Here is a 171,382-nt window from a genome sequence, read left to right as displayed (position 1 = left end):
GTCTTGCCGTGGTCAACGTGACCGATCGTGCCGATGTTGCAGTGCGGCTTGTTACGTTCAAACTTTGCCTTTGCCATCTTGTTGCAAATGCCTCGCGCGTTGGGGGGCCGGTGCTGCCCGATTTCCATCGCGGCGCACATATGGCGTCAGGCGGAAAAAATCAAGCTTGAGATGCGGCCTACCCCTCGTCGGCGGGCGTCAGGAGCCCCCTGCGGGCTGCGCCTCGATCACCGGCGAGAACGGCACTCTTGCGTCCGCCACCTTTGGTGTCTGCGCAGTGCCGGCGCGGTCCGGGACTGCCGCCGGGGCAGTCTCGACCGGCACCGCAGCCGTCCCGGCGCCGACGCCGCCGAACCATCCCTTTTCGCGCTGCATCCGGCGCATCCACTTTTCGATCTGCAACGCGATGTTGTCCGACAGCAGCTTGAGCTGTTCGTCCCTGGTCTGGGTGACGCCGGAGCCGACGATGGTCTGCGCCGACACCGCCTCGAGCGCCGTGATCTGTTCCGGTTCATCGTGCATCTTGCCGCCCGCCGCGTCGTCAAAGACCGTGACCTTGACGATCAGCACCGACTTCGGGTTGAACACCAGCGGCACACCGGGAACCGCCAGCACGAACCCTTCGACGCTGACTCCGAGATGATAGAACTTGTCGCCCTCGTAACGGCGGAACCGCTGTTCCAGTGCGGCGTCGACCCCGGCGATCCAGTCGTCTGCCGTGGCATCCCGCGACGCGGGGCCCTGGACGATGTTGGGCGCCACGACAATCGCATGTCCCAGCTTGAAATCGCCCAGCGGTTCCACCGGTTTCCTGAGCTGGCGCGCGCCATCGGCGCAGGCGGTCAGACCAAGGACAAGCGCAAGACACAGCAGCAGTCGGAACATCGGACACCTCATTTTCGGCAACCGGTTCCGCATAAAGGTTTGCGCCCGTTCATGCAATCGGTGCGGCATGGCTGTGGCAGCGCCCATCCCGCGGGAGGTTCCGGCATATTCAGCGGTTGGCCTCAGCGGTTGGCGCCCGGAACCCACAGCACATCCGCGCGGCCATCGTCGTTGGCGATGCGCGCGGCGACAAAGAACCAGTCGCTGAGCCGGTTGAGATACCGCACCGCCACCGGGTTCACCGATTCGACAGTGGACAGTTCGACAACCAGCCGTTCCGCACGGCGGGCCACGGTGCGACACTGATGAAGGTAGGCCGACGCCGCCGTCCCGGCAGGAAGGATGAAGCTGCGCAGGGGTTCGAGCCGGGCGTTCATCGCGTCGATCTCGCGTTCCAGCCGGTCGGTCTGGGCGTCAATCACCCGCAGCACCGGATACCCGGCCTCGCTGTCGCGCTCCATTTCCGGGCGGCACAGATCGGCGCCCAGATCGAACAGGTCGTTCTGAATGAGGGCAAGCTGCGCGCTCATCTCGCGCGGCGCGTGCAGGCGGGCAATGCCGACAATGGCGTTCAGTTCGTCCGTGGTGCCGTAGGCGGTGACCCGCATCGAATGTTTGGCCACACGGGCACCGTTGCCCAGTGCGGTCTCACCGGCATCGCCGGTCCGGGTGTAGATCTTGTTCAGTACAACCATGATGTCAGCTCCCGCTCCGCAGCCAGACAAACAGCAGGATCAGCAGCACCGCCACGAATTGTGCCGCGATCCGGTAGCGCATCAGACGGTTGGCGTGTTTGCGGTTGAACTCTCCACCCTTGGCAAAGCCGCCGATGCCCAGCATCAGAATCGCGACAACCGCGATCATTGCAAGCGCCATAACGATAAAAACTGGATCGTGCAGCATCCGGCCTCTCCCTCTTGATACCTCTTGCGCCTCATGTAGCGGCAGACGCGGCAAAAGCGAACGGCTTATTCAGCCCCGGGACAGTATCCAGTCAAGCGCTCTGGCCGGCAGCACCCGGCGCAGGAACCCCATGAGGTGCGTGGGTGTGGTCACGAAATACCGCACTTTCGGGCGCGGGCTTTCCAGCGCCTGGATCAACCTGTCGGTCACCGCCGAGGCGGGCCACTGCGGCCCCTTCGCACTGCCCTTGTAGAGCTGGTCCAGCAGGGTTGCGCGATACTCGTCGACCCGGACCGAGTGTTCCCAGTCGACCCACTTTTCGAATTGCAGGATCGCGTTCTTGCGGAAATCCGTTTCGATCGGGCCCGGTTCGATCAGGACGATCCTGATGCCGGTGTCCGCCATTTCCAGCCGAAGCGCGTCTGCCAGCCCCTCCAGCGCGAACTTGGTGGCAATGTAGGCGCCGCGCCATTTCATCGCCACCAGGCCCAGAACCGAGGAATTCATCACGATCCGTCCGTATCCCTGTCCCCGCATCACCGGGATCACCAGCAGGTTCAGCTCGTGCCATCCGATCAGGTTGGCCTGAAAGATGGTGCGCAGGGCGTCGCCGGAAATATCCTCCAGCGGGCCCGCGATCGCATAGGCGCCGTTGTGAAACACGGCGTCCAGCCTGCCGCCGGTCTGCGCGAGCAATGCGGCCAGTGCCGGGGCAAATGTCGTCGGATCCTCGTAATCAAGGTGCAGCCCGACCAGCCCCTCTTGCTGCAACAGGGCACAGGCAGCGGGTGTCCGGGCCGAGGCGAACACCCGCCATCCGCGCCGCGACAGGGTGCGTGCCGCGTCAAGGCCAATGCCCGACGAGCAACCGGTGATCAGGATGGATTTCTGCATGACGCCCCGCAATTTTCGTTGCTGCGTCATGCAGGCTGCGCGGCATGGATGCAAACAGATCGACCTGAAACCGCGCAGGAGAGCACACGATTTGCGTGACTCTGCCGGAACGCCACGCCTGCAGGGGACTGTGTGAAACCTTGTCAGCCGGGATCAAGAGGCTGTCAAAGCTCTGCCACCATCGCATTCGAACGATATACGAAGGCGCGCCGACAAAAGCATCGGGGGCGCGACGCAAACGCGCCCGCCCCCGTGTCCCCCGGTGGGGTTCAGTCTATTCCGCTGCCGCCGTCACCAGAAAGTCAGCCATCCAGCCGATGCGGTTGCTTTCGACCACGCGCAGTTTCAACCAGCCCTCGCCATTGTTCTGCAGGACTTCGACTTCGTCGCCGCGTCCCAGCTTGGTCACGATCGAATAGTTCGTGCCCGGCCCGAAACGCACGTTGACCCGGCTGCCATCCACCTTGCGAATGTCTGGCATCTTTTCCGCCAGCGGCGTGGTGGCCGGTTCGGCTTGCGCTTCGGCAGCCCCCGGCGCGGCCTGTACCCTGGCGGGTTCAACCGCCTGACGAGCCACTGTCGGCACCTCCAGTGTGGCCAGCATCACCCCGGGGGTGGGTTTGGTGTTGGCAATGCCATCACCAAACCTGGCCCGCGCGACGCCGGTCAGCGGTACACTTGAGGTATCCGCCCGCGCCACCTTCTCGGGAACGCTTGCCTCTGCCGAGGAAATCCCGAGAGCCTTGGCCGTCGTGTTGCTTCCGGGCTGGAAATCGGCACCGCCGCTCAACTCGTAAAACCCAAGTCCCATGAAAGCAAAAGACAGAATGACAAAGCGTGACATCCGGCGTCCTCCCTAAAAACATATTACCAGGTACCAGACCGCGAAACTGACCTGCGGTCGCCGGCACCCATAGTCCATCCGCCAAAATCGACCAAACGATTTGGCAAAAAACGCTGCGGCACTTCTTTACGGGCAAGACCTCTGACGGTATCACATCATCTATGACAGAGATCGTTGATGACCCCAATATGAACTCCCGCGACGTGTCCGAACCTTTGCGTCGTGCGATCGGCGAACGGTATTTGACGTATGCGCTGTCCACGATCATGCACCGCGCGCTTCCCGATGCCCGTGACGGTCTGAAACCTGTGCACCGGCGTATCCTATATGCAATGCGCGAACTTCGGCTTAGTTCCACCGGAGGCTTCAGAAAGTCGGCAAAGATCAGCGGCGACGTGATGGGAAATTACCATCCGCACGGCGATTCGGCGATATATGATGCGATGGCGCGGCTGGCGCAGGACTTCAACGTCCGCTACCCGCTGGTCGATGGCCAGGGCAATTTCGGCAACATCGACGGCGACAATCCCGCCGCGAGCCGATACACCGAGGCGCGCCTCACGGTGGTGGCCGAGGCGATGCTGGACGGTCTGAACGAGAACGCCGTCGACTTCCGCGACAATTATGACGGTACGCTGACCGAACCGGTGGTGATGCCCGCCACCTTCCCGCATCTGCTGGCCAATGGTTCCAGCGGGATCGCGGTCGGCATGGCGACAAACATCCCGCCGCACAACATCACCGAACTTGTCGATGCCTGCCTGCACATGATCAAGGTGCCGGACTGCCAGGACGACACGCTGCTGAAATATGTACCCGGCCCGGACTTTCCCACGGGCGGCATCCTGGTCGAGCCGCGCGACAGCATCGCGCAGGCCTACCGCACCGGACGCGGCTCGTTCCGTCTGCGCTGCCGGTGGGAGGTCGAGGACCTGGGACGCGGCACCTGGCAGATCGTGGTGACCGAAATTCCCTACCAGGTGCAGAAATCCAAGCTGGTCGAACGGCTTGCCGAACTGATCCAGACCAAGAAGGTGCCGATCCTCGCCGACATCCGCGACGAATCGACCGAAGATGTGCGCATGGTGCTGGAACCGCGGTCCAAGAATGTCGATCCCGACGTGCTGATGGGGATGCTGTTCCGCAACTCGGACCTGGAAACCCGTTTCAGCCTGAACATGAACGTGCTGATCGACGGCGTGACCCCCAAGGTCTGCTCGATGAAAGAGGTGCTGCGCGCCTTCCTCGATTTCCGTCGCGAGGTTCTGGTGCGCCGCTCCCAGCACCGGATGGAAAAGATCGACCACCGGCTCGAGGTGCTCGAAGGCCTGATCGTCGCCTTCCTGAACCTTGACCGGGTAATCGACATCATCCGCTATGACGACGAGCCCAAGGCGGCGCTGATGCGCGAGGACTGGGGCCGGACGTTCACCCGCGCGATGAGCGAAAAGGACTATGTCGGCCCTGCCCTGGTGGCGGGTGAGGACGCGCTGGGGCTGACCGAGGTGCAGGCCGAGGCGATCCTCAACATGCGCCTGCGGTCGTTGCGCCGTCTCGAAGAAATCGAACTGGTGGCCGAACGCGACCGCCTGATGGAGGAACGCGCAGGGCTTGAGGACCTGCTGGAATCGGGTGACCTGCAATGGTCGCGGATCGCGGAGCAGTTGCGCGAGGCCAAGAAAACCTTTGGCAAGGACTACGCCGGCGGTGCCCGCCGCACCACCTTTGCCGAAGCGTCGGACGCCCCCGAAGTCCCGCTGGAGATGATGATCGAGCGGGAACCGATCACAGTTGTCTGTTCGCAGATGGGCTGGATCCGGGCGATGACCGGGCATATCGACCTGACCCGCGAGCTGAAATTCAAGGACGGCGACGCGCCGCGCTTTGTGTTCCATGCCGAAACCACCGACCGGCTGCTGGTCTTTGGCAGCAACGGCCGGTTCTACACGATTTCTGCCTCCAACCTGCCCGGCGGACGCGGAATGGGGGAACCGCTGCGTCTGATTGTGGATCTGCCGAACGAAGCCGAGATCGTCGATATCTTCATTCACGATCCGGCCCGCAAACTTCTGGTTGCCTCGTCTGCGGGGGACGGCTTTGTCGTGCCGGAAACCGAGGTGGTCGCCCAGACCCGGTCGGGCAAACAGGTGCTGAATGTGCGCGCGCCCGCCCGTGCCGCCGTGTGCAAACCTGTCAACGGCGATGCCATCTGCGTGGTCGGCGAGAACCGCAAAGTGCTGATATTCATGCTGGACGAGCTGCCCGAAATGGGCCGCGGCAAAGGTGTGCGCCTGCAGAAATACAAGGACGGGGGAATGTCGGATGTTGCCAGCTTCACCCTGGAGCAAGGCCTCTCCTGGCGCGATCCGGCCGGACGAACCCGGCTTGAAACCGCCCTTGACGAGTGGATCGGAAAGCGCGCCAGTTCCGGGCGCATGGCCCCACGCGGATTCCCGCGCGACAACAAGTTCAACTGAGCTCGCCACCGGCTTTGCCGGGCGGCGCGGCGCGGTGTTCTGGCTGGCGCTGAAGACAGGCCTGTTCACGGTCCTGACTCTGGGGCTTTACCGGTTCTGGCAAAAGACGCGGCTGCGGCGCTGGTATTGGTCGGCGGTGCGCCCCGGCGGCCTGCCGCTCGAATATGTCGGCGACCCGGTGGAAAAGCTGCTCGGGTTCCTGATCGCAGTGGTGATCCTGGCGTTTTACATCGGCGTCGTGAATCTGGTGCTGATGTTCGCCAGCTTCGCGCTGTTTCACGGCAGCGGCTTCGCCTATGGGCTCAGCCTGCTGGGGGTTGTGCCACTGTGGTTCTATGCCCGCTACCGGGCGCGGCGCTACGTGCTGGCCCGCACCCGCTGGCGCGGTCTGCGCTTTGGGATGGAACCCGGCGCCTGGGGTTATGCGGGCCGGGCGCTCTGGCACTGGGCGCTGACGATCCTGACCGTCGGGCTGCTGTGGCCGCGCATGACCTTTTATCTTGAGAAATACCGCACGGACAGAACCTCGTATGGCACCGCGACCATGCGGCAGGGCGGACGCTGGCAGATGCTCTATCCGGCGGCAAAGCCGTTGTTCGTGGCGCTGATCTCTGCCCTTGGGGCGCTGGCAACAGGCATGGCGGGACATGCAGCCGTCTCAATCGGTCTGGGCATTCTTGCGGCACTGATCGGACTGTACGGCGTTGTGCATTACCGGGTCTGGACCCTGCGCTGCCTGACGGCCAACAAGACCCTGAACGGCGTGAGCCTGAGCCTGGAGGCCAGTCCGCTGCGGATACTGATGATCCACGTGCTGGGGTATTTCCTTGCCTTTCTGGCGATTGCCGGACCTGCGGCGATGCTGGGCCTCCTGATCGTGATGCTGCAATCGGCGGACACCCTGAACGATCTGGGTGTGGGCGAAGAGATGGCAGTGCTGTCGGCGTTGCCGGGCTGGATCGTGCTGGTGGCGTCAATGCTGCTGTATTTCTGCATTTTCCTGCTTTGGTCGGCCCTGACCCACACCTTCATCACACTTCCGGTGATGCGCCATTATGCCCGCGGCCTGACAGTGCATGGGGCCCAGCATCTGGAAGACCTTCGCCAGCGCGACCGCGACGAGGTGCCCCAGGCCGAAGGCTTTGCCGAAGCGCTGGATGTGGGGGCTTCGATATGAGCCATCCGCCCACCGTGATCCGCGTCGGCGCAACCCCCGCCCTGTTCGAGGCCCAGGCGCTGTATCTCGACGGTGTCCGGCCGGTTCCCGAACCGATCCGGGTCCATATGGACGAAGCCGCGGGGGCGCTGGTGCTCGACCTGGCCAGTGGCGCGCTTCGCTGGCCGCTGGCGCAGATCCGCGAGGTGCCGGATCAGGCCGGGAAAGACCTGTTTGTGCTGCGCCTGCGCAACGATCCGCTGCAACGCCTGATCCTGAACGACCGTGACCTGGCCCCCCGCCTGCCGCATCTGCGCGCCCGTGCGCCGCTGACCCGGCGCGGCCCGTTGCTGGCCTGGGCGCTGGCTGCCGCCGCATCGGTGGCGCTGATCATCTTTGGTCTGGTGCCGGTCATGGCTGACCAACTGGCCCGCTACATTCCACCCGAAGGCGAGCACGCCCTCGGCGAGGCGACGCTTGGACAGATCCGCAGCGCGCTGGATCAGAGCGGGCTTGATCCGGTGCCGGTCTGTGATCGCGCAGCGGGCCTGCAGGCTCTGGCAGGGATGCGGGACCGGCTGGTCGATCCGGCCGAACTTCCGCAGCCGTTGTCGGTTTATGTGCTGGATCACCCGATGCTGAACGCCTTTGCCCTGCCCGGCGGCCATGTGGTGTTCTTTCGCGGCTTGATCGAAGCGGCACAGGGCCCGGACGAGGTCGCCGCGGTTCTTGCCCACGAAATCGGCCACGTGGTCAGCCGCGACCCGACCCGCCATGCCCTGCGCTCCGCCGGAAGCATCGGTGTGCTGGGCTTGCTGCTCGGCGATTTCGCAGGCGGGACGGTGGTGCTGTTCCTGACCGAACGCCTGATCGCGGCGCAATACAGCCAGGAGGCCGAGGCCCGTGCCGACATCTTTGCCCTTGATCTGCTGCGCCGCGCCGGTCTGCCCCCCGAGGCACTGGCGACAATGTTCGAACGGTTTCAGGCCGAAGGCGCCGAGGCGCCGGAGTTCATTGCCCATTTTCTGAGCCATCCGGCTCTGGGCGACCGGATCGCCGCGGCGCGTGCCGCGACCCGGCCCGCACGGGCGCCGTATCCCGCGCTTTCGCCTTCGGAATGGCAGGATCTGCGCCGCATCTGCGACTGAGGGCCGCGTGGAACTGGCCGAGGAATTGCAGATTAATAACGGGAAAATGCATCCCGAACGGAAACGCGGCGTAGGTTGGCGCTAACGTGACGATTTTGCCCTGTTTCAACCGGGCGTCAGACGGTATCACGCCACAGATGCTTGTCACTCGTGTCCCCCGGAACGGGGATGCGGCACACCTGTCGCACCCCCCGGTGCGCCCAAATCGAAGGGAGACCTGCGCAGATGAAGGTTCTGGTACCTGTCAAACGCGTGATTGACTACAACGTGAAGGTTCGTGTGAAAGCGGACGGCAGCGGTGTCGATCTGGCCAATGTGAAGATGTCGATGAACCCGTTCGACGAGATTGCCGTCGAAGAGGCGATCCGCCTGAAGGAGGCCGGCAAGGCCGACGAGGTCATCGTGGTTTCGATCGGTGTGAAACAGTCCCAGGAAACCCTGCGCACGGCGCTCGCCATGGGCGCCGACCGGGCGATCCTGGTGATTGCCGCCGATGACGTGCACCAGGACATCGAGCCGCTGGCCGTGGCCAAGATCCTTGCCGCCATCGTCAGGGAAGAGGCGCCGGGCCTCGTGCTCTGCGGCAAGCAGGCGATCGACAACGACATGAACGCCACCGGGCAGATGTTGTCGGCCCTGCTGGGCTGGTCCCAGGCGATGTATGCCAACAACATCGAGATCGACGGCGATTCGGCGGTGGTCACCCGCGAAGTCGATGGCGGCCTGCAGACCCTCAGGGTCAAGATGCCGACGATCATTTCCACCGACCTGCGCCTGAACGAGCCGCGCTATGCCTCGCTGCCCAACATCATGAAGGCCAAGAAGAAGCCGCTGGATGAAAAGACCGCCGCCGATTACGGCGTCGATGTCACCCCGCGCCTGACCGTGGTCAGGACCGGCGAGCCGGCGGAACGCGCGGCGGGCATCAAGGTGGGCTCGGTCGACGAGCTTGTTGCGAAACTCAAGGAAGCGGGGGCTGTCTGATGGCTGTACTTCTGATTGCCGAAATCACCGATGGCGCGCTGGCGATGGACGCCACCGCGAAGACCGTCACCGCCGCGAAGGCGCTTGGCGAGGTGACGGTGCTCTGCGCCGGGGCCTCTGCCGCGGGCGCGGCCAGGGAGGCCGCGACGATTGACGGCGTCACACGCGTGCTGGTCGCCGAGGATGCGCTTTACGGCCACCGGCTGGCGGAACCCGTGGCGGCGCTGATCGCGTCGCTGGCCGGGGACTACGGCCACATCCTCGCGCCTGCCACCACCGATGCCAAGAACATCCTGCCGCGCGTCGCCGCCCTGCTCGACGTGATGGTGCTGACCGATGTGACCGGCGTCGTCGATGCCGACACATTCGAACGTCCGATCTACGCGGGCAACGCGATCCAGACGGTGAAATCCTCGGATTCCGTCAAGGTGATGACCATCCGCACCTCGACCTTCGACGTGGCGGGCACCGGCGGCGCGGCGGCGATCGAAGAGATCGCGGCCGGCGACAACCCGGCGCTGTCGGAATGGGTCGAAGACAAGGTGGCGGCCTCGGACCGTCCCGAGCTGACCTCGGCCGGGATCGTCGTCTCGGGTGGCCGCGGTGTCGGTTCGGAAGAGAACTTTGCCCTGATCGAGAAGCTGGCCGACAAGCTGGGCGCCGCTGTCGGCGCCTCACGCGCGGCGGTCGATTCGGGCTTTGCCCCGAACGACTGGCAGGTCGGCCAGACCGGCAAGGTGGTGGCGCCGGATCTCTACATCGCCATCGGCATCTCGGGCGCGATCCAGCACCTCGCGGGGATGAAGGATTCCAAGGTCATCGTCGCGATCAACAAGGACGAAGAGGCGCCGATCTTCCAGGTCGCCGACTACGGCCTGGTCGCCGACCTGTTCACCGCCCTGCCCGAACTGACCGAAAAGCTGTAAAAGCATCCAGCGGCCACTTGCGGCTGCTGGAACACGTGTCTGGACCCGCCTCGTCACGGGGCGGGTCCGCATCATCGCTGGATCCGGTCGCTTCAGACCCCGACAGTCGGCTGGACCGCCGGCATTGCCCCCCGCACAACGCACATCACTCGGTCGACGGGCGTTGAGAACGTGCGATCAGGCTTTCGTCGCGGCGCCGGTGTCGCGGCCAAGCTGTTCGCATCTGCGCTGCCGCATGGCCCCCCTACCCTGTGTCTTGACGGCGGATAGAGTTCACAAAGCTCGGCGAACGAAAATAACGCACTTTCGGAGACTTCCGAAACGCCGCGCGCGTGGCAGCGCCGCCAAAACGCCGGGAATGGCAGCCTGCACGCGCGGCAAGCAGTTCTGGATGCGCAATTGGCCGGGCCTGCGACATGCCGTGACCCCTCTGTGCCGCAGCACACCGTCACCCGGGTGGCCGATCAGGTCTCAACAGCGGCGCAAGCGCGGCCCCCAGCACCGCCGCGACCTCTTCATGCGCTTCGGGTCCCATCAGTTCGGCGGCCGCGCAGGCGTCAAAATCACTGAACACCATGCCTTGCGATCCCCTGTCGAGGGCGGCGCGCGACGGCGGCGCGATCACGATATCCGTCAACCGCGGACGCAGGGCTTCGATCATGGCGCTGTCGACAAACAGTGGATCCCCTTCCAGTGCACTCGACGGCCCGCCGGGTGGTGACTGCGCGAACCACAGCAAGACCGACTGCCCGCGCAGCACGCCGAGCAGATATTTCATCCGGGACAGCCAGGCCGCCCGCAGTTCCAGCGCCACCATCTCGAACCGTTCCTCGGACAGGTCCCGCAGATGGCGCAGCAAGTGCCGGTTGAAGTGAAACTCGGTAAAGTCAGCGTCGGGATACAGCGCGTGCAGCAGCGGCGACGCACGCAGAAACCGGTCGTTGCGTCGCGGATGCACGGAATAGAACCGATTTGACATGTTTTGCGCGCCCATGACCTGGATCACGTTCAACCGCGCCGCGGCGACCGCCTCGAGAACCGCGGGATCCTGAAGATACAGATCTATCCCGGCGTTGATCGACCCGAAATTGACACAGGAACGGTTCACCAGCCGTTCGACCAGCGCCGTATACGGCGTGCTGATGAACCGGCCGTAGGTTTCGGTCCCACCCAGAAAGGCCAGATATTCGCCGCGAAGCCTGCGCCGTGGCCCGCGAAACAGGACACGCGATTTGCCATAGCGGCATGGATAGTACTCAAGACCGCCCTGGCCTTGCATTGCAAAGGACATTTCACCCACCTCAGATTTTCTCACCCGGACCCAGCCTGCGGTCTTTGCCTTACGAAAAAGCTAAAGCTAAAAATTGATGCGATCGGACCGGTCCGCCTTGCAGCCGCCCGTCGCTCGCGCCATTGTTGCGGCGCAGCACAAGCGGGGTAGCAGGGCATGGAGATCAAATCAGTCGGCGTCGTGGGCGCAGGACAGATGGGCAACGGTATCGCCCATGTGATGGCGCTCTCGGGCTACGACGTCGTTCTCAACGATGTCGACGGCGGCGCGCTGGACAAGGCGGTCGAACTCATCGGCCGCAACCTCGACCGCCAGGTGAGCCGGGACAAGATCAGCCAGGCCGACAAGGATGCGGCGATGTCGCGCATCAGCACCACGCTTGACCTCAGCGTTCTTGGACAGACCGACCTCGTGATCGAAGCTGCGACCGAACGCGAGGACGTGAAGCAGAAGATCTTTGACGCGCTGCTGCCGCACCTCAAACCAGAGACCATCCTGACCTCGAACACCTCATCGATCTCGATCACACGGCTTGCATCGCGCACCGACCGGCCCGAGAAGTTCATGGGATTTCACTTCATGAACCCCGTGCCGGTGATGCAGCTGGTCGAGTTGATCCGCGGCATTGCCACCGACAGCGAAACCTACGACGCCTGCCTTGCCGTGGTCGACAAGCTGGGCAAGACCGCCGCCAGCGCCGAGGACTTTCCGGCCTTTATCGTCAACCGCATCCTGATGCCGATGATCAACGAAGCGGTCTATACGCTTTACGAAGGTGTCGGAAAGGTCAGCTCGATCGACGAGGCCATGAAGCTCGGCGCCAACCATCCGATGGGCCCGCTGGAACTGGCGGATTTCATCGGGCTGGACACCTGCCTCGCGATCATGAACGTGCTGCATGATGGTCTTGGGGATACAAAATACCGCCCCTGCCCGCTGCTGTCGAAATACGTGGAAGCCGGCTGGCTGGGCCGCAAGACCAATCGCGGGTTCTATGACTATCGCGGTGAAACGCCCGTACCGACGCGCTGACACCCGGTTCTTCCACCATGGCCTCGGCTGAACAAAAAGCGTTCCCACCCGGCGCGATGTCGGCAAGGCGTGGCAGTCCGGGACCCCTCGCTTCTCTGGGGCAGTAAAATCCCGGAGGAGACGCCCGTCAGGGCGGCGGGGGCAGAGCCCCCCGATCGCGGCACCGCGTTTCAGGCCGGATCTCTGCCCAGTGCCAGCGTCTGTTCGCGCAGCCAGGCCATCATCTCGCGATTGCGTCCGTCCCACCGGTCCAGTTCCGCTGGCGGAACAGGCATGCCGACGATCGGGGCCTGCGGGTGGCCGCAGGCATGGACGACCTCGTGAATGAGCAACCCCTGCCGCAATGTCGGCGAGATCCGGTTCGCCATCTGGTAAGCCCGCGAATTCTGTCCGGCAAAATACACCGGCACAACCGTGGCGCCGGAACGCCGGATCATGCGGGCGGTGAACGGTGTCCATTCAGCCTCGATTGCCGGACCGAACAGGGTGCTGGACGTGGCAACCACCCCGGAAGGAAACAGCACGATCACCCCGCCACCCGCCAGAACCTGCATTGCCTCCCGGCGCATGCCAAGGCTCTGCTCGCGCGCATCCGCTTCGTGCGGAAAGGGCACGGGGATCATGAAGTGTTCGATTTCCTTCACGCCGGTGAGCAGCGACCGGGTCAGGATCCGGTAATCGGTGCGGACCCTGCCGACGAGTTCAGCGAGCACCATCCCGTCCACCAACCCGTGCGGATGGTTCGCCACCAGGATCACCGGGCCGGACTTCGGAATCCTTTGGATCTGTTCCGCCGGGGTTTCGAGCGTTATCCCCATGATCCGCAGCGCCTGGGCCCAGAACGCCTGTCCCTCTGCCGGTCCCAGGCGCTCGAACCGCCGCACCATGCGCAGCAGCGTCGCCTTGCCGGTCAGCCACTCCAAAGTACGGATGGTCGCGGCTTTCCACGGGTTGGGAAAGGTGTTGGCATAGCTGAGCTTGCGCTTGTCATAAGGCGCCGTCACCATTGGAGACGGGCCGCGGGCTGCTGATGGCGCCGGTGTCCCGCCCCGACGCCGAAGGTCGTGACAGGCGCTGTCGGTCTCAAGATCCGGCAGTGGATCAGCACTCCTCGCCAAACCGGTTGGCCACAAGCGCCTCGACCGCGTCCGCCAGTGCCTGCGCATCCGGGCCACGGGTCTCGACTTCGATCGAGGTGCCCCGCGATGCCGCCAGCATCAGCAACCCCATGATGCTGTCGCCAGAGGCGCTCATGCCGTCCTTTGACACTTCGGCGGTCGCGTCAAAGCCTTCGACCACCTCGACCAGCTTGGCAGAGGCGCGAGCGTGCAGCCCTTTTTCGTTCAGGATCCGCAGTTCGCGGCGTGTCGTTTCACTCATTTTTCCGGCAAGTCCAATCTATGTCACGGGTCCGGGCGTATCGCCCTGCCCATTCGGCGCGCTTGCCTGTGGTTTGATGTTCTGACTGTCAATATATTTTCGACCGGCCTCAAGTGCACTGCGCACGGCATCGGCAACATTCATCTGGCGACTTTTCGCCAGTTTGATCAGCATCGGCAGGTTCATCCCGTACAGGATCCTGCGGTTGTCCGGCTGACAGGCAAGCAGACTGAGGTTGGATGGCGATCCGCCGAACATGTCGGTGACCACCACCACTCCCTGTCCATGATCCACCGCATCGGCAGCGTCGCAGATTTCATTCTGCTTGATCTGCCGGTCATGGTTCGCCTCTATCGCAATGGCGCGGATGCCCGGCTGCTGGCCAACAACATGTTCGACCGCCGCGAGATATTCCCGGGCCAATCCACCATGCGCTACGATCACGATACCGATCACGCCCGAGATGCTCCGCTCATGTCCAAAACCCGTGTCGATGCGCCCGCGATGCCGCGGCGCTCCAGTTCCCGATGCCTAATTGACACCCGCCAGCCCGTCCGCGCAAGGCCGTCTGCCACTTTTTCGGTCATGGCCACGGATCTGTGTTGCCCGCCGGTACACCCGATCCCGACGGCGAAATGCGCTTTGCCTTCGTCCAGGCAGGCTGGCAGCTGAAAGGTGAGCAGTTTCAGCACATGCTCCAGGAACGCGGCGTGGCGCGGATCCTGTTCCACGTAATCGGCCACAGCCGCATCCAGCCCGGTGAGGCCCCTCAGTTCCGGCTGCCAATAGGGGTTGTTCAGAAACCGGCAATCAAACACCACATCAACCCCGTGCGGCAGGCCTCGCTTGAACGAAAACGAATGCACCGACACCGCCATGCCCTGCCCGGTGTCCCGCCCGAACCAGCTCTGCAACTGTTCCCGCAGTTCATGCGGCGTGAGATCGGTGGTGTCTATCAGGATGTCCGCCCGCGCGCGCACCACCTCAAGCAACCGGATTTCCAGTGCGATCCCTTCGGCAGGCGCGCCGTTGGGGGCCAGTGGATGGCGGCGGCGGGTCTCGGAATAGCGCCGTACCAGCACCTCGGGGTTGCAGTCGAGATACAGGATCTCGAGCCCCTGCTCGCTGCCCATCCGCGTCTGCAGATCCAGCAGCCCGTCCGGGGTGAAATCGCGGTTGCGCACGTCCAGCCCCAGCGCCAGCGGTCGCGGCAGGGCCGGACCCTCCAGCAGACGGGGAATGAGACTGAGCGGGATGTTGTCGATCGCCTCGTATCCCAGATCTTCCAGCGCATTGATGGCCGTTGAACGCCCCGCGCCCGAGGGGCCGGTCACCAGCACCACACGTTGAGTGGGTTGTTCAGGATCCGAGGTCATCTCCGTGCTCCGTCAGGCGTTTCTGCCGCCCCGTAGATATTGTACCAGAGCTGCTGCAAAGTAGGCCTTTGCGACATTGTGAAGCAAGGGCACAGTGATCCCCAAGAGCTCGGTTTTTCGCACCTGCGGCAAACGGTCCGGCTCGGGATGGTCCAGGTCGATCACGCAGAACAGCCAGGCGGTCGTGGCCGGCTCGGCCCGCAGGATGCCGACGCCGCGCGCCTCGATCAAACCTCGAATGGCGTCGGGCGCGCTCAGCCGTATTCCGGCGTTTTCCGCCTGCAGCACCACCCGGTCATCGGCGACCAGTTGCGCGCCGCGCGACATCATCTCGAGCGCCAGCGCGGACTTGCCGCTGCCGGATGCGCCGCGGATCAGCGCCGCGCGGGATCCGACGCAAACGGCAGTGGCGTGCAGCGTGACCATGTCAAATGCTCAGATCGGCAGGCCCACGACAAAGCGCGCGCCCAGCGGTTCCGAGGTGATATCCGCCTCGGTCGGGCGGATGTTCTCGGCCCAGATCACACCGCCATGCGCCTCGACGATCTGTTTCGAGATCGCCAGACCAAGGCCCGAGTTGTTGCCAAAGTCGGTCTCCGGGCGCTGAGAATAAAACCGTTTGAAGATCTTGGTCAGGGCTTCGTCCGGGATTCCGGGGCCGGTATCTTCGACCACCACCAACACGCGGTTTTCGCGCCGTCGCGCCCAGACACGGATTGCGTCACCGTCTTCGCAGAAACTCACGGCGTTGGTGATGAGGTTCACGAACACCTGCGCCAGCCGCGCCTCGAGGCCGTGGATCTCGATCGGGTTCTGCGGCAGGTCGATGATGAACTCGATGCCCTTCTTGCCCGCGTCCTCACCCAGATACTGGGCTAGGTTCTGCACCATTTCCAGAAGATTAAAGCGCTGCTCTTCTTCCTTGACCAGCTCGCTGTCGAGCCGCGAGGCGTTGGAAATGTCGCTGACGAGCCGGTCGAGGCGACGCACATCATGCTCGATCACGTCCAGCAGACGGACCCTGTGTTCTTCTTTCTTGACCATCCGCAGCGATCCGACGGCCGAACGCAGGCTGGCCAGCGGGTTCTTGATTTCATGTGCGACATCGGCGGCGAACTGTTCGTTGCCGTCAATCCGGTCATACAGCGCCGAAACCATGCCGCGCAGCGCCCCCGAAAGGCGGCCGATTTCGTCGGGCCGCGCGGTGAGGTCGGGAATACGGATACGCCCCGGAGAGGTGTTGCGTTTGTTGCGGTCGCGCCCGATCTCGGCGGCGTCGGCAAGGTCGGAAATCGGATTGGCGATGGTCGAGGCCAGCACAAGGCTCAGACCGATGGAGACCAGGGTGGCGATGACGAACATCTGCAACACCCGCTCACGCTCGGTCCGCACCGCGGCGTCGATCTCGACCGCTGCGGCAACCATGGCAACAGTCCCGACGATCCTGTCGCCCTGGCGGATCGGCGACAGGGCCCGGAACACCGTGTTGCCATTGGCGTCCAGTGCCGACTGCACCCGGGTGTCCGACGGGTTACCGGATTCGATCATCCGGCGCAGCTGATCCTCGAGCGGGGCGGGCCGCTCGCCCGAGCCGAGACCAAGCAGGCTCGACATGCCGCGCCAGACCGAGTTCAGGAAATCCGAGATCAGCGTGGGTGACTTGTCGCCCGGCGCCTCTATGGCAATTGCCGGCGGCAGTGTTCCGACGGTTTCCCCGACCAGGAAATTGGCCGCGTCAAAAATCAGCACCTCGACCCCGGCGCGCAGTTCCAGCCCCTCGACCGTGGCCGCGACGTCGATGCCGTCACCGGTGCCTAGGCTGACAGGCGCACCTGCGGGCAACTGCGCCTCGAACACGTCCGAGATCAGCTCGATCTCGCTTTGCATGGCGTTGGCGCGCTGCACGGCGAGCGTGTCGCGGGACGAATTCAGATAGAGGATACCGGCCACAAGCACGTTCAGCGCAATGAGGTTGAACGTGATGATCTTGCGGGTCAGCGGCGAACGGTTGAGTGAAAACAGGCTGCGTCGGGCGCGGCTGTCCTGCAACTCCTTCTCGACGGTGCCATCCGGGGCGACCCAGTCGTCGCCCAGAACAACATCGGCGTCCCGGCGGCTGCCGGTCCGGTCGTCGTTGGTTGTAATCCTTTCGGCCAGGGCCATGTTCACTCTTCGTTGTAACGGTAACCGATACCATAGAGTGTCTCGATGGCGGAAAACTCATCGTCCACGCTGCGCATCTTCTTGCGCAGACGCTTGATGTGACTGTCGATGGTACGGTCATCGACATAGACCTGGTCGTCATAGGCGACATCCATCAGCTGGTCGCGCGACTTGACGAAACCCGGCCGTTGCGCCAGCGCTTGCAGCAACAGGAATTCCGTCACCGTCAGCGACACATCCTGGCCTTTCCACACCACGGCGTGGCGAAGCGGGTCCATCGACAGGCTGCCGCGGCTCATGATCTTGGTCTCTTCGGTATCGCCGACGATGTCGCCGGCCACAGCCTCCTGACGGCGCAGCAGCGCGCGGATCCGCTCGACCAGAAGACGCTGCGAGAACGGTTTTTTGACATAATCGTCAGCGCCCATGCGCAGACCGAGCACTTCGTCGATCTCGTCGTCCTTCGAGGTCAGAAAGATCACCGGCATCTTGGATTTCTGGCGCACTCTCTGCAGCAGGTCCATGCCGTCCATCCGCGGCATTTTGATATCGAATACGGCCATATCCGGCAATTTCTTGTTGAACGCGTCAAGGGCGGCCTGCCCGTCGTTGTATGTTTCTACCTCAAAACCCTCTGCCTCAAGGGTGATGGACACCGATGTCAGGATATTCCTGTCATCGTCCACAAGGGCGATCTTCGACATGGATTAGCTTCCTTGTACTGCGCTGGTTACCCATTTTTTTTATCATTATGCGTGTTTTTGTTGTGTCCAACAACACAGAACTGCGAATCAGCCAAACCACTTCGACCGATTGCATCCGAAATGTGGAAAGGAATGACTAATTTGCCTCACTTGAGGCGGCGCATCTGAAACTTGATTGCGCTAAACCCGTACTGGTTGCGCTAACGACCCGTTTGCGTCCTGTTCACCTCACAAATTGACGTGCTAAAGCCAAGCTTACCAGACGTGATCCGCGTCCGGAGGGCGGTGAGTTCGACGCCGCCGGAATTTAGATCTGCCGCCAGTTGCGCGGCTACAGGAGCTTGGCAAATGACATTTGGACGGGTGAACCCGCACTTCCGCCTCGAGGATCAAGGCATCGAGGGACTGGGAAATGTCTATTACAATCTTATGGAGCCCGCGCTGATTGAAGCCGCGCTCAAACACGGCGAAGGCACTCTCGGCAAGGGTGGTGCCTTTCTCGTCGAGACCGGACAGTTCACCGGACGTTCGCCCAAGGACAAGCACGTTGTCCGGACGGAGTCCGTGGCCGACAAGATCTGGTGGGAAAACAACGCGGCGATGTCCGCCGAAGGTTTTGACGCGCTGCATGCCGACATGCTCGAACACATGAAGGGCAAGGACTACTACGTGCAGGATCTGGTGGGGGGGGCCGACCCGGCCCATTGCATCGACGTGCGTGTCATCACCGAACTGGCCTGGCACGGGTTGTTCATCCGCCACATGCTGCGGCGTCCTGACCAAGAGGCGCTGGACGAGTTCACCGCCGATTTCACCATCATCAACTGCCCGACCTTCAAGGCAGACCCCAAGCGTCACGACTGCCGCTCGGAAACGGTGATTGCGCTGAACTTCGACAAGAAGCTGATCCTCATCGGCAACACCGAATACGCCGGTGAGAACAAGAAATCCGTGTTCACGCTGCTGAACTATCTGCTGCCGGAAAAGGGCATCATGCCGATGCACTGCTCGGCCAACCACGCCGTCGGCAACCCGGTCGACACCGCCGTGTTCTTTGGCCTGTCGGGCACCGGCAAGACCACGCTGTCCGCGGACCCGTCGCGGGTGCTGATCGGCGATGACGAACACGGCTGGTCGGATCGCGGCACCTTCAACTTCGAAGGTGGCTGCTATGCCAAGACAATCAACCTGTCCCGCGCGGCCGAGCCCGAAATCTATGACACCACCAGCAAGTTCGGCACGGTGATCGAGAACATGGTGTTCGATCCCGAAACCTTCGAGCTGGACTTCGACGACGACAGCCTGACCGCCAACATGCGCTGTGCCTATCCGCTGGAGTATATTTCCAACGCGTCCAAGACGGCTCTGGGCGGCCACCCCAAGAACATCATCATGCTGACCTGCGATGCCTTTGGCGTGCTGCCGCCGATTGCCCGGCTGACCCCGGCGCAGGCGATGTATCACTTCCTGTCCGGCTTTACCGCCAAGGTCGCCGGCACCGAGCGTGGCGTGACCGAACCGCAGCCGACCTTCTCGACCTGTTTCGGCGCCCCCTTCATGCCGCGCCGCCCCGAGGTCTACGGCAACCTGCTGCGGGACAAGATCGCCAAACACGGGGCCACCTGCTGGCTGGTCAACACCGGCTGGACCGGCGGCGCCTACGGCACCGGCAGCCGGATGCCGATCAAGGCGACCCGGGCCCTGCTTTCGGCGGCCCTCAGCGGCAGCCTGGCCGATGCCGAGTTCCGCAAGGATCCGAGCTTTGGCTTCGAGGTTCCGGTCGAGGTCGAGGGCGTGGCCGAAATGCTGCTCAACCCGCGCCGCACCTGGGACGACAAGGCGGCCTATGATGCACAGGCTAACAAGTTGGTGCAGATGTTCGCTGACAACTTTGCGCAATACGTGCCCTTCATAGACGAAGATGTGAAAGCTGCCGCCATCGGCTGATCCGGGGCGACTGGACACTTTGACGGCCCTGGTTTCCGTGACCGGGGCCGCACCCGCGTTCCGCGTCAGACACGGCGCTTCGGAACAGCCGCCTGTGGCGCACGCTTGTCAAGCGGACCAACCAGGCGCATCATATATGCCATGAAACGCTTGCTTCTCAGCCTTTTCCTGTCTGCCCTGCCCGGTTGGGCCGCGGCGCAGGTTTTCTTTGACAACACCAAGATGTCCGTGACGCAGGGCATCTTTTGCGAAATCCATTCCGTGGCGACGATGGAGGCCCCGGGCACCGCCGCCGGGCACATCGAGCTTTACGACCGCACCCCCGATTTCCAGTGGCTCGGCAGCGTCGTGCCGACCGTGCCGGGGCTGAGCTTTGGGGTTCGGGTCGAGACCCGGGACAATGTGTCCTTTGGCGACACGGTGATCGTTCTGACCCACCCCCCGCTGAAAGGCACCGAAATCACCGAACAGACCTATGTGACCGTGCTTGGCGGCAGCGGGCCGTCGGTGAACGCCTATACCTTTGATCTGCCCGAAGAGCTGGTGCCCGGGACCTGGACCTTTACCGCCAGCCAGAACGGGCGCGAATTGTATCGCGCGCAGTTCACCGTGGTGCCGTCGTCGCAGGCGCCGCAAATCGCTTCGGGCTGCGAAAGCAACCTGATGTCCTAGGAGCCGAGGCGCTCAGCCGAAAAATGCCCGCCGCAGCAGGTTCAGCGCTGCGATCAGCAGCACCAGTAGCGTGGCCTTGCGGAACATCCTCTGATCAATGCGGTCCTGCACCGACCCGCCGATCCACATGCCCAGCACCGCCGGCACCACCAGCATCAGCGAAAAGGCCGCGCTCTGGGCATTCAGCACCCCGGACATCAGGTGAGCGCCGGTCAGGGCCAGCGCGCCCAATCCGTAGATCACCCCCTGAATGCGCATCTGCTCGCGCTTTTCGGTGCCCAGCGCGGTGAGGTAGGCCACAACCGGCGGCCCCCAGACCCCGGACATGCCACCGATAAAGCCGGCAAAGGCGCCGATGCCGATCTCGAGATTGCGGCTGGGCCCGCCCGGCAGATCCCCTTTCCAGCCCAGCAACTGCGCGGCGGCAAACAGCGCCACCGGCCCGCCGATGACCGACAGCATCACCCAGACCGGCATCACCGTGACCAGCTGCGCCGAGAACAACAGAAACACCACCCCGACCAGCAGGAAGATCCGCGACCGCTTGACCGATCCCCATGCCGCCTTCGGCCCCTGGCGCAGCGCCTGCATGCTGTTGGTGACCAGCGTCGGCAGAATCAGCCCCCCCAACGCCAGTTCCGGCGAGATGACCGAACCCAGGCCCGAAATCATGATCATCGGCATGGCGAATCCCACCACGCCCTTGACGATACCCGCCAGCAACGCAATTCCAAGGCAGATCCCCAGCAACGGCAGGGGCATGAGGTTGAGAATGATATCCATAAGCGCCTCATAGCAGAGCATTTATCGCCTGACCGCAAGAAAGAGACGCGCAATATATGAACCAATTGACGCATCCTGGGGTATTTTTGTTGCGCTGCAACTGCGAAATAGGTATGCCCGGACGCAACAATCGAAAGGACGTGAATCATGCCGCATGACGGTCAGGACATGACAGGGACAGACAGCATTCTTCTGCCTGATCTCCTCTCGCTCACCAAGGCTGCGATCGGCCCGGTGGAAGAGATTTTTGCCGCCGCAAAATCACGCGTCCGCGCGCTGGTCGAGGAAAATGGCCGGGTGTCCGGCGGCTCGATCGAGGCGCACCAGACGGCAGCGCATGGTCTGGCATGGCTTGCGACCTACACCGAAGCTCTGCGGCAGATGCAGCATTGGGCCGAAATGCTCGTCGAGACCTCGAAACTCTCGGAAGTCGAGCAGCTGATCCACCAGATTGCCTTTGGTGAATACCTCAACCAGATCGTCGGCGGCATCCCGATGAGCCAGGGCGAAATCCTGCGCCTGTCGGATCTGGGCCTGTCCGCCGATGCCACCGCGGTGCTCGACAGCGCCGAAATCCTGTCTCTGCGCCGAGCGGGCAATTCTCAGGCTGCCCGCACGCGACTGGTCGAACTGATGCAGGAACGTTCGGCGGAAATCACCGTCGGCGCCACCGGGCTGGACGACGAACTGGAGATGATCCGCGAACAGTTCCGCCGTTTCGCGGTCGACAAGGTCGAACCCTTTGCCCACGACTGGCACCTCAACGACGAACTGATCCCGATGGAAATCATCGAGGAACTGTCGGAAATGGGCGTCTTCGGCCTGACCATCCCCGAGGAATACGGTGGCTTTGGCCTGTCCAAAGCGTCGATGTGCGTCGTCTCCGAAGAACTGTCGCGGGGTTACATCGGTGTCGGCTCACTGGGCACCCGGTCGGAGATTGCCGCCGAGCTGATCATTGCCGGCGGCACCGAAGAGCAAAAACAGAAATGGCTGCCGCTGCTTGCGAGCGGAGAAAAGCTGCCCACGGCGGTGTTTACCGAACCCAACACCGGGTCTGACCTCGGATCCCTGCGCACCCGCGCGGTCAAGGAGGGTGACGACTATACCGTGACCGGCAACAAGACCTGGATCACCCACGCGGCACGCACCCATGTGATGACCCTGCTGGCGCGCACCGACCCGAACACCACGGACTACAAGGGCCTGTCGATGTTCCTGGCGGAAAAGACGCCGGGCGACGATGCCAATCCGTTCCCCACCGAAGGCATGACCGGCGGCGAGATCGAGGTGCTGGGCTATCGCGGCATGAAGGAATACGAACTCGGCTTTGATGGTTTCAAGGTCAAGGGCGAGAACCTGCTCGGCGGGGTCGAGGGCAAAGGCTTCAAACAACTGATGGAGACGTTCGAGAGCGCGCGCATCCAGACAGCGGCCCGGGCCATCGGTGTGGCGCAATCGGCGATGGATGTGTCGATCCGCTATGCCCAGGACCGCAAGCAGTTCGGCAAATCGCTGATCGACTTCCCCCGGGTCTCGGGCAAGATCGCGATGATGGCCGTGGAAATCATGGTGGCCCGCCAGCTCACCTATTTCTCGGCCCGCGAAAAGGACGAGGGACGGCGCTGTGACCTGGAGGCCGGTATGGCCAAGCTGCTGGGTGCGCGGATCGCCTGGGCCTGCGCCGACAACGGTTTGCAGATCCACGGAGGCAACGGATTTGCGCTCGAGTACACCATCAGCCGGATCCTGTGCGATGCGCGCATCCTCAACATCTTCGAAGGGGCTGCCGAAATTCAGGCGCAGGTCATCGCCCGGAGACTGCTGGGGTGATACGGCGCGGGGGATGGCCCTGCGCCGGGCCTGGCGTCCTGCCGACGCTGGGCTGACAGGGACCACCCCCGGAACACCTTGCTTCAGAAGTGCCCCGCCAGAAGGTCCGGCGGGGTGACTTTTGCATCCTAGCCGTCCTTGCGGATGGTGGCGTTCTGCGGATCGTAGGGGCTGTCTTCGGTGACAGTGGCATCCCAGAGCTTGTTCAGCATCCTGACCTTGAGCACGGTGCCGACGGCCGCATGCTGGGGTTTGACATATCCCATGCCGATACTCTTGCCGAACGCCACCGAATAGCCGCCCGAGGTCAGACGCCCGACCCGGCTGCCGTCCTGCGCATATAGCGCCTCGCGGCCCCAGGGATCGGCATCCGTCGGACCGTCGATCAGCACGGTGATACAGGTGCTGCGAATGCCGGTCGCCTGCATCGCCGCCTTGCCGTTGAAGTCCTTGGACAGATCCACGAAGCGCGGCAGATCGGCCTCAAGCGGCGTGGCGTCGCGGCCCAGCTCGTTGCCGAAGGCACGATAGGATTTCTCTTGCCGCAACCAGTTCTGCGCCCGCGCGCCGACCAGTTTCATGCCGTGACCCGCACCGGCCTTTTCCAGCAGATCAAAGAGATAGGCCTGCATCTCGATCGGGTGGTGCAGTTCCCAGCCCAGTTCGCCGGTATAGGCGACGCGGATGGCGCGGACCGGGCACATGCCCAGTTCGATGTCCCGCATCGACAACCATGGGAAGCGCTTGTTCGAAAGCGCGGTCGCAGGATCCGCATCCTTGATCACCGCATTCAGGACATCGCGGGATTTCGGCCCGGCAATGGCAAAGACGCCATACTGGGTGGTGACGTTCTGGATCTCGATATAGCCAAAGTCCGCCGCCATGTCCTGGGCCGCCTTGCGCAGGAAATCGGCGTCATAATCCGTCCAGGCGCCAGCGGAAACGAGGTAGTATTCATCCTCTGTTAATCGGACGATGGTGTATTCGGTCCGTGTGGTGCCCTTGTCGGTCAACGCATAGGTCAGGTTGATGCGGCCCACCTTTGGCAGCTTGTTGCAGGTGAACCAGTCGAGGAATGCGGTGGCGCCGGGGCCTTTGACGATGTGTTTGGTAAAGGCGGAGGCGTCGATCAGCCCGGCGCCTTCGCGCACGGCCTTCGCCTCGTCCACTGCGTATTGCCACCAGCCGCCCCGGCGGAACGACCGGGCGTCGTGATCAAAGCTGTCCGGTGCTTCGAGCGGTCCGAAGTAGTTCGGCCGCTCCCAGCCGTTCACATGGCCGAACTGCGCGCCGCGCGCCTTCTGCCGCTCGTAGGCCGGGACGGTGCGCAGCGGGCGGCAGGCCGGGCGCTCTTCGTCCGGGTGGTGCAGGACATAGACGTGGTCATACGCCTCTTCGTTCTTGCGGGCCGCATATTCCGTGGTCTGCCACGATCCGAACCGTTTGGGGTCGAGGCTCGCCATGTCGATCTCGGCCTCGCCCTCGGTCATCATCTGGGCGAGGTAATGGCCGGTGCCGCCAGCCGCAGTGATGCCAAAGGAAAAGCCCTCGGCCAGCCACATGTTGCGCAGTCCCGGCGCCGGACCGACCAGGGGGTTGCCGTCGGGTGTGTAACAGATCGGACCGTTGAAATCGTCCTTGAGCCCGACGGTTTCCGACGAGGGAATCCGGTGGATCATCGACATGTATTCCTCTTCGATCCGTTCGAGATCCAGCGGAAAAAGGTCTGCGCGGAAACTGTCGGGCACACCGTATTCGAAACGCGCGGGTGCGCCACGCTCGTAAGGCCCGAGAATCCAGCCGCCGCGTTCCTCGCGCACGTACCACTTGGCATCGGCGTCACGCAGAACCGGGTGCTGGTCGTGGGTCTTGCGGTAGTCGAGCAGGGCCGGATCGGGTTCGGTCACGATGAACTGGTGCTCGACCGGAATCGCCGGGATCTTGATCCCCAGCAACCGGGCGGTGCGCTGTGAGTGGTTGCCTGTCGCCGTGACCACATGTTCGGCATGGATCACCGAAGTTTCCTCGGACGGGACGAGGTTGCCGCCCTTTTCCACCATTTTGGTGATGCCGACATCCCAGTGCGCGCCGGTCCAGGTATAGCTGTCGACCTGCCACTTGCGCTCGATCATCACACCGCGCTGGCGGGCGCCCTTGGCCATTGCCATCGTCACGTCGGCCGGGTTGATATAGCCGTCGGTCGGATGATAGATCGCGCCCTTGAGGTCATCGGTGCGCACCAGCGGCCACCGTTCCTTGATCTGCGCCGGGGTCAGCCATTCGAACGGCACGCCGCAGGTTTCGGCGGTCGTCGCGTAGAGCATGTATTCATCCATGCGGGCGTCGCTCTGCGCCATCCGCAGGTTGCCGACCACGGCAAATCCCGCGTTCAGGCCGGTCTCTTCCTCGAGTGTCTTGTAGAACTTGATGGAATGGTCGTGAATATGGGTCGTCGCAAAGGACATGTTGAAATAGGGCAGAAGGCCCGCGGCGTGCCAGGTGCTGCCCGAGGTCAGCTCGTCGCGTTCGAGCAGCATGACATCGTCCCAGCCCGCGCGGGCCAGATGATAGGCGATCGAGGTGCCGACAGCGCCGCCGCCGACCACCAGTGCTTTGACGTGGGTTTTCATGAATATGCTACTCCCGCAGGCTTCGGCCTCTCCATAGCGCAGGCGGCAAAGCGGCGCAGACTTGGCCCGACTTGTCATGGCGGGAAAGCGACATGGCCGTTTTTGGCGGACAGCTAACAGCTAATTGTCGCCTCAGTGCCCGGGAGTGTGCCAGCCCCTGCCCCGGTCCAGTGGGAAATTCGCCGAGCGTGCAGGAAAATCGATTCTGACGCCGATGGTGGTTTTTGGCTGCGCCGTCTTTCCGACGGCTTGCGCCGGGGATGCCACCCGTCGGCGGGAGGCCGACACCCGTACAGCGGATGCCGGACCGCTGCCCGCGGGGCGGTCACGCGAATCAAGGGGCTGCACGGCAAGACGCTGACGCTGCGGCGGACAACGCCCGCCTGGGCCACGGAAAGCGCCCTTGGGGGCGTGCGCGACCTTGACGAGCACCAGCGGTTCTTCAAGGAATACATGGATATGCTGCGTCAGAAACAGACGCGCGATCGCGTCGGCTCCCGGTTGCGGCGGTTTCATGCTGGTTTCCCCCTAACGAACCCTTTCGCTGCTCTGGATCCGTGCCTATAAGAGCCACCGGCCTGCCTCGGAAGAGTCGCGGGCCTACATCGATATTGGGGCACAACATATGTTTGGACTGGAAAAACTCCTTGGCCTGTTCTCAGCGGACATGGCGATTGACCTGGGGACGGCGAACACGCTGATCTACGTCAAGGGCAAGGGTGTTGTTCTATCGGAGCCCTCGGTCGTGGCCTATCACATCAAGGATGGCGTGAAGAAAGTGCTGGCCGTCGGCGAGGATGCCAAGCTGATGCTGGGCCGGACGCCGGGCAGCATCGAGGCGATCCGCCCGATGCGCGAAGGCGTGATCGCCGACTTTGACGTCGCCGAGGAAATGATCAAGCATTTCATCCGCAAGGTCCACAAACGCTCGACCTTTTCCAAACCCAAGATCATCGTCTGCGTGCCACATGGCGCGACTCCGGTGGAAAAGCGCGCGATCCGCCAGTCGGTTCTGTCTGCGGGTGCGCGCCGTGCCGGGTTGATTGCGGAACCGATTGCAGCGGCGATCGGTGCCGGCATGCCGATCACCGATCCCACCGGCAACATGGTGGTCGATATCGGTGGCGGCACCACAGAGGTGGCGGTCCTGTCGCTGGGCGACATCGTCTATGCCCGCTCGGTCCGCGTCGGCGGCGACCGGATGGACGAGGCGATCATCAACTACCTGCGCCGTCAGCATAACCTGTTGGTCGGTGAATCCACGGCCGAACGGATCAAGACGTCGATCGGCACGGCGCGGATGCCCGATGACGGGCGTGGATCGTCGATGCAGATCCGCGGCCGCGACCTGCTGAACGGTGTGCCCAAGGAAACCGAGATCAGCCAGGCCCAGGTGGCCGAGGCGCTGGCCGAACCGGTGCAGTCGATCTGCGAGGCGGTGATGATCGCGCTCGAGGCCACGCCACCGGATCTGGCGGCGGATATCGTCGACCGCGGCGTCATGCTCACCGGCGGCGGTGCCTTGCTGGGCGATCTGGATCTGGCGCTGCGCGAACAGACCGGGCTGGCGGTGTCGATTGCCGACGAGTCGCTGAACTGCGTCGCCCTGGGCACCGGCAAGGCGCTGGAATACGAAAAGCAGCTGCGCCACGCGATTGACTACGACAGCTGATCCTCCCACCTTCTGAGAGACAGGGGTGAATTGTGGCACGGGACCGCTCGAACGGCGACGACTACACCGGCCCGCTGAAGCGACTGCTTCTGGCGGTGCTGATCCTGTGCCTGCTGGGTCTGTTTCTGGTCTGGCGCATCGACAGCCCCCGGGTCGAACGCTTTCGCGCGCAGGTGCTGGACACGGTGGTGCCAAGTTTCGACTGGGCGATGGCGCCGGTCACCGCCAGCGTCAGGCTGTTGCGGGATTTCCGCAGCTACCAGAACATCTATGAGCAAAACCAGGAACTGCGGCGCGAGCTGCGGCAGATGACCTCGTGGAAAGAAGCGGCCCTTCAGCTCGAGCAGGAGAACGCCCGGCTGAAGGATCTCAACAATGTACGGCTGGATCCGCGCCTGACCTATATCACCGGCGTGGTTCTGGCCGACAGCGGTTCCCCCTTCCGCCAGACCGTGCTGGTCAACGTCGGCGCGCGCGACGGGATCGTCGATGGCTGGGCCACGATGGACGGCATCGGCCTGGTCGGGCGGATTTCCGGTGTCGGCGACAACACCAGCCGGGTCATCCTGCTGACCGACGCCACCAGCCGGATCCCGGCCGTGATCCAGCCCTCGGGTCAGCGGGCGCTGATCGTGGGCGACAACACCAAGGCACCGCCGATCGATTTTCTCGAAAATCCCGATCTGGTCCGCCCCGGTGACCGCATCGTGACCTCCGGCGACGGAGAGGTGTTTCCGCCCGGTCTGCTGATCGGTCAGGTAGCGCAGGACCCCGGCGGACGGCTGCGCACGCGGATGGCGGCGGACTATGAACGGCTCGAGTTTCTGCGGGTGCTGCGGGACCATGGCGCGCGCAAGGTCAGCCAGCCCAGCGCGCTGATCCTGCCGGATGTGCCCCCGGGCACCGGCACTCCGGCGCCCGCCGACACGCCCGCCGCCGCCGACAACGCAGCCGCCGGGGCCGGGGATGGTTGACCAAGGCGCGGCCCGGACCTGGACGATGCGCGCGGCATTCATCGCCATCAGCCTGGTGATCATGTTCTTTCACCTCTTGCCGCTCGAGACCACGCCACGGCGCTGGGCCTCTCCGGATCTGCTGGTCGCCCTGTGCTTTGCCTGGGCGCTGCGACGCCCGGACTACGTGCCTGCCCTGGCGGTGGCGGCGGTGATGCTGCTGGCAGACCTGATGTTCCAGCGTCCGCCCGGTCTGTGGGCCGCCCTGGTGGTGATGGCGGTGCACTGGCTGAAACGCCGCGAACGCCGTCAGCGCGAGACGACCTTTGTTCTCGAATGGTTTACCGTTGCGGGGTGTCTCATCACCATAACGGTGGTATACAAGGTGGTGTTGCTGATCCTCATTGTGCCCTCCGGCACGCTGTTCCTGACTTTGATGCAATTGGCGATGACCATCCTGTTTTACCCGCTGGTGGTCGTGCTGTCGCATCTGGGTCTCGGGGTGCGCCGCGCCGCCCGGGGTGAGGTCGACAGGCTGGGACATTCGCTATGAGACGCACTCCAAGAGATTCCGCCGAAAGCGTGCGCAAGATTTCCCGCCGGGCGGTGATCCTCGGAGGGGCGCAGCTGGGCTTTGCCGGGATCCTGGCGGCGCGAATGCAGTTCATGCAGGTCGAGCAGGCAGACGAGTTCCGGCTGCTGGCCGAAGAGAACCGCATCAACCTGCGCCTGATTCCGCCGACCCGCGGCCAGATCTTTGACCGCAACGGCTTGATCGTTGCCGAAAACGAACCGAGTTACCGCATCACGATCGTGCGCGAAGATGCCGGTGACGTCGCAGATGTGATCGCGCGGCTGTCAAATCTGGTGGAGCTCGACGAGGACGAGCTGAACCGCGCCCTTGCCGAAATGAAACGCTCGGCCCCGTTCCTGCCGGTCACCGTCGCCGACCGGGTCAGCTGGGAGGACATCAGCCGGGTTGCGGTCAATGCCCCGGCCCTGCCCGGCGTGACGCCCGAGGTCGGCCTGTCGCGGCACTATCCGATGACCACCGCCTTTTCCCACGTGGTCGGCTATGTCAGCCCGGTGCGCGAAGCCAACCTGTCCCGCTACGAGGACCCCGACCCTCTGCTGCGGATTCCGCGGTTCCAGTTCGGTCAGATCGGGGTCGAATCGAAGTACGAAGACATCCTGCGCGGCCGCGCCGGCGCCAAGCGGGTCGAAGTCAACGCCGTGGGCCGGGTCATGCGCGAACTGGACCGCCGCGAGGGCGAGGCCGGTGCCGACCTGCAACTGACCATCGACGGACGCCTGCAGGATTACGTCCGCGCCCGCCTGGGCGAAGAAAGCGCAAGCGTGGTGGTGATGGATCTCGAGCACGGCGACATCCTCGCCATCTCGTCGTCACCGGCGTATGACCCCAACAAGTTCGTGCGCGGCATTTCCAGCGCCGACTACGGGGTGCTGCGGGACAACGACCACCGGCCGCTGGCATCCAAGACAGTGCAGGACGCCTACCCGCCGGGATCGACCTTCAAGATGGTCACCGCGATGGCCGCGCTCAATGCCGGGATCATCGGACCCGAGGAAACCGTCTGGTGCCCGGGGCATCTGGATGTGGGCGGGCGGCGCTTCCACTGCTGGAAGCGCGCCGGTCACGGGCACATGAATCTTGAAACCTCGCTGCGCGAGAGCTGCGATGTGTATTACTACGATCTTGCGCTCAAGGTCGGCATCGAGAACATCGCCGAGATGAGCCGCAAGCTGGGTCTGGGAATCGCCCATGACGTACCGATGTCGGCAGTGACGTCGGGGCTGATTCCGGACAAGGCGTGGAAGCGCCGCGAACGCGGCGCGGAGTGGGTGATCGGCGACACGGTGAACTCGGCCATTGGCCAGGGCTTTGTTCTGACGTCGCCATTGCAGCAGGCCGTGATGACCGCGCGGCTGGCGATTGGTCGCAACATCGCGCCACGGCTGATCAAATCCATCGACGGGGTCGAAACGCCGTCGATGGCGGGCGAAAGTCTGGGACTGAATGAAAACCATCTGCGCTGGATCCGTCGCGCGATGTTCGCGGTCTCGAACAACCGGCGTGGCACCGGCTATGGATCCCGCATCGCGGACGAGGCCTATCGCATGGCCGGCAAGAGCGGCACCAGCCAGGTGCGCAACATCAGCGCCGCCGAGCGCGCCCGCGGCGTGATCAACAACCGCGACCTGCCGTGGAATCGTCGCGATCATGGTCTGTTCGTGAATTTTGCGCCGTATGAGAACCCGAAGATAGCCGTCTCCGTGGTGGTCGAACACGGCGGCGGCGGCTCGTCGGCGGCGGCGCCGATCAACCGCGACGTGACGCTGCAGGCGCTGTTCAAAGGCGACCCGCCGCTGTCGGCCTATCCCAGTGGCGACCACGCCCGCATCAAGGCACAGCAAGAGCGCATCAGCCGCGAGCGCCAGACCCGCGACCCCGAGGGGACAAGCCGCGCATGAGTTATCTTGAGTACTCAGTCAAAACCGTCCCGGCCGGTCTGCGCAAGGTTCTGTACCTCAACTGGCCGCTTGTGCTGCTGCTGACGGCTGTCGCCTCGGTCGGCTTCCTGATGCTGTATTCGGTGGCGGGTGGGTCGTTTACCCCCTGGGCCGAACCACAGATGAAACGCTATCTGCTGGGGCTGGCGGCCATGTTCATGGTGGCGCTGGTGCCGATCTGGTTCTGGCGCAACATGGCCGTCGTCGCCTACCTGGTTTCCATCGGCCTTCTGGTGCTGGTGGAGTTCTTCGGCTCGGTCGGGATGGGCGCGCAGCGCTGGATCGACCTCGGCTTCTTTCGCCTGCAACCGTCCGAGCTGATGAAGATCACCATGGTCATGCTTCTGGCCGCCTATTACGACTGGCTTCCGATCCGCAAGACGTCGGGCCTTCTCTGGGTGCTGCTTCCGGTGATGCTGATCCTGCTGCCGACCTTTCTGGTGCTGACCCAGCCCGACCTTGGCACCGCAATCCTGCTGGTGACCGGCGGCGGGCTGATGATGTTTCTGGCCGGTGTGCATTGGGCCTACTTTGCCACCGTGATCGCCGCCGGGGTCGGCGGCATCGCAACGGTGCTGAAAAGCCGCGGCACCGAATGGCAATTGCTCAAGGAATACCAGTTCCGCCGGATCGACACCTTTCTCGATCCGAATTCCGACCCGCTGGGCGCGGGCTATCACATCACACAGGCCAAGATCGCCATGGGCTCGGGGGGATGGACCGGGCGCGGCTTCATGCAGGGCACGCAGTCGCGGCTGAATTTCCTGCCGGAAAAGCACACCGACTTCATCTTCAACACCCTGGCGGAAGAATTCGGCTTTGTCGGCGCTGTGTCGCTTCTGATCCTGTATGTGCTGGTCATGGTTTTCTGTATCGCCTCGGCGCTGCAGAACCGCGACCGGTTCTCGTCACTGCTGATCCTCGGGGTCGGCCTGACCTTCTTTCTCTACTTTGCGGTCAACATGTCGATGGTCATGGGGCTTGCCCCGGTCGTTGGCGTTCCCCTGCCACTGGTCAGCTATGGCGGATCCGCCATGCTGGTCCTGATGGTGGCCTTTGGCCTGGTGCAAAGCGCCCATATCCACAGACCGAGGTAACATGACGATCAACATCCTGTTTGCTGCGCAGCCTGACAGCTGGGCACAGTACAAAGAGCCATTGTCCGCGGCCCTGCAACAGACCGGGCTCAGCTACGCTCTGCGCTGCGACTTTGCGCCGAGTGATGTGGACTACATCGTCTATGCCCCCAACAGCGCGATCCAGGATTTTGCGCCCTTCACCCGGCTGAAGGCGGTGATGAACCTCTGGGCCGGGGTCGAGGGGGTGGTCAGGAACAAGTCTCTCACGGTGCCGCTGACCCGGATGGTCGACGAAGACGGGCTGACACAGGGCATGGTGGAATGGGTCACCGGTCATGTGCTGCGGCACCATCTCGGAATGGACCGGCATATCGTCAATCCCGACCACAACTGGGACCATTCGCCGCCGCCGCTGTCCAGAGACCGCCCGGTGAGCATCCTCGGGTTCGGCGCGTTGGGCCAGGCCTGTGCCGCCGCGCTGCTGGCACTTGGTTTTCCGGTGACGGGCTGGAGCCGCTCGGCAAAAGCCATGGACGGGGTGACCACCTGTGGCGGCGCCGATGGCCTGCGACAGGCGCTTTCGGGCGCGCAGATCGTTGTGCTGCTGTTGCCCGCCACCGCCGCGACCGAGAACACGCTGAACGCAGAGACACTGGCGTTGCTGCCCAGGGGCGCCGTGATCGTCAACCCCGGGCGCGGGCCGCTGATCGACGACGACGCCCTGCTCGCGGCGCTGGACACCGGTCAAATTGCGCATGCAACCCTGGACGTGTTCCGGATCGAGCCGCTGCCGGAACACCATCGCTTCTGGTCGCATCCCGGCGTGACGGTGACACCGCATATCGCCTCCGAGACACGTCCGGACAGCGCCTCCCGGGTGATTGCCGAAAACATCCGCCGCCATGTCGCAGGCGAAGGCCTGCTACATCTGGTAGACCGCAGCGCCGGATACTGATACGGCACACGCGCCAACAGGAGTCTGCCCATGTCCTTTGACCGTTCCCTCAAGATCGCCCCGTCGATCCTCGCCGCCGATTTTGCCAATTTCGGCGCCGAAATACAGGCGGTCGAGGCGCAGGGCGCCGACTGGATCCATGTCGATGTGATGGACGGACACTTTGTGCCCAACATCACTTTTGGCCCGGCCACCTGCGCCGCGATCCGCCCGCACATCCGGACGGTGATGGACGTGCACCTGATGATCGCGCCGGTCGATCCGTATATCGACGCCTTTGCCGCCGCCGGGGCCGATTTCATCACCGCCCATGTCGAGGCGGGGCCGCACATCCACCGCACCCTGCAGGCGATCCGCGGCGCGGGCTGCAAGGCGGGCGTGGCGCTCAACCCCGGCACGCTCGCCGAGGCCGTCGCCCCGCTGCTGGACATGGTCGACATGGTCTGCGTCATGACGGTCAACCCGGGGTTTGGCGGCCAGAAGTTCATCCACGCCTGTGTCGACAAGGTCCGCACCCTGCGCTCCCTGATCGGTGACCGCGAAATCCACATCGAGATCGATGGCGGCGTGGATCCTGCAACCGCGCCGCTGGTGCGCGACGCCGGTGCCGACGTGCTGGTGGCGGGTTCGGCGGTGTTCCGGGGCGGCTCCGTGTCCGACCCCTCTCCCTACGGCGCCAACATCCGCGCCATTCGGGCGGCCGTCACCGCATAGCCCGGCCCCCGGTTTCTTCTCTTCACAAATACTCAAAGACGACCGCGGCAGCCGCAGCCGGGCTCAGCCGCTCTTGCGGTACCGGAACACCCCGGTGCCGGTGGCGATCAGCTCGCCGGTCTCGTCCACCACCGTGGCCTCGGCGAAAAAGGTGCTCTTGCCGCCGCCGGTCTGGCGCCCCTCGCCGATCAGCAGCCCACCGTTCGGCCGTGACAGGTACTGCACGTTCAGCGACAGGGTCAGCGCCATCTGCCGGACCTGCGGATCGCCGGTCCAGCAGCCGGCATAGCCCATCACCGTGTCGATCAGCGACGCATGGGCGCCGCCGTGCGGATTGCCGTGGCGGTTCATGATATACGGCGCAAGCGGCATCTCGAACCGCGCCCAGCCCTGCGTCCAGCCGGTCATCCGCATCCCCAGATGCGCCGAATACGGATAGGCCGGTTCCTGAAATCCCGGCTTCATATCAGTCATGTCGGCGCGGCCTCCAGTCCCAGTTCAGCGAACCGCGGCACGAAGGATCCAAGCCGCAGGGCCTTGTCGGGGTTCGAGGCATTGCCGTCAAGCGCCCGCTTCTTCACGCCCTGAAGGATTGCCGCCATGCGGAAAAACGCGAAGGCCACGTAAAAGCCAAAGGCCGGAATTTCATCGAGTCCGCGCAGGTTGCAATAATCGGCGACAAACGCCGCATCCGACGGCAGGCCCAGCGCCGCCCGGTCGACACCGGCAAGCCCGCGTCCCTCCGGCCCCGGCGGCAACTGCCATTGCATGATGACCCCTGCAAGGTCCGCATAGGGGTGGCCCAGCGTCGACAGTTCCCAGTCCAGCACAGCGCGGCACTCTGCCCCGTCCGGGGCAAACAGCAGGTTGTCGATGCGGTAATCGCCATGGACCAGCGTGCGCTGGCCGTCCTCGGGGGGCAGATGCGCGCCCAGCCAGAGGATCAGCGCATCCATCGCCGCGACCTTTCCGGTTTCCGAGGCACGGTACTGCTTGGTCCAGCGGCCCAGCTGCCGCTCATAATAATTCCCCGGCGGTCCATAATCGGCAAGACCCGTCGCGGCGAGATCCACGCAATGGATCGCCGCCAGCACCCGGTTCATTTCCCTCAGCACGGCGCCGCGCATATCCGGCGTCGCGCCGGGCATCGAGGGATCGCCGATGACACGGCCATCCACATGCTCCATGACGTAGAACATGGCGCCAAGCACCGCATCGTCGTCGCACAGGGCCAGGACCTTGGGCACCGGCACATCGGTGGCGGCCAGCGCCCGCTGCACGCGGAATTCCCGGTCCACCGCATGGGCGGATTTCAGAAGCACTCCGGGTGGCTTGCGCCGCAGCACGAAACTGCGCCCGCCCGAAGTCAGCCGGTAGGTCGGATTTGACTGACCGACATCGAATTTCCGTGCCTGCAGCGGGCCATCGACGGCAATTCCCTGTCCACGCATCCAGGCGGCAACCGCCGTCAGCTGCGCCCTGTCCATCGCTCAGACCCGATCGTTGACATATTTGCGCAGCTCGGCGCGCGCCACCTGGCGTCGGTGCACCGCGTCCGGACCGTCCGCAAAGCGCAGGGTGCGCACATGGGTCCACATATGCGCAAGATCAAAGTCCTGGGAAATGCCGCCCGCGCCGTGCATCTGCATCGCTTCGTCGATCACCTTGCCGGCCATCAGCGGCGCAACGACCTTGATCTGCGAGATCCAGGGCTGCGCTTCGCGCACACCTTTGGTGTCCATCATCCAGGCCGCCTTGAGACAGAGCAGCCGGGCCATCTCGATCTCCATCCGGGCGTTGGCGATGATGTCGTAATTCGCCCCCAGTTCGACCAGTTTCCGACCGAAGGCTTCGCGCGCCAGACCGCGTCGGCACATCATCTCCAGCGCCTTTTCGGCCTGCCCGATGGCGCGCATGCAGTGGTGGATGCGCCCGGGGCCGAGTCGGCCCTGCGCCACCTCGAATCCGCGTCCCTCGCCCAGGACGATGTTTTCCACCGGCACCCGGACGTCGCTAAAGCGCAGGTGCAGGTGGCCGTGCGGCGCGTCGTCCTGGCCAAAGACCTGCATGGGCCGCAGTTTTTCGATGCCGGGCGTGTCGGGGTCCATCACAAACATGGTGTGACGGCCGTGCTTGGCGGCGTCAGGATCGCTCATCGCCATGACGATATACAGGCCGCAGCGCGGATCACCGGCCCCCGAGATCCACCATTTTTCACCGTTCAGCACATAATGATCACCCTCCCGCACCGCCCGGAACTTCAGCTGCGCCGCATCCGAAGACGCGATGTCGGGCTCGGTCATCACATAGGCCGAGCGGATCTCGCCCTCGAGCAGCCGCCCCAGCCAGCGGTCCTTGTGGGCTGCCGTGCCATAGCGTTCCAGCACTTCCATGTTGCCGGTGTCGGGCGCGTTGCAGTTGAACACCTCGGCTGCGATGCCGACCTTGCCCATTTCCTCGGCAAGATAGGCGTATTCCACCGTGGTCAGGCCATAGCCGCGATCCGATCCGGTGAGCCAGAAATTCCAGAGCCCGCGTTTTCTGGCAAGATCCTTCAATCCATCCAGAATCTCCAGTTGCCGGTCGGTGTGGCGAAAGCGGTCGCCAGAGGGATGCCGGCCGACCTCGGCATGGAATTCCGCGTCCAGCGGCGCGATGTCTGTCTGCACCATCTCGCGCACCTGCGCGATCAGCGGCGCGACCCGCGCGGTTATCCCCAGATCCATTATCCGTCCTCCAGTTCAAACCGGGTGATCCATTGCGCCACCAGCGCCGGTTTCGATTCGTTTTCAATTTCGATGGACACATCCCAGTGGACCGTCACCCGCCCCGGCCCCTCTTCGAGCGAGGCCAGAGCGAACCGGCCCCGCACCCGTGCCCCGGTGCGCACAGGCGAGACAAAGCGGATGCGGTCAAAGCCATAGTTGACGCTGGCCTTGACCCCCGGCAGATCCGCCAGCACCTCGTAGGACATCGCCGAGAGCATCGAAAGCGTCAGGAAGCCATGTGCGATGGTGCCGCCGAACGCCGTTTCAGCGGCGCGCGCCTCATCGAGGTGGATGAATTGCCGGTCCTCGGTCACCTCGGCAAAGGTCTTGATCCGCCCGGCATCCAGCGTGTACCAGCGCGTCGCAGCGGGCGCGAACGAGCGCAGCGCGTCAACCAGCATCTGGCATCCGGTAACCCTCGAACCGCTGCCGCAGGCGAAGCTTCGACACCTTTCCCGTCGCGGTCAGCGGCAATTCCTCGACAAACTCCATCGCATCCGGCAGCTGCCATTTTGCAACCGAGTGCAGCAGCAGCTCGTGCAGCTCTTCCAATGTGGGACGGTCCTCGCCCTTGGGCACGACAACCAGCAGCGGACGTTCGTCCCATTTCGGGTGCGCAACGGCGATTACCGCGCAACTGGCCACCTTGGGACAGGACATGACAATGTTCTCGAGGTCGATCGAACTGATCCACTCGCCCCCCGACTTTATCAGATCCTTGGACCGGTCCTGAATGCTGAGAAAGCCGTTGGCGCTGATCGTCGCCACGTCGCCGGTGCCGAACCAGCCCTCGGAATCCAGCGCGTTCGCTGTGGCCTCGGAATTGTTGAAATATCCCGAGACCACGGTGTTGCCGCGCACGAACAATTCACCCACCGCCGTGCCGTCATGCGGCAAGTTCTGTCCCTGCTCGTCGACGATCTTCATCTCGACCCCGAAAAGGCGGCGGCCCTGCAGGGATTTCAACCGCATCTGTTCGTCCCAGGGCAGCTCTTTCATCGGCGCCGACAGTTGACCGTGGGTGCCGACCGGCGACATTTCGGTCATGCCCCAGGCATGGCAGACATCGACGCCGGATTTCTCGAAGCCTTCGATCATGCTGCGCGGGGCCGCAGAGCCGCCGACGACCACCTGTTCGAAGCCTGAAGGATTGCGTCCACGCGCGTCAATTTCGCTCCGCAGTCCCATCCAGACCGTCGGCACCCCCCAGGCCGAGGTCACGCCTTCGGCTTCCATCAGATCGAACAGCGACGCGCCATCCAGCTTTGGTCCCGGCATGATCAGCGACGCCCCGGTGATCGGCGCGGCATAGGGCAGTCCCCAGGCGTTGACATGAAACAGCGGCACCACCGGCAATATCCTGGCGCCCTCGTACAGGCTCTTGCTGATGGTGACGGCGACACTGAGCGCATGCAGCACGGTCGAGCGGTGGGAATAAAGCGCGCCTTTGGGGTTTCCGGTCGTGCCCGAGGTGTAACACAGCGCCGCCGCACTCTGCTCGTCCAGAATGGGCCAGTCGAATGTCGTCGGCTCACCGTCCAGAAGCTCTTCGTAGCACAGCAGGTCAAGCGGGCTGTCAGGCATGTGCGCACGGTCGGTCAGCACCGCCAGCTTCAGCCCCTCGGGCAGGGAGTCGGCCAGCGCCTCGATCAGCGGCACAAAGGTCAGGTCGACGCAGAGCAGTCTGTCTTCGGCATGACCGATGATATACAGCATCTGTTCCGCCGACAGGCGCGGGTTGATGGTGTGACAGACCGCCCCCATGCCCGAGACACCATAATAAATCTCGAAATGCCGATAGCCGTTCCAGGCCAGCGTCGCGACCCGGTCGCCCGGCCCGATCCCCAGTTTGCGCAATCCATGTGCCAGCTGCGCGGCCCGCGCGTAGGCCTCGGCATAGGTTTCGCGATGCAGGTCGCCCTCGGTGCGCACCGAAACAAGTCCCGCGCCGGGATGGGCGTCAGAAGCGTACCGCAAGATCTCGATGATCGAAAGCGGCTGGTTCATCATCATGCCGAACATCTGGCCCTCCCTTGCCGTCTGCCCTAAGTCTGGGCCCACAGTGTGCAACCAAGTGCCCATGACGCAAGTGCGATCTTAGGGTGACGTGCCGACAGAAGGAATTCGCGATGCCCGATACCCTGACCCGTATTGCCCTGGCCCGCCGCCCCCATGGCCTGCCGGTTCCCGAGGACTTTTCCGTCGAGACCGATGCGCTGCCCGAGGTGGGAGAAGGTGAGGTCCTGGTGGCGGTGACACATCTGTCGCTGGATCCCTACATGCGCGGCCGGATGGACGATGTGAAAAGTTACGCGCCCTCGGTGGAAATTGGCGGCACGATGACCGGACAGGGGGTTGGACGGGTTCTGAAGTCTCGGGCCGACGGAGTCTCGGCAGGAGAGCTTGTAACCGGCATGACCGGCTGGGCCAGCCATGCGCTGCTGCCCAGCGCCGGTCTGCGCAAGCTTGACGACAGGCTGCCCGCCTCTACCGCGCTGGGGGTGCTGGGCATGCCCGGCCTGACCGGCTGGGTCGGCCTGAAGGAATACGGTCGGCCCAAGGCTGGCCAGACGCTGGTGATCGGGGCAGCGACGGGGCCAGTGGGCTCGATGGTCGGGCAGCTGGCCAAGGCCGCCGGGATGCGCACCGTGGCGGTCGCGGGTGGCGCCGAAAAGTGCCGTCTGGCGGTCGAGACCTATGGTTTTGACGCCGCCGTCGATCACCGCGCCCACAGGGACGCCGCGTCTCTGCGGCAGGCACTGGCGCAGGCCGCACCTGACGGAGTCGACATCTACTGGGAAAACGTCGGCGGCAAGCTGCTGGAGGCGGTGATGCCGCTGATGAACGTCGGTGGACGGATCCCGGTCTGTGGCATGATTTCCTGGTATGCCGGGATGGACGGCGATGGCAGCGACCGCCTGCCCGGCCTCTGGCGGTCGGTGCTGGTCAAGCGGCTGTCGGTCAACGGCTTCATCATCTTCGACCACTGGGACCGACTGCCGGAATTTCTGGCCGAGGTGACGCCCAAGGTCGCCAGCGGCGAGATCGCCTACCTGGAGGACACCGCGCAGGGTCTCGAGACCGCGCCGGCGGCGTTTATCGCGATGCTGCAGGGCGGCAATACCGGCAAGCAGATCGTCGCACTTTAGGCATTTTTCGCGGCTGTTCTGAAAGGGCGCCCGGATTGCTGCGCCCTACCCGCGCCCGATATAGGGCATCTTGGTCGCCATCACCGTCATGAACTGCACGTTGGCGTTCAGCGGCATCTCGGCCATCAGCCGCACCGATGCCGCCGCCTCGCCCACGTCCATGGTTGCAGGTTCGGGCTGGCCCGCAGCGATGGCGCGTTGCACCAGACCGTCCAGAAGTTCGGTCCTGGCGTTGCCGATGTCGATCTGACCGCAGGCGATGTCAAAGGGACGCCCGTCCAGGCTCAGCGACCGGGTCAGCCCGGTGATCGCATGTTTTGTCACCGTATAGCAGACCGAGCCTTCGCGCGGCACATGCGCCGAGATCGACCCGTTGTTGATGATCCGCCCGCCCTGCGGCCGTTGTTCCCGCATCCGGCCAAAGGCTTCGCGGGCGCACAGGAACATGCCGTGCAGGTTGACACGCACGACCTGCTCCCATTGCGCCACCGGCACCTCGTCGATGGGTCCGGAGGGGCCGAACATTCCGGCATTGTTGAACAGCACGTCGATCCGTCCGGCACGGGCCTGAAACAGGTCAAAGGCGGTGCGCACCTGATCGGCCTCTCCGACATCCGCCACCAGCACATGCGCGTTGTCGCGCCCCTGCGCCACCGCGGCCAGTGCCCCGTCACGGCGCGCCAGCAGGCCCACTTGCCAGCCAAGATCCAGGAATGTCTCGGCCACGGCGCGGCCGATGCCCGAGCTTGCGCCGGTGACGAGGATTGTCTTCAACCGAATTCCTCCGCCTCGAGCGTCAGTTGCGGCGCCGCCGACTCCCTGAGATCGGCGACCGTCAGTGGCCCCGTCGGTTTGGACAGCCGGTTGCGCACCACCCAGATCAGCCGCTCTTGCGCCCGGGTGATCGCCACATAGGCCAGACGTTTCCACAGCGGTTGCCCGGCCTCGACCCGGCCCATCCGGGCGGCAACAAACAGATCCGGCGCAAAGACCTGCACCGTGTCCCACTGGCTGCCCTGCGCCTTGTGGATCGTGACCGCTGCGCCGTGCAGAAAGGTCGCCCCCATGCGGGCGGCGAAGGGGATGAAGGGCTCTTCCTCGTCCGGCTTTTCGATCTTCACGATCGAGGCGGCAGAGACCTGCGGATCCTCGGCCCCCATCACGTGCAGCTTGGAAAACCCCGGCTTGCGCCCCGGTCCGAGATAGATCACCTGCGCGCCCTTGATCAGGCCGCGCGCCTCGAGATCCAGCCGTTTCTTGCGATGCTTGAGCGGCAGTTCCAGCCCGTCGCAGATCAGCGGCTCGCCCTCCAGCAGTTCGGTATCGGGAGCGCCATGCACCGCGCGAAAGGCATGGATCAGGCGGATCCGCGTGTTGTTGCGCCAGACCAGCACCGGCGAGCGCGCCATCAGGTCAACCTCGACCCGCTGGCCCCACACGACGCGGTCATCACGCTTGGACTTGTCCTCGACCATGCGCTCGAAATCGGAAAACTCGAGCTGCGGATCCGCCAGCGCATGGGCAAGGTCCAGGATCGGATTGTCCGCCTCCTGGCGGTGGATGCGGTGCAGTTCCATCTTCTGCGCCGGCTTCATGCTGTCGAACACCATGCCGCCGGGCGCGTTGACCGGGGCCAGCTGCGCCGGATCGCCAAACAGCAGCAAATTGGGGAAAATTTCTTGCAGATCGTCGAACTGGCGTTCGTCCAGCATCGACGCCTCGTCGACAAAGCCGATGTCGAGCGGTTCTTCGCGCCGTTTCCAGCCGGTGATGAAATCCGACCCCCGCAGTCCTGCCGAGGCGAGGGCGGCAGGCACCGACTTGTGGCCCTGGTAGGATTTGAAGGCCCGGTCCAGCGCCTCTTCGGTCAGCGCCTCGATTTCGGGTTTGTCGCCCTGTCCGGTCAACCATTCGGCGATGCGTTCGTATTCCGGATCGTAAACCGGGGTATAGAGGATGCGGTGGATCGTCGTGGCCGGCACGCCGCGCATGCGCAGCACGCTCGCGGCCTTGTTGGTGGGGGCCAGAATCGCCAGCGTGCGCTTTTCACGGCGCTTTCGGCTTTCGAAATCGCCCGAGACGACCTCGACCCCCATGCCTTCCAGGGCCTTGTAGAGTTCCGCCAGCAACAGCGTTTTGCCCGACCCGGCCTTGCCGATCAGCGCCATCACCTGGGCCTTGCCCTCTTTCGCGGGCAGGACCATGCCATCGTTCAGATCGATTCCGGCGGCGCGCAGCATGTCGGCCACGCGGTCAAAGGCTTCGGCCTGATCGTCGGAAAATGTAAGCGCGGGCAGGGTCATGGCCGGACACTACAACCCCGCCCCGATCTGCGCCAGATCAGGCGGCGCGGTTTTTGCGCATCGCAACGTCGCGGCCAAAGGCACGCTCGAACCAGAGCTTGGACAGTTCGGGCGAAATGCCCGCACGTGCCGCGACCCGCGCCTGTGCCCGGGGCGAAAAGTCCCACAGCCCGACGCTGATCCTGTTGCGCCCCGATCCCTGGCTTCCGAGAATGTCGGGGGACGCTCCGATGTGGCGGTAGATCCGCACCATCCGCGCATCGAACACACCCACGTAATGTTCGACGCCAAAGCCGCGCAAAATCTCGCCGCCCGCCAGCATCAGCGCCGCGGCCGTACCGGGGGCCGCGTCCCGGGCAAGGCAGAACCGGGTGCATTCCCAGATCAGCGGGCTTTCGATGCGCACACCGTCCGTCAGATGCGCGAAGTGGTCGTTCACCATGGTGCGCCCCAGCGTCGGCAGCAGCCGCATGGAGCCGCCGTGTCCGCCGCAGGGCTTTTCCCAGATCACGTAGAGCGGGTTCAGATCGTCATAGGCATCCCGCTCTTCGCCTGCGCCATCGACCGCGACTTCCCAGCCTAGGCGGGTCTTGAACTGGTCCGCACGGTCGCGGAACATGGCGCGGGCAAGATGCGGAAATTGGCTCAGCTGGTCGGCATAAAGATAACGGATCATGGTGCAACGCTCCCTCATGTTCAGACGAGAAAGGCTGCGACGGCATGATTAACGAATTCGGAAAGGACCGTGCGGCCCTGAACGTTCAGACGACGATGACCCCGCGCGAAATTGCCTTGGCCACTGCGTGTGTCGTGTTCAGAGCCCCCAGCTTGTGGCGGGCGCTTTCAATGTAGACCCGCAGCGTATTTTCGGAAATCGACAACGTGTCGGCGACCTGCGCCCGACTGTAACCCACGGCCAGCAGCGTCATCGCATCCACCTCGCGCGGGGAAAGCGCCTGTGCGGCCATCGGAGACCGCTCCGGTTCGAGTTCCAGCGCCTTTTGATTGAAAGCATGCGCCAGCAGGATCAGCTGCCGACGGTTGGACTCGGTGAATTCGGCCCAGGCTTCGTCGTGACAGGAATGATTGATGGTAAACAGAGCGAATTGGCCATTGGGCCCGCGGATCGGAATGGAATATCCCTGATTGCCGACCCCGTGTTCCAGAGCGTCCTTCTGAAACGCGCGGGCCGCCTTGCTCGACCAGTCCAGCCGTTTCCAGTCGACCGGATGAAAACGCTGATAACAGCCGACAATCACAGGGTCGATGCGCAAATACCCGGCGTCCAGATAGCGCGCGACCCAGTCGGGACAGTAGGTGCCGCAGCCATATTGCTGGCCGCTGCTGCTGACCCAGTGGTAGACGAGATGGTCGATCTGGTAGTGATTTCGCAGCGCCTCGGACGCTGTTTGCAGACCATCGAGCGCATCAGCGCATTCCAGTTGCTCCATGATCCCGTCCAGTGACGAGGTCGTCATTGCGTAACCCACAGGCCATTCCTTTGGCATGCGACGCAATCTCGATCTGCGCGACCATCTGGGTGTCATCCAGCTGTTCGGCCAAAGCCTCGAATCCATTGGATCGGGCGAAAGTCTTCAGATCGGTCAGTACGTCGATAATCCAGTCGTGTGCCATGCCGAGTCTCACTTTCTATTGGTTAACGATCAATTAATGAAAGCCTATCATAGCCTCGGAATCGTTAATATTCGCGAATTGCACCTCATCAGAAATGGTGAGGCGGGGATCTGGAAGTGACTGTATTTCCGTGCAGCCGGTTACCGGATGCAAAACCGCCCGCGAAACCGAAATCGATTCGCGGGCGGCGTCAGGCCAAAGCGGGACCGTTTCTCAGCGGCGCGCTTCGAGTGCGTCCTCAAGTGTGCGCAAACCGGTGGTCGGGGCCTGCACCAGCACCGACATGTTGCCGGGCTTGTGTTCGTTGCGCAGCATCTTCATGTGTGCCTGCGGAATTTCATCCCAGGGAAAGACCTCGGACATGCAGGGGTCGAGGCGGCGCTCGATCATCAGCTTGTTGGCCGCGGAGGCCTGCTTGAGATTGGCAAAGTGCGAACCCTGCAACCGCTTCTGGTGCATCCACATGTAACGGACGTCAAAGGTGCAGTTGAACCCGGAGGTTCCGGCGCAGATCACCACCATGCCCCCCTTCTTGACCACAAGGGTCGAAACCGGGAATGTCGCTTCGCCGGGGTGTTCGAACACCATGTCGACGCTGACGCCCTTGCCCAGAATGTCCCAGATCGCCTTGCCGAACTTGCGGGCCTCTTTCAGCCATTCATTGTATTCCGGCGTGTTGACCGTAGGCAGCTGCCCCCAGCAATTGAAGTCCTTGCGATTGATCACGCCCTTGGCGCCCTGATCCATCACGAACTGACGCTTGCTTTCATCCGAAATCACGCCGATCGCATTGGCACCGGCGGTATTGGCCAGCTGGATCGCATAAGAGCCCAGTCCGCCCGACGCCCCCCAGACCAGCACGTTCTGTCCGGGTTTCAGTTCGTGCGGCTCGTGCCCGAACAGCATCCGGTAAGCGGTGGCGAGGGTCAGCGTGTAACAGGCCGCCTCTTCCCAGGTCAGATGCTTCGGGCGCGGCATCAGCTGCTGGGCCTGCACCTTGGTGAACTGCGAAAAGCTGCCGTCGCCGGTTTCATAGCCCCAGATCCGCTGGCTCGGAGAGTACATCGGATCACCGCCGTTGCAGTGCTCGTCGTCGCCGTCGTCCTGATTGCAGTGGATGACCACCTCGTCACCGACTTTCCAGCGCTTGACCTTGTCGCCCACCTTCCACACGATCCCGGAAGCATCCGAACCGGCGATGTGGAAATCCTGCTTGTGCACGTCGAAAGGACTGATCGGCACGCCAAGTCCGGCCCACACGCCGTTGTAGTTCACCCCGGCCGCCATCACCAGGACCAGCACTTCGTGGCTGTCGATATCCCAGGTATCCACCACTTCGATCTGGAACGACTTGTCCGGTTCGCCGTGGCGTTCGCGCCGGATCGCCCAGGAATACATCTTTTTGGGGACATACCCCATCGGCGGCATCTCACCCACTTCGTAGAGGTCTTTTTCAGGTGCATCGTAGGTGGCGATACCGGGGTTCGTGTCCAGAGCCATCAGGGCCTCCATCTAGAAAGTTAACGTTTCGCTTGTGCCGCAATGCAGAATCACGACGATTTCCCCGGAAATATCGCCGGTCACGCAACATTGCAACAACATTAAGATGTATTTTGTAACTTTATGACCGAGCGATTGCAGCAATCTGGCTGCGCCTGCAGAAACTGTCAGAACAGATGGCGCACCGAATTCGCATAGAAATCAAGGGCAGGACGTTGGTCCGGGGCAATTGAACAGATGCCGTCACGCTCCAGGATGATGCGGCGCGACAAAAGCGCGCTGATGCCGCTTTCGACCGCGCTGCTGTGATCATCGCCGGGCAGGTGCAGCGGCGGCAGGTCCGGGCCGTCCATCCGTTGCGCGACGTGCTGCATGATCTGCAAACGGGTCAACGGGCCGTGGTGCCCCAGAACATATGCAACCACCGGTACGGGCAGCGCCGGAACAACCGCCGCGATCCGTTGCATGACTTCGGCCGCCAGCGCATCGGCATCCGCCGCCAGGCCGGGATGCGCGCGCAATGACACCGGCGGGCCGAAATTGACAGCCGCGTACCCGAAACCGTCAAACCTGCCGGTCAGACGACGCCAGAAGGTCCGGATGGCAAATCCGGCGACGACGCTGATGCGTGCCCGGAAACGCCGTGTGCCCGCAGCACCTGCCGCCAACAGGATGCGATCCTCGAGCACCCGGTCGTAATTCAGCGCAACAGGCACAAACACCACATCGCGTTGCGACAGGTCGGCCCCTTCCAGGATGTACTTCAGCAGGCCCATCCGGGGCGGCGCGATCGCTCCGTCAAGGCTGAGACCGCCTTCGGGGAACAGGGCCTGCGCCACGCCGCCCTGTGTCGCCATCTGCACATAGCGCGCCAGCACCCGCCGATAGAGCGCGTTGCGGGATTTGCGGCGGATGAAATACGCCCCCATCGCCTTGATCAGAAAGGACAGCGGCCAGACCCGCGCCCATTCTCCCACCGCATAGGACAGTGCCGAGCGGTTGGCCGCGAGATATGTCACCAGAACATAATCCATGTTCGAACGGTGGTTCATCACAAAGACAACCGTGGCATCGCGGTCGACGGCGGCAAGCGCCGCTTCGTCCTGATAGCCGAGCCGGACACGGTACAGCGCGTTGCTGAAGATGCGGGCCAGACGGATGGCAACGCCATAATAGGCCGTCGCCGAAAACGATGGCACAATTTCGCGCGCGTACCGGCGCGCCTGTTCAAAGGCCACATCCTCGCGCACGCCGTATTCCCGGGCGTGTTCGACAATCGCCCGCGTCACCTCGGGATCATAACAAAGCCGCTGGATCATATCGCTGCGCCGGGCCAGCTTGAAGGGCTGTATCGGGCGTTCGAGCCGTTGGTTGAGCCGCGCGACCACACGTTCCGCGCGACGGCGCAGATACCAGCGAACAGAGGGAAACAGGAAGTGCGACGCCAGCGTCACAGCCGCAAACAGCAATATCAGGGTAAACAGCCAGACCGGCAGGGTGATCGTTGCACTCATATGGCCGAGGGTGCCAGCTGGCCTTCATCGCGGCAAGTGTCAGTCACCGGACCGGGGGCCGGACTGCGCAGGCAAACATAACCTTGTCACAGCCTGACTGGTGCGGGGGCGCCGCCGGAGCCAAGTCCGGACGGCGCCTTTCGGCTTATTTCTTCATTGCGAGGCAGTAGTACACGCCATCATTGTTCTGCAGCGCTTCGTAGTAGCCGCCGTTGGCGTTGGTACAGACCGGAGTGCCGGCCGGGAACGAGTCCTTGGTTGCGGTGCTGTCGCGCGCCGCGTTGACGGCGGCGGCTGTGCCCTTATAGGCAAGCTTGCCGGCACCGACCGCGCCTTTGACCACGGTTTTCGTGGCGAAAACGGTCGCATCCACGGTGTTGTCTGCAATATTTTCGGTCGAACAGGCAGACAGACCCAACCCGGCGACAAAGAGGACCGCAAGCGATTGACGAACAGAAATTCCCATCTCAGCATCCTTTACTCTAGTACGGTTACGATAACGGGCAGCAAATGGGTACGCCCCCCCAACTCTGGTAAGACCGCTGAAAAAATAATCGGCCCAGGTTGGAAACTGCGACATTTTTGTAACTCTGAAATCGCGCCGAGGATCAAAACGGCCGACATGCCGCAACGCAGCGAATTGACAGGGACATAATCTTTCGATTATTCACCCATTGACGCAACAAGATTTCCTGAATGATTCACGAGGGTCAGATGTCCGAGAGCACCACAGCGACCGAAGTCAAACGCGACAAACCTTGGCTGATCCGCACCTATGCGGGGCATTCGACAGCCAAGGCCTCGAATGCATTGTACCGTGGCAACCTTGCCAAAGGCCAGACCGGACTGTCCGTGGCTTTCGATCTTCCGACCCAGACCGGCTATGACAGCGACCATATCCTGGCGCGCGGCGAGGTCGGCAAGGTCGGTGTTCCGGTCTGCCATCTCGGGGACATGCGGGCCCTGTTTGATCAGATCCCGCTGGATCAGATGAACACGTCGATGACGATCAATGCGACCGCGCCCTGGCTGCTGTCGCTCTATATCGCGGTGGCAGAGGAACAAGGCGTCGATGTCGCCGGTCTGCAGGGCACGGTCCAGAATGATCTGATCAAGGAATACCTGTCGCGCGGCACCTATATCTGCCCGCCCAAGCCATCGCTGAAGATGATCGGCGACGTGGCGGAATATTGTTACACCCATGTTCCCAAATGGAACCCGATGAACGTGTGCTCGTACCACCTGCAAGAGGCAGGTGCGACGCCCGAGCAGGAACTTGCCTTTGCGCTGGCCACGGCGACCGCCGTTCTCGACGAACTCAAACCCCGGGTCGCGCCAGAGGACTTCCCGGCGCTGGCCGCACGGATTTCGTTTTTTGTGAACGCCGGAATCCGGTTTGTGACCGAGATGTGCAAGATGCGCGCCTTTGTCGATCTCTGGGACGAGTTGCTGCGCGAGCGCTATGGAATCGAGGAGGCCAAACACCGCAGGTTCCGATATGGCGTGCAGGTGAATTCCCTGGGCCTGACCGAACAGCAGCCCGAAAACAACGTCTACCGCATTCTGATCGAAATGCTGGCCGTGACCCTGTCGAAAAACGCCCGTGCCCGTGCGGTCCAATTGCCGGCCTGGAACGAGGCACTTGGCCTGCCCCGTCCCTGGGATCAGCAATGGTCGATGCGGATGCAGCAGATCATGGCCTACGAAACCGACCTGCTGGAATTCGACGACCTGTTTGACGGCAATCCCGCCGTCGACCGCAAGGTCGAGGCACTGAAAGACGGCGCCCGGGCGGAACTGGCAAACCTGGGGTCGATGGGCGGGGCGATCAACGCAATTGAGTACATGAAAGGCCGCCTGGTCGACAGCAATGCCGAACGTCTGGGCCGGATCGAGCGAAATGAAACCGTGGTCGTGGGGGTGAACCGATTCACCGGCACGGAACCTTCGCCCTTAATGGACGAGGATGGCGGCATCATGGTTGTCGATCCTGCGACCGAACAGGAACAGATCAGTCGCCTGCATGCATGGAAAGCGGAGCGGGACAACGCGGCTGTCGCGGTCGCTCTGGCGGGCCTGCGCGCGGCCGCCCAGGAAGGACGCAACGTCATGGAGCCGTCGATTGCCTGCGCCAGAGCTGGCGTCACCACCGGCGAATGGGCGGCCGAAATGCGGGCCGTCTATGGCGAATACCGCGGCCCCACGGGTGTATCGCGGGCCATTTCCAACAAGACCGAAGGGCTGGACGAGATCCGCAACGCCGTGAACGTGGTCAGTGACCGGCTGGGCAAACGGCTGCGGTTCCTTGTGGGCAAGCCGGGGCTGGATGGGCACTCGAATGGTGCAGAACAGATTGCGTTCCGGGCGCGGGACTGCGGGATGGAGATTGACTACGAAGGTATTCGGCTGACCCCGGAAGAGATTGTACGCGCTGCAGAAAACGGGGCGCATGTTGTCGGGCTCTCCATTCTTTCCGGCAGTCATATCCCTCTTGTCGAAGATCTGATGAAACGCATGAAGGAGGCTGGCCTGGGAAATATCCCTGTGATAGTCGGAGGCATTATTCCTGAGGACGACGCCAGAAGGCTGACGTCCATGGGAGTTGCAAAGGTGTACACGCCTAAAGATTTTGAGCTGAACACCATCATGAAGGATATCGTTACACTGGTCGATCCAAAGGCCCTGGCCGCCGAATAAACTTATCCCGGAGCTTGTTTGCATCCCCCGCCCGCTCACCTTTCAGGTGTGCGGGCTTTCGCCGTTGGAAAAAAAACGCGCCATTGACACAAAAAACAGTCTTGCGGATTTTTGATGTTTTCCAAATAAACAAGGACATACAGGAGGAAACATGCAAATAAACCTTGAAACACTCTCTAAAGACGAACTTAAAAAACTTAAAGGCGATGTCGACAAGGCTCTGAAGACCATTGATGCGCGCCGAAAGGCCGAAGCCAAGAAAGCGGCTGAACACGCGGCAAAGGAATACGGGTTCTCTCTGGACGAATTGCTTGGCGGAACTGTCAAGGGTTCCAAAAGCGCGCCGAAATATGCGAACCCCGCAGACCCGAGCCAGACCTGGACCGGTCGAGGCCGCAAACCCAATTGGGTGATTTCCGCTCTGGAAGCTGGCAAGTCAATGGACGAGCTCAAGATCTGAATCGATGTCAATTCACATAGGTTCGAAACCGGGGAAGATTGCGGAAACGGTTCTTCTGCCCGGCGATCCCTATCGCGCGCGATGGGCGGCCGAAACCTTTCTTGATGGAGCGGAATTGGTCAACGAGGTACGTGGCATGCTGGGTTATACCGGCATGTGGCGCGGCCACGCGGTGACAATTCAGGGTTCCGGAATGGGAATGCCGTCACTGTCGATTTATGCGAATGAACTGATCCGTGACTTCGGCGCAAAGACACTGATCCGCATCGGCTCCTGCGGCGGGATGCAGGACAGGGTCAAGATCCGCGACGTAATTGTCGCGATGACCGCCAGCACCCTGTCGACTCCGTCACGGGGCATTTTCAGGGAACTGAATTTTGCCCCCTGCGCCGATTGGCAGCTTCTGCGCGCTGCCGTGGCGGCCGCCGAGGCGCGTGGCGTTCCGACCCACGTCGGCGGAATCTATTCGGCGGATGTGTTCTATGACGAACGCCCGGACCTGAACGAACAGATGACCCGTCACGGCATTCTCGGAGTCGAGATGGAGGCGGCGGAACTCTATAATCTCGCCGCCCGTCATGGCGTGCGGGCCTTGGCGGTCCTGACGGTCTCTGACCATCTGATCACCCACGAGGCGTTGTCCTCGGAGGATCGCGAAAAAAGCTTTGGTGACATGGTCGAAATCGCATTGGAAGCTGCTTTCGCCTGACTCACGGAGGCTGCGGCGTCGCACCTCCTGTCACCCATGTGTGCGGCTGTATCCGTTCCGGGCGGGTGGGCGCCAGTCGGCCAGACTGTCCGGGTCGGGCTTCAGGATGTCCACCAACAGCGGGTGGCATGCGGCGCTGTCGCTGGAATGTTTCGCGGAACAGTCCCCACCCGGACAGGCGCTGAGCGCTCCCAGCAAGTCGATTTCGGCAAAAAATGTCAGATGGTCGCCCGGTCGCACCGGGCTGGCCTTCATGAAATACTGGCCGGTGTCGCGGGTAAAGCCGGTGCACATGAAAACGTTGAGAACGTCATGCACATGCGACTCGGCCTCGCTCAGCGTCACACCAAGCTGCGCGGCGACGGCGCGCGTCAGGTTGGAATGGCAGCAGTGATGGTACTGGTCGCCACTCAGCAGGTGGTGGGTGTAGGGATCACAGCGCGTTCCGATCACGTCGTGCACCGATCCGCCAAATGCATCCACGCCGTACCAGTCGAGGCTGTCCGCCAGAATTGTGGCCATCGGACGCAAGTGCGGCAAACAAGACCAGAGCCTGTCGCCGGTGCTGACATGGGTTCCGTGCAGCGCCCGTGTCTTGCCGGAATAAAACCGCTCTGACATATCATCGGCGTTCCAAAGGTTGAGGTCGCCGACCTGTGGACCCTCAATACTCTGGATCCGGAAAATATATCCGGCGGCGACCCTGAAGGTCGCGGCCTGCCGCGGCGGCACACGGACTTCCGAGACTTTGCGCGCAGTGTCCAGGATCCGCGCGTACATCGCCATATCCGGCGATGGCAAGGTGTCGGTCGGATAACAGATCACCGGGGCAATGGCGCGGCGGGCATCGGCATCATCGGGCGGGGTCATGGCGTTTCTCCTTTGGCACATCTGAAATCGCAGACCGCGAAATGACAAGTCCATGGCGCCGCCGAGATCCAATCAGCCATTGCTTGCCCGAAGGCATGCTTTGGGAGGCTTGCCAATCACGCCAGAGACACTGGCACCGCAATGGACGCAGGAATAAGTCACATAACCATCGTGGCGTGCCTCGCGCCAGCGACACAGGCGGGTCTTTCGGTTGGAAAACACCGCAATCAATAGAAATGCGACTATCAGCCCGACAATCACAATCATGGCACGCTCCGTTCTGTCGTTTCATGCTGCCGGACCTGCGCCGCGCCGCCTCGTTCATGCGTCGGCGCCGTCGGTGTTTGCAGTTCCAGCGGTCTGGTCATGTCTCAGCCACCTGTCCGGCGATCTGCCTTGTTGCTCACGACATAGTCACGCAGACCCGCGAGACCAAGCCGTCGCGGCGCATCTGCGCCATGCAGGCGCGTCACGACCAAAGGAAAAGGGCCGCTCGAAAGCGACCCCCGGGTTCGTGCGAAGGTGACCAGGAGTGGCCCCTGCGATCATCGCTCAGACAGCGCGTTCCACCATCAGCTTCTTGATCTCGGCAATCGCCTTTGCCGGGTTCAGACCTTTCGGGCATGTCTTGGCGCAGTTCATGATTGTGTGGCAGCGATACAGCTTGAAGGGATCCTCAAGCTCGTCGAGACGCTCGCCCGTTGCCTCGTCCCGGCTGTCGATGATCCAGCGATAGGCATGCAAAAGCGCTGCGGGGCCCAGGTATCTGTCGCCATTCCACCAGTAACTCGGGCAGGACGTCGAACAGCAGGCGCACATCACGCATTCGTAAAGCCCGTCCAGCTTTTCGCGGCTTTCGATGCTTTGCTTCCATTCCTTTGCCGGGCGGTTGGTCTTGGTCTCGAGCCAGGGCATGATGCTGGCGTGCTGGGCGTAGAAATGGGTGAGGTCGGGGATCAGATCCTTGACCACCGGCATGTGCGGCAGCGGATAGATCGCAACATCGCCCTTCACCTCGTCCATGCCGTAGATGCAGGCCAGAGTGTTGATGCCGCCAATGTTCATTGCGCAGCTGCCGCAGATCCCTTCGCGGCAGGAGCGGCGGAAGGTCAGCGTCGGGTCGATCTCGTTCTTGATCTTGATCAGCGCGTCGAGAATCATCGGACCGCAGGTGTCCATGTCGACAAAGTAGGTGTCGACCTGCGGGTTCTTGCCGTCATCCGGGTTCCAGCGATAGATCTTGAACTTGCGAACGTTGCTGGCCCCTTCCGGCTTGGGCCAGGTCTTGCCTGTCTGAATCCGTGAATTTTTGGGCAGTGTGAGTTCAACCATGGCAATACTCCTCAGTCGGTCTTTGCCGTTTGTATCAGGTGCGGTCGGTCGCGTCAGAGCCGTTCCAGCGGGTGAATAGCGCGTCAATGTGGCGGGCAGAGGTGGCGGCGCCGGATCCGCTCACCGCCAGAACGTCACGCATTTCCAGCCCCGCCTGCGCAAGCAAGGCGATGGCAGCCGAGGGAGGCGCCACTTCCTCGAAACGGTGTGACAGCGACAGTTCGAGCACGACAAAGTCGCAGCGTGGCAGTATGGACGTGGCGCCACGCAGGATGTTTGCTTCTGCGCCCTCGGTATCGATTTTGAGACCGATCCGGCCCGGTCGGTCGGCCAGCAACCTGTCGAGCGTTGTGACGGGGACAGTCCGGGTCTGCCAGCTGTCGATTTTGGCCAGGTGTTCGTCAGACCGGTTCAGCAGGCTGGCCATGTTGCCGCGCACCGCCTCGCCCCGCAGCGGGATGTTGAGCTGCGCCTCACCCGGCGCGTCGCCAAGCGCGGTTTCAACGAACTCGGACTGCATCGTGGGATACAGACGCGCCACGTCCTCGCGACACTCGTGCATAGGGTCAACCAGCAGGAAGGCGCTGTCCGGGAAAGCACCGTACAGCCAGGGCGTGCCGCGTCCGACCCCCACATCGACCACCAGATCCGGGACTGGCACAAGCTGTGCGAAGGCGCGGGCCTGCATGCGGTCCGGCATGACATGGGAGCCACCGCGCGTCAGCGCTCGGGCCATCCGGCGGTGCAGGCTGCGGCGCAGGTCGATCACGGCGTCGGTTCCTGCTTCAGCCGCAACGGGAGGCGGCGACGGGAAAGCGTGGTGTTCATGATACTCCTATCGCAACAGCGCGGGCAGCCCCTCGGCCGCCAGGCAGGTCAGAGTTTCGGGTTTCTGAATGATGCCGGAGACGATCTGAAAGGTCGATTCCGTTGGTCCGGTGACGGAATCTGCCGCCAGCGCCAATATCTGCTGGGAACTGGCATTGTCGATCACACAGTTCACCGCCGGTTGCAGGGGTACCCCCGGCAGACGCTGCGCCAGAACCTTGCTTGTGGTGGACCGTGCCGCCGCGCGGGCGATTTCGTCCTGGGCTTGCGCGTTGCAACCGGCCAGCGTCACCGCCAGAATCACCATGGTCACAAGATGGCGCGCAGGCGGGCAAGTGGTCAATTTTGCGGGCAATACAGTGTCCCCCGATACAGGAATGGTGCGTCCGGCGGGCAACCGTAGGCCACTGGCGCCACAGGCGCTGTCCGGCGTATCACCGCTGCCGGTGCCGGGCGCACGTGGTGCGCGGCCAGGCGCGACTGAGCACAGGCATTGATCTCGGCAGCGGCGACCGGGGTAATATATCCGGCTGGCAGAACCCGCGGCACAGCACCTGCGCCGCTGGCTTTTTCAAAACCCGTGGTGATCCTGATCTGCGCCGCACCATAACCCAGATCCTTCCGGCACTGAAGGATAACTGCCCGATGGTCGTCGGCAGTGTACGTGCCGGTCATGCCGTAAGAACCGGCATTGGCGGCTGCGGCTGTCAGGAACACCGCCAAACATATCAAACCCGTCCGCATCAGAAGGTTCTTTCCTTGGGCGCAATCCGCTTCAACGCGATGCCGCCCTCGGCCTCGGTGCTGAGCGGGTCGGTGATGACAGGACGATGCGACAGGGTGACCGTTGCCCCCTCGATCCGGCTGATCGTGTGCACGCGCCAGTTTTCGTCGTCCCGCGTGGCGTGATCCTCGTGCGCATGGGCCCCCCGGCTTTCCTTGCGGGCCTCTGCGCCGACGATCGTGGCCAGCGCGTTGGGCATGAGGTTGGTCAGCTCCAGCGTTTCCATAAGGTCCGAGTTCCACACAAGACTGCGGTCGGTGACTTTGAGATCGCCCATCTTGCCCGCGATCACGGTCATTTCCTTTACACCATGCGACAGGGTTGCGGATTCCCGGAACACCGCAGCGTCACGCTGCATGGTCTTCTGCATCTCCAGGCGCAGATCGGCGGTAGGAATGGCGCCGGTGGCGTGGCGCAATCCGTCAAAGCGGTCAAACGCCTTGTCGACCGAAGCGGTGTTGGTCGTCGGCACAGCCGAGTCGCGGTCGACGACCTTGCCTGCGCGGATCGCGGCGGCGCGGCCAAACACCACGAGGTCGATCAGCGAATTGGAACCGAGACGGTTGGCGCCGTGCACCGAGGCGCAGCCCGCTTCGCCCACGGCCATCAGGCCGGGCACGACCGCATTGGCGTCACCCGCTGTCGGATTGAGAACTTCGCCCCAATAGTTCGTCGGGATGCCGCCCATGTTGTAGTGCACAGTCGGGATCACCGGGATCGGTTCCTTGGTCACGTCGACGCCGGCAAAGATGCGGGCGGATTCCGAAATGCCGGGCAGGCGCAGGTTCAGTGCCTCTTTTGGCAGATGCGAGAGGTTGAGGTGGATGTGGTCGGACTCGGCGCCGACGCCCCTGCCCTCGCGGATCTCCAGCGTCATGCAGCGGCTGACATAGTCGCGCGGCGCGAGATCCTTGTAGTTGGGCGCGTAGCGTTCCATGAACCGCTCGCCCTCGGAGTTGGTGAGATAGCCGCCCTCGCCGCGCGCGCCCTCGGTGATCAGACAGCCTGCGCCGTAGATGCCGGTGGGGTGGAACTGCACGAACTCCATGTCCTGAAGCGGCAGACCCGCGCGGGCCACCATGCCGCCGCCGTCACCGGTGCAGGTGTGTGCGGAGGTGGCGGAGAAATAGGCACGCCCATAGCCGCCGGTAGCCAGAACAACCATCTTGGCGTTGAAGACGTGCATCGTGCCGTCATCCAGCTTCCAGCAGACCACACCGGTGCAGACACCGTCGGTCATGATCAGGTCGATGGCGAAGTATTCGATGTAGAATTCCGCGTTGTTCTTCAGGCTCTGGCCATAAAGCGTGTGCAGGATTGCGTGGCCGGTGCGGTCGGCGGCGGCGCAGGTGCGCTGCACCGCGGGGCCTTCGCCGAACTCGGTGGTGTGGCCGCCAAAGGGACGCTGGTAGATCTTGCCCTCTTCGGTGCGCGAAAACGGCACGCCGTAGTGTTCCAGCTCGTAAACCGCCTTGGGCGCTTCGCGGGCGAGATATTCCATCGCGTCGGTATCACCGAGCCAGTCCGAGCCCTTGACCGTGTCGTACATGTGCCATTGCCAATGGTCGGGCCCCATGTTGGACAGCGACGCGGCGATGCCGCCCTGGGCGGCGACGGTGTGGGACCGGGTCGGAAAGACCTTGGTCACGCAGGCGGTGCGCAGACCCTGTTCGGCCATGCCCAGAGTTGCGCGCAGGCCCGCGCCGCCGGCCCCGACCACAACCACGTCATAGTCGTGCGTCTCGTATTCGTATGCAGCCATTTATCTGTTGCTCCGGTAAGTCAAAGGGCCAGCTTGGCGATGGCAAAAAGGCCCGTCGCCGCGGCACCATAAGAGAGGCAGGTCATGCCGATGATGAGAACCTTTTCCATCGGACCGTGAACATAATCCTCGATCAGGGTCTGGAAGCCGCTGTTGAAGTGCTTGAACGACACAACAATGGTCAAGGCGGCGACAATCGCCGGAAACGGGCGCGCGAAATAGGCGGTGACTTCTTCGTAAGGGGCACCGAGGATGCCGCCGAAGGTGAAGATGAACAGCGGGATCAGGATCAGCAGCGCCACGGCCGAGACGGTCATGAACCAGAAATGCTGCGTGCCGGATTTTGCAGAGCCCCAGCCCACGGCGCGCTTGCGGTCGGTCAGAAAAGCCATGGTGTGCTCCTTCAGAGAATGATGACGGTGATCAGGGTCAGCAGGACGGAGCCGCCGATCACGGCGTAGCCCATCTTGTACGCGGTATCGAGGTCGAGCCCGATGGCCTGATCCCAGATCAGGTGCCGCACACCGGCGAGGGTATGATACCAAAGCGCCCAGAGCGACAGGAACAGGACCAGATCGCCGAACCAGCTTGTCAGGACCGCATTGGCGGTGGCGAAATAGTCGGGCGACGTTGCCGCCGCGAGCAGCCACCAGACGATCATCAGCATCCCGACGATCAGCGCGTTGCCCGTGATCCGGGTCAGGATCGACGTCATCGAAGTCAATTGCGGTGCGTAGATGGTGAGATGCGGAGAGAGCGGGCGGTTGCCCCGGTTCACGTCGGCCATGCCTAGTCCTTTCGGTTCCCTTGGGTACGTTTCTAACTCTTTTTGCGGCTGTGTCACGGTATGCGAGCCCAAAGGACGGCGGTTTTTTTCCCAAATGCTGCAAATGCGAGATCTTTTGTGATCACGCTTTAAAAGGTGTGATCACATCTTTGGCGCTAACGCGAATCTGCAATGTAAACCGATCGCTGCCGCGATTCTCTGGTGCCGGGCAGCTGAAATCCGGGCGACTCACCCTCGGCAGGACCACCTGCATGCGCGCCAAGGGCCCCGGGCCCCATCCGAAATCCGCATGGGGCGGGCCTGTGCCGGTGTCTATTTTGGGGGCGCAAGGGGGCGCCTCACCGGGCGCCCCGGAATCACATGGGCATCAGGGCCCAGTAGTCCAGATCCAGCAGCACATGCGGAAGATATTTGCCGTTGTCGCCACGCAGCGCAAACGGCGCCCCGCCCTTGGTCGCAACCAGTCTGAGACGGATTGCGCCGACGCCAGGGGCCGATGTTTCGGCGGTGTCCAGAACCTCGGACCAGGCGCGGACCGTGTCACCGGCAAAACACGGGTTTGCGTGGCTGCCCGCGTTCAGCCCGACAATCATCTGGGCATTGGCAAGCCCGTTGAACGACAGTGTCCGCGCCATCGAAATCACGTGACCGCCGTAGATCAGCCGCGAGCCGTCGTCGCGCATGGTGCCGTCGAAATGGGTTTTCGACGTGTTCTGCCACAGGCGCGTGGCCATCATGTGTTCGGCTTCTTCAATCGTGACGCCATCGACGTGGTCGATGGTCTCGCCCACCTGATAATCGGCCAGTCGGTGCGGCTCTCCGGCCAGCGTCGTGTCGTACCGGCTGAAATCCAGCCCCTCCGGGACAACCAGATCGCCCGGATCCAGAACACTGGCAAGGTCCGGCACCACGGTTTCCGGTGCTGCGGACTCCGGGTCCCGCTTCTTGACCATGACCCAACGGACATATTCCATCACCACGTCGTCGTGCTGGTTCAGACCGCGCGAGCGGACCCAGACGACGCCGGTCTGCCCGTTCGAGTTCTGCTTGAGCCCGATCACCTCGGACTGCGCGCGCAAAGTGTCGCCGGGCCAGACCGGCTTTAGCCATTTGCCCTCGGCGTAGCCCAGATTGGCCCGGGCGTTCAGCGACACGTCCGGCACGGTTTTGCCAAAGACCACATGAAATGCGGCGAGGTCGTCCAGCGGACTGGCAGCAAGGCCGCAGGACTGCGCGAAGGCATCCGAAGAATACAGCGCATGCCGGGCCGGATAGAGTGCATGATATAGCGCGCGCTCCCCCGTGCCGACGGTGCGCGGCACGGCATGGTCGATCACCTGCCCGATAGTGTAATCTTCAAAAAACCGGCCTGCGTTGGTCTTCTGAACCGCCTTCGCCATCACTGCTCTCCCAACTTCATGTCCGGGACATAAGTCCCTGGCGTGTCCTTGGTGACGGCCTGGCCGCAGCGCATCACACCATTCGCGGCGTCAAAGGCGTAGGTGGGGGCGCCGTGCAGCTCCCACCCCTTGTTCAGGGCCGCCGTGACCTTGTGGCAAAAGGCGGATGTGTCGTCTTCGCTGAGAAATCTGTACAGTTTCATGTCTTTACCCCGGGAACGGCCAGACGCCGAGCCATGTGTGGATGGCAGTGATCACCGCAAACATCACCAGGGTAATCACCACCAGAACGATGTCTTTCTTCGCCGGACCCGGCTCGGGCCGCTGCCACGGTTCGGCGCGATTGATCAGCACGATTTCTGAGATTGCCCAGATCAGCATTGTGCCAAACAGCAGGATCGAAGCGAAATCTCCGTTGACCAGAAGATGCGCGACAGCCCAGATGCTGACGGCTGTCAGCTGCGGGTGGCGCATCTTGCCGCGCAGCCGACCTGTGGTCGCGCCCATCCCGAAGGCAAAAACCGCAGCCAGCATAAGCAGGTTGTTGATGTGCACGAAAAACCCGGGCGGCGTCCAGACGTCGATGAAGGGTGCCGCGCGGTAGCCAAGAATGATCATCACCAGCCCGGCAAGGATCAGGATGGCGACCAGCCCCCGCCCCGACTTGCCAAGATCGGCACGTCGCTTGGGCGACAATCTCTTGAAGACATGTGCGCCCACCCAAAGGAGAAGGCCGAAGACGAGAAAGGGCATGATTTACTCCGCTGCAATACGTTCGATTGCCTGGGCTTTTGCCAGAACGTCCTGTGCCGTGGCAACGTGAAGGTTTTCGACGATCCGTCCATCGACAACGGCAATGCCGAGCCCGTCCGCCTGGGCCGCATTGAACGCGGCGATGTGCCGCCGGGCAAGTGCCAGTTCCTCTTCGCTTGGGGCGAAGGCCGCATTCGCCACTTCGATCTGCGCCGGATGGATCAGCGATTTTCCATCGAAGCCCATGTCGCGGCCCTGGTCGGCTTCGGCCCGCAGACCGGCGTCATCCTTGAAGGCATTGTAGACGCCGTCGATGATCACGATGCCTTCGGCCTTTGCTGCCAGCAGACACAGCCCGAGCGCAGGCATCATCGCGGTACGCCCCGCATCCGCACGGCTGTTGAGTTCGCGGGCCAGATCGTTGGTTCCCATGACAAAGCCGCGCAATTTCGGATGGGCGGCGATGGCGGCGGCGTTCAACATGCCACGCGGGGTCTCCATCATCGCCCAGAGGTCAAGGTCTCCGGTGATGTCGGCAAGCGCATCGAGCTGGTCCGGGCCGTCCACCTTGGGCAGAAGAACCGCATCGCAGGCCATTTTGGCCACCGCCGCCGCATCGTCGAGGCCCCATTGGGTATCAAGCCCGTTGATCCGGACGATCTTCATCCGATGACCATAGCCCCCCTCGGCGAGCGCAACGGCCAGAGTTTCGCGGGCGCGCACCTTTTCATCAGGTGACACCGCGTCCTCGAGGTCAAAGATGATCGCATCGACAGGAAGTTTGCGCGCCTTGTCCAACGCGCGCTCTTTCGAGGCCGGAATATAGAGAACGGAACGGTAAGGGCGGGCGCGCATGTCCATGGGAATCTCCTGGCGGAATTTTATTGCGTGGTTTGGGCCATTTTTTTGCAAAAAGATCAAGCATAAAATCGCTGCGATGCAGCATAGGGCTGCTTTGGTCGAAGGGTGCGCCGCGTTAACCATTGGTTCAACAGCTGTAAGGCATCCTTGCAAGACCGGACCGCCTGCACCGGCACTGCACGCTTTCCGGAACCTGGGACATCATCGGTCGGGCCCGGCGAACCACCTGCGGCACCGCCTTGATCCGAAAGGATAGTTAATGAAACATATGCTCCTGACACTGTTGAATGCCACGTTTCTGACGGCCTGGCCTGCAGGCCCAGCCGTTTCGCAGCCTGCCAATTGCGCGCCACGGGCCAATGTCGTCGACCGGCTGGCATCAAAATTCGGCGAAACCCGGCAGTCGATGGGCCTGGGCACCAACAACTCGGTGATCGAGGTCTTTGCGTCGGACGAAACCGGCACCTGGACCATCACTGTCACCCGAACCGACGGCATCAGTTGCCTTGTGGCCAGCGGGCAGGCGTTCGAAGCCTTTGCCGACGCCCTGCCCCCTGTGGGCAACGACGCCTGAAAATTCCCGGAGGCGCCGCCGACTTTGTCTCGCCGGGAATGTTTCCTTCCCGGAAGTGGAACTCGGCGAGAGATTGCGCTCAGCTCAGCGCGTCCCAGATCAACTTGATGCTGGTTACGGTCAGCAAGACATAGGTCAGCCCGAAGTACAGCCGATCCGGAACCAGCGCATGCGCCCGGACGCCAAGCCAGGTTCCGAGGATGGCGACAGGCGCCAGAACCAGATCAAACGTCAGTGTCTGCAGGGTGAAGATACCCATAAAGGCGTAAAAAGCCGATTTGAACAGATTCACCGCCCAGAACACCAGAACTGTGGTGGCCTGGTAGGTGGTCTTGGGCAACCGCTGTCCCAACAGATAAACCGCAGCGGCCGGTCCGCCGGCGTGGCTGACGAAACTGGTGAACCCGAGGACGCCGCCAGCCACCAGTCCGGTTCCGTCGCCAAAGCGGCGCTGCGCAAGCTGAAGCAGCCCTGCCTTCTGCATCATCTGCCAGACCACAAAGGCGATTCCGATCAGACCGATCAGGAAGCGGATCACATCGGGATCTGCCATCCGGTAGAAGACCGCCCCCAGCAGCGTTCCCGGCACCGCCCCGAGCAGCAGAATGCGGGCATCGGGCCAGTGCCATTTTTTCCAGTAGGCCGGAAGGCTTGCCATGTCGATCAGCATCAGCAGCGGCAGCATGATGCCCAGGGCCTGCCCCGGATCCAGCATGATCGCCAGAATCGACGCGCTGGCAAAGGCCGCACCGGATCCGAACCCGGCTTTGGAAATGCCCGCAAAAAGCACAGCCGGGATGGCAACCGCCAGATTCGAAGGGGTCAGAAGGTCCAATTGAGAGCTCCTCAAAATGCTTTGTCCGCTTAGGCTTATCCGTTGGATCGGCAATGGAACAGCCCTGCTGTACGACAGCGCCGCGGTGCAGCGCACTTGCGCGGGGCGGCGCAAAGTTCTAGCCATGCCGGAAATTCCAACGGAGCGGAGACAGCATCCATGGCCAGACCGAAGATCGCCCTTATCGGCGCAGGACAGATCGGGGGCACGCTTGCCCACCTTGCAGCCATCAAGGAACTTGGCGACATCATCCTGTTCGACATCGCCGAGGGCACGCCGCAGGGCAAAGCGCTCGACATCGCGGAATCGGGCCCCTCGGAAGGTTTTGACGCCAGCCTCAAGGGCGCCAACGACTATGCCGACATTGCTGGCGCCGACGTCTGCATCGTCACCGCCGGCGTGCCGCGCAAGCCGGGCATGAGCCGTGACGATCTGCTGGGCATCAACCTCAAGGTGATGAAATCCGTGGGCGAAGGCATTGCCGCCAACGCGCCGGACGCCTTTGTGATCTGTATCACCAATCCGCTGGATGCGATGGTCTGGGCACTGCAGCAGTTCTCGGGCCTGCCCGCGCACAAGGTCTGCGGCATGGCCGGCGTTCTGGATTCGGCACGCTTCCGCCACTTCCTGAGCCTCGAGTTCAATGTGTCGATGAAGGACGTCACCGCGTTTGTCCTCGGGGGACACGGCGACACCATGGTGCCGCTCACACGCTATTCCACCGTGGCCGGCATCCCGCTGCCCGATCTGGTGCAGATGGGCTGGACCACGCAGGAAAAGCTGGACGCCATCGTGCAGCGCACCCGCGACGGTGGCGCCGAGATCGTTGGCCTGCTGAAGACCGGTTCGGCGTTCTACGCACCTGCAACCAGCGCCATCGAAATGGCCGAGGCCTATCTCAAGGATCAAAAGCGCCTGCTGCCCTGCGCCGCCTATTGTGACGGCGAATTCGGGCTCAAGGGGTTCTACGTCGGTGTGCCGACGATCATCGGCGCCGGCGGCATCGAAAAGATCGTCGACATCAAGATGACCAAGGACGAGCAGGCAATGTTCGACAATTCGGTCAATGCCGTGAAAGGCCTGGTCGAAGCCTGCAAGGGTATCGACGGCTCGCTGGCCTGATCCACAAGACCTACGGGTCCGTGTGGCAGAACCTGCACGGGCCCGTCCTTACAACGATGAAAAAGCCCTGCGACCGGCTTCGGTCGCTCTCAGCGCGCAGCGGGTACATCCCGCATCAGCCCGCTCAGGCTTGATGCGCCCTCGTAGTACCGGCTGTGGGCTGCGCGCGGCGATCTGTCCAGCCCGCCGCTTTCCAGCAATTTGCGATAATACCGGCTGCCGCCGGCGTGCTGGCCGCGACCGACAATGTATTCGATCCCGGCCCGGCCCCGGGTAAAGGGAAAATGCAGCAGGGCGGCAACGCTTTCCGACATCACCAGACGCCGGTCAACCTTGTGGCCATTGAACATCATGCCGCTCTGCCACCGGATAAGGCCGATCTTGGTCGCGTTCAGGGCCGGCGCAAAAAGCCCGCGCGTCAACTGCCGTGCCAGCAACCGCATCGGCAGTTCGCCCGCGCCCGGGTTGACCCGCTGGTCCATGCGCAGGTAGCGCTCGATCAGCCAGTGTTGCAGCGCATTCGCCTTCAGGTCGCTGAGAAAGAACAGGCGGTCACGGGCACCGCCATTGAACCGCACCGGTGGGGTCGGTCTGTCGCGTGATTGCGCCGCCGAGATCGGGCGCATGAAATAGCCCAGCGGATAGGCGCCATGCCCGTCGAAATACGGGAATCTCCGGGACAGGCTCGGGCCCTCGTCCGGGTCGTGCAGGTGATCGCTGAGCGGCATGTCGCCGTACATGTCGATCATCAGCGCGGCGACCGCCTCGGCGCCTTCGGCCTCGATCGCGGCGATGTACTGTTCGAGACTTTTGCCGGGCATCCCGGGCCAGACGAAGTGTTCGTCAATATCCGGTGCCATGCACCATCGGCCGGCGCCGTAATGATCCAGCAGCCCGGATTTCCAGATCGCCCTCTCTTTCAGGAACTCCGCGCCCGCGACCGGCTGAAACAGGGTCACATCGGGTTGCGCGGCCAAATATTCGCGGCTGCCGTCGGTGGAATGGTCGTCGACGATCAGAAACGATGCCGTGCAGGACGCCCGGTAATGCGCCAGAAAGTCCGGCAGGATGTTGCGCTCGTTGTGCGCCAGTGCGACCACGGGAATCGCAGTCGGGTTATGCTTGTCGTCACTGATCCGGGTGATACGCTGCATGTCTGAATGTCCTTACCGGGTGCAGCGTCTGGTCTAGCCTTGCCGACAGGGGCTGGCAACCAGCGCGGCGACGGCTGACGAATCTTGCAAAAGCGCATTATTTGGACTGGCCAGCCAAGTTCCGCCGATTATGTGATCACACCTTTTTCCGCCGTGATCACAAAACCCGGAAAAAACGCCAAATTGCCGAGTTGCGCAAGATTTCCGTTAAACCTGCCGAAACTCTGTGCCTATACACGATGCAATCGCAGCAAGACGGGACAGTTTCTAATGAACATCCACGAGTATCAGGCGAAAGCCCTGCTGCGCAGCTACGGCGCTCCGGTGTCCGATGGCCGCGTGGTTCTAAAGGCGGACGAAGCCAAGACCGCCGCAGGGGCGCTTGACGGCCCGCTTTGGGTTGTAAAGGCCCAGATCCACGCAGGTGGCCGCGGCAAGGGGTCCTTCAAGGAGGCCGATGCCGGCGAAAAGGGCGGCGTTCGCCTGACCAAATCGGTCGAAGAAGCCGCGCAGGAAGCCAAGAAGATGCTGGGCCGCACCCTGGTCACGCATCAGACCGGTCCGGCGGGCAAGCAGGTCAACCGCATCTATATCGAAGACGGCAGCGGGATCGAGACCGAGCTGTACCTCGCCCTGCTGGTGGACCGGCAGACCAGCCGCGTGTCCTTTGTCTGCTCGACCGAGGGCGGCATGGACATCGAAGAGGTCGCCGCCTCGACACCCGAGAAGATCCTGTCGTTCGCCGTCGATCCGGCCACCGGCTACCAGTCGTTCCACGGCCGCCGCGTCGGCTTTGCGCTGGGTCTGGACGGCAAGGCGATGAAACAGTGTGTCGGCCTGATGGGGCTGCTCTACAAGGCCTTCATCGAAAAAGACATGGAGATGCTCGAGATCAACCCGCTGATCGTCACCGACGCAGGCGATCTCAAGGTGCTGGACGCCAAGATCAGCTTTGATGGCAACGCGGTCTACCGCCATGCCGACATCGCCGAACTGCGTGACACCACCGAAGAGGATGCCAAGGAACTGGCGGCGTCGAAGTACGACCTCAACTACATCGCGCTCGACGGCGAGATCGGTTGCATGGTCAACGGCGCGGGCCTCGCGATGGCGACCATGGACATCATCAAGCTCTACGGTGCCGAGCCTGCCAACTTCCTCGACGTCGGCGGCGGCGCGACCAAGGAAAAGGTGACCGAAGCCTTCAAGATCATCACCTCGGACCCGCAGGTCAAAGGCATTCTGGTGAACATCTTCGGCGGCATCATGCGCTGCGATGTGATTGCCGAGGGTGTGGTCTCTGCCGTGAAAGAGGTGGGGCTGAAGGTGCCGCTGGTCGTGCGTCTCGAAGGCACAAACGTCGAGAAGGGCAAGGAGATCATCAACAACTCCGGCCTCGACGTGATCGCTGCGGACGACCTCAAGGACGGCGCGCAGAAAATCGTGAAGGCCGTCAAGGGATGATCCGGGAACCAGGGTACTCTCCGATCCTGGTCGGTCTGGCGATGGTCGGGATCGGCCTCGTCGCCTGCCGGATCGAACCCGCCGCGCTGCGCCTGCCGGAACCGGCCGGGCGCCCGCGTCTGCGCGACATCCGGGACGGGCGCGACGTTGCCCGGGCGGCACGGGACGGCATTGCCACGCTGATTCCGCGCAACCTTACCCGGTCGCTGGGGCGGACACTGATGCTCATGGGCGGCGCGCTGATCGCTGTCCGGGCACTTGACGAACTCGTGGATGATGACAGCGCCAGCTACTGACGGCGCGTGGGTGCGGCATTGACCCGCCCGAGACACAAGGAAAGACTGATAACATGGCAGTCCTAATCGACGAAAACACCAAGGTGATCTGTCAGGGCCTCACCGGTTCGCAGGGCACATTTCACACCGAACAGGCCATCGCTTACGGCACCAAGATGGTGGGCGGCGTGACTCCCGGCAAAGGGGGCCAGACCCACCTGGACCTGCCGGTGTACAATTCGGTGCACGAAGCAATGCACGTGACCGGCGCGAATGCTTCGGTGATCTATGTCCCACCGCCGTTTGCCGCGGATTCGATCCTCGAGGCGATCGACGCCGAGATGGAACTGATCATCTGCATCACCGAAGGCATCCCGGTGCTTGACATGATGAAGGTCAAGCGGGCGCTGGAGAATTCCAGGTCGCGCCTGATCGGGCCGAACTGCCCCGGAGTCATCACCCCCGATGCCTGCAAGATCGGCATCATGCCCGGCCACATCCACAAGCGTGGATCGGTCGGCGTGGTGTCGCGTTCGGGCACGCTGACCTATGAGGCCGTGAAACAGACGTCCGACAGCGGTCTGGGCCAGTCGACGGCCGTCGGCATCGGCGGCGACCCGATCAAGGGAACCGAGCACATCGACGTGCTGGAAATGTTCCTGGCTGACCCCGAAACGCAGTCGATCATCATGATCGGTGAAATCGGCGGCTCGGCCGAAGAAGATGCGGCACAGTTTCTGGCCGATGAAAAGAAGAAGGGCCGCTGGAAACCGACGGCTGGTTTCATCGCGGGACGCACAGCCCCTCCGGGCCGTCGCATGGGCCATGCCGGCGCGATCGTCGCGGGCGGCAAGGGCGGTGCCGAGGACAAGATCGAGGCGATGAAAGCCGCCGGGATCGTTGTGGCGGAAAGCCCTGCCGGTCTGGGTGAGGCCGTACTTGCGGCCATCGCCAAGGGCTGAGCCGCGCCTGCAGGAGTACGCTCTGAACCCCCGCGGGTTCAGAGCATGAAGGGTCAAGGACCAAGATGCTCGTCAGTCACTCTCATAAGTTCATCTTCCTCAAGACTGGCAAAACGGCCGGCACCTCGACCGAGGTGTTCTTTCAGCCCGCCTGCATGCCGAAGGGGGCAGAGTTGAGCGAGCGGACCGAGATGATGGTCAGCGAGGCCGGAATCGTCGGTTACCGTGGCGGCGCCGGTCAGGATCTGAAGTGGCGCAACCACATGCCTGCCGCCACCATTCGCGCCCAGCTCGAATCCGACGTCTGGCAGAGCTATTTCAAGTTCATGAATGTCCGAAATCCCTTCACGCGGGCGGTGTCGCTCTATGCGTTTCACCAGCAGCGGTCCCGCCGCACCCTGCCGCAGAACTGGGATACCCTGCGCGCGGACTTCGGGCGGTTTCTGCTGTCCGACGGTTACGGGCTCCAGACCGCGTTGTTTCAGATCGACGGCACATGCGTCGTGGACGATGTGATCTATTACGAAAGCCTCAAAGACGACATTCGCCGCATCGCTGACCATGTCGGCTATTGCGCGCCCATACAGGACCTTCGCCACACCAAGAAAGGTCAGCACGGTCTTGCCGACGGCGATATTGCCGATCTCTATAATCGTACTCTCGTGGGACGTGTTCTAGACGTCGAAGCCACAATTTTTGATTTGATGGGCTATTCCGATGACCCATATGACGCCGATCAGCGCCCTGCACACCCGTCGGCCTTTTCGGCCACAGGCAGCGCGGCGTCCGCAATCACCTCGCAAGCAGCACCTAGGTAGAAACCCAGCTGGGGACCAGACATGACCGATCAAAGTTCAAACGACCAGTTCCACGCCTCAAGCTTCATGCAGGGGCACAATGCCGCGTATCTCGAACAGATGTATGCACGCTATGCCAACGACCCCGGCGCGGTCGACGAGGCCTGGCAGGCGTTTTTCCGGGCGATGGGCGACGACGGAATGGAGGTCAAGAAGGTGGCCGCCGGCCCGAGCTGGGCACGCGCCGACTGGCCGCCGCAGCCGCAGGACGATCTCACCGCCGCACTGACCGGGGAATGGGCGATGGCCGCGATGGCCCCCGACGCCAAGGCCGCCGGCAAGAAGATCACCGACAAGGCCGCCGCGACCGGCGTCAACCTCAGCGACGATCAGGTCAAGCGGGCGGTGCTCGACTCGATCCGGGCGCTGATGATCATCCGGGCGCACCGCATCCGGGGCCATCTTGCCGCGGATCTGGACCCGCTGGGCATGCGCGAAGCCACCCCCCATCCCGAACTTGACCCCAAGTCCTACGGCTTCACCGAAGCCGACATGGACCGGCCGATCTTCATCGACAACGTTCTCGGGCTTCAGATCGCGTCCATGCGCGAGATCATGGACATCGTGCGGCGCACCTACTGCGGCACCTTCGCGCTGCAATACATGCACATCTCGGACCCCGAACAGTCGGCCTGGCTGAAAGAGCGGATCGAGGGATACGGCAAGGAGGTCAAGTTCACCCGCGAGGGCCGCAAGGCGATCCTCAACAAGATGGTCGAGGCCGAGGGATTCGAGAAATTCCTGCATGTCAAATACATGGGCACAAAGCGGTTTGGCCTTGATGGCGGCGAAAGCCTGATCCCTGCGATGGAGCAGATCATCAAGCGCGGCGGCGCGCTTGGCGTCAAGGAAATGATCATCGGCATGCCGCACCGCGGCCGCCTGTCGGTGCTCGCCAACGTGATGAACAAACCCTACCGCGCGATTTTCAACGAATTCCAGGGCGGCAGTTTCAAGCCTGAGGACGTCGATGGCTCGGGCGACGTGAAATACCACCTCGGGGCCTCGTCTGACCGCGATTTCGACGGCAATGCCGTTCACCTGTCACTGACCGCCAACCCCTCCCACCTTGAGGCCGTGAACCCGGTTGTGCTGGGGAAGGTCCGTGCCAAGCAGGACCAGTACGGCGATCAGCACCGGACGATGGTGATGCCGATCCTGCTGCACGGCGATGCGGCCTTTGCCGGCCAGGGTGTGGTCGCAGAGTGCTTTGCACTGTCCGGTGTGCGCGGCCACCGGACCGGCGGTACGATGCATATCGTGGTGAACAACCAGATCGGCTTTACCACCGCGCCGCATTTCTCGCGCTCGTCGCCCTACCCCACAGACAACGCGCTGGTGGTCGAGGCGCCGATCTTCCACGTGAACGGCGATGACCCCGAAGCGGTGGTGCATGCCGCAAAGGTGGCGACAGAGTTCCGCCAGAAGTTCGGCAAGGACGTAGTTCTCGACATCTTCTGCTACCGCCGGTTCGGACACAACGAGGGCGACGAGCCCATGTTCACCAACCCGCTGATGTACACCAAGATCAAGAAGCAGAAGACCACGCTGACGCTGTACACCGAGCGGCTTGTGCGTGACGGTCTGATCCCCGAGGGCGAAATCGAGGACATGAAGGCGTCGTTCCAGTCGATGCTGAACGAGGAATTCGAGGCCGGCAAGACCTACAAGCCGAACAAGGCCGACTGGCTCGATGGTCGCTGGTCCCACCTCGACCGGCAGAAGCAGGGCAAGTACCAGCGCGGCAAGACGTCGATCAAGCCCGAGACGCTGGAGCAGATCGGCTCTGCCCTGACCCGCGCGCCGGACGGCTTTCCGCTGCACAAGACCGTTGGCCGCCTGCTGGAATCGCGGGCCGAGATGTTCAGGACCGGCACCGGCTTTGACTGGGCAACCGGCGAAGCTCTGGCATTCGGCTCGCTGCTGACCGAAGGCTATCCCGTGCGGCTGTCCGGTCAGGACTCCACCCGTGGCACCTTCAGCCAGCGGCATTCCGGCCTGGTCAATCAGGACACAGAGGAACGGTACTATCCGCTCAACAACATCCGTGAAGGTCAGGCCCGGTTCGAACCCATCGACTCGGCGCTGTCGGAATACGCCGTGCTCGGATTTGAATACGGCTACAGCCTTGCCGAACCCAACGCCCTGACCCTGTGGGAGGCGCAGTTCGGCGACTTTGCCAACGGCGCGCAGATCATGTTCGACCAGTTCGTTTCGTCGGGCGAATCCAAGTGGCTGCGGATGTCGGGGCTCGTCTGCCTGCTGCCGCACGGCTACGAAGGTCAGGGGCCCGAGCACTCTTCGGCCCGCCTCGAGCGGTTCCTGCAGATGTGTGGCCAGGACAACTGGATCGTGGCCAACTGCACCACGCCGGCGAATTACTTCCACATCCTGCGCCGCCAGATGCACCGGTCGTTCCGCAAGCCGCTGATCCTGATGACGCCCAAATCGCTGCTGCGTCACAAGCTGGCCGTGAGCAAGGCCGAGGAATTCACCACCGGCTCGTCCTTCCACCGGGTGCTGTGGGATGACGCCCAGCAGGGCAATTCCGACACCAAACTTGTGGCCGATGACAAGATCAAGCGCGTCGTGATGTGTTCCGGCAAGGTCTACTACGACCTGCTGGAAGAGCGCGACGCCCGTGGCATCGACGATGTTTACCTGATGCGGTTCGAACAGTTCTATCCTTTCCCGGCCATCTCGGCCGTCAAGGAACTCGAACGCTTCCCGCAGGCGGAAATGATCTGGTGCCAGGAAGAACCCAAGAACCAGGGTGCCTGGACCTTCATGGAGCCGAACCTCGAATGGGTTCTGGGCCGGATCAAGGCACAGCACGCCCGCCCGGCCTACGTGGGCCGCGAAACCTCTGCCTCGCCCGCCACGGGCCTGGCCAGCATGCACAAAGCACAGCAAGCGGCGCTGGTGGACAGCGCTCTGACGATTGAAGGGAACTAGACCATGACCACCGAAGTCCGCGTGCCCACCCTGGGTGAATCCGTGACCGAGGCCACCGTTGCCACCTGGTTCAAGAAGCCCGGCGATACTGTCGCCGTGGACGAGATGCTGTGCGAGCTGGAAACCGACAAGGTGACGGTCGAAGTGCCGTCGCCCCTCGCAGGCAAGCTCGCCGATATCGTCGCGCAGGAAGGCGAAACCGTCGGTGTGGATGCCCTGCTTGCCACCATAGCCGGGGCGGGTGAAGCCGGATCCGAAGAGCCGGAACTCCGCCCCTCGGAAACAAAGAAGGACACGACCTCCAAACCGGCCGAGGCGCAGGGCGGCGCCGGCACCGATGTGATGGTGCCCACCTTGGGTGAATCCGTGACCGAAGCGACCGTCTCGACCTGGTTCAAGAAGGTCGGAGACACGGTGGCCCAGGACGAAATGCTGTGCGAGCTGGAGACCGACAAGGTCTCGGTCGAGGTGCCTGCACCTGCTGCCGGCACGCTGACGGAAATCCTGGCCGAAGAGGGCAGCACCGTCCAGGCCAATGGCAAACTTGCGGTGATCGGCGGATCGGGCGCGGCCCCGGCGAAAACGCCCGTTGCCCCTCAGGACGGCAAGAAGACCACCCCCACCGGCGGCAAGGATGTCGAGGATGCCCCCTCGGCCAAGAAGGCCATGGCCGAAGCGGGGATCAGCCGCGATCAGGTCACCGCGACGGGCCGGGACGGCCGGGTGATGAAGGATGATGTGGCCCGCGCCGTGGCTGCGGCCAGCGCCGCTCCGGCCGCGTCGGCCGCGCCGGCCGCGCCGCGCCCCCCGGTTCCGGCGGACGACGCTGCCCGCGAGGAACGGGTCAAGATGACCCGCCTGCGCCAGACCATCGCCCGTCGCCTCAAGGATGCGCAGAACACCGCCGCGATGCTGACCACCTACAACGAGGTGGACATGACCGAGACGATGGCGCTGCGCAGCGAATACAAGGACCTGTTCGAAAAGAAGCACGGCGCCCGCCTCGGCTTCATGTCGTTCTTCACCAAGGCCTGCTGCCACGCCCTGAAGGAAGTCCCCGAGGTCAACGCCGAGATCGACGGCACCGACATCGTCTACAAGAACTTCGTGCACATGGGCATCGCCGCCGGCACCCCCACCGGCCTTGTGGTGCCGGTGATCCGTGACGCCGACCAGATGTCCTTTGCCGAGATCGAAAAGGCGATCAGCGAAAAGGGCAAGCGCGCCCGCGACGGCAAGCTGTCGATGGCGGAAATGCAGGGCGGCACCTTCACCATCTCGAACGGCGGTGTCTACGGCTCGCTGATGTCCTCGCCGATCCTGAACCCGCCGCAGTCGGGCATCCTCGGAATGCACAAGATCCAGGACCGCCCGATGGTCATCAACGGCGAGATCAAGATCCGCCCGATGATGTATCTGGCGTTGTCCTACGATCACCGCGTCGTCGACGGCAAGGGCGCTGTGACCTTCCTTGTCCGGGTGAAAGAGGCGCTCGAGGATCCGCGCCGCCTGCTGATGGATCTGTAACCCGTGCGCCGGGCAGAGCAATATCGCGCGGCCGTCGCCCGACGACGCGCCTTTGCCCTGCCCGGCGACACCACCCTGGCCAAAGCCGGCTCTGACGGCGGGCATGTTTCCCCCAACCGGATATGCTCGGGCAATCCCGACAGTCCCATGTTGCCCATCAGGGACGGGTTTGATGCCCCGTCGGCCATGGCCAGTCACGCGGTCTCGCAGGAAAACGGATACATGCCGGGCATCCCGTTCAACATCGTCATCGGCCTTGCACTGCCGCCTGCCGGGCTGACCCGGTCCGGAATCTCCATCACGTCGGCCTTAACGCTTTTGCCTCCTTTGCGTTCTCACCCGGCGCGGGCGGCGAATGCACCGGCTTCTTTCCCGGCGGTAACCCGGAACGCAATGACGGCCCGCCGTCCGATTGCCGCCGCAGAGGACGCAGCCCGCGTTCCTGATCACCAAGGCCTGGACCATGTCAGGACACGCCACCCGTCAGCGCGCGGACAAGGCGACGAGGCGCGCGTGAAAAAATTGCAGATGCCCTGATGCGGGCATGAACTACCTTCAGACAGACCAGCCGCAATCCTGCAACCGGAGGCCTTCGCATGACCCGACAACTGCTCACCCGCTACGCCGACTTCGACACCGCCGCCTTTGACAGCGACGCCGAGAACCGAGGCAACGCCGGCCTGTCCCTGCTGCAACTCTGGCGCGGTGACGGCGGGGCGCACTGGGCCCTGTTCGGCGTCAACGATCCGGACAAGGCCCGCGCCTGGCTGGACAAGTCCGGGGCGCTTGGCCACGGCCCGACGGAATCGCATTTCCTGGAAACCGCATGACTCCTGAACTCACCATCCTCACGCTCGCAGCCCTGCTTCAGGTCGTGCAGTTCGGACTGTTCGCGATCCCGGCGAACCTCGAACTTGGCACCGGCTATACAAGCTCGGCCCGCGACCGCCCCCCGAGCCGGCAGCTCAGCGACAAGACCGCGCGGCTGCAACGCGCCATGGCCAACCATTTCGAAGGGCTGATCCTGTTCTCGATCGCCACCTTCGTCATCACCTTTTCCGATCAGGGCAGCGCCGTCACCGCCCTTTGTGCCACCATCTACCTGATCGCCCGCATCGCCTATGTCCCGGCCTATTATTTCGGCTGGCGCCCCTGGCGCTCGGCGATCTGGGGCACCGGTTTTCTCGCCACCACAGTGATGCTTCTGGCAGCACTGGTCTAAGGGCTTCATCTGCCCATACAATTCCAGGGAACTCCGCGCCGCGCGCGGACGGGGGCGGCGCCCCCAGCCCGTCAAACGAAAGGACACCATCATGGCATCTTACGACGTCATCGTCATCGGCTCCGGCCCCGGCGGCTACGTGGCCGCGATCCGCTGCGCCCAGCTCGGCCTGAAGACCGCCTGCGTCGAAGGACGTGACACCCTTGGCGGCACCTGCCTCAACGTCGGCTGCATCCCGTCCAAGGCGCTGCTGCACGCGACGCACATGCTGCACGAAGCCGAGCACAACTTTGCGGCCATGGGCCTCAAGGGCAAGAGCCCGTCGGTCGACTGGAAACAGATGCTGACCTACAAGCAGGACACCATCGACACCAACACCAAGGGTATCGAGTTCCTGTTCAAGAAGAACAAGATCGACTGGCTCAGGGGCTGGGGGTCAATCCCCGAGGCCGGTCGTGTCAAGGTCGGAGACGAGACTCACGACGCCAAAAACATCATCATCGCCACCGGGTCGCAGTCCAGCAGCCTGCCGGGCATCGAGATCGACGAAAAGATCGTCGTGACCTCGACCGGCGCGCTGGAACTGGGCAAGGTGCCGAAGAAACTGGTGGTCATCGGTGCCGGCGTCATCGGTCTGGAGCTTGGATCGGTCTATGCGCGTCTGGGCGCCGAGGTGCAGGTGATCGAATTCCTCGACGCCATCACCCCCGGCATGGACGGCGAGGTACAGAAGACCTTCCAGAAGCTGCTGACCAAGCAGGGCCTGAAATTCACCCTTGGCGCCGCGGTTCAGGGTGTCGAGACCAGCAAGACCAAGGCCACGGTCACCTACAAGCTGCGCAAGGATGACAGCGAACACACGATGGACGCCGACGTGGTGCTCGTCGCGACCGGGCGCAAGCCCTATACGGACGGATTGGGGCTCGAGGCGCTGGGGGTCGAGATGACCGACCGGGGCCAGATCAGGACCGATTCCCACTGGCAGACCAACGTCAAGGGCATCTATGCCATCGGCGATGCCATCACCGGACCGATGCTTGCGCACAAGGCCGAGGACGAGGGCATGGCCACAGCCGAGGTCATCGCCGGGCGACATGGCCATGTGAACTATGGCGTGATCCCCGGTGTGATCTACACCCACCCCGAGGTCGCTTCGGTCGGCAAGACCGAGGAAGAGCTGAAAACGGAAGGTGTCTCCTACAAGGTCGGCAAGTTTTCGTTCATGGGCAACGGCCGGGCCAAGGCCAACTTTGCCGCCGATGGTTTCGTCAAGATCATTGTGGACAAGGCCAGCGACCGGATTCTTGGCGCGCATATCATCGGTCCGATGGCGGGCGATCTGATCCACGAGATCTGCGTGGCGATGGAATTCGGCGCGGCGGCGCAGGATCTTGCGCTGACCTGTCACGCCCACCCGACCTATTCCGAAGCGGTGCGCGAGGCGGCTCTGGCCTGTGGTGACGGCCCGATCCACATGTAAGCCCCAAAGGGGGGCGCCGCGCGCGACCGGCGCCCCTGCCACGGTCTCTGTGGCCAACACTGTGATCAATTCTGTGATCAGAACTGTGGCCCAAAAAATTCCTTTTTCTATGCGGGAAGTGGCCGCAACACTTTGGTAGTGTTTCCTGGTCAGACAATGGCACAGGAGGCGTACACCGATGTTCAGAGGCTTGCTTGTGGTACTCACGCTGGGGATCGGCGGCGCTGTTGCGCTGCCCGCCGGGGACCGCCCGGACGCCAACGGGCTGGTGTCGCATTCCCACCGTCTGGTCTTTCTGTCGCACATCCCCCAGGCCCGCGGCATACCTCACGGCACATCTCTCTGCGTGCGGACCAGAACCCTGCGGGCGCTTGGTCTGCCGCTGTGGCACCGGGCTGCGGAATACGTTCTCGCCGAACGTCGTTGCCGAACGGAGAATTTCATCAGCCTGCCGCGGGGGCTGTTTGCCACCGGACAGGCCGAGGGGATCTTTCCCCCTGCCCTGCCGACCAAGCCGAAGCTCAGCCTGACCAGCCGCGCCGTCGGCAGCTGGGGTGCGGCGGTCCTGCTCCTGGCCGGCCTCTGGGCAGGACGCGCCCTGCCCGCCCGGGCCAGAGCGCGCCGGAACAACGCCTAGGCTCTCCGCTCGCCGGATCGCTCCCGGCGGGTGTCCGCGGCGCGCCCCGGATATGTCTGGTCCCGGTTGGCAAGGTGGATGTCACCGCCGGTCATCTCAGCAAGGATCGGCACCGGCGTCGGTATCGCGGGCTTCATTGCTGCAGCCACAGCCGGGACCGCATCAGCGCCTTGGGTCATTGTGCATGAAATTCACCAATACCCACGACGATCACCGTCGCTGGCCGGTGTCTTGCCTGCACAAAGCGCGCGCACAGTTCACGGCCATCGGTGACGATGCCCCGCCGTTCACCCGCACGACGACACTTTCGCGGGGAGCCATGGACATCAATGCCACCCACTCATTCCGGATGATATTGCGACGCGACTCCAGCCGGTTGTTGCCACGCCCGTCGGGCAGGATCGGGGGTGCCTGGAAGCAGTTCCTGGATCACCTGCCCATGGTCTCACCGCGCGGTGTGGCATCAGATCCCTCTGGCCTCACGGCTGGCAGCGCACGGAACCCCGAGGCCACGATCCAGCTCCGACAGGCGGGGGGCAGCTATCGGGCCACCCCGCGCAGCGTCGTGCTCGCGTCAATCCTTTGCCGTAAACCCCGCCTCAGCGTTCAGCCGGTCGGATGCGGTTTCGATCTGTTCTTCCAGCAGCTTGAGGAAGGCGCGCGGCTCCATGCCGGCCTTGATGCGTGGCAGGAACTCGACCACCGCCAGGCCGGGCTTGCGGTAAATCCCGCGTTTCGGCCAGAACAATCCCACATTGGTGGCCACGGGCACACAGTCCTGCCCAAGCTGTTCGTACAGAACCGCCGTTCCGACCTTGTAGGGCGCACTGACTCCGGGTGCGATGCGGGTGCCCTGCGGATAGATGATCAGCTGCCCGGGTTGAACCGCGCCCTCGGTGACCGCCTCAACCATCTGTTTGATCGCCTTGCCCCGCTTGCCGCGATCCACCGGGACACAGCCGATACGCAGCCCGTACTGACCAACGATCGGCGCCCAGATCAACAGCTTCTTCATGATGAACTTGCCCGCGGGCAGAGCACTGAACACCAGGAAGACGTCGAAGAAGCTCTGGTGTTTCGAGGCGACAAGGCATTCGTCGACGGGTGGCGTGCCGCGCACCTCGCTGCGCAGGCCGACCATCCACGCCGCGGACCAGCGCACGTAACGGCAGACCGAGGCACAGGCGACCCGGGCGCCACGGCGCGACATCAGGGCCCAGGGGAACAGCGCGATGCCCACGACCGCGATGGCCACATAGACGTTGATGACAAAGACCAGCGAACGGATCCATTGCAGTGCATAACCCATCAGGCCAGTTCTCCCAGCACCCGGCGCGCCGCCGCCTGTGTGGCCAGCAGCGCCACCAGCGCCGCCAGCGGTGGTACGGCCAGCGGCCAGATCCAGTGCCAGCCCTGAAATCCAAGGCCGGTCAGAAAGCCTCCGGCCTCGCCGGCATCCGGCATCAGCAGGATGCCGATCACCGCCAGGCAGGTGCCGACGGCGGCACCGCCCAGGGCGCGCAGGGTAAAGCGGCGCACAAAGGCCCCGGCGATATAGGCATCGGTGGCGCCGACCAGACGCAGCACCGCGATCACCTGCGCATTGGCCGCCAGCGCGGCGTTGGCAGCCAGCGTGATCATCGCGCCGGTAGCGGCGGCGATCAGGCCGATCGACACCCACCCCAGCAGCCGCAACCGCGAGGCCGCCGCCACCAGCGGACGCCGCCAGCGGGTGTGATCGTCCAGCACGGCACCGGGCACTTCGGCGCTCAGCCGCAGACGCAGACCGGCGGCGTCATAGCCGTCATCGGTTTCGGTGATGTCGATCAGTTGCGGCACCGGCAGCGTGGCGACCGGCAGATCCGGGCCGAACCATGGTTCCAGCAACGCCTGCTGTTCCTCGGCCGTCAGCGCCCGCGCACTTTCGACGCCCGGCGTGGTCTCGAGCACGCGCAGGGCGGCGGCGGTCTGGGCGGCCATCTCTTCGGCAGCGGCCGAGATCCGCACGGTCGAGGACCGCGCCAGCTGGTCACCCCAATTCTGCGCCAGCCTTCCCGAGGCCAGGGACAGCGCCAGCGCAAACACCGCGAGAAACGCCATCGCGGCCGAGGTGAACAACGTCAGGCGGACGGTAAATCCGGCCGGGGGCACCACCCGGTCAGCGGCGGCATCCGAGGCCACGAGGCCCCGCATCACGGAGATGTCCAGCTTCAAAGATCCGCCCCCGCCAGTTGCAGCCGCCGGTTCGAAATGCGCAGTACCCGTGACTGCACCTGTTGTTTGGCGGCGCGGATCAGCGACAGGTCATGTGTGGCTATCATGATCGTCTTGCCCATCCGGTTGAGCTCGACCAGCAGCTTCAGCAGGCGTTGCGACATCTCCCAGTCGACGTTGCCCGTGGGTTCGTCGGCAAGGATCACGTCCGGTGACATGATCACCGCCCGCGCCAGCGCCGCCCGCTGTCGTTCGCCGCCCGACAGTTCCGGCGGCAGCGCATCGGCACGGCCGGTCAGCCCGACCCAGCCCATCAGTTCGCGCAGATTGGCCAGTTCGCCGGCACTGTCCTGCCCCGAGACCACCAGCGGCAGGGCGATATTGTCCGCCACAGACAGGTGGTCCAGGAACTGGCAGTCCTGATGCACGACACCGATGCGACGGCGGCTCAGCGCCACCGCGTCCCGGTCCATCTGGGTGACATCCCGCTCGAACAGGCGCACATGGCCGCCGGTCGGACGCAGGGCGCCGTAACACAGCTTGAGGAAGGTGGTTTTGCCCGCGCCGGACGGTCCGGTGAGAAAGTGGAACGACGCCGGCGCCAGAGTCAGCGAAATGTCCGAGAGCAATTCGCCCCCGCCATAGGAATAGGCCACATTTTCCAGCTCGATCACGTGACACCTGCCTCACTTCGGGTTTGTTCTGTTGTGCAGTAGCATCGCGCGGGTTTCAATGCACTGGGCTGCGGACAATAGACTTTTCCCGTGGTGCAGCCCGCCCTATGATGTGACAAACAGATCCGGGCGGGACAAGAATGCAGGCTAAGGGGACAACATGCGGCTGATATGCCCGAATTGCGGAGCGCAGTACGAGGTTCCGGTGGAGGTGATCCCAGCGGGCGGGCGCGACGTGCAATGCTCGAACTGCGGCAACACCTGGTATCAGAACCACCCCGACGACGACCCGGTCCTGTCCGAGGAACTGGCGCTGCCGGTGCCCGACGAGGATTGGTCTCCGGACACCGAAGAGACGCCGCAAGCACCCGTGACCCAACCGCGTGTCGGGCAGCCCCACACGGCGCCCGAAGCCGGGAAGACCACAATTCCTGCGCCGTCCGCAGCCACAGCGGCCCGGCCACGGCCTCCGGTGCACAGCGAATATGACGATGATGGCGACAACGCCCCGGCTCCGGCACTGCCACCGCGCGACGTGGCCTCGGTCGCCGAAGCCCGGGCGCGCAGCCTGGATCCCTCGGTGGCCGAAGTGTTGCGCGAAGAGGCCGCGCGCGAAAGCCGCCAGCGGGCGGCGGAGTTTTCAAGTCTGGAAAGTCAGCCCGATCTCGGGCTGGAAAACCCTGCGGGTGAGCAAGAACCCGCGCGCCGGGCCCGCGAATCGCGCGAACGCATGGAGCGGATGCGCGGTGTGTCCCCGTCAGACGCCGCCGAGGCGCAAACCGAGCATGCTGAACCCAAGTCCGCCGCCGCGACAAAGGCCTCGGCTGCGGCGGCCAATTCCCGCCGGGATCTGCTGCCGGACGTGGAAGAGATCAACCAGACGCTGCGTTCCACCCGCGAACGGCGCGAAGTCGAGACGCCGCAGGGCCGTGCCCTGATGGACGAACCCAACAACGGTTTCGGACGCGGTTTCATGCTCATGGTCCTTCTGGCGGTGATCCTGGCCGCCATCTACATCCTGGCACCGCAGATCACCTCTGCGCTGCCTGCCGCAGAGCCATATCTGACGGCCTATGTGACCTGGGTCGATCAGCTCCGGCTCTGGCTCGATGTACAGGTGACCTCGATGCTGCTGGCGCTCGACGGCCTCAGTTCCGAGGCAACCACCCCCCCGGCAAACTGAATCGCGACAGGTTTCGCCGGGGCCTTGCCGTACGCGGGAGCGGTTCCTATAACCGCCCCGATCAGCAAGGAGCCCGCACATGCGTTTTGACCAGCGTCACCTTCTTGGGATCGAGCCCTTGCGGCCGGACGAAATCACGACCTTGCTGGATCTGTCGGAAAAATATGTCACGCTGAACCGCCAGCGCGACAAGCGCGCGGGAACCCTGTCCGGTCTGACGCAGATCAACATGTTCTTTGAAAACTCGACCCGCACCCAGGCCAGCTTTGAGCTGGCGGGCAAACGGATGGGCGCGGACGTGATGAACATGTCCATGCAGGCCAGTTCGATCAAGAAGGGCGAAACCCTGATCGACACCGCGATGACCCTGAATGCCATGCACCCGGATCTTCTGGTGGTGCGCCATCCGCATTCGGGTGCGGTGGACCTGCTGGCGCAAAAGGTCAACTGCGCCGTCATCAATGCCGGCGACGGGCGTCACGAACACCCGACGCAGGCACTGCTGGATGCCCTGACCATCCGCCGCGCCAAAGGCCGCCTGCACCGGCTGTCCATCGCGATCTGCGGCGACATCGCCCATTCCCGCGTCGCGCGCTCCAACATCATGCTGCTGGGCAAGATGGAAAACCGCATCCGGCTGGTCGGCCCCGCCACGCTGATGCCGGCCGGGATTGCCGAGTTCGGCTGCGAAGTGTTCGAAGACATGAACGAAGGGCTGAAGGACGTTGACGTGGTGATGATGCTGCGGTTGCAGAAGGAACGCATGGATGGCGGTTTCATCCCGTCCGAGCGGGAATACTTCCACCGCTACGGACTGGACGCGCAAAAACTGTCGCGGGCAAAGGCGGACGCGATCGTCATGCATCCGGGCCCGATGAACCGCGGCGTCGAGATTGACGGCACGCTGGCTGACGACATCAACCGGTCGGTCATTCAGGAACAGGTGGAAATGGGTGTCGCCGTGCGCATGGCGGTGATGGATCTGCTCGCCCGCAACCTGCGCGCCCGCCCCAAGGAGGTGTTGGTATGACCCAGATGACTGTCCCGGCGCATGAAACCGGGCACCTGCGGGTATTCACGATAGATCTGCCTGCCGAAGCCATCGAGCGCTTTGTCACCGAGGCGGGCACCGGTGAATGGCCGTTGCGTTACGCGCTCGGCGCCAGCCTGCTGCGCACCGCCTATGTTGAAACCGTGGCGATCCGCGACCTTGGCGCCATGCCGCTCTCAACCTACCTGACCGAGGGCTACGGCCTGACCGGCGCTGATTTCAAGGCATCGCGCCCGCAGCTTGACGCGCTGAAAGGACATGTGCTGCTGCTGCCCTCTGCGGCATTCGGCCGGATCGAACAGCGCCTGACCATTTCCAATCCGCTGCGCTGGATCGGCACCTTTGTCGAGGAAACCCGGCCGGCTGACCTGACCCCGCTGCGGTCGAAATCCGCGCGCGGCACCCTGTCCGATCGCGGCGGGAACGAGTCGGGCGCCCTGCGCGGCTCGTTCCTGCTGAAGGCGCTGATGCTGGGATTGGGGGTCGTTCTGCTGGCCGTGTTGCTCTTGGCCTTCGGGGTGCAGGGATGACCCGTGCCGCCGTCCCCTGCGGCCTGAACACCCTGCCTGTGCGGGACCATGAACCTTACCAACTGCGCAGGGCCTGCTTCCCGATGTGCGCCATCCGGAAAGACGCCCGATGACTGACCTGCTGATCACAAATGCCCGACTCGTCGATCCCGAAGGCGATTGCGTCCGCCCGGGGGCCCTGTTGGTGCGCAATGGGGTGATCACCGAGGTGTTCGACACGCCGTCGCCGGACATCAGTCTGGATCTGGTGCCCAGCCAACACCGTCGCGACGCGGGCAACCGGTTTGTCGCGCCCGGTATCGTCGACATCGGCGTCAAGGTCTGCGAACCCGGCGAACGGCACAAGGAAAGCTTTGGCTCGGCCGGCATGGCCGCCGCCGCCGGTGGTGTCACCACCATTGTCACCCGCCCCGACACCCTGCCCGCCATCGACACGCCCGAGGTGCTGGAATTCATCCGCCGCCGCGCCAACGAGGCGGCGCCGGTCAAGGTGCTGCCGATGGCCGCCCTGACCAAAGGCCGCCAGGGCCGCGAGATGACCGAAATCGGTTTTCTCATGGACGCCGGAGCCGTCGCCTTCACCGATTGTGACCACGTGGTCAGCGACACCCGCGTGCTGTCGCGGGCGATGAGCTATGCGCGCTCGCTCGGTGCGCTGGTGATTTCACACCCGCAGGACCCCGGCCTGTCGCGCGGTGGTGCTGTGACCAGCGGCAAGTTCGCCACTCTGCGCGGACTGCCGGGTGTGACCCCGATGGCCGAACGCATGGGCCTGGACCGCGATATTGCCCTGGTCGAGATGACCGGCGTGCGCTACCACGCCGACCAGATCACCACCAGCCGCGCCCTGCCCGCGCTGGAACGCGCCAAGAACAACGGTTTTGACGTGACGGCGGGCACCTCGATGCACCACCTCACCCTGAACGAGCTGGACGTGAGCGATTACCGCACTTTCTTCAAGGTCAAGCCGCCGCTGCGCTCGGAAGAGGACCGCCAGGCCGTCATCGCCGCGGTGAACGCGGGTCTGATCGACGTGATCTGTTCGATGCACACACCGCAGGACGAAGAGTCCAAGCGCCTGCCCTATGAAGAGGCGGCGTCGGGCGCCGTGGGGCTGGAAACGCTGATGCCGGTGATGCTGCGGCTGTATCATTCCGGCGACCTGACCCTGCCGGGGCTGTTCCGCGCCATGTCGCTGAACCCGTCGCGCCGTCTCGGTCTGGACAGCGGGCGGCTGGCCAGGGGGGCTCCTGGCGATCTGGTGCTTTTCGATGCAGACAAGCCGATGATTCTCGACCGGTTCAAGCTGAACTCGAAATCCAAGAACACCCCCTTTGACGGCGCCCGCCTACAGGGTAGGGTTCTGGAGACATTCGTGGATGGCCTGTCAGTCTACCGGAGCCTGTGATGCCTGTTATTGAGAACACCGCAACCGTTCTGCTGCTCTGGGCGCTGATCGGCTATGGTCTCGGATCGATCCCCTTCGGGCTGCTGCTGACGCGCGCCTTCGGCATCGGCAATCTGCGCGACATCGGTTCGGGCAACATCGGCGCGACCAACGTGCTGCGCACCGGCAACAAGACCGCCGCGGCGCTGACCCTGCTGCTCGACGGTGCCAAAGGTGCCGTAGCGGTGCTGCTGGCGCGCATGCTTGCCGGAGAGGATGCCGCACAACTGGCGGCGCTGGCGGCATTTCTCGGACATTGCTACCCGGTCTGGCTGGGCTTCAAGGGCGGCAAGGGGGTTGCGACCTTCCTGGGGATCCTGCTGGCACTGGTGTGGCCGGTGGGCGCGCTGTGCTGTGCCACCTGGCTTGCCGCCGTGGCGCTCTCGCGCACCTCGAGCTATGGCGCACTGGTCGCGGCCGCCTTTTCCACTCCCTACATGTTCCTGCTGGCGCGGATGGAGGCATTCGTTCTCGGCATCATCCTCACCCTGCTGATCTACTGGCGACACCGCAGCAATCTGGCCCGGATCCGCGCAGGCACCGAACCGCAGATCGGTGCCAAGACGCCACAGTCGCGCTGAATCCGCCCGGGCGGTCGGCGGCGCGTGGATTGCCGCCTAACCGATCATGTCGCGAATTTCACGCGCCACCTCGGCCGGGTGGGTGATCGGCACCATATGCCCGGCCCCTGCGATCACCGACTGCCGCACATCGGGAATCCGCGCCGCCAGGGCGTTGTGGATGTCCTGGGTGATCGGTTGCGAGTCTGAACCGCGCAACAGCAGAACCGGCATTTTCAGCCCCTCGAGCCGACCTTCGGCCAGCAGGCCGATCGGGTCGTCATTCAGGGTCCGGTTGGTCTCGGCAATGATCGGAATGCGCTTGACCAGCGACTCTTTCTGCCGTGCGGTCAGATCCTCCCACCCGCGTCCGTCGCCCCAAAGCGCACTGAACAGCCGCGCCGCAGTATCACGGTCACCCACCGCCAGCGCATTTGCAAAAGGGCGCGACACCTTGTGATGCGCATCAAATGCCGCCTGCGCCCGAAGCCGGGCCGCCGCGAACAGCACCGGTTCAATCAGTGTCAGCGACCGCATCCCGGGGTTTTCCAGCGCCAGACGCAGCGCCACGGTCGCGCCGAAGGAATGCCCGATCACATGCATGCCCGGTTCGATGAAACTGGCGGCGATCGCCGTCATCTGGTCATGGTAATCGCTGCGCCGGTCCCAATCACCGCTCAACCCGTGGCCCGGCATGTCCGGCGCCACCACCCGCAGCCGGTCAGCCAGCCCGCCTGCCAGCCGGGTCCAGGCGCCCGAATGCGCCAGCGCCGGGTGCAGCATCAGCGCCGGTTCCGGGCCGACACCAAATTCGTTCCAATGCACCGGAAACCCGGCGCGCGTGTCATAGGGCATCAGAGCTTGCCCGCGAGGTGCAGGTCGAGATCTTCCAGCCGGTCCTGCCCCCAGAACCGTTGCCCGGAGTCGGTGACGTAGAACGGAGACCCGAACACCCCCTGCGCCACCGCCTCCTCCAGATTGGCGGCATAGGTTTCCGCCCCGGTGAGCAGGCCCGAATCCGCCAGCGCGGGGTCGAACCCGGCGGCGGACAGGCAGTCGCGCACGACCGCGTCCTCGGCAATGTTCTTTTCCTCGGCCCAGCAGGCACGCAGGAACGAGAATGCCAGTGCGCCCAGATCGCCGCCCCCCGCCTTTTGCGCGGCAATGATCGCATAGCTGGACGGGGCCGGATTGGTCGGCCAGTGCGCCGGCTTGAGTGTCAGCGGCATATCCAGTTTTTTCGCCATCCGGATCAGTTCCTGCGCCCGGTACTCCATCCGGCTTGGGTGCCGGTCCTTGGGAGCGGTGCCGCCGGTGCGGGCAAACAGGGCCATCACGTCCAGCGGCTTGTAGGTCACGCTGGCCCGGTGACGGGCGGCGATGTCTTCCAGCTTGCCGCCCGCAAGGTAGGTGAACGGCGAAAGTGTCGCGAAATAGTAATCAATATGTGCCATCTGATCTCTCCCCGGTCTCATCGGCTTTGCCGGAACCTACGTGCATGCTAAGGCGAGCGCAACGTGACGAATCTTCCCTTCCCCGTCCCAAAGCCGGAGCTGCCCTCCCCATGCCCACACTCGTCGAACCCAAGCTGATTTCCGGCAACGCGAACCTGCCTCTCGCAACCGCCATCGCCAAGCGCATGTCGCTGTATCGCGGCATGACCGTCGGTCTGGTCAACGCCCGCGTCGAACGCTTCAACGATCAGGAGATCTTTGTCGAAGTCTACGAGAACGTCCGCGGCGAGGACATGTTCATCCTCCAGTCGACCTCGAATCCGGCGAACGACAACCTGATGGAGCTGCTGATCATGGCCGATGCGCTGCGCCGGTCGTCCGCCGCACGCATCACCGCCGTCATTCCCTATTTCGGATATGCCCGCCAGGACCGCCGCACCAAGGCCCGCACCCCGATCACCGCCAAGCTGGTCGCCAACATGATCGCCGAGGCGGGAATCGAGCGGGTCCTGACGATGGATCTGCACGCCACCCAGATTCAGGGCTTTTTCGACATTCCGGTCGACAACCTCTATGCCTCGCCGGTGTTCGCTCTGGATATCCAGCACCATTTTCAGGATCTCTCCGACGTCATGATCGTCTCGCCCGATGTCGGCGGCGTGGCGCGGGCACGCGAACTGGCCAAACGGATCAATGCACCGCTGTCCATTGTCGACAAGCGCCGCGAAAAGCCCGGCGAGATCGCCGAAATGACCGTGATCGGGGACGTGACCGGCAAGCGCTGCATCATCGTCGACGACATCTGCGACACCGCCGGAACCCTGTGCAAGGCGGCCGAAGTCCTGATCGAGAACGGCGCCAAGGAAGTGCATTCCTACATCACCCACGGCGTGCTGTCCGGTCCTGCGGTGGAACGCATCACCAAATCGGTGATGAAGTCTCTGGTCATCACCGACTCGATCAATGCCCCCGAGCCGGTGCGCAACGCCCCCAATATCCGCATCGTCCCCACCGCACCGATGTTCGCGCAGGCCATTCTCAACATCTGGAACGGCACCTCGGTGTCATCGCTGTTCGAAACGGAAACGCTGGGCCCGATCTACGAAGGCATTCTCTGACCCACCCGGTGTCGCGCGGTCACCCGAGCCCGGCTCAGGTGGCCGCCGAGGTTTCCTGAGACGCGGTGGCTTCCGGAAACAGCGCCCTCCCATCCCTGTCGATCACGCGCGCCTCGGCCAGCAGCCGCTCGCGCAGCTCGCAGGTCAGGGCCCAGGCGGTGTTGGGGTTGGGACAGGGCACCAGAAACAGCACATGCTGGCCAAACACGTCGTGGTCGGTGACATAACAGCCGCGACTGTCGGGTTCGCCGGTGTCCTCCATGCCATCCAGAATTGCATGGTATTTCTGGCGAAGCGGTTCGATGTCCGCATCGTGCCGCAGCCGCAGCGTCACCTCGCCCAGCGTGAACGGCTCTTGCATTGTCCAGTTTTCGAATGGTTCGGACACAAAATCCACCACCGGCACCACAAGCCGCTTGCCGGTCCAGATACGCAGCTGCACGAAGGTGAAGTTGATCCGTTCCACCGAACACAATTCACCGCGATATTCGATCTTGTCGCCGATCCGTGCCGACTGATTGATCGAAATCTGCAGCGACGCCATGATATTGGACAGAATGTCGCGTCCGGCATAGGCCGCGATCAAGGTCAGTGTCCCGGCCGATGCCAGCAGCGAGATGCCCAGCGATTGCATCACGCTGGCCTCTTTCAGCACGATGCCGGTGCCCACCATGGCAATCACCACGATCATGCCGCGGCGAATCGCGGACACCCGCGTCGCCATTTCCCGGCGCAGCTCCTGCCCTTCGCCGATCTCGCTGAGTTCAGCGCCGTCAAAACTGACCAGCCGCGATACAATCGCGTCGGCAATATTCACCACGAACCACAGAATCGAGGCAACCGCGCCGATGACCACCAGCGGCGACAGCAGGGTGTCGATCCGCCCCGAAAAGGTGAACACCTTCTGTGTCAGCACGGCCAGCGCAAGGGTCATCACCACCAGCACCGCCGGACCGCGCGAGGCGATCAGGAGCGAACGGGTGGTCGCGCGCAGACGCCGCCGCGACAACAGCGTGACCAGTTGGTGGACAAGCACCCCGGACAGCAATGTCGTGACCAGCACCAGAGGCAGCGCCACCGTCTCCCATCGGCGCAGGCCCCAGAAGGCGGGTTCGCGCCAGACTTCCGGCAGCATGAGCTCGAGATCCGAAGGACCGTAGGCCTCACCCAACCCCGGCAGGTTGTCGACCGTCTGGCGCGAGACGACCCAGACCGGGTCCCCGTCCTCGGGTTTGACCCGGTTGATGCGGATCGGAATCGGACGGTCGCCATATTCGACGTACCACAGCAGGATCGAGCGGCGCGGCTCGCCCGCCATCACCCGGTCCGAACCGCGCTCGTCCAGCCCGTCCGGGCGGTCGCGCAGGGCGTACCAGTCGATGACAATCTTGCGGTCCAGCAGGGTCAGGAAATCATGCGCCAGCCGCGGCCCCTGCGCCCGCTGCTGGTCTTTGGGGATATCCGACAAGTCCAGCATCTGCGCCGCGGCGTGCCAGTTTCCGTTGCGCGCCTGGATGATGAAACTCTCGAGACTGGAGCGCGGCGTCGCCCGGTCGATCGACGCGGGCGCCGGGCCGAGTCCCTCGTTCAGCGTCTCGACAGCGAACCACGGCTCGCCAGCAGGCGACTGTGCCCACGCCCCGGCTGCCCAGGAAAGGCAGAGGCCAAAGACCGCCACGCGTAGGACAGACGAGAGGAAACGAAGCGCAGGCATCTCTGACCAACCCTGTGCGACGTGTTTTGTTCCCCGGGCGTCAACGGGAGAGCGGCACGAACACCAGCATCACCAGCAGGCAGCGCTGTCAATACAGGTCCCAGTCGTCCTCGGACTTGACCTCGCCAATGGCCATCCAGGCCATGCGCACCCGCGCGACCCGGGTGTCGGCCCAGGTGCGGAACACCATGTCAAAGCCGTCCAACCCGACATTTTCCGCAACCAGATCCGCCCGCACATTGGCATGGCTGTCCATATCCCAAAGCGACAGCGACAGATGCACCACCGGCGGGCTTCGGTAGGTGGCGGAAAACGCGACCCACTTGCGCCGCTCCCGCGCGCCGTGACCGGTCCACATCTCTCCGCCGCTGGCGAATTCCGAAAACAACTCGACGTTGCCCTGATCCACGCCCACAGCAGCCGCGCGTAGTCTGTTCATGCCTGCCTCGTTCTGTGTCTGCCGTTATATTCGGCAATTCCGGCGGGAATAGAAACCGAAAATGTCAGGTTCTTCTCTTTGCAAATACTCCCGCCGGAGGCGGTCCCACCGATGGGCCCGGGCGACATCCGGCAGCCGGGCAACAAAAAGCCCCGCGAAAGCGACGGCTTTGCGGGGCGGTTTGTTCGATTGTTGGCAACGCCTAAAGCGACGGTTGCTTGGGGGACAGCCCGATATGGGTGCCCACCGCCACCATGTCCGACAACAGCTTGGCCGCATCGTCGACCGGGCCGGGCTCGTTCTTGAAGGTGTCCTTCGCCTTGCCATAGGCCTCCTGGGCTTCGTCAACCAGCGACTCGTAGGTCGCCTGGTCCACGTCACCTTTCGGCAGCGCCCGCTCGGCAAGGACGGAAACGCCTTCGCCGATTTCCGCGAACCCGCCGGTCACGACGAATTCTTCCGCGCCGCTGTCGGTTTCGACGCGCAGCACACCGGGGCGCAGCGTGGTGATCAGCGGCGCGTGGTTCGGCATCGCCGTGATGTCGCCGTCCGCACCGGGGATAAGCACCGACACCACCCGTGTCGACATCAGGCTCCGCTCGGGGCTGACCAGATCGAATTGCATAGTCTCAGCCATTTGGGCCTCCTGTTAGATGTCCGGGGGGCCGCAAAGCCCCCCGGAGCGAACCGTTTAGGCCGCGTCAGACGCGAGACGCTCGGCTTTCGCCTTCACCTCGTCGATGCCGCCAACCATGTAGAAGGCGCCTTCGGGCAGGTGATCGTATTCGCCGGCAACAACCGCCTTGAACGACGAGATCGTGTCCTCGAGCGGCACCTGAACACCGTCAGACCCGGTGAAGACCTTCGCGACGTCGAACGGCTGCGACAGGAAACGCTGGATCTTGCGGGCACGGGCCACGGTCAGCTTGTCCTCTTCGGACAGTTCGTCCATCCCGAGGATGGCGATGATGTCCTGAAGCGACTTGTAGCGCTGCAGGATGCCCTGCACGTCGCGCGCCACCTGATAGTGCTCTTCACCCACGATCTGCGGGTCCATCAGACGCGAGTTCGAATCGAGCGGATCCACGGCCGGGTAGATGCCCAGTTCCGAGATCGCACGGTTGAGAACCGTGGTTGCGTCAAGGTGCGCAAAGGTTGTGGCAGGCGCCGGGTCGGTCAGGTCGTCCGCAGGCACGTAGACGGCCTGGATCGAGGTGATCGAACCGTTCTTGGTCGAGGTGATGCGTTCCTGCATCGCGCCCATGTCGGTCGCCAGCGTCGGCTGATAGCCCACGGCGGACGGAATACGACCCAGCAGAGCCGAAACCTCGGAACCCGCCTGGGTAAAGCGGAAGATGTTGTCGACGAAGAACAGAACGTCGGTGCCGGACTGGTCGCGGAACTGCTCGGCCAGCGTCAGGCCGGTCAGGGCAACACGGGCACGCGCCCCCGGAGGCTCGTTCATCTGACCGTAGACCAGTGCCACCTGCGACTCCGACAGGTTGTCGGGCTTGATGACGTTGGATTCGATCATCTCGTGGTACAGGTCGTTGCCCTCACGGGTCCGTTCCCCCACACCGGCGAAAACGGAATAGCCCGAGTGCACCTTGGCGATGTTGTTGATCAGTTCCATGATCAGAACCGTCTTGCCCACACCGGCGCCGCCGAACAGGCCGATCTTGCCGCCCTTCGAGTAGGGCGCCAGCAGGTCGATGACCTTGATGCCGGTGACCAGGATTTCCGATTCTGTCGACTGCTCGGAAAAACCGGGCGCATCGGCGTGGATCGGACGGAATTCGTCAGCGTTCACCGGGCCCTGCTCGTCAACGGGCTCGCCCACGACGTTCAGGATGCGGCCCAGCGTGGCGTTGCCCACCGGCACCATGATCGGGCCGTCGGTGTCGGTCACTTCCTGGCCGCGCACGAGACCTTCGGTCGCGTCCATCGCGATGGCGCGAATGGTGTTTTCCCCGAGGTGCTGCGCAACCTCCAGAACCAGTTTCTTGCCGTTGTTTTCCGTGGTCAGTGCGTTGAGGATCGCCGGGAGGTGATCCTCGAACTGCACGTCAACCACGGCACCAATGACCTGGGTCACTTTGCCTTTAGCGTTTGCCATGTTTCGTCTCCGGTTCTTAGAGCGCTTCCGCGCCCGAGATAATTTCGATCAGTTCGTTGGTGATGACGGCCTGACGCGAACGGTTGTATTCGATCGTGAGGTCTTCGATCATCTCGCCAGCGTTGCGGGTGGCATTGTCCATCGCAGACATCCGCGCGCCCTGTTCGGACGCCGCGTTTTCCAGCAGCGCGGCAAAGATCTGCACCGCAACGCCCCGTGGCAGCAGGTCGGCCAGGATCTCTTCCTCGCTCGGCTCGTAATCATACAGCGTGGATTCGCTGCCCTCTTCCGGGGCATCGAACGCGGCCGGGATGATCTGCTGCGCGGTCGGGATCTGGGTCACGACGTTTTCGAACTCGGCATAGAAGATCGTGCAGACATCGAACTCACCGGCGTCAAAACGATCCAGGATGTTGCGCGCAACACCCTGCGCGTCGGCATAGCCCACACGCTTCACCTCGGACATGTCGACATGTCCGATGAACAGATCGCCATAGTCGCGACGCATGTTGTCGCGGCCCTTCTTGCCGACGGTCAGGATCTTGACCGTCTTGCCTTCGCTTCTCAGCTTGAGAACGCGCTGGCGGGCCAGCTTGGCGATGTTGGCGTTGAAACCGCCGCACAGCCCGCGCTCCGAGGTCATGACGACCAGAAGGTGCACCTTGTCTTCGCCCGTCCCGGCCAGAAGCCGGGGCGCGCTTGCACTGTCACCCACAGAGGCGGCCAGCGCCCCCATCACCGCGCTGAAACGCTCGGTGTAGGGACGTGCCATTTCCGCGGCATCCTGCGCCCGGCGCAGCTTTGCAGCTGCAACCATCTGCATGGCCTTGGTGATCTTGCGGGTCGATTTGACCGACGCGATCCGGTTTTTCAGGTCCTTGAGATTCGGCATTGCCTTATCTCCCCCTTATGCGAAGTCGGCGGCGAATTCGTCGATCGCAGCGCGGATCTTGTCCTCGGCGTCGCCCTTGATCTTGGGGTCTTCCGTGGTGATGAAATCCAGCACATCCTTGCGCTTGCCGCGCAGGTGGGCGAGCAGACCCTTTTCAAAGCGTCCGACGTCCTTGACCGCGACCTTGTCGAGGTAGCCCTTGGTGCCGGCAAAGATGACGCAGACGATTTCCGCGTTGGTCAGCGGCGAATACTGCGGCTGCTTCATCAGTTCGGTCAGGCGCGCTCCGCGGTTCAGCAGCTTCTGCGTCGCCGCATCGAGGTCGGAACCGAACTGCGCAAAGGCCGCCATTTCGCGGTACTGGGCGAGTTCAAGTTTCACCGGACCGGCAACCGACTTCATCGAGTTCGTCTGAGCGGACGAACCCACCCGTGACACCGACAGACCGGTGTTCACGGCCGGACGGATGCCCTGGTAGAACAGTTCGGTCTCAAGGAAGATCTGGCCATCGGTGATCGAGATCACGTTGGTCGGAATGAACGCCGAAACGTCGCCACCCTGGGTTTCGATGATCGGCAGAGCCGTCAGCGAGCCGGAGCCGTGATCGGCATTCAGCTTGGCCGAACGCTCGAGCAGGCGCGAGTGGAGATAGAACACGTCGCCCGGATAGGCTTCGCGGCCCGGCGGGCGGCGCAGCAGCAGCGACATCTGGCGATAGGCCACGGCCTGCTTGGACAGATCGTCATAGATGATCAGCGCGTGACGGCCATTGTCGCGGAAATGCTCGGCCATGGCGGTCGCGGTGTAGGGCGCCAGGTACTGCATCGGCGCGGGGTCCGACGCGGTGGCAGCCACGACGATCGAATATTCGATCGCGCCGGTCTCTTCCAGCTTCTTCACCAGCTGCGCAACGGTCGAACGCTTCTGACCGATGGCGACATAGACGCAGTACAGCTTGTCACCTTCGGAGGTGGCGGCATCGTTGTACGACTTCTGGTTCAGGATGGTGTCCAGGGCAATGGCGGTCTTGCCGGTCTGACGGTCGCCAATGATCAGTTCGCGCTGGCCGCGGCCAACGGGGATCATCGCGTCCACGGACTTGAGGCCGGTTGCCATCGGCTCGTGCACCGACTGGCGCGGGATGATGCCCGGGGCCTTGACGTCGGCCAGGCCGCGCTTGTCCGAGACGATCGGACCCTTGCCGTCCAGCGGGTTGCCGAGGCCGTCAACGACGCGGCCCAGCAGGCCGTCACCGATCGGCACGTCCACGATGGACTTGGTGCGCTTGACGATGTCGCCTTCCTTGATGTCCCGGTCGGTGCCGAAGATCACGACGCCGACGTTGTCGGATTCGAGGTTCAGCGCCATGCCCTGGATACCACCGGGGAATTCGACCATTTCGCCGGCCTGGCAGTTGTCCAGACCGTAGACGCGCGCGATGCCGTCACCGACGGACAGCACGCGGCCGACCTCGGCAACTTCGGCGTCCTGGCCAAAGTTCTTGATCTGCTCCTTCAGGATCGCAGAAATTTCGGCTGCTTGGATACCCATTTATCCGACCTCTTTCATTACATTCTGGAGGGAATTGAGCTTGGAGCGGATCGACGTGTCGATCATCTTCGAGCCCACCTTGACGACAAGACCGCCGATGAGGCTTTCATCGACGGTCGCATTGATCAAAACCTCACGGCCGACCTGGGCCTTGAGCGTTTCGGAAAGTTTGGTGCGCTGTGCATCCGTCAGCTTGGTCGCGGATGTCACGTCTGCGGTGATCTCGCCCTTGTGCTCGGCGATCCGCTCGCGCAGCTGCGCGATCATCGCCGGAACCACGAACAGGCGGCGCTTTGAGGCCATCAGCGACAGCACGTTCTGCATTGCGGGGATCAGGCCCATTTTTTGCGCGATGGCGGTGATCGCCTTGCCCTGGGTTTCGCGGCTGTAGACCGGCGAATGGATCAGGTCACGCAGATCGGCGCTTTCGCTGAGGGCGGTGGACAGGTCACCCAGATTGGATTCGAGTTTGTCGAGGTCCTGGTTTTCTTGCGCGATTTCAAAAACCGCTTTGGCGTACCGCGAGGCAATGCCGGAGGAAATCGAAGCTGAGTCTGACACGTCCACCCTTCCGATATTATGCCCCCGTGGCCCCGCATCGCTGCGGGGTCCGGAGGCGTTTGTCTGCACCCCGGGGCAGGCCCAGGGCATTAAAATCAGCGCGGATGTACCAGAGGCATCCCCCCCTCGCAACATGCTTAGACGCAATAAGGCCTGTGCCAAACACCTTATTTTTCTGAGCTGACTGCCAACTGCGACCTATTGCCGTGGCCAGTTCACATAAAATGCACACTTTTTCGCGATGCCTGCCGAATCTTTGCCGCTGCCCGGACCCGATGCAGCGGTTCGAAACCATGCAGTTCGTCAGACAGGTTTCGCCGAAGGTTTCGCCGCCAGCGCCCCAAGCGGCTTGCGGACCGCCGCCGCAACGCCAACCCCGCCGCTGCGCGCCGGGGTGCGTTTTGCAACCTCGACCATCAGCACCCCTCCGGCCATCACCGGCGCTGCCGCCCGGCCCGTGCGTTCCCACATCGCGCCGGTCTTCATCCAGAAGCGCCGCGAGGAGGGCGGCTGGTACAGAGCCGCGATGCTGCGTTCGACCACAAAGCTGTGACGCTTCAGCTGCCCCTCCAGCTGGCTCACCGAGTAGGGGCGACCGTAGCCGAATGGCGTCGCATCATTGCGCGCCCACAATCCGGACCGGTTCGGCACGATGAACAGCGCCCGCCCCCCGGGTCCAAGCACCCGGTAACATTCATCCAGCAGAGCCGACGGGTTTTCCGAGGTCTCAAGCCCGTGCATCAGCACCAGCCGGTCGATGTGGCCGGTTTCGATCGGCCACAGCGTGTCTTCACACAGGACCGAGACATTGGGCATTCCGGCAGGCCAGTGAATCACGCCCTGCGGCCCCGGCATCAACCCGATCACCCGCCGCGCGTCCCCGAGATAGGGGCGCAGCAGCGGCACGGCGAAACCGTAGCCTGCCACCGTCATGCCCTTGGCCTCGGGCCAGAAGGCCTGCACCTGGTCCCGCACGATCTTTTGCGCCGCGCGGCCCAGGGCACTGCGATAATAAAAACTGCGCAGGTCTGTAACGTCGAGGTGCATTGCAGCCTTCTCTCTGATCGGCCAAGTTGGACCTACCTTACCCAGCCGAAGCGGAATGACCATGCCTCTTGAACTTCTGACCATCCCCGCCCGCAGCGACAACTATGCCTTCATCGTGCACGACCCCGAGACCGGCGCCACGGCGGTAATCGACGTGCCCGACGCCGCCCCGGTGCAGGCCGCGCTGGCCAGCCGGGGCTGGACGCTGACCGCGATCTGGCTGACGCACCATCATGATGACCACATCGAGGGCGTCGGCCCGCTCAAGGCGATCTACCCGCAGGCACGGGTCTATGGTGCTGCCGCCGACAGGCACCGCCTGCCGCCGCTCGATCAGGAACTCGGCGAGGGTGACGAGTTTTCCTTCGGCGGCGAAGTGGTGCAGATCCTCGATGTCTCGGGGCACACGGTCGGGCATATTGCCTACCACCTGCCCGGCTCGGGTTATGTGTTTACCGCCGACAGCCTGATGGCGCTGGGATGCGGGCGGGTGTTTGAGGGCACGTTCGATCAGATGTGGGACAGTCTGAGCAAACTGGCCGCCCTGCCGCCGGAAACAATCGTCTGTTCAGGACATGAATATACCGCCGCGAACGCGAAATTCGCCCTGACCATTGAACCCGGCAATGCAGCGCTTAAATCTCGTGCAGATGCAATCGCCAGAGCCCGCTCCGAAGGTATTCCAACGGTTCCTTCCCTTCTGTCGGACGAATTGGCCACAAACCCCTTCCTGCGTGCCGCAACTCCTTCGGTCAAGGAGGCGCTTGGCCTGCAGGACGCCACTGACTCAGACGTGTTTGCCGAGATCCGACGCCGCAAGGACCGGTTTTAAGGCACAACTCCGTCACCATTCGGCACCACCCGCGAATGTGAGGGGCGGTTTCAAAGAAAAAACTTGAAGCAGGGCCATAATCGACCAAACTTTAATGGTAAGAGGCCAGTCTGGACCGGCGCCCCGGTCCGACACAGATAAGAAGGAGCACGCACGTGCCTTCATTCTCGAACACACTTGAGCAGTCCATTCACGCCGCGCTGGCGCTCGCCAACTCGCGGTCTCACGAATTCGCCACTCTGGAGCACCTGCTGCTGGCGCTTGTCGATGAACCGGATGCCTCCCGCGTGATGAAGGCCTGCAACGTCGACACCGAGGAACTGCGCACCACGCTGGTGGAATTCATCGACGATGATCTGGCCAACCTGGTGACCGACGTCGAAGGCTCCGAAGCGGTTCCGACCGCGGCCTTTCAGCGTGTGATCCAGCGCGCGGCGATCCATGTCCAGTCTTCGGGGCGCACCGAAGTGACCGGCGCGAACGTTCTGGTGGCGATCTTTGCCGAACGCGAAAGCAACGCCGCCTATTTCCTGCAGGAACAGGACATGACCCGCTATGACGCGGTCAATTTCATCGCCCATGGTGTGGCCAAGAACCCGGCCTTTGGCGAAAGCCGCCCGGTGACCGGCGCCTCCGAGGAACACGAGGACACCTCTTCGAGCGAAGTGCCCCCGGGCGAGCAGAAGGAATCCGCGCTGTCCAAGTACTGCGTCGATCTCAACGCCAAGTCCCGGCACGGTGACATCGACCCGCTGATCGGCCGCGAATCCGAAGTCGAACGCTGCATTCAGGTGCTTTGCCGCCGCCGCAAGAACAACCCGCTTCTGGTCGGTGATCCCGGTGTCGGCAAGACCGCCATCGCCGAAGGCCTCGCGCGCAAGATTGTCGCCGGCGACATCCCCGAGGTGCTGTCCAAGACCACGATCTTTTCGCTCGACATGGGCGCCCTGCTCGCCGGAACCCGCTATCGCGGTGACTTCGAGGAACGACTCAAGGCCGTCGTTAACGAACTGGAAGATCACCCCGACGGCGTGCTTTTCATCGACGAGATCCACACCGTGATCGGCGCCGGCGCCACCTCTGGCGGCGCAATGGATGCCTCGAACCTGCTGAAGCCCGCGCTTCAGGGCGGCAAGCTGCGCACCATGGGGTCGACCACCTACAAGGAATTCCGCCAGCACTTCGAAAAGGACCGCGCGCTGAGCCGCCGGTTCCAGAAGATCGACGTCAATGAACCCTCGGTGCCCGACACCATCAAGATCATCAAGGGTCTCAAGCCGTATTTCGAAGAGCATCACGGCGTGAAATACACCGCCGATGCGGTGAAGACGGCGGTGGAACTCTCGGCCCGCTACATCAATGACCGCAAACTGCCGGACAAGGCGATCGACGTCATCGACGAAGCGGGCGCCGCGCAGCACCTGCTGCCGGATTCCAAGCGTCGCAAGACCATCGGCACCAAGGAGATCGAGGATGTCGTGGCCAAGATTGCCCGCATCCCGCCGAAAAACGTCTCGAAAAACGATGCAGAGGTGCTCAAGGATCTCGAACCGTCGCTCAAACGGGTGGTGTTCGGTCAGGACGACGCCATCGTGGCGCTGGCCTCGGCGATCAAACTGGCACGGGCCGGCCTGCGCGAACCGGAAAAGCCGATCGGCAACTACCTGTTTGCCGGCCCGACCGGTGTCGGCAAGACCGAGGTTGCCAAGCAGCTCGCCGACAGTCTTGGCGTCGAACTGCTGCGCTTTGACATGTCCGAGTACATGGAGAAACACGCGGTGTCCCGTCTGATCGGCGCGCCTCCGGGCTATGTCGGCTTTGATCAGGGTGGCCAGCTGACCGACGGGGTCGATCAACACCCGCATTGCGTCCTGCTGCTGGACGAGATGGAAAAGGCGCATCCGGATGTCTACAACATCCTGCTTCAGGTCATGGACCACGGCGCGCTGACCGACCACAACGGCCGCACGGTGGATTTCCGCAATGTCATTCTGATCATGACCTCGAACGCCGGTGCCATCGAACAGTCACAGGCCGCCATCGGCTTCGGCCGCGACCGGCGCGAAGGTGAGGACACCGCTGCGATCGAACGGACGTTCACGCCCGAATTCCGCAACCGTCTGGATGCGGTGATCAGCTTCAAGCCGCTGCCAAAGTCCACCATCCTGCGCGTGGTCGAAAAGTTTGTCCTGCAGCTCGAGGCACAGCTGATGGATCGCAACGTCACCATCGAACTGACCGAACCGGCGGCCGCCTGGCTGGCCGACAAGGGGTATGACGACAAGATGGGCGCCCGTCCGCTGGGCCGCGTGATTCAGGAATACATCAAGAAGCCGCTCTCCGAAGAACTGCTGTTTGGCAAGCTGATGAAAGGCGGCGTGGTCAAGGTCGTGGTACGCGACGGCAAGCTTGAACTCGAGCTTGAAGGACCGCAGAACCCACGCTTGGCCGGCAACAAGCCTCCATTGCTTACCGCCGACTGATGCGAGCCCGGGCATTTGTCCTGGCTCTGACAACCTCCGCCACGCCCACCGTGGCGGAGGTTCCGTTTCTGGACCTGCCGCTGGACTGCGTGCTGGGTCAGACCTGCTTTATCGAGGATTACGTCGACGCAGACCCCGGCATCGCCCAGCGCGACTACACCTGCGGATTGAAATCACGCGACGGTCACAAGGGCACCGACATCGCCCTGATCTCGGAGGCGGCGATGGACGCGGGCGCAAACGTCCTTGCGGCGGCGCCCGGCGTGGTCGAAGCCACGCGCGACGACGTGACCGACCGCCCCTACTCTGCCGCGTTTGCCCGGGAACTCGATGGACGTGAATGTGGCAACGCCGTCCGCCTGCGGCACGAGAACGGCTTTCAGACGCTGTATTGCCATATGAAAAAAGGCAGTCTGACGGTCCAGCCCGGCACGGTGGTCCGCCGTGGCCAGCCCCTGGGACAGGTCGGCATGAGCGGGCAATCCAATTTTGCCCATGTGCACATCACCGTGCTGAAGGACGGTCAGGTGGTGGACCCGTTCAATCCGGCGGCGACAGGCAGCTGCGGCACCGCGACCGCCAGCCTGTGGAATGACCCGCCCGCCTATGCCAAGGCCGGGCTGTTCACCGCCAGTTTCTCAACCTCGGTCCCCAGTCTGGCCCATGTGCAGTCCGGCGCCGCCCGCCGCGACACGGCCCGCCCGGACCACAGCCTCGTCCTCTACGGCTTTGCGTTCTTTGCGGAAACCGGTGACGTCATGAGCTTTTCCGCTGTCGGACCCGATGGCGAGATCTTCACCCACAGCGAAACCATCGACCCGGGCCAGGCCCAGCTGTTCCGGGCCTACGGCCGTCGCGCGCCCGCTGCCGGCTGGCCCGTTGGCAGCTATACCGGCACGGTACGCCTGGACCGCGACGGCACCCTCCTCGCTCTGCGTCACGCGACCATCTGGATCGCTGCGCACTGATCCGCAAGCTTTGCCGGTTGACCTGTTCACCCGCGTTGCAACAGGCAACCGCGACCAACCCCGGCACTATTTCTCGGTGAATTTCAACTCGATCCGCCGGTTCTGCGCCCGGGCCTCGGGCGTGTCCGCCGGGTTCACAGGCTGGTACTGACCGAACCCGTTTGCCGCCAACCGGGTCGGCGGGATTCCGAGGAAATCAATCATGTAGCGCACGACCGACAATGCCCGCGCCTGGCTCAACTCCCAGTTGTCGGCAAAGGCCCCAAAGCCGGACAGCGGCACGTCATCGGTGTGCCCATCGACCCGGATCACCCAGTCGATGCCTTCGGGGATGTCATCCGCTACCGCTCTCAGGATATTCGCCACCTTGGCCACTTCGCCCCGTCCGTCAGAGGACAGCGTCGCCGACCCCTGCGGAAACAGCACTTCCGAAGAAAACACAAAGCGGTCGCCCTCGATGCGCACGCCTTCCTGCGCGCCAAGCACATCCCGCAGCCGCCCAAAGAACTCCGACCGATACCGTTCCAGATCCTGAGTCTGCGCCTCCAGGCGCTTGCGCTCGGCCTCTTCCAGTTGCCGCCGCCGACGTTCCTCGGCCGCCACCCGCGCCAGCGCGGTGTTGAGTTCGGACCCAAGGTTTTGCAGTTGCACCTGTGACGCCGCATCACTGTCACGCGCCTCGTCCAGCAGGCCTTGCAGGGACGACAGCTGGTCGCGCAGCGCGGCCACCTGCCGGTTGAGCAATTCCGTCTGTTTCTGCGCCTCGGTGGCCCGGGCAGACTCGGCTCCGAGTTCCTCGCGCGCGGTGGACAGCAGCAGCGCCCGGGTTTCCGCCTGGGTCATGGCCTGTTCGGCGGCGCTCTCGGCGGCGCGTTGGGCGGCAAGCGCCGCCGTCAGCCGCCGACGCACCTCACCGGCATCATTCTCGATCGACACTTTCGCCGCCAGTGCCGCGGCGAGTTTCTGTTCCAGCGACCGGGTGTCGCCGGTCTGCTCGGCCACCTGCGCGCGGGCAGCCGCCAGGTCGCGCCGCAGTTCGGCGATCTCTGCATCCCGCGCAAGGCCCGTCGCTTCGGATGCGCGCCGATCTGTCTCGGCCTGCTGCGCCTGTACCAGCGCCTCTGCCAGCCGCGCTTCGGTTGCGGACAGCTGCCCCGCGGTGTCTTCGGCACGGGCCAGCTCTGTTTCCAGTGCGCTGATCCGGGCGGCGCGGTCTTCGCCTGCGACCAGAGCTGCGGCAAGGCGCGCATCCAGGTCCGCCTCGGCGTCCCGTGCCGCCGCCAGCAGCGTCAGGGTCTCTTCGGCACGGGCCCGCTGCTCTTCCAGCGCCAGCGTCATCGAGGTCAGTTCGGCGCTGGACGTCGCCAGCCGCTGCCGCAGCACCGCCGCCGCTTCGGCTTCGGCCAACCGCTGCGCCTCTTCGTCGGACAGCGCCGTGCCCAGTTCGGCCACCCGTTCGCTCAGCGCACCGACCTGGGCCGTGACATCGGCATTCTTGGCCCGAAGATCGGCCACCAGTGCATCCAGCGCCTCGCGTCGGGCCGCCGCCAGCCGGGCGGCCTCGGCCTGCGCATCGACCTCGTCCCGCGCCGTCGCCAGTGCCAGGTTCAGCGCCGCACGTTCATCCAGCAATGTTGCGCGTGCCTGTTCGAGATCGGCAACCTGCGCCAGCGCCGTCCGGTTGTCGGCCAGCAGCCCGGCCACCTGCTCTTCGAACGAGGCAATGCGCGTGTCGGCATCGGCAAGTGCGGCCGCCTGGCGGTCGCGGGTCGCCGTGAGTGACGTTATCAACCTTTGCTGTTCGGCCAGCCGTGACTGGGTGGCGTCAAGCGTGGCGGTCACCTCGCCCAGTTGATCGCTCAGGCTCTGGCTCTGCCTTTTTTCCAAACCCAAGGCCATCGCCAGGGCCGAAATTTCGCCCGACAGGGTGTCCAGCTCGGATTCCTGGCCGCTGATTGTCTCGCGCAGAACGAACTGCACGACCATGAAGATCGTCAGCACAAACATCAGCACGAGCAGCAACCCGGTCATCGCATCGACGAATCCGGGCCAGATCGAAGCCTGAAACCGTGCGCCGGTGCGTCGCGACAAAGACATGGCTTAACTTTCCTGACCGGGCTTCATCACCCTTGGCCGTATCGCCGTCGGCTTGACAGGCGCCGGATTCGCCGCCTGACGGCCCATCTGGCCCAGCACACGGCTGAGCGCTGACAAGTCCGTGCGCAACTCGGCCATGCTCTCCTGTCGCCCGGCGCTGATCTCTTCGAGAATGCGCAGCATCTGCACGTCGATGGACCGCAGGCGCATCCGGCTTTCCGCATCCAGCCCTTCGGAGGCTTCCTTGCGCGACAGCACGTCGATCAGCCGTTCCTGCCCGTCCGCGATCCTGGCCAGGGCATGGGACGAGGGCGCCGTCGCCTCCAGCCGTTCGGTCATCCGCTCGACGGCGTCGGCGAGCTGCCCCAGCCGGCCATCGACTTCGGAACGGCCGATTTCGGCGCGCGCAAACAGCCCCTGCAACTCTTCCATCTGGTCGGCCATGGCATCCAGGGCGATCGCCGCGCCGCTCATCTCGCCGCTGCTTTCGCCATCCGAGAAACCCAGCCGGGTGATGGAACTCAGCCATTCCTCAAGCTCGCGGTAGAACCGGTTCTGTCCGTGCCCGGCAAACAGTTCGAGCAGACCAACGATCAGCGACCCGGCGAGTCCCAGCAGCGACGAGGCAAAGGCCACTCCCATGCCGCCCAACTGTTCCTGCAACCCTTCCATCAGGCGCGAGAACACCTCGACACCGGATTCGCCCTCTTGCGGCACCAGTGAACGGATGGTTTCGACAAGGGCCGGCACCGTGGTCGCCAGGCCGTAAAACGTGCCCAGAAGACCAAGGAATATCAACAGGCTGACGATATATCGGGTGATTTCCCGCTCTTCGTCGATGCGTTGTGCGACCGATTCCAGGATCGACCGGGTCGAGGTGGTGTTGATCTGCATCCGCTTGCCACGGCTGCGCAGCAACGTCGCCAGCGGCGCCAGCATCTGCGGTGCCTTGGCGCCCTTTTCCCGGTCTGCCGCGAAATATTCGATCCAGCGGACCGAGACGATCAGCTGCGCGACCTGCCAGAAACAGGCCACCACCCCCAGCAGAAACACCAGAAATATGAACCCGTTCAGATAGGGGTTCGACTCAAAGATCGGCAGAACCCTGGGCAGCGCCATGAAGCCGCCCAGAGCCGACAGAACAAGCACCGCAAGCATCAATGCGATCTGTCGCACCGGCTGCGAGAAATGAGGGTCTGCCGAAAGGTCCGGCTTGTCCATGCGGACCGCTCCTGAAGCTGGAATTGCGTGAATTTTCAGGCCCGACCCTAGGACCTATGCCCTGACAAGCCAAGCGGTTAAGCGCTGATCGCCTCGACGCGCTCGCTCAACCATTGCAGTTCTGCATCTGGAATGCCCAGCTCGGCGAGATGGCGTGCGGTGTTGAAAAGATATTCGGTGTTCGGACCGCGCCCGCCCACCGCATGGGCAATGATCTGCGCCTGTTCCTCGAGGGCCAGGCCACCGCAATACTGCGCATGGGCGGCGTCGATCACATAGGTCACCGCCTGCACATTCCGGCCGTCACTCAGACGAATCTGCAACATCCGTTCCAGGTAGGCCGAGGAAATCAGCTCGCGCTCGCGCAGGTACTCCAGCGTCGCGGTCTCCTGCCCCGGTGCCACCCGCAACGCCAGCCCGTCGCAGACCGCTCCGGGGTGTTCATCCAGCGCCAGCACCAGACCGGGCGCGTCTTCGGTGCCGCGATGATGAATCGAGCGCATGCAGAAACTGCGCGCATAATCCGGCAGGGTCGCGGCCGCCCGCTCCACGACATCGAACCCAGGATTCCACAGCAGCGATCCATAGCCGAACACCCACATCGTCATCTTTCTGGCCCTTCCCTGACCGGGGCTGTAAACACCAAAAAACACAAATCCGAAAGGGGGGACAGCGTCATGAAACGGCTTCTCACCGTCATCATTCTGGCCGGGCTGGCCTGGGGTGGCCACTGGTTCTGGACTGCCCATCAGTTGCGCGGTCAGGCCGAGGCCTGGTTCGAAGCCCGCCGCGCCGACGGGTGGCAGGCGCAGTACGACGATCTGTCAATCCTGGGCTTTCCGAACCGGCTGGATGCCACCTTCAGCGACCTGGTGCTGACGACACCCGAGGCCGGGGTGACGTGGCAGGCTCCCTTCCTGCAGGTGTTCCAGCTGACCTACAAACCGGATCACCTGATTCTGATATGGCCCGGTGAACAGACCCTGAAGACCGGCGCTGGCACCACCGAGATTCGCGAGGAAGGTCTGCGGGCCAGTCTGGTGCTGGAGGACACTGCGATCCTGCGCGGCAACATCGAAGCCCGGTCACTGTCCATCCTCTCGCCTGCCGGTCCGCTCGCGTTGACCGATGTCACCGCCGCCCTCGCCCGGACCGAGCCCCGATCCTACCGGTTCGCGCTCCAAGCCAAGGGTGACGGCGAGAGTACGGTTATCGCCGCCGACGCGATCCTGACGTTCGACCGCCCGCTCGCCCGGTCCCTCTTCTCGACACCCCGCCCGAAAGTGACCGGCATCAACCTGCGACTGGCAGAGTTCCGGGTGCGGGACAGCCTGGTGCAGCTTTCCGGTGATCTCGCGCTGGACGGTCGTGGCCGTGCAACCGGCACGCTGACACTGACGGCGGACAACTGGCGCGAAACAGAGGCCGGTTCTGGCGCGGGCGGCGCGCTTCCCGAAGTTCTGCGGCAGGCACTATCGCGCGCCGCTCCGGTGCAGGGTGCCGCCAACAGGATCGACGTGACTCTCGACATCCGCAACGGGTCCGTCGCGCTGGATCAGGTGCAGATCGGGCAACTGCCGTCTCTCCGCCTTCCCTGAGCCGACCGCCAGGGCGACTTTGCCAGCGCGGTGCCGCATCTTTCCGCGCCCGGGGGACCACGCGGCCTCGGGGCACAAATGTTTGTACACAAGTGACTGTCAGGGGCTTGCACCTCTGACGGGAAGCGGAAACACTTTGTGCCAAAAGGAGAGCCCCATGCCCGACGCGCTCAGCAACCGCATTCTCGAAAAACGTGACGAGTTGATCGCGCTCACCGGGGATCTGATCCGGATTCCCACCCTGAATCCGCCAGGGGACCACTACGCCACGATCTGCGACTATCTCGAGAAACGCCTCTCGCCCCGGTTTGACACCACGCTTGTCCGCGCGTTTGGCACGCCGGGCGATTGCGACCGCTATCCGCGCTGGAACATCATTGCCCGGGCCGAGGGCAGCCGCCCAGGACCCTGCATCCATTTCAATTCCCACACCGACGTGGTCGAGGTCGGTCAGGGCTGGACCCGCGATCCCTTTGGCGGCGCGCTGGAAGGGGACCGGATCTATGGCCGCGGCGCCTGCGACATGAAGGGCGGGCTGGCCGCGTCGATCATCGCGGCCGAGACATTTCTCGAGCTGTACCCCGACTTTGGCGGCGCCATCGAGATTTCCGGCACGGCGGACGAGGAATCCGGCGGCTACGGCGGCGTTGCCTATCTTGCCGAGCACGGATGGTTTGCGCCCGACCGGGTGCAACACGTCATCATTCCCGAACCGCTGAACAAGGACCGTATCTGTCTGGGACACCGTGGCGGCTGGTGGGCCGAGATCGAGACCAAAGGTGAAATCGCCCACGGCTCCATGCCGTTTCTTGGCGACTGCGCGGTCCGGCACATGGGGGCCGTTCTGCAGGCGTTCGAGGACACGCTCTACCCGGCGATGGCGGCGCGATACACCGAAATGCCGGTGGTGCCCGAGGGCGCGCGCAACTCGACGATGAACATCAACGCCATCCATGGCGGACAGCCGGAAAATCCGCCGGATTTTGACGGCTTGCCCGCCCATTGCGTGCCCGACAGCTGCCGCATCACCATCGACCGTCGCTTCCTGATCGAAGAACCGATAGATCAGGTTCAGGGCGAAGTGGTCGCATTGCTCGATGACCTCAAATCCCGCCGCGCGGACTTTGACTACAAGATCACCGAGCTCAACCGCGTGCTTCCCTCGATGACCGACCGCGCCGCGCCGATCGTCACCACTGTCAGCCAGGCCATCCGGGACATGCTGGGACAGGAACCCAGCTACGTCGCCTCGCCCGGTTCTTATGACCAGAAACACATCGACCGCATCGGCAAGCTGAAGAACTGCATCGCCTACGGCCCCGGCGTGCTGGAACTGGCACACAAGCCGGACGAATGGGTCGGGGTCGGCGACATGCTCGACAGCGCGCGGGTCATGGGGCGCAGTCTCGAAACGCTGCTTTTGCCCTGATCCGCGAAGGCTTCAAACGGTCAGGAACGGCGGCGCAGCGCCCCCGCCCGGCAAGGGCACTGGTACGCCGAAACGCCGAAACGCCGACGCGACTAGCTGACCGAAATGTTGTCGATCAGCCGCACCCCGGCCAGCCAGGCCGCGGCCAGCAGCCGCGCGGGCCGGTCCACACGTTCAAGCAACGCCAGATCGTCACAGGCCCGCAGGTCAAGGTAGTCGACACCCGTGAAGCCCGCCCGCAGAAGCCGTGCCTCTGCGGCGGTGCGCAGCGCACTCGCGTCGCCACCCGCCCGCAGCCCCTCGGCCATCTCCTCCATCGCGCGGTGCAGTTCCGGCGCCCAGACCCGGGCGCGGTCGGACAGCAGCAGGTTGCGCGACGACATGGCCAGCCCGTCCTCTTCACGGATTGTCGGGCAGCCGATGACCTCGACTCCGAGATCCAGATCCCGCGCCAGCCGGGTCACCACCTGCAACTGCTGGAAATCCTTTTCGCCGAAATAGGCCCGGTCCGCCCGGGTCTGGGTAAACAGCTTGGTCACCACTGTCGCCACACCGTCGAAATGCCCCGGCCGGTGGGCACCGCACAGCACATCCGTCAGACCGGCGACCGACACCGTGGTGCAGAACCCCTGCGGATAGATCTGCTCGGGCTCGGGCACATAGACCGCATCGACCCCCAAGGGGCCAAGCCTGCGGGCATCCTCAACCTCGGTGCGGGGATAATTCGCCAGATCCTCGGGCGAATTGAACTGTTTCGGATTGACGAAAATCGTCACGATCACCCTGTCGCAACCGGCCCTGGCCGCACGCACCAGCGACAGATGCCCGTCGTGCAGCGCGCCCATCGTCGGCACCACCCCGACGCTTTCGCCGCGCGCCTTCCAGCCCGCCACCTCTGCCCGCAGGTCTGCCAGCCTGCGCAGGATCGGCGCGCTCAAGTCCGCGCCTCCGGCACGGAATCCGCAAAGACGTGTTCTGCACCGGGAAAGCTGCGGGCCCGCACCTCTTCGGCGTAGGCCGCCACCGCCGCTTCGGCCTGCGCGCCGAGGTCGGCATAGCGTTTGACAAACTTCGCCTTGAAGGCCGTGAACAGGCCCAGCATGTCGTCGACGACAAGGATCTGACCGTCACACCCGGCCGAGGCGCCGATGCCGATCGTCGGGATCGCAACCTCGGCAGTGACCTGATCCGCGAGTGTCTGCGGCACCTTTTCAAGGACCACCGCAAAGGCACCGGCCTCGGCCACCGCCCGGGCATCGGCCAGCAGCGCCTGCCCTGCCGCGCCGCGTCCCTGTACCCGGTATCCCCCCAATGTGTTGATCGACTGCGGGGTCAGCCCGATATGCGCCATCACCGGGATGCCGCGCGCAACCAGAAAGGCGATGGTTTCCGCCATCACCACGCCGCCCTCAAGCTTGACCGCGCCGGCGCCGGTTTCGGCCATCACCCGGGCCGCGTTGCGGAAGGCCTGCGCCGGGCCTTCCTCGTACGAGCCGAACGGCATGTCCACGACCATCATTGCCCGGCTCAGCCCGCGTTTGACCGCCTGACCATGCAGGATCATCATCTCCAGCGTCACGCCCAGGGTCGAGGGCAGCCCGTGCAGCACCATGCCGACGGAATCCCCGACCAGTACAAAATCACAATGGGCGTCCATCACCTGCGCCATCGGCGTGGTATAGGCGGTGAGCGACACCAACGGCACGCCCCCCTTGCGGGCGCGAATGTCGTCGGGCATGGGCGCGGACTTGCGGGCGGTAGCACTCATCTCGGGTCTCCTCACAGCCTGGATGCGCGCCGGTCCTAGCAAACCCCGGGCCGTCCCGCCAGCACTTCGCATGGTTCGCACGCTTGATCCCGCGCTTGATCCGTCCGACAGTCCTCGCGACCCGGGCACCTCAACCCGCCCTCATCGCAGGAGTACACCCCATGAAACGCTGGATTCTCGGCACCACCGCCGCCCTTGCCCTCGCCACTTCGGCACAGGCGCAACAAAGCGACATCACCATTGCACTGCAGCTGGAGCCGCCGCATCTGGACCCGACAAGCGCCGCCGCCGGCGCCATCGACTCGGTGCTTTATGCCAATGTGTTCGAAGGGTTGACCCGCTTTGCGCCGGACGGTTCGGTGGTTCCCGGCCTCGCGCGGGACTGGGACATCAGCGCCGATGGGCTGACCTATACATTTCACCTGCACAGCGGCGTGAGCTTTCATGACGGCACCGCAATGGACGCCGATGATGTCAAGTTCTCGCTTGACCGCGCCCGGGCCGAGGACAGCACGAACGCCCAGAAGGCGCTTTTTGCCGATATTGCGGAGGTTACGGCGGCCGACCCGGAAACGGTCGTGGTGACTCTCGGCCAGCCCAACGGCGCCCTTCTGTTCAACCTGGCCTGGGGCGATGCCGTCATCGTCGCGCCGGAAAGCATTGCCGACATCAAGTCCACCCCCATTGGCACCGGCCCCTTCAGATTTGCCGACTGGCGTCAGGGCGACCAGATCACCCTGACCCAGTTCGACGGCTACTGGGGCACGAAACCGGCGCTTACACAGGCGACGTTCAAGTTCATTTCCGACCCGACGGCGGCGTTTGCCGCAATGATGGCGCAGGACATCGACGCCTTTGCCGGCTTCCCGGCGCCGGAAAACCTGCCGCAGTTCGAGGCCGACCCGCGTTTTCAGGTTCTGGTCGGTTCGACCGAAGGCGAGACGATCCTGGCGATGAACAACAAGCAGCCGCCGTTCGATGATGTCCGTGTGCGCGAGGCCGTGGCCCATGCGATCAACCGCCAGGACGTGATCGACGGCGCGATGTTCGGTCTGGGCACCCCGATCGGCACGCATTTCGCGCCGCACAATCCCGACTATCTCGATCTGACCGGACAGTCGCAGTATGACCCCGAGCTGTCGCGCGCGTTGCTGAACGAGGCGGGATTGGCCGACGGCTTTACCACCACCCTGAAATTGCCGCCGCCGTCCTATGCACGACGCGGCGGCGAGATCATCGCGGCCCAGTTGCGCGACGTCGGGATCGAAACCGAGATCACCAATCTGGAGTGGGCGCAGTGGCTGGAAGAGGTCTTTCGCGGTCACGACTTTGGCCTGACCATCGTGAGCCATACCGAACCGATGGACCTCAACATCTATGCCCGGCCCGACTATTACTTTCAGTACGACAATCCGGCGTTTCAGACGCTCATGACCAAACTCAACGCCACCACAGATGATGCGGCCCGCTCGGAGCTTCTGCGACAGGCGGAACAGATGATCGCGGATGACTATGTGAACGGCTATCTGTTCCAGCTGGCCTTTCCCACGGTTGCAGATGCACGTCTGCGCGGGTTGTGGCTGAACCAGCCGACCCAGGCCACCGACCTTACCGGGGTAAGCTGGGCCGAATAGACCATGTCGAAAAATGCTGGAGCCGGAGCGCTTGGCTCCGGCCCCGGTCGACGCGACGAAGGTCCGGGCTCCTCTCCCATTCCCGCTCACACGCCGAAACTTGTTTCGGGCGACTCGCTGCAGTCCTGCGCTGGCTGCAACCGATCAACCCCGGCAATCACGACTTATCACGTTCCTATCAAGACGAAAGTCGCATACCCCTGCGATCCCCTGCCTGAAGGCAACGCAAGTCTTTAAACTTAGCTGATATTTTGGTCACGCGCGGCCCGGCCTGTCAAAATAAATCTCGTAATGACCCGACAGAAAAATTTGTTGATGTAAAAGCTTGTGACCTCCTGCGACACTTTTGCACAAACGCCCGAATCGACGGCGGAACTTTGCCGATTCGTGGGGCACCTTACCCTTTCCCGATAATGAGTGCCGCCCCCGGCGCGTCAAGCGGTCGCAGCCGTGCCCGTCACGATCTGTCGGATTCGTGCGGGATTCGCCAAAGGCGCGGACAATCATGCGCCACACCCCAACGGATTTCCCGGCGTTCAGCCGCGCGCCGACGGCACATGACCATTGCGCCGCTTTCCTGCAATTCGCTCGCGATGCGGCCTCTGGACCGCTTTGCCGAAGCGCCCTAACCTGCGCCCATGCTGCGGTATTTCCTCTCGCGTTTGACCTCGCTTGCGATCAGCCTTCTGGTTGCTTCGGTAGTGATTTTTCTGGTGGTCGAAGTCGCACCCGGCGACCCGGCAAGCTATATGCTCGGACTGAACGCCCAGCCCGACACCCTGGCGGCGCTGCGCACCGAACTGGGGCTCGACGTGCCGAAGCCCGAGCGGTACGTCGACTGGGTCACCGGCATGCTGTCCGGCGACTTTGGTATGTCCTACACCTATCGCACCCCGGTGGCGCAGATGGTGGCAGATCGGCTTTGGGTCTCGCTGCCGCTGGCGCTGCTTGCGCTGAGCCTGGCCGTTCTGATCGCATTTCCGGCCGGCCTTTTTGCCGCGTCCCGACGCGGCAGACCGGGCGACATCGGGGTGATGGCCGCGACGCAACTTGGCATCGCTCTGCCGAATTTCTGGTTTGCGATGCTGCTGGTGATGGTCTTTGCCATCAGCCTGCGCTGGTTTGGTGCCGGCGGCTTTCCCGGCTGGGCGGAGCCGGTCGCGGCGCTCAGGGCGCTGACCCTGCCCGCCGTCGCCCTGGCCCTGCCGCAGGCGGCGATCCTGACCCGGGTGCTGCGCTCGGCACTGCTGGATACCCTGGATGAGGATTATATCCGCACCGCCCGCGCCAAGGGGCTGAGCCGTCGGCAGGCCCTGTGGCGCCATGCCCTGCGCAACGCCCTGATTCCGGTTCTGACGATCATCGGGCTGCAGTTTTCATTCCTGCTGGCCGGGGCGATCATCATCGAACAGGTCTTTTTCCTGCCCGGCCTCGGTCGGCTGATCTTTCAAAGCATCAGCCAGCGCGACCTGATCGTGGTGGAATCTGTGGTCATGCTGCTGGTCTTTGCGGTCATACTGGTCAACTTCCTTGTCGATCTGGCCTATGGCGCCGTCGATCCCCGCCTGCGGTCACGCGCATGAAGCTGTCGCTCATGCTGGGTGCGATGCTTACGGCGCTGTTCCTCGGGGCGGCATTGCTGTCCTTCCTCTGGACCCCGGCCGAGGTCACGGGTGTGAACATCGCCGCCCGGTTGCGTGTCCCGGACGGCACCAACCTGCTGGGAACCGATCACTTCGGTCGGGACATCCTCAGCATGATCATGGTCGGGGCCCGCACGTCGATCAGTGTCGCCGTGATCGCCGTGGGCATCGGCATGGGGCTCGGCGTACCGCTCGGACTTGCCGCCGCCGCCCGTGCCGGGGGCTGGCTGGACGAGTTGATCATGCGCGGCAACGATCTGGTGTTCGCCTTCCCCAGTCTGGTCATCGCCATCCTGATCACCGCCGTTTTCGGCCCCGGCGCGGTGAACGCCATCATCGCCATCGGCATCTTCAACATCCCGGTCTTCGCCCGCCTCACCCGCAGTGGCGCGCTGTCGCTCTGGCAGCGCGACTTTATCCTGGCAGCCCGTGTGGCCGGCAAATCCCGCATCCGCATCAGTGCCGAACACATCCTGCCCAATGTCACCAACCTGCTGATTGTCCAGGGCACCATCCAGTTCTCGCTTGGCATTCTCGCCGAGGCGGGCCTGTCCTATGTCGGCCTTGGCGCCCAGCCACCGACTCCGTCCTGGGGCCGGATGCTGGCCGAGGCGCAGACCATGGTTGCGCTCGCGCCGCATGTGGCGGTGATCCCCGGCATGGCCATCGTGCTGATGGTGCTGGGTCTGAACCTGCTGGGAGACGGTCTGCGCGACGCGCTCGACCCCCGGATGCGGCAGCGCCCGACATGAGCCTGCTGGAGATCCGCAACCTGTCGCTGTCGCTCGGCCCCACCCGGATCCTGCGCGACCTCTCGCTGGACATCGCCCCGGGCGAGATCCTCGCCCTGACCGGCGAATCCGGCTCGGGCAAGTCGATGACCGCTCTGGCCACCATGGGTCTGCTGCCGCCGGGTGCCAGAACCAGCGGACGGATCCGGCTGAACGGCACCGATCTTCTGTCCCTGAGCGAAGCGCGGATGTGTGACCAGCGCGGCAACACGCTGGGCATGGTGTTCCAGGAGCCGATGACCGCGCTCAACCCGGTGCAGACCATAGGCCAGCAGGTCGCCGAAACCCTGCACCTCACCCGCAGATCCGACCCGTCGATGACTCCCGCCCGCGTGCAGGCACTGCTGCACGAAACGCTTGCCCGCGTCGGCCTGCCACCCGACCGGGTGCCGCCGACCCGCTATCCGCACGAGCTTTCGGGCGGGCAGCGTCAGCGTGTGGTCATCGCCATGGCGATCATCCGCCGCCCCGCTCTGCTGATCGCCGACGAGCCGACAACGGCCCTGGATGTCACAACACAGGCGCAGATCCTCGACCTGCTCAGGCGGCTGGTGCAGGATAACGCCATGGGACTGATGATGATCACCCACGACCTCGCCGTGGTCGGCCAGATGGCGGACCGGATCGCCGTGCTGCGCGCGGGCGAAATCGTCGAACAGGGCCCCACCCACGACGTGTTTGCCCAGCGTCGGCACCCCTACACCCGGGCGTTGTTCGACGCCTCGCGCCACCGCGCGGACCTGCACCCCGTGGCCTTACAGTCGCCCCTGCTGCAGGTCCGGAACGTCAGCCGCGACTATCCGGTGAAACGCAGCGGCCTGTTCCAGCGCCGCCGCAGTTTTCCTGCGCTGTCGGACATCAGCTTTGATCTGAGGCGCGGCGAACGCCTCGGGCTGGTCGGCGAAAGCGGTAGCGGCAAATCCACCCTGACCCGCGCCATCCTGGGTCTGGATCCGGTCAGCAGCGGAACCATCACCCTGGCCGGTACGGCGGTCCGCACCAACACCCCCTCGACCCGCCGTCACATGCAGGCGGTGTTTCAGGACCCCTACAGCAGCTTCAACCCGCGCCACCGCGTGTCGCGGTTGATCAGCGAACCGTTCCACCTGCTCGACAACGCGCCCACCGGCGCGGCGCGCGACGCCGCCGTGGCCGAAGTCCTGAGCGCCGTGAACCTGTCGCCGTCGGACGCCGACAAATACATCCACGCCTTTTCGGGAGGCCAGCGCCAGCGCATCGCCATAGCCCGCGCGCTGATCATCCGCCCCGACCTGATCCTGTTCGACGAAGCGGTCTCGGCGCTGGATGTCCGGGTGCGTGCCCAGATTCTCGACCTGATTGCCGACCTGTCGCGCCGCTACAACCTCAGCTATCTGTTCATCAGCCACGATCTTTCGGTTGTGCGCGGCATCACCGACAGGGTCATGGTGATGCAGGCCGGCAAGATCGTCGAACAGGGCCCTACCGAACAGGTGTTGGGCGCGCCACGCCATCCCTATACCCAAAGTCTGATCGCCGCCGCGCCGCGCCTGCCCGATCCTGCCACAGGAGGCTTTGATGCTGCCCGACCTGCCGTTTGATCCCTCGCATATCCTTGTCGATGGCCAGTGGCGCGCCACGCCGGAAACCCTGCCCCTGTTCGATCCCTCAACCGGTGCGCCGCTGGCCCGCATCGCCCGCGGCAGGGCCAGCGACATCGACGCCGCCGTCAGGGCCGCCCGCGCGACGTTCTCGGGTCCCTGGGGGGCGCTGAGCGCCACCGACAGGGGCCGCAAACTCAGCCACCTTGGTCAACTGGTGCTGGAACATGCTGACACCCTGACGACACTCGAAGCACTGGATGTCGGCAAACCGCTGCGCCAGGCCCGCGCCGATGTTCTGGCGCTGGCGCGCTATCTGGAGTTCTACGGCGGTGCCGCCGACAAGCTGCATGGGCAAACCATCCCCTACCTTCCGGGGTACACCGTCTATACCCTGCGCGACCCGCAGGGTGTCACCGGCCATATCGTACCGTGGAATTACCCGATGCAGATCATCGGCCGCTCGGTCGGGGCGGCGCTGGCGATGGGCAATGCCTGCGTTCTCAAACCGGCCGAGGACGCCTGCCTCACCGCGCTCTGTTTTGCCGCGCTCGCCCAGTTGGCCGGCCTGCCGGACGGCGCGCTGAACGTCGTGCCCGGCCTGGGAGCCGAGGCCGGCGCGGCGCTGGCGGCACATCCCGGAATCGACCACATCAGCTTTACCGGCTCGGTCGCCACCGGGGCTGCGGTGCAGATCGCGGCGGGCGCCAACGTGATTCCGGTGACGCTGGAACTGGGCGGGAAATCCCCGCAACTGGTGTTCGAGGACGCCGACCTCGACGCCGCCCTGCCGTTCCTTGTCAACGCCGGGCTGCAGAACGCCGGACAGACCTGTTCCGCCGCATCCCGCATCCTGGTGCAGCGCAGCGTCTATGACGCCGTCGCCAGCCGCATGGCCGCCGCCTACCGTGCCAAGGTCGTTGGCCCGGCGCTGGAGGACCCTGACATCGGTCCGCTGATCTCGGCCCGTCAAAAGGCGCGGGTCGCGGCGTTTCTGACCCAGGGCGCCGACCTGCCGCTGCTGGCACAAAGCCCGCTGCCCGAGGGTCTGCCGCCCGGGCACTACCTCGCCCCGACGCTGCTGGGCCCGGTTCCGCCGGATCACCCGCTGGCGCAACAGGAGATATTCGGCCCGGTGCAGGTCATCATCCCGTTCGACAGCGAAGCCGAGGCTCTAGCCATCGCCAACGGCACCGACTACGGCCTTGTGGCCGGTGTCTGGACCCGGGACGGCGCCCGGCAGATGCGGCTGGCCCGGGCGCTGAAGGCCGGGCAGGTGTTCATCAACAACTACGGGGCCGGCGGCGGGGTCGAACTGCCGTTCGGCGGGACAGGAAAATCAGGCCATGGCCGCGAAAAGGGCTTCGAGGCACTGTATGGCTTTTCCACACTGCGCACCGTCGCGGCGCATCATGGCTAGAACAGGCCGACATCCACGGGCAGAAGGGACACCACCATGAGACTTCACGGCAAGACCGCTCTTGTCACCGGCGCGGGCTCGGGCTTTGGCGCCGGCATCGCGCGCCGGTTCTGCGCCGAAGGCGCGACTGTGATGCTCGCCGACCTCAACTCCGAGGCGGCACAGCGCGTCGCCGCCGAGTGCGGCGGCATCGCGATCACCGCCGATGTTGCGAAGGGTGACAGCGTGGCCCAGATGGCCTCCGAGGCGATCAGCCGGATGGGCTATGTCGACATTCTGGTGAACAACGCCGGCATCACCCACCTGCCCGCCGCGATGGAGGATGTGAGCGAAGACGACTTTGACCGGGTGTTTGCGGTGAACTGCAAGTCCGTCTACCTCACCGCCCGGGCTCTGGTGCCGCATTTCAAACAGCGGGGATCCGGCGTCGTGCTCAACATCGCCTCGACCGCCGGGGTCTCGCCGCGCCCGCGGCTCAACTGGTACAACGCCTCCAAGGGCTGGATGATCACCGCCACCCGGACGATGGCGGTCGAACTCGCCCCTGCCGGAATTCGCGTCAACGCGCTGAACCCGGTCGCCGGTGAGACCCCGTTGCTGAAAAGCTTTCTGGGCGAGGACACCCCCGAGATGCGGGCGAAATTCCTCGCCACCATTCCGCTGGGCCGCTTTTCCACCCCCGAGGATCTGGCCGCCGCAGCGCTTTACCTCTGCTCGGACGAGGCCAGCATGATCACCGGCGTCTGCATGGAGGTGGACGGTGGTCGCTGCATCTGACCCGGGCTGCCGTCCGCCTGTGACGGCTCTCGCCGGAGGCACCGCGCCCGGCAGGCCGCACCCCACCTGCGGCGTGGCGCTGCAATGAAACCCGGCCCGCTGAACCTGATCACCGATGTGCCCGGCCTGAGCGTGGGCAATGCCGAAGACGCGGCGCTTAAATCGGGCACCACCGTGCTCACCGCTCAGGCGCCCTTTGCCTGCTCCTACGCGGTGCTGGGCGGTGCCCCCGGCACCCGTGAAACCGATCTGCTGGAACCCGACAAGACCGCACCCGGGGTCGATGCGCTGGTGCTGTCGGGCGGCAGCGCCTTTGGTCTGGCGGCGGCCCAGGGCGTGATGGAGGCCCTGCACGATGCCGGGCGCGGCTTTGCCGTGCACAGCGCCCGGGTGCCGCTGGTGCCCGCCGCCATCCTGTTCGACCTGCTGAACGGCGGCACCAAGGGCTGGCGGGAAAATCCTTACCCCGGTCTTGGCCGCGCCGCGCTGGCGGCGGCGGCAGGGCATTTCGCGCTTGGCAGCCACGGCGCCGGCACCGGTGCGCAGACCGCGATGCACAAGGGGGGCCTGGGCTCGGCCTCGCTGCGGCTGGACGATGGCACCATGGTCGGCGCGCTGGTGGCGGTGAATCCGCTGGGCAGCGTCACGACACCCTCGGGGCGGCATTTCTGGGCCGCGCCGTTCGAGATCGGCGGCGAATTCGGCGACCTTGGCCCCGACCCGGCGCGGGGATACCAGACACCGCCCCCCAGCCGGAAATCCGCCGCGATGGCGGCGCTTGGCAATACGACGATCGCCATCGTCGCCACCGATGCGGCGCTGGACAAGGCGCAATTGCGGCGCATGGCGGTTGCCGCCCATGACGGCATTGCCCGCGCAATCCTGCCCGCCCACAGCCCACATGACGGCGATCTGGTGTTTGCGGTGTCAACCGGTGCCAGACCGCTGGTTGCGCCGCCGCTTGAGCTGACCCAGATCGGCCACGCCGCGGCGCTGTGTCTGTCCCGCGCGATTGCCCGCGGGGTCTGGGAAGCGCGATCCGCTGCGGGTGACCTGCTGCCGACACTTAGGCAGGATCTGGGGCTGGAGTGACGGCGCACAGCTCTGGAGCTGCCACGCTCATGCGGTACCCAGCGCCCGACCCGCGCGACGCCGGATTTTGACGGTGCAGGTTCTGGCCCGGGCTTCGGCGCGGACAGCGGCGCCGGTCAGCGCAGGATTGGCGGCCTTGCAGGATCAGAGCCCGGGGCGGCCGGTGTGACCGCGGCTGGTCTGGCCGGTTGCGGCAGATCGAACCGCAGGCCGACCCGGGCGAGCTTGGCGGTCAGCGGGTCGCTGTCCGGCAGAAACACCACATCCAGCGCACCGGCCTCGATGCCCGAAAACACCAGTGCTTCGTTCACCGCGCGGGCCAGCGCCGCCTCGGCGCCCGGGGTGGTGCCGGTGAGCCCCAGCAGATGGCCGCGGCTGTCGTCGTCATAGACCACGGCCGCCAGATAGGCCTTGCGCGCCAACCCCGCCGCCAAACCCAGCTTGGTGTCCAGCGCGCTCAGCAGAACGTCGGGCAGGCCTCTGGGCGACAATACCTCGACAGGTCTGGCCTCAGCTTCCTCGGGGCCTTGTCCCAGGGTCTGCGTCAGCCAGTCGACCGCCCCGGCCGGGATCAGGAATGACGACGGCGCCACCTCGAGGTTGAGACCCAGACCGATGTCCTGCCCCGCCAGCATGGCGGCGATCACCCGCCCCGGCAGGGCGGCATAGGGCGCAGCGCTGCCGGTGAAGCGGGTCAGCCGCTCTTCGCGGTCAAACACCAGGACAAAGCGGCTGTCCGAGAGATCGAAAAGTTCGGGAGTGATGCTGTCGCCCACAGCCTCCTGCGCCAGCAGCAGAAACAATTCCGCATCCGCCAGCCGTTCAAAGAACCGCAGACGCGCGGTGTCATCGCCCGGGGTTGCCTCCATCGCGGCGTGGGCCGCGTCCAGCGGGGTCGTTTCGTCCATCACGTCTCTCCCAGTACCGAGCTTACCCTGGCCCGCAGGACCGGCAACAGCTCGGCCTCGAACCAGGGGTTCTTACGCAGCCATCCGGTATTGCGCCAGGACGGGTGCGGCAAGGGGATGCGCGCGGGCAGATGGTCGCGCCAGCCTGCCACGGTGCGCGTGACACTGTCGCGGCCGCCCAGATGATACCGCTGCGCATGGGCGCCAATGATCACGCTCAGGCGGATATCCGGAAGCGCCTGCATCACCTGATCATGCCAGGTGGCCCGGCACACCGGCGGCGGCGGCAGGTCGGCGCCGCGGGCGTCGTAACCCGGAAAGCAAAAGGCCATTGGCACCACAGCCACGCGCGAGCGGTCGTAGAACTGGTCACGGCTGAGCCCCAGCCAGTTGCGCAGCCGGTCACCCGAGGCATCGTCGAAGGGAATGCCCGAGAGGTGCACCCGCATCCCCGGCGCCTGTCCGGCGATCAGCAACCGCGCCTGCGGGGCAAACCAGGCCACCGGACGCGGCGCATGGGCGGTGCGGGTCCCGGCGAAGCGGGTGGCGCAGATCCGGCAGCGGCCGATGTCGCTGGCCAGCGCGCCCCTGCCGTCCGATCCGCATTGCGCCGCCGTCACCGCGTCAGACCGAGAGGGTAAAGAACAGCCTGCGGAACGGAAACAACACGGTGCCGTTCGGCCCCTTGGGATAGGCTTTGCCGATCACGCTTTCATAGGTGCGGATCAGTTGCGCCTGTTCGTCCCTGTCCAGCTTGTTCAGGATTGGGCGGGCATAGGTCCCTTCGGTGAAACGCCGTACCGGGTGGCCTTCGCCGTCCGGTGCCAGTTCCTGATAATATTCGGTTTCCCACAGCGTGACCTTGCCCAGAGGCGCGAGCAGGCGATGGTACTCCGCCGGCAGCAACACCTTTGGTCCCTGCGTCGGGTCGATCCGGCCGGGGAAAAGCTCGTCCACCAGTGACCGCCACAGCCGATGCGACGGCGCGTTGTTCTGATGCGGGAACTGCACCGCCAGCACCCCGCCCGGAGCCAGCAACGCCGCCAGCCGGGGCAGAAGGGTCTCGTGCGAGGCGACCCAGTGCAATGCGGCGTTGGAAAAGATCATCGCGACCGGAGCACTGGAGGACCACTCGGCCAGGTCCTGTTCCAGAAGTTCGTCATAGCCCCCGGTCAGTCGCGCCTGCGACAGCATCGCCGGGCTGGTATCGACACCGACGAGATGACGCCGCAACTGTCCCAGCGCCGGGCCGACGGCCCCGCCGCCACAGCCAAGGTCGATCACCGATCCCTCGGGCAGCGGTCCGACTGCGCGCAACAGATCCAGTGCGGGGCGCAGACGCAGACCCCGGAACCTGTAGTAAGCCCCGGGGTTCCAATCCTGATCGGCCAGTTCGATCATACCGACGGTTCAGGCTCCAGCCCGCCGTCGCCAGAGGTCTTGGCCTTCGGCTTCGTCTTGGGAATGGCCGTGACGCTGGGCGTTTCTTCTTCGCCCTGGCCATCGTCGTCCGGCCCGGCCTGCGGCGGCTCGCCACGGATCACCCGCTTGATTTCATCGCCGGTCAGCGTCTCATACTCGAGCAGACCCTGCGCCAGACGTTCCCACTCTGCGTTCTTATCGGTCAGGATCTGGAAAGCGCGGTCGTAAGCTTCCGAGATAAAGCGCTTCACCTCGCTCTCGATCACCTCCTTGGTGTGGGCAGAGACAGACAGGCCGGCCGTCTGGCCGCTGTAGCCCTCGTGCGCTTCGGAGTAGTCGATGTTGCCGATCTTGTCCGACATGCCCCAGCGCAGCACCATTGCACGCGCCAGTGCCGATGCCTGCTGGATGTCGCCGGCAGGACCGTTGGAGACATTGTCCGCACCATACTTGATGATCTCGGCCGCCTTGCCCGCCATGGTCATGGCCAGCTTTTCCTCGCACTCCGAGCGATGCCAGTTCAGACGGTCAATCTCGGGCAGGGACACGACCATACCCAGCGCGCCGCCGCGCGGGATGATGGTCGCCTTGTAGACCGGATCGCACTGCGGCAGCGACAGGCCGACGACGGCGTGCCCCGCTTCGTGATAGGCGGTCTTTTCCTTCTGCTCGGGAGTCAGCACCATGCTGCGGCGCTCGGCCCCCATCATGACCTTGTCCTTGGCGTTTTCGAAATCTTCCATCGTCACGAACCGGCGGCCCACACGGGCGGCCATCAGGGCCGCCTCGTTGACCAGGTTGGCCAGATCGGCCCCCGAAAAACCGGGGGTGCCGCGCGCGATGATGCGCATGTCGGCGTCGGGGCCAAGCGGTGTCTTGCGGGCATGTACGTTGAGGATCTTTTCGCGGCCCTTGATGTCGGGATTCGGAACCGTGATCTGACGGTCAAAGCGGCCCGGACGCAGCAATGCCGGATCGAGAACGTCGCGGCGGTTGGTGGCGGCGAGGATGATCACACCCTCGTTGGCCTCGAAGCCGTCCATTTCGACCAGCAACTGGTTCAGCGTCTGTTCGCGCTCGTCGTTGCCACCGCCATAACCGGCCCCCCGGTTGCGGCCGACGGCGTCGATCTCGTCGATGAACACGATGCAGGGCGCGTTCTTCTTCGCCTGTTCGAACATGTCGCGCACTCGGGATGCACCGACACCGACAAACATCTCGACAAAATCGGAACCCGAGATGGTGAAGAAAGGCACACCGGCCTCACCGGCGATCGCGCGGGCCAGCAGGGTCTTGCCGGTGCCCGGAGGGCCGACCAGCAACGCGCCCTTGGGGATCTTGCCGCCAAGGCGGCTGAATTTCTGCGGGTTGCGCAGGAACTCGACGATTTCCTCAAGCTCTTCCTTGGCCTCGTCAATGCCGGCAACATCGTCAAACGTTACCCGGCCATGCTTTTCCGTCAGCATCTTGGCCTTGGACTTGCCGAACCCCATGGCACCGCCTTTGCCGCCACCCTGCATCCGGTTCATGAAATAGATCCAGACACCGATCAGCAGCAGGAAGGGCAGCAGGCTCAACAGGAAGGACTGAAAGCCAGACTGCTGCTGTGCCTCGGCGCGCACCGGTATGTTGTTGGTGACCAGCATGTTGGTCACTTCGGCATCTTCCGGCTTGATTGTCACATAGTCGTTGCCGTCCGAGCTGCGAAAGCGCACCTGCTCCCCATCCAGAGTGACAGAGCTGACGGTCTTGTTCTCAACCGCGGCCACAAAATCAGTATAGCTGATTTCGCGGCTCTGAAGTGTCGTGCCGCCGCCGCTGAACAGATTGAACAGCGCGAGAACGAGCAGGAACAGGACCACCCAGAAGGCAATGTTACGTGCGTTTCCCAAGGAAAACCTCCTAAAATCCGGTGCGCAATTGATAGCACACAACGTCACGCTGTAACATAGACATCACGCCAGCCGGTTCAATGCGAAAGAAGGAAGTTGGCAAAGCTGCTGCCCGGCTGCGCCATTGGCGTCAATTGGATTGTGCCCCCCGGACCAACCCCCAGCGCATCGCAGGCCACCAGTCGGTCACCGTCCCAGATCGAGGGCAGCGCCCGGGCGGTCCGGAAGCGTGGCGCCCCGTCGGGGCGCCCGGGGCATTGCGCCCAGCCGTCTTCGCCCAGAGACCGCAGGGTCAAACCCTTGAATTCCTGCCCATAAACCGTCCAGCGCCCATCCCAGAGCGCCCCGTCCGAGATGGGAACCAACTGCCCCGTCAGCGCGGCCGGTTCCCGGCTGATCTGAATAAGGTCACCGCAACTGCGCACCTCGCACCCCTGAAGCGTTCCGGCGCCGCCTGCCAGCACACGGTCCAGCAGCGCCTCGACCGCGTCGGACCGCGGGCGGTATGACGTTGACGAGACATATTGTAGCGCTGCGGCCAGCAGGCGCATCTGCGTGTCCAGTTCCGTGGCTGCAAACCCGGTCTGCCGGAACAGGATATCGCCCGTCGCCGCATTCAGCGCGCGCCCCTCCTGTCCGGTGTCGGCCCAGACGGTCAGGGCGCGGGCGGTCAGCGCCTCTTTGGCCCGCGACAGCCGGTCCGCCGTCATTGCCAAGGTTTCGACCCCCAGCCCTTCCGCCTCCAGCGTCACCAGCAGGCGGCGCATCCGCACCCGGTCATACCGGGCGTCGTCGTTTGACGGATCCTCGACCCAGCGCCCCCGCAAGGTCCGAAGATAGTGCCGCAACTCCTCGCGACGCATGCCCAGACAGGGGCGGATCACCTCGAAACCAGCAGACCGGGGCCCCTCGGAGTCCCGGTTGCCCGGCGCAGAGGCCGCCCCTCCCGCGCCCCCGCCGTCACCTGAAGGTTCCCGGCTTTCAGTGCCCCGAAGCCGTACCACCCGGCGCGCTGACATGGCTGACAGCCCCTCGACGCCGGAGCCGCGCGCCAGACGCATCAAAAAGGTTTCGGCAAGATCGTCGCGGGTGTGCGCCATGAGAATGTGCCCGAGGTCGCCGCGCCAGCGATCCATCAGCCGCAGCCGGGCCTGCCGCGCGGCGTTCTGCACATTGCCCTGCCCGTCCCAGTGCCAGCGCAGGGTTTCATGTGGCCAGCCAAGCGCGCGACAGGCGTCCGCCACCATGGCGGCCTCGTCCGCCGCCTCGGGGCGCAGACCGTGATCCACGGTCACAACCCGCAGCTGCAGGCCCCAGCGACGTGTCCAGTTGTGCGCAAGGTACAGCATCGCCATGCTGTCGCCGCCGCCCGAAACTGCCAGCCCGACGGCGGGTGGGAAGACAGGCCCCAGAAGCTGGCCCATGCTCTCGGCAAAACGCTGGTCCAGCGACGTCGCCGACGCCGCGTCTGGCCTACTGGCAGCCAAGGGCCGCCATTTCGCCCTGTGCCTCGGGCACAACCGCCGCGCCGGGGTAGCGCGCGGCTACCTCGCTCAGGGTTACACAGGCCTCCTGCACGCTGCCGAGCTTGCCGAGCGCGCGGCCCAGACGAAACAGGGCCTCGGGGGCAACCTCGGACTGCGGATAGCCGGAGTAGGAATCCAGATAGGCCCGGGCCGCGCCACGGGTGTCGTCGGCGCCTTCCAGCGCACGCCCCTGCCCCAGTTGGGCCGCCGCTTCTAGCGGAGAGCCCGGATAGGTCTGGCGAAAGGCCGCAAAGAGGTCAGCGGCGCCGCGAAAGTCACTTTTGGCGAGCGCCTCCTGCGCTCGCCGAAAATCCGTCTCTTCACTCATGGCCAGTTCACCGCCGCCGGTCGCGGGCAGCGGGGTGTCGGTAGCGGGGGTCGGCACCGGGGCGGCTGGCGCTGTCGCACCAGCGACCGGAGCGCTCCCGCCGCCCAGGCGCGGTGTGCTGCCCAGGGCGCCGATATCGCAGCCGGGCTCGATTTCGCACAGCCGGAACTCCATGTCGCCGATCCGGTTGGTGCCGTCCTCGACGATGCGCCCGATACGGTGCTCCATCTCCTCGGCTTTGGACGTCAGTGCTTGCAGCGCCGCCTCGATCGTGTTGACCCGGTCGATGGTATTGCCGCCCACGGTCATGCCGCTGCTGCCGGTGGTGCTCAGCTCGGTGCGCAGGCGCTGCAGTTCAACGTAAAGCACCGACAGGTCCTGCCGGATATCCGCCAGAGTTTCGGCCTGCTGCGCCGAGACGGCCCCAGCCGCAAGGCTGAAGGTCAGTAAGATTGCACTCAGACGCATAAGGCCGCCCCCTGTTCTGGCTTAGCTGGTCAGCCCACCGGCCGAGATGATCGTCACGGCGCGACGGTTCTTGGCATAGCAGGCTTCTTCGGAACAGATTTCGATCGGCCGCTCCTTGCCGTAGGTCACGAACTTCAGCCGGCTCGCCGGGATGCCACGCGCGATGAGATATTCCATCACCGCATTGGCCCGCCGCGCTCCAAGCGCGAGGTTGTATTCCCGGGTGCCCTGCTCGTCCGCGTGACCTTCGATCACCGCGAGGTAGTCGGAATTGGTCATCAGCCACTGTGCCTGCCCGTCCAGCGTCGCCTGCCCCTGGGCGCTGAGCGACGACTGATCGACCGCGAACAGAACCCGGTCGCCCACAGTCTGCTGGAAATACGCCGCAGACCGCGGGTCGTTGGCGCTGCCCGGCACGATGCCGCTTGTGCCATTCTGACCGCCTGCGGAGGCGTCATACCCAGCGCCGCTGCTGTCGCCCGGGAACCGGTTGGGGTTGGTGCACGCCGACACGCCCAGTGCCGTCATCAGCACCAAAGCTTTGGAAATGTGGTTCATCGATCCTGTCCTGCTCTTGATTTTTTTACACGCTACCACAGCCGCAGAGCCTTGCAAACGCGGCACCGCGGTGCCACCGGCGCTACACAAGAATTTTCAGAAAATTCTTGCCAAAATTCTTTGCAAGAATTTTGCGCCCGGCACCGCAATGTCACTGCAACGGCCCCCAGCTCGGATCCGAGGCCCCCTCCGGGGTGCGCACCGGTTTGAGGTTGCGCCCCGAAATGTCAACCGAATACAGGGCAGATGCCCCCTGGGCGCCCTGGGTTTCCCGCATGAACATCAGCACCCGGCCGTTCGGCGCCCAGGTCGGGCCTTCGTCAAGGAAAGATGCCGTCAACAGCCGCTCTTCCGAACCGTCGACCCGCATCACCCCGATATGGAACCGCCCGGCGTTCTGCTTGGTAAAGGCGATCAGATCACCGCGTGGCGACCACACCGGCGTGCCGTACCGGCCTGCGCCGAAACTGATCCGCTGCGGCTCGCCGCCGTTCGCCGCCATCACATAAAGCTGCTGGGTGCCGCTGCGGTCGCTTTCGAACACCATGCGGCTGCCGTCCGGGGACAGGCTCGGGCCGGTCTCGATCGACGGCGCATTGGTCAGCTGGGACGTCGCGCCGCTGGCGATGTCCATGCGGAAGATGTCGGTGTTCGCCCCCTGCGTCACCGAATAGACCACGTTGCGCCCGTCCGGGGCAAAGCGCGGGGCAAAGCTCATCATGCCCGCCTGGGTCGGCAGGATCCGGCTCTGGACGTCTCCGACGTTCAGCACATGCACCCGGGGTTCGCCGGTTTCGTAGCTGGTATAAAGCACCCGGTCGCCACTGGGCGAAAACCGCGGTGCCAGAACAATCGAGCGGCTGCCGGTCAGGTATTGCAGATTTGCGCCGTCGTAATCCATGATCGCCAGCCGCTTCGAGCGCTGATCCTTGGGACCCGTCTCCGACACAAAGACCACGCGGCTGTCGAAATAACCCGACTCGCCGGTGATGCGTGAATAGACCTGATCCGCGACCTTGTGCGCCATGCGGCGCACACCGTCCGCGGTGCCCGCAAACTGCATCCCGTCGCCCAGCTCCGTGCCTGCAAAGACATCGTAGACCCGGAACTTCACGATCAGCTGACCGGATGCGTTCACATCGACCGCACCGGTGATCAAAGCCTGGGCATTGATGGCTTTCCAGTCGGCGAACTGCACCGGGCTCTGGAACGAGGTGATGTTCGAGATATGCGCTTCGCGGGCAATTTCCCGGAACAGGCCCGTGCCGGTCAGATCATCGGCGACCACCCGGCTCAGCTGATCGGCATACCCCTGTGCCGCCGCGGATTCCGCGACAAAGCTGGGCACCGCGTAGGGGATCGGTTCGATCACGCCTTCGGTGATGGTGATCCGCAGCGGTCCGCTCTGTGCCATTGCTGACGGTGCCGCAAATGCGCTCAGCGCCGCAGCGGCCAGGGTGACGCAGGCTAGAATATGTCTCATCACTTGCCCTTCCTCTCAGGCTTTTTCCCGCGGCCTGTTCCGGCCGCCTGTCCGTTCTCTGGCGCAGCATACCGGGGTTTATCCGATCGCCAAACGCCCTGCACCGGGAAAAGTGCCCCCGACAGGACGCTGACTCCTATTTTGCAGCACAATCGTGTCATTCAGCGCATCCGCATCCCGTCAGGGTCAAAGGTCATCTCGATCTGCTGCCATTGACCAAACTTTTCCGCCGGAAGCCGGTAACCATCGCCCTGGCAGCGCAGCAGCGCCCGGCGCGCGGCCTGAAACGCCGTGTCCACCGCCTGGCCTGACCCACCCTGAGAGCTGATCATGCGGATGGAGTTGGAAATCACCTTGCCGTTCGGCTCCATCTCCATCGCCACGGTCACGGTCACATCCGCGGCCTGGCTGCCGACATCGACGACCCAGCACCCCTGCACGGCGACCCGCAAGGCATCTTTTTCGCCGCTGGTCATCGGCGGCCCCGTGGGCACGTTCGGCTGTGGTGCGGTGGTGCCGCCCGACAGCGCCTGGGCCAGGGCCGCAGCCACCGCATCCGCGGTATCGGACTGCGCAGGTTTGGCTGCGGGTTTTTCCGCCGGCTTCGCAGCCGGTTTTTCCGCAGGTTTTTCGGCGGGCTTTTCAGCCGGTTTGGCGACCGCCGCTTCGGCGGTCTGCGTCTGCTGCGGGGGTGCGGCAGGTTCCGGCCGGCTTGGCCTTGTGCGCGGACGCAGCGACGCATCCGGCGCCGACCGTGGCGGCTCGGTTGCTTCGGTCACGATCTCGGTCGCCGCCTCCTCGGGTGCCGTGGCCTGCTGTTCCGGCTCGGGTGTGACTTCGGCCGGGGCGGCATCCGGCACCACCGCTTCGCGCACTTCAGGTGCGACGTCGGCGTTCGGCGGCGGCGGTGCCACGGGTTCTGCTGCGACACGCGGTGCCGGGCGCGGCTGCGGGCGCGGCGAGGTTTCGGGCAGACGCACGGTGTCCTGCGCCGGGGGGTCCATCACCGGCGGCGTGTCGGTCACTTCCGCTGTGGGCGGCGGCGGCGGCGGGGGCGGCGCAACCGGCGCGGGTTCGGGTGCGGGCGCAGGGGCCGGTTCGGGCTCGGGTGGTGGCGCGGGGGTCGGGTCCGGCGGCGGCGCAGCAGGGGCCGGTTCGGGCACCGGTTCCGGCTCGGGCGCCGGGGGGGCCGCCACATCCACGGTGCTTTCGGGCGGCTGTGACGGCGCCGTCAGGGCTGCAAACTCGGCCTCGGACAGAATCTGCACTTCGCTGACCTCCATGGGCGGCGGATCAGAGACGAAGACGTCTCCGAAGAACACCCACAGGATCAGGGCGGCATGGCCGATCCCCGAGATATATTGACCCGTATTCAAAAGTCCGCGCCCTAGCGTCCCGACCCGTCAAGGGCCGGCCCGCCGATATCCGTGACAAGTCCGATTGAGGAAAATCCACCCGCGTTCAGCGCGCCCATCACCTGCGCCACCGTCTCGTAGGGTACGGCACCGTCGGCCCGCAGGAACACCCTGTCATCCGACCGCTCGGTGGCGATGGCGCGCAGGCGGTTCACCAGATCATCCCGCGCCACCTCGGTGGTCTGGATCATCACCACGCCGGCCGCATCGATCGTTACGGTCAGCGGCTCTTCGTTCTCGGACGGCAGCGCGTTGGCAGCCGTCTTGGGCAGTTCCACCGGCACACCAACGGTCAGCAGCGGCGCGGCCACCATGAAGATGATCAGCAGCACCAGCATCACGTCCACAAATGGCGTGATGTTGATTTCCGCCATCGGCTGCGCACGACCGCCGCGCCGACGGCCTCTGCGCCCGCCCCCGCCGCCTGATTTCATGACACCGGCGCCCATGGCCTAGGAATCCAGCTGGCGCGACAGGATGGTCGAGAATTCGTCGGCAAAAGCCTCGTAGCCGCCGATGATCCGGTCCACATCCGCCGAAAGCTTGTTGTAAAAAATCACCGCCGGAATCGCCGCCAGCAGGCCCAGACCGGTTGCCAGCAGCGCCTCGGCGATGCCCGGGGCAACAACCGCCAGATTGGTGTTCTGTTGCTGCGCAATTTCGATGAAGGCATTCATGATGCCCCAGACCGTCCCGAACAGGCCCACGAACGGAGCGGTCGACCCCGTGGTCGCCAGCACCGGCAAGCCCTTTTGCAAGGCTTCGGCCTCTTTCTGGATCGCCACGTCCATCGACCGGTCGATTCGCGCCTGCGCCCCGGCAATGAGACCGCCGTCCGCCCGGTGCGACCGGCGCCACTCCATCATGCCGCCGGCAAAGACCCTCTGGGCGCGCCCGCCCGGATCGACCCCGATCTGGTCAAACAGTTCGTCCAGCGGCTCACCGCTCCAGAATGCCTGATCAAACACGGCAGCCTCTTTGCGGGCGTGGCGGTACGAGATCAGCTTCTGAATGATGATCGACCAGGACCAGAACGAGGCGATGATCAGCATCGCCATCACCAGTTTCACAGTCAGCGTCGCACGTGCGAACAGCGCCCACATCGAGAAATCGATCTCGCTGGCGAGCGCTAGGGTCTGCGTTTCCATTTGCCTGCTCTTTATCCGGTTCGGCCGCGCTGCCGCGGCTCTGATTAGGGCGCTGTTTATCCGATTTGCTGGGTAAACGCCAACACATTGCCGTCATCCGGCACCCGCTCTGCGGGAATTACGGCCTTCGCCGGGCAATTCCGGCGCGGATCAGTGCAGCAGCAGGCGGATATTTGCCGGAAGGCGCGCCGGATGGCCGCTTTCCCCAAGGCAGACGATGGTCACCTCGGCCTGAAACAGCCTGGTGGCGCCGCGCCAGACCTCCTGCCCCATGACCAGCCGGGCCCCTGTCACCGCCCGCGTCACGGTCCTGACCTCCAGCTCGTCATCAAATTTCGCGGGCATCAGATAGTCAGCCTCGACGCGGCGCACGGCAAAAACCACACCGTCGCGTTCCCGCATCCGGTTCTGGTCGATGCCCAGGGTACGCACCCAGTCGCTGCGGGCGCGTTCGATGTAGCGCAGATAATTGGCGTAATAGACGATTCCCGCCATGTCGGTGTCTTCGTAGTAGACCCGGATCGGAAAAATATGGGTTTTCACTCTGACAGCCCCGGATGCCCCATTCTGGTCCGGACCCTAGGCAGCGCAGCGCCAAGGCGCAACCGTCGGCATCGACAGCGCCGCCGCCAGCTAGGCCGCGTCGCCACCAGAGCGAGCAAAAAGCCGCAGGGCGTGGCTGGAATCCTGCGTCATTGCAGGCAGGACAGGATCATAGGCCGCCCGAATCAGTGCCGCGATCTCGGGCCGCACCACAACGCGGCCGTCGGCGATTTCGCCCAGCGGCGACCATTTGGCAAACGCCCCGTCGGACCAGAGCAACAGGGTCTGCACCGCCTGCCCCAGCGCCAGCGCATCCGCCGACAGCGCGCCAAGCGCCGCGTCCATGCGCAGAAACACAAATGCCGCGCGGATCGCCCCGGCATCGTCAAAACGGAAAGTCCGGTACTGGTTCGCATCCGCCTGATTCAGGCGGGCCACAAGCGGGTCAAGGTCCGGCACCAGCTTGTCCAGGTTGGGCACGTCCGACAGTTCGGCCCAGTCGCGGCAGAAGAACACCATCAGGTTGGCGCCCAACTCCGGGTCCACCTCGACGATCTCGAGCCGACCCAGAGTCGCCACCGCTTCGATGGCGCCCTTGATGACCGGCAGGCTGGCATCTTCGACGCCAAAGATCACCGGCGCCAACGGCCGCCCCCAACGTGCAAAGAAATAGCTGCCATCGGCGCGGGTGAACAGCGCCTGAATGTCCTGCGGTGTCAGATCCTGCATGTACGTGGCCTCGTCCGTTGCGTCACGGGCGCATGTCGCACAGCAGCCGCCCGGAAATCAATCACCCGGCGGCCACTGTTTCCCGGCACAGATTTGATACCGGCATCGCTCCCGACTGGCCAGACAGGCAGTCCCTCAGCCGAACAGGTCACTCTGTCCCACCGGCTTGGGCATCGGCAGGCCCAGATGTGTCCAGGCCTTCTGGGCCAGCATCCGGCCGCGTGGCGTGCGCTGGATCAACCCCTGCTGCAAGAGGAAGGGCTCGATCACCTCTTCGAGCGCATCCCGGGATTCCGACAGTGCCGCGGACAGCGTTTCGATGCCCACCGGCCCGCCGCCGTAATTCTCTGCAATCAGCGACAGATAACGCCTGTCTGCGCCATCCAGGCCCAGATGGTCGACCCCCAACCGCGTCAGCGCCGAGTCGGCCAGCGCCTGCGTCACCACGCCGTCGCCCTCGACCACGGCAAAGTCCACCACCCGGCGCAGCAGGCGCCCGGCAATTCGCGGTGTTCCACGGGCACGCCGGGCTATCTCTCGGGCGCCGCCATCTTCGGCGGGGACGCCCAGTTTCAGCGCATTGCGGGTGACGATCAGATGCAACTCGTCGACGGTGTAGAATTGCAGCCGAGTCGGGATGCCGAACCGGTCCCGCAGCGGCGTGGTCAGCAGCCCGAGCCGAGTCGTCGCGCCGACCAGCGTGAAGGGTTGCAGTTCGATCCGCACGGTGCGGGCCGCCGGTCCCTCGCCGATCACCAGATCCAGTTCGTAATCTTCCAGCGCCGGATAGAGCACCTCTTCGACCGCCGGGTTCAACCGGTGGATTTCGTCGATGAACAGCACGTCCTTTGCCTCGAGATTGGTGAGGATCGCCGCAAGGTCCCCCGCCTTGGCCAGAACCGGACCCGATGTCATGCGGAAGCCGACGCCGAGTTCGCGGGCCATGATCTGCGCCAGCGTCGTCTTGCCAAGACCTGGGGGCCCGTGAAACAGCGTGTGATCCATGGCTTCGCCCCGCTGGCGCGCCGACTGGATGAACACCCGCAAGTTGGCCCGCGCATCGGCCTGGCCGACGAAATCGTCCAGCGTCTGCGGTCGCAGCGCCCGGTCAAACTCGCCCGGTTGCATCTCGGGGCGCAGGTCCGGATCAGACTCTGTCATGGCTCTCTCCCGCACAGTTCAGGCCATCGGCAGGGGCGGACAAATAATGCTCTGGCCTCATGCCTTGGGCGCCAGCAGCTTGAGCGCGGCGCGGATCAATTCGGGTGTTGTGGCCTCCGGCAGATCCCCCGCCGCCTGCGCCACCGCGCCTGCCGCCTCGCCTGGTCCATACCCCAGATTTCCCAGCGCCGACAGCGCCTCGGCCTGGGCGGACGGAGTGGCACGCGGCGCCGGAACGGCACGGGTTTTCGACGCCACCGGCACCTCGATCACCTCGCCTGGATCGTCTGCGGGCGACGGCGCCACAGAGGCCCCCATCGCCATCACCACCGGGGCCTTGTCCTTCAGTTCCAGCACCACCCGCTGCGCCGTCTTGGGGCCGATCCCCTTGGCCGCCTTGACCGCATTGATATCGCCGAGCGCGATGGCCCGGCTCACCCCGTCCGGACCCAGCGTGCCCAGAATGGCCAGCGAAGCCTTGGCGCCGACCCCCTGCACCGTCATCAGCAGCCGGTGCCATTCCTTTTCCACCAGCGACAGAAAGCCGAACAGTTGCAGCAGATCCTCGCGCACCAGCAGATCGGTGAACAGCGCCGCCGCCTCGCCCGGCCCGGGCAAGGCCGCCAGCGTGCGGTCCGAACAATAGACGATATAGCCGACGCCACGCACGTCGATCAGCACATGGTCATCTCCCTTGTATTCGACCCGTCCGGCCACCCGCCCGATCATGCCCGCATCTCCCGCAGGGCCGGCACCCGGGCGTGGTGCGCGTGGCAGATCGCGATCGCCAGTGCATCCGCCGCGTCAGGGCCATTGATCAGCGCGCCTTTCAACTGCATCTGCACCATATGCAGAACCTGCCCCTTGTCGGCATGTCCGACGCCGACCACTGTCTTCTTGACCTTGTTGGGGGCATATTCCCCGACCTCCAGACCGAACTGCGCCGGGACGAGCAGCGCGATTGCCCGCGCCTGCCCCAGTTTGAGCGTCGCCACCGCGTCCTTGTTCACGAAGGTCTGTTCGACCGCCGCCACCTGCGGCGCATAGGTCCGCAGGATCTCGGTCAGCTGGTGGTGCAGCGACAGCAGACGCGGAGCAAGCGCAGGCCCGGCGCTGGTACAGACCCCGTTCGCCACATGCCGCAACCGGCTGCCGTCGACGTCGATCACGCCCCAGCCAAGGTTGCGCAACCCCGGATCAATGCCCAATACCCGCATACCTGCCGCCCCTTGTTGTTTTGCGGACACAGCTAGCACGAAACGCGAACACGCGCCAAGCCCCGATGCAGAAGCGCAAAACCGACACGTCTGGATCAAAGGCGACACGCGTGGCGCAAATCCGTCAGTCCACAAACGAATAACGACACCCGAAATGCGCGGTTTTCAGCTATTTTCCGGCGGTTTACCGCCCATTCTCGTTATGCAGTCATTGCATGTGACCCATGCGGTTTTGCCGTCTTGCGCGTTCATAAACCGCTCACTAGATGGGCAACAACAAAACGCAATGCCCGCAAATGAGAAGGATCAGGAATATGGCTGCTTTTGATACGTCGCGTCCGCTTGGCGCATTTGGCCATGCCGGCCTGATTGGAAATATCTTCGTTTCGGCACTGGACACGCCTCGGACGAACAGTGGTCTGCCACTTGCGCGTCAAATCCCGACACTGTTCGTCGCCGCGATTGGCGCGGTGGCCGCATGGAACGACGCCCGCGTCACCCGCAAGAGCCTGTCGCGTCTGACCGATCGCGAACTGGACGACATCGGCCTGACCCGCAGCGACATCGAGTCGGTGGCGCGCCGCTGAACATGCGCCCACCCGGACGTCAAAGGCCGCGCTCCTGCACAGGACCGCGGCCTTTTTGTTACCTGGCGACCAGAGCCTCGGACGAGGGGCCAAAAACGGAAAAATGCGCCGCCCGGGCCGGGACGACGTCAGAACCTCAACCTTCTGGCTAGAATTCCCTACCCGAAAATCGGCGCCGCGTGCGCCATGCTCCATGCGGTCAGCGGATCAATTCCCATCAGCCAGGCCCCGACCTTTTCGAGCCCGCCGCCCTGCGACAGGGTCGAGACATGAGTGAGATACTCGGATTCACCGAGCTTGATCAGCAGAAAGGTCTTGAACCCGACAAAACCTGCCACGAAAAATACAAACGAACTCACCGAGACCCGCGGCAGTTGCCGCATCGGCTGGTGTTCAATCAAGCCATTCTTACCGAGCCGGGTCACATAGCCCCGTGCCAGCTGCTGATGCTTCTTCGTGATCGATTTATGGCGTCTTTCAAACTTTCGAAGTGCGTTATCCATTGCGGCCTCAAATACACCCGGCCCCCACCGACGGCCCTTTGTACCCGCAGAATGTGGCAACACTTGGGCAGATCCGTCCAATTTGAACGGATCGGGGCCGTGCGAATCAGCTTTTGCAGAGAGTCAGCGTGCTCCATTCGCCGATCTGCTGACGCTTGGTCAACCTGATGCCATTGCGGGCATAGACTTCGATCACTTCATCCGCCTGTTCGTTAAGAATTCCTGAAAGAATCGCATAACCGCCGGGGGCGATATGCCGGGCCATACCCGGCGCAAGGTCGATCAGCGGCGCCTTCAGGATGTTGGCAAAGACCAGATCAAAGGGCGCCGCCGCAGCCAGATCGGGATGCTCGAAGCCCGCCGCTTCGACACATTTCACCCGGCCGGTAAGCCCGTTTGCCGCCACATTTGCCGCCGCAACCTCGACCGCGACTTCGTCGATATCGCTGGCCAGCACCTCTCCGGGCCAGATCCGGGCCGCCCCCATGGCCAGAACGGCGGTGCCACAACCGACATCGACAACGCTTGTGCCGGTGAAACCGTCGGTTGCCAGCTGGTCCAGCGCCCGGAGGCACCCCAGCGTCGTGCCATGGTGCCCGGTGCCAAAGGCCATTGCCGCCTCGATCAGCAGCGGCTCGCATCCCTCGGGCACCTTGTCGGCGTCATGGCTGCCATAGACAAAGAACCGCCCGGCTTCGACCGGAACCAGCTCGCGGCGCACCTTGGCCACCCAGTCCGTCTCGGGGATCTCCGAGATCGCAAAGGGTCTCGCGCCGAAGGCCGCGGCCAGCAACGCCAGTTCGGAAGCCTCCGGCTGCTCTTCGAAATAGCCGCCGACCTCCCACAGTCCCGATCCGTCCTCGATCTCGAACACGCCGACCCCCGTGGGTTCCGGCCAGAGCGCCTCCATCGCCTCACCCAATGCTTCGGCCTGATCCCTGCCCTGCAGGGTGGTAAGCGCGGTAAAGGTGGTCATGGCGGGCCTCTTTTCATGGGTCGGTGCTGGCGGCTCTGTTGCACGGACGCGCCCGCTGCGCAAGCGCGCCCCCAGGGACGGCTACTCGGCCGGAGCCGCCAGCCCCTGTGCAAACACCGTCTCGTTGCCCGGCGCCGGGTGGCGCGGGATCATCAGTGCCAGCGCCAGCGACGTGGCCGCCATGCCCGCCGCCAGCAGAAACACCAGCGACGGCGACACCAGCCACAGATACCCCAGCAGCGCCGGCAGGAACACCGCGGCGATATGGTTGATGGTAAAGGCCACCGCCGCCGTCGGCGCGATGTCCCCCGGCGCGGCGATCTTCTGGAAATAGGTCTTCAGCGCCAGCGCCAGGGCAAAGAACAAATGGTCCAGCACATAGAGCGCGGCCGCGAGCACCACCCCCCAACCGAACCAGTACACGCCCCCATATGCCAGGAACACGCAGACCAGTCCGATGTATTCAAAGACCAGTGTGTTGCGTTCTCCGAACCGGAACACCGCCCGCCCCATCAGCGGCGCGAGGACCATGTTGGCCACCAGGTTGATCAGGAACAGGCCGGTCACCTCGTCGACCTCGAAGCCGAAGTGTTCAACCATCATGAAACCGGCAAAAACCACAAAAATCTGTCGCCGCGCGCCGGACATGAACTGCAACAGATAATACAGCCAGTACCGGCGGCGCAGGATCATCTTCTTGATTTGCGGGTTGGGCGCTTCGAAGCGCGGAAAGGCAAAGGCGCAGTACCCAACCATGACCAGGGTCAGGCCGCCCGAAACCAGGTAAACGAAGTTGTAACTCAGATCGAAGGCCTTCCAGGTCATCACGATCAGCACATAGGCCACCAGGGTCGCCCCCGACGCCGCGGCCAGCAGCAGCCCCAGCATCTGCGGCGCCCGCTCCTTCGGGAGCCACTGCAACTGCAGCGACTGGTTCACCGTCTCGTAATAGTGAAACCCGATCGAACTCAGCATGGTGATGGTCAGGATCCCGCCCATCTGCGGAAACCATGCCGTCGCCGCGGTGGCCACCCCCAACAGGGTCAGCGCGATCAGCGCCAGCACCTGTTCGTGGATGAAGATGATGATCGCAATCACCCCGACCGCCAGAAAGCCCGGGATCTCGCGCACGCTGTGCAGCCAGCCGATGTCCGCCCCGTCAAAGTCCGCCACCTCGATGACAAAGTTGTTCAGCAATGCCGACCATGTCGCAAAAGACAGCGGCATCGCGATGGCCATCAGGAACAGCAGGGTCACGGGGCGCCGCCACACCGGCAGATCCCTGGCATCCGCCAGCCGCACACTTCGCCTCATATCCAGCCCCCGATCAACGCGCCGGGCGCAAAACCCGCCCGCGTTTCTTCTCTTTAAAAATACTCAGATCGCGGCGCCGCAGCCGCCGCCACGCCGTGTCCCCTGGTCCGTGCCCGGACAGCCGCGCCGCACTGACCGCGCTCCCCGCGTCTCAATAGGCAGTCCCCGTCAGGTTGCGCCAGCACAATCGACTCAGGTTCGGATCTTCCACCCGGTGCGGAAAATCCACCAGATCGCGCCCAGACACAGACCGGTGAACAGCGCAATTGCCATCAGGCTCAGACCGATGGGAACATCCGCCATCCCGAAGAACGCCCAGCGGAAGCCGGATATCAGGTAGACCACGGGATTGAAAAGCGCCACAGTCTGCCAGGCCTCGGGCAACATCGAGATCGAATAGAAAGACCCGCCCAGAAACACCAGCGGCGTCACCACCAGCAGAGGCACCAGCTGCAACTGCTCGAAGTTCCCGGCCCAGATCCCGATGATGAATCCCAGCAAGGAAAAGCTGAGGCAGGTCAGCACCAGAAAGACCAGCATGGCAACAGGATGCTGGATGCTCAGATCCACGAAAAGCGCGGCAGTGCCGAGTATGACCAGCCCGATGAACAGCGCCTTGGTCGCCGCCGCACCGACATAGCCCATCACGATTTCGAGGAAATTGATCGGCGCTGACAGCAGTTCATAGATCGTGCCGATGAATTTGGGAAAATAGATCCCGAAGGAGGCGTTGGAAATCGACTGGGTGATCACGCTCAGCATGATCAGCCCGGGCACGATGAACGCGCCGTAGGACACGCCCTCGACCTGCTCGATCCGGCTGCCGATGGCCGCGCCGAACACCACGAAGTACAGCGAGGTCGAGATCACCGGCGAGATGAAGCTTTGCATCAGCGTGCGAAAGAACCGCGCCATTTCAAAGCAATAGATCGACTTGACCGCCTGCCAGTTCATGCCGCGTCCTCCGTCTTGTGCACGAGGCCGACAAAGATGTCCTCGAGCGAATTCTGGCTGGTCTGCAGGTCCCGCAGCACCAGCCCTGCCGCGCTCATCGCCGTCATGAGGCTGGCGATCCCGGTGCGCTCCGCCCGGGTGTCATACCGATAGACCAGCGCCGCGCCTTCGTCGGCCAGTTCCAGATCGAACCCGGCGAGCGCGTCAGGCACGGCACCAATCCGGGATTGCAGGTCGATGCGCAGGTGCTTCTGCCCCATCCGGGTCATCAGCGCCGCTTTCTCTTCGACCAGCAGCAGCTGCCCGTTGTTGATCACGCCAACCCGGTCGGCGATGGCTTCGGCCTCTTCGATGTAGTGGGTGGTGAGGATGATCGTCACCCCGTCCGCTTTCAGCCCGGCGACGATCTCCCACATGTCGCGGCGCAGCTCCACGTCGACACCGGCGGTCGGCTCGTCGAGAAACAACACCCGCGGTTCGTGGCTCAGCGCCTTGGCGATCATCACCCGCCGCTTCATGCCGCCGGACAGCGCCCGGATCGCGGTGTCCTTCTTGTCCCACAGCGACAGCTGGCGCAGGATCTTCTCGATCAGAGCGTCATCTTTCGCCTTGCCGAACAGCCCGCGGGAAAACCGCACCGTGCTCCACACCGTTTCGAACGGCTCCAGCGTCACTTCCTGCGGCACCAGCCCGACAAGGGCGCGTGCACCGCGAAAGTCGTGCACCACGTCATGCCCCCCGACCCGGATACTGCCCGTGCTCGGCAGCGTGATCCCGCAGATCGTGGAAATCAGGGTCGTCTTCCCGGCGCCGTTCGGCCCGAGCAGGGCAAGGATCTCACCCTCCTCGATGTCCAGCGTGACGCCTTTCAGGGCTGCGAAACCGCCGTCGTATACCTTTTCCACGTTTGCGATCTGAACGATTGCCGTCATGGTGCACCTCCCGCGTTAGGGGCGCAATCTAGGCCGCGCCGCCCCAAACGCAATGTGCAAACCGGCAGAGCCCCTGTGCATGACACTCTCAGGCAGGTGTCGACCGCGCGCCTTGATCATGAAACCGGGGCGACCGGACCGCAGCCTTTGCCGGTCCGGCGCGATCGCTGTCCAATGGACGCGACGGGATCATCGCGCACGCAGGATCAGGCCCCGCGCACCGTGTCGATCATCAGCTGCACATTGGCCGGGTCCGCATCCGGTGTGATGCCGTGGCCCAGATTGAAGATATGCGGCCCCTCCGAAAAGGCCTGCACCACCCGCCGGGTTTCGGCCACCAGTTCCGCGCCGCCCGTCACCATGTGCGACGAGGCCAGATTGCCCTGCACGCAGCCCGACACCTGCACATGTTCCGCCGCCCATTCCGGGGTCACCGAATCGTCCACCGCCACGCAGTCGGCCCCGGTGGCGGCGTGGAAGCCGACGTAGCCCTGCCCGGCCTGGCGCGGGAAGGCGATGACCGGTATGCCCGGATGCCGCCTTTTCAGCGCCTCGGTGATGACGCGCGCGGGCTCTTTGGCATAGCGCTCGAAATCCGCGCCCGACAGTGACCCGGCCCAGCTGTCGAACAGCTTGACCACTTCGGCACCAGCCTCGATCTGGCGCGACAGATATTCGATCGTGCCTTCGGTGATCTTGCCCAGCAACTGTTCGAACAGCGCCCGGTTTCCATCCTTCAGCGCATGGGCCGGACCCTGATCCGGAGTACCCTGCCCCGCGATCATGTAGGTGGCCACCGTCCAGGGCGCACCGGCGAATCCGATCAATGTCGTCTCGGCCGGCAGTTCGCGCCGCAGGATCCTGATCGTCTCGTAAATTGGCGCCAGCGTGTCGTCGATGGCATGCACCGGCCTGAGCGCGGCAAAATCGGCTTCGCTGGTGATTGTGGACAACCGCGGCCCCTCACCGGTCACAAACCACAGATCCGCGCCCAGCGCCTGCGGCAGCAGCAGAATGTCGGCAAACAGGATCGCCCCGTCAAAACCATAGCGGCGGATCGGTTGCAGCGTCACCTCGGCGGCAAGCTCGGGGTTGTAGCACAGCGACAGGAAATCCCCGGCCTGTGCCCGTGTCGCCTTGTACTCGGGCAGATACCGTCCGGCCTGGCGCATCATCCAGATCGGAGGCGTGGGCAGGGTCTCGCCGGCGAGCGCACGCAGGATGGTCTTGGTCATTCGCGGATGTCCTCTTCGGTTTGGCAGGTGGTCCGATGCCAGCGCCGGGATGTCAACCCGGCAGGAGGTAGGGCGGTCGCCGTCACCTGACAGGCCACCGCCACTTTGACGGCCGCAGCGCCCATCGAAGATTTTCCGTCCCGCGCCCGCGCGAGCATTGCCCCGGCCAGACGACGCCGCTAAGTCTCGGGCATGATAGCTGACCTTCCCACCCCCGCCGCACCTCTGAAAATCGGCACCCGCGGCTCGCCGCTGGCGCTGGCCCAGGCGAACGAGACCCGCGACAGGCTGGCCACAGCCTTTGACCTGCCGCATGAGGCATTTTCGATTGTCGTGATCAAGACGACGGGGGACCGCATCATCGACCGGCCCCTGAAGGAGATCGGCGGCAAGGGTCTGTTTACCCGCGAAATCGAAGAGGCGCTGCTGTCGGGCGGCATTGATATCGCCGTGCATTCGATGAAAGACATGCCGGTGCTGCAACCCGGCGGGCTGGTCCTGGACACCTATCTGCCACGCGAGGATGTACGCGACGCCTTCATCTCGCCGGATTTCAGCAGCATCGCCGAGCTTGCGCCGGGGGCCGTCGTCGGCACCTCGTCCCTGCGCCGCCGTGCGCAACTGCTGCATCGCCGCCCGGATCTGACCGTGGTCGAATTCCGCGGCAACATGCAGACCCGCCTGAAGAAACTCGCCGACGGTGTGGCAAGCTGCACCTTCCTGGCGATGGCCGGGTTGAACCGGATGAAGATTGACGGGGTGCCACGGACCCCGATTGATACCGGCGACATGCTGCCCGCGGTGGCCCAGGGCGCCATCGGCATCGAGCGGCGCGGAGCGGACGACCGGGTGGCACAGATGCTGGCGGCGATCCACCATGTCCCCACCGGCCAGCGTCTGGCCGCCGAGCGTGCCTTTCTTGCCCGGCTCGACGGATCCTGTGAAACACCGATTGCCGGGCTGGCGGAACTGAACGGCGCGACACTGACCCTGCGCGGCGAGGTGTTGCGCCCCGACGGATCGGTCGCACATTCCGGACGACGCGAGGGGCCGGTTGCGGAGGGTGCAGAGATGGGGCGGGATCTGGCGGCCGAGCTGCTGGCCACCGCGGGCCCGGGCTTTTTCGACTGGCACAGCGGCACGGCCAAGGTCTGAGCCAGTTCACGCCGCAACCGCAACTGCGGGCGTGCCTCAGTCCGGAAACACCTTGCCGGGGTTGAGGATGCCACGCGGGTCCAGCGCCGCCTTGATCGATTTCATCGCCGCAACCGCGACGCGGTCCTTGCGGCGCGCCATGCTGGGCCGCTTGGCAAGACCGATGCCGTGTTCGGCGGAAAACGACCCGCCCAGCGCCAGCACTTCATCCTCGACCGCCTGCATGATGGCATCGCAATGCGCCGGGTCCGGACTGCCCGGCCAGACCGTGTAGTGCACATTGCCGTCCCCCAGGTGCGACACCACCAGCGGCACCGCCGCCGGGTCCAGCGTCGCAAGCCGCGCATCCATCCGCGCGAGAAACACCGCCACCTTGTCCAGCGGCACCGCGACGTCGTTGTTCACCATCGGGCTGTGGCTCAACGACAGCGGTCCTGCCGCCTCGCGCCGCGCCCAGATTTCGCTGCGCTGCGCCTCGTTCTGCGCCACCACGGCGTCCAGCACCGATCCCTGTTCCAGCATGTCCGCCAGCAGCGTCTCGAGCAGCGCGGTCAGAGGTACGGTACCATCTGTCGATGCCGTCACATCCCGCGGCGCGCTCGAGGCGATTTCGACCATGACACAATGCAAGTACTCGGTCGCAAACGGGGGGCGGGCCTGCGGATAGCGGCGGGCATATTCCTGAAGGTAGCGGCGCGGCATGTATTCGAACGCCTCGACCGCGCCGCCCGTGGCCTCTTGCACCCTGTGCAGCAGTGCCAGCGCCGCGTCCAGCGACGGCAGCGCAACCATCGCCGTTGCCGTCGCCGTCGGCTTTGGCACCAGCTTCAGGACCGCCCGGGTGATCACACCCAAAGTGCCTTCGGCGCCGATCATCAGATGTTTCAGGTTCAGCCCCGAGTTGTCCTTGTGCAGTTCCGACATGAGGTTCATCACCTCACCGTCGGCCATCACCACTTCGAGTCCCAGCACCAGATCGCGGGTGTTGCCGTAGCGCAGCACATTGGAGCCACCGGCGTTGGTGCTGACAAATCCGCCGACCATGCAGGAGCCGCGCGCCCCGAACGTCAGCGGAAACACCAGCCCCTGCGCCAGCGCCGCGTCGTGCAGCGCCGAAAGGATCACCCCCGCTTCGACCACGGCGATCCGCGCGGCTGTGCGGATGTCCTGAACCCGGTTCATCCGGTCCAGCGACAGCATGACCGCGCCGTCCCCCACGGTCCCCCCGGCGAGCCCGGTATTGCCCGACACCGGCACCACCGGCACACGATTCTCATGCGCCAGACGCATCACCGCCGAAACCTCGGCGGTGGTTGCGGGCCGCACGACACAGAGCGGCGCCCAGGTGTAGGCACCGGTCCAGTCCCGCGACCACGGCGCGGCGTCGGCGCCGGTCAGCACAGCGGCCGCACCCACCGCACCGCGCAGCGCGGCAATGATGTCGCTCACTCGTCGGGAACCTTGAACGTCAGCGACGCCCAAAGCGATTCCCATGCGTGATCACCTTCGACTTCGGCGTCCAGCGCATTGAACACCACCGAATCCACCAGATATTCGTGCCCGGCGTGAACCGGTAATGTCACCCGCCCCTCGGCATCTGTGCGGTGCAGGCTGGAAACGCCCGTCGCCGCGCCGGGGGCCTTGTCGAACAGCTCGACCTGAACATCGGCACGTGGCTGCCCCTCGTAGAGCACCTGCACCGCGACCCCGTTCGACAGGTCGTCGGTGTAAGGGTTGGCCCCGGCCACGATCTCGGTGCGCAGCCCCATTTCACGGTCGGCCCCGGCACCGTTGCCGATGGCGATCAGGCTCTTGGCGTAGCGGGTGTACCTTTCGCGCACACGGTCCTGGGTGAACCCGCGCTCGATATGACGCGCCTGCGCCCAGGCGATGTCCTTGTGATTGGTGAATTCGACGAAGGTGTCCCACTTGGGATATGTCAGCGAATAATCCCTGGTCACATGCACGACAACCGCCAGACCCTCACCCGCCGCCCGCATGTTCAATGCCGGCCGGTCGCCCGCGCGGCCCTCGACCGGCAGCACGTCATCACCGCGCACAACGTCGAAGCGGGTGAAATTCGCCGGAACATAAGGATAGGCCGAGCCCTCAAAGCTTTGCCCGACCCGCAGGTCCGCCAGCAGGGTGGAATCGAACGGCACCTGATAGAATACCGGCGAGATCCAGAATTCATGCGCCTTGGCGGGCAGCGCCGCCATCAGCGACACCGATACGCCCAGAACCTGCAATAGCTGTCGTGCAAGAAACATGCGTTACTCCGCTGCCCGGACGGCCTGACGCTGCACGCCCAGACCGGCGACCCCCAGTTCCATCACATCCCCGGGTTTCAGATACACAGGGGGTTTCATCCCCATGCCTACGCCGGGCGGCGTGCCGGTGGCGATCACATCTCCGGGATGCAGCGACATGAACTGCGACAGATGCGCGATGATCTGCGCCACGGTGAAATGCATTGTCCGGGTGCTGCCGTCCTGCCGACGCGCGCCGTTCACCGAAAGCCAAAGCGCCAGATCCTGCGGATTTCCCACCTCGTCCGGCGTCACCAGCCAGGGGCCGATGGGGCCGAAAGTGTCGGCGGACTTGCCTTTGATCCACTGACCCGAGCGGCGTATCTGGAAATCCCGCTCGCTCACGTCATTGATCACACAATATCCCGCGACATGCTCCAGCGCCTCTGCCTCGGTCACGTATTTCGCGGTCTTGCCGATCACGAAACCCAGCTCGACCTCCCAGTCGGTGGCCTTTGAGCCGCGCGGGATCTCGACATCGTCATTGGGTCCGACGATGCAGGATGTCGCCTTGGAAAACACGATCGGCTCCTGCGGCAGGTCCATCCCCGCTTCGGCGGCGTGGTCAGCATAGTTCAGGCCGATCGCCAGGAACTTGCCCACCCCGCCGACACAGGGTCCGATACGCGGGCTGCCGGCGACCAGCGGCAGGTTCGCAGTGTCGAGAGCCGCCAACGCCCCAAGGCTTTCGGGGCTGAGTGTCGTGCCGGCCAGATCCTGCACATGGGCAGAAAGATCACGCAACCCGCCCTCTGCATCCAGCAGGCCGGGTTTTTCGGCGCCGGGTGGCCCGTATCTCAGAAATTTCATGGCTGATGTGCCCCCTTGCGACAGTTGTCGGCACATTAGAGGGAAATGCCGTGACTTCAATTGCCGCAGGCCAAATACAGTTGCATTAAATCTGTGCGTTGAACCTGTGCGCCGCGTCGCAGGCCCCGGCGACCAGGACCACGGCACGCCCTGTATCGGAGCGGTGCGCGCGGGCTTTGGGCCCGGTCGCAACCCCGGAACCGGTCAGACGAAAATTCCGCAGGCGGTGGAGCACCGGCCCTGTGCGGCGCTGTCAGACCCGCCGCTTCAGGCGGTCCTCGAGCTCTTTGGCATAGTCCGCCGCGCGCAGCTGGAATTTCTTGCTCAGGTTGCTGCGGGCCAGCTTCATCGACTGCACAAGCAGACGCGCCGACAGCGTCTTTGGCTGCAGGTCGACCACGAGGCTGATCCGGGTGCGGCTGCGCGACAGAGCCACCAGGTCGATGCGAGTCTGCGCTTCCAACCCGCCGGAGACGGTCTGAAACGCCATAGCCTGCGGCGGCTCGTACCGGGTCAGCGTGACGGCGGCGTCACGGGTCTTGCCCCGGAACCGGAACTGGGCGGTCCAGGCGGACCCCTCCTTTGGCGCACAGCCGGGATCCTTGCGCTGGACTTCGACTCCGTGGCGCATCACCGACCGTTCGATCATGTCAAAATCGCTCATTTCCGCGAAAACCTGATCCAACGGCGCCTCGACATCTTCCTTGGCGGCGAATTCCATGCGTCTACCCCAATCGTCGTTTTTTGTTGTCACCTGCTCTTGCGGGGCAGTCTTGCCTCAATCGAGAGTATCTGCAAGCCAGTTGCGCAGCAGGAAATGCGCGATCGCGCCATTGCGCGCCGGCAGGATCTCGGGGTGTTCTCCGGCAAAAGCCAGCGCCAGTTCCTCGCGGGTGACCCAGCGGGCGTCTTCGATCTCGACCGGGTCGATGTTGATCTCACCGCTCAGCGCCTCGCCGCGGCAGCCGATCATCAGCGAGGCGGGAAACGGCCAGGGCTGGCTGGCGAGGTAGCCGACCGCCCCGACCTGCACACCCGCCTCTTCGAACACCTCGCGGCGCACCGCGGCCTCGATCGTCTCGCCGGGTTCGACAAAGCCGGCCAGGCAGGAATACATGCCCTGCGGCCAGCCGGGCGAGCGGCCCAGCAGCACGGAATTTCCCCGCAGGATCAGCATGATCACCACCGGATCCGTGCGCGGAAAATGATGCGCGCCGCAGGACGGACAGATCCTCTGCCAACCGGCGGACGCGATGTCCGAGGCTGCGCCGCAACGGGCGCAAAATCCGTGGATGCTGTGCCAGGCAAAGATCGCCTTGGCGCTGGCGGCCAGTTCGGCGTCGCGCGGGCTGAACCCGGTCATCACGCGGCGCAGTTCGCTGAAGCGCTGATCGGGGTCCAGTTCGGGGTGCATCTGCTCGCTGGAATCCGAAAAACCGCCGAGCTGCGTCAGATCCTGTCCCTCGGGAACCCAGGCCGAGATATCATGCGCGAAGCGCAGGGCGCCCTCTTCGCGGCCCAGCAGGATCGGTTCGGCACGCGCCTCGGCTAGGACAGGGTGATCAAGGGGCAGCCGCACGAGGTCCAGCGCGCCATCGCAGCCCGAAACCAGCGGCTTGCCGCGCCACACAACAACCGTGCGCGTGTCCGGGTGCTGCAACCCCGCCGCCAGTTCGGGTATGTCGCTTCGCAACTCGGCCGCCCGGTCCAGATCCGAGCCGCCGAATGTCACCTGTTCCGCATGCCGCATTGTATTCCCTGCCACCTGTCCTGTCGGCAGTTGCATGCCACGCTCGCCGGGGCGTGGCAAACGGGTTCTGCCCCCGGCCCGGGCGCGACGGTCCACAGCCGGTGCGGTCAGCCGGGGACTGTATTGCTGCGGCACTCTGTGCAATACTTCCGGCGTTTTGGCGGTTTTGCCTGGCATCAGACAAAACTGTCGTACCCAGAGTCACATTTCTGAGTATCCTGCCACAGCAACCAACGCCCCGGAGTACAGCATGACAGTTTCGCAGCAATCATCCGTCACCCGTCGCGCCTTTCTGGCGGGCACAGCGGCAGGCGGTGCCCTGATCGCCGTGCATCCCTATTCCGCGTTCGCCGCCCCGGGTCAGGCCCATCTGCGGCTGCTCGAGACAACCGACCTGCATGTGCATGTGCATCCCTACGACTATTACGCCGACAAGCCGGTGGACACGGTCGGGCTGGCCCGCACCGCCAGCATTGTCAACGACATACGCGCCGAGGCGACCAACAGCCTGCTGCTGGACAACGGCGATTTCCTGCAGGGCAATCCGCTGGGGGACTACATCGCCTACGAGCGCGGGATGAAGGCCGGCGATATGCACCCGGTGATCACCGCGATGAACACCCTGGGCTATGACGCCGCCACCATCGGCAACCACGAATTCAACTATGGTCTCGACTTTCTGATGAACGCCACCGCCGGTGCGGATTTCCCGGTCGTGCTGGCCAATATCGCCACCAAGTCCGGCGCCGGCCCGCGCGACGACACCACCCTGTTCAAACCCTATGTGATCCTTGACCGCTCGGTGACCGACGGCGGTGGCACCGCGCATCCGATCCGCGTGGGCGTGATCGGTTTCACTCCGCCGCAGGTGATGAACTGGGACCGCAAGAACCTCGAAGGCAACGTGCAGGCCCGCGACATCGTCGCCACCGCCGAAGCCTGGGTTCCGGAAATGAAAGAGGCGGGCTGCGACATCATCATCGCGCTGTCGCATTCCGGAATCGGCGCGGCGCAGGCCACCGACGGGATGGAGAACGCCTCTGTGCCGGTGGCTGCAGTCGATGGAATCGACGCGGTGATGACCGGCCATTCCCATCTGGTCTTTCCCTCGCCCACCTATGACGGCTATGCCGCCGTCGACGTCGCCAAAGGCACGATTCATGGCAAACCCGCGGCCATGGGCGGCTTCTGGGGCAGTCATCTGGGGGTGATCGATCTGCTGCTGGAACGTGACGGCACCGCCTGGCGGGTGCTGTCGACCACCTCCGAGGCGCGTCCGATCTCGCAGCGCAACGAAGACCGCAGCATCACCGCGCTGGTCGAAAGCGACGCCGCCGTGCTGGCCGCCACCCAGAAGGACCACGACGATACACTTGCCTATGTCCGCCGTGCGGTGGGCAAGACCTCGGCGCCGCTGCATTCCTACTTTGCGCTGGTGGCGGATGATCCCTCGGTGCAGATCGTCTCGATCGCGCAGACCTGGTACATCGCCCAGATGTTGCAGGGCACCGACCATGCGGACCTGCCAATCCTGTCGGCCGCCGCGCCGTTCAAGGCCGGCGGACGTGGCGGGCCCGAGTATTATACCGACGTGCCGGCGGGCGATGTGGCGATCAAGAACGTTGCCGACCTCTACCTCTATCCCAACACCGTGCGTGCGGTGAAAATCACCGGCGCCGAGGTCAAGGACTGGCTGGAACGCTCTGCGGGGATCTTCAATCAGGTGACACCGGGCAAAGCCGACCAGCCCCTGCTCAATCCCGAGTTTCCCAGCTACAACTTTGATGTGATCGACGGTGTCAGCTACCGCATCGACCTGTCGCAGCCGTCAAAATACGACGCCAAGGGTGAATTGGCGAACCCCGGCGCAAACAGGATCACCGATCTGACCTATGACGGCGCACCGGTCGATCCGGCCCGCGAATTCATCGTGGCCACCAACAATTACCGCGCGAGCGGCGGCGGCAGTTTCCCCGGCGCCCTGGGGGATACCATCGTGTTCGAGGCACCGGACACCAACCGCGACGTGATCGTGCGCTACATCGTCGAACAGGGCACCATCAACCCGTCGGCCGATTCCAACTGGAGCTTTGCGCCCTTGCCGGGCACCTCGGTCCTGTTCGAGACCGGGCCAAAGGCGCGTGACTATGCCGCTGGTGTTTCTGGCCTGACACTGGAAGATGCCGGCGATACGGCCGAAGGCTACGCCCGGTTCAGAATCCTGCTGTAGCTGCTTGGCGAGCCTGCCCCGCTGGCTCGGGCAGGCCGCTTTTGACCCCCGGTCGTGTGGCGCGGAAATGTCGGCCAGTGCCCGGGTAACAGAAGGCTGACTCGACTCTGACCGGCCCGCGTGCTCTGTCTGGACTGTTCCCCGGTGACGGGGTGCGAAGTCGAGACTCGATGCCGGGGCTCGACAGGAAGGGTGGTCACATGCTGCGCCTGTTCGCTTTACTGATGGCCCTCGGTCTGTTGGCTGCCTGGCTGACCCGTCCGCATGAGGCCCTTGCCGAAACCGAATTGCGGGCAGTGATACTGGATGCGCTTGCGACAGAAGACATCAAGGGCAAGGACGCAGCCACCTCTTTGGCGCTGATGGGCTGCCGCCTGGATCCCGGGGCGTGTTACGATCTGGTCCGAAGTGCGCTGGACACACATTATGATGACCGAATCGTCTACGCGGTCGTCACCGTCAGCGGATTCAGCCGCCGCGCCAGATGTTACGGCATATTCGCGACATTCGTATGCCCCGGGGGCTTTGCCCGCCAGTAGCGCCGCCGGCCGAAACATCCCAGAGCACGGGTTGCGAATCCAAGTGACGCACATTATGTAAACCGTCGAGGGGTTGGCGCGGGCAGGCGCCTCGCCAACCCGGTCAGATCCGGAAGGAAGCAGCCGTAACGAGCCCCGCTTGGGTCGTTGTCAACCTCTCACCTTGGAAGCGGATCGCCGCTGCGATCCGCGCCCGGCACCGGCAGGCATGTCCCGGCCGCAACCGCTGACGCCCGAGATTCACCATGTATGTCATCACCTTGCTTTGGGATGCCGCATGAACACCGCGTGGGCGCGGGGTGCCGCCAGCGCCCAGGCCATTTGCGCATCTGTTTCGATCGCGCAGGGCCGCAGCTTTCGCAACCGCGCCAGCGCCTCGTCCGGGGCCTCGCCCGCTTCGATCATCAGCCGCAGCGCAACCATGCCCGACCGCCCGCATCCACCCCTGCAATGCACCAGAACCCGACCGCCGCCCGCAAGTGCCCGCAACGCCTGTCGCGAAACCTCGGGCCAGGCATCGTCAAAGCCCGCACCGGGCGCCGCAAAATCATCTATTGGCAGATGCACCCAGCGCGTGCCCTGATCCTGTAGCTGCGTCCCGAGGAAGCGCGCGCCGACAGGTATCATTTCAGCTTCGGTGGTGAGCGATATCGCAATCGCCGGGGCCCAGCCGCGGATGTGTTCCAGATCCCCGGCATAGTCGCCTTGCGCCCCCGGCAACGGCGCGATGGCGAGGATTCCCCCCGCCACCGGCACCGCGTGCATCATCGTCATCTCATCACAACTCCGCGGCTCCGAATGTGTCACAGGATTCCATCTGACCGCTTTCATAGCCCTTGGCGAACCACGAAGAACGTTGCGCCGAAGTGCCGTGGGTAAAGGTGTGGGGTTGTGGCACCCGGCCTGCGCGTTTTTGCAGATAATCATCGCCGATCCGCTTTGCCGCGTTCAGGGCCTCGTCCACGTCGCCGGGTTCCAGCATGCCTTGGACGGATTGCGCCCAGACCCCCGACAGGCAGTCTGCCTGCAATTCCAGCCGCACGGTCAGCGCATTGGCTTCGCGTTCGGACGCGGACTGGCGCATCTGGTTGACCTTGCCGAGGATGCCAAGTTCGTTCTGCACATGATGCGCCACCTCGTGGGCGATCACGTAGGCTGCGGCGAAATCGCCTTTGGCACCCAGCTGTTGCTCGAGCGTGGCGAAGAAATCGGTGTCCAGATAGGCCTTGTTGTCCGCCGGGCAGTAGAACGGGCCGGTCGCGCCGCTGGCGCCCCCACATTGGGACTGGGTCACACCCGAATACAGCACCATCACCGGCGGTGTATAATCTTTCCCCACCTGTTCCGGAAAGATCCGCTCCCAGACAGTTTCGGTTGTGGCCAGCACTTGGGCCGAAAATTCCGCCGCGCGTTCTTCGCCTGCGGTGGGTTCGCGCGGGGTGGATTGTTGCTGCGGCAACTGGTTGAGCACCGGCGTGATGTCGATGCCGGTGAAATAGCCGATCGCCAGAACCACCAGCAGTCCGACACCGCCGATCCCGGCCTTGCCTCCGCCGCCCATCCGGCGGCGGTCTTCGATATTGCGGCTGCCCCGTACTCCCCTAAGTCGCATGACGCGTCCCCCTGATCCAACACCCGCCGCGAAGATACACACGCCCGGCCATCGCTGACCCGAGCCGGATTTTATCGCAGCCTCTGTGTTCAATCGCTCAGAGGCCGCAAAGGTTCCCATCGTCGTCGGCCTTCCTGTCATCACCGCGCGCCACGGACCGGCCTGGTGACCCGATCCAGGCCTGCCAGATGCCCGGTTCAGACAACCTGCCCGGGATGGTCCTCGGCCCAGGCATCCAGAAAATCGGCCACATCCTCGCGACCGGCCATCGCAGCGGCGCGGCGCGGCAGGGCGACGCCCTGTTCCAGCGCCAGTTGCAGACAGGCAAGGTAGTCGCGCGTCGCGCGGTCCGGGTTGTTTTCCGAGCCGTGGATGATGGTGCCCAGCAGGGTGCCGCCATAACCATTCACATGGCTCAGATCCGGCCGCAGGCTGAGGAAATACGCCAGAACCTCTGGCAGACCGACCCAGCCCGCGACCTGTACCGGGGTCAGACCTTCGGAATCCGTGCCGTCGTATTCGATGCCCAGCGCCACAAGCCGACGCATGTGGTCCAGCCGGTCCGGCAGGGTCAGTATCTGCCGCAGGATCGTCCGGTACGCCTCGGGCAGCCTGTCCGGATCAATGCAGGCACCCCGGGTGTCCACGCCGTCTGCCGCCTTGGCCAGCAGCTGCTCTTCGCGACTGAGCGGCTGCGCCGCGCCACGCGCCTCGATTGCCACAGCCAGCGCCCGGTTGCCGAACACCCGCGCATAGGCGTAGGCGCTCACGCCCTGGAACAGCCGGGCGGGATCTGCCCCGTTTTCCAGAAGCAGATCGACCATCGCCTGCCCCGATCCGCGCCGCGCCGCCTGATGCAGCGCCGGGATCACCCAGGGCTGTTCTCCTCCCACCGGTGTGGCGTCGAAGTCATCGGCCCGGGCGCCATGCTCCAGCAACAGCCTGACCGCCGCGACATCGTGGAAATCCATCGCCCGCAGCAGGGCATTTGTGCCTTTGGGATCCGCGCCATGCGCCAGCAGCAACCGCAATCCGTCGTGGTGCCCCAGCTCGGTTGCATGATACAGCGACTCGCCGTCGTTCGGGTCAGCGCCCTGCTCCAGAAGCCAGCGCGCCAGTCCCATGTTGTCGCCATGTCCCACAGCACCATAGAGCGCCGAAAGCGTGCTTGCCTCTCCCGGCGTCGCGGCGCAACTGTCGTTCACATCCGCCCCCGCCGCCACCAGTGCCGCGGCCACGCCGATCATGTCGCCCTCAAGCTCCGGCCGCTGCTTGATCCATCTGGAAAACGCCAGATGCAGGATCGGCCGGCGTGGACCAATGGGTTTCACCGCCAGACCGGGATCGCGCGCCAACGCCGCCTCGACACCGGCGCGGTCATAGAGCGCACATTGCAGGCCGAACATGTCCTCGGCAAGATCGGGCATCTGCTCGAGAAGCTGCTCCGCCACCCAGCCATGACCATGATACAGCGCGAGTTTCAGCCGCTGTTGCCGGGCGGCCCGGTCCATGCCGATGGTCTCGGCAGCCAGCTTCATCCGTGGCCAGCTATCAAAAAGATGTTCCCGCGCAATGACATGCAGAAAATCGGCATGCTTTGGCGCATCGGCACGTGCGCCGGGCAGATATGCCGACAGCCGCGCCTGCACACCGGGCGTGCGGGCGGCATGCGCCCTGCTCAGCGCCTTTGCCGCGCGGCGCAGGCTGTCGAGGGTCAGTTCGTCGGGAAAGGCCGGGGATCGGGCCATGTCAGGTTCCTCCTGTCGCTGCCCGAGGATCCGCTGCTGTCCGGGCACAGAAAAAACCGCAACTGGGGTCTTTCAGGTGTTTAGGCAGGTGCAGGGCGCTTTCCGCGGATCAGGTGGCCCCCTGCCCCGGGACCCGCCGCCATCATAGCCGCCCCGGTCGCGCAGGCAAGCCCGCGCAGCACGTTGCGACGCAATGAAATCCGCAGGGACGGATGACCACACCCCGCGACCGCACATATACCGCGCATATCCGGTGGACGCCCCGCGCCGCAGCCCCTAGTTTGGCCCGGAACTCCCGCAAAGAGGCCACCATGTCCGACGCGCCGAAATATCAGGTCCTTGCCCGCAAGTACCGCCCCGAAACCTTTGCCGATCTCGTCGGGCAGGACGCGATGGTGCGCACGCTCAAGAACGCCTTTGCCGCCGACCGGATCGCGCAGGCCTTCATCATGACCGGCATCCGAGGCACCGGCAAGACGACCACGGCCCGGATCATCGCCAAGGGCATGAACTGCATCGGGCCCGACGGCACCGGCGGGCCCACCACCGATCCCTGCGGGCAGTGCGAACACTGCACCGCAATCATGGAAGGCCGCCATGTCGATGTGATCGAGATGGACGCCGCGTCCAATACCGGCGTCGCCAACATCCGCGAGATCATCGATTCCGTGCACTACCGCGCGGCGTCTGCGCGCTACAAGGTCTACATCATCGACGAAGTGCACATGCTCAGCACAGGCGCCTTCAACGCGCTGCTGAAGACGCTCGAGGAACCCCCGGCGCATGTGAAGTTCATCTTTGCCACCACCGAAATCCGCAAGGTGCCGGTGACGGTCCTGTCGCGCTGCCAGCGGTTTGACCTGCGCCGCATCGAACCCGAGGTGATGATCGCCCTGCTGCAACGGATCGCAGGTTCGGAACAGGCGCAGATACACGACGACGCGCTCGCCCTGATCACCCGCGCCGCCGAAGGTTCGGCCCGCGACGCGACCTCGCTGCTGGACCAGGCGATCAGTCACGGCGCCGGCGAGACTACCGCAGAGCAGGTGCGCGCCATGCTGGGTCTCGCCGACCGCGGCCGCGTGATGGATCTTTTCGATCTGATCATGCAGGGCGACGCGGCGGGCGCGCTCAGCGAACTCAGCGCCCAGTACTCGGAAGGCGCGGATCCGATGGCCGTGTTGCGGGATCTGGCCGAGGTCACGCACTGGATCTCGGTGGTGAAGATCACCCCCGAGGCCGCCGAGGACCCCACGATCAGCCCGGACGAGCGCACCCGCGGACAGGCCATGGCGCAGCGTCTGGGCATGCGTCCCCTGACGCGGATGTGGCAGATGCTGCTGAAGGCGCTGGACGAGGTCGCTTCGGCCCCCAATGCGATGATGGCCGCCGAAATGGCGGTGATCCGCCTGACCCACGTCTCTGATCTGCCCTCGCCCGAAGAACTGGTGCGCAAGCTGCAAGGCACCGCACCGCCACCGGGGCCCGGCATTTCCGGTACGGCAGGCGGTGCCGCCCCCGGCGGGCCGGTGGCGCAGGCCATGTCCACGCAGCGGGTCGGCGGTGGCAGTGGCGGCCAGCCGGTACAGGCGCTGGCCCCGGACATCGACGCCGCGCTCGCCCGCTACCCGAGCTTTGAACATGTGGTTGAACTGATCCGCGCCAACCGCGACGTGAAGCTCTTGGTCGATGTGGAAACCGGCGTCAGGCTCGCGGCTTACCAGCCCGGACGGATTGAATTCACGCCCGCCGACAACGCCCCTGCCGACCTGGCCCAGAAGCTGGGTGCCGCCCTGCAACGCTGGAGCGGCAACCGCTGGGCCGTGACCTTGGTCAATGGGTGTGAAACCGCGACAATCGCCGAGAGGCGCGACGCCGCCGATATCGCGCTGCGGGCCCAGGCCCGCGAACATCCGCTGGTCATCGCGGCGTTTGCCGCCTTTCCAAAGGCCAGCATCCGGGACATCCGCAGCCTTGAATCCATTGCAACCGCTGCCCAGGCCGATGCCCTGCCCGAGGTCGAGGATGAGTGGGACCCCTTCGAGGACGGATAACCCGGCACGGGTGGCGAATGCGGCCCGCATCGGTCAACACCTCGCCGTGCGCCCCCTTGTGGCACGCCCCCCCGGCGCGTATCTCTGAACCCGACCCAATGACAGGAGACCGATATGCTCAAGGGACTAGGCGGACTTGGCGACATGGCCAAGATGATGAAGACCGCGCAGGAAATGCAGACCAAGATGACCGCGCTGCAGGAAGAGATGCACAGCATCATGGTCACCGGCGAATCCGGTGCCGGCCTCGTCAAGGCGACCTGCTCGGCCAAGGGTGAACTCAAGGGGCTGGATATCGACCCGTCGATCTTCAACAAGGACGAAAAAGAGGTGGTCGAGGATCTGATCCTGGCCGCGATCAAGGACGCCCAGGGCAAGGCATCGGACCGGGCACAGGCGGAAATGTCGAAACTGACCGAAGCCATGGGCCTGCCGGCCGACATGAAGCTGCCGTTTTGAAACGGCGGCACGCAAAGGGCGGGCGATGTGGTTGCACGGTGACGAACCGTGCCGCCGGTCGTCCGCACCGCCTTTAGAAACCTGACCTGAATGCCCGAGCAAACCGACATCGACGCGCTGATCGGGCTGATGGCCCGCCTGCCGGGCCTGGGCCCACGGTCCGCCCGACGCGCGGTGCTGCACCTGATCCGCAAGCGTGGTCAACTGCTGTCACCGCTGGCGGACCTGATGCAGAGGGTCGCCGAAACCGCACGCGAGTGCCTGAACTGCGGCAACATCGCCACCGGCGATATCTGCGCCATCTGTCAGGACACGGCCCGCGCCAACGGTCTGCTTTGCGTGGTCGAGGATGTGGCCGACCTCTGGGCGATGGAACGCTCGGGCACCTACCGCGGGCGGTATCACGTGCTGGGCGGCACCTTGTCGGCACTGGATGCTGTCGGCCCCGAGGAACTGCGCATTCCCCGGCTGATCGCCCGCATCGACGCCGAGGACATCAGCGAAGTGATCCTGGCGCTGAATGTCACCGTCGACGGCCAGACCACAGCGCATTACATCGCCGACCAGCTCGAAGGCCGCGTTACACTGTCCTCGCTGGCGCAGGGCGTGCCCATCGGCGGTGAGCTGGACTATCTTGACGATGGCACGATCACGGCGGCACTGAACGCGCGCAAGCGGATCGAATAAGGCCCAGGCGACAGAAATGGGCCGGCCGCAACGAAAATGACCCGCAGAAACCTGCGGGCCTTTTTCACTTGTACGACACGGGGCAAGGATCAGCGGCGCGGATCGTCGCTGTCGTCATCCTCGTCCTCGTCGTCGTCATCACCGGCATCCGGAAGGTTGAAGAAGCTGTCCGCATCGGCAAAATCCTTGTCCGAGCGTTTGTCTTCCTCGTCGTCGCTGTCACGCGGATCGGACAGGCTGAAGGTCTCAAGCCCTTCGATCGCCGTCGGCAGACGGGGCTCTTCGCCCATGCCAAGGCTCTGTTCGGTGCTCACCAGCTTGCGGCGCTCGTCATCGCTCAGAACGTCGGCCTTCTTGCTCGCCTTCTGCACCGCGGCATCCAGCTCGGACTGCTTGCACAGACCCAGCGCCACCGGGTCGATCGGCTGGATGTTGGCGATGTTCCAGTGGGTCCGCTCGCGGATCGCCTGGATCGTCGGCTTGGTGGTGCCCACCAGTTTGCCGACCTGTCCGTCACTCAGTTCCGGATGGAATTTCACCAGCCAGAGAATCGAGGCCGGGCGGTCCTGACGCTTGGACAGCGGTGTGTAACGCGGGCCACGGCGTTTTTCCTCGCCCACGGCGGCCGCGTTGTACTTGAGCTTCAGCTTGTAGATCGGGTCTTTTTCGCCCTTGTCGATCTCGCTCTGCTCAAGCTGGTTGTTGGCGATTGGATCGAACCCCTTGACACCGGTCGCGACGTCGCCGTCCGCAATACCCTGCACTTCGAGTTCGTGCATCCCGGTGAAATCCGCAATCTGCTTGAAGGTCAGGGTCGTGTTGTCCACCAGCCAGACGGCGGTGGCGCGTGCCATGATCGGTTTACCCATTCCACATCTCCTTACGCATATCTGCCCGCGCCCATAGCGCGACGCATGTCTTGCCCGACGCAAAGCTTCGCTGTCGCCCGGGGGTCCAGGCGGTTCCGGGCTGGGCCGGAACAGGTTACCGTTGTCGGGGAACTTGGCCGCCTTATAGTCGCGTCAAGCAAAAGAGGAAAGAGAAAATGCGCTGGCTGATCCTGCTGTGCCTGACTGCCACCCTGGCCCGCGCCGAGGGCGAGGCCGCAGGCGACTTTGACTACTATGTGCTCTCGCTCAGCTGGTCACCGAACTGGTGCGCCACCGAGGGCGATGCCCGCCGTTCGCCGCAATGTGACGCCAGCCGGAACCTTGGCTGGGTGCTGCACGGGCTCTGGCCGCAGCACAGTCGCGGCTATCCGTCGTTCTGCCGCAGCGCGGTGCCGCCGCCCTCGCGGGCCATGACCGCCGGGATGGCCGATATCATGGGCACATCCGGCAGCGCCTGGCACCAGTGGAAGAAACACGGCGTCTGTACCGGTCTGGAGGCCGCCAGCTATTTCGCGCTCGCCCGAGAGGCTTTCGGCAGTGTCACCCGCCCCGAGGTGCTTCGCAAGCTCGACAAGCCGGTGACCCTGCCCGCGAGGCTGATCGAAGAGGCTTTTCTCAGGGACAACCCCGACCTGCGTCCCGACATGATCACCATCACCTGCCGCGATGCCCGCATTCAGGAGGCCCGGATCTGCCTGTCCAAAGGTCTGGTGCCCGTGCCCTGCGGGCCGGATGTGGTGCGCGACTGCAAAATGACCGATGCGCTGTTTGATCCGGTGCGCTGATCCCGGTCGCTCACCCGGCGCTGCCGCAAGGGTCCCGCAACAATTCACTTGGCGCGACGCGGCGATCACCGCGGTCCAGCGAGACGGCGTATTTCCTGGCGACAGGCCGCCGGCCCCGGCCCGCGACCTGGCGGAACGGCTCTGCAAAGTGTGATCGGCATCGGCGCATTTCCGTGTTATGCTAGAGGCATAGTCGCCGCAGATCGGTCTGACCATCAGCGCGGCACAGGTCGGATCCGGGTATGACGTTCGCCGCGCCATAGTGGGAGCTTGACTGTGACACAGACTATCGGAAATCCACTGTCATGGACCGCCCGGGCGCTGGGGCGGTCGGGCCATCATCTGGCCGCCGCGGCCCGTGAACTGGGGCGGGATGCCTCCGAGCCCCCGCCCCGCGTGCGCACGCTCAGCATCGAAGACATCCGCGCCTCGCTCGCGGCGGGCTGGGATGATTTCACCGCCTCGCGCAGCGATGTGATGTTCATCGTGCTGATCTATCCGGTGATCGGCCTGCTGCTCATCGGCATGGTCACGCAGCTGTCGATGCTGCCGCTGCTGTTTCCCTTGCTGGCAGGCTTTGCCCTTCTGGGGCCAGTCGCCGCCGTCGGCCTGTACGAAATCAGCCGCCGACGCGAAAAGGGGGAATCGCCCGCATGGTCGGATGCCCTGAGGGTGGTGGAATCGCCGTCTTTCGGGGCGATGCTGGTCATGGCCTTTTACCTCACCGCCTTGTTTGTGGCCTGGATGCTGGTCGCCGCCGCCATTCACAAGCTCACCATGGGTGAAGCCGTGCCCGCAAGTCTGCCGGCCTTTGCCGAGCAGGTTCTGACCACGCCGGGAGGCTGGGCCATGATCGTTCTGGGCTTTGGCGCGGGATTTGTCTTTGCGGTCGTCGCACTGGCGATTTCGGTGGTGTCGTTTCCGCTGCTGCTGGACCGCCATGTCGGCGTGCCGGTGGCCATCGCCACCTCGGTCGAGGTGCTGCGCCGCAATCCGCGCGTGGTGCTGACATGGGGGGCAGTACTGGCGGGCGGCCTGGCTTTGGGAAGCCTGCCGCTGTTGCTGGGCTTGATGATCGTGCTGCCGGTCCTCGGGCATGCAAGCTGGCACTTCTATCGCCGCGCCGTCGAATGATGCGCCGGGGCGGGCAGTGCCAAGCGCACCGCCCGCCCCCGGTTTCAGCGTCGCGTCAACCTATGCTGGGTCAAGGTCGGTCTGAGGTCGCTTCACCCAACCCGCAGCACGATTTTTCCAATATGTTCAGAGCTTTCCATCCGGGCATGCGCCGCCGAAGCCTCGGCCAGCGGGTACTCGGAATCCAGCACCGGCGCGATGCGCCCGGAGGACAGAAGCGGCCAGACGCGCGCCCTCAGGTCGTCGGCGATGCGGGCCTTCGCGAGATCGCTCTGCGGACGCAGGGTGCTGCCGGTGATGGTCAGGCGGCGCATCATCACCTGGGCAAAATTCAGCTCTACCTTGGGTCCGTTCAGAAAGGCGATCTGGACCAGCCGTCCGTCGTCTGAAAGCGCCCTGACATTGCGGGGAAGATAGTCGCCGCCGACCATGTCGAGAATCAGGTTGGCGCCGCCTTCGGCGCGCAGCACCTCGACAAAATCGTTCTCGCGGTAATTGATCGCCTGTTCGGCACCGAGCTCGACGCAGACCCGGCACTTGTCCGCCGACCCGGCAGTGGCAAAAACCCGTGCGCCAAAGTGTTGGGCCAGCTGGATGGCGGTGGTTCCGATTCCGGACGAGCCGCCATGCACCAGAAACCGCTCTCCAGCCTGCAGGTTGCCGCGCAGGAAAACGTTGGTCCAGACGGTAAAGAATGTCTCGGGCAGGCAGGCCGCCTGTTTCAGATCCATCCCGTCCGGCACCGGCAGGCAATGCGCCGCCGGAGTGACCACGTATTCGGCATATCCCCCCCCCGGCAGCAGCGCGCAGACGGAATCGCCCGGAGCAATGCCGTCTACCCCTTCGCCCGTGGCCACGACCTCGCCAGAGGCCTCCAGCCCCGGCAGGTCACTGGCACCGGGCGGCGGCGCGTAGGATCCCGCCCGCTGCAAGGCGTCGGGGCGGTTGACCCCGGCATAGGCAACCCGCAGCAGAACCTGCCCGTGCCCGGGCTGCGGCACGTCCCGCTCGGTGACCTGCAGAACCTCCGGGCCGCCGGGGCGGGTTATCTCAACAGCGCGCATGGTCTTGGTCATTCTTTGCCTTTCTGTTCACTCGGGCCGTCACAGGTCATCGCTGCGATGTCCCGGCAGGTCTCCCGGTGCCGCCTTTGGTGCCTTGACCCTGTCTAGCACCCGGGCGGGCGCTGCGAAAACCCTACTCAGGAAGGGATTGCCGCGCATCCGCGCCTTGATCTTCTCGATCTGCATCACATCGGCAATTCGCCGGTCCAGGAATTCCCAGGTCGCACCATGACCCACCGAATCGTCGCCCAGCCAGTACAGCACGGTCGCCGAATACACCCCGGCGAGCGTTGCACGCTTTGTGTACCAGTTCACATCGTCGGAGGTGTCCCCCAGCGACGTCCAGATCCGGTCCGCCGTCCCCCAGATCAGTCTTGCCCCGTCAGCCGCATGGAGCGGCAGGGCGAACAGGGTGGTGGCGCGGCGCACGGCTTCGCGGTCCCCCGCCAGTTCAAGCCGCAGGCGCACCGCCAGCGTGACTCGGTCACGGAATTTCATGTCACCCATGTCTGTGGCGGCCAGCCGGTCCGCCATCGCATCATCGCCGCGCTTGTGCATGGCGATGGCCAGATCAAGCGCCCCACGCGGATACAGCGCCCGCGCGACAACCGGATCGACACCGCTCTCGGCTATGGCCGCGCGAAAGGTGGCGTCAGACCAGCCATCGAATGGCACGTGGGACAAGGCGGCATCCAGCAGAAGGGTCTCTGTCGGCTCAGACTGCGGTGTCATGAAGGTGCTCCTGTCTTGATCTGCTGCTAATGTACCTAAGCGTTTTTCGGCCATTGACCAGAGTCTGACCAGAGGCGGGGACGCGTACTGTCTCGCGGAGGTCCAGGTTTTTCAGTGGTGGACAAATCTGGTTGAGCTTGCTATATGGCGCCTTCCTGCAAATCCTTGCAACTCAAACTAGAAAGGTGGTGAAAACCACATGCAGGTTAGTGTTCGCGACAACAATGTCGATCAGGCCCTTCGGGCCCTGAAGAAAAAGCTCCAGCGCGAAGGCGTGTTCCGTGAAATGAAGCTCAAGCAGCATTTCGAGAAACCGTCCGAGAAAAAAGCGCGCGAGAAGGCCGAAGCGATCCGCCGTGCCCGCAAGCTGGCACGCAAAAAGGCGCAGCGCGAAGGTATGCTCTAAGAGCATTTTTTGGCACTTTATCGTACGATTTGACGACCCCCGGGCAATTGCTTCCGGGGGTTTGTCGTTTGTGCCGGTCCCAAAAATCTTCAGAAGATTTTTGCCAATTTTTTTGCTGCAAAAAAATTGCGCGTCGCGCCGTGTCAGACCGGCAGCGCGGTTGTCCTGAGCACCGTGCGCAGTGAAAAGCTCGACTGCATCTGGGCCACCCCCGGCAGACGGGTCAGGTATTGGCGATGGATTCGGGCAAAGTCCTCGGTATCCTCCGCGACGATCTTGAGAAGATAGTCCGCCGTGCCCGCCATCAGATGGCACTCCAGCACGTCCGGCACCCGCGCCACCGCCTTCTCGAATGCATCGAGGACTCCGTCAGCCTGTGCGTTGAGCTTGATCTCGACAAAGACGGTTGTGGGCAGGCCCAGCCTGCGTTCGTCCAGCAACGCCACGTAGTCGCGGATATAGCCGCTTTCCTCGAGGCGCTGAACGCGGCGGTGACAGGCCGACGCCGACAGATGCACCGCTTCGGCCAGTTCCGCATTCGACATCCGCCCCCGTTTCTGAAGGGCGCGCAGCACCCGGCGATCGGTTTCATCTAGGCTCACGCGGCGGATCCTCTCGCATTTCACTCCAAAGGCCGAAGATCCTCCGGCTGTTTTCGCTATCACCGCATCAAATCCGCAGAGAAATTGCAAGCGGATAAGCGCAGGCTCGCGCGCAGAGCACAAGGAGAGACCCATGAAAATCGGATGTCCGACAGAGATCAAGCCGCAGGAGTTCCGTGTCGGGATCACTCCCAGCGCAGCACAGGAAGCCGTGGTGCATGGCCACGAGGTGCTGATTCAGGCGAACGCCGGGCATGGTGCCGGCTTTGAGGATCACCACTATGTCGCTGCAGGGGCCCGGATCGTCGAGACTGCAGAAGAGCTTTTCGAAAGCGCCGAGATGGTGGTCAAGGTCAAGGAGCCGCAGGCCGGTGAGCGCCGGATGCTGCGCGAGGGCCAGTTGCTGTTCACCTATCTGCACTTGGCGCCGGATCCGGAGCAGACACGCGACCTTCTGGCCTCGGGAGCAACCTGCATTGCCTATGAAACGGTGACTGACGACCGTGGCGGACTTCCATTGCTGGCGCCGATGTCCGAGGTCGCGGGCAAACTCGCACCGCAGGTCGGGGCCTGGACGCTGCAAAAGGCGAATGGCGGGCGCGGCGTTCTGCTCGGTGGCGTGCCGGGCGTGCTTCCGGCACGGGTCGTGGTGATTGGCGGTGGCGTTGTCGGCACCCAGGCCGCACGGGTGGCGGCCGGAATGGGCGCTTCCGTCACCGTGCTCGACCGGTCGCTGAACCGGATGCGCTACCTGGACGATGTCTACGCCGGCGCTTTCAAGACCGCCTACGCCAGCTCTGCGAACACCGCCGCGCTGGTGGCCGAAGCCGATATGGTGATCGGGGCCGTACTGATTCCCGGGGCAGCGGCACCCAAGCTGGTCAGTCGGGAGCAGTTGTCGACGATGAAGCCCGGTGCCGCAATCGTCGATGTGGCCATTGATCAAGGCGGGTGTTTCGAAACCTCGCGGGCCACCACCCATCAGGACCCGATCTACGATGTCGATGGCATCATGCACTATTGCGTCGCAAACATGCCCGGCGCGGTTGCCCGCACGTCGACCATCGCCCTGGGCAACGCCACCATGCCCTACATGCTGGCGCTCGCGGACAAGGGCTGGCGACAGGCCTGCGCCGACGATCCCCACCTGCTGAACGGCCTGAACGTCCATGCCGGAAAGCTGACCTACTACGCTGTGGGTCGCGCGCTCGGGATGGACGTCACCTCGCCGCAGCTCGTGCTCAAGACCTGACTGCGTCGGTCCGGACAGCGCGCGGTTCGACGGAACTGCCGACGCTGGCTGGCGAAAATGAGGCCCCGCGCCCCGCGCGGGGCCAACACCTCAGCCGGGTTGGTCGTGCCGCAGAATGTCGCCTGTTGTCAGCACCGGTTCGGCCGGCATGTCCGAAGCGTCCAGCATGCCCGCCACCCGTTCCAGCACGGCGACAATCATCGACTGTTCCCAGTCCGGCAGCGCTTCGAATTGCGCGACATATCGCTGCTGAAGCGCGTCCGGGGCCACATCGACCTTGGCACGTCCCGTCCGGGTGATTTCAAGGTCGGTCTGGCGCCGGTCCGCCAGCGACTTGTGACGCTCAAGCAGGCTGAAACCTTCCAGTTTCTTGATCAGCACCGATACCGTCGCCTGCGACACACCCATCCGGGTTGCGATCTCGGTCGGGGTGCTGTGACCCTTTTCCGCGACGATCTGCAACACCCGCAACTGAACCGCGGTCAGCCCGGCGTCGCGCGCAAGATCGCGACCGTAGAGTTCGGTGGCCCGCAGAATGCGGCGCAGCGCAATAAGGCTGGTATCGGTACGATCCATATCGCTCTCATCTTCAGGCCGGGTCAGTTTACGACGGGGCCATGCGATCGCGCAACTCCCCGAAACACTTTGCACTCTTGTTTGATCTAACATCAAAATATTATACAAAACTAAGTACCGCCCCACAAGACCCCGAGATATTTCCCTATTTTTCAGCAAATCATACGGAACCTTCTGCGGCACTGCGGATTATTACTTTGCATGTTGAACTATCAGAAAGAATGAACTACTTAGCCACTCAAAGTAATACATCACCAAGCAATCATCCGAGGTATCCACCGTGCAGACACTGCAAAGCGTAAAGCCCAAGGGCACAGTCACTTTCCGCAAGCCCGTCCGCGAAGACGGGGCGGATATCTGGGAACTGATTCGCGCCTGCAAGCCGCTGGACGAAAACTCGATGTACGCCAACCTGCTGCAGTCCGACCACTTTCGTGACACCTGCGTTGTCGCCGAGATGGACGGCGCGATCATCGGCTGGATCTCGGCCTATCTTCTGCCGCAGGACGCCGAGAGCGTGTTTGTCTGGCAGGTCGCCGTGTCGCAGGACGCGCGCGGCATCGGACTTGGCACCCGCATGCTCGAGGCGCTGATGCGCCGCGATGAGACGGTGGATGCCAAGCGGATGCAGACCACGATCACATTGGACAACGACGCCTCCTGGGCGCTGTTCCGCAAGTTCGCCGCCCAGAGCGGCGCCGACCTGTCGTCCGAGGCGCATTTCACCCGCGACACACACTTTCAGGGTGAGCATGCCACCGAGCACATGGTCACCATCGCGTTCCGAGAGGCGTTGAAGAGCGTCGCCTGACAGGGCACGACGCCCGGCCTCTCCTACCCCAAATCAAAGGAATACCCATATGTCTTCTGAGACACAGAAAACCATTTTCGAAACCCGCGAAAGCCAGGTGCGCAGCTACTGCCGCAGCTTTGACACGGTATTCACCAAGGCGTCGGGCTCGATCATGACCGACGTCGACGGCAAGACCTATATCGACTTTCTCGCCGGCTGTTCGTCACTGAACTATGGCCACAACGACCCGGACATGAAGCAGGCGCTGATCGAGCATATCATGGGTGATGGCATTGCCCACGGCCTGGACATGTACACCGATACCAAGGCGCGGTTCCTGCAGGCATACGAAGACATCATCCTGCGTCCGCGCGGCATGGACTACAAGATCATGCTGACCGGCCCGACCGGCACCAATGCGGTCGAAGCGGCAATCAAGCTGGCCCGCAAGGTCACCGGCCGACGCAATGTGGTGTCCTTCACCAACGGCTTTCACGGCATGACCATGGGCGCGCTGGCGCTGACGGGCAACGCGGGCAAACGCGCCGGCGGCGGCAACGACGGCGCCGGGCTGACCGGTGTGACCCACCTGCCCTATGACCGCGCCTTCGGCGATGACGTCGACACGCTGGAACAGATCCGCATGATGCTGACAAACCCGTCCTCGGGTGTCGACGCGCCCGCAGCGTTCATTTTTGAACCGATTCAGGGCGAAGGCGGCCTGAACGCCGCGTCCAGCGACTGGATCGAAGGTCTGGGCAAGCTGGCGAAAGAAATCGGCGCGCTGGTCATCATCGACGACATCCAGTCCGGTTGCGGCCGGGCCGGCACCTTCTTTGGCTGCGAGGGCATGGACATCCAGCCCGACATGATCACCCAGGCAAAGTCCCTTTCGGGCTTTGGCCTGCCGTTCGCCGCCCTGCTGATCAAACCCGAGCATGACATCTGGAAGCCCGCCGAGCACAACGGCACCTTCCGCGGCAACACCCACGCCTTTGTCACCGCACGCGTCGCGCTGGAAAAGTTCTGGAAAGATGACAGCTTTCAGCAGGCCCTGGCCGACAAGGCTCTGATCCTCACCGCCGGCCTTCAGGCCGTTGCTGACGAAGTCGACGGAGCGGTGCTCAAGGGGCGCGGGTTGATGCAGGGGGTCGATGTCGGTTCGGGCGAGCTTGCCTCGGACATCTGCGCGCGCTGTTTCGAGGCCGGACTGATCATCGAGACGTCGGGCGCCCATGACGAAGTCGTCAAGGTGCTTGCCCCTCTCACCACGCCGACAGCGACGTTCCAGAAAGGGCTCGAGATCCTGCTCGACGCCACCCGGAGCGCCACGGCACAACACAAGATTGCAGCGGAGTAACCGACATGATTGTACGCGATGTAAACAAGCTCAAAGACACCGACCGCGCCGTTTCCGACGCTGAGTGGACCTCGGTCCGGATGCTGCTGGCGGATGACAAGATGGGGTTCTCGTTCCACATCACCTATCTCAAGGCCGGCTCCGAGCACACGTTCCACTACAAGAACCACTTTGAATCGGTGTTCTGCATGCAGGGCAAAGGCTCGATCACCGATCTGGCCACCGGTGAGACCCACGAGATCACGCCCGGGGTGATGTACGCGCTGAACCTGCATGACAAACATACACTGCGCGCCGAAGAAGAGCTGGTCATGGCCTGCTGCTTCAACCCGCCCGTCACCGGCACGGAGGTGCACCAGGAAGACGGATCCTACGCCGCGCCCAAAGAGGTCGCGTGAGCGGGGACAACATGAGTTCGACTTTCCAGAATCATACCGTAGAAAAGATCGGCGGCACCTCGATGTCCCGCCTGGCCGAGCTGCTGGAGCCGCTGTTTCGCGTCAACGCGCCCGACTACAACCGGATCTTCGTGGTTTCGGCTTTTGGTGGCATCACCAACCTGTTGCTGGAACACAAGAAAAGCCAGGAACCCGGGGTTTATGCCCATTTCTCGAACGAGACCGAGGATCATGGCTGGATGAGCGCGCTGACCCGCGTCGACGCGGCGATGCGCGAAGCACACGAAGCGGTGCTGACGCATCCGGCGGATCAGGCGCAGGCGGCGGATTTTGTCCGTGACCGGATCGAGGGCGCCCGATCCTGCCTGATCGACTTGCAGCGGCTGTGTTCCTACGGGCATTTCCGCCTGTCGCAGCACATGGCGATCACCCGTGAACTGCTTTCCGGACTGGGGGAATCGCACTCGGCCTTTGTCACCGCTCTGCTGCTGCGCCGTCATGGCGTGAACGCGCGGGTCGTGGATTTGTCCGGCTGGCGGGACGAACGCGAAATGACGCTGGACGAGCGCATTCTCGACGGGCTTCAGGGCATCGACCTGACCACCGAGATGCCGATCGTCACCGGGTATGCGCAATGTGTCGAAGGCCTGATGAACAAGTATGATCGCGGTTATTCCGAAGTGACGTTCAGCCAGATCGCCGCGCTCACCCGCGCCCGCGAGGCGATCATCCACAAGGAATTCCATCTGTCATCGGCGGACCCCAAGCTGGTGGGCGCCGACAATGTCCGCAAGCTGGGTCACACCAACTATGACGTGGCCGACCAGCTGAGCAACATGGGCATGGAAGCGATCCACCCCACCGCGGCCAAGGCACTGCGCCAGGCCGAAGTGTCGCTGCGCGTCACCAATGCGTTCGAACCGCTTGATCCGGGCACGTTGATCGACGAGGCCGAGGCCGAGAAAGGCGTTGCCGAGATCGTCACCGGGCTGGACATCTACGCCTTCGAGCTGTTCGAGCAGGACATGGTCGGGGTCAAGGGCTACGATGCCAAGGTGCTGGAGCGACTGACCCGCCACGCCTGCCGGATCGTGTCCAAGACATCGAATGCCAACACGATCACCCACTATGTCGATGCGTCGCTGAGCACGATCAAGAAGGTCGAAAAGGATCTGAGCGAGGTCTACCCCAACGCGCACATAAGTGTGACATCGGCAGCGATCGTTGCGGTCATCGGCCGGGACCTGCGTGGATTGCACGTGCTCGAACGCGGTCTGGGCGCATTGCGCAAGGCGGGGGTCGAAGTGATCAGCGCCCACCAGACGACCCGCACTGTGGATGCGCAGTTTGTGGTCGGGCGCGAGTCTCTCGACCGTTCGATCCGGGCGTTGCACGAGACGTTCATGCCCAAGACCGGGAAGGTTGCCAAACTGGTGGCCTGATCGCCGGTTGCTGTCGAAGAACTCAAACTCTTCGACACCTCAAACGGCCCTGCCCCGACGGCGGGGCCGCAGTGTCTGAAAACTGCGGCACCGCACCGCAGCGCTTGACCCCAGGTTGAACCGCCCGCCCGCTTCGGTCAACCGACGGGAAATTCGCACGCTTTTGTCACCGCCAGGCCGAATTCGGGTTTGACTCGACAGGCTTCGACGGGGCCAACTGTCGGGCATGAAGCTGATAAAAAATCCATTTCGCGCCGAATCGCGCGACTTTCCCCTGCCCGACGGCATCCCCTACCCGCAGGACGACCCGGGCCCGGTGCTGGCGTTGCTGCGGCGCTGTCCAGTGGCGCAAATCACCCCGCTGACCACCCTGCCCGACCTCGCCCGCGACAGCCACATCGCCGCGCTGTGGGTCAAGGACGAAAGGACGCGCATGGGTCTGGGCAGTTTCAAGGCCCTGGGCGCGGCGCATGTCATTGCCCATGCGGCTGCGGCGCTTTCTCCCGAGGATCCGGTCGGCGCGCTGGGGGGACACACGTTTGTCACGGCCAGCGCCGGCAACCACGGGCTGTCGGTCGCCGCCGGAGCCGCGGTGTTCGGTGCCCGTGCCGTGGTCTATCTGTCCGACACCGTGCCCGACAGCTTTGCCCTGCGCCTGCGCGCCAAAGGCGCCGAAGTGGTGCGTTCCGGGCGCAACTACGAAGACAGCATGCAGGCCGCCGCCGAGGCGGCTGATGCCAAGGGCTGGACACTGCTGTCAGACAGTTCCTGGGAGGGCTATACCGAGATCCCGCAACGCCTGATGCAGGGATACCTCGCGCTGATGGCCGAGGTCGGTGAACAACTGCACCCGGCGCCGACCCATGTGTTCGTGCAGGCCGGCGTCGGCGGGCTTGCCGCCGCTGTCGCTGCAGCCACCCGTCGCCTCTGGGGCGAGGCGCCGCGTGTGATTGTCGTTGAGCCCGACGCCGCACCCTGCGTAGCGCAATCCCTTGACAACGAACGGTTCACGCCGGTGCGCGGGCCGGTTTCGGACATGGGGCGGCTGGACTGCAAAGAGGCGTCGATGATCGCGCTCAGGGGGCTGGCCCGGGATGCGGACGCGGTCGTGACCCTGTCGGACGCCGAAGTGAACGCCGTGCTGCCACGACTGGCGGAACTGGGTCTGGCCACCACTGCCTCCGGCGGCGCCAGTGTGGCAGCCGTGCTGTCGAGCCGGGCGCATCGCACCGCCCTGGCGCTGGAGGAGTCGTCCCGCGTGCTGGCCTTCGTGACCGAAGAACCATGAGCCTGACGCTTCCGGATGCCGAATATCAGGCCCGGGTCGCCCGGGCGCAGGCCGCAATGGCGCGTCAGGATCTGGCGGCGCTGCTGGTCACCACCGAACCGGACCTGCGGTATTTCAGCGGCTTTCTGACCCGTTTCTGGGAAAGCCCGACGCGGCCCTGGTTTCTGGTCATTCCCGGGCATGGTGACCCGGTGGCGGTGATCCCCGGCATCGGTCAGGCCCTGATGGAACGCACCTGGATCCGGGAAATCCGCTGCTGGCCCGCGCCGCGCCCCGGTGACGATGGCATCAGCCTGCTGGCCGACACCCTGTCCGAAGTGAGGGGGCGCGGCGTCCAGATCGGCCTGCCGATGGGACCGGGCAGCCACCTGCGCCTGCCGCTGTCTGACTACGCGGCGCTGCGGGCCGCGCTCAAGCCGCTGCGCATGGTGTCCGATCAGGGGCTGGTACAGCACCTGCGGGCGGAAAAGTCCGAGGCCGAGATCGGGCTGATCCGGCAGGCCTGCGCCATTGCCGGACGCGCCTTTGCCCGCGTGCCCGAGGTGGCGGCCGCGGGAATCGGGCTCGACCGGGTGTTTCGCGACTTCCAGCGGCTGTGCCTCGAGGAAGGCGCCGACTGGGTGCCCTATCTGGCGGGCGCGTCGGGAGCCGGGGGATATGCCGACGTGATCTCTCCGGCGACACCGGCGCCATTGCAGCCCGGGGATGTGCTGATGCTGGACACCGGATTGGTGCACGAGGGGTATTTCTGCGATTTCGACCGGAATTATTCGGTCGGCGACCCGTCAGTTGCCGTGCGCGACGCCCATGCCCGCCTGATCGACGCGACCGCTGCCGGGTTTGCCGCAGCCCGCCCCGGTGCGCTGGCGTCCGACCTCCACGCCGCAATGACCAAAGTGCTGGGGCCCGGGCGCACCGCACCGGGGCGTCTGGGCCACGGGCTGGGCATGCAGCTGACCGAAGGCTTTTCAGTCCTGCCGGATGACCGCGAGGAACTGCGTCCCGGCATGGTGCTGACGCTGGAACCCTGTCTTGACATGGGCGAAGGGCGCATCATGGTGCATGAGGAAAACCTTGTGATCCGCGACACCGGCCCGGAATGGCTCTCGCCGCCCTCGGGGCCGGAGATTCCGGTACTGGAGCCCGTGGCATGACCGATTTCCCCTATGACACGCTGGCGGCGGATGAGCTGCGCATCGGATTGATCGTGTTGCAGGCGGACGAAAGCCTGGAGCGGGATCTGCGCCAGCTGATCCCGGCGCAGGTCAATCTGCTGGTCAGCCGGGTGCCCAGCGGCGACGAGGTGACGCCCGATACCCTGAGGCAGATGGCGCAGGATCTGCCCGCCGCCGCCCGGCTTCTGCCACAGGCGCAACGCTACGCAGTGGTGGGGTATGGCTGCACCTCGGGGGCGGCGGTGATCGGGCCTGCGGTGGTGGCGAAGTTGATCCGCGCCGCCGCACCGACCCCCAGAGTGACCAACCCGGTCACGGCTCTGGTCGCCGCCTGCACCACGATGGGCCTGCGGCGGCTGGCGATCCTGTCGCCTTATGTCGCCGGCGTCTCGGACCGGCTGCGCGACGTCCTGCGCTGCAACGGCATCGACACGCCGGTCTTTGGCAGCTTCAACGAAGCCCGCGAAGACCGGGTCGTGCGCATCGCGCCCGGCTCCATCATGGCGGCAGCAGAGGCGCTGGCGCAACAGGGCGGTGTGGATGGTGTGTTCCTGTCCTGCACCAACCTGCGCACGCTCGAACTCATCGCCGCGCTTGAGGCGCGCACCGGCCTGCCGGTGCTGTCCAGCAACCAGGCACTGGGCTGGCACATGCTGCGCCAGGCCGGAGTGGACACCCGGCTGCAGGGCTACGGGAGACTGTTTGCCGAGTGCTGACGCGGGGGCGTCGCAGATATCCGCACTCTGCACCGGCCGGGCGCAACGCGGTCATTCGGCCGCGTGTGTCAGTGGCAGCCCGCCAATCTGCGTGAGCAGATCGACAATGGCCTCTACCCCGTCCCCCTTGCGCAGAGAACTGAAGACAAACGGTTTTCCGGCCCGCATCCGCGTGGCGTCGCGGCGCATGACCTCAAGCGACGCGCCGACATGCGGCGCCAGATCCGTCTTGTTGATCACCAGGATATCCGAGCGGGTGATCGCCGGGCCGCCCTTGCGCGGGATCTCTTCGCCCGCGGCCACGTCGATCACGTAGATCGTCACATCCGCCAGTTCCGGTGAAAACGTCGCCGAAAGGTTGTCGCCCCCCGACTCGATCAGGATCAGATCCAGACCGGGGTGGGCCGCGTTCAACTCGGCAATGGCGGCGAGGTTGATCGAGGCATCCTCGCGGATCGCGGTGTGCGGGCAACCGCCGGTTTCGACCCCCTTGATCCGGTCCAGCGGCAGCACCTGCAGACGCATCAGCGCCTCGGCATCTTCCTGGGTGTAAATGTCATTGGTCACCACCGCCATCGACAGGCGGTCGCGCAGCGCGCGGCACAGCGCCGCCGTCAGCGTCGTCTTGCCGGCACCGACCGGGCCACCAAGGCCGACACGCAGGGGTCCGTTCAAAGATGTCATGGGGTTCTCCTTACGAGCGGAACAGGCGGGAATAGAGCTGGTCATGGCGCTGGCTGGCAATATCCAGCAGCGGGGCAAAGCCGCCGATGTCGTCGAGATCGGCACGGATCGCCCGGTCCGCCAGCCGCTGGCACAGCGGGGTCAGAGTACGGATGACCCGCTGGCCGTCGGTCTGTCCCAGCGGGATCAACCGCACTCCCGCACCGGTCAGATTGGCGGCAAAGGCCTGCAGATACAGGGTCAGCGCTGGTGGCAACGGCAGATCGAGCAGCGCCACGGAACGGCCCATGGCAACCGGGTAGGGCAGCGGCGGGACATCAATGCCCCAGACTTCGGACACGGTGGCGGCAAGCGCCGCACCTTGCAGCGCGGTCTCGCGGCGGCGTTCATGCGAGGGGGACAGTGCCAGCGCCAGGTCGGCCAGGGTGTCGGTGTCACCGCCCTGTGCCGCCTGCGCCATCAGAACCGCATCCGACCAACCGGCGCCATATTCCAGCACAGTTTCCAGCCAGTCCTGCAATGCGGCGGCGTCGGTCACCTGCGCCGCCTGCACACAGGTTTCCAGACCGTGCGAATAGGCAAAGGCCCCGACGGGAAAAGCCGGCGAAAACAGCTGGTGCAATGTCAGATGCGGATCAGTGGTGATCATGGTCGTGCGACTGATCGTGGGTGTGATCATGGCTGTGGCCGTGGTCATGGGAATGACTGTCCGGCCCGTGGCTGTGCGAATGGTCGTGGCCATGGGTGCGCCCCATGCCGTATGCGCCACCTTCGGGGGTGAAGGGTTCGTGCACCTCGGCAACCGTTGCGCCAATCCGGATCAGCATGTCGCGGATGACGTGATCATGCTGGATCAGCAGGCGTTCGGCTTCGATCTGGCAGGGCGTGTGGCGGTTGCCGATATGCCAGGCGATGCGCACCATGTCGGTCCCGGTCACCGCCAGAAGCGGCTGGGACGCTGCGGCAATGGCGATTTCTTCACCGGTGGTGGTCACCAGGACGCCGCCATGATCGAGTGAGGTGGTTTTCGGCAGGTCGGCCAAAACCGTGCGGCCGTCTTTCAGCGTCAGCACCTTGCGGCGCAGGAACCGGTCCTCGTAATCCAGCTCGGCGCATCCTGCCGGATGTTCCTGCGAGGGAGTCGCGCGGTAGAGCTGGGCGGTAAAGGCGGGGGCACTCATCCGCGCCCCCGGGCCGTTGCGCACTGATCGGTGATCAGCGGTAGTATGTGTCCTTGAACACGTGGTGCACGATCTCGTCGCGGGTGATGCCGCGTGCCGCCAGCTGAGTGTCGCTCATCGCCCGCAGGGCGCGCACGGCGCGCATCCGGGGATGATTTTCGGCAACCGAGTCTATCCAGTTGGCCAGGCCGTCGGCAATGCGTGTCAGCAGCGGGGCCTTGGGGTAGGTGTCGGTGAAAGTGATGGCATGGGCCATGATATGCGTTCCGTTTTGACTGTTGGTCCGTTTCGTTGCACATCAAATAGGCAGAAGAAGAACGCGCCAACACCCCCGAAAGGGCATCCCCGGGATGCGTTTGGTGCATGGCTGACTGTGTATCCGGCATCACGAGGTCCTCAGAACAAAAAGTAGCGCTGTGCCATCGGCAGGACGCTGGCGGGTTCGCAGGTCAGCAGCTCACCATCGGCGCGCACCTCGTAAGTCTCGGGATTCACCTCGATATGTGGCAGCGCGTCGTTCAGAATCAGGTCCTTCTTGCCGATGCCGCGGGTGTTGCGCACCGCCAGCGTCTGCTTGGCGAGACCCAGCGTACCGCGGATATCGTGGCTTTGTGCCGCTTCTGACACAAACGTGACGGCGGACTTTTCGACCGAGCGGCCATAGGCCCCCCACATCGGCCGGGAATAGACCGGCTGCGGCGTGGGGATTGACGCATTCGGATCGCCCATCTGGGCACAGACGATGGTCCCTCCCATCAGCACCATCTCGGGTTTGACACCAAAGAAAGCCGGATTCCACAGCACGAGATCCGCGCGTTTGCCGGGCGCGATGCTGCCGATCTCGTGGCTCAGCCCGTGGGCGATGGCCGGATTGATGGTGTATTTCGCGATGTACCGGCGCACCCGCAGGTTGTCGTTGTCGCCGGTTTCCCCCGCCAGTGCCCCACGCTGCTTTTTCATCTTGTCGGCGGTCTGCCAGGTGCGGATGATCACCTCGCCGACACGGCCCATCGCCTGGCTGTCAGAGGCGATGATCGAAAACGCCCCCATGTCATGCAGGATATCCTCGGCCGCGATCGTCTCGCGGCGGATGCGGCTTTCGGCAAAGGCCACATCTTCGGGGATGGATTTATCAAGGTGGTGGCAGACCATGAGCATATCGAGATGCTCTTCGAGGGTGTTCACCGTATAGGGCCGCGTCGGGTTGGTCGACGACGGCAGGACAAATTCCTCGCCGCAGATCTTGATGATGTCGGGGGCGTGACCGCCACCGGCGCCTTCGGTGTGAAAGGCGTGGATGGTGCGGCCCTTCATCGCCTTCACGGTGTTTTCCACAAAGCCGGATTCGTTCAGGGTGTCGGTGTGGATCATCACCTGCACGTCATAGTCGTCGGCCACCGAAAGGCAGCAGTCGATGGCGCCGGGTGTGGTGCCCCAGTCCTCGTGCAGCTTCAGGGAACAGGCGCCGCCCATGATCTGCTCGATCAGCGCGGCCGGCAGCGAGGCGTTGCCCTTGCCGGCAAAGGCCAGGTTCATCGGAAAGGCATCCGCCGCCTGCAGCATCCGGCCCATGTGCCAGGCGCCGGGGGTGCAGGTCGTGGCCAGCGTGCCGTGTGCCGGGCCGGTGCCGCCGCCCAGCATGGTGGTGAGCCCCGAATGCAGTGCATCCTCGATCTGTTGCGGGCAGATGAAGTGAATGTGGGAATCAAACCCGCCGGCTGTCAGGATGCGCCCTTCGCCTGCGATGATCTCGGTGCCCGGACCGATGATGATGTCGACACCGGGTTGCGTGTCCGGATTGCCGGCCTTGCCGATGGCGTGGATGCGCCCGTCGCGCAGTGCCACGTCGGCCTTGTAGATGCCGGAGTGGTCCACGATCAACGCGTTGGTGATCACCGTGTCGACCGCACCGTCCGCACGGGTCACCTGGCTCTGCCCCATGCCGTCCCGGATCACCTTGCCGCCGCCGAACTTGACCTCTTCACCGTAGGTGGTGAGGTCACGCTCGACCTCGATGATGAGGTCGGTGTCGGCCAGCCGCAGCCGGTCCCCGGTGGTGGGACCGAACATGGCGGCATAGTCGGCGCGGGCAATCGTTGCGGGCATGGGTCAGGTCCTCAGTTGAATTTCGGGCCGCGCTTGGCCAGCCGGTTGGTGTTGCTGCGGGTCTTGGCGCGCAGGGGGCGGATGGCCGATGTCACGATCTGGTCAGGTCGGGCACCGTTCATCGTTGCGCTGACGGCATTCATCGCCGATTGCATCATCGCGGGCGGCTTTTCATCCACCATCCGGGTGTTTTCGGATCGGGTCACGTTCCACAGTCCGGCCATGCCCAGCAAGCGCATGGTGATCACGGACTGTGTCTCGATCAGCAGGAAGGTCATCTGCAATGTGGCGTTCCACAGATGAAGCGGGTTGGCAGTGCGGGGCATCGGATGTCTCCGTGGATGTGAATCTGCCCCCGGATTCCGGCGCGGAAGCTCCCGGGGGGAAGGACGCTTTGAGCGGCGGCGCATTGCGGCGGACCGCTGCGACGCCACGGCCGACGCGCGGGCACGGACCGATGGCCGGGTCGGCGCACGTTCCCCGAACGGTGTCGGCAGGCTGCGGTCTCTGACGGCACACGCACTCATGTCTCTGCGCCGCGTCCGGGTTTGCCGAGGTCGAATACCGGGTCCACCGGCACCTGCAACGCGGTTGCCAGGGCATTGGTCTGGCAGGCCATGGCGACAACCGCCAGGAGCTCGGCCTGCATTTCGGCAGTCATGCCCTTTGCGCGGGCTGCGGCGGTGTGGGAATGCACGCAATATCCACAGTTGTTGGCAACCGAGACCGCAACATAGAGCATCTCTTTCACCACGGGATCAAGCGCGCCGGGGGCCATCACAGTCTGAATACGGTCCCATGTGGCGCGCAACTGAACCGGGTCATGTGCCAGCGCGCGCCAGAAGTTGTTTACAAAGTCGCTGCCACGCGCCGCGCGGATCTCGGCAAAGAGTTCAGCCGCCTCGGGGCTGAGCTCTGCGTCGTCCAGCAGTGGCAGCGTCGCCATGTCAGTTGCCCTTTTTTGCCGGTGTCGAAGGCGCCTGAGCGACCTTGGGCGCGGTCGGGGTGTCGGCGGCCTTGGGCGCAGTCGGGGTGTCGGCGGCCCTGGGGGCGGCCGGGCTTGCCGATGCGGCGGGTGGCGACTGGACCGGGGCGGCTTTGGTGTCTGCCGCAGCGGTTGGTTCTGCCTTGGCGACGGGCGTCACCGTTGCCG

General features: G+C 64.2%; 173 protein-coding genes, 1 other RNA gene and 1 pseudogene (1 of these 175 running past the window's edge). 71 read left to right on the top strand and 104 right to left on the bottom strand.

Annotated elements, in window-relative coordinates; genetic code table 11:
- From FOY53_RS24190 to FOY53_RS07145, 6 genes and pseudogenes are all read right to left on the bottom strand, one after another.
- Positions 1–77 (bottom strand): annotated as a pseudogene (locus FOY53_RS24190) (GTP-binding protein); the annotation flags it as partial.
- A gap of 121 nt (positions 78–198) precedes the next feature.
- A complete protein-coding gene (locus tag FOY53_RS07165; protein ID WP_186766539.1) occupies positions 199–885 on the bottom strand; it encodes a hypothetical protein in 687 nt (228 codons plus the stop codon).
- Between the two features lie 122 nt (positions 886–1,007).
- Positions 1,008–1,580, bottom strand: a complete 573-nt coding sequence (locus tag FOY53_RS07160; RefSeq protein ID WP_146587167.1) for a cob(I)yrinic acid a,c-diamide adenosyltransferase — start codon at positions 1,578–1,580, stop codon at positions 1,008–1,010.
- A gap of 4 nt (positions 1,581–1,584) precedes the next feature.
- Positions 1,585–1,788, bottom strand: a complete 204-nt coding sequence (locus FOY53_RS07155) for a twin transmembrane helix small protein (protein WP_146587165.1) — start codon at positions 1,786–1,788, stop codon at positions 1,585–1,587.
- Positions 1,789–1,857: 69 nt separating this feature from the next.
- Positions 1,858–2,682 (bottom strand): SDR family NAD(P)-dependent oxidoreductase, encoded by an 825-nt coding sequence (locus tag FOY53_RS07150; protein WP_146587216.1) that lies wholly within the window; start codon positions 2,680–2,682, stop codon positions 1,858–1,860.
- Between the two features lie 274 nt (positions 2,683–2,956).
- Complete coding sequence (locus tag FOY53_RS07145; protein ID WP_146587163.1) at positions 2,957–3,526, bottom strand: SH3 domain-containing protein; 570 nt, start codon at positions 3,524–3,526, stop codon at positions 2,957–2,959.
- 161 nt (positions 3,527–3,687) lie between these two features.
- Here FOY53_RS07145 and FOY53_RS07140 point away from each other — a divergent pair, with 161 nt between their 5' ends.
- From FOY53_RS07140 to FOY53_RS07120, 5 genes are all read left to right on the top strand, one after another.
- A complete protein-coding gene (locus tag FOY53_RS07140; RefSeq protein WP_146587161.1) occupies positions 3,688–6,003 on the top strand; it encodes a DNA topoisomerase IV subunit A in 2,316 nt (771 codons plus the stop codon).
- A gap of 34 nt (positions 6,004–6,037) precedes the next feature.
- Entirely contained in the window at positions 6,038–7,180 is a 1,143-nt protein-coding gene (locus tag FOY53_RS07135) for a DUF898 family protein (RefSeq protein WP_246107317.1), read from the top strand.
- Positions 7,177–8,307 carry a M48 family metallopeptidase gene (locus FOY53_RS07130; RefSeq protein WP_146587157.1) on the top strand — a complete coding sequence of 377 codons (1,131 nt, stop codon included), beginning with the start codon at positions 7,177–7,179 and terminating at the stop codon, positions 8,305–8,307. The genes FOY53_RS07135 and FOY53_RS07130 overlap by 4 nt, the downstream gene beginning before the upstream one ends.
- A gap of 225 nt (positions 8,308–8,532) precedes the next feature.
- The gene (locus FOY53_RS07125; protein WP_146587155.1) at positions 8,533–9,291 is read left to right on the top strand and encodes an electron transfer flavoprotein subunit beta/FixA family protein; all 759 of its coding nucleotides are present in this window, start codon (positions 8,533–8,535) and stop codon (positions 9,289–9,291) included.
- Positions 9,291–10,217, top strand: a complete 927-nt coding sequence (locus FOY53_RS07120) for an electron transfer flavoprotein subunit alpha/FixB family protein (protein WP_146587153.1) — start codon at positions 9,291–9,293, stop codon at positions 10,215–10,217. The genes FOY53_RS07125 and FOY53_RS07120 overlap by 1 nt, the downstream gene beginning before the upstream one ends.
- 448 nt (positions 10,218–10,665) lie before the next feature.
- Here the strand turns inward: FOY53_RS07120 and FOY53_RS07115 are convergent, their stop codons facing one another.
- A complete protein-coding gene (locus tag FOY53_RS07115) occupies positions 10,666–11,508 on the bottom strand; it encodes a DUF6473 family protein (RefSeq protein ID WP_146587151.1) in 843 nt (280 codons plus the stop codon).
- A gap of 156 nt (positions 11,509–11,664) precedes the next feature.
- On the opposite strand from FOY53_RS07115, the gene FOY53_RS07110 reads away from it, so the two are divergent.
- Positions 11,665–12,540 carry a 3-hydroxybutyryl-CoA dehydrogenase gene (locus tag FOY53_RS07110; protein WP_146587148.1) on the top strand — a complete coding sequence of 292 codons (876 nt, stop codon included), beginning with the start codon at positions 11,665–11,667 and terminating at the stop codon, positions 12,538–12,540.
- Between the two features lie 170 nt (positions 12,541–12,710).
- Here FOY53_RS07110 and FOY53_RS07105 read toward each other — a convergent pair whose 3' ends face one another.
- The 7 genes from FOY53_RS07105 to FOY53_RS07075 form a co-directional block, all read right to left on the bottom strand.
- Positions 12,711–13,547, bottom strand: coding sequence for a lysophospholipid acyltransferase family protein (locus tag FOY53_RS07105; RefSeq protein WP_146587146.1), 837 nt, complete (start codon positions 13,545–13,547; stop codon positions 12,711–12,713).
- 94 nt (positions 13,548–13,641) lie between these two features.
- Positions 13,642–13,920 (bottom strand): HPr family phosphocarrier protein, encoded by a 279-nt coding sequence (locus FOY53_RS07100; protein WP_146587144.1) that lies wholly within the window; start codon positions 13,918–13,920, stop codon positions 13,642–13,644.
- A gap of 18 nt (positions 13,921–13,938) precedes the next feature.
- The gene (locus FOY53_RS07095) at positions 13,939–14,376 is read right to left on the bottom strand and encodes a PTS sugar transporter subunit IIA (RefSeq protein WP_146587142.1); all 438 of its coding nucleotides are present in this window, start codon (positions 14,374–14,376) and stop codon (positions 13,939–13,941) included.
- Positions 14,373–15,296 (bottom strand): RNase adapter RapZ, encoded by a 924-nt coding sequence (gene rapZ, locus FOY53_RS07090; RefSeq protein ID WP_146587141.1) that lies wholly within the window; start codon positions 15,294–15,296, stop codon positions 14,373–14,375. The genes FOY53_RS07095 and rapZ overlap by 4 nt, the downstream gene beginning before the upstream one ends.
- 12 nt (positions 15,297–15,308) lie before the next feature.
- Positions 15,309–15,722, bottom strand: coding sequence for an HPr kinase/phosphorylase (locus tag FOY53_RS07085; RefSeq protein WP_146587139.1), 414 nt, complete (start codon positions 15,720–15,722; stop codon positions 15,309–15,311).
- A gap of 9 nt (positions 15,723–15,731) precedes the next feature.
- A complete protein-coding gene (locus FOY53_RS07080; protein ID WP_146587137.1) occupies positions 15,732–17,459 on the bottom strand; it encodes a sensor histidine kinase in 1,728 nt (575 codons plus the stop codon).
- Between the two features lie 2 nt (positions 17,460–17,461).
- A complete protein-coding gene (locus FOY53_RS07075; protein ID WP_146587135.1) occupies positions 17,462–18,163 on the bottom strand; it encodes a response regulator transcription factor in 702 nt (233 codons plus the stop codon).
- A gap of 348 nt (positions 18,164–18,511) precedes the next feature.
- On the opposite strand from FOY53_RS07075, the gene FOY53_RS07070 reads away from it, so the two are divergent.
- A complete protein-coding gene (locus FOY53_RS07070; protein WP_146587133.1) occupies positions 18,512–20,110 on the top strand; it encodes a phosphoenolpyruvate carboxykinase in 1,599 nt (532 codons plus the stop codon).
- 141 nt (positions 20,111–20,251) lie between these two features.
- Positions 20,252–20,782 (top strand): DUF3859 domain-containing protein, encoded by a 531-nt coding sequence (locus FOY53_RS07065; protein ID WP_146587131.1) that lies wholly within the window; start codon positions 20,252–20,254, stop codon positions 20,780–20,782.
- A gap of 12 nt (positions 20,783–20,794) precedes the next feature.
- On the opposite strand, the gene FOY53_RS07060 is transcribed toward FOY53_RS07065, so the two are convergent.
- Complete coding sequence (locus tag FOY53_RS07060) at positions 20,795–21,565, bottom strand: sulfite exporter TauE/SafE family protein (protein ID WP_146587129.1); 771 nt, start codon at positions 21,563–21,565, stop codon at positions 20,795–20,797.
- A 147-nt stretch (positions 21,566–21,712) separates the two neighbouring features.
- Between FOY53_RS07060 and FOY53_RS07055 the strand changes: the two genes are divergently transcribed.
- Positions 21,713–23,398 carry an acyl-CoA dehydrogenase family protein gene (locus FOY53_RS07055; RefSeq protein WP_146587128.1) on the top strand — a complete coding sequence of 562 codons (1,686 nt, stop codon included), beginning with the start codon at positions 21,713–21,715 and terminating at the stop codon, positions 23,396–23,398.
- A 128-nt stretch (positions 23,399–23,526) separates the two neighbouring features.
- Here FOY53_RS07055 and FOY53_RS07050 read toward each other — a convergent pair whose 3' ends face one another.
- Complete coding sequence (locus tag FOY53_RS07050) at positions 23,527–26,028, bottom strand: GcvT family protein (protein WP_146587125.1); 2,502 nt, start codon at positions 26,026–26,028, stop codon at positions 23,527–23,529.
- 132 nt (positions 26,029–26,160) lie between these two features.
- Complete coding sequence (locus tag FOY53_RS07045) at positions 26,161–26,544, bottom strand: hypothetical protein (protein ID WP_146587123.1); 384 nt, start codon at positions 26,542–26,544, stop codon at positions 26,161–26,163.
- 109 nt (positions 26,545–26,653) lie between these two features.
- On the opposite strand from FOY53_RS07045, the gene FOY53_RS07040 reads away from it, so the two are divergent.
- Genes FOY53_RS07040 through rpe form a run of 7 tightly spaced genes read left to right on the top strand, consistent with a single transcriptional unit; the run spans position 26,654 to position 33,933 of the window.
- A complete protein-coding gene (locus FOY53_RS07040) occupies positions 26,654–27,700 on the top strand; it encodes a rod shape-determining protein (RefSeq protein ID WP_146587121.1) in 1,047 nt (348 codons plus the stop codon).
- A gap of 32 nt (positions 27,701–27,732) precedes the next feature.
- Positions 27,733–28,674 carry a rod shape-determining protein MreC gene (mreC, locus tag FOY53_RS07035; RefSeq protein ID WP_146587120.1) on the top strand — a complete coding sequence of 314 codons (942 nt, stop codon included), beginning with the start codon at positions 27,733–27,735 and terminating at the stop codon, positions 28,672–28,674.
- On the top strand, positions 28,667–29,206 hold the full coding sequence (locus tag FOY53_RS07030; RefSeq protein ID WP_146587118.1) for a rod shape-determining protein MreD: 540 nt from the start codon (positions 28,667–28,669) through the stop codon (positions 29,204–29,206). The genes mreC and FOY53_RS07030 overlap by 8 nt, the downstream gene beginning before the upstream one ends.
- Positions 29,203–31,146: a penicillin-binding protein 2 gene (gene mrdA, locus FOY53_RS07025; protein ID WP_146587115.1), complete on the top strand. Its 1,944-nt coding sequence runs from the start codon at positions 29,203–29,205 to the stop codon at positions 31,144–31,146. Before FOY53_RS07030 ends, mrdA begins: the two co-directional genes overlap by 4 nt.
- Positions 31,143–32,282 (top strand): rod shape-determining protein RodA, encoded by a 1,140-nt coding sequence (rodA, locus tag FOY53_RS07020; RefSeq protein ID WP_146587113.1) that lies wholly within the window; start codon positions 31,143–31,145, stop codon positions 32,280–32,282. The genes mrdA and rodA overlap by 4 nt, the downstream gene beginning before the upstream one ends.
- 1 nt (position 32,283) lies before the next feature.
- Positions 32,284–33,219, top strand: a complete 936-nt coding sequence (locus FOY53_RS07015; RefSeq protein ID WP_146587111.1) for a 2-hydroxyacid dehydrogenase — start codon at positions 32,284–32,286, stop codon at positions 33,217–33,219.
- Positions 33,220–33,249: 30 nt separating this feature from the next.
- Positions 33,250–33,933 (top strand): ribulose-phosphate 3-epimerase, encoded by a 684-nt coding sequence (gene rpe, locus FOY53_RS07010; protein WP_146587109.1) that lies wholly within the window; start codon positions 33,250–33,252, stop codon positions 33,931–33,933.
- 63 nt (positions 33,934–33,996) lie between these two features.
- On the opposite strand, the gene FOY53_RS07005 is transcribed toward rpe, so the two are convergent.
- From FOY53_RS07005 to FOY53_RS06985, 5 genes are read right to left on the bottom strand one after another with little or no spacing between them, the layout of a single operon-like run.
- Positions 33,997–34,407: a PaaI family thioesterase gene (locus FOY53_RS07005; protein WP_342783961.1), complete on the bottom strand. Its 411-nt coding sequence runs from the start codon at positions 34,405–34,407 to the stop codon at positions 33,997–33,999.
- Entirely contained in the window at positions 34,404–35,420 is a 1,017-nt protein-coding gene (locus FOY53_RS07000; RefSeq protein ID WP_146587107.1) for a phosphotransferase family protein, read from the bottom strand. The genes FOY53_RS07005 and FOY53_RS07000 overlap by 4 nt, the downstream gene beginning before the upstream one ends.
- 3 nt (positions 35,421–35,423) lie before the next feature.
- Positions 35,424–36,659, bottom strand: coding sequence for an acyl-CoA dehydrogenase family protein (locus FOY53_RS06995; protein ID WP_146587105.1), 1,236 nt, complete (start codon positions 36,657–36,659; stop codon positions 35,424–35,426).
- Positions 36,659–37,102 carry a MaoC family dehydratase gene (locus FOY53_RS06990; RefSeq protein WP_146587103.1) on the bottom strand — a complete coding sequence of 148 codons (444 nt, stop codon included), beginning with the start codon at positions 37,100–37,102 and terminating at the stop codon, positions 36,659–36,661. Before FOY53_RS06990 ends, FOY53_RS06995 begins: the two co-directional genes overlap by 1 nt.
- A complete protein-coding gene (locus tag FOY53_RS06985; protein WP_146587101.1) occupies positions 37,092–38,723 on the bottom strand; it encodes a long-chain fatty acid--CoA ligase in 1,632 nt (543 codons plus the stop codon). Before FOY53_RS06985 ends, FOY53_RS06990 begins: the two co-directional genes overlap by 11 nt.
- Before the next feature lie 107 nt (positions 38,724–38,830).
- Here FOY53_RS06985 and FOY53_RS06980 point away from each other — a divergent pair, with 107 nt between their 5' ends.
- Positions 38,831–39,850, top strand: a complete 1,020-nt coding sequence (locus FOY53_RS06980) for an NADP-dependent oxidoreductase (protein ID WP_146587099.1) — start codon at positions 38,831–38,833, stop codon at positions 39,848–39,850.
- A 45-nt stretch (positions 39,851–39,895) separates the two neighbouring features.
- On the opposite strand, the gene FOY53_RS06975 is transcribed toward FOY53_RS06980, so the two are convergent.
- The 4 genes from FOY53_RS06975 to FOY53_RS06960 all read right to left on the bottom strand — a co-directional run bounded on the left by FOY53_RS06975 (position 39,896) and on the right by FOY53_RS06960 (position 43,631).
- The gene (locus FOY53_RS06975; protein WP_146587097.1) at positions 39,896–40,624 is read right to left on the bottom strand and encodes an SDR family oxidoreductase; all 729 of its coding nucleotides are present in this window, start codon (positions 40,622–40,624) and stop codon (positions 39,896–39,898) included.
- On the bottom strand, positions 40,621–42,153 hold the full coding sequence (locus tag FOY53_RS06970) for an ATP-dependent DNA helicase (protein ID WP_146587095.1): 1,533 nt from the start codon (positions 42,151–42,153) through the stop codon (positions 40,621–40,623). Before FOY53_RS06970 ends, FOY53_RS06975 begins: the two co-directional genes overlap by 4 nt.
- Positions 42,154–42,190: 37 nt before the next feature.
- A complete protein-coding gene (locus FOY53_RS06965) occupies positions 42,191–42,829 on the bottom strand; it encodes an acyl-homoserine-lactone synthase (RefSeq protein ID WP_146587093.1) in 639 nt (212 codons plus the stop codon).
- An 85-nt stretch (positions 42,830–42,914) separates the two neighbouring features.
- Positions 42,915–43,631 (bottom strand): helix-turn-helix transcriptional regulator, encoded by a 717-nt coding sequence (locus tag FOY53_RS06960; RefSeq protein ID WP_146587091.1) that lies wholly within the window; start codon positions 43,629–43,631, stop codon positions 42,915–42,917.
- A 28-nt stretch (positions 43,632–43,659) separates the two neighbouring features.
- Between FOY53_RS06960 and FOY53_RS23030 the strand changes: the two genes are divergently transcribed.
- Positions 43,660–43,908, top strand: a complete 249-nt coding sequence (locus FOY53_RS23030) for a hypothetical protein (protein WP_186766538.1) — start codon at positions 43,660–43,662, stop codon at positions 43,906–43,908.
- Positions 43,909–44,001: 93 nt separating this feature from the next.
- Here the strand turns inward: FOY53_RS23030 and ccrA are convergent, their stop codons facing one another.
- The 3 genes from ccrA to FOY53_RS06940 form a co-directional block, all read right to left on the bottom strand.
- On the bottom strand, positions 44,002–45,288 hold the full coding sequence (gene ccrA, locus FOY53_RS06950; protein ID WP_146587087.1) for a crotonyl-CoA carboxylase/reductase: 1,287 nt from the start codon (positions 45,286–45,288) through the stop codon (positions 44,002–44,004).
- A 167-nt stretch (positions 45,289–45,455) separates the two neighbouring features.
- Positions 45,456–46,802, bottom strand: a complete 1,347-nt coding sequence (locus tag FOY53_RS06945) for a 1-acyl-sn-glycerol-3-phosphate acyltransferase (protein ID WP_146587085.1) — start codon at positions 46,800–46,802, stop codon at positions 45,456–45,458.
- Positions 46,803–46,947: 145 nt separating this feature from the next.
- The gene (locus FOY53_RS06940) at positions 46,948–47,382 is read right to left on the bottom strand and encodes a hypothetical protein (RefSeq protein ID WP_146587083.1); all 435 of its coding nucleotides are present in this window, start codon (positions 47,380–47,382) and stop codon (positions 46,948–46,950) included.
- A 134-nt stretch (positions 47,383–47,516) separates the two neighbouring features.
- Here FOY53_RS06940 and FOY53_RS06935 point away from each other — a divergent pair, with 134 nt between their 5' ends.
- From FOY53_RS06935 to deoD, 3 genes are all read left to right on the top strand, one after another.
- Positions 47,517–49,499 carry a protein meaA gene (locus FOY53_RS06935; protein WP_146587081.1) on the top strand — a complete coding sequence of 661 codons (1,983 nt, stop codon included), beginning with the start codon at positions 47,517–47,519 and terminating at the stop codon, positions 49,497–49,499.
- A 151-nt stretch (positions 49,500–49,650) separates the two neighbouring features.
- The gene (locus FOY53_RS06930) at positions 49,651–49,959 is read left to right on the top strand and encodes an H-NS histone family protein (RefSeq protein WP_146587079.1); all 309 of its coding nucleotides are present in this window, start codon (positions 49,651–49,653) and stop codon (positions 49,957–49,959) included.
- 4 nt (positions 49,960–49,963) lie between these two features.
- Positions 49,964–50,668, top strand: a complete 705-nt coding sequence (gene deoD / locus FOY53_RS06925) for a purine-nucleoside phosphorylase (RefSeq protein WP_146587077.1) — start codon at positions 49,964–49,966, stop codon at positions 50,666–50,668.
- Between the two features lie 30 nt (positions 50,669–50,698).
- On the opposite strand, the gene FOY53_RS06920 is transcribed toward deoD, so the two are convergent.
- The 12 genes from FOY53_RS06920 to FOY53_RS06865 form a co-directional block, all read right to left on the bottom strand.
- Positions 50,699–51,538 carry an urea carboxylase-associated family protein gene (locus tag FOY53_RS06920; protein ID WP_146587075.1) on the bottom strand — a complete coding sequence of 280 codons (840 nt, stop codon included), beginning with the start codon at positions 51,536–51,538 and terminating at the stop codon, positions 50,699–50,701.
- A 72-nt stretch (positions 51,539–51,610) separates the two neighbouring features.
- Positions 51,611–51,805: a hypothetical protein gene (locus tag FOY53_RS06915; RefSeq protein WP_146587073.1), complete on the bottom strand. Its 195-nt coding sequence runs from the start codon at positions 51,803–51,805 to the stop codon at positions 51,611–51,613.
- Positions 51,806–52,090: 285 nt separating this feature from the next.
- Positions 52,091–52,870 carry a succinate dehydrogenase iron-sulfur subunit gene (locus tag FOY53_RS06910; protein ID WP_146587071.1) on the bottom strand — a complete coding sequence of 260 codons (780 nt, stop codon included), beginning with the start codon at positions 52,868–52,870 and terminating at the stop codon, positions 52,091–52,093.
- Between the two features lie 34 nt (positions 52,871–52,904).
- The gene (locus FOY53_RS06905; protein ID WP_146587069.1) at positions 52,905–53,639 is read right to left on the bottom strand and encodes an FkbM family methyltransferase; all 735 of its coding nucleotides are present in this window, start codon (positions 53,637–53,639) and stop codon (positions 52,905–52,907) included.
- 66 nt (positions 53,640–53,705) lie between these two features.
- Positions 53,706–54,005 (bottom strand): hypothetical protein, encoded by a 300-nt coding sequence (locus FOY53_RS06900; RefSeq protein ID WP_146587212.1) that lies wholly within the window; start codon positions 54,003–54,005, stop codon positions 53,706–53,708.
- 436 nt (positions 54,006–54,441) lie between these two features.
- Positions 54,442–56,244 (bottom strand): succinate dehydrogenase flavoprotein subunit, encoded by a 1,803-nt coding sequence (sdhA, locus tag FOY53_RS06895; RefSeq protein ID WP_146587067.1) that lies wholly within the window; start codon positions 56,242–56,244, stop codon positions 54,442–54,444.
- Positions 56,245–56,264: 20 nt separating this feature from the next.
- Entirely contained in the window at positions 56,265–56,636 is a 372-nt protein-coding gene (gene sdhD / locus FOY53_RS06890) for a succinate dehydrogenase, hydrophobic membrane anchor protein (protein WP_146587065.1), read from the bottom strand.
- Between the two features lie 11 nt (positions 56,637–56,647).
- A complete protein-coding gene (gene sdhC / locus FOY53_RS06885; protein ID WP_146587064.1) occupies positions 56,648–57,031 on the bottom strand; it encodes a succinate dehydrogenase, cytochrome b556 subunit in 384 nt (127 codons plus the stop codon).
- A 356-nt stretch (positions 57,032–57,387) separates the two neighbouring features.
- Entirely contained in the window at positions 57,388–58,431 is a 1,044-nt protein-coding gene (locus tag FOY53_RS06880; protein ID WP_146587062.1) for a MaoC family dehydratase, read from the bottom strand.
- Positions 58,431–58,634 (bottom strand): DUF1737 domain-containing protein, encoded by a 204-nt coding sequence (locus FOY53_RS06875; RefSeq protein ID WP_146587060.1) that lies wholly within the window; start codon positions 58,632–58,634, stop codon positions 58,431–58,433. The genes FOY53_RS06880 and FOY53_RS06875 overlap by 1 nt, the downstream gene beginning before the upstream one ends.
- Before the next feature lie 4 nt (positions 58,635–58,638).
- The gene (locus FOY53_RS06870) at positions 58,639–59,184 is read right to left on the bottom strand and encodes an NnrU family protein (protein WP_186766537.1); all 546 of its coding nucleotides are present in this window, start codon (positions 59,182–59,184) and stop codon (positions 58,639–58,641) included.
- A 3-nt stretch (positions 59,185–59,187) separates the two neighbouring features.
- Positions 59,188–60,045: an HpcH/HpaI aldolase/citrate lyase family protein gene (locus tag FOY53_RS06865; RefSeq protein ID WP_146587056.1), complete on the bottom strand. Its 858-nt coding sequence runs from the start codon at positions 60,043–60,045 to the stop codon at positions 59,188–59,190.
- A gap of 268 nt (positions 60,046–60,313) precedes the next feature.
- Between FOY53_RS06865 and FOY53_RS06860 the strand changes: the two genes are divergently transcribed.
- Positions 60,314–60,619, top strand: a complete 306-nt coding sequence (locus FOY53_RS06860; RefSeq protein WP_372833383.1) for a hypothetical protein — start codon at positions 60,314–60,316, stop codon at positions 60,617–60,619.
- A gap of 79 nt (positions 60,620–60,698) precedes the next feature.
- Here the strand turns inward: FOY53_RS06860 and FOY53_RS06855 are convergent, their stop codons facing one another.
- Positions 60,699–61,454 carry a sulfite exporter TauE/SafE family protein gene (locus FOY53_RS06855; protein ID WP_246107315.1) on the bottom strand — a complete coding sequence of 252 codons (756 nt, stop codon included), beginning with the start codon at positions 61,452–61,454 and terminating at the stop codon, positions 60,699–60,701.
- Positions 61,455–61,613: 159 nt separating this feature from the next.
- Here FOY53_RS06855 and mdh point away from each other — a divergent pair, with 159 nt between their 5' ends.
- Positions 61,614–62,576 (top strand): malate dehydrogenase, encoded by a 963-nt coding sequence (gene mdh, locus FOY53_RS06850; protein WP_146587049.1) that lies wholly within the window; start codon positions 61,614–61,616, stop codon positions 62,574–62,576.
- Between the two features lie 89 nt (positions 62,577–62,665).
- Here mdh and FOY53_RS06845 read toward each other — a convergent pair whose 3' ends face one another.
- Positions 62,666–63,730 carry a glycosyltransferase family 2 protein gene (locus FOY53_RS06845; protein ID WP_146587047.1) on the bottom strand — a complete coding sequence of 355 codons (1,065 nt, stop codon included), beginning with the start codon at positions 63,728–63,730 and terminating at the stop codon, positions 62,666–62,668.
- Between the two features lie 270 nt (positions 63,731–64,000).
- On the opposite strand from FOY53_RS06845, the gene sucC reads away from it, so the two are divergent.
- From sucC to FOY53_RS06790, 11 genes are all read left to right on the top strand, one after another.
- The gene (gene sucC, locus FOY53_RS06840; RefSeq protein ID WP_146587045.1) at positions 64,001–65,194 is read left to right on the top strand and encodes an ADP-forming succinate--CoA ligase subunit beta; all 1,194 of its coding nucleotides are present in this window, start codon (positions 64,001–64,003) and stop codon (positions 65,192–65,194) included.
- Positions 65,191–65,490, top strand: coding sequence for a hypothetical protein (locus FOY53_RS06835; RefSeq protein ID WP_246107314.1), 300 nt, complete (start codon positions 65,191–65,193; stop codon positions 65,488–65,490). Before sucC ends, FOY53_RS06835 begins: the two co-directional genes overlap by 4 nt.
- A 53-nt stretch (positions 65,491–65,543) precedes the next feature.
- Positions 65,544–66,431, top strand: coding sequence for a succinate--CoA ligase subunit alpha (sucD, locus tag FOY53_RS06830; protein ID WP_146587043.1), 888 nt, complete (start codon positions 65,544–65,546; stop codon positions 66,429–66,431).
- 65 nt (positions 66,432–66,496) lie between these two features.
- Positions 66,497–67,249 carry a sulfotransferase family 2 domain-containing protein gene (locus FOY53_RS06825; protein ID WP_146587041.1) on the top strand — a complete coding sequence of 251 codons (753 nt, stop codon included), beginning with the start codon at positions 66,497–66,499 and terminating at the stop codon, positions 67,247–67,249.
- A gap of 21 nt (positions 67,250–67,270) precedes the next feature.
- A complete protein-coding gene (locus FOY53_RS06820) occupies positions 67,271–70,243 on the top strand; it encodes a 2-oxoglutarate dehydrogenase E1 component (RefSeq protein ID WP_146587039.1) in 2,973 nt (990 codons plus the stop codon).
- A gap of 3 nt (positions 70,244–70,246) precedes the next feature.
- Entirely contained in the window at positions 70,247–71,770 is a 1,524-nt protein-coding gene (gene odhB / locus FOY53_RS06815) for a 2-oxoglutarate dehydrogenase complex dihydrolipoyllysine-residue succinyltransferase (RefSeq protein WP_146587037.1), read from the top strand.
- Between the two features lie 186 nt (positions 71,771–71,956).
- A complete protein-coding gene (locus FOY53_RS06810) occupies positions 71,957–72,307 on the top strand; it encodes a hypothetical protein (RefSeq protein WP_146587035.1) in 351 nt (116 codons plus the stop codon).
- Between the two features lie 59 nt (positions 72,308–72,366).
- Entirely contained in the window at positions 72,367–72,600 is a 234-nt protein-coding gene (locus FOY53_RS06805) for a hypothetical protein (RefSeq protein WP_146587033.1), read from the top strand.
- Positions 72,597–72,992, top strand: a complete 396-nt coding sequence (locus FOY53_RS06800) for an MAPEG family protein (RefSeq protein WP_146587031.1) — start codon at positions 72,597–72,599, stop codon at positions 72,990–72,992. Before FOY53_RS06805 ends, FOY53_RS06800 begins: the two co-directional genes overlap by 4 nt.
- A 91-nt stretch (positions 72,993–73,083) precedes the next feature.
- Positions 73,084–74,472, top strand: a complete 1,389-nt coding sequence (gene lpdA / locus FOY53_RS06795) for a dihydrolipoyl dehydrogenase (RefSeq protein WP_146587029.1) — start codon at positions 73,084–73,086, stop codon at positions 74,470–74,472.
- A 178-nt stretch (positions 74,473–74,650) separates the two neighbouring features.
- Positions 74,651–75,109, top strand: coding sequence for a hypothetical protein (locus tag FOY53_RS06790; RefSeq protein ID WP_146587027.1), 459 nt, complete (start codon positions 74,651–74,653; stop codon positions 75,107–75,109).
- Between the two features lie 574 nt (positions 75,110–75,683).
- Here FOY53_RS06790 and FOY53_RS06785 read toward each other — a convergent pair.
- From FOY53_RS06785 to FOY53_RS06775, 3 genes are read right to left on the bottom strand one after another with little or no spacing between them, the layout of a single operon-like run.
- Positions 75,684–76,418 (bottom strand): lysophospholipid acyltransferase family protein, encoded by a 735-nt coding sequence (locus FOY53_RS06785; RefSeq protein ID WP_146587025.1) that lies wholly within the window; start codon positions 76,416–76,418, stop codon positions 75,684–75,686.
- The gene (locus FOY53_RS06780; protein ID WP_146587208.1) at positions 76,418–77,302 is read right to left on the bottom strand and encodes a cell division protein FtsX; all 885 of its coding nucleotides are present in this window, start codon (positions 77,300–77,302) and stop codon (positions 76,418–76,420) included. The genes FOY53_RS06785 and FOY53_RS06780 overlap by 1 nt, the downstream gene beginning before the upstream one ends.
- Before the next feature lie 17 nt (positions 77,303–77,319).
- Positions 77,320–77,997, bottom strand: a complete 678-nt coding sequence (locus FOY53_RS06775) for a cell division ATP-binding protein FtsE (RefSeq protein WP_146587023.1) — start codon at positions 77,995–77,997, stop codon at positions 77,320–77,322.
- Positions 77,998–78,157: 160 nt separating this feature from the next.
- Here FOY53_RS06775 and FOY53_RS06770 point away from each other — a divergent pair, with 160 nt between their 5' ends.
- The 5 genes from FOY53_RS06770 (at position 78,158) to plsY (ending at position 82,789) form a co-directional block, all read left to right on the top strand.
- Entirely contained in the window at positions 78,158–79,180 is a 1,023-nt protein-coding gene (locus tag FOY53_RS06770; protein ID WP_146587021.1) for a zinc-ribbon domain-containing protein, read from the top strand.
- A 79-nt stretch (positions 79,181–79,259) separates the two neighbouring features.
- On the top strand, positions 79,260–80,210 hold the full coding sequence (locus FOY53_RS06765) for an aspartate carbamoyltransferase catalytic subunit (RefSeq protein ID WP_146587019.1): 951 nt from the start codon (positions 79,260–79,262) through the stop codon (positions 80,208–80,210).
- Positions 80,207–80,761, top strand: coding sequence for an aspartate carbamoyltransferase catalytic subunit (locus FOY53_RS06760; RefSeq protein WP_146587017.1), 555 nt, complete (start codon positions 80,207–80,209; stop codon positions 80,759–80,761). The genes FOY53_RS06765 and FOY53_RS06760 overlap by 4 nt, the downstream gene beginning before the upstream one ends.
- Before the next feature lie 109 nt (positions 80,762–80,870).
- Positions 80,871–82,169, top strand: coding sequence for a dihydroorotase (pyrC, locus tag FOY53_RS06755; protein ID WP_146587015.1), 1,299 nt, complete (start codon positions 80,871–80,873; stop codon positions 82,167–82,169).
- The gene (plsY, locus tag FOY53_RS06750) at positions 82,169–82,789 is read left to right on the top strand and encodes a glycerol-3-phosphate 1-O-acyltransferase PlsY (protein ID WP_146587013.1); all 621 of its coding nucleotides are present in this window, start codon (positions 82,169–82,171) and stop codon (positions 82,787–82,789) included. The genes pyrC and plsY overlap by 1 nt, the downstream gene beginning before the upstream one ends.
- 36 nt (positions 82,790–82,825) lie before the next feature.
- On the opposite strand, the gene FOY53_RS06745 is transcribed toward plsY, so the two are convergent.
- Both FOY53_RS06745 and FOY53_RS06740 read right to left on the bottom strand, forming a co-directional pair.
- Positions 82,826–83,623: an alpha/beta fold hydrolase gene (locus FOY53_RS06745; RefSeq protein WP_146587011.1), complete on the bottom strand. Its 798-nt coding sequence runs from the start codon at positions 83,621–83,623 to the stop codon at positions 82,826–82,828.
- On the bottom strand, positions 83,623–84,222 hold the full coding sequence (locus FOY53_RS06740; protein ID WP_146587009.1) for a 2-hydroxychromene-2-carboxylate isomerase: 600 nt from the start codon (positions 84,220–84,222) through the stop codon (positions 83,623–83,625). The genes FOY53_RS06745 and FOY53_RS06740 overlap by 1 nt, the downstream gene beginning before the upstream one ends.
- A gap of 110 nt (positions 84,223–84,332) precedes the next feature.
- Between FOY53_RS06740 and FOY53_RS06735 the strand changes: the two genes are divergently transcribed.
- On the top strand, positions 84,333–85,340 hold the full coding sequence (locus tag FOY53_RS06735) for a ribose-phosphate pyrophosphokinase (RefSeq protein ID WP_146587008.1): 1,008 nt from the start codon (positions 84,333–84,335) through the stop codon (positions 85,338–85,340).
- 34 nt (positions 85,341–85,374) lie between these two features.
- On the opposite strand, the gene FOY53_RS06730 is transcribed toward FOY53_RS06735, so the two are convergent.
- From FOY53_RS06730 to FOY53_RS06695, 8 genes are all read right to left on the bottom strand, one after another.
- Positions 85,375–87,054 (bottom strand): mechanosensitive ion channel family protein, encoded by a 1,680-nt coding sequence (locus tag FOY53_RS06730; RefSeq protein WP_146587007.1) that lies wholly within the window; start codon positions 87,052–87,054, stop codon positions 85,375–85,377.
- Between the two features lie 88 nt (positions 87,055–87,142).
- Complete coding sequence (locus tag FOY53_RS06725) at positions 87,143–87,493, bottom strand: H-type lectin domain-containing protein (RefSeq protein WP_146587006.1); 351 nt, start codon at positions 87,491–87,493, stop codon at positions 87,143–87,145.
- A 202-nt stretch (positions 87,494–87,695) separates the two neighbouring features.
- Positions 87,696–88,130: a F0F1 ATP synthase subunit epsilon gene (locus FOY53_RS06720; protein ID WP_146587005.1), complete on the bottom strand. Its 435-nt coding sequence runs from the start codon at positions 88,128–88,130 to the stop codon at positions 87,696–87,698.
- Positions 88,131–88,184: 54 nt separating this feature from the next.
- Complete coding sequence (gene atpD, locus FOY53_RS06715) at positions 88,185–89,609, bottom strand: F0F1 ATP synthase subunit beta (protein ID WP_146587004.1); 1,425 nt, start codon at positions 89,607–89,609, stop codon at positions 88,185–88,187.
- 16 nt (positions 89,610–89,625) lie between these two features.
- Complete coding sequence (locus FOY53_RS06710; protein ID WP_146587003.1) at positions 89,626–90,501, bottom strand: F0F1 ATP synthase subunit gamma; 876 nt, start codon at positions 90,499–90,501, stop codon at positions 89,626–89,628.
- A gap of 15 nt (positions 90,502–90,516) precedes the next feature.
- A complete protein-coding gene (gene atpA, locus FOY53_RS06705) occupies positions 90,517–92,052 on the bottom strand; it encodes a F0F1 ATP synthase subunit alpha (protein WP_146587002.1) in 1,536 nt (511 codons plus the stop codon).
- Positions 92,053–92,619, bottom strand: a complete 567-nt coding sequence (locus FOY53_RS06700; RefSeq protein WP_246107312.1) for a F0F1 ATP synthase subunit delta — start codon at positions 92,617–92,619, stop codon at positions 92,053–92,055.
- 297 nt (positions 92,620–92,916) lie between these two features.
- Complete coding sequence (locus FOY53_RS06695) at positions 92,917–93,660, bottom strand: class I SAM-dependent methyltransferase (protein ID WP_146587000.1); 744 nt, start codon at positions 93,658–93,660, stop codon at positions 92,917–92,919.
- A 61-nt stretch (positions 93,661–93,721) separates the two neighbouring features.
- Between FOY53_RS06695 and gloB the strand changes: the two genes are divergently transcribed.
- The 3 genes from gloB to FOY53_RS06680 all read left to right on the top strand — a co-directional run bounded on the left by gloB (position 93,722) and on the right by FOY53_RS06680 (position 97,943).
- Complete coding sequence (gloB, locus tag FOY53_RS06690) at positions 93,722–94,492, top strand: hydroxyacylglutathione hydrolase (protein WP_146587206.1); 771 nt, start codon at positions 93,722–93,724, stop codon at positions 94,490–94,492.
- A 155-nt stretch (positions 94,493–94,647) separates the two neighbouring features.
- On the top strand, positions 94,648–96,975 hold the full coding sequence (gene clpA, locus FOY53_RS06685; protein WP_146586999.1) for an ATP-dependent Clp protease ATP-binding subunit ClpA: 2,328 nt from the start codon (positions 94,648–94,650) through the stop codon (positions 96,973–96,975).
- Positions 96,975–97,943, top strand: coding sequence for a M23 family metallopeptidase (locus tag FOY53_RS06680; protein ID WP_146586998.1), 969 nt, complete (start codon positions 96,975–96,977; stop codon positions 97,941–97,943). Before clpA ends, FOY53_RS06680 begins: the two co-directional genes overlap by 1 nt.
- A 66-nt stretch (positions 97,944–98,009) precedes the next feature.
- On the opposite strand, the gene FOY53_RS06675 is transcribed toward FOY53_RS06680, so the two are convergent.
- The 3 genes from FOY53_RS06675 to FOY53_RS06665 all read right to left on the bottom strand — a co-directional run bounded on the left by FOY53_RS06675 (position 98,010) and on the right by FOY53_RS06665 (position 101,869).
- Positions 98,010–100,040, bottom strand: a complete 2,031-nt coding sequence (locus FOY53_RS06675; RefSeq protein WP_146586997.1) for a peptidoglycan -binding protein — start codon at positions 100,038–100,040, stop codon at positions 98,010–98,012.
- Positions 100,041–100,043: 3 nt separating this feature from the next.
- Positions 100,044–101,261, bottom strand: coding sequence for a biopolymer transporter ExbB (locus FOY53_RS06670; protein WP_246107311.1), 1,218 nt, complete (start codon positions 101,259–101,261; stop codon positions 100,044–100,046).
- A 77-nt stretch (positions 101,262–101,338) separates the two neighbouring features.
- Positions 101,339–101,869, bottom strand: coding sequence for a gamma-glutamylcyclotransferase (locus FOY53_RS06665; protein WP_246107310.1), 531 nt, complete (start codon positions 101,867–101,869; stop codon positions 101,339–101,341).
- 69 nt (positions 101,870–101,938) lie between these two features.
- Between FOY53_RS06665 and FOY53_RS06660 the strand changes: the two genes are divergently transcribed.
- Positions 101,939–102,859: a DUF2125 domain-containing protein gene (locus FOY53_RS06660; RefSeq protein ID WP_186766534.1), complete on the top strand. Its 921-nt coding sequence runs from the start codon at positions 101,939–101,941 to the stop codon at positions 102,857–102,859.
- 157 nt (positions 102,860–103,016) lie between these two features.
- A complete protein-coding gene (locus FOY53_RS06655; protein WP_146586994.1) occupies positions 103,017–104,288 on the top strand; it encodes an acetylornithine deacetylase/succinyl-diaminopimelate desuccinylase family protein in 1,272 nt (423 codons plus the stop codon).
- A gap of 92 nt (positions 104,289–104,380) precedes the next feature.
- Here the strand turns inward: FOY53_RS06655 and panC are convergent, their stop codons facing one another.
- Positions 104,381–105,226, bottom strand: coding sequence for a pantoate--beta-alanine ligase (gene panC / locus FOY53_RS06650; protein ID WP_146586992.1), 846 nt, complete (start codon positions 105,224–105,226; stop codon positions 104,381–104,383).
- Positions 105,223–106,056: a 3-methyl-2-oxobutanoate hydroxymethyltransferase gene (gene panB / locus FOY53_RS06645; RefSeq protein WP_146586990.1), complete on the bottom strand. Its 834-nt coding sequence runs from the start codon at positions 106,054–106,056 to the stop codon at positions 105,223–105,225. The genes panC and panB overlap by 4 nt, the downstream gene beginning before the upstream one ends.
- Positions 106,057–106,217: 161 nt before the next feature.
- Between panB and FOY53_RS06640 the strand changes: the two genes are divergently transcribed.
- The 7 genes from FOY53_RS06640 (at position 106,218) to FOY53_RS06610 (ending at position 114,993) form a co-directional block, all read left to right on the top strand.
- On the top strand, positions 106,218–107,690 hold the full coding sequence (locus tag FOY53_RS06640; RefSeq protein WP_146586988.1) for an ABC transporter substrate-binding protein: 1,473 nt from the start codon (positions 106,218–106,220) through the stop codon (positions 107,688–107,690).
- Between the two features lie 638 nt (positions 107,691–108,328).
- Positions 108,329–109,273, top strand: coding sequence for an ABC transporter permease (locus tag FOY53_RS06635; RefSeq protein ID WP_146586986.1), 945 nt, complete (start codon positions 108,329–108,331; stop codon positions 109,271–109,273).
- Positions 109,270–110,085, top strand: coding sequence for an ABC transporter permease (locus FOY53_RS06630; RefSeq protein ID WP_146586984.1), 816 nt, complete (start codon positions 109,270–109,272; stop codon positions 110,083–110,085). Before FOY53_RS06635 ends, FOY53_RS06630 begins: the two co-directional genes overlap by 4 nt.
- Complete coding sequence (locus FOY53_RS06625) at positions 110,082–111,704, top strand: ABC transporter ATP-binding protein (RefSeq protein ID WP_146586982.1); 1,623 nt, start codon at positions 110,082–110,084, stop codon at positions 111,702–111,704. The genes FOY53_RS06630 and FOY53_RS06625 overlap by 4 nt, the downstream gene beginning before the upstream one ends.
- A complete protein-coding gene (locus tag FOY53_RS06620; protein WP_186766533.1) occupies positions 111,682–113,124 on the top strand; it encodes an aldehyde dehydrogenase family protein in 1,443 nt (480 codons plus the stop codon). The genes FOY53_RS06625 and FOY53_RS06620 overlap by 23 nt, the downstream gene beginning before the upstream one ends.
- Before the next feature lie 36 nt (positions 113,125–113,160).
- On the top strand, positions 113,161–113,901 hold the full coding sequence (locus tag FOY53_RS06615; RefSeq protein ID WP_146586980.1) for an SDR family oxidoreductase: 741 nt from the start codon (positions 113,161–113,163) through the stop codon (positions 113,899–113,901).
- An 84-nt stretch (positions 113,902–113,985) separates the two neighbouring features.
- Positions 113,986–114,993 (top strand): P1 family peptidase, encoded by a 1,008-nt coding sequence (locus FOY53_RS06610; protein WP_146586978.1) that lies wholly within the window; start codon positions 113,986–113,988, stop codon positions 114,991–114,993.
- A 116-nt stretch (positions 114,994–115,109) separates the two neighbouring features.
- Here the strand turns inward: FOY53_RS06610 and FOY53_RS06605 are convergent, their stop codons facing one another.
- From FOY53_RS06605 to ruvC, 16 genes are all read right to left on the bottom strand, one after another.
- Positions 115,110–115,901 (bottom strand): SseB family protein, encoded by a 792-nt coding sequence (locus tag FOY53_RS06605; RefSeq protein ID WP_146586976.1) that lies wholly within the window; start codon positions 115,899–115,901, stop codon positions 115,110–115,112.
- On the bottom strand, positions 115,901–116,521 hold the full coding sequence (locus FOY53_RS06600) for a uracil-DNA glycosylase family protein (RefSeq protein ID WP_246107309.1): 621 nt from the start codon (positions 116,519–116,521) through the stop codon (positions 115,901–115,903). The genes FOY53_RS06605 and FOY53_RS06600 overlap by 1 nt, the downstream gene beginning before the upstream one ends.
- 4 nt (positions 116,522–116,525) lie before the next feature.
- Positions 116,526–117,302 (bottom strand): methyltransferase domain-containing protein, encoded by a 777-nt coding sequence (locus tag FOY53_RS06595; RefSeq protein ID WP_146586973.1) that lies wholly within the window; start codon positions 117,300–117,302, stop codon positions 116,526–116,528.
- Positions 117,299–119,215, bottom strand: a complete 1,917-nt coding sequence (ftsH, locus tag FOY53_RS06590; RefSeq protein WP_146586971.1) for an ATP-dependent zinc metalloprotease FtsH — start codon at positions 119,213–119,215, stop codon at positions 117,299–117,301. Before ftsH ends, FOY53_RS06595 begins: the two co-directional genes overlap by 4 nt.
- 77 nt (positions 119,216–119,292) lie before the next feature.
- Positions 119,293–120,663: a tRNA lysidine(34) synthetase TilS gene (gene tilS / locus FOY53_RS06585; protein ID WP_500690371.1), complete on the bottom strand. Its 1,371-nt coding sequence runs from the start codon at positions 120,661–120,663 to the stop codon at positions 119,293–119,295.
- Between the two features lie 25 nt (positions 120,664–120,688).
- Positions 120,689–121,537 (bottom strand): tol-pal system protein YbgF, encoded by an 849-nt coding sequence (gene ybgF / locus FOY53_RS06580; protein ID WP_146586966.1) that lies wholly within the window; start codon positions 121,535–121,537, stop codon positions 120,689–120,691.
- A gap of 21 nt (positions 121,538–121,558) precedes the next feature.
- On the bottom strand, positions 121,559–122,095 hold the full coding sequence (gene pal, locus FOY53_RS06575) for a peptidoglycan-associated lipoprotein Pal (protein ID WP_146586963.1): 537 nt from the start codon (positions 122,093–122,095) through the stop codon (positions 121,559–121,561).
- Between the two features lie 151 nt (positions 122,096–122,246).
- Positions 122,247–123,578 (bottom strand): Tol-Pal system beta propeller repeat protein TolB, encoded by a 1,332-nt coding sequence (gene tolB / locus FOY53_RS06570; RefSeq protein WP_146586961.1) that lies wholly within the window; start codon positions 123,576–123,578, stop codon positions 122,247–122,249.
- Positions 123,579–123,739: 161 nt separating this feature from the next.
- Complete coding sequence (gene tolA, locus FOY53_RS06565) at positions 123,740–124,954, bottom strand: cell envelope integrity protein TolA (protein WP_146586959.1); 1,215 nt, start codon at positions 124,952–124,954, stop codon at positions 123,740–123,742.
- A gap of 11 nt (positions 124,955–124,965) precedes the next feature.
- Complete coding sequence (tolR, locus tag FOY53_RS06560; RefSeq protein ID WP_146586957.1) at positions 124,966–125,442, bottom strand: protein TolR; 477 nt, start codon at positions 125,440–125,442, stop codon at positions 124,966–124,968.
- Positions 125,443–125,445: 3 nt separating this feature from the next.
- A complete protein-coding gene (gene tolQ / locus FOY53_RS06555; protein ID WP_146586954.1) occupies positions 125,446–126,141 on the bottom strand; it encodes a protein TolQ in 696 nt (231 codons plus the stop codon).
- 150 nt (positions 126,142–126,291) lie between these two features.
- On the bottom strand, positions 126,292–126,684 hold the full coding sequence (gene ybgC / locus FOY53_RS06550) for a tol-pal system-associated acyl-CoA thioesterase (RefSeq protein WP_281289552.1): 393 nt from the start codon (positions 126,682–126,684) through the stop codon (positions 126,292–126,294).
- A 90-nt stretch (positions 126,685–126,774) separates the two neighbouring features.
- Positions 126,775–127,413, bottom strand: coding sequence for a hypothetical protein (locus tag FOY53_RS06545; protein ID WP_372833406.1), 639 nt, complete (start codon positions 127,411–127,413; stop codon positions 126,775–126,777).
- A 135-nt stretch (positions 127,414–127,548) separates the two neighbouring features.
- A complete protein-coding gene (gene ruvB, locus FOY53_RS06540; RefSeq protein WP_146586953.1) occupies positions 127,549–128,574 on the bottom strand; it encodes a Holliday junction branch migration DNA helicase RuvB in 1,026 nt (341 codons plus the stop codon).
- Between the two features lie 57 nt (positions 128,575–128,631).
- The gene (gene ruvA, locus FOY53_RS06535; protein WP_146586950.1) at positions 128,632–129,303 is read right to left on the bottom strand and encodes a Holliday junction branch migration protein RuvA; all 672 of its coding nucleotides are present in this window, start codon (positions 129,301–129,303) and stop codon (positions 128,632–128,634) included.
- Positions 129,300–129,791 carry a crossover junction endodeoxyribonuclease RuvC gene (gene ruvC, locus FOY53_RS06530; protein WP_146586948.1) on the bottom strand — a complete coding sequence of 164 codons (492 nt, stop codon included), beginning with the start codon at positions 129,789–129,791 and terminating at the stop codon, positions 129,300–129,302. Before ruvC ends, ruvA begins: the two co-directional genes overlap by 4 nt.
- 314 nt (positions 129,792–130,105) lie before the next feature.
- Here ruvC and FOY53_RS24050 point away from each other — a divergent pair, with 314 nt between their 5' ends.
- The gene (locus tag FOY53_RS24050; RefSeq protein ID WP_146586946.1) at positions 130,106–130,378 is read left to right on the top strand and encodes a YjiS-like domain-containing protein; all 273 of its coding nucleotides are present in this window, start codon (positions 130,106–130,108) and stop codon (positions 130,376–130,378) included.
- A 158-nt stretch (positions 130,379–130,536) separates the two neighbouring features.
- Here the strand turns inward: FOY53_RS24050 and FOY53_RS23620 are convergent, their stop codons facing one another.
- The 6 genes from FOY53_RS23620 to hemE all read right to left on the bottom strand — a co-directional run bounded on the left by FOY53_RS23620 (position 130,537) and on the right by hemE (position 136,292).
- Positions 130,537–130,737, bottom strand: a complete 201-nt coding sequence (locus tag FOY53_RS23620; RefSeq protein ID WP_246107308.1) for a hypothetical protein — start codon at positions 130,735–130,737, stop codon at positions 130,537–130,539.
- A gap of 250 nt (positions 130,738–130,987) precedes the next feature.
- Complete coding sequence (locus tag FOY53_RS06515; RefSeq protein ID WP_146586944.1) at positions 130,988–131,857, bottom strand: 50S ribosomal protein L11 methyltransferase; 870 nt, start codon at positions 131,855–131,857, stop codon at positions 130,988–130,990.
- Positions 131,858–131,938: 81 nt separating this feature from the next.
- Positions 131,939–133,171 (bottom strand): MFS transporter, encoded by a 1,233-nt coding sequence (locus FOY53_RS06510; protein WP_146586942.1) that lies wholly within the window; start codon positions 133,169–133,171, stop codon positions 131,939–131,941.
- A 192-nt stretch (positions 133,172–133,363) separates the two neighbouring features.
- A complete protein-coding gene (locus tag FOY53_RS06505; protein ID WP_146586940.1) occupies positions 133,364–134,125 on the bottom strand; it encodes an ABC transporter permease in 762 nt (253 codons plus the stop codon).
- A complete protein-coding gene (locus tag FOY53_RS06500; RefSeq protein WP_146586938.1) occupies positions 134,122–135,057 on the bottom strand; it encodes an ABC transporter ATP-binding protein in 936 nt (311 codons plus the stop codon). The genes FOY53_RS06505 and FOY53_RS06500 overlap by 4 nt, the downstream gene beginning before the upstream one ends.
- A gap of 206 nt (positions 135,058–135,263) precedes the next feature.
- Positions 135,264–136,292 carry a uroporphyrinogen decarboxylase gene (gene hemE, locus FOY53_RS06495; RefSeq protein WP_146586936.1) on the bottom strand — a complete coding sequence of 343 codons (1,029 nt, stop codon included), beginning with the start codon at positions 136,290–136,292 and terminating at the stop codon, positions 135,264–135,266.
- A gap of 192 nt (positions 136,293–136,484) precedes the next feature.
- On the opposite strand from hemE, the gene hemC reads away from it, so the two are divergent.
- Positions 136,485–137,447 (top strand): hydroxymethylbilane synthase, encoded by a 963-nt coding sequence (gene hemC, locus FOY53_RS06490; RefSeq protein ID WP_146586933.1) that lies wholly within the window; start codon positions 136,485–136,487, stop codon positions 137,445–137,447.
- A 36-nt stretch (positions 137,448–137,483) separates the two neighbouring features.
- Here hemC and FOY53_RS06485 read toward each other — a convergent pair whose 3' ends face one another.
- The 5 genes from FOY53_RS06485 to nudC form a co-directional block, all read right to left on the bottom strand.
- Positions 137,484–138,887, bottom strand: coding sequence for an FAD-binding oxidoreductase (locus FOY53_RS06485; RefSeq protein ID WP_372833409.1), 1,404 nt, complete (start codon positions 138,885–138,887; stop codon positions 137,484–137,486).
- Positions 138,888–138,892: 5 nt separating this feature from the next.
- On the bottom strand, positions 138,893–139,717 hold the full coding sequence (locus FOY53_RS06480) for a DUF4198 domain-containing protein (RefSeq protein WP_146586929.1): 825 nt from the start codon (positions 139,715–139,717) through the stop codon (positions 138,893–138,895).
- A 3-nt stretch (positions 139,718–139,720) separates the two neighbouring features.
- The gene (locus FOY53_RS06475; protein WP_146586927.1) at positions 139,721–140,566 is read right to left on the bottom strand and encodes a fumarylacetoacetate hydrolase family protein; all 846 of its coding nucleotides are present in this window, start codon (positions 140,564–140,566) and stop codon (positions 139,721–139,723) included.
- A 253-nt stretch (positions 140,567–140,819) separates the two neighbouring features.
- Positions 140,820–141,287, bottom strand: coding sequence for an SRPBCC family protein (locus FOY53_RS06470; RefSeq protein ID WP_146586925.1), 468 nt, complete (start codon positions 141,285–141,287; stop codon positions 140,820–140,822).
- Positions 141,288–141,344: 57 nt separating this feature from the next.
- The gene (nudC, locus tag FOY53_RS06465) at positions 141,345–142,316 is read right to left on the bottom strand and encodes an NAD(+) diphosphatase (protein WP_146586923.1); all 972 of its coding nucleotides are present in this window, start codon (positions 142,314–142,316) and stop codon (positions 141,345–141,347) included.
- A gap of 250 nt (positions 142,317–142,566) precedes the next feature.
- On the opposite strand from nudC, the gene FOY53_RS06460 reads away from it, so the two are divergent.
- The 3 genes from FOY53_RS06460 to ffs all read left to right on the top strand — a co-directional run bounded on the left by FOY53_RS06460 (position 142,567) and on the right by ffs (position 145,249).
- Positions 142,567–144,546, top strand: a complete 1,980-nt coding sequence (locus FOY53_RS06460) for a bifunctional 2',3'-cyclic-nucleotide 2'-phosphodiesterase/3'-nucleotidase (RefSeq protein ID WP_146586921.1) — start codon at positions 142,567–142,569, stop codon at positions 144,544–144,546.
- Between the two features lie 200 nt (positions 144,547–144,746).
- Complete coding sequence (locus FOY53_RS06455; RefSeq protein WP_146586919.1) at positions 144,747–145,085, top strand: hypothetical protein; 339 nt, start codon at positions 144,747–144,749, stop codon at positions 145,083–145,085.
- 66 nt (positions 145,086–145,151) lie between these two features.
- Positions 145,152–145,249, top strand: an RNA gene (ffs, locus tag FOY53_RS06450) — signal recognition particle sRNA small type.
- 91 nt (positions 145,250–145,340) lie between these two features.
- Here ffs and FOY53_RS06445 read toward each other — a convergent pair.
- The 3 genes from FOY53_RS06445 to FOY53_RS06435 all read right to left on the bottom strand — a co-directional run bounded on the left by FOY53_RS06445 (position 145,341) and on the right by FOY53_RS06435 (position 148,445).
- Positions 145,341–145,859: a protein-tyrosine phosphatase family protein gene (locus tag FOY53_RS06445; protein ID WP_146586916.1), complete on the bottom strand. Its 519-nt coding sequence runs from the start codon at positions 145,857–145,859 to the stop codon at positions 145,341–145,343.
- Between the two features lie 4 nt (positions 145,860–145,863).
- Positions 145,864–146,697: a KPN_02809 family neutral zinc metallopeptidase gene (gene ypfJ / locus FOY53_RS06440; protein WP_146586914.1), complete on the bottom strand. Its 834-nt coding sequence runs from the start codon at positions 146,695–146,697 to the stop codon at positions 145,864–145,866.
- Positions 146,698–146,894: 197 nt separating this feature from the next.
- The gene (locus tag FOY53_RS06435; RefSeq protein WP_146586911.1) at positions 146,895–148,445 is read right to left on the bottom strand and encodes an ankyrin repeat domain-containing protein; all 1,551 of its coding nucleotides are present in this window, start codon (positions 148,443–148,445) and stop codon (positions 146,895–146,897) included.
- A 311-nt stretch (positions 148,446–148,756) separates the two neighbouring features.
- Here FOY53_RS06435 and FOY53_RS06430 point away from each other — a divergent pair, with 311 nt between their 5' ends.
- The 3 genes from FOY53_RS06430 (at position 148,757) to recR (ending at position 151,645) form a co-directional block, all read left to right on the top strand.
- Positions 148,757–150,499, top strand: a complete 1,743-nt coding sequence (locus FOY53_RS06430) for a DNA polymerase III subunit gamma/tau (RefSeq protein ID WP_246107306.1) — start codon at positions 148,757–148,759, stop codon at positions 150,497–150,499.
- 114 nt (positions 150,500–150,613) lie between these two features.
- On the top strand, positions 150,614–150,958 hold the full coding sequence (locus tag FOY53_RS06425) for a YbaB/EbfC family nucleoid-associated protein (protein WP_146586907.1): 345 nt from the start codon (positions 150,614–150,616) through the stop codon (positions 150,956–150,958).
- Between the two features lie 90 nt (positions 150,959–151,048).
- The gene (gene recR, locus FOY53_RS06420; RefSeq protein WP_146586905.1) at positions 151,049–151,645 is read left to right on the top strand and encodes a recombination mediator RecR; all 597 of its coding nucleotides are present in this window, start codon (positions 151,049–151,051) and stop codon (positions 151,643–151,645) included.
- 89 nt (positions 151,646–151,734) lie between these two features.
- Here recR and FOY53_RS06415 read toward each other — a convergent pair whose 3' ends face one another.
- A complete protein-coding gene (locus FOY53_RS06415; RefSeq protein ID WP_146586903.1) occupies positions 151,735–152,514 on the bottom strand; it encodes a DUF1013 domain-containing protein in 780 nt (259 codons plus the stop codon).
- Positions 152,515–152,690: 176 nt separating this feature from the next.
- Between FOY53_RS06415 and FOY53_RS06410 the strand changes: the two genes are divergently transcribed.
- Entirely contained in the window at positions 152,691–153,320 is a 630-nt protein-coding gene (locus tag FOY53_RS06410; protein ID WP_146586901.1) for a ribonuclease T2 family protein, read from the top strand.
- Between the two features lie 276 nt (positions 153,321–153,596).
- Positions 153,597–154,454: a DUF2189 domain-containing protein gene (locus FOY53_RS06405; protein WP_146586899.1), complete on the top strand. Its 858-nt coding sequence runs from the start codon at positions 153,597–153,599 to the stop codon at positions 154,452–154,454.
- 92 nt (positions 154,455–154,546) lie between these two features.
- Here FOY53_RS06405 and FOY53_RS06400 read toward each other — a convergent pair whose 3' ends face one another.
- Positions 154,547–155,530 (bottom strand): NAD(P)H-quinone oxidoreductase, encoded by a 984-nt coding sequence (locus FOY53_RS06400; RefSeq protein ID WP_146586897.1) that lies wholly within the window; start codon positions 155,528–155,530, stop codon positions 154,547–154,549.
- A gap of 27 nt (positions 155,531–155,557) precedes the next feature.
- Positions 155,558–156,250: a COQ9 family protein gene (locus tag FOY53_RS06395; RefSeq protein WP_146586894.1), complete on the bottom strand. Its 693-nt coding sequence runs from the start codon at positions 156,248–156,250 to the stop codon at positions 155,558–155,560.
- Positions 156,251–156,449: 199 nt separating this feature from the next.
- Here FOY53_RS06395 and rpsU point away from each other — a divergent pair, with 199 nt between their 5' ends.
- Positions 156,450–156,656 carry a 30S ribosomal protein S21 gene (rpsU, locus tag FOY53_RS06390; protein WP_008207378.1) on the top strand — a complete coding sequence of 69 codons (207 nt, stop codon included), beginning with the start codon at positions 156,450–156,452 and terminating at the stop codon, positions 156,654–156,656.
- Positions 156,657–156,799: 143 nt separating this feature from the next.
- Here the strand turns inward: rpsU and FOY53_RS06385 are convergent, their stop codons facing one another.
- Positions 156,800–157,258, bottom strand: coding sequence for an Lrp/AsnC family transcriptional regulator (locus FOY53_RS06385; RefSeq protein WP_146586892.1), 459 nt, complete (start codon positions 157,256–157,258; stop codon positions 156,800–156,802).
- A 133-nt stretch (positions 157,259–157,391) separates the two neighbouring features.
- Here FOY53_RS06385 and ald point away from each other — a divergent pair, with 133 nt between their 5' ends.
- Positions 157,392–158,510 (top strand): alanine dehydrogenase, encoded by a 1,119-nt coding sequence (ald, locus tag FOY53_RS06380; RefSeq protein ID WP_146586890.1) that lies wholly within the window; start codon positions 157,392–157,394, stop codon positions 158,508–158,510.
- Positions 158,511–158,600: 90 nt separating this feature from the next.
- Here ald and FOY53_RS06375 read toward each other — a convergent pair whose 3' ends face one another.
- Positions 158,601–159,086, bottom strand: coding sequence for a MarR family winged helix-turn-helix transcriptional regulator (locus FOY53_RS06375; RefSeq protein ID WP_146586888.1), 486 nt, complete (start codon positions 159,084–159,086; stop codon positions 158,601–158,603).
- Between the two features lie 280 nt (positions 159,087–159,366).
- On the opposite strand from FOY53_RS06375, the gene ectA reads away from it, so the two are divergent.
- The 7 genes from ectA (at position 159,367) to FOY53_RS06340 (ending at position 166,258) form a co-directional block, all read left to right on the top strand.
- The gene (gene ectA / locus FOY53_RS06370; RefSeq protein ID WP_146586885.1) at positions 159,367–159,897 is read left to right on the top strand and encodes a diaminobutyrate acetyltransferase; all 531 of its coding nucleotides are present in this window, start codon (positions 159,367–159,369) and stop codon (positions 159,895–159,897) included.
- Between the two features lie 49 nt (positions 159,898–159,946).
- On the top strand, positions 159,947–161,239 hold the full coding sequence (ectB, locus tag FOY53_RS06365) for a diaminobutyrate--2-oxoglutarate transaminase (RefSeq protein WP_146586883.1): 1,293 nt from the start codon (positions 159,947–159,949) through the stop codon (positions 161,237–161,239).
- A 5-nt stretch (positions 161,240–161,244) separates the two neighbouring features.
- Complete coding sequence (locus FOY53_RS06360) at positions 161,245–161,637, top strand: ectoine synthase (protein ID WP_146586881.1); 393 nt, start codon at positions 161,245–161,247, stop codon at positions 161,635–161,637.
- Positions 161,638–161,648: 11 nt separating this feature from the next.
- On the top strand, positions 161,649–163,079 hold the full coding sequence (locus tag FOY53_RS06355; RefSeq protein ID WP_146587191.1) for an aspartate kinase: 1,431 nt from the start codon (positions 161,649–161,651) through the stop codon (positions 163,077–163,079).
- A 226-nt stretch (positions 163,080–163,305) separates the two neighbouring features.
- The gene (locus FOY53_RS06350) at positions 163,306–164,367 is read left to right on the top strand and encodes a pyridoxal-phosphate dependent enzyme (RefSeq protein ID WP_146586879.1); all 1,062 of its coding nucleotides are present in this window, start codon (positions 163,306–163,308) and stop codon (positions 164,365–164,367) included.
- Positions 164,364–165,521: a M24 family metallopeptidase gene (locus tag FOY53_RS06345; protein WP_146586877.1), complete on the top strand. Its 1,158-nt coding sequence runs from the start codon at positions 164,364–164,366 to the stop codon at positions 165,519–165,521. The genes FOY53_RS06350 and FOY53_RS06345 overlap by 4 nt, the downstream gene beginning before the upstream one ends.
- Positions 165,518–166,258, top strand: coding sequence for a maleate cis-trans isomerase family protein (locus FOY53_RS06340; protein ID WP_146586875.1), 741 nt, complete (start codon positions 165,518–165,520; stop codon positions 166,256–166,258). Before FOY53_RS06345 ends, FOY53_RS06340 begins: the two co-directional genes overlap by 4 nt.
- Before the next feature lie 51 nt (positions 166,259–166,309).
- Here FOY53_RS06340 and ureG read toward each other — a convergent pair whose 3' ends face one another.
- From ureG to FOY53_RS06300, 8 genes are all read right to left on the bottom strand, one after another.
- Positions 166,310–166,942, bottom strand: a complete 633-nt coding sequence (gene ureG, locus FOY53_RS06335; protein WP_146586873.1) for an urease accessory protein UreG — start codon at positions 166,940–166,942, stop codon at positions 166,310–166,312.
- A gap of 10 nt (positions 166,943–166,952) precedes the next feature.
- A complete protein-coding gene (locus FOY53_RS06330) occupies positions 166,953–167,639 on the bottom strand; it encodes an urease accessory protein UreF (protein WP_246107305.1) in 687 nt (228 codons plus the stop codon).
- Positions 167,578–168,123, bottom strand: a complete 546-nt coding sequence (locus tag FOY53_RS06325; protein ID WP_146586871.1) for an urease accessory protein UreE — start codon at positions 168,121–168,123, stop codon at positions 167,578–167,580. Before FOY53_RS06325 ends, FOY53_RS06330 begins: the two co-directional genes overlap by 62 nt.
- A gap of 34 nt (positions 168,124–168,157) precedes the next feature.
- On the bottom strand, positions 168,158–168,379 hold the full coding sequence (locus tag FOY53_RS06320) for a DUF1127 domain-containing protein (protein ID WP_146586869.1): 222 nt from the start codon (positions 168,377–168,379) through the stop codon (positions 168,158–168,160).
- Positions 168,380–168,519: 140 nt separating this feature from the next.
- On the bottom strand, positions 168,520–170,229 hold the full coding sequence (ureC, locus tag FOY53_RS06315) for an urease subunit alpha (protein WP_146586867.1): 1,710 nt from the start codon (positions 170,227–170,229) through the stop codon (positions 168,520–168,522).
- A gap of 11 nt (positions 170,230–170,240) precedes the next feature.
- Entirely contained in the window at positions 170,241–170,555 is a 315-nt protein-coding gene (locus FOY53_RS06310) for an antifreeze protein (protein ID WP_186766532.1), read from the bottom strand.
- Between the two features lie 197 nt (positions 170,556–170,752).
- A complete protein-coding gene (locus FOY53_RS06305; RefSeq protein ID WP_146586866.1) occupies positions 170,753–171,175 on the bottom strand; it encodes a carboxymuconolactone decarboxylase family protein in 423 nt (140 codons plus the stop codon).
- 1 nt (position 171,176) lies between these two features.
- Positions 171,177–171,382 carry the 3' end of a hypothetical protein gene (locus FOY53_RS06300; RefSeq protein WP_146586864.1) on the bottom strand. 538 nt of this gene lie beyond the right edge of the window, so 206 of the gene's 744 nt are visible here — the last part of the coding sequence; the start codon falls outside the window, past its right edge; the stop codon is at positions 171,177–171,179.

This window comes from Puniceibacterium confluentis, assembly GCF_007923445.1.
In the GTDB taxonomy this organism is placed as follows: domain Bacteria; phylum Pseudomonadota; class Alphaproteobacteria; order Rhodobacterales; family Rhodobacteraceae; genus Puniceibacterium; species Puniceibacterium confluentis.
Note: the sequence above shows the minus strand (reverse complement) of the source record. Positions and strands in the feature narration are given on the sequence as shown.

Bases quoted from the DNA above. Each gene is read 5' to 3' on its own strand.
- FOY53_RS06820 (WP_146587039.1), top strand. From the start codon at position 67,271: ATGACCGATCAAAGTTCAAACGACCAGTTCCACGCCTCAAGCTTCATG.
- ruvB (WP_146586953.1), bottom strand. From the start codon at position 128,574: ATGACAGAGTCTGATCCGGACCTGCGCCCCGAGATGCAACCGGGCGAG.
- FOY53_RS07050 (WP_146587125.1), bottom strand. From the start codon at position 26,028: ATGAAAACCCACGTCAAAGCACTGGTGGTCGGCGGCGGCGCTGTCGGC.
- mdh (WP_146587049.1), top strand. From the start codon at position 61,614: ATGGCCAGACCGAAGATCGCCCTTATCGGCGCAGGACAGATCGGGGGC.
- FOY53_RS06790 (WP_146587027.1), top strand. From the start codon at position 74,651: ATGTTCAGAGGCTTGCTTGTGGTACTCACGCTGGGGATCGGCGGCGCT.
- FOY53_RS06605 (WP_146586976.1), bottom strand. From the start codon at position 115,901: ATGGACGAAACGACCCCGCTGGACGCGGCCCACGCCGCGATGGAGGCA.
- rodA (WP_146587113.1), top strand. From the start codon at position 31,143: ATGAGTTATCTTGAGTACTCAGTCAAAACCGTCCCGGCCGGTCTGCGC.
- ybgF (WP_146586966.1), bottom strand. From the start codon at position 121,537: ATGCGTCTGAGTGCAATCTTACTGACCTTCAGCCTTGCGGCTGGGGCC.
- lpdA (WP_146587029.1), top strand. From the start codon at position 73,084: ATGGCATCTTACGACGTCATCGTCATCGGCTCCGGCCCCGGCGGCTAC.
- FOY53_RS06785 (WP_146587025.1), bottom strand. From the start codon at position 76,418: ATGGGTTATGCACTGCAATGGATCCGTTCGCTGGTCTTTGTCATCAAC.
- FOY53_RS06355 (WP_146587191.1), top strand. From the start codon at position 161,649: ATGAGTTCGACTTTCCAGAATCATACCGTAGAAAAGATCGGCGGCACC.
- FOY53_RS06805 (WP_146587033.1), top strand. From the start codon at position 72,367: ATGACCCGACAACTGCTCACCCGCTACGCCGACTTCGACACCGCCGCC.
- recR (WP_146586905.1), top strand. From the start codon at position 151,049: ATGCCCGAGCAAACCGACATCGACGCGCTGATCGGGCTGATGGCCCGC.
- FOY53_RS06510 (WP_146586942.1), bottom strand. From the start codon at position 133,171: ATGAGGCGAAGTGTGCGGCTGGCGGATGCCAGGGATCTGCCGGTGTGG.
- pyrC (WP_146587015.1), top strand. From the start codon at position 80,871: ATGACTGACCTGCTGATCACAAATGCCCGACTCGTCGATCCCGAAGGC.
- FOY53_RS06640 (WP_146586988.1), top strand. From the start codon at position 106,218: ATGAAACGCTGGATTCTCGGCACCACCGCCGCCCTTGCCCTCGCCACT.
- FOY53_RS06770 (WP_146587021.1), top strand. From the start codon at position 78,158: ATGCGGCTGATATGCCCGAATTGCGGAGCGCAGTACGAGGTTCCGGTG.
- FOY53_RS07070 (WP_146587133.1), top strand. From the start codon at position 18,512: ATGACATTTGGACGGGTGAACCCGCACTTCCGCCTCGAGGATCAAGGC.
- FOY53_RS07005 (WP_342783961.1), bottom strand. From the start codon at position 34,407: ATGACTGATATGAAGCCGGGATTTCAGGAACCGGCCTATCCGTATTCG.
- FOY53_RS07150 (WP_146587216.1), bottom strand. From the start codon at position 2,682: ATGCAGAAATCCATCCTGATCACCGGTTGCTCGTCGGGCATTGGCCTT.
- FOY53_RS07015 (WP_146587111.1), top strand. From the start codon at position 32,284: ATGACGATCAACATCCTGTTTGCTGCGCAGCCTGACAGCTGGGCACAG.
- ruvA (WP_146586950.1), bottom strand. From the start codon at position 129,303: ATGATCGGGCGGGTGGCCGGACGGGTCGAATACAAGGGAGATGACCAT.
- FOY53_RS06635 (WP_146586986.1), top strand. From the start codon at position 108,329: ATGCTGCGGTATTTCCTCTCGCGTTTGACCTCGCTTGCGATCAGCCTT.
- FOY53_RS06665 (WP_246107310.1), bottom strand. From the start codon at position 101,869: ATGACGATGTGGGTGTTCGGCTATGGATCGCTGCTGTGGAATCCTGGG.
- FOY53_RS07160 (WP_146587167.1), bottom strand. From the start codon at position 1,580: ATGGTTGTACTGAACAAGATCTACACCCGGACCGGCGATGCCGGTGAG.
- FOY53_RS06305 (WP_146586866.1), bottom strand. From the start codon at position 171,175: ATGGCGACGCTGCCACTGCTGGACGACGCAGAGCTCAGCCCCGAGGCG.
- FOY53_RS06695 (WP_146587000.1), bottom strand. From the start codon at position 93,660: ATGCACCTCGACGTTACAGACCTGCGCAGTTTTTATTATCGCAGTGCC.
- ccrA (WP_146587087.1), bottom strand. From the start codon at position 45,288: ATGGCTCTGGACACGAACCCCGGTATCGCCACCTACGATGCACCTGAA.
- FOY53_RS06745 (WP_146587011.1), bottom strand. From the start codon at position 83,623: ATGCCCTATGACACGCGCGCCGGGTTTCCGGTGCATTGGAACGAATTT.
- FOY53_RS06910 (WP_146587071.1), bottom strand. From the start codon at position 52,870: ATGGTTGAACTCACACTGCCCAAAAATTCACGGATTCAGACAGGCAAG.
- FOY53_RS07060 (WP_146587129.1), bottom strand. From the start codon at position 21,565: ATGGATATCATTCTCAACCTCATGCCCCTGCCGTTGCTGGGGATCTGC.
- FOY53_RS06330 (WP_246107305.1), bottom strand. From the start codon at position 167,639: ATGACCACGGCCACAGCCATGATCACACCCACGATCAGTCGCACGACC.
- FOY53_RS06415 (WP_146586903.1), bottom strand. From the start codon at position 152,514: ATGGGTAAACCGATCATGGCACGCGCCACCGCCGTCTGGCTGGTGGAC.
- FOY53_RS06860 (WP_372833383.1), top strand. From the start codon at position 60,314: ATGCTCCTGACACTGTTGAATGCCACGTTTCTGACGGCCTGGCCTGCA.
- rapZ (WP_146587141.1), bottom strand. From the start codon at position 15,296: ATGACCTCGGATCCTGAACAACCCACTCAACGTGTGGTGCTGGTGACC.
- FOY53_RS06780 (WP_146587208.1), bottom strand. From the start codon at position 77,302: ATGCGGGGCCTCGTGGCCTCGGATGCCGCCGCTGACCGGGTGGTGCCC.
- FOY53_RS06990 (WP_146587103.1), bottom strand. From the start codon at position 37,102: ATGCTGGTTGACGCGCTGCGCTCGTTCGCGCCCGCTGCGACGCGCTGG.
- hemE (WP_146586936.1), bottom strand. From the start codon at position 136,292: ATGACCAAGACCATCCTGCGTGCGCTCGCCGGCGAGACCCTGCCCACG.
- FOY53_RS06610 (WP_146586978.1), top strand. From the start codon at position 113,986: ATGAAACCCGGCCCGCTGAACCTGATCACCGATGTGCCCGGCCTGAGC.
- FOY53_RS06470 (WP_146586925.1), bottom strand. From the start codon at position 141,287: ATGGAATTCGCCGCCAAGGAAGATGTCGAGGCGCCGTTGGATCAGGTT.
- FOY53_RS06995 (WP_146587105.1), bottom strand. From the start codon at position 36,659: ATGGATCTGGGGATAACCGCGCGGGTCGCGCCGCTGATCGCGCAGGTG.
- FOY53_RS06460 (WP_146586921.1), top strand. From the start codon at position 142,567: ATGACAGTTTCGCAGCAATCATCCGTCACCCGTCGCGCCTTTCTGGCG.
- FOY53_RS06680 (WP_146586998.1), top strand. From the start codon at position 96,975: ATGCGAGCCCGGGCATTTGTCCTGGCTCTGACAACCTCCGCCACGCCC.
- FOY53_RS06655 (WP_146586994.1), top strand. From the start codon at position 103,017: ATGCCCGACGCGCTCAGCAACCGCATTCTCGAAAAACGTGACGAGTTG.
- plsY (WP_146587013.1), top strand. From the start codon at position 82,169: ATGCCTGTTATTGAGAACACCGCAACCGTTCTGCTGCTCTGGGCGCTG.
- FOY53_RS06985 (WP_146587101.1), bottom strand. From the start codon at position 38,723: ATGTTCGGCATGATGATGAACCAGCCGCTTTCGATCATCGAGATCTTG.
- FOY53_RS07040 (WP_146587121.1), top strand. From the start codon at position 26,654: ATGTTTGGACTGGAAAAACTCCTTGGCCTGTTCTCAGCGGACATGGCG.
- FOY53_RS06410 (WP_146586901.1), top strand. From the start codon at position 152,691: ATGCGCTGGCTGATCCTGCTGTGCCTGACTGCCACCCTGGCCCGCGCC.
- FOY53_RS07075 (WP_146587135.1), bottom strand. From the start codon at position 18,163: ATGTCGAAGATCGCCCTTGTGGACGATGACAGGAATATCCTGACATCG.
- FOY53_RS06500 (WP_146586938.1), bottom strand. From the start codon at position 135,057: ATGACGGCAATCGTTCAGATCGCAAACGTGGAAAAGGTATACGACGGC.
- FOY53_RS06395 (WP_146586894.1), bottom strand. From the start codon at position 156,250: ATGACACCGCAGTCTGAGCCGACAGAGACCCTTCTGCTGGATGCCGCC.
- mrdA (WP_146587115.1), top strand. From the start codon at position 29,203: ATGAGACGCACTCCAAGAGATTCCGCCGAAAGCGTGCGCAAGATTTCC.
- FOY53_RS07105 (WP_146587146.1), bottom strand. From the start codon at position 13,547: ATGGTGACGGCGCCTTATGACAAGCGCAAGCTCAGCTATGCCAACACC.
- nudC (WP_146586923.1), bottom strand. From the start codon at position 142,316: ATGCGGCATGCGGAACAGGTGACATTCGGCGGCTCGGATCTGGACCGG.
- FOY53_RS06340 (WP_146586875.1), top strand. From the start codon at position 165,518: ATGACCGATTTCCCCTATGACACGCTGGCGGCGGATGAGCTGCGCATC.
- FOY53_RS07080 (WP_146587137.1), bottom strand. From the start codon at position 17,459: ATGGCCCTGGCCGAAAGGATTACAACCAACGACGACCGGACCGGCAGC.
- FOY53_RS06425 (WP_146586907.1), top strand. From the start codon at position 150,614: ATGCTCAAGGGACTAGGCGGACTTGGCGACATGGCCAAGATGATGAAG.
- ald (WP_146586890.1), top strand. From the start codon at position 157,392: ATGAAAATCGGATGTCCGACAGAGATCAAGCCGCAGGAGTTCCGTGTC.
- FOY53_RS06710 (WP_146587003.1), bottom strand. From the start codon at position 90,501: ATGCCGAATCTCAAGGACCTGAAAAACCGGATCGCGTCGGTCAAATCG.
- FOY53_RS07045 (WP_146587123.1), bottom strand. From the start codon at position 26,544: ATGAAACCGCCGCAACCGGGAGCCGACGCGATCGCGCGTCTGTTTCTG.
- FOY53_RS06375 (WP_146586888.1), bottom strand. From the start codon at position 159,086: ATGGATCGTACCGATACCAGCCTTATTGCGCTGCGCCGCATTCTGCGG.
- FOY53_RS06660 (WP_186766534.1), top strand. From the start codon at position 101,939: ATGAAACGGCTTCTCACCGTCATCATTCTGGCCGGGCTGGCCTGGGGT.
- ypfJ (WP_146586914.1), bottom strand. From the start codon at position 146,697: ATGCGACTTAGGGGAGTACGGGGCAGCCGCAATATCGAAGACCGCCGC.
- FOY53_RS06740 (WP_146587009.1), bottom strand. From the start codon at position 84,222: ATGGCACATATTGATTACTATTTCGCGACACTTTCGCCGTTCACCTAC.
- FOY53_RS06435 (WP_146586911.1), bottom strand. From the start codon at position 148,445: ATGGCCCGATCCCCGGCCTTTCCCGACGAACTGACCCTCGACAGCCTG.
- FOY53_RS06480 (WP_146586929.1), bottom strand. From the start codon at position 139,717: ATGTTTCTTGCACGACAGCTATTGCAGGTTCTGGGCGTATCGGTGTCG.
- FOY53_RS06980 (WP_146587099.1), top strand. From the start codon at position 38,831: ATGCCCGATACCCTGACCCGTATTGCCCTGGCCCGCCGCCCCCATGGC.
- FOY53_RS06875 (WP_146587060.1), bottom strand. From the start codon at position 58,634: ATGAAACTGTACAGATTTCTCAGCGAAGACGACACATCCGCCTTTTGC.
- FOY53_RS06730 (WP_146587007.1), bottom strand. From the start codon at position 87,054: ATGCCTGCGCTTCGTTTCCTCTCGTCTGTCCTACGCGTGGCGGTCTTT.
- atpA (WP_146587002.1), bottom strand. From the start codon at position 92,052: ATGGGTATCCAAGCAGCCGAAATTTCTGCGATCCTGAAGGAGCAGATC.
- FOY53_RS07055 (WP_146587128.1), top strand. From the start codon at position 21,713: ATGCCGCATGACGGTCAGGACATGACAGGGACAGACAGCATTCTTCTG.
- sdhD (WP_146587065.1), bottom strand. From the start codon at position 56,636: ATGGCTTTTCTGACCGACCGCAAGCGCGCCGTGGGCTGGGGCTCTGCA.
- gloB (WP_146587206.1), top strand. From the start codon at position 93,722: ATGCCTCTTGAACTTCTGACCATCCCCGCCCGCAGCGACAACTATGCC.
- FOY53_RS07120 (WP_146587153.1), top strand. From the start codon at position 9,291: ATGGCTGTACTTCTGATTGCCGAAATCACCGATGGCGCGCTGGCGATG.
- FOY53_RS06945 (WP_146587085.1), bottom strand. From the start codon at position 46,802: ATGAGTGCAACGATCACCCTGCCGGTCTGGCTGTTTACCCTGATATTG.
- FOY53_RS24050 (WP_146586946.1), top strand. From the start codon at position 130,106: ATGGCTGCTTTTGATACGTCGCGTCCGCTTGGCGCATTTGGCCATGCC.
- FOY53_RS07140 (WP_146587161.1), top strand. From the start codon at position 3,688: ATGACAGAGATCGTTGATGACCCCAATATGAACTCCCGCGACGTGTCC.
- FOY53_RS06880 (WP_146587062.1), bottom strand. From the start codon at position 58,431: ATGGCGAAGGCGGTTCAGAAGACCAACGCAGGCCGGTTTTTTGAAGAT.
- FOY53_RS06325 (WP_146586871.1), bottom strand. From the start codon at position 168,123: ATGAGTGCCCCCGCCTTTACCGCCCAGCTCTACCGCGCGACTCCCTCG.
- FOY53_RS06620 (WP_186766533.1), top strand. From the start codon at position 111,682: ATGCTGCCCGACCTGCCGTTTGATCCCTCGCATATCCTTGTCGATGGC.
- panB (WP_146586990.1), bottom strand. From the start codon at position 106,056: ATGAGTGCTACCGCCCGCAAGTCCGCGCCCATGCCCGACGACATTCGC.
- tolR (WP_146586957.1), bottom strand. From the start codon at position 125,442: ATGGGCGCCGGTGTCATGAAATCAGGCGGCGGGGGCGGGCGCAGAGGC.
- FOY53_RS06800 (WP_146587031.1), top strand. From the start codon at position 72,597: ATGACTCCTGAACTCACCATCCTCACGCTCGCAGCCCTGCTTCAGGTC.
- rpe (WP_146587109.1), top strand. From the start codon at position 33,250: ATGTCCTTTGACCGTTCCCTCAAGATCGCCCCGTCGATCCTCGCCGCC.
- pal (WP_146586963.1), bottom strand. From the start codon at position 122,095: ATGAACCACATTTCCAAAGCTTTGGTGCTGATGACGGCACTGGGCGTG.
- FOY53_RS06810 (WP_146587035.1), top strand. From the start codon at position 71,957: ATGGCCAGTCACGCGGTCTCGCAGGAAAACGGATACATGCCGGGCATC.
- hemC (WP_146586933.1), top strand. From the start codon at position 136,485: ATGATAGCTGACCTTCCCACCCCCGCCGCACCTCTGAAAATCGGCACC.
- FOY53_RS06345 (WP_146586877.1), top strand. From the start codon at position 164,364: ATGAGCCTGACGCTTCCGGATGCCGAATATCAGGCCCGGGTCGCCCGG.
- tolB (WP_146586961.1), bottom strand. From the start codon at position 123,578: ATGAGACATATTCTAGCCTGCGTCACCCTGGCCGCTGCGGCGCTGAGC.
- FOY53_RS07165 (WP_186766539.1), bottom strand. From the start codon at position 885: ATGTTCCGACTGCTGCTGTGTCTTGCGCTTGTCCTTGGTCTGACCGCC.
- FOY53_RS06515 (WP_146586944.1), bottom strand. From the start codon at position 131,857: ATGACCACCTTTACCGCGCTTACCACCCTGCAGGGCAGGGATCAGGCC.
- FOY53_RS06960 (WP_146587091.1), bottom strand. From the start codon at position 43,631: ATGACGACCTCGTCACTGGACGGGATCATGGAGCAACTGGAATGCGCT.
- FOY53_RS07155 (WP_146587165.1), bottom strand. From the start codon at position 1,788: ATGCTGCACGATCCAGTTTTTATCGTTATGGCGCTTGCAATGATCGCG.
- FOY53_RS06835 (WP_246107314.1), top strand. From the start codon at position 65,191: ATGATCCGGGAACCAGGGTACTCTCCGATCCTGGTCGGTCTGGCGATG.
- tolQ (WP_146586954.1), bottom strand. From the start codon at position 126,141: ATGGAAACGCAGACCCTAGCGCTCGCCAGCGAGATCGATTTCTCGATG.
- FOY53_RS07110 (WP_146587148.1), top strand. From the start codon at position 11,665: ATGGAGATCAAATCAGTCGGCGTCGTGGGCGCAGGACAGATGGGCAAC.
- odhB (WP_146587037.1), top strand. From the start codon at position 70,247: ATGACCACCGAAGTCCGCGTGCCCACCCTGGGTGAATCCGTGACCGAG.
- FOY53_RS06455 (WP_146586919.1), top strand. From the start codon at position 144,747: ATGCTGCGCCTGTTCGCTTTACTGATGGCCCTCGGTCTGTTGGCTGCC.
- FOY53_RS06920 (WP_146587075.1), bottom strand. From the start codon at position 51,538: ATGACCCCGCCCGATGATGCCGATGCCCGCCGCGCCATTGCCCCGGTG.
- FOY53_RS07100 (WP_146587144.1), bottom strand. From the start codon at position 13,920: ATGAGTGAAACGACACGCCGCGAACTGCGGATCCTGAACGAAAAAGGG.
- FOY53_RS06675 (WP_146586997.1), bottom strand. From the start codon at position 100,040: ATGTCTTTGTCGCGACGCACCGGCGCACGGTTTCAGGCTTCGATCTGG.
- FOY53_RS06545 (WP_372833406.1), bottom strand. From the start codon at position 127,413: ATGCAGGATCTGACACCGCAGGACATTCAGGCGCTGTTCACCCGCGCC.
- FOY53_RS06900 (WP_146587212.1), bottom strand. From the start codon at position 54,005: ATGGTGATTCTGGCGGTGACGCTGGCCGGTTGCAACGCGCAAGCCCAG.
- FOY53_RS06940 (WP_146587083.1), bottom strand. From the start codon at position 47,382: ATGTCGCAGTTTCCAACCTGGGCCGATTATTTTTTCAGCGGTCTTACC.
- FOY53_RS06400 (WP_146586897.1), bottom strand. From the start codon at position 155,530: ATGACCAAGACCATGCGCGCTGTTGAGATAACCCGCCCCGGCGGCCCG.
- FOY53_RS06625 (WP_146586982.1), top strand. From the start codon at position 110,082: ATGAGCCTGCTGGAGATCCGCAACCTGTCGCTGTCGCTCGGCCCCACC.
- deoD (WP_146587077.1), top strand. From the start codon at position 49,964: ATGTCAATTCACATAGGTTCGAAACCGGGGAAGATTGCGGAAACGGTT.
- atpD (WP_146587004.1), bottom strand. From the start codon at position 89,609: ATGGCAAACGCTAAAGGCAAAGTGACCCAGGTCATTGGTGCCGTGGTT.
- FOY53_RS06475 (WP_146586927.1), bottom strand. From the start codon at position 140,566: ATGAAATTTCTGAGATACGGGCCACCCGGCGCCGAAAAACCCGGCCTG.
- FOY53_RS07000 (WP_146587107.1), bottom strand. From the start codon at position 35,420: ATGGACAGGGCGCAGCTGACGGCGGTTGCCGCCTGGATGCGTGGACAG.
- FOY53_RS06310 (WP_186766532.1), bottom strand. From the start codon at position 170,555: ATGCCCCGCACTGCCAACCCGCTTCATCTGTGGAACGCCACATTGCAG.
- ureC (WP_146586867.1), bottom strand. From the start codon at position 170,229: ATGCCCGCAACGATTGCCCGCGCCGACTATGCCGCCATGTTCGGTCCC.
- FOY53_RS06630 (WP_146586984.1), top strand. From the start codon at position 109,270: ATGAAGCTGTCGCTCATGCTGGGTGCGATGCTTACGGCGCTGTTCCTC.
- FOY53_RS06935 (WP_146587081.1), top strand. From the start codon at position 47,517: ATGTCCGAGAGCACCACAGCGACCGAAGTCAAACGCGACAAACCTTGG.
- ruvC (WP_146586948.1), bottom strand. From the start codon at position 129,791: ATGCGGGTATTGGGCATTGATCCGGGGTTGCGCAACCTTGGCTGGGGC.
- FOY53_RS07085 (WP_146587139.1), bottom strand. From the start codon at position 15,722: ATGGTCACGCTGCACGCCACTGCCGTTTGCGTCGGATCCCGCGCGGCG.
- sdhC (WP_146587064.1), bottom strand. From the start codon at position 57,031: ATGGCCGACGTGAACCGGGGCAACCGCCCGCTCTCTCCGCATCTCACC.
- FOY53_RS06865 (WP_146587056.1), bottom strand. From the start codon at position 60,045: ATGGACATGCGCGCCCGCCCTTACCGTTCCGTTCTCTATATTCCGGCC.
- FOY53_RS06430 (WP_246107306.1), top strand. From the start codon at position 148,757: ATGTCCGACGCGCCGAAATATCAGGTCCTTGCCCGCAAGTACCGCCCC.
- FOY53_RS06760 (WP_146587017.1), top strand. From the start codon at position 80,207: ATGACCCAGATGACTGTCCCGGCGCATGAAACCGGGCACCTGCGGGTA.
- FOY53_RS07030 (WP_146587118.1), top strand. From the start codon at position 28,667: ATGGTTGACCAAGGCGCGGCCCGGACCTGGACGATGCGCGCGGCATTC.
- FOY53_RS06505 (WP_146586940.1), bottom strand. From the start codon at position 134,125: ATGAACTGGCAGGCGGTCAAGTCGATCTATTGCTTTGAAATGGCGCGG.
- FOY53_RS06965 (WP_146587093.1), bottom strand. From the start codon at position 42,829: ATGATCCGTTATCTTTATGCCGACCAGCTGAGCCAATTTCCGCATCTT.
- sdhA (WP_146587067.1), bottom strand. From the start codon at position 56,244: ATGGCTGCATACGAATACGAGACGCACGACTATGACGTGGTTGTGGTC.
- sucC (WP_146587045.1), top strand. From the start codon at position 64,001: ATGAACATCCACGAGTATCAGGCGAAAGCCCTGCTGCGCAGCTACGGC.
- ectB (WP_146586883.1), top strand. From the start codon at position 159,947: ATGTCTTCTGAGACACAGAAAACCATTTTCGAAACCCGCGAAAGCCAG.
- sucD (WP_146587043.1), top strand. From the start codon at position 65,544: ATGGCAGTCCTAATCGACGAAAACACCAAGGTGATCTGTCAGGGCCTC.
- FOY53_RS06735 (WP_146587008.1), top strand. From the start codon at position 84,333: ATGCCCACACTCGTCGAACCCAAGCTGATTTCCGGCAACGCGAACCTG.
- FOY53_RS06595 (WP_146586973.1), bottom strand. From the start codon at position 117,302: ATGATCGAACTGGCCGATCAGGATTGGAACCCCGGGGCTTACTACAGG.
- FOY53_RS06915 (WP_146587073.1), bottom strand. From the start codon at position 51,805: ATGATTGTGATTGTCGGGCTGATAGTCGCATTTCTATTGATTGCGGTG.
- FOY53_RS07125 (WP_146587155.1), top strand. From the start codon at position 8,533: ATGAAGGTTCTGGTACCTGTCAAACGCGTGATTGACTACAACGTGAAG.
- FOY53_RS06350 (WP_146586879.1), top strand. From the start codon at position 163,306: ATGAAGCTGATAAAAAATCCATTTCGCGCCGAATCGCGCGACTTTCCC.
- FOY53_RS06320 (WP_146586869.1), bottom strand. From the start codon at position 168,379: ATGGCCCATGCCATCACTTTCACCGACACCTACCCCAAGGCCCCGCTG.
- FOY53_RS07130 (WP_146587157.1), top strand. From the start codon at position 7,177: ATGAGCCATCCGCCCACCGTGATCCGCGTCGGCGCAACCCCCGCCCTG.
- FOY53_RS06930 (WP_146587079.1), top strand. From the start codon at position 49,651: ATGCAAATAAACCTTGAAACACTCTCTAAAGACGAACTTAAAAAACTT.
- FOY53_RS06825 (WP_146587041.1), top strand. From the start codon at position 66,497: ATGCTCGTCAGTCACTCTCATAAGTTCATCTTCCTCAAGACTGGCAAA.
- FOY53_RS06765 (WP_146587019.1), top strand. From the start codon at position 79,260: ATGCGTTTTGACCAGCGTCACCTTCTTGGGATCGAGCCCTTGCGGCCG.
- FOY53_RS06870 (WP_186766537.1), bottom strand. From the start codon at position 59,184: ATGCCCTTTCTCGTCTTCGGCCTTCTCCTTTGGGTGGGCGCACATGTC.
- FOY53_RS06845 (WP_146587047.1), bottom strand. From the start codon at position 63,730: ATGCAGCGTATCACCCGGATCAGTGACGACAAGCATAACCCGACTGCG.
- FOY53_RS07065 (WP_146587131.1), top strand. From the start codon at position 20,252: ATGAAACGCTTGCTTCTCAGCCTTTTCCTGTCTGCCCTGCCCGGTTGG.
- FOY53_RS06360 (WP_146586881.1), top strand. From the start codon at position 161,245: ATGATTGTACGCGATGTAAACAAGCTCAAAGACACCGACCGCGCCGTT.
- FOY53_RS23030 (WP_186766538.1), top strand. From the start codon at position 43,660: ATGCGACGCAATCTCGATCTGCGCGACCATCTGGGTGTCATCCAGCTG.
- FOY53_RS06725 (WP_146587006.1), bottom strand. From the start codon at position 87,493: ATGAACAGACTACGCGCGGCTGCTGTGGGCGTGGATCAGGGCAACGTC.
- FOY53_RS06970 (WP_146587095.1), bottom strand. From the start codon at position 42,153: ATGACCCTGCCCGCGCTTACATTTTCCGACGATCAGGCCGAAGCCTTT.
- FOY53_RS06615 (WP_146586980.1), top strand. From the start codon at position 113,161: ATGAGACTTCACGGCAAGACCGCTCTTGTCACCGGCGCGGGCTCGGGC.
- FOY53_RS07145 (WP_146587163.1), bottom strand. From the start codon at position 3,526: ATGTCACGCTTTGTCATTCTGTCTTTTGCTTTCATGGGACTTGGGTTT.
- rpsU (WP_008207378.1), top strand. From the start codon at position 156,450: ATGCAGGTTAGTGTTCGCGACAACAATGTCGATCAGGCCCTTCGGGCC.
- FOY53_RS06445 (WP_146586916.1), bottom strand. From the start codon at position 145,859: ATGACGATGATGCACGCGGTGCCGGTGGCGGGGGGAATCCTCGCCATC.
- ureG (WP_146586873.1), bottom strand. From the start codon at position 166,942: ATGACATCTTTGAACGGACCCCTGCGTGTCGGCCTTGGTGGCCCGGTC.
- FOY53_RS07115 (WP_146587151.1), bottom strand. From the start codon at position 11,508: ATGTCCTTTGCAATGCAAGGCCAGGGCGGTCTTGAGTACTATCCATGC.
- FOY53_RS06720 (WP_146587005.1), bottom strand. From the start codon at position 88,130: ATGGCTGAGACTATGCAATTCGATCTGGTCAGCCCCGAGCGGAGCCTG.
- FOY53_RS06670 (WP_246107311.1), bottom strand. From the start codon at position 101,261: ATGGACAAGCCGGACCTTTCGGCAGACCCTCATTTCTCGCAGCCGGTG.